Source organism: Streptomyces carminius, assembly GCF_002794255.1.
In the GTDB taxonomy this organism is placed as follows: domain Bacteria; phylum Actinomycetota; class Actinomycetes; order Streptomycetales; family Streptomycetaceae; genus Streptomyces; species Streptomyces carminius.
In genome coordinates this window covers 115,344-342,709 of record NZ_PGGW01000060.1, presented here as the reverse complement: position 1 = coordinate 342,709, position 227,366 = coordinate 115,344, and the positions used below count along the sequence as shown (strand labels likewise).

The following is a 227,366-nucleotide window of genomic DNA, read 5'->3' as shown; positions in this document are numbered from 1 at the left end:
ACGACGCTGAGCCCAGCAAGCCGCAGCAGCCCGAGGAGACGGAGGCCGAACGGAACGCACGCTTCGAACGGGACGCCCTCGCCTTCCTGGACCAGATGTACTCGGCGGCGCTGCGCATGACGCGCAATCCCGCCGACGCGGAGGACCTGGTGCAGGAGACGTACGCCAAGGCGTACGCGTCCTTCCACCAGTTCCGTGCGGGCACCAACCTCAAGGCGTGGCTGTACCGCATCCTGACCAACACCTTCATCAACTCGTACCGCAAGAGACAGCGCGAACCCCAGCGCAGCGCGGCCGAGGAGATCGAGGACTGGCAGCTCGCCCGCGCCGAGTCGCACATGTCGACCGGGCTGCGCTCGGCCGAGGCGCAGGCGCTGGACCACCTGCCGGACTCGGACGTCAAGGAGGCCCTCCAAGCCATCCCCGAGGAGTTCCGGATAGCGGTCTATCTCGCGGACGTCGAGGGATTTGCGTACAAGGAGATCGCGGACATCATGGGGACACCCATCGGCACGGTGATGTCCCGGCTGCACCGCGGTCGCCGTCAACTGCGCGGCATGCTGGAGGACTACGCCCGCGAGCGCGGACTGGTCCCGGCGGGTGCCCACGCCGCCGCGCCGGACGAGTCGCACGACCGGAAAGGCTCGGGCTCATGAGTTGCGGAGAGCCGCACGAGACGGACTGCGCCGAGGTCCTGGAGCATCTCTACGAGTACCTGGACCGCGAGATGCCCGACGGGGACCGGGTGAAGTTCGCGGAGCACTTCGACGAGTGCGCCCCGTGTCTGGAGAAGTACGGCCTGGAGGAGGCCGTGAAGAAGCTCGTCCGGCGCTGTTGCGGCCATGACGACGTACCGACCGACCTCCGTTCCAAGGTGATGGGCCGCATCGAGCTGATCCGCACCGGGCAGGCGGTACCGGACCAGCCCGTGGAGCAGGCCGGGGATCCGGCGGCCGGACCGGCCGCCGCACCCGCCCGGAGCCGGGGCGAGACCGACCTGGCCTGACGGGACGGAGACGGCGCGGGGGACGGCCCGGCCGGACGCCACGGGACCGGCCCACCCGGCCCGGTACGCCCCGAGGGCCCGTTCCCCCGCGGTCCGCCCGTCCGTCCCCGCCCTCTCCGCCCGCCCCCGGGCCGCCGTTCCCGCCCCGCCGCGCCCCGGTCTCCGTGCCGGGGCGCTCCGCCGCGCCGTCGCGCGATGCGGCCCGGCGGCGGTCGCCGATCGCTTCGCGCCGGTCCGAGCTCCACGACCGACGGGTAATGAGCGGGCATCCCGCTGGGCATGGTTGGATGCGAACCGGGAACCGCGGCAGTGACCGCGGGAGACGTGAGGGACGCGAAGGACGAAGGAACGGCCGCGGCGGCGGCCGGGGCAGCAGGCGGGAGTCAGGCGGGAACATCGTGAGGATCTTCGGCAAGACACGGCACCGGCCCTCCGCCGACTGGCGGCTGGCCACCGACCGCGCGTTCACGCTCATCGGCGACGGCCGCTACGAGGACGCCGGCGAGCTGCTGACCCGTGCCGCCGACCTGGAGCCGTGGCTGTCGGAGTCCTGGTTCAACCTCGCCCTGCTGCACAAGTTCCGGCACGACTGGGAGCAGGCCCGGGCTGCCGGGCTGCGCGCGGTCGCGCTGCTGGAGCGGGGGGCCGGGGCACCCGACTGGTGGAACGTCGGCATCGCGGCCACCGCCCTGCAGGACTGGGCGCTGGCCCGGCGTGCCTGGCAGGCGTACGGGCTGCGGGTACCGGACGCGGCGCACTCCCACCAGGCGGCGGCCCGTGCCGGGGACGACGGCGGCCCGGCGGGACCGCCGACCGGTATGCGGCTGGGCAGCGCCGCCGTCCGCCTGTCGCCGGAGGGCGAGGCGGAGGTGGTCTGGGGCCGCCGGCTGGATCCGGCCCGCATCGAGGTGCAGAGCATTCCGCTGCCCTCCTCCGGGCGCCGCTGGGGCGAGGTGGTGCTCCACGACGGCGTACCGCACGGCGAGCGGACCACCGCGTCGGGCCACACCTATCCGGTCTTCGACGAGATAGAACTCTGGGCACCCTCCCCGGTGCCGACCTGGGTGGTGCTGCTGGAGGCGGCGGCCGAGGCGGACCGGGACGCGCTGGAGCGGCTGGCGGCGGACGCCGGCTTCGCGGCCGAGGACTGGTCCTCGTCGGTGCGGCTGCTGTGCCGGTCCTGCTCGGAGAGCCGGATGCCCGCCGACGAGGGCGAGGGCGCGCCCCGGCACGATCCGCACGACCACAGCGTGCCCGGCCGTCCGGGTCCGCTGGGGCACATGACGTCCGGCGAGCTGTGGGTGCCCGAGCGCGAGTGCGGTCTGGCGGCTCCGGCCGGGCTGGTGCGCGGGCTGCTGGACGGCTGGGTCGCCGACAGTCCGGACACCCGTGAGTGGCGGGATCTGGAAGAGGTCTGCTGAGGCCGGTCCGGCCGCTCCGTACCGGGCACATCGTGCCCCGCCGTGCCCGTACCCTGTACGGGTCGTGGTGGAGCACCGAGGAAGGCGTACGACTCAGATGGCGGAGCACGAGACCGGTCAGCGGGTGGACGACGAGGGATTCATCGTCGACACGGAGGACTGCGAGGAACGCGAGCGGACCCACCGTGAGCGCGGCACCGCCCGTCCGATCACCGTCGTCGGCAATCCGGTGCTGCACCGGGAGTGCAAGGACGTCACCGAGTTCGACGACGGGCTGGCGGAACTGGTCGACGACATGTTCGCCAGCCAGCGCGCGGCCGAGGGTGTGGGCCTGGCCGCCAACCAGATCGGCGTCGACCTGAAGGTGTTCGTCTACGACTGCCCGGACGACGACGGTGTGCGGCACGTCGGCGTCGTCTGCAATCCGGTGCTGGAGGAGCTGCCCGCCGAGCGCCGGGTGCTGGACGACTCCAACGAGGGCTGTCTGTCGGTGCCGGGCGCGTACGCCTCGCTCGCCCGCCCCGACTACGCCGTCGTACGCGGGCAGGACGCCCAGGGCAGGCCGATCAGGGTGCGGGGCACCGGTTACTTCGCGCGCTGCCTCCAGCACGAGACGGACCACCTGCACGGTTACCTCTACATCGACCGGCTCTCCAAGCGGGAGCGCAAGGACGTGCTGAAGCAGATGGCCGAGGGCACCCCGCGCTACGAGACGGTGCCCAACGACTGACCGGCGGCCGAGGCACCGGGACGTTCCGGGCGGTCACGCCGGTGGGCGGACCTCTGAAAGGGTCCGCCCACCGGCGTGACCGGAGGCGTCCGGGGAACGGCGGGCAACGGGGGGCGAGGAACGGCAAGCGGGGTCAGGGCAGTGCTCCCGGCCCGGTCTCCAGGGCGAAGGTCAGCAGGGTGACGCCCGGCAGGACGTCCGGCAGCGGCTGCCAGTCCCGCTCCGGGGTGCGGACGAATCCCAGCCGCCCGTACAGGCGGTGGGCGGCGTGCATCCGGCTCTCGCTGGAGAGCACCAGCCGCTCCAGGCCGCGCGCCCGGGCCCGCTCGACGCACGCGCGCACCAGCGCCCCGCCCACCCCCCGGCCGCGCGCCGCGGGGTGGACGGCCAGGGTCCGGAACTCGCCCTCGCCCGGCCGGGCCACCTGCGCGTACCGGCCGCCGTGCTCGGCGAGGGTCACCGTGCCCAGCAGTTCTCCGCCGCCGGGCCCGTGCCGGGACGGCCGTACGGCCACCAGCAGTTCGGCGTGCTCGGCGCGGTGCCGCGCGTCGCGCAGCACGGGCAGGTAGGGATCCTCCTCGCCGAAGGCCAGCAGGCCGTCCGCCAGATACGCCCCGGCCGTCAGCTCCCCGACCGCCGCCGTCTCCCGGGGGTGGGCCGTTCTGATCACGATGTCCGTGGTGTTCGCGGTCTCCACGGCGGCCATCATGCCGCACCCCGCCGACAGCGGACCGGCCGGGTTCGGTCGGCGGGACGCGGTCGGCGGGGCGCGCGGGAGGTGCGGGCGTCAGTGCCGGGCGTCCACCGTGGGTGGCGGCAGCTCCCGCTGGACGCCGGGGTCGCCGGCGTCCGCGGTGTAGTCGTCCGCGGTGGTGCGGTCGATGCCCTCGGGGGCCTTCACCGCGCGCAGCACGACGGTCATCACGACCGTCACCAGCAGGTTGAGCACGAAGGCGGTCAGGCCGATGTAGCCGATCTCCCCGATCAGCGGGATGGCGTCCGAACTGCTGGCGAAGTGCTCCTGCTTGGGGCTGGAGGTGTTGTACGCGACCACCGTGCCGTAGATCATGCCGACGGCCCAGCCGGCGAGCAGCGCCCAGCGGTGGAACCACCGCGTGAACAGGCCGGCCACGATCGCCGGGAAGGTCTGCAGGATCCAGATGCCGCCCAGCAGCTGGAAGTTGATGGCCACCGTCTTGTCCATGCCGAGGACGAAGACCAGCGCGCCCACCTTCACCAGCAGTGAGGTGATCTTGGACACCCGGGTCTCCTCGGCCGGGGTCGCGTCCGGTTTGAGGAAGTCCTTGTAGATGTTCCGGGTGAACAGGTTGGCCGCGGCGATCGACATGATGGCCGCCGGCACCAGCGCGCCGATGCCGATGGCCGCGAAGGCCACCCCGGCGAACCAGTCGGGGAACATGTTCTCGAAGAGCTGGGGGATGGCGAGCTGGCCGTTCTCCACCCGCACCCCGGCCGCGATCGCCATGAAGCCGAGCAGCGCCAGCAGGCCCAGCATCAGCGAGTACAGCGGCAGGATGGTGGTGTTGCGGCGGATGACCTCGCGACTGCCGCTGGAGAGCGTCGCCGTGATCGAGTGCGGGTACATGAACAGCGCCAGCGCCGAGCCGAACGCCAGCGTCGCGTAGCCCCAGTGGGCCGCCTCGCCCGGGACCACCCCGTCGTTCGGCGCCTCGGTCGCTGCGAACTTCGCCTCGGCGGCGGCGAAGATGTCGTCGAAGCCGCCGAGTTTGATCGGGATGTAGATGATGGCGACCGCGATGACCAGGTAGATGAGCGTGTCCTTGACGAACGCGATCAGCGCGGGCGCACGCAGCCCGGACGAGTAGGTGTACGCGGCCAGTACACCGAAGGCGACCAGGATCGGCAGGTCCCGGATGAACCAGTGCGTCGACTCGCCGCCGCCGATCCCCATCACGTCCAGCACCGCCTGGATGCCCACGAGCTGGAGCGCGATGTAGGGCATCGTGGCGAGGATGCCGGTGACGGCGACGGCCAGCGACAGGCCCTTCGAGCCGTACCGCCCCAGGACGAAGTCCGAGGTGGTGACATAGCCGTGGCGGTGCGAGACCGACCACAGCCGGGGCAGGAAGGTGAAGATCAGCGGGTAGACGAGGATGGTGTACGGCACCGCGAAGAAGCCCGCCGCGCCCGCCGCGTAGATCAGTGCGGGGACCGCGACGAAGGTGTAGGCGGTGTAGAGGTCGCCGCCGAGCAGGAACCAGGTGACCCAGGTGCCGAAGCTCCGTCCGCCCAGTCCCCACTCGTCGAGGTTCTCGGCGTCGGCCGCCCGGCGCCAGCGGGCGGCCAGGAAGCCCAGCACCGTCACCAGGGCGAAGAAGAAGACGAAGACGACCAGTGCGACGACGTTGACTCCCTCCTTCACCGCTCCTCACCGCCCGAGCGCCGTGCGCCGCCCGCCGCCGGGGTGGTGCGCCGTGCCGTCCGCTCGCGGCGCACCAGCACGTACGCGAGGGCCGTCAGGCCGGCGGAGAGGGGCACCCAGAGCATCTGGTACCAGTAGAAGAAGGGCATTCCGGCGACGGCCGGCTCGGCCCTGGCGTAGGAGCCGACCCAGAGCATCGCGACGAAGGGGGCGGACAGGCACAGGCCGATCACCACCCGGGCGGGGGTGACGACCGGGCGCGGCCGGGGGTTTTCCGGTGGTGCGGACATGGCTTGGGGCTCCGTCCTGAGGCGATCACCGTTGACTGCGACGAGGAAATGTAAGGCAGTCAATCGGCCCGCGTCACTAGGGAGTTCACCATCGGGTGACGCTCGTGCCACCGGAGCCGGAGACTCCGTCAGGTCGTGCGGGCTCCGGCGGCCCCGCCGGGCCGTACGGGAGCCCGCCGGGGCCGTGCGGGGCTACCGGCCGCGGCCGGGGCGCTGCAGGCGGGCGACGAACTTGTAGCGGTCGCCCCGGTAGACCGAGCGGACCCACTCCACCGGCTCGCCGCCGGTGTCGCGGGAGTGCCGGGAGAGCAGCAGCATCGGCAGTCCGACGTCGGTGCCCAGCAGTCCCGCCTCGCGCGGGGTGGCCAGGGAGGTCTCGATGGTCTCCTCGGCCTCGGCGAGGTGGACGTCGTAGACCTCGGCCAGGGCCGTGTAGAGGGAGGCGTACTTCACCAGGCTGCGGCGCAGCGCCGGGAAGCGCTTCTGGGAGAGGTGGGTGGTCTCGATGGCCATGGGCTCGCCGCTGGCCAGCCGCAGCCGCTCGATGCGCAGGACGCGTCCTCCGGCGGGGATCGCCAGCAGTTCGGCGAGCCGCTCGTCGGCGGTGACGTAGCCGATGTCCAGCAACCGGGAGGTGGGTTCCAGGCCCTGGGCGCGCATGTCCTCGGTGTAGGAGGTGAGCTGGAGCGTCTGGGCGACCTTGGGCTTGGCGACGAAGGTGCCCTTGCCCTGGATGCGCTCCAGGCGGCCCTCGACGACCAGTTCCTGGAGTGCCTGGCGCACGGTCGTGCGGGAGGTGTCGAACTCGCCGGCGAGCGTGCGCTCCGGGGGGACCGGCGAGCCGGGGGGCAGTGTCTCGGTCATCTCCAGCAGATGGCGCTTGAGGCGGTAGTACTTGGGCACGCGCGCGGTGCGCCCGCCCGTGCCGCCGCCGACTCCACTGCCGACGCCGCCGCCGATCCCGGTGTCCCCCGCGGCGCGGGTGCCCGCGTTCTCCATCGCACGCCTTCCCGACTCGTGTCGTGACCCGTCCGGAGCGGTCACGGTCTCATTTGCGACCCGCTCCCGTCTCCGGCGGCTCACATGGTGGCACGGCACCCGCTCCCTGCGGCGTCCCGGCCCAGATGTCGGTCCGGTAACGGAAGAGGAGCCGGGAATCGTGCACCGTTGACACCGGACCAGGTCTAGGCCAAGCTGCGGGAACTGGTCTACACCATTAAAGACCATCCCGGCCCCCAAGGGCAGTACTTCGAAAGGCCGGTGTCCGTGACGCGTCGCAGGTCGGCGCGGGCACCGGTGGGAGCGGAGATCTCGGGCGGTGGGCGGGGGGATTTCTGGCACCCCGAAGGAGAACGACGTGAAGCGCAAGCTCGTAGCGGCGATCGGCGCCGCGGCGATGATGACCGGTACCGCCGCCTGCGGCTCCGGAGACGACGGCCAGTCGGCGGACGGCGGCAAGAAGGTCACCGTCTGGGTCATGGACGGATCGGCGCCCGAGGAGTGGGCCACCGCACTCAACAAGGAGTTCGAGGCCGCCCACGAAGGCGTCACGGTCGAGATCAAGGAACAGCAGTGGAACGGGATCCAGGAGAAGATCACCACCGCGCTCTCCGAGGACTCTCCGCCGGACGTCATCGAGCTGGGTAACACCCAGACCGCCGGCTACGCGGTCACCGGCGGTCTCGCCGACCTGACGGACCTCAAGGGCGAGCTGAACTACGACGCCTGGAACAAGGGCATGCTCCCGTCCGCCGAACTGGACGGAAAGCTCTACGCCGCCCCCTGGTACGCGGCCAACCGCGTGGTGATCTACGACAAGAGCCTCTACGCGGACGCGGGGGTGAAGCCCCCGGCCACCCGTGAGGAGTGGATCGCCGGCCTGGAGAAGATCCAGAAGTCCGACGAGGACGTGCAGCCGATCTACCTGCCGGGCCAGAGCTGGTACGTCCTCGCCGGCTTCCTGTGGGACGAGGGCGGCGACTTCGCCGTCGAGGACGGCGACCGCTGGAAGGGTGCCCTCGCCACCCCCGAGGGTGAGGCGGCGGTCTCCTTCTACAAGGAGCTCCAGTCCTTCTCCACGGCGCCCGAGGACACCGACGAGGCGAACCCGCAGCAGTCCACCGACGTCGTGCCCAAGGGCGGCGTCGCCTCCTGGATCGGCCTGGGCTGGGAGGCCGCCGGAGCCATCGAGGCCATCGAGAAGGCGGGCGGCACCGCGGACTTCGGCTACTTCCCGATCCCCGGCAAGACCGCCGACAAGCCGGGCAAGGTCTTCTTCGGCGGCTCGAACCTCGCCGTGGCCGAGCGCTCCCGGAACAAGGAGCTCGCCCAGGAGTGGCTGGAACTGGCGACCTCCGAGAAGTGGATGAAGAAGTACGCCGAGGCCACCCAGGGCGGCCTGCTGCCCAACACTCCGGACGCGCAGGTGCGGCCCGAGCCCGGCTCCTTCGCCGAGGCCATGGTCAAGGCCGCCGACGTCGGCCACATCACTCCCGTCACCCCCGGCTGGGCCAACGTCGAGACCGAGCCCAACCCCATCAAGGAGTACATGACCAAGGTGCTCAAGGGGACGGAGCCGGCCAAGGCCGGCGAGGAGGCCGACGAGGTGATCACCGAGCGGATCAACAAGAGCTGACAACGCTCCAGGGGCGCCCCGCGGAACCGCCGCCGGGCGCCCCGGTCCGCACGCAGTACGTCAGTCCGGGTGGGGCCGTGCGCCCCTGACCGCGAGGAAGTGGACCATGACCGTGTACGCCAGGGGGGCGGCGCCCGCAGCCGGGGAACTGCCGCCGGACGCCACCCGCGACACACCGGGCGCCGGGCACCTGCCGCCCGCCGGCGGTCCGGCACCGGAGGGGACGGCCGGCTCCGGCAGGCGCGGCGGGCGGCGGGTGCCGTCCGGCTGGCTGCCGTACGCCCTGACCGCTCCGGCGGTCATCGCCCTCCTGGTGTTCCTGGGCTATCCGCTGGTGCGGAACCTGGTGCTCTCCTTCCAGCAGCTCGGCCGCACCGAGATGATCTCCCGGAAGACGGTGTGGACCGGCCTCGGCAACTACACCGAACTGCTGGCGGACGAGTTCTTCTGGACGGTCGTCACCAGGACGTTCGTCTTCACCGCGGCCAACGTGGTGCTGATCATGGTGTTCGGCACCCTGGTCGGCCTGCTGCTCAACAGCCTGGGCGGCAGGATGCGGCTGGTGCTCTCGCTGGCCCTGGTGATGGCCTGGGCGATGCCCATCGTCGCGTCCGCCACCGTCTTCCGGTGGCTCTTCGACACCCAGTTCGGTGTCGTGAACTGGGCGCTGCGCACCCTCGGCCTCGACGGCTACGAGCAGCACAACTGGTTCGACACGGGATTCTCCACCCTGGCCATCGTCACCCTGATGATCGTCTGGGCGTCGGTGCCCTTCGTCGCCCTCAACCTCTACGCGGGACTGACCACCATCAGCGGCGAACTGTACGAGGCCGCCCGGATGGACGGCGCCTCCAACTGGCGGATCTTCCGCTCGGTGGTCTTCCCCATGCTCAAGCCCTTCTTCCTGATCACCGTCTTCCTGGAGATCATCTGGGTGTTCAAGGCCTTCGCCCAGATCGTCGCCCTCAACAGCGGCGGACCCGACCGGGGCTCGGAGACCCTCCCGGTCTTCGCCTACATCGAGGGCATGGCCCAGATGAACTTCGGGGTCGCCGCGGCCGCCTCCGTGCTGACCATCCTCATCCTGCTGGTCGCCATGTCCTTCTACTTCCGCCTGATCCTCAAGCAGGAGGAGGAGCAGTGAGCCACACCACCCTGGCCGGCCCGGCCGGCGCGCCCGCGCAGGAGCCCCCGGAACCCCGTGGACGCCCCGCGGCCGGCGGAACCGGCCGGGGGGCGCGAGGAGGAGGCGGCGGCGCCCGGCGGCGCAAGGCGCTGCGCAAGGCCTCGCTCAACGCCCTCGCCCTCGCCCTGGCGGCCTTCTTCGTCTTCCCCGTCTACTGGATGTTCTCCACGTCCTTCAAGCCGGCGTCGGAGGTCCTCACCGAGACACCCAGCTTCCTGTTCGCCCCCACCTTCGAGCACTACGGCACCGCCACCGGCGTGGAGCTGTTCTGGACGTACGTCCGCAACAGCCTCATGGTCACCTTCGGCGCCGTGCTGCTGGCCCTGGCCGTGGCGCTGGCGGCGAGCTTCGCGATCGTGCGCATGAGGTTCCGGGGCCGCAAGGGCCTGGTGCTCGTGGTGATGATGGCCCAGCTGGCCCCCTGGGAGGTCATGGTCATCGTGATGTACCTGGTCGCCCGGGACGCCCAACTGCTCAACAGCATCGGGTTCCTGACGCTGATCTACTTCGTGATGGTCCTCCCCTTCACCGTCTGGACACTGCGCGGGTTCATCGCGGCGGTGCCCAGGGAGTTGGAGGAGGCGGCGATGATCGACGGCTGCAGCCGTGCGCAGAGCTTCCTGCGGGTCGTCTTCCCCCTGCTGGCCCCCGGCCTGATGGCCACCTCGCTCTTCGGTTTCATCACCGCCTGGAACGAGTTCGCCATGGTGCTGGTCCTCAACAAGGAGTCCGAGGCCCAGACCCTGCCGCTGTGGCTGACCCAGTTCCAGAGCGCCTTCGGCAACGACTGGGGCGCCACCATGGCGGCCTCGTCGCTGTTCGCCGTTCCCGTACTGCTGCTCTTCCTCATCCTCCAGCGACGCGCCGTCGGTGGCCTGACCTCCGGCGCAGTGAAGGGATAGCCGAGCCCCATGACGATGCTCACCGGCGCCACCGACACCCTGACCCGCAACGCCCTCGCCGTCCTCCAACCGGGCTTCACCGGCACCACCGCTCCCGGCTGGCTGCTGCGCCGGCTGGACGAGGGGCTGGTCTCGGTGGGCCTGTTCGGCCGCAACATCGCCTCCCCCGAGCAGCTCGCCGCGCTCACGGGGGAGCTGCGCCGGGTCCGCTCCGAGGTCCTGGTGGCCGTCGACGAGGAGGGCGGTGACGTCACCCGGCTGGAGGCGCGCACCGGGTCGTCCTTCCCCGGCAACCTCGCCCTCGGTGCCGTCGACGACACCGCGCTGACCCGTGCGGTCGCCCGTGAGCTGGGACGGCGGCTGGCCGAGTGCGGGGTCAACCTCAACTGGGCGCCCTCGGCCGACGTCAACTCCAACCCCGACAACCCGGTCATCGGCGTCCGCGCCTTCGGCGCCGCGCCGGACCTGGTGGCCCGGCACACCGCCGCCTGGGTGACGGGGCTGCAGTCCGCCGGGGTCGCCGCCTGCACCAAGCACTTCCCCGGGCACGGCGACACGGCCGTCGACTCCCACCACGCCCTGCCCCGCATCGACGCCGACCTGACCACGCTCCACGCCCGCGAACTCGTTCCCTTCCGGGCGGCGATCGCCGCGGGCAGCAAGTGCGTGATGAGCGCGCACATCCTGCTGCCCGCCCTCGATCCGGTGCTGCCGGGCACGCTCAGCCCGGCCGCCCTGACCGGCCTGCTGCGCGCACCGGCGAGCGAGGGCGGACTCGGCTTCGAGGGGCTGATCGTCACCGACGGCATGGAGATGCGGGCCATCGCGGCCACCCACGGCATCGAGCGCGGCAGCGTGCTGGCCGTCGCCGCGGGCGCGGACGCCATCTGCGTCGGCGGGGGACTGGCCGACGAGGACACCGTGCTGCGCCTGCGCGACGCCCTGGTCAGGGCGGTGACCGAGGGGGAGCTGGCCGAGGAGCGGCTCGCCGACGCCGCGGACCGGGTCCGCTCGCTCGCCCGCTGGACCGCGCGGGCGGCCGCCGGTACCCGCGCCGTGCCCCCCGACCCCGGGGTCGGGCTGGCCGCCGCCCGCCGCGCCCTGCGGATCACCGGCGGGGCGGACGGCGGGGCGGACTGGGTCCCGGTGACCGAGCCGCCGTACGTCGTCTCCCTCACCCCCGTCGCCAACATCGCCGTCGGTGACGAGACCCCCTGGGGGCTCGCCGGCGAGCTGACGGAACTCCTCCCGGGCACCGCGGCCGGCTCCTGGGACCGCGACCGGGCCGCCGCGGCGGGTACGGACGCGCCGGCCGCGCAGGTGCTGGCCGCGGCGGCCGACCGTAGGATCGTCGCGGTGGTACGCGACGTACACCGGCATCCCTGGATGGCCGACGTACTGCGTGCGCTGGTCACCGCCCGGCCGGAGACGGTCGTGGTCGAGATGGGACTGCCCCAGGCGTCGCCGTCCGGCGCGCTCCACATCGCGACCCACGGCGCCGCCCGGGTCTGCGGACGGGCCGCCGCCGAGGTCATCACCGGCCGGAGGGCCGCCGGCGCCGACGGCTGACGGCGCCGGCGCCCGGAAGCGGCACCGGACCGCCACCGGCACCACGGAAGACGGGAGACCACCAGCATGTCCGACACGAACCCGGCAGCCGATCCGGCGAACCCGGCGACCCCGGCGAACCCGGCCCCGCGGGGCGGCCCGCCGGGCCGGCTCATGGCCGCCGAGACGGCCGAGCAGCCCGCGGTGCTGCGGCGGATCCTCACCGAGGGCGCCCCGCAGATCCGTGAGACCGCCGAGCGCATCGCGGCCCGCGCCCCGCGCTTCGTGCTGCTCACCGCCCGCGGCACCTCCGACAACGCCGCCCTCTACGCCAAGTACCTGCTGGAGATCCTGCTGGGCAGGCCCTGCGGGATGACCTCCATGTCCACCACCACCGCCTACGGGGCCCGCCAGGACCTCACCGACTGCCTGGTGATCGCCGTCAGCCAGTCCGGCGGTTCACCGGACCTGGTCGCCTCCACCCGGGCCGCCCGCGAGGCCGGTGCCGTCACCCTGGCGGTGACCAACAACGCCGGCTCCCCGCTCGCCGCGGCCGCCGAGTTCCACATCGACGTACTGGCCGGCCCGGAGCGGGCCCTGCCGGCGACCAAGACCTACACCGCCGAGCTGCTGGCGCTCTACCTCCTGGTGGACGGTCTGCGCGGCGGGGACGGCACCGCCGCCAAGGTGCTGCCGGACCTGGCCGAGACGGTGCTGGCCCGCCGGGACGAGGTGCGGCGGCTGGCCGCCCGCTACCGCTTCGCCGAGCGCATGGTCCTCACCTCCCGGGGCTACGGCTACCCGACCGCCCGGGAGGCGGCCCTGAAGCTGATGGAGACCAGCTACATCCCGGCCCTGGCCTACTCCGGTGCCGATCTGCTGCACGGTCCGCTGGCGATGGTCGACAACGTCTCCCCGGTGATCGCCGTCGTTCCCGAGGGGAAGGGCGGCGAGGCCCTGCGGCCCGTCCTCGACCGGCTGCGGGACCGCGGCGCCGACCTCGTCGTCGTGGGGCCCGGGGCGGAGGTCGCCCGGGCCTCGGCGGGCTTCGTCCTGCCGACCGGTGAGCTGCCCGAGGAGCTCCAGCCCGTCCTGGAGATCCTGCCGCTGCAACTGCTGGCCTACGAGGTGACCATCGCCCGCGGCCAGGATCCGGACGCCCCCCGCGCCCTGGCGAAGGTCACCGAGACCCGCTGACCGCCCCGGCCCGCACGGCCCCGTCCGTACCCGGCTCCGGACCTCGTCCGGACGGGGTCCGGAGCCCGCCTGCCCCTGGTCCTGCGGGAGCGCCCCGGCCTTCGGGAAGCCCTTCACCGCACGCTCGGCCGGGGTGACCGAGGGGCTCCGCAGGATGCGCCGGGAGAACGTCCGCGCGTTCGCCTCCCGTAGACGTGCCGGGCAGCTCGCCCGGTTCCCCGGGGCCGTGCTCCAGCACGTGTCCCGGCCCTTCGCGCGCCGGAGGCGAGGAGCCGGTGGCGGTGGCCGAGGTGGCGATACGGGTCCGGCCGGAGCGGCGATGGCACGGCGACGGCTCGGTGGTGACGGCGGCGGACCCGGCGGAGAGCTTCGGGGTGGACCTTCGGAGCCCTCGGGGAACACCCGCGGGCCGCGGCGCCGGGACGGGACCCTCAACCCGTCCGGCACCGCAGCCCGGAGCATCGAGGACCCGGCGCAGTCAGGGCAGAGAGCGCCCGGTCCCGTTCCGCCCTCCTGTGCGGGGAGGACAGAAGTCTGCCGTTCCATTCTGGGGCCACCCCCCGCCCCGTGTCCATGCCTTGAACGCATCGACGGCATGTCAGGAGCGACTGCCGTCACTTCTTGCGCACATGAGCGCCGAGGGGCGCACGCGAGCGCGGTCGGGCGCGGGCGGCGAGGCCGCGGAAACACCCGGGCCGTCCGCCGGTTAGGCTCGGCGGCGTGCCCTCCATGAACGACCTCGTCCACCAGCACACCGCCCTGACCGACTCCGATCTGGAGTGGCTGCACCTGCTGGTCTCCGAGTGGCAGTTGCTGTCCGACCTCTCCTTCGCCGATCTCGTGCTGTGGGTCCCCACCCGGGACGGGACGCGCTATGTCTCCGTCGCGCAGATGCGCCCCAACACCGGGCCCACCTCCTACCAGGACGACATGGTCGGCCATCTGGTGCCGCGCGGCCGCCGGCCGCTGCTGGACGCCGCGCTCGACGAGGGCCGGATCGTCCGCGAGGGCGATCCCGAGTGGCGCGAGGAGGTGCCGGTGCGGGTGGAGTCCATCCCCGTGCGCCGCGAGGGGCGCGTCCTCGGTGTCATCGCGCGCAACACCAACCTGCTGACGGTGCGGACACCGAGCCGGCTGGAGCTGACCTATCTGCAGAGCGCCTCGGACCTCGCGCAGATGATCGCCGCCGGATCGTTTCCCTTCCCCGACCAGCAGGTGGACATGGACGCCTCCCCGCGGGTGGGCGACGGGCTGATCCGGCTCGACGCGGAGGGCGTCGTGCAGTACGCCAGCCCCAACGCGCTGTCCGCCTACCACCGGCTCGGCCTGGCCGCCGACCTGGTCGGGCTGCACCTGGGGCGGACCACCGCCGAACTGGCCCCCTCCCGCGGCCCGGTGGACGAGTCCCTGGCCAGAATCGCCAGCGGCTGGGCGCCGCGCGAGACCGAGATCGAGGGCAACGGCTGCGTGGTCCAGTTGCGGGCCATCCCGCTGAAACCGAAGGGCGACCGGATCGGTTCGCTCATCCTGCTGCGCGACGTCACCGAACTCCGTCGCCGGGAGCGGGAGCTGATCACCAAGGACGCCACCATCCGGGAGATCCACCACCGGGTGAAGAACAACCTCCAGACCGTCGCCGCCCTGCTGCGCCTCCAGGCGCGGCGGATCGGCACGGGCAACGGGGGCAACGCCCGGGAGGCACTGGAGGAGGCCGTCCGCCGGGTGGGCTCGATCGCCATCGTGCACGAGACGCTCTCCCAGACCCTGGACGAGCGCGTGGAGTTCGACGAGATCGTGGACCGGTTGCTGGCGATGGTCGCCGAGATCTCCCCGGGCATGGTCACCGGGCGCCGCACGGGCCGCTTCGGCATCCTGGTCGCGGAGGTGGCCACCCCGCTGTCCATGGCGCTCACCGAGGTGCTGCAGAACGCCCTGGAGCACGGCTTCCGGCCGGGGGAGCGGGGCACGGTGGAGGTGAACGCCGTCCGCGGCGACCGGAACGACCGGCCGGCGCGTGCGGGAGAGCGGCGCGAGGAGGGGCGGCTGCTGGTCACGGTGCAGGACGACGGCCGCGGTCTGCCCGGGGGCTTCGACGTCCGGGCCGGGGGGAACCTGGGCCTGCAGATCGTGCGGACCCTGGTGGAGGGGGAGTTGGGCGGCGCCTTCGACATGCTTCCGGCGCCCGGGGGAGGCACCCGGGTGGTTCTGGACATCCCCGTGGGACGGGAGCGCCGTTAGCGGCGCCGGGGACCGGTGCGGACCGGGGGAGCGGCCCGGACAGACGTCGAACCCCGGACCGCGGCGGTCCGGGGTTCGACATCGTCTCTGCGGTGCGCACTGGGCACTGCGCGCTGCGGTTCGGGGGCAGCAGAGGTGGCGGCGTGGGCGTCAGGCGGTGGCCTTGCGCGCCCGGTTACGGGCGGCGCGGCGCTTCATCGCGCGCCGCTCGTCCTCGCTGAGGCCACCCCAGACACCGGAGTCCTGGCCGGACTCCAGCGCCCACTGCAGGCACTGCTCCATGACGGGGCAGCGGCGGCAGACGGCCTTGGCTTCCTCGATCTGCAGCAGCGCAGGACCGGTGTTGCCGATGGGGAAGAAGAGCTCGGGGTCTTCCTCGCGGCAAACGGCGTTGTGACGCCAGTCCATGGCTGCTCCATCTCCTACGCTTGGCGGTAATGGCTTGTGAATGTGAACGCTTTCACGAATCCCCCCACAAGGGAAGGGTCAGCGCCCGGATTTACCGGGTCGTGTCCCAGAGGGAATGGGGAGGTGGATTCGGGGCTCTCAAGGGGGTCGGCGTCGACCGTCCCGATCGCCACGAAGAGACTCGCAAACCTCGGCGGCGGATACAACCCCTTCCGGAAAGTTTTTTTTGATTCCTTGGTGTCGACTAGGTCACAGCCGTACTTCCATGGGGTGGAGCATGGCCTAAACGTTCGACTGGAAGGACTTTCACCACATCCACTTACACAATCACACGCAGTGCACGGCGTACGCCTGTGAACGTGACGCTCGTACGCAGCCCCAGATGGTCACCGTCCATCTGAAACGGCAGGGGAACCTGCGAATCCAAGGTGAAGTCGGTGAGATCGTGCAGGGAGACCGCGTGCCTGCCGTGCGGGCCGCGCTCGGGGGTGGAGGTCAGCAGCTGGGCGCCGTAGCGGGTCACCGCGGGAGGCGTCAGCCGGGTCAGTCCCAGCACGTCGAGGGCGGTGTCGAAGGACGCCCGGGGAGCCGCGTACACCGGCTTGCTGCCCAGATAGGTCCAGGGCGCGGTGTTGCAGACGATGGACAGCGCCAGTCCGTCGACCGGCTTCTCGTCCGGCCGCCGGAGAGTGATCGTTCCGCGTCGGCGGTGCGGGTCCCCCAGGAACTGCCGCACCACCTGGCGTATGTAGAGCGCGTGCGTCGAGCGCCTGCCGCGCTCCCGCTTCTGCTCCACCCGGCCCACCACGCCCGCGTCGAAGCCGAACCCCGCGCAGAAGGTGAACCAGCGGGCGGGTACCTCCGCGTCCTCCGTCCCCGGTGTCCCGGCCGCCAGGCCCAGGCCCACCGTGCGCTCGCTGCCCGCGTGGAGCGCGTCCAGCAGTGCGCCCGTTGCCTCCACGGCGTCGTTGGGCAGCCCGAGCGCGCGGGCGAAGACGTTGGTCGAGCCGCCGGGCACGACCGCGAGCCGGGGCAGGGCGTCGGGGGCGGGACCGGCGTGCAGCAGTCCGTTGACGACCTCGTTGACCGTGCCGTCCCCGCCGAGCACGATGACCAGCTCGATCTCCCCGCGCTGGACCGCCTGCCGGCCGAGGTCGTGCGCGTGCCCCCGGTACTCGGTGGTGACGGCCTCCAGCTTGAGGTCACTGGCCAGGGCGTGGATGAGCACGTCCCTGGTCCGCGCACTGGTGGTGGTGGCCGCCGGGTTTACCACGAGAAGTGCGCGCATGGGGTGCAGCGTACCCAGCCGCCGGTGGGACGGCCCAAATCCGGACCGGCCGGAACCTTGCCCGGCCCGGGTCCGGGCCGCCCGGCTACCCTGGCGGGGTGAGCACGGACGCATCCTCCCCAGGCCCTTCCAGTGCCTCCGGCACCCCCGGTGGCCTCCGGACCTCCCGGCCGGCCCGGATCACCGTCGCGGCCGCGTTGGTGGCGCTGCAGGGAGTGGTGGTCGCGGGTCTGGGCGTCACCATGCTGGTCCTGCTGCTGGCCGGCCGGCACGCGGACGACACCGTCCAGGCCGTCACCGGGGCCGTGACCGTGCTGGCGCTGGCCGTACTGCCGCTGGCCGCGGCCCGGGGGCTGTGGCTGCGGCGCCGGTGGAGCCGCGGGCCGGCGATGATCGTGCAGCTCATGGCCGTCCCGGCGGGCTGGCAGATGGCCCAGAACGGCGGGGTGTGGCTCGTTCTGGGCACCCTCGTCTCACTGACCGCGCTGACCGTGCTCGGCTGCGTCGTCAATCCGACGGCCACCGAGGCACTGGGCATCGGGCCGCGCGAGCCCCGGGACGCCTGAGCGGGTCCGCGGCGCGGATCCCCAGCGGGATCCGCGGCCCGGGACGCCGGGCTACTCCTCGACCAGCAGCCGGTCGCGCAGCTGCGCGAGGGTGCGGGCCAGCAGCCGCGACACGTGCATCTGCGAGATCCCGACCTCCTGCGCGATCTGCGACTGGGTCATGTTGCCGAAGAACCGGAGCAGCAGGATCTTCTTCTCGCGCGGCGGCAGCTCCTCCAGCAGCGGCTTGAGCGACTCGCGGTACTCCACGCCCTCCAGGGCGTCGTCCTCCGCCCCGAGGGTGTCCGCGACGGCCGGGGACTCGTCGTCGGTGTCGGGGACGTCCAGGGAGAGGGTGCTGTAGGCGTTGGCCGACTCCAGCCCCTCCAGGACCTCCTCCTCGGAGATCGACAGCCGCTCGGCCAGTTCGTGGACGGTCGGGGCGCGCCCGTGCTGCTGGGAGAGCTCCGCCGTCGCGGTGGTCAGGGACAGCCGCAGCTCCTGGAGCCGGCGCGGCACCCGTACCGCCCAGCCCTTGTCGCGGAAGTGCCGCTTGATCTCGCCGACGACCGTCGGGGTGGCGTAGGTGGAGAACTCCACACCGCGCTCCGGGTCGAAGCGGTCCACCGACTTGATCAGACCGATCGTGGCCACCTGCGTCAGGTCGTCCAGCGGCTCGCCGCGGTTGCGGAAGCGCCGCGCCAGGTGCTCGACCAGCGGCAGGTGCATCCGTACCAGGGTGTCGCGCAGCTGGGCCCGCTCGGGGGAGCCGTCCGGGAGGGAGCGCAGCCGGACGAAGAGGTCCCGGGCGCCGCCGCGGTCCTGCGACTCCGGCAGCCGGTGCCCGGACGCGCCGTTCCCGCGGTCCCCGGGCCCGTCGTGCCCGCCGCCCCGGAGGTCCTCCACGGCGCGGTCCTCCACGACATGGTCCTCCACGGCGTCCACCTGCCCCACCCGGTGCTGGGAATCGGCTGGATGAGGCCGGGCTTGCTGCTCGGGAATGACCGGACCGACCGCTTTCTCGTGGCGGCTCGTCCGCATTTCGTGCTCCAGGTCGTTCACCCCGACCCCCTTTTCCCGTACCGGCCCGTGTGCGTCGGTCACGACGCCCCTGGACCGGCGCCGCGCTTCTTGTGCAGACTGATGCTGACCGTGCGATCGTCGGCCACGGCCGAGTCGACCTCGCCGGCCAGCGCGGAGAGCACCGTCCAGGCGAAGGTGTCGCGCTCGGGTGCGCGGCCTTCCGTGGTGGGCGCCGAGACGGTCACCCACAGCGAGTCCCCGACGAGCCTGAAGACACAGCTCAGCACGCTGCCGGGGAGGGCCTGCTGGAGCAGGATGGCGCACGCCTCGTCGACGGCGATGCGCAGATCCTCGATTTCGTCGAGGGTGAAGTCCAAGCGGGCCGCGAGACCGGCGGTGGCCGTACGCAGCACCGACAGGTAGGCGCCCGCTGCGGGCAACCGGACCTCGACGAAGTCCTGCGTCCCGGGCTCGCCTGCGATCTGGGACACCCTCACCTCCAAGGTGGCACGAGCTGGTGACTGCCGCGAACGCCGGTCGGCGTCCTGTGGGCACAGATGTAACGGATCGGCGCGGCAGATCGTTCGACTGCGACGCTACCGCGATCCGAGGCATGCTGTCGCCCGGGCTGCGGAGGGCACCCTTCCCACGAACGTCACCCATAGTAAACACATGGACACTGTCCGTGGCTAGGGGTCTGCGGTAATCAATTGCCCCCACTACGCTGCGTCACAACGCCCGGGGCGTCCCGGATATTCCGGGCTCCGCGCTCTTTCCGCCGCTTCCCGCTACGGCCGTCCCGCCGGCCCCGCCGGTTCCGGGGCCTCCCGCGGCCCCGGGGCCCCCGGCGCCCGCTCGGCGGCGAGGGACCGCAGCGGCGCGCCGCTCAGCCGGTACACCGTCCACTCGTCCATCGGCTCGGCACCGAGCGACTCGTAGAAACCGATGGACGGCTCGTTCCAGTTCAGTACCCACCACTGGAGCCGTTCGTAACCCCGCTCGGCGCAGATGCGGGCGAGTTCGGCCAGCAGCGCCCTGCCGTGGCCCGCGCCGCGCGCCGCGGGGCGGACGTACAGGTCCTCCAGGTACACCCCGTGGGTGCCGGTCCAGGTGGAGAAGTTCAGGAACCACAGGGCGAAGCCGACCGGCTCGCCGCCGCCGTCCTCGGCGATCAGCGCGAAGACGGCCGGGTCCGCGCCGAAGAGGGCGTCGCGCACCTGCTCCACGGTGGCCCGCACCTGCTCCGACGACCGCTCGTACGCCGCCAGTTCGCGGATCATGGCGTGGATCACCGGCACGTCGGAGGGGACCGCTGCTCGAATCACCCCGGAAGGCTAACCGGTGACCACCGCGGCCACCGACGTCCCCGGAGCGAAGGCGCCCTCGCCGGCCAGCACCGACAGCCCGTACAGCGCCTTGGCGACGTACACGCGGTCCAGGTCCGGCAGTCCGTGGCGGTCCCGGAAGTCCCGCGCGAACGCCTCCAGCGCGCCGGTGGTGCGGGCGAAGCCGCCGCAGTGGAAACGGTCCTCCACCCGCCAGTCACCGCGTCGTCCGCCGAAGGCGGCGTGCTGGAGGCGCTCCACCTCGCCGCCGAGGAAGCCGCCGCGCAGTACGGCGAAGCCGATGGCCCGCTGCCCGTCCGCCAGCCCGGCGGCGAGCCCGGCGAGCGTGCCGCCCGTACCGCAGGCGACCGCCACCACGTCGGCCCTGCCGCGCAGTTCCCGGCCCAGCCCGGCGGCGCCCCGTACGGCCGCGGCGTCGCTGCCGCCCTCGGGTATGAGGCGGAAGGGGCCGAAGCGGTCGCGCAGCCGCGCGGTCCAGTCCGGGTCGGCCCTGCGGCGGTACGCGGCCCGCGTCACGAAGTGCAGCCGCATGCCGTCCGCGGCGCAGCGGGCCAGGGAGGGGTTGAGCGGCCGGCCGGCCAGTTCCTCGCCCCGTACGACCCCGATCGTGGCCAGGCCCAGCAGCCGTCCGGCGGCCGCGGTGGCGCGCAGGTGATTGGAGTACGCGCCGCCGAAGGTCAGCAGGGTGTGCTCTCCGGACCGGAGGGCGGCACGCAGGTTCGGCACCAGCTTGCGCCACTTGTTGCCGACGAGGTCCGGATGGATCAGGTCGTCGCGCTTGAGCAGCAGCCGTACACCGCGGCGGGCGAAGCGCTCGTCGGCGATCTCGGTGAGGGGGGACGGCAGCCGCGGCGCGAGGGCGGTCAGGGCGGCGGCGGGGTCGGCCGGTCCGGGCCGGCCGGGCTGTCCGGGTGCTGTGCTGCTCACCCCGCCATTCTCCCGTTCCCGGGATGGCACGCCGTGCCGTGGTGGCCGGGCCCGGCCGCGGGGCGCCCGGGGCGTCGGCCAGGGGAGGCCCGGACGCCGCGAGCGTCCCGTCTGCCCGTCCGGGCCCTCCGCGGAGTTGCGGTTGTGACCGTACGGGCGGCCGCGGGCGGCCGGAACGGCCGTCCGCGGCCGCGGTGGCGGCCGGAGGACCCTTGCCGGATGTGCGCGGAGGTGCGGAGAGAGTTCTGATCCATGAGGAATGCCGCTTCCGTCTGCTTCCGGTTCGAGGTGTGCCCGGTGGACCGGGGCTTCTCCTGCCGTCCCGGACCGGCTGTACCGGGTTGTCGCGGTGCGGGGAGGAGAGCGTGCCAGGCGGGTCCCGGCAGGTGTGCCGTCACCCGGCGAGTGTTCCGGGGGGCGGCACGGACGCTCCGGTGCGCCTTCGCGAATGTTGATTTCCGGTCCGTATGAAAGCGTTTTTCCGGGGCACACGGTGTACGCCCGGGTCTGTGGACGCCCGCTGACGCGCTTCCCCTGGATCAGGGCTGACATGAGGTGGCTGTGCTGCCGTGAGTCGGACGTTGTCAAGTTTTCTTGGCATGGGTTATACAGGTGAGTACGAGACAGTGCACTCAGTGCCGTATCACCGGCCGACCCCGGCAGGGCAGTTGAGTGACGGCTGTACCGACCACCTCACCAGTACCAGCAGTACGGAAGGGGAGATGGAACATGCGGTGGAGCGAGTTCGTGGCAAAGGTACGTGAGCGGGGGCAGTACCCGACGGTCAGAGAGGCCGAACGCGTCGCGCGGATCGTGCTCTCGGCCCTGGGAGGCCATCTCACCGGGCAGGAACGCACGGAGCTGGCCATCCGCCTGCCCCAGGAGGGCATGCGCGTGCTGACCGACCAGCTCCAGGTCACCAAGGCGATGAGTGGCGCGCAGTTCGTCGACAGTGTCGCGGCGCGCATCGAGGGCGCCACCCCGGCGACCGCCCGATGGGACGTCAGCTCGGTGCTGAGCGTCGTCGCCGAACTGGCCGGCGACGACCTGCTGGACCGGATCATCGGCCGGCTTCCGACCGGCTACGCCCTGCTCTTCGGGCGTGCCCAGCTCGCCGCCCGGCTCGTTCCGGCGGCGTGACCGGACGGTCGGGCCAGCGGCCCGCAGCGGACGATCGTCGCTGCGGGCCGCTGGCCTGACACACCGGGGGAAGGGCGGCGCCGGTCAGGGGGCTTCGGTGCCCCGGTCCGCCGGCCGGTCCTGTCCGGCTTCCGCCTCGTCCCGGCCGCCCTTTCCGTCCTTCTCCGTGTCCTTCTTCCGGCCGTCGCCGTCGCCGACGATGGCGGAGAGGCAGTGCGGCCAGTGACTGAAGTCCTGCTTCTGGGACCACAGCCGGTGGGCCGCCCTGATGTTCCACTCCGGGTCCAGCGCCTGCGCGGGGGTGCCGCGCAGATCACGGAGCCGCGCGTCGGAGATCTGGAAGACGCCCCAGTTCCGGCTGCCGTCGACGTTGGGAAGGACGTACAGCGGGTCGAGGCGGGACTGGCATCGGGCGATCCGGACCGCCGTCTCCGGGTCCTCGGTGAAGACCTTCCGGATACGGTCGGTGAGCCGGTCCTCGTCCCAGGTGGTCATCGGCACCTTTCCCGCGTACAGCGCCCGCTTGGTGTCGTCCCCGACGATCCCGTCCACCGCCAGGCCCGCCCGTACCTGGAACGCCTCCACCCGGCGCAGGGTCTCCGGGCCGAAGATGCCGTCGATCCCGATGGTCGCCCCGGCGTCGGCCAGCAGTTGCTGGACCTCCCGTACGCACTCGTCCTCCTGACCGATGTGGACCGGATCCCGGCACTCCGCGGAGAACAGCAGCCGGTCGTCCGCCGCCGCCCCGCCCTTCCGGTCGCCGAACGAGGCCCACGCCAGGGCGGCGGCGATCACGGCGGCCACGACGACGGCGGCGACGAGCCACAGCCCGCGGCGGGGCCGGGACGCCGCCGTGGCCGCGGCGGGCTCCTCCCCGGTGTCCCCGCTGCCGGACACCGGCTCCTGGTCCTGGCCCTGGTCCGGATCCCGGGCCCGTTCCGGGTGCGTGGGCGGCGGCTCGGAAGCCAGGGTCCACAGCCGGTGCAGCTCCGTCAGCTCGTCCCGGCCCGCTCCGCACTGCCGCGCCAGCAGCTCCACCGTGCCGAAGTCCGGGGGAACCGCCTTCCCGGAGCAGTAGCGGTGCAGCGCGGAACGGCTGAGGTCCAGCCGGGCGGCCAGCGTCTCGTAACTGTGCGGGGTACGTTCCTTCAACTCGCGCAGAGCCGAGGCGAACTCCTCGACACGGGCCTCGCCCCGACCGTCCCGCATTGCCCCAGACCTCCGCACTTGTGGTCGCCCGGATCACGACGCGTACATCGTAGGAACACCGAGTGGCACGGCGTTGGCGGATGGCCGGATTCAGCCGTCGCCGGAACGGGGGCCGGGTTCCAGCGAGACCAGGCAGCGCGGCCACCGGCCGGAGTCCTTCCCGCCCCAGAGCCGGTGGGCCGCCTCGATGTTCCACTCCGGGTCCAGCGCGTCCGCGGGAGTGGCGCCCATCTTCCGCAGCCGCTCCTCGGAGATCTGGAAGACACCCCAGGTGCGCGAGGCGTCGGGGTGGGAGAGCACGTAGTGCGGGTCCAGCAGCGACCGGCACTCGGCCGTCCGCACCGCCGCCTCCGGGTCCTCGGCGAAGACCTTCCGGATGTGGTCGGTGATCCGGTCCCTGTCCCAAGTGGCGAGGGACACCCCGCCCTCGTACAGCGCCTGCTTGGTCGCCCGGTCGACGACGCCGTTGGGCCGTACCTCGGCCAGTGTCTGGAAGGCCAGCACCGCGCGCCGGGTGTCTCCCACGAAGCGGCCGTCGGCCGCCGTTCTCCCGCCGGCCCCGGCGATCAGGCGCTGAACCTCCCGTACGCACTCGCCCTGCTGCCCCTGGCCGATCGTGTCCGGGCAGGCGTCCGAGAGCAGCAGCCGCTCGTCGTCCGCGGCCTCCGCGGCGCCGCGCACCCCCGCGATCAGGACGGCACCGGCCACGGCCGTGGCCAGTACGCCGGCCAGGAGCCGCGGCCACTGCCGGACGGACGGGCGGAGCGCCGCGAGGATCCGGACCGGCGGCTGCCGCGACCACGACGGGACGGGCGCCGCGGCCGGGGAGGCGGCCGGGACCGCGGCAGGTGGTGCGGTGGTGACCGGTCCCGGGCGCCGTTCCGGCCGTGATTCCGGTCGCGACTCCGGCGCGGGGGGCCCGGACGACTCGGTGGCCAGCGCCCACAACCGGTGGAGTTCGACCAGTTCGTCCCGGTCCGCCCCGCATCGTTTGGCGAAGCGCTCCACGGTTCCGAAAACGGCTGGAACCGACTTGCCGGAGCAGTAGCGGTGCAGCGCGGAACGGCTGATCCCGGTCCGCGTGGCCAGCGTCTCGAAGCTGTGTCCCGTGCGTCCCTTCAGGTCGCGCAGCGCGGCTGCCAGCTCCGAGGTTCCATCGTGGCCCATCCCTGACCCTCTCCCGAGACGCGGGTCCGCCCGATGACGGGGCCATCGTATCGGGGTGAGCGGGGCCAGGGACGGGTCCGACGGGAAGCGGACGCACCGAGGAGTCGCGGGCATCCGCCGGAATGCCCGCGGCCCGTCCGGATCACCGTCTCATTCATGATCCCCCGTGTTCCCCCATGGGGACGGAGGTCCGGACGTGCACCGCTTCGCTGTGGCCGGCTCAGCGCTCCCCCGAGTCCGCTGGGCCGACGAGACATGTGTGTCACGGGCCCGCCGGACGCGTCAACGCGATTCCGGCGATCTGGGACGCTGGGACGGCGTACCGTCTCTGAGCTGCGGTTGTCCGGGGCGATGGGATGCGGCGCGAGACGAGTGGCGGGCGCTTGCCGGTCCCGGCGGATCCGGTGGCCGGGGCGGGGGGACCGGTACCGGTCCGTCAGGTGGCGGCGGCAAGATCGTCCTGCCGTAGACTCCCGTGGGACTCGCACAGGCGGACGAGGACGCTCAGTTCCGGCTCGAAGGTGCCGGATGTCGTGGGGGTTTCGGCGCTGACGGCAGTCCGGCCCCGTCCCGCAGGCGCGTTTCCACCGCAGCCACGGCGCGGTGGCTCCACCCGAATCACCTGTTGACGGGTCGACAGGGTCTCTCCGGTGCTGTTCGAGCCGCCCGGACAACTCACGTGAAAGGGCTTCCCCGATGCTCGATCCCCGGCGGCACTATGCCAGTCTGCGCTTCGTGGCGCTGCTTCCGCTCGTGCTGTTCTTCCCGATCATGGTCAGCTTCTTCATAAGCCCGGGCGTGGTGTGGGGAGAGTACGTGGGGGTCTTCTTCCACCTCTCGATCCTCTTCCTGGTGTCGCGCCTGGATGCGGCCCCCTGGGCCAAGGCCGCGGGCTACGGCTGGGTGGCCGCCGACGTACTCGCCGGCATCATGGTGATCAACGAAGTCGATGACGACACGGCCTGGGCGGTCCGCCTCGGTGCCCATGTCCTCGCCGGTGTCTGGATCGTGGCGAGTTCCCTGGTCAGCCGTTCCTGGCCGGTTCGCGCGGTCGGCGTCCTCACCGGTGTCTGGCTCGGCGGCTACTCCTTCGTCGGGAACGTCCTCGGCGAGGTGTTCCTGCGCCCGGCCAGCATCATGATCCTGGTCTGGTTCGCGCTCCTGGCGTTCCTCCACCGCGACCAGCCGGAGCGCCCGGCGGCGCCGGCCGGCACCGCACCGGCCTGACGCGCGGTACGGCGTAATCCCGCCGGGGAGGAGGACCGGGGGAGAAGTACCGCACCCGGTCCGTGAGGGACGCCGTGCTCGGCGCCCCGCGGACCGGGTGCGGACAGCAAGACCGGACGGTCAGGGAAACCGCAGGTCAGAAGGCGTAAATCAAGATCAGGCCTTCTTGGTCTCCCAGAAGATCTTGTCGATCTCGGCGATGAGGTCCAGCAGCTTCTGGCCCGTCGCCGGGTCGGTGGAGCCCTTGGCCGCGGAGGCGGCCTTGAGCGCGTCGTTCACCAACTGGTGGAGCTGCGGGTACTTCTCGAAGTGCGGCGCCTTGAAGTAGTCGCTCCACAGCACCGAGATGTGGTGCTTGGCGAGCTCGGCCCGCTGCTCCTTGATGTACGTCGCACGGGCCCGGTAGTGCGGGTCGTCGTTGGCCTGGTACTTCTCCTGGATGGCCTTGACCGACTCGGCCTCGATACGCGCCTGGGCCGGGTCGTAGACGCCGCAGGGAAGGTCGCAGTGCGCGCTGACCTTCACCTTCGGGGCGAACAGGCGGGAGAGCATAGAGCTGTCCTTCCTCGTGATCGTCTTCTCTCGGGTGAGGTTACTCCGTGCGGGATGCCTTTTCGCGTGTGCCCCCACCGGCTTGGGACAAAAGTCGGAGGAAGCATGGGCGGGTCCGGGGGAACCCGGGAACGGCGGTCGGGAAGACTGGGCCGAGGACAGGCGCGGGGACAGTCGCGGAGGCGAGGACCGGAGGTGCCGCGGATGCCGGAGCGGGTGGACGAGCAGGACGGCCGCGGACTGCTGCGGATCGGGCTGGCCGAGGTCTACAACCCCTCGATGGAGCCGACGCTGGTCCCCGGTGATCTGCTGGTGGTGCGTTACGGGGGAGAGGTGCGGCCCGGGCGCGTGGTGGTGATGCGCCACCCCTTCCAGCACGATCTGCTGATCGTCAAGCGTGCCGTGGCGCGGCGCGCGGGCGGCTGGTGGGTGCGGGGCGACAACCCGTCCGTGCGCAACGACAGCCGGGAGTTCGGGGTGGTGCCCGACGAACTGGTGGTGGCGCGCGCCTGGGTGCGGCTGCGGCCTCCGCGGCTGGTTCAGCGAACCCCCGGCGCGTTGCTGGGCTGGGTGTTCTCGGCGGTGCGGCCGCTGCCCTCCAGGCGCTTGCGGGCGCGGTAGGCCGCGACGTTGGCGCGGGTGGCGCAGCGGTCCGAGCAGTAGCGCCGCGAGCGGTTGGTCGAGGTGTCCAGATAGGCGTTGCGGCAGGGATCGGCCTGGCAGATGCCCAGCCGCTCCACGCCCAGCTCGGTGAGGTGGAAGGCCAGTCCCATGCAGGCGGTGGCCGCGTAGCCGGCGGTGGCGTTGGCGGGGTGGTCGGCCAGGTGCAGGTGCCAGCGGGGCCGGCCCCGGTCGTCCAGGTGGTCGTGGCCGGAGATCTGCGGGCTGGCGGGGAACTCCATCAGCAGGGCGTTGAGCAGGCCCACAGCCCCGACCTGGTCGCCCTCGGAGGCCGCCGTGAAGACCGCCCGCAGCCGGGTGCGGACGTTCCGCAGCCGGGTCACGTCGGCCTCGGTGGCGCGCCGGGCGGCGGTCTGCCCGGGGCCGAAGAGGGCGCGTACGGCCTCGACCGAGGTGAGCGTGTCCTCGCCGCGCCGGGGCTGCTCGGTGTTGACCAGCCGCACGGCGAAGTCCGAGTAATGGCTCAGTTCCACTTGTGGTCCTTACGGAATCGTCCTGTGGTCATGCCGGGGCCGAGTAAGGGCCCTTGGGGGAACCAGCCTATTACCCTCGATGGCACAGGAGGTTGCCGTGAGCGAGACGGACACGGGCGCGCACACGGACCGGCGGTACTGGCGGACCCTCTGGGACCGGCAGCAGGAGAGCTGTCCGCCCGGCCGTGAGGAGCGGTTCCGGACGATGCTGGACTCGGCCGAGGCGCTGGTGGGTCCCGGGCCGGGCGTGCTGGACCCGGCGTGCGGTACGGGTGGCGTCTCCGACCGTCTGCTGCGCCGGTTTCCGATGGCCACCAGCCCAAGGATCGGCCTCGGCCCGGCCCTGCCGGCCATCGCGCGCGGCTACTTCGCCGCCGACTCCCGGGTGCAGTTCGTCCGGGCCGGCCTGCGCGACCCGCGGTGGCGGGACGAGCTGCCGCACCGCGCGTACGACGCCGTGCTCACCTCCACCGCGCCGCACTGGCTGCGCACCGACGGGCTGCGGACGCTGTACGGGCAGCTCGCGGCGGCGCTGCGGGCGGCGGGCTTCGCCGAGGCGCGGACGGTGTGGGCCCCTCCGTCGACGCGACGGTGCTCGCCCTGCGGTGACGGCCGGGTGACGGCCGTGGGGGTGGTGCGGGCCGGCCCGCACCACCCCCACGGCTCGACGGCGGCGCTCAGCGCCGGGCCACGCCCTCGGCGCGGGCCGCCGCGGCGACGGCGGCGGTGACCGCCGGGGCGACCCGCTCGTCGAACGGCGAGGGGATCACGCACTCCTCGCTCAGCTCGTCGGCCACCACCGCGGCCAGCGCCTCGGCGGCGGCCAGCTTCATGCCCTCGGTGATCCGCGCGGCCCGCACCTGCAGGGCGCCCGCGAAGATGCCGGGGAAGGCGAGGACGTTGTTGATCTGGTTCGGGTAGTCGCTGCGGCCGGTGGCGACCACCGAGGCGTACCGGCGGGCCACGTCCGGGTGGATCTCCGGGGTGGGGTTGGCCATGGCGAAGACGAACGCGCCCTTCGCCATCCGCGCGACGGCGGCCTCGGGGACCGTACCGCCGCTGACGCCGATGAAGACGTCCGCGCCCGCCAGCGCGTCCCCCAGCGAGCCGCTGAGCCCGGCCCGGTTGGTGAAGCCGGCCACCTCCCGCTTGACGTCGGTGAGGTCCGCGCGACCGGTGGAGACGACGCCCCGGCGGTCGCAGACCGTCACGTCGCCGATGCCCGCCTCCACCAGGATCCTGGCGATGGCCACCCCTGCCGCGCCCGAGCCCGAGACGACCGCGCGCAGCTCGCCGAGCGCGACCCCGCGCAGCCGGGCGGCGTTGCGCAGCGCGGCGAGGGTGACGACGGCCGTGCCGTGCTGGTCGTCGTGGAAGACCGGGATGTCCACCCGCTCCTGGAGCCGGCGCTCGATCTCGAAGCAGCGGGGCGCGGAGATGTCCTCCAGGTTGATGCCGCCGAAGGAGGGCGCGAGCCGGGCGACGGTGTCCACGATCTCGTCGATCCCCCGGCAGTCCAGCGCGATCGGGACCGCGTCCACGCCGCCGAACTGCTTGAAGAGGATGGCCTTGCCCTCCATCACCGGCAGGGAGGCCTCCGGGCCGATGTCGCCCAGGCCGAGCACCGCGCTGCCGTCCGTGACGACCGCGACGGTCTGTGACTTCCAGGTGTAGTCGTGGACCAGTTCCGGCTGCTCGGCGATGGCGCTGCACACCTTCGCCACACCCGGTGTGTAGGCCAGGGAAAGGTCGTCCGCGTTCCGCACCGGCACGGTCGCCCGGACCGCCATCTTGCCGCCGCGGTGCAGGGCGAAGGCCGGATCGATGCTCGCGTCGACGCCGTCGTCCAGGTCGCTCCCGGAATTGACGATCTCCGCTGCCACTGTGTTCAACCCCTTTGTCGCTGATTCTGTCGAGGGTGGCCGCGTCCTGGTCGAGGAGCGGGCGGGCACCGCGTCCGCGGCCCGTCCGGTGGATGGGGCCACCGTCGGGGCGGGTACGGACGCCGGGCGCGCCGCACACGCGCCCTGGTCCCCGGGTGAGGGGTGTAAACGCACTTTCTACCGGATGAGCCCCGCCGGTACGAGTGGCTTTCGCATCCTCCCGGCCGCCGTGTCCTGTCCCGGATGCCCCCGGGGGCAGGTGGTCGAAACGGCTGTTTCCCGGCAGAACGGCCGTATGGCGGCCGACGGCCCGCTCGGTGCGGCGGGAACGCGGCAAAGACGCGGCAAGGGGGCGGGAGGAGGACGGGAGGAGAGTGACAAAGCTCTCGTTCCGCGTGTCACCCCACTCATACGAGCAGACAAGGGGCGCGCCGCTGTCGGAAGCGGTCGTCTCCGATCGCCCGTTACCCGATTTTGACACGGTCGGCGTCATGGCTCCCGGTGTCCGGATGGCAAGATGCGCTTCATCGCACAGGCCAGGACCGTCCTCCGGGGCGCGTCCGGCCGACCGGCTACTCCACTCACCCCGCAGGAGGACCACCCATGACCGCACGTACCACCCGCCCCCTGTCCACGGTGGGAGGGTCCCCGAGGCCGTCCGCCCGCCGGCGCCTGGCCGCGGTCGGAGCCGTCGTGGTCGCGGGCTCCCTGCTGCTCACCGCCTGCGGGGACCAGACCGACGGCGGTGGTGACGGCGACGGCGACGGCGGCAAGAAGACGGAGAGCGCGAACGCCGCCCCGCTGCACGACAAGCTGCCCGCGGACATCCGGAAGGCGGGCGTCATCAAGGTCGGCTCGGACATCGCCTACGCGCCGATCGAGTTCTACGACGAGAACGACCAGGTCGCGGGTGTGGACCCCGATCTGGCCGATGCCCTGGAGAAGCAGCTCGGTGTCGAGTTCAAGTTCAGCAACGGGACCTTCGACCAGCTCGTCCTCGGCATGAACTCCGGCCGCTTCGACATCGTGATGTCGGCCATGACCGACACCAAGGAGCGCCAGCAGGGCGAGAGCGAGGACGCCCAGGGCGGCGCGGACTTCGTCGACTACTTCCGGGCCGGCTCCGCGATCCTGGTCAAGAAGGGCAACCCCGAGGGCATCGAGTCCCTGGACGACCTCTGCGGCAGGACCGTCGCCCTCCAGCGCGGCACGGCGAACGAGGACCTCGCCGAAGAGCAGAGCGAGAAGTGCGACAAGCCCATCAAGATCCTCGCGTTCGAGAAGGACACCGACGCGCTGCTCCAGGTCAAGCAGGGACGCGCGGTCGCGGACATCAACGACTACCCGGTCGCCGCGTACAACGCCAAGACCTCCGGCGGGGGCGGCGACTTCGAGGTCGTCGGCGACCAGATCAACGCCGCTCCCTACGGCATAGCGGTGAGCAAGAAGAACACCGAACTGCGCGACGCCATCAAGGCGGCCCTCGACGCGATCATCGACAACGGCGAGTACCAGAAGGTCCTGGAGAAGTGGGACGTCGCCGGTGCCGGGGTCGAAGAGGCGACCGTCAACGGCGGCGAGTGAGCCGTCCGGACCGCACCGCTCCAGAGCAGTCCGAACGAAGGTAACCATCCGTGCCCGAACCCGAAGACCTCGCAGAGTCCGAGAACCCCGAGAACAACGCCCCGGCGGTGTCCATGACCAAGGACTCCGGCGGGGCGGACGGGGCCGTACCGGCGGCCGGCGGCCGGCCGGTGCCGCCCGAGGCCGTCAAAGCCATCCCGGTGCGCCACTACGGCCGGTGGATCAGCGCCGTGCTCGTGCTGGCCGTGCTAGCCCTGCTGGTGTCGGCGTTCGCGGACGCCGACATCACCTGGGCGACGGTGGGCGAGTACCTCGACCACGAGACGATCGTCCGGGGAGCCCTCAACACCCTGTGGATCACCGTGCTCGCGATGCTGCTGGGCGTCGTGCTCGGCACCCTCCTGGCGGTGATGCGGCTGTCGAAGAACCCGGTGATGTCCTCCGTCGCCTGGGGCTACATCTGGATCTTCCGCGGTACGCCCGTCCTGGTGCAGCTGCTGCTCTGGTACAACCTGGCGCTGATCTTCCCGATCCTGGACCTCGGCTTCTACCGCGACGAGATGAACGACGTGATGACGCCGTTCCTCGCCGCGCTGCTGGGCCTGGGCCTGAACGAGGCCGCCTACATGGCCGAGATCAGCCGGGCGGGCATCCAGTCGGTCGACGAGGGTCAGACCGAGGCGGCCCACGCGCTCGGCATGACCGGCTCCCGCACCATGCGGCGGATCGTGCTGCCGCAGGCCATGCGGGTGATCATCCCGCCCACCGGCAACGAGTTCGTCAACATGCTCAAGACCTCGTCGCTGGCCTACATCATCCAGTACGGCGAGGTACTGCTGTCGGCCACCAAGATCTCCTCGCGCAACCTCGCGGTGATGGAGCTGCTGCTGGTGGCGACCATCTGGTACCTGGTCCTCACCACGGTCTTCAGCATCGGTCAGTACTACCTGGAACGCCACTTCCAGCGCGGTTCCTCCCGCAGCCTGCCGCCCACCCCGTGGCAGCGGGTGAGGAGGAGCCTGGGCTCGTTCCGCACACCGAGCCAGGTGGGAGGGAGGACGATATGACCAGCCCGGCGGTTCCCATGGTGAAGGCGGAGGGCGTCCACAAGTCCTTCGGCCACGCCCACATCCTCAAGGGCATCGACCTGGAGGTCGCCCCGGGTGAGGTCTTCTGCCTGGTCGGCCCGTCCGGCTCGGGGAAGTCCACCTTCCTGCGGTGCATCAACCACCTGGAGAAGATCAGCGCCGGCCGGCTGTGGGTCGACGGCCGCCTCGTCGGCTACCGGCAGAAGGGCGACCGGCTCTACGAGCTGAAGGAGCGGGAGGTCGCCACCCAGCGCCGGGACATCGGCATGGTCTTCCAGCGCTTCAACCTCTTCCCGCACATGACCGCGGTGGAGAACGTCATGGAGGCACCGGTCCAGGTCAAGGGCGTGAGCAGGGCGGTGGCCCGGGAGCGGGCGCTGAAACTGCTGGACCGCGTCGGCCTGGGCGACAAGACGAACAACTACCCCTCCCAGCTCTCCGGCGGCCAGCAGCAGCGGGTCGCCATCGCCCGGGCACTGGCGATGGAGCCCAAGCTGATGCTGTTCGACGAGCCCACCTCGGCGCTCGACCCCGAGCTGGTCGGCGAGGTGCTCGACGTCATGCGCGGGCTGGCCGAGGACGGCATGACGATGATCGTCGTCACCCATGAGATGGGCTTCGCCCGGGAGGTCGGCGACTCGCTGGTCTTCATGGACGACGGGGTGGTCGTCGAGGCCGGCCACCCGCGCGAGGTGCTGACCGATCCGCGGCACGAACGGACGAAGGCGTTCCTGTCGAAGGTCCTGTGAGGCTCCGGGATCGTCCGGCGCGCGCGGTGGCGGGGTGCCCGGCCGGGCACCCCGCCACCGCGGCGTTCCGCCGTGTGCCCGGCCGGGCTGTCCGGCTTTCCGCCCTGGTCAGCGGCGAGTGTCACACCGGTATTCGGTTTCGCCGGGCTGCCGCTCGGCCTAGGGTCGGTACATGTTTGCTGCCTATGCCGCGCGCATCGACCGCGATCAGCCACTGAACGGACTGGAGCTGGGCGAACGTCCGGAACCGGAGGTTCCGCCGGGGTGGACGGCCATCGACGTCAGGGCGGCCTCCCTCAACCACCACGACCTGTGGTCCCTGCGCGGGGTCGGTCTGGGCGAGGAGTCGCTGCCCATGATCCTGGGCTGCGACGCCGCCGGGGTGGACGCCGACGGCAACGAGGTCGTCGTCTACCCGGTGATCGGGGCGACCGGGCACGGCGTCGGGCCGCGCGAGCAGCCCTCCATCCTCACCGAGAAGTACCAGGGCACCTTCGCCGAGCGGGTGGCCGTACCGCAGTGGAACGTTCTGCCCAAGCCGAAGGAACTCTCCTTCGAGGAGGCCGCCTGCCTGCCGACGGCCTGGCTGACCGCCTACCGGATGCTCTTCACGGGCGCCGGGGTACGGCCCGGCGACTCGGTCCTGGTGCAGGGCGCGGGCGGCGGGGTGGCCACGGCGGCCATCGTGCTGGGCGCGGCTGCGGGGCTGCGGGTCTTCGCCACCAGCCGTGACGCGGCCAAGCGCCGGCGGGCCGAGGAACTGGGCGCCGAGGCCGCCCTGGAGAGCGGGGCGCGGCTGCCGCACCGGGTGGACGCGGTGATCGAGACGGTGGGTGCCGCCACCTGGTCCCACTCGGTGAAGTCGCTCAGGCGCGGCGGCACACTGGTGATCTCGGGAGCGACCAGCGGGGTCACCCCGCCCTCCGGCGAGCTGAACCGGATCTTCTTCCTGGAACTGAAGGTCGTCGGCTCCACGATGGGCTCCAAGGAGGAGCTGGCCGGGCTGCTGAGCTTCTGCGCGGCCAAGGGCGTCCGCCCGGTGGTCGACTCCGTGCTGCCGCTGGAGCGGGCCCGTGAGGGCTTCGCGAAGATGGCGGCGGGGGACATCTTCGGCAAGGTCGTCCTGACGCGCTGACGCACCGGCGGTGCGGCCCGTCCGGCCCCGGCGGGACCGGACGGGCCGCACCGCCCCCCGGTCACCCCTCGGTCACCCCCCGGTCACCGCTCCGGGGACGGAGGCTCGGCGTCCCGCAGCACGGCGACGATGCGGACCGCCGCCGCGGACAGCCGGCGGCGGGCCTCACCCAGCTGCTCCTGGCTCACCCCGTGGTCGCGCGCCGCGTCCCGCACGTCGTCGCGGAAGCGGTCCAGCAGCCTCTCCAGCTCGCGCGCCGGATCCCGGGGCGGGTCGGCGGGCTCCTCGGCCCACTCCGGCGCCGGGACCCCGGCTTCCTCCGGCTTCCCGCGGGGCGGCCGGGACGTGCCGTGACCGGCGCCTCCGCCCGGCCCGCCCAGACCGCCCAGATGCCGGGCCAGCTCGGACATCCCCGTGCGCACCGCGCCCTGCCAGTCGCCCCGCTGTGCCTGGGACTGCACCTCCTGCTGGACCTGGCGGGCGATCCGCAGGGCCTCCTCCCGGGCCGCGTCCCGCGCCTGACGAGCCTTGCGCGCCTGGTGCCGGGCCTGCTGGGCCTCCTGCCGGGCCCGCCGGGCCTGCTCCTGCCACTGCTCCCGGGCCCGCCGCATCTCCTCCTGCACCGTCCGGAGCGCGTCCTTGTCGCCCCGGGCCGTCTCCCTCGCGGCCTCCCACACGTTCTCCCAGGCACTCTCCCAGCCGGCGGTGTCCCAGCCCTCCCCGCCCCCGGCCGGAGTGCTGCGGTTCCGCTCCGCGGCCTCGCGCACCTCGCGGCGCAGATCGCCGGCCGCGCCGCTGACGTCCTCCCGGATGTCGGCGGCCAGGGCGGCCAGGGACTCGTGGATCTCCCGCTCCAGCTCGGACAGCTCGCCCTGCCGGCCGGTGAGTTCGGCGCGGCCGGCGTCGGTGAGGGAGTAGACCTTGCGGCCGCCCTCGGTGGTGTGGCTGACCAGGCCCTCGGCCTCCAGCTTGGCCAGCCGGGGGTAGACCGTGCCGGCGGAGGGGGCGTACAGCCCCTGGAAGCGCTCCTCCAGCAGCCGGATCACCTCGTAGCCGTGGCGCGGCGCCTCGTCGAGCAGCTTCAGCAGGTACAGGCGCAGTCGTCCGTGGGCGAAGACGGGGGGCATGGTCACACGTCCTTACGCAGGGAGTCCTGGTCCGCGGGGCCGGTGCCCCGGGGCCGGGCGGGAACACCGGAGCCGCCGGGGGGAGCGGACTCCCCGTCGTCCCCGGCCGGGCGGCGCAGCAGGGCTATCGAACCGGAGACGGTGGTGGCCCGCAGCCGTCCGGCGCCCGCTCCGAGGGTGCCCGTGATCCGCTTGGCGCCCCACTGCCCGGAGACCCGCAGCTCCTCGAAGGCGCAGGACACGGTGCCTCCGGCGGTGCCCGCCTCCACCACGGTGTCGGCCGGGTGCGGCAGGCGTACGGCGATCTGGCCGGAGACGGAGTTGAGCCGGATGTCCGCGGGCCGCTCCCGGCGGACCGGGCCGAGGTCCACCACCATGTCGCCGCCGACCGAGTCGGCCCGGACCGGGGCGTCGCCCCCGTCGAGGACGGTCAGATCGCCGGAGACGGAGTTGAACCGCAGACCACCGGTGACCCCCTGGGTCTCGACGGCGCCGGAGACGGTGTCGGCCCGCACCGGGCCGGCCAGGCCCACCAGGGTGACGCAGCCGGTGATCGCGCGCACCTCCGTACCGCCCTCGACGCCGGTGATCACCGCGTCGGCCCCGACGACCCCCACCTCGACCCGGATCCCGGCCGGTACGGCGAGCGACACGTCGGCCCGGTGCCGCCGGCTCCCGCGGTCGAGCAGGGTGAGAAAACCCTGCCAGGGCAGGTCGTCGTACGCGACGGTGAGGATGCCGCCCTCCAGGGCGACCCGCAGCGGGGGGCCGTCGAGGGCGCCGACCTCCAGCCGGGTGGCCGGGTCGCCGGTGCCGACGACGTTGACCGTCCCGTTGAGGACGCGGACCCGCAGTGTGTGGACGTCCTCGTCGAAGTCGAGCCTGCGCGGCTCGTCGACGGACCATTCGGACCGGCCTGGCACGACGGCCTCCCCTGTCTCGGCATGCGACGACATATCGCGTCTCGGAAAACACGATATATCGCGGAGACGGGAAGTCAAGGGCCCGCTGCGCCGGGCGGCACCGGTCACCGGTCCCCGGCGACCCGCCGCGCCGTCAGCCGTCAGCCGTCAGCCGTCAGCCGTCAGCCGTCAGTCCTCAGTCGTCCTCGTCGTCCAGCCGCGCCAGCCAGGTCGCCAGCCGCTCGACGGGAACTTCGAAGTCCGGGTTGAGATCGACGAAGGTCCGCAGCTGCTCGGAGAGCCACTCGAAGGTGACCTCCTCCTCGCCGCGCCGCTGTGCCAGCTCCTCGATGCCGCGGTCGGTGAAGTACATGTGTGTGCTCCTGTGGAACCTGGACGGTCGGGGGTGTTCTCTCCCCGGTTCAGCGTATGCGGGGCCCGAAGCGCCGTTTCCGGCGGTGGGCGGGGTCTCGCGCCGGCAGCCTGACGGGCGCCGCGGGGGCGTTCGGCGGACCGGCCGCCGACGGCGGCTGACGGCGGCCGACGGGATGGGGAGCCGCCGGCCACCCGCTCACCCTTCCGCGCGTGGTCGCACTCGCTCCGCACCCGCGTGCGCCGGGGGAGAGGGAGGACGCGGGCAGGGCCGAGGACGGAGCTCTCCGGCAACTGGTCCGTACTCCGGGCGTGCAGCGTCCTCACACGCTCAACTCCCCGGCAGCACACGCTGCCGTACGGGGACTGCGAGCCCTTCCCGGGCCGAGCCCCCGCGCCCCGCCCGGCACCCCGCGCCCCGGACGCGCCCGCGCCCGGACGAACGCGGCGGGGCCCGCCGTACGGAATCCGTACGGCGGGCCCCGCCGCGTTTCCCGGCTGCCGTGCCGGTGCCGTACCCGGCGCCGGCACACCGCTCAGAGGTCGAAGACCTCCTCGACGAGCTGCTGCTGCTCGGCCTGGTGGCGCTTGGCCGAGCCGACCGCCGGCGAGGAGGACGACGGGCGCGAGACCCGGCGCAGCCGCCGCTCGGTGCTCGGGGTGCCGGAGCCGATGAACAGGTCGAGGTGGTCGACCAGGTTGAGCGCGATGAACGGCCACGCGCCCTGGTTCGCCGGCTCCTCCTGGGCCCACACGATCGTGGAGGCGTTGCCGTAGCGGGCGACCTCGGCCTGGATCTCCTTGCTGGGCAGCGGGTACAGCCGCTCCAGCCGGACGATCGCGGTGTCGGTGGCGTTCCGCTTCTCGCGCTCCGCGGCGAGGTCGTAGTAGACCTTGCCGGAGCAGAAGACGACCTTGGTCACCCGCGCCGGGTCGGCCGCGGTGTCGCCGATCACCGGCTGGAAGCGGCCGGCGGTGAACTCCGCCGCCTTGGAGGTCGCCGTCTTCAGCCGCAGCATCGACTTCGGGGTGAAGACGATCAGCGGCTTGTGGTGCGGGTTGTGGACCTGCCAGCGCAGCAGGTGGAAGTAGTTCGACGGCAGGGTCGGCATCGCGACCGTCATGCTGTTCTGTGCGCACAGCTGGAGGAAGCGCTCGATCCGGGCCGAGGAGTGGTCCGGGCCCTGGCCCTCGTAGCCGTGCGGCAGCAGCAGCGTGACGCCGGAGGTCTGGCCCCACTTCTGCTCGGCCGAGGAGATGAACTCGTCGACCACCGTCTGGGCGCCGTTGACGAAGTCGCCGAACTGCGCCTCCCACATCACCAGCGCCTCGGGCCGGGCCAGCGAGTAGCCGTACTCGAAGCCCATCGCCGCGAACTCGCTCAGCAGCGAGTCGTAGACGTTGAAACGGGCCTGCTCCTCGGACAGGTACAGCAGCGGGGTGTAGTCCTCGCCGGTCTCCCGGTCCACCAGGACGGCGTGCCGCTGGCCGAAGGTGCCGCGGCGGGAGTCCTGGCCGGACAGCCGGACGGGAGTGCCCTCCATCAGCAGTGAGCCGATGGCCAGCGTCTCGCCCATCGCCCAGTCGATCCGGTCCTCCTCCACCATCGCCGCGCGGCGCTGGAGCTGCGGCATCAGCCGCGGGTGGACGGTGATGCGTTCGGGGATGTTCACCTGGGACTCGGCGATCCGCTTGAGGACCTCCGCGCTGACCCCGGTCTCCACCGCGACCGGGAACTCCGCCCGCGGGGCGGGCACCTCGGCCGGTGCCGGGGTGGCGGTGGCGTCGCGGACCTCGGTGAAGACCTTCTCCAGCTGCCCCTGGAAGTCCTGGAGCGCCTGCTCGGCCTCCTCCAGGGTGATGTCGCCCCGGCCGATCAGCGACTCGGTGTAGAGCTTGCGCACCGAGCGCTTCTTGTCGATCAGGTTGTACATCACCGGCTGGGTGAAGTGCGGGTTGTCGGCCTCGTTGTGCCCGCGGCGGCGGTAGCAGACGAGGTCGATCACCACGTCCTTGTTGAACGCCTGGCGGAACTCGAAGGCCAGCCGCGCCACCCGGACACAGGCCTCCGGGTCGTCGCCGTTGACGTGGAAGACCGGCGCCTCGATCATCCGCGCCACGTCGGTGGCGTACATCGAGGAGCGCGCCGACTCGGGCGGCGCGGTGAAGCCGACCTGGTTGTTGATGACGACGTGCACGGTGCCGCCGGTTCGGTAGCCGCGCAGCTGCGACATGTTCAGCGTCTCGGCCACCACGCCCTGCCCGGCGAAGGCCGCGTCGCCGTGGAGCTGGACGGGCAGGACGGTGAAGTCGGTGCCGCCCTTGCCGATGATGTCCTGCTTGGCGCGGGCCACACCCTCCACGACCGGGTCCACGGCCTCCAGATGGGAGGGGTTGGCGGTGAGCGAGACCTTGATCTGCTCGCCGTCCAGGCCGGTGAAGGTGCCCTCGGCGCCCAGGTGGTACTTCACGTCGCCGGAGCCGTGCATCGACTTCGGGTCGAGGTTGCCCTCGAACTCGCGGAAGATCTGGGCGTAGGACTTGCCGACGATGTTGGCCAGCACGTTGAGGCGGCCGCGGTGGGCCATGCCGACGACGACCTCGTCCAGCCGGGCCTCGGCGGCGGCGTCCAGCACCGCGTCCAGCAGCGGGATGACGGACTCGCCGCCCTCCAGCGAGAACCGCTTCTGGCCGACGTACTTGGTCTGCAGGAAGACCTCGAACGCCTCGGCGGCGTTGAGCCGGCGCAGGATGCGCAGCTGCTCGTCGCGCTCCAGCGAGGAGTGCGAGCGCTCGACGCGGTCCTGGATCCACTTGCGCTGCTTGGGGTCCTGGATGTGCATGTACTCGATGCCGGTGGTGCGGCAGTACGAGTCGCGCAGCACGCCCAGGATCTCGCGCAGCCGCATCACCGACTTGCCGGCGAAGCCGCCGACGGCGAACTCGCGCTCCAGGTCCCACAGGGTGAGCCCGTGCTCGGTGATGTCCAGGTCCGGGTGCTTGCGCTGCTTGTACTCCAGCGGGTCGGTGTCGGCCATGACGTGGCCGCGCACCCGGTAGGAGTGGATCAGGTCGAAGACGCGGGCGGCCTTGGTGACGTCGTCGTCGTGGCTGACGTCGATGTCCTTGAGCCAGCGGACCGGCTCGTAGGGGATGCGCAGCGCCTCGAAGATGTCGTCGTAGAAGTTCTCCTCGCCGAGCAGCAGCTGGTGGATGATCCGCAGGAACTCGCCGGAGGCGGCGCCCTGGATCACCCGGTGGTCGTAGGTGCTGGTCAGCGTCATGACCTTGGAGATGCCCAGCTTGTTCAGGGTGTCCTGGGAGGTGCCCTGGAACTCGGCCGGGTACTCCATGGCGCCCACGCCCAGGATCACGCCCTGGCCGGGCATGAGCCGCGGCACCGAGTGGACGGTGCCGATGCCGCCGGGGTTGGTCAGCGAGGCGGTGACGCCGGAGAAGTCCTCCATCGTCAGCTTGCCCGCGCGGGCCCGGCGGACGATGTCCTCGTAGGCCTGCCAGAACTCGAAGAAGGTGAGCGTCTCGGCCTTCTTGATGCCGGCCACCACGAGCTGGCGGTCGCCGTTGGGCTTGACCAGGTCGATGGCCAGGCCGAGGTTGACGTGGTCGGGCTTGACCAGCGTCGGCTTGCCGTCCCGCTCGGTGTACGAGTGGTTCATCGACGGCATCGCCCTGAGCGCCTTCACCATGGCGTAGCCGATCAGGTGGGTGAAGGACACCTTGCCGCCGCGGGCGCGCTTGAGGTGGTTGTTGATGACGATGCGGTTGTCGACGAGCAGCTTCACCGGGACCGCGCGCACCGAGGTGGCCGTCGGCAGCTCCAGCGAGGCGTTCATGTTCCGGGCGACCGCGGCGGCCGGGCCGCGCAGCGGCACGTACTCCGGTCCGCCCTCCCGGGCCTCCGGCTCCGTCGCCGCCGGCTCGGCCTTCTTCGGCTCGGGCTTCCTCGGCTCGTCCTTCTTCGGTGCGGCCCCGGTGGGTTCGGCCTTCTTCGGCTCGTCCTTCGCCGGCGCGGGCCGCGCGGGGGCCTTCGCCGCGGGCTGCTCGGCGGCCTTCCCGGCGGGGGCCGCGGCCCGCGGCTGCTGCGGCTGCTGAGGCTGGGCCTGCTGCTGGGCCCGGGCGGGCGCCTGGGGCGCCCCGGGCTCGGCCGTCGGCTTCGACGCGGTGGGGGCCGCGGCTCCCGCGGCGGCCTGCCCGGGCTTGTAGTCGGCGAAGAAGTCCCACCAGGCCCGGTCGACCGAGTTCGGGTCCTGGAGGTACTGCTGGTAGATCTCGTCGACGAGCCACTCGTTGGGACCGAAGCCGGCGGGTCCGGTTCCCTGTCCGTCCTTCTCGGGGGTCGGGGTCCCTCCCTGCCGGGGGCTGGGGGAGCTCGAAGTCTTGGGGGCCTGTGGCGACACGGCGGCAACCGCCCTCTTCCGCTTACCTGTATGGGTGGACAGCAGAAATAAAGGCTACGCTCCCCGAGCCGTTCGGTGCAGTCGGCAGGCGGTTGGGGTCGTCTAAGTCACATCCGGGGACCTGTTTCGGCGTTTTCCGCAGCGGGAAACACACTCAGTTCGACCGAATCCGGCAAGAACGTGCCGAGGAGTCGGCTCGCGGCGGCCGGCTCCCTCACCTGTCGGTTCCCCGCAATCCCACCGACAACCCTACGTCGCCTCCGGGTCGGACGTGCTGCCGGGAAGAGTGACGAGGATCCGGCAGCCGCGCGGCGACTCGGCCACCCTGATCCGCCCGCCGTGCAGGTCCACCGCCCAGCGCGCGATGGCCAGGCCCAGCCCGGTGCCGCCGTCGCCGCTCTTGGCCGCCGCGGAGCGGCCGAAGCGCTCGAAGACCCGCTCGCGGTCCGCCTCCGGGATGCCCGGCCCCTCGTCCAGCACCTCCAGCCGCAGACTCGTCGGGGCCTGGCCGGAGCGCGCCCGCACGGTCACCCGGCCGTACGGCGGGCTGTGCTTGACGGCGTTGTCGATCAGGTTGGCGACCACCTGGTGAAGCCGCTCGGTGTCGGCGTACGCGGCCAGCTCGGGGGGCTGGACGTCCAGGTGCAGATGGACGTCGGTGCGGGAACGCCCCTCGCCCTTGGTCATGTTGGCCTCCTTGAGCACCCCCGACAGGTACGGCCACACCGTGAAGCGCCGGGTGCGCAGCGGCACCACGCCGTTGTCGAGCCGGGACAGGTCCAGCAGGTGCTCCACCAGGCTCCCCAGCCGCTCGGTCTGCTTGAGCGCGGTGTCCATGGTCACCGGGTCGGCGTCGGAGACCCCGTCCACCACGTTCTCCAGCACCGCGCGCAGTGCCGCGATGGGGGTGCGCAGCTCGTGGGAGACGTTGGCGACCAGCTCCTTGCGGTGCCGGTCGGCGGCCTCCAGATCGGCGGCCATGCGGTTGAAGGTGTCGGCGAGCTCGCCCAGCTCGTCCCGGCGCTCGACGCGGACCCGCCGGGTGTAGTCGCCGCGCGCCATGGAGCGGGCGGCGTCCGTCATCTCGTCCAGCGGCGCGGCCAGTCCGTGCGCCACGAACTGGGTGACCAGCAGCGAGGCGATCACCGCGAGCAGGGCGATCACCCGCAGCTCTATGGAGGAGTGGAGCGCGATGATGGTCAGCAGCGTGGTGATGGCCACGGTGGCGATCACCAGGGCGCCCAGGGCGGCCTTGACCGAGCGGTTGGGGTCCAGCGGGCGCAGGCCCTCCCAGCAGCGCTCCCACAGGGACCGCAGGCGGCTCCGGCCGCCCTGACCGCTCCGGCCGCCCTGACCGCTCCGGTTCCGGCGGTCCGCGGGTCTCATGCCCAGTCGGAGGCGGGCGCGGGTGCCTCCAGCGCGTAGCCGACGCCGTGCACCGTGCGTATCCGCTCCGCGCCGATCTTGCGGCGCAGCGCCTTGATGTGGCTGTCGACCGTGCGGGTGCCCGAGGCGTCCGCCCAGTCCCACACCTCGGCCAGGAGCTGCTCGCGGGAGAGCACCGCGCGCGGCGAGTTGGCCAGGCAGACCAGCAGGTCGAACTCGGTCGGGGTGAGGTGCACGTCCTTGCCGCCCACCCGCACCCGGCGCTGGGCGTGGTCGATCTCCAGCTCGCCCAGCCGCAGGGTGCCCGAGCGCGGCGCGGCGGCGGCGATCGTGGCCCGCTCCACGCGGCGCAGCAGTACGTGGACCCGGGCGACCAGCTCCCGCATGGAGAAGGGCTTGGTCATGTAGTCGTCCGCGCCGACCCCGAGGCCGACCAGCATGTCGGTCTCGTCGTCCCGGGCGGTGAGCATCAGCACCGGCAACGGCCGCTGGGCCTGGACCCGGCGGCAGACCTCCAGACCGTCGAAACCCGGCAGCATCACGTCCAGGACCAGCAGGTCGGGCTGCCACACCTCGGCCGTCTCCACCGCCGCCGGGCCGTCGCCCGCCGTTCTGACCTGGAAACCCTCGGCGCGCAGCCGGACGGCGACCGCCTCGGTGATCGTCGGATCGTCCTCCACGACCAGGACCCGGCGCTGGGCGCCCGGGGTGGCCGCGGCGGCGCCGCCGTGAGTCTGCGTCGTGTTCCTGTGGTCCATCACGCCTCGCGTCCCGGTGCTCGGTTCCTTGCAGCAGCGTAAAGAAATGGTGAGCGGCGCGCTACGCCGGTCGAAGGGCGGAGGGAGGCGGCTTGCCCGGTGACCGTCCGGCCCGGGCCGGGGCCGCCGGCGGGCAGCCGTCCCGTTCGCCCGGCCGTTCCTGCCCTTCCGGTCCCTCCGCCCCTTCCCGTCCGGCCCGGCGGCCGCCCGGAACGGCCCGCCGCGCCGCGGCGGCCCCGTCTCCCCCGCGAGGCCCGGTCCGTCCGGTCTCGCACGGGGGGAGGGTACGGGCCCGTCCTGCCGGTCACCGGCGGCACCGTGCGGGGCGCTCGCGGTGGAGGCGGTGGAGGCCTATCGCTCACAGCGAACACGGGTCGGGGAACACCCGCCCACCGCCCGGACATTGAACAGGCATTGAGTCGTACAAGCTCAATTTGCCTGCCTAGGGAGAGATCATGGCTCTGTCGCCCACCAAGCTCACCCTGCCCGTGCTGCCGCTCGACAACGAGGTGGTGCTCCCCGGGATGGTGGTGCCGCTGGACCTGTCGGACTCCGAGGTGCGGGCCGCGGTGGAGGCCGCCCAGTCCGCCGCCCGGTCCGCCCCCGGGGAGACCGGTACCGCCGGGACGGCCGCGGAGGACGGGAGAACCGGGGGAACACCGAAGCCGCGGGTACTGCTGGTGCCGCGGGTCGACGGCGGCTACGCGGGCATCGGCGTGCTCGGCCTGGTGGAGCAGGTGGGCCGGCTGGCCGACGGCGATCCGGGCGCCCTGATCCGCGCCGTGCGCCGGGTGCGCATCGGCGCCGGCACCACCGGGCCCGGCGCGGCCCTGTGGGTGGAGGGCACGGAGGTCGCCGAGGCCGCCGAGACCGCCGAGGCCGCCGGGGCCGCCAAGTCCGGCGCTCCCACCGCCCCCGGAGCGGTCGCCGAACTGGTCAGGGAGTACAAGGCCCTGGCGACCAGCTGGCTGCGCAAGCGCGGCGCGTGGCAGGTCGTCGACCGCGTCCAGCAGATCGACGACGCCGGGCAGCTCGCCGACAACTCCGGCTACAGCCCCTTCCTCACCACCGCGCAGCGCGTGCGGCTGCTGGAGACCACCGACCCCGTCGAGCGGCTGAGGCTGACGACCGGCTGGCTGCGCGAGCACCTCGCCGAGCAGGAGGTCGCCGAGGCCATCGCCAAGGACGTCCAGGAGGGCGTGGACAAGCAGCAGCGCGAGTTCCTGCTCCGCCGCCAACTGGAGGCCGTCCGCAGGGAACTGGCTGAGCTGGGCGACGGGTCCGGCGAGGAGGGCGACGACTACCGGGCCCGGGTGGAGGCGGCCGACCTCCCCGAGAAGGTCCGCGAGGCCGCGCTGAAGGAGGCCGACCGGCTGGAGCGCACCTCCGACCAGAGCCCCGAGAGCGGCTGGATCCGCACCTGGCTGGACACCGTCCTGGAACTGCCGTGGAACGAGCGGACCGAGGACGCCTACGACATCCCCGGCGCCCGCGCAGTCCTGGACGCCGACCACTCCGGCCTGGCCGAGGTCAAGGACCGCATCATCGAGTACCTGGCCGTCCGCAGGCGCCGCGCCGAGCGCGGGCTCGCGCCGGTGGCCGGGGAGGACGGCGGGCCCGGGGGCGGGGGCGGACGCCGGGCGGGCGGCGCGGTGCTCGCCCTGGTCGGCCCGCCCGGTGTCGGCAAGACCTCGCTGGGCCGCTCGGTGGCGAAGGCGATGGGCCGCGAGTTCGCACGGGTGGCGCTCGGCGGCATCCGCGACGAGGCGGAGATCCGCGGCCACCGGCGCACCTACGTCGGCGCGCTGCCGGGCCGGATCGTCCGGGCGGTGAAGGAAGCCGGCTCGATGAACCCGGTGATCCTCCTGGACGAGATCGACAAGGTGGGCAGCGACTTCCGGGGCGACCCGGCCGCCGCCCTGCTGGAGGTGCTGGACCCGGCGCAGAACCACACCTTCCGGGACCACTACCTGGAGGTCGAGCTCGATCTGTCCGACGTGGTCTTCCTGGCCACGGCCAACGTCCTGGAGGCCATACCGCAGCCGCTGCTGGACCGCATGGAACTGGTGCGGCTGGACGGCTACACCGAGGACGAGAAGGTCGTCATCGCCCGCGACCACCTGCTGCCCCGGCAACTGGACCGCGCCGGGCTGGCCGAGGGCGAGGTGACGGTCGGGGAGGACGCGCTGCGCAGACTGGCCGGGGAGTACACCCGCGAGGCGGGCGTACGCGACCTGGAACGGCACATCGCCCGGCTGCTGCGCAAGGTCGCCACCCGGCACGAGCTGGGCGAGGGCGAACTGCCGTACACCGTCGCCGCGGACGGGCTGCGCGAGCTGGTCGGCCGCCCGCACCACGTACCGGAGTCAGCCCAGGACCCGGCCGAGCGGCGCACCGCCGTACCGGGCGTGGCCACCGGACTGGCGGTCACCGGCACCGGCGGCGACGTGCTGTACGTCGAGGCGTCGCTGGCCGACCCGGAGACCGGCGGTTCCGGACTGACCCTGACCGGGCAACTGGGCGACGTGATGAAGGAGTCCGCGCACATCGCCCTGTCCTACCTGCGCTCGCGCGGCGCCGAACTGGAGCTGCCGGTCGGCGACCTGAAGGAACGCGGTGTCCATCTGCACGTCCCGGCGGGCGCGGTGCCCAAGGACGGCCCGAGCGCGGGGATCACCATGACGACCGCGCTGGCCTCGCTGCTGTCGGGCCGCCAGGTCCGTCCGGACGTGGCGATGACCGGCGAGGTCTCGCTGACCGGCCGGGTGCTGCCGGTCGGCGGGGTGAAGCAGAAGCTGCTGGCTGCGCACCGGGCGGGGATCACCACGGTGATCATCCCCAGGCGCAACGAGCCGGATCTGGACGACGTGCCGCAGGAGGTGCTGCGGAAGCTCGACGTGCGGCCGGTCTCCGATGTGCGCCGGGTGCTGGAGCTGGCGCTGACCCCGGCGGAGGCGGAACTCCCGGTGGCCGCCTGACCCCACCGGTCCCGCCCGGCCCGGCTCCCGTCCCCGCGCCCACCCGGCGCGGGGACGGGGACCTGTCCGCGGCAGCCGCCGTCGGCCGGGTACGGACTCCGTCCCGCCCTGTCCCGTTCCGGAGCGGGACCGGGCGCCGGTGCGCACGGCCACGAGCCGCACCTTCCGCCGAGATCCGGACCGCACCGGTGAGAGGCGCGGCGCGTGGGAGCCGCCCGCACGGTCCGGCGGCCGTGCGGCAGGGTGCCCTTGCTCCCTCCGGAACCGCCCGGCGGACGGCACCGGAGCGGCCGGTGCGCCACCGGGCGTGGGAGGTCCGTTCGCGAACCGCTCTCCGGGGACTCCCGGGAAGGCGGAGGAACGGCACCCGGCCCCGCGGTGCCGTCCGTCCGGCGGTGGGCGGTTCGTACGTCGGCCGCCTCACGGGGCCGTCGTGCCGCCGCTCTCCCCGGGGGCGGGGGTGGTCCGGCCGGCTAGAACTCCACCAGTACCGCCGTCGCGTCGTCGTGGGTCTTGCCGCGCGGGAAGGCCGTGCCGTGACGGTCGCCGGTCTCGGCGGCGCGGACCCGGGCGACCAGCGCCCCCGGCCCCTCCTCGCGGAGCAGCGCCAGCAGCCCGGCCCAGTCGCCGAGCCGGAAGACCTCCGCCCAGCGCGTGGCGCCGTCGCTGAGCGCGGCGAGGGCCCGCACCTGGTCCCGGGGGGTGCTGCCGGTGACCGCGCGGGCGGTCACCGCGGGATCGGCCGCCGCGGTGAAGAAGCCGCCCGCGGTGTTGCGCAGGCTCTCCAGACAGGCGGCCCGGTCCGCCGCGGGCAGCGTCCGCGCGGTGTGCCGCAGGGCGTCCAGCCGGGTGTCGAGCACGGGGGTCACCGTGCCGTCCACGGTCTCGACCAGCAGCGCGGAGTCGGAGAGCACCAGGTGCTCGACGGTCTCCTCGTCCCAGCGCGCCAGCACCACGGTTGCCTGTGGAGTGCGGGGGTGAGAAAGGTCACACGCCGGTCCGTGCGCTTCGGCGGTTCGCGAGACGGCGGCCGACAGGCACTCCGCCAGTGTCATATCCCGCCGTGAACCGGACAGTTCGAGCAGCGCGCCGCCGAGGCGGGCCACGTACCACGGCACGCCGTGCGCGCAGCCGGTGTCCGTCGGCGGAGGGGTCACCCCGTCCAGGACCACCAGCGCGCCGCCCCGCCCCGCCGCAGGTAGGGCTACTGACGCGTAGTCCTCGTTGGGGAGTCGCGGGCTGCCCGGCTCGCTCGCCATCTCGATCCGCATGCGCGTCAGTCTGCCGGAGGGACGGGGGAAGGATGTGGCACGGGGTGCCCGGCGGCTGCCGGGCACCGGCGTCCTGCCGGGATTTCGCCGGACTTCCGCCGGAATGCGGCCCACGTGACGACGTGAGCGGCGAATCCTGCCAAAACCGCGTCCTCATTTCCAACCCCCGTCCGGCGTGTGCCCGGACCGTTGTACGGACCGGAGTTGTTCCGCAACTCCTCCGTGATGTTCACTCCTCCGAGTGGTCCGGCACGGGAGACCTCTCCCGCCCTCGACGGCAGCGCCGGAACGGCCTGCCGCCGCGGGCGGACGCGGCCGGAGGGGGACGGGACGGCGGAACGACGAGGAGCACGGTCCCGTGCCGCACACGGTGGGCTGTCGTGTCCCGGGCGAGTCCGGGACGCGGGACGAGAATGCGAGTGCGGGTGGGGAAGAAACGACTCCGGCGCGGCCGGCAGAACGACGAGAGCGCCACGGCTTCCGCGGTTCCGGTGACTCACCCTGCCGACACGGTCACCGTGTCCGGCCGCCGGGCGCGGGTGCGCAACAGACTGCTCGTCTCCGTCACGCTGTGCGCCGTCGCGGTGCTCGCGGCGGGCGCGCCCGGGGTGGCCACCGCCTCCCGGGACCTGGCGGACTCCCAGCGGCTGGTGGACCGGGCCGAACTGGGCCGGCGGGCGGTTTCGCTGAGCCATGCGCTGGCCGACGAGCGCACCGAGGCCGTCCGCCTCGCCGCCGAGGACGGCGCGGCCGGCCCGGAGGGTACGGACGAGGCGGACGGTACGGACGGTGCGGACGGCGAGGGGCTCCCCGAGAGGGAGCGCGCCCGGGTGGACAGCCGCATCAGGGAACTGCGCGCCGACGCGCCCGCCGACCTCCGGCGGCTGCTCGACGAGCTTCCCGACATCCGCCGGCAGGCCCTGTCCGGGGAGGACGGCGCCGCCGCGGTGTACGAGTCGTACTCCGAGCTCGTCCGGGCGCTGGGCAACGTCACCGCCGCCACCGCCCGGGCCCTGCCCGGCCGGGCCGAGAACGCCGCGGCCGACGCGCTGCCCGACCTCGGCCGCGCCGTCGAGCAGGCCGCCGGGGCCCGCGGGCTGCTGGTGGCCGCGCTCGACGCCGGGAACGGAGGGGAAGCCGAGCGGGAGCTGGCCGAGGCGGGCCAGCTGGCCCGGCTGCGCGAGCAGGCCGCTCTCGCCGACTTCGACCAGGCGGCGCCCGCCGCCACCCGTGACACCTACGCCAGCACCGTCACCGGTGCCGACATCACCCAGGCCGAGCGCTATCTGGCCCGGCTCACCGACCGGCCCCGGCTGAGCGACGGGGACCGGGCGCTGAACGCCGACCGGGTGGCGGCTGCGCTGACCGCCCGGGTGGACCGGATGCGCGGCGTGGAGGCGTCGCTGGCCGTCGGCGAGGTCAAGCGGCTGGAGCGGCTGCGGGACGACGACCTCACCGCGCTGGAACTGCGCGTCGCCCTGCTCGGCGTCTGCCTGCTGCTCGCGCTCGGCGTCGGTGTGCAGGCCGCCCGTTCGATGACCCGGCCGCTGGCCGTCCTGCGGCGCGGCAGCGAGCGGGTGGCCGCCGACCCGGCGGGTCAGGAGCCGGTCGCCTACAAGGGGCGGGACGACGAGTTCGCCGAGGTCGTACGTGCCGTCAACCGGCTGCGGGCCACCGCCGCCGCGCTGCACGAGCGCGCGGTGCGCGCCGAGGCGGCGGCCGGGGCACCGGAGGCCGCGACCGCCACGAGCACCGCGAACCCCGCGACCGCCGCGGACACGGCCGGCACCACGGCCACCACAGCCGCCACGGGCCCGGCCGGCGCCCCCGCCGCCCCCGCCGCGGACCGGCCCGCGGGCGGCTCCCGGAGCACCTCCGCCCAGCTCGCGCTGCGCACCCTGGGCCTGGTGGAGCGGCAGCTCGCCATCATCGAGAGCCTGGAGCACGAGGAGAAGGAGCCGGACCGGCTCGCCACCCTCTTCAGGCTCGACCACCTCGCCACCCGGATGCGGCGCAACAACGAGAACCTGCTGCTGCTGACGGGGGCCGAGCACACCACCGGCCAGGTGGAGCCGGTGCCGCTGCTGGACGTGCTGCGCGCCGCCGTGAGCGAGATCGAGCGCTACGAGCGGGTGGAACTGGCCGCACTGCCCCCGCACGCCCAGGTCTCCGGCCCCGCCGCCGACGACATCAGCCACCTGGTGGCCGAACTCCTGGACAACGCCACCGCCTTCTCGGCCCCCGACGCCGAGGTGCGGCTGTCGGGCTGGATGCTGGAGAACGGCGAGGTCATGCTCTCGGTCCAGGACGAGGGCATCGGCATGACCGCCGAGCGGATGGCCGAGCTGAACGTCCTGCTCGGCGAGTGCGGCGCGCGGGGGCCGGACGCCCCGGCCCGGGAGCCCGCCGCGGTTCCGGGGGAGAACGGCGCGCTGGGCATGGGCCTGTACGTGGTGGCGCACCTCGCGGCGCGGCACGGCATACGGGTGCAGTTGCGCGCGCAGAAGCAGGGCGGGGTCGCCGCGGTCGTCGTCCTGCCGCGCGCCCTTCTGCCGGACCGTCCGATGCCGGGCCACGCCAGGGACGCCAGAGGTACGGTCGTGGGCCAGGTGCCCGCCCTGCCGGGCTCGGAGGCCGAGGCCAACGGCAACGCGCTGCCGCCCCGCGCGGCCCGGGTACGGCCCGCGCCGGCGGCGCCGGCGGCGCCGGCGGCACCGGACACCGCCGGCGGCGGTGCCGCCGGCGGGACTGCCGCCCCCGGGGAGACCGCTCCCGCGGCGGACTCCGGGGCGGACGAGACGATGCAGATTCCCCGGGTCACCCTTCCGGAGGAGCCCGCCGCACCCGCGGGAGCGGCCACCGGTACCGCCCGGCCCGTCGACATCGACGTCGAGGAGGCCGACGCGGCCGCGGCCGACCCGGCGCGCGAGGCCGTCGGCCGGTCCGGGCCGGCCGCGGCCGGGGAGCCCGCCGAACACGCCCGCGCCGTGGACGAGGCACCCGCCCCCGCACCGGAACCCGCACCGGAACCCGGCCCGGAGGACGCCCCGGGTGCCCCGGGCGCGCCGACCGGACGCGTCGTCACCGACAAGGGCCTCCCCAAGCGGACGCCCCGCCAGGTGGCGGTGGACACCGGCGCCCGCTCCCACCGGGGCGGACTGAGGGCCGAGGAACTGCGGCGGCGGCTCGGCGGGTTCCAGCAGGGCGCCCGGGAGGGGCACCGGGACGTGCGGGCCCAGCTCGCCGAGGAGACCGGACAGATCGAGCGCCCCGCCACCGGCGACCGGCCGGCGGCGGCGGACACGAAGGACGCGGCCGGCACGGACGGCACTGTCGAGGAGGCACGGAAGTGAGCGCTCCCACCACCGCGCGCGGTCTCAGCGCCCAGGCACGCAACCTGCGCTGGCTGCTGGCCAATCTCGTGGACGAGGTCCCCGGCGTACGGTCCGTCGCCGTGATCTCCTCCGACGGCCTGCTGCTGCTGTCCTCCGAACCGGCCCGGCCGGACGTCACCGAGGGCGTCGGAGCAGCCGGAGCCGTCGGAGCCACCGCGGAGAGCACTGAGGCCGCTGAGGCCGCTGATGCAACGGCCGCCGCCGGCGGCGGCAAGCCGCGTCCACCGGTGCGGGGCACGGACGGCGGCGGGCGCGGCGGCCCCCGGACCTCCGGCGCCGACCTGGCCACCATCGTCTCCGGTCTGGCCTCCCTCACCCAGGGCGCCGCGAAGCTGACGGACGCCGGCGCCGTCCGGCAGACCATGGTCACGATGGACGAGGGCGCCCTGTTCGTCATGGCGATCAGCGACGGCTCGCTGCTCGGCGTCCACGCCGAGCCCGACTGCGACATGAGCGTCGTCGCGTACCACATGGCTCTCTTCGTCGGCCGGGCCGGACACGTCCTCACCCCCGAACTCCGCACCGAACTGCGCACGTCGATGGAGCTGGACCAGTGACCTCCCACATCCTTCCGCTGCCCGTACGCAAACCCGCGCGGGTGCGTCCGTACTCCCTGACCGGGGGACGCACCCGCTTCGGCCACGTGCTGCTGGTGGAGACCCTCGTCGCCGCCATCGAGGCCCCCGAGGAGCGCCGCGAGCTGGTCTCGGGCGGGCTGCGGGAGAGGGTGATGCCCGAGATGCTGGCCATCGTCGAGCTGTGCCGCCGGATGCGCTCGGTCGCCGAGATCGCCGCCCGGCTGCGGATGCCGCTGGGCGTGGTGCGCGTCCTGCTCAGCGACCTCGCCGATCAGGGCCGCATCCGGGTCTACGGCACCGGATACGACAGCGACCGCCCCGACCGCGCGCTGCTGGAGAGGGTGCTGGGTGGCCTCCGCAGACTCTGACGCCGGAAGAACGCGGGCACCCGCCGGAGCACGCACCGCCGGACCCGCCGAAGCACGTACCGACGCACACACGAACAGAAGCATCGACATGAACAGCTCCGCGGCGGGCCCGGCAGCGGGCGCCGAAAGGTTCCAGCCCTGGCAGGAGGAGCGCGGCCGCGCCCCCGTCGCCACCAAGATCGTGGTGGCGGGCGGCTTCGGCGTGGGCAAGACCACCTTCGTCGGCTCGGTCTCCGAGATCGAGCCGCTGACCACCGAGGCGGTGATGACCCGGGCGAGCGAGGGCACCGACGACCTCGCCGCGACCCCGGAGAAGACCACCACCACGGTCGCGATGGACTTCGGCCGCATCACCCTCGACGCCGATCTGGTGCTCTACCTGTTCGGCACCCCCGGCCAGAAGCGGTTCTGGTTCATGTGGGACGACCTGGTGCGCGGCGCGATCGGTGCGGTCGTGATGGCCGACACCCGCCGCCTGGAGGACTGCTTCCCGGCGCTCGACTACTTCGAGAGCTGCGACCTGCCCTACGTCGTGGCCGTCAACCACTTCGAGGGGACGGCGTACTACGAGCCCGAGGACGTGCGCGAGGCGCTGTCCGTCCCGGCCGGCATCCCCGTCCTGGTGATGGACGCGCGCAAGCGGGACACGGTCGTGGACGCGCTGCTGGCGCTCGTCGCCCACGCGCTGAACCTCACGCCCGCCTGACGCACGCCCGGTGTCCGCCCGGTGCCGCCGCGCGCGGCGGCACCGGGCGGACACCGGACCGCCACCCCCCGCAGCAGACCAGCACGCACCCAGGTATCCAGCACCCAGGGGAGATCCGCCATGCGGAAGATACTCATCGTCGGAGCCGGCCAGTCCGGCCTCCAGCTCGCGCTCGGCCTCCAGTCGCACGGCTACGAGGTCACCGTGATGTCCAACCGCACGGCGGACGAGATCCGCGGCGGCCGGATCATGTCCACCCAGTGCATGTTCGACCAGGCGCTCCAGCACGAGCGCGACCTGGAGATCAACTTCTGGGAGAATCAGAGTCCGCGCACCGAGGGCCTGGGCGTCTCGGTCGCCGGTCCCGACGGTTCACGCCCCGTCGACTGGCTGGGCCGTCTGGACGGCCACGCGCAGTCGATCGACCAGCGCGTGAAGATGGCCGGCTGGCTGGAGACCTTCGCCCAGCGCGGCGGCCAGCTCGTCATCCACGGCGCGGCCGTCTCCGACCTGGACTTCCTTGCCCGCACCTACGACCTGGTGCTGGTCGCGGCGGGCAAGGGCGAGCTGGTGTCGATGTTCGAGCGCGACGCCGCGCGCTCCCCGTACGACGAACCGCAGCGCGCCCTGGCCGTCTCCTACGTGCACGGCCTGGAGCGGCGCCCGGAGCACCCCGACATGCTGGCGGTGCGCTTCAACCTGGTGCCGGGCGTCGGCGAGCTGTTCATGATCCCCGGCTACACCCTCTCCGGCGCCTGCGACATCATGTTCTGGGAGGGCGTTCCCGGCGGTCCGCTGGACGTCTTCCAGGGCGTGCGCGACCCGGCCGAGCACCTGTCCCTCACCCTGGAGCTGATGGAGCGCTTCACCCCCTGGGAGTACGCGCGGGCCACCAGGGTGGAGCTGACCGACGCCAACGCCACCCTGGCCGGCCGCTACGCCCCGACCGTCCGCAAGCCGGTCGGCAGGCTGCCCTCGGGCGGCGCGGTGCTGGGCGTGGCCGACGTGGTGGTGGCCAACGACCCGATCACCGGGCAGGGCTCCAACGCCGCCGCCAAGTGCGCCGCGGTCTACCTGGACTCGATCCTGGAACGGGGCGAGAAGCCGTTCGACGCGGAGTGGATGCAGGCCACCTTCGACCGCTACTGGGAGACGGCGGCCCGGCACATCACCAAGTGGTCGAACGCGCTGCTGGTGCCGCCGCCGGCGCACGTCCTGGAGCTGATCGGCGCCTGCGGGCAGTACCAGGCGCTGGCCGACCGCTTCGCCAACGCCTTCAGCGACCCGTCCGACCTGGAGAACTGGTTCTTCGACCCGGAGAAGGCCCGGGCCTGCCTGGCGGAGCTGGCCGCCGCCGAACCGGCCGCCGAGCCCTCGGCCTGATCCTGGCGGGCCGGGACCGCCGGTCCCGCCGGTCCCGGCCCACTCGCCGTGTCCGGGCGGGCCGCACCCGTCTCATCCGCCGCCCGGGTACGGCGGTGCCCGCTTCCGCGGTTGCCGCGGCGCGTCGCCGCCGCTCCTGCGGGTCAGGGGCGCGGCCTCGGGGCTGTCGCGGCGTCCGTCGTACCCGCGCGACCCGCGGCCGGCTGTTTTTCCCGCGCGGCGGGTGGCGGGCAGCCCTGCGGCGGCGGTCCGGGGCCGTCCGCCGCACCGGCCTCATCCGCCGCCCGGGTACGGCCGCGCCTGCTCCGCCTGCGCCTGCCCGGCCCGCGCCTGCCCGGCCCGCGCCTGCCCGGCCCGCGCCTGCTCCGCCTGTTCCTGGGACCGCCGCAGCGCGGCCAGTTCCTCGTCGCCGAGGCCGGCCAGCAGCCGCTGGACCTCCGCCAGCCGCCGCTCGGCGGCGTCCCGCCGCCGCTCCTCCCGGCCGGCGAGCATCCGCTCCCGGTCCAGGGCGCGGCGGGCCAGGGTCGCCCGCCGGTCCAGCTCCCCCTCGGCGGAGTCCAGCCGTCCGGCCGCGGTCCTCTGGCGCGCGGCCATCCGCTCCAGCAGCCGCCCGTGCTCGAACACCGCCCGCACCTCGGCCGGATCGCGGCCGAGCAGCAGCCGCAGCGCGGGCGGGAACGTACCGGCGCCCTGGTACTGGCGGCGGGCGACCAGTCCGGCCGTGTCGCGCGCCGCGTCCAGTTCCACCCGGGTGTCGGCCAGCCGGCGCTGGAGCCGGACGGTCTCGGCGCGCTGCCCGGCCAGTTCCCGCACGGCGGCGCGGTGGGCCGTGCCGGCGGTCTCGGCCTGCCGGTACGCCTCCCGCAGCCGGAGCAGCAGATCGGCGACGGACTCGCCGCGCGCGTCCGTCGCCGGGGACAGGACGACGGCGGCCGCGGCCGTCAGGACCGCGACCGCCGCCGCTCGGGCCGGGCGGCCCCGCAGGTGTGACACCGGATCACCTCCGCAGCGCACGAGTCACGACACCACACCGTCCGTGGCTACTCGGTGATCGTGGCACGCGGGGCCGCCGCCCGCTCGTCGCGGACCGCCGTCCGGGGGGCGCCTCGGGTCCGGCGGTCCGCGCGGCGGTCAGGCGGGCCGCTTGACCGTCACGGTCAGCGACCAGTCGCCGCCCCCTCCGGTGTGCACCGCGCCCGCCTTGTCGCTCTCCCGGGTGGGGGTCACGTCGTCGTACGGGAAGGCGTAGGCGCGCCCGTCGGCCGCCATCTCGTGCACCAGCCGCGCGTACTCGTACACCGGGGCGTTGGTGTAGAAGTCCGCGGAGGTCGCGTCGGGCTGGGAGGGGTTGCTCAGCAGGGTGGTCCGGCAGAACGCGGCACCCAGCACCGCGGCGATCCGGCCCTGCTGGGTGGCGTTGATGCCGTGCAGGGTGCCGTCGCAGCCGAAGATGTCGGCCTCGGCGGGGGCGGGGCCGGTGCCCGGCTTGTCGAAGGTGTTCGGGGAGCCGTCCGTGATCCCCTCGAAGACCAGCTTGTCGCCCTGGGTGCGGCCGACGACCGTGGTGTCCGGCCAGACGTCGCCGAGGGCGATCCGCAGGTCCTCGCCACCGCCCGCGCGGTACTTCTGCCACACCTGGTCGACGTACTCGCCGTAGTGGCCGGCGAACACCTCGGTGCCCAGGCCGGGGAGCTTGGCCGGGCTGGAGACCCGCACCAGCCGGTCCCCGTCGTACAGGGCGCACTTGCCCCAGTCGCCGCCGGCCTGCTTCAGCCGCTCGGCCATGGCGGCGGTGCCGCCCTCCGGGATGCCGCCGACGTGCTGCTCCGCGGCGCTGCCGGGGGTAAGGGTCAGGGCGATGGGCAGGCCGACGCCGTCCACGCAGGTGATGTTCCCCCAGATCCCCTCGGGGATGTAGGTGAACTCGCAGTAGTCCCACGAGATGTTGTACGAGGCGTCATCGGGGTTGGCCGCGGACGGCTGGACCACGGCGCCCGCCGCGCCACCCGCGTTGGGGTTGGCGAAGAAGGACACGCTCTCGCCGAGCGAGAAGTAGATCCGCCCGCCGCTGAGGTGGTCGTTGAGCGGGATCTCCTGGCCGAACGGGATCCGGCGTTCGGCGATGAAGCCGCTCAGGTCGTGCATGGTGTCGGACGGGTTCGGGATCGGGTCCAGCCGTCCGGTGGAGGGGTTGAGGAAGCCCTGTCCGCCGCCGGGCATGTTGGCGTGGACGTAGGCGAACGTGTCGGACTGACCGGTGGAGTTGACGAACCGCACGGTCGGGGTCGCCGCGGCCGAGGGGCTCGCGCCGCCGGACGCGAAGCCGCGGGAGGTGGCGGCGTAGCCGATGACGGGGGCGGAGACGGCCGCTGCGGACAGGCCGAGAAACCTTCTGCGGGATACCACGGTGGGGAGCTCCTGAGGGACGTGGTAGGTGTGAACTGGCATGGCAGGGGCACGACAAGGCAGCCCCGGTGGCCGGTCGCCGTCCGCGTGGGGCGGGAACTGGACCGGTATTCCGCCACTGTGGTGAACGGGTCCCGCAAAGGTCAAGACTTTTGACTGAGAGCGCTCTCATTTAAGGTTCGCTTACAACTCCCGAAAGCATTGCCACAGGTACGGCCCCCGGCGGCAAGGGCCGGTTCAGCGCCTGAACAGCCGCCGCCCGCCCAGTTCGCGGGCGTGCTCCGCGCAGGAGTCGACCGTGTGCAGCCAGGTCTGCGGCAGCCACTCCTCCGCCGGGCGCCGGGCGGTGCCCCGCGGGTCCAGCCAGGACGTCAGCTCGCTCGCCGGCGGACGTGCCTCGGGCCGCCGGTGCAGACAGGCGAGCAGCACCGGCAGCAGCCCCTCGGGAATGCCCGCCGCCACGGCCGTCCACCCGGCCTCCGGCCGCGCCCCCGTGAGCGCCTGCGGCCCGCCCGCGACCCGGGTGAGGAGCGCGCCGAGGCCAAAGACGTCGTCGGCGGGCCGCGGCGCGTCCCCGTCGTCGGTGGCGGCGGAGTCCAGCAGGAGCGCGCAGTCCACCAGTCGGGGCCGGTCCGCGGCGACCAGCACCGCCCCCGGCCGCAGCGCGCCGTGGACGACCCCGGCGGCGTGCAGCCCGGCCAGCCCGTGCGCCAGGGCCGCGCCGAGCGCCCGTACGACCGCCTCCGGCGGCGGGCCGTGCAGGTCGAGCAGCCGGCCCAGGGCCGACCCGGGCACGAACTCGGTCGCCACCCACGGCTGTTCGCCGTCCAGCTCGCAGTCCAGCGGCGGCGCCACGTACGGGCCGGTCACCCGGGACCGGACGGTCCCCAGGACGTTCCGCAGCCGGGCCCGGACCTGCCGGTCGCGCAGCAGGACGGGGGAGAGCGCCCGTACGGCGGCGGTCCGCCCGCGCCCGCCGCGCCGTGCGCCGCCCCGGCCGAGGTAGACCGGGCCCAGTTCGCCCCGGCCCAGCACCCCGTACAGCCGGTAGGGGCCGAGCTGCCGGGGTGCGCCGGTGTGGGGGCGCGGCATCCCTGTGCTCACGGGCCGCAGGGTAGGCCCAACGGCACGGTTCCGGCGCCGAATGTGCCGTTCCTGCCGGAACTCTTCGCAAAAAGCGCGTCATCCGCCGCCTGCCGGCCGGGTGCCGGATGCCGGTGCCGGGTGCCGGAAGTGTGCCCGGTCATCCGCCGCCCGGTCGGTTGCCGCCCGGCCCGCTCCGTCCCCCGTCCCGCCCGCCGGGCTTCCGCCACGGCCATCTCGGCCCGCCCCGGGGCCGCCCCTCCGGCTCGTACACGTACCGCCAGCCGCGCGGCAGCGCCGCCAGCGGCCCGCGCCCGGTGACCGCCTCCAGCCGGTAGACGTACACGGCCGGGGCGCCGCCCGCCGGATCCGGCACGGGGATCTCGTAGTGCCTGGGCGGCCGTCCGGTGGGGCCCAGCAGCACCGGCAGTGTCCGCCCGTCCATCGGCCCGCCGACGAACAGCGTCTCCTCGCTTCTCACCGCCCCAGTCTCACAGCAGGTGCAGGGAGTCCTCGACCACCGGCACGACGCGCCGCGCCAGCCGCCCCACCGCACCGTCGGACCGTTCCGCCGCCAGCGCGGCGCGGGTGATCCCGGCCGTCTGCGGGTCGTGGGCGGCGGTGGCGGCCAGCAGGGCGACGAAGTGGTCCACCAGCCAGTCGCGCAGCTCGTCCAGCGGCGGCTGCTTGCCCTCGTCCAGCCAGATCAGCGAGGCGGCCTCCACCCCGGCCAGCCAGGTGCGCACCATCATCCGCAGCCGCGGGCCCGGTTCGGGCACCCGCATGTGCAGCAGGATCTGCTCGGCCGCGGCCCGCCGCACCCCGTCCACGATCGCGTCCGTCCGGGCGGTCTCGGCGGCGCTGCCGCCCCTCAGCAGCGCGGCGAACCCCGCGTCGTGCCCGTCGACGAAGGCCAGGTAGCGGTCCAGCGCCCGCGACAACCGGTGGGTGAGCGGGCCGGACTGCGGCTCGGCGAAGCACTCCCGCAGTTCGTCGGCCGCGCTGCCCAGCGCCTCCTCGTAGAGCTGCGGCTTGCCGCCGGGGAAGTAGCGGTAGACCAGCGGCCGGGAGACGCCCGCGGCGGCGGCCACCTCGTCCAGGGAGACCTCCTCGGGCGGGCGGTGCGCGAAGAGGGCGAGCGCGGTGTCGATGAGCTGCCCGCGCCGTTCCTCCACGCTGAGCCTGCGGTATGCCGGGGCGGTCATACGGGCAGCGTACCGCCGCCGCCCCGCGCGCGGCGGGGCCCGCACGCGGCGGCGCCCGTCACGCCACCGGGCCCGCTACGCCAGCAGCCCCGAACTCTTCCACAGCCGCCGGCCGACCCCGCGCAGCACGCCGATCTCGTCCAGGAAGTCCGTCAGCCGCTTCGCGCCCGCCTGCATCACCTCGCGGCGGTGCCCGCTGGCCCGCACCTGGGCGAGGGCCTCGCGCCGGTCGAGCCCGACGTCCGTGTAGACCCGCGGGTTGACGAAGGAGACCGACATCACCCGGGCCGCCTCGCCGGAGCTGATCCGGGTCAGCTCCGCCTCCCAGCGCGGGCAGTCCACCATCTGGCGGCGCAGTTCCTCCCGGGCGTAGCGCACGTGCCGCGCCTCCTCGACGACGTGGATGCGGGTCACCCCGCGCACCAGCGGCTGGATCCGCTCGTCGGGGAAGGTCAGCCGCTGCATCCAGTCGAGGATCTCCTCGCCCAGCAGCGTCGCGGTGAACGAACCCGGAGTGGTGGAAACGGTCTTGAGCAGCCGTCCCAGGTTGTGGTGGAGCGGCCTGACCGGGTACGCCCGGACGCCCGCCTTCTGGATGAAGCGGGCGAACATCTTGGAGTGGCGGCACTCGTCCTCGATCTCGGTGAGGGCGTAGCGCACGTGCGAGCTGGTCAGCGGCTTGTCGTAGATGTGCCGCACCAGCAGCTGCATCAGGATGACCTCGAACCAGATGCCCAGCGAGGCGAGGGAGGCCGCCTCGTGGCGGGCCAGGTCCATGCGCTGCTCCTCGGACATCCGCCGCCACAGCGGGGTGTCGTACAACGAGACCAGCTCCGGCGGCCAGAACCACCTGCCCTCCTCGAAGGGCGCGTCCCAGTCCAGCTCCTCGTCGGGGTCGAAGGAGTGCCGGGCGGACGCGGCGAGCAGGCGCTCGGCCGTCCTCTCGCGGTCCTTGAGCGGGCCGAGGGCGTCCCGGAGCTCCCCGGACCCGGGCCTTCCGGCCCTTCCGGTCCTTCCGGTGCCTTCGGCGTCGGTCGCGGTCGTCATGGCACGGCCACCTCACAGACAGGAGTTACTGACGGTCACACCGGCATCGCCTCTTATGAGACTACTCGTCAGCAAGCCCGTCAATCCCCTGGAAGCCCTTTGTTGACCCGCGGGTAACCAGTGCCGTCCGTTCCCCGTCGCCCGGACGGCGGGGAGCGGGCGGCGCCGGACGCCGGACGCCCCGCCCCCGGCGCCGTGGCGGCACCGGGGGCGGGGCGTTCAACGCCGGGGAGGCGTCAGCGGTGGTGGCAGTAGTGCGGGGCCGCACCGATGTTCACCACGTAGCGGGCCGAGACCCAGCCGTCGTGGTGGTGGTGCTTGCGGTCCAGCTTGTACCACCGCGGGTTGCCGTCGATGTTCTGGCTGTTGACCTTGCAGTCGATGTGGATGACCTTGCCGTACGGCAGCGAACCGATGACCTTGCTGTGGGTGTTCGGCTTGCTGCGGACGTTCAGGCCGCTCCGGGCGATGACGCGGCCCTTGTACGAGCTGGCGGCCGTGAGGGTGCTGGGAGCAGCCTCCTCCGCCATCTGCATGGGGGCCTCGACGCTCGGCCGGCTGAGCTCCTCGGCCGGGGTCGGCTCGGCGAGAGCCGGGCCCGCGGCGGTGGCGAGTGCGACGGCGCCACCGACGGCGCAGAGGGTGAGCTTGCTGAGCTTGGACTTGATCATCGTGGAGAAACCTCCTGGGAGGGTGCGGCCCGGCGGCGGGCCGGGCCCGGGAAAAGGCGCATGAAGAGGTCACGATCCGTGGCGGACCGATCACTGCCGTGCACGATTCACGTTAAATCGGGACATACCTGTACGCAATTCGTCACAGAAGGTGATGATCGGGGAAACCCGCAGGTGAGGGACCCATACGGCCGGGGAACGGCCCGCAAGCGTGAATCCCCCGGTCGGGCGAGATCCCCGCCCGTACGGCCGCCCGGCGCCCCGACCCGGGCCCGGCCCGGCGGCCCCGTACCGCCCGCGCGTGCCCCGCGGCCACACCCCGTGGAACGCTGTACCGGCCCGGACCGGATCCCGGGCGCGCCGCGCCGCGGTGCCGGGGAGACCCGACAGGACGACGAGACCGCCGCACAGGAGACCGCGCAGAACGATGGCACGCCGCCCCGCACCCGCACCCGACGCCGACCGAGCCACCCGTACCTCCGCCGCCCCCGGCTTCACCGCGGAGGACCTGTACGAACTCGCAGGTCCCCGCTCCTTCGAACGCGGCCGGGGCTACCTCGACGCCGTGGACGGCCTCGCCGTCCACCGCCGCACGGTCACCGCCACGGTCCACGGCACCACCCCCTACCGGGTCACCCTGCGCCCGGCCCGCTCCGGCCTCGACGGCCGCTGCGACTGCCCCCACGGCCAGGACGGCTTCTTCTGCAAGCACTGCGTGGCCGTCGGCCTGCTGCTCCTGGAGTGCGGCGAGGACCTCGCCGCACTGCGCGCCCGCACCGCGGACCGGGCCCGCGCACTGGAGACCTGGCTGGACTCCCTCGACCGTGCCCGGCTGCTGGACCTGGTCCGCGAACAGCTCGCCGCCGACCCGGAGTTCGAGCGCCGTCTGGAGCTGCGGGCCGCTCTGGAGGGGGCCACCCGGGAGGACCGCGGACCCGGACCGGGCCGCACCGACCCGGCCGCCGTCCGCACGCACGTCCTGCGACTGCTGGACACCCGCCCCTTCGAGCAGTACGGGTTCGTGGACCGGCGCGACGCCGCCGGATACGCCGCCCGGGCCGCCGAGGCAGCCCGCGCCCTGTGCGCCCTGGCCGACACCCCTCTCGCCGGGGAGGCCGCCACCCTGGCCCGGGAGGCGATCACGGTGCTCGGCGAGGCCGCCGAACGGGTCGACGACTCCGACGGGGAGCTCACCGGGGTCGCCGACGCCCTGGCCGAGGCCCATCTGGCGGCCTGCCGCGCCGCCCGCCCCGACCCCGATGACCTCGCCGACTGGCTCGTCACCCACCGGCTCGGCGACACCGGCCACCTGCCGTACCTCGACCCCGCCGACTACCGCGACGTCCTCGGCCCGGACGGCTGGACCGCCCTGGTCCGCCGGGCCCGCACCGCCCGGCGCGGCAACCCCTCCGGCTGGGCGGAGAAGGACCTGCTGGAACAGCTCCTGCGGGCCGAGGGCAGCGTGGACGCGCTGATCGGGGAACTCGCCGCCGACCTGGCCCCCGACGGCCACACACACCTGCTGGTAGCCGAGGAGCTGGACGCGGCCGGACGCCACGACGACGCCTTGGCCTGGGCCGAACGCGGACTGGCCGAACGCGCCGTGGACGGTGCCGACGGGGTCGTGAACGGGGCCGTGGACAGGGCCGGTGAGCAGACCGGGGAGCCGTACCCCGCCTCGCCTCCCCTGGTGGAGTACCTGGTCCGCCGCCACCGGGACGCGGGCCGCCACGCGGACGTACTCCGTGTCCTGCGCGAACACCTCCGCTCCTGGCGCAGCCCCGGCGCCTACCGCCGGCTGCGGGACGCCGCCCGCGAGGCCGGGCGCTGGGGGCAGGAGGAACGGGACGCCGCCCGCGCCCTGCTGGCGGGCACCCCCGCCCTGGTCGACGCCCTGCTGGACGACGGGGACGCCGACGCCGCCCTCGCCGCCGCCCCCGGCTGCGGGGCGAGCGCGGACCAGTGGGTACGCGCCGCCGACGCCGTCCGCGACCGCCGCCCCGCCGACGCCCTCGCCGTCTACCGCCGCGCCCTCGCCCCGCTGGTGGGGCGGACCGGCGACGCGGTGTACGGGCGGATGACGGAGCTGCTGCTGTCGGCCCGCGCCTGCCACCGGGCGCTGGGCACGGAGGAGGAGTTCGCCGGGCAGTTCGCCGGACTCCGCGCCGGGCAGCGGCGCAAGCGGAAGCTGATGCGGATGCTGGACGAGGCCGGTCTGTGACCCGGCCGCCCGCGATCCGGGCGGCGCCGCGCGCCCCGCCCGTTCGTCAGAAGCCGCGGAAGACGCCGTCCGGGTCCACGGCCTCGGCGAACTCGTCGAAGCCCATGTGGCAGACGGACAGGTTCCCGCTGACCGCGTCGACCTCGAAGGCGCAGGTGCGGAAGGTCGTGCCGCGTTCCTTGTACCGGCTCAGGCCCAGGACGACGAGGGGGAACTCGTCGTCCAGCAGGGCGATCCGGTCCGCGACGAACAGGAAGCCGGCACCCGGGCCGTCCGCCGACACCAGCTCCAGGAAGCGCTCCGGTGCCACGTCCCGGTACGCGGGGTCGTCGACGAACTCCACGTAGGACGTGAACGAGTGCCGCTCGTCCGGCTCCAGCACCTGCTGGAGGAGATTCCAGCGTTTCTCGCTGGAGAAGTCCGTCCGTACGACCAACGGGCGCTCGCTTCGGGGCAGTGGTTTCACTTAAAGCCCCTTTCTGTCCGCTTCGCTTCGCCTCCTGACTGTTCTTGACGCTACAGAGAGGTTTCCGCGAACTCACGACTCGACCGGCGTACAGGTACGCGAGCGCACGCACACTGCCCTTCCCCGCGTACGGAAGTGCAGAGCCGCGCTCAGCAGAGAACCGCGGCGGCGCCGGGGCTCAGCGGTCGTCGGTGACGGTGGTGGCGATGCCGTTGGCGATCACGACCTCCGCGGAGACGCCCGAGCCCTTGGCGGCGGCTTCGAGCCGCGCCTCGGTGCAGGCGGTGACGGCCTGCGCGTTCTCGTCGCCGCAGATGTCGCCGGAGCCCCAGATCCTGGTGTCCTCGGAGACGAAGAACTGCTGGGCCTCGCCGCCGGGACCGGTGACGACGTACTTGCCGGGCGCGAGGTGGGTGACGTTGCCGAACCAGGTGCCGTTGACGCCCTTGCCCTTGCCGATCCCCTCGGTGACCGGCTCGGGGTCCTCGACGGGAGCGACGGGAGCGCCCTCGTCCGGCGCCTGCCGCTCGGTGATCGTGGTCGCGATGCCGTCCTTCATGACGACGTCCGCGGGGACGGAGCCCTCTTCGAGGACCTTCTCCAGCTCATCGAGCGTGCACTCGGTGCCGCTCGCGGCGGCCTCGCCGCAGAGGGTGCCGGCACCGTGGATCCTGGTGTCCCGCGACACCCAGAACTGCTGGTCCTCGTCCCCGGTGCTCACGAGGTACTTGCCCGGGGCGAGGTACTCCACCACCCCGCCGGCGAAGGTGCCGCTGACGCCCGTGGACTCCGCCCTGCCCTGCGCCGGGGCCGCCGTGCTGGTGCCGGTGCTCGCGGAGGGGCCCGCGCCCGCCGTGTCCTCGCCCTGGCAGGCGGTCAGCAGTCCGGTGCCCGTGAGGAACGCGGCGGCGACGAGGAAGGACTTGGCGCGGCGGCTGGAGAACATGGGAAGAGTCCTTTGCGCAGAGGGGACCGGGGGTGCGGAGCGCCGTGTCCCGGTGGGGAGCGGCTGTGCGATCACCATGCGCCCCGCGGACGGCCCGGGGCCAGGGAAATCCTCGACCCAGGACCCCGCTGTTACCGCCCCCGGACAGAGCAACATCCCCTCGACAAAGCCGAGTCGGGGCAACCAGCGGTTCCGGAAAACCATCCAGCCCGGCCCCGGCCCCGGCCCCGGCCCCGGCCCACGAGGCGCCGGGGCCGGGGATGCCGACTGCCCGGCCGCATCGGTTCCCCGTGGCCGAACCCGGGTGAGGCGTCCCCGGACAGCCGGGCCGTCGTGGACGGGCCGCCCTCACCGGGCGTTCCGGGGACGAGGCCCTCGGGGTGCGCGCCGCAACTCCGGCGCGTCCGCTCACCGCGATGCGACCGCCGGGCCACGGCGCCGCACCGGCCGCCGCGGGAGTATCCGGGATCCGGGCGCGGCCCGTCAGCGGGAGCGGCGGGTGTTGAGCCGGGCGGCCCGGCGCGTCAGGTGGTCGCGCTCGGCGAGATTGGGCGCCTTGCGGGCCGCCTCGGCGTACAGTCGCGCCGCCGTCACCGGGTCGCCGTCGCGCTCGTGGAGGTACGCCGCCACCGCGGTGTGGCGGGGCAGGGAGTCGTCCAGCTCCGCGAGGGCCGCCAGCCCGGCGCGCGGCCCGTCGGCCTCGCCGACGGCCACCGCGCGGTTGAGCCGGACGACCGGGCTGCCGGTCAGGCGCACCAGCTCGTCGTACCACTCGACGATCTGCACCCAGTCGGTCTCCCCGGCGGTGGGCGCGTCGGCGTGGAGGGCGGCGACGGCGGCCTGGGCCTGGAACTCGCCCAGCCGGTCACGGGCGAGGGCCGCCTGCAGGATCCCGACACCCTCGGCGATCATCCCGGTGTCCCACCGGCCGCGGTCCTGCTCGGCGAGCGGCACCAGGCCGCCGTCGGGCGCGGTCCGGGCGGCGCGCCGGGCGTGGTGGAGCAGCATGAGGGCGAGCAGCCCCGACACCTCGGGGTGGTCGATCACGGCCGCGAGCTGCCGGGTGAGCCGGATGGCCTCGGCGGCCAGGTCGACGTCCCCCGAGTAGCCCTCGTTGAAGACCAGGTACAGGACGCGCAGCACGGTGGCGACGTCGCCGGGACGGTCGAACCGCACACCCGAGACGGTGCGCTTGGCCCGGCTGATGCGCTGCGCCATGGTCGCCTCGGGCACCAGGTAGGCCCGGGCGATCTGGCGGGTGGTGAGCCCGCCGACGGCACGCAGCGTGAGCGCTACCGCGGACGACGGCGTCAGCGAGGGGTGGGCGCACAGGAAGTAGAGCCGGAGCGTGTCGTCCACCGCGGGGGCGGGCCCGGGCGCCGGCTCCTCGTCCACGAGGTCCTCACGGCGGCGGCGGGCGGCGTCCGACCGGGTCGCGTCGAGGAACCGGCGCCAGGCCACGGTGACCAGCCAGCCCTTCGGGTCCCGCGGGGGATCGGCCGGCCAGACGCGGACCGCCTCGACCAGCGCGTCCTGCACGGCGTCCTCGGCCGCCGCGAAGTCTGCTCCGCGGCGGACGAGGATTCCGAGCACGCCGGGTGTGAGGCTCCTCAGCAGAGTCTCGTCCACCTCGGGTCACTCCGTGACGGTGGGCGGCGCGGCCAGGAACGGGCGCACCTCCAGCCACTCGTGGATCGGCTTCCCGCCCGCCCCGGGGGCGGCCGACAGTTCCCCGGCCAGCTCGACGGCGCGCTCGTGGCTGTCGACGTCGATCACCATCCAGCCCGCGATGAGGTCCTTGGTCTCGGCGAACGGGCCGTCGGTGACCGGCGGGCGTCCCTCGCCGTCGTAGCGGACCCACATCCCCTCGGGGGCGAGGGCCTGCCCGTCGACGAACTCGCCGGTCTCCTCCAGCCGGGCCGCGAAGTCGCGCATGTACTGCACGTGGGCCGAGATCTCCTCCGGCCTCCACTGGTCCATGGGAACGTCGTTGACCGCGGCCGGGGCGCCTCGGTAGTGCTTGAGCAGCAGGTACTTGGCCATCGGAGGTCTCCTCGGTGTGGTGCGGCCCATTGTGGTCGCGTTCACTGCGGGGACGGAGCCGGCCACGGGTTCTCGACATCACCGGCGGAACTTTTCTGCCCGCGTGGACGAGTCCGGGTGAGACGTGCCGCCTCGGTAGCCGCGCCCTGTCACCGGGGCAAGTGGTCCCACCCTCGCGAAAGGGTGATCTACTTCCCTTCCGCCAGTTTCCGCCGGGCGTACCGCGGAATCACGATCCTGGTGAAGGCGAACACCGCGACACCTGCCACGATGCCGTGCCACGTACTGGCCAGTGCCACTGTCCCACCGACCGCCGCGCCGAGAACAGCGGCGATCACGGTCGCGTGACGCAGGGCCGTCCGGTCGACGGCATGGGGGTCGGACGCGAACCGGCGCCACACCACCGGTCCCAGGTACACCAGCCATGCCCCCACGATGAGGGCGTACATGGCATTGGACAGTGCGTCTTCAAACACCGCGACGATCTCCTTCCGCTTGCGGTTCCGCCGGTCTTCTCGCGCCGCTCCGGCCGGGGAACGCGATGCTCATGCCCGGACGCGACTTCCCCCGGGGATTCCCGGAACGGGCGGTGGGCGGGACGCCGCGCCGCGCGTCAGCCGTACCAGGTGACGCCGCAGACGTAGACGCACTGCTGGCGAGGTACCGCGAGGAAGCTGATGAAACCGCGGCCGCCGAGGATGTCGAACTCGCGCAGCCCGCCCTCCCGGTCGAACGGCCTGCCGACCCGCACCGCGTCGGGCCCGAGAGCGGCGAGCTCGGTGGCGATTCTCTCCACTTCCGCCACCACGCCGGGCGGGAGACCGCCGGCGATGTACGTCTCGTCGGGGTTGTAGTCCCACTTCCAGTCACTCACAGTCCGGCCTCTGCCGCCGCCTCTTCGTGGATCCGCCGGATCTCGGTGATCGCCTCTGTCGGGTCGTGTTCACCCGCGTCCACGATCCGCTCCAGCTCCCGCAGACGGACGGCGCGTGCAGGGTGACGCTCGATCGCGACGAACACGGCCCAGGAGTGCACGAAGGCGCGCAGCGGGGCGAGGCTCTGCGTCTGCTGCGCGTTCGTGGTCGCCTCGAAAAGGTGCCGGGTGAGCGCGGGAATCCGGCTGGGGGCGATCCGGGCGACCGCGTCCCGCAGGGCGTCGGGGGTGAGGTCGGGCATCGGGATCAGAGGCCCGTACGGACCATCGGGCTGCGCACTCACGACGTCTGTCCTCCGCTGCGGACGGCTGGGGCTATGTACGGTACCGCCCGGCCGCTCTCCGGGTGCCGCCGCCGGGAGCGGTGTTCCCGACTGTGCCGACGGGCCGGCGCGGACGGGTGCCCGCTACCGGGCGGCGCGGCGGGCGCGGTGGCCCGCGGCCTTGGCGCGGTTGCCGCAGCCCGCCATGTCGCACCAGCGGCGCGAGCCGCGGTGGGAGCGGTCGAGGTAGAGGCGGGTGCAGTCCGACCAGGCGCACTCCTTGAGCAGGCCGGGTGTCGCCTCGCCGAGCAGGGTGACGGTGGCGCGGGCCAGGGAGGACAGGACGGCGTCCACGCTGCCGGTGCGCCGGACCGTGCCGTCGGGGCGCAGCTCGACCCGGACCGGCGGGTGCGCGGCGGCGGCCTCGTTGACCGTTCCGCAGTCCTCGGGCCCGAGGGGCGCGCCGGTGGCGGCGGCGTGGGCGAGGCGGTAGACCGCCTCCCGCAGCCGTATCGCGCGGGCGAGGTCCGCGGCGCCGGCCGGGGCGGGGGAGTCGAGCATTCCGGCGACGGCCGTCCAGACGGACAGGGCGTCCGGGGTGGTGAGCAGTTCCACCGGGGTGCCGCGCCGGTGGCCGACCGTGCCGGCGAAGTCCAGGGCCGGGTGGCCGCTGACGAAGGTGAACCGGGTGTCCGCTGCCGTGCCCGCCGCTGCCGTGTCTGCTGCTGCCATGCCTCAAAAGTAACCGTGTTGACCGGTTGCCGGATCCCCGCTAGGTTCCGAGTAACCCCCAGAGGGGGTTACTTTCCGAGGGAGGGGCGGCTCCGGCATGGCAGAGGGCGAGCGGGAGGGCGGCAGGGGTGGCGGTCCGGGAACACCCGGCCGGACGGCGGGGGCGGTGCCCGCCGTCTTCGTCCTGCTGTGGAGCAGCGCGTTCATCGCGGCGGTGATCGGTACGGACGCCGCGCCGCCGCTGCTGCTGACGTTCGCCCGCTTCGTCCTGGCGGGCCTGCTGCTGACGGGCATCGCCCTGGCGTCCCGCTCGCCCTGGCCCCGGGGACGGGCGCTGCTGCACACGGCGGTGGTCGGCCTGCTGATGCAGGCCCTGCAGTTCGGGGCGTTCTACACCGCCATCGGCGAAGGGCTGCCCGGCGGGCTCGTCGCCCTGATCCAGGGCCTGAGCCCGGTGCTCGTCGCGCTGCTGGCCGGGGTGCTGCTGGGGGAGGAGGTGACCGGGCGGCAGTGGCTCGGGTTCGCCGTCGGCGGCCTCGGGGTCGCACTCGCCGTCCTGGAGTACCTGGACCTCTCCACGACCGGGATCGCGCTGTCCTTCGCCGGACTGCTGGGGCTGAGCCTGGGCACGGTCCACCACAAGCGCTTCGCCGCACGGGTGGACGTGCGCAGCGGCACCGCCGTGCAGTTCCTGGTCGCCGCGCCGGTCGTGGGGGTGCTGTCGTTGCTGCTGGAGGAGCCGGGGATCGGGGAGTGGGACCGGTTCGGCGCGGCGCTGGCCTGGATCGTCCTGGTCAACTCGGTGGGCACCTTCCTGCTGCTCAACACCATGCTCCGCGGGCAGGCCGCGAGCCGGGTCGGCACCCTGTTCTTCCTGACCCCGGCCGTCACCGCGCTGCTGGCCTGGGCGGTCATCGGGCAGACGCTCAGCCTCACGGCGACCGCCGGGCTGGCCCTCGGCGGCGCGGGGGTCCTTCTCGCGGGCCGCCGCACACCGCGCCGTCCCCGTGCCGCCGGCCGTCCGGCCGACGGTCGGACCGACGGTCCGACCGACAGAGAAGAGGCACGGACATGACCATCAGGGTCGCCGTCAACGGATTCGGCCGCATCGGCCGCGGTTTCCCGCGCGCGGTGCCGGAGCGGGGCGGGGACGCCGGATACGCCGAATAAGCCGAAGACGCAGAGGTGGTGGCGGTCAACGACCTCACCGAGGCGTCCGTCCCCGCCCATCTCCTGGAGTACGACAGCACGGTGGGACGCCTGGCCGTCCCCGTCCGGGCCGACGGCGGCTCGATCACGGTGGGGGACCGAAAGGTGGCCGTGTTCGCCGAGCACGACCCGGGCCGGCTCCCCTGGGGGACCTCGGGATCGACGTGGTCGTGGAGTCCACCGGCGTCCTCACCGACGCGGAGGAGGCCCGGACCCATCCGGACGCCGGCGCCCGCAAGGTGATCATCCCGGCGCCCGGGAAGAACGCGGACCTCACCCTTGCCCACGGCGTCAACGACGGCGACTACGACCCGGCCTCCTGCGTCTTCGACTCGCTGCTGACCCAGGTCACCGGCGGCGGGCGGCACGTGAAGGTCTTCGGCCGGTACGACAACGAGTCCGGCTTCGCGCACCGCGTCCTGGACGTGGCGCGCCTGGTGGGCGCCCCGGCCCCGGCCTGACGGCGGCCGGGCCGGGAACGGGTCCGGAAGAACGGGCCCGGAAACGGGAGAACCCCGCCGGGCGGTGCCCGGCGGGGTTCGCGGGGAGCGGTCGGTGGTCCGGTCACGCGGGACCTGCGTCACCGGGCCGCCGGCCCCCTTCGGCTCAGTGCGTCACCAGGTGACGTTGCCGTTGCCGCCGTCGAAGACGACGTCGGAGCAGGAGTAGAAGTTCTCCTGGCTGTCGGAGCGGCTCCAGTGGATGTAGAGGATGTGCTGGCCGGACCGCTGCGGCAGCTGGACGTTCCAGTAGTAGTGGCCCTCCTCGGAGCCGACGGCGCCGGACTGCGGCGGGTTGGTCACCGTGTTGATCTTCTCCAGGTCACCCCAGGCCAGGGACTTGGTCGGGGACCAGCCCTGCTTGGTGATGTACACGTCGAACTTGCCCGGGTGGTGCGCCCAGTTGCTGTGCTTGATGCGGACGTTCGCGCCCGAGGACAGGTGCGTCTTGGGCCAGTCGGCGCGGGCCGCGTTGTAGGCGGAGAACTGGAACGGACCGCGGTCGCCGCCGCTGCACAGCTTGCCGTCGGGGATGTAGCCCGTGGTGCGGCCGCCGCCGTTGGAGTCGAGCACGGCGAACCAGTTGTACAGGCCGGCGGTGCCGTTCTGCTGGACCGCGGCGGCACAGGCGGGGTTGGAGGGCGTCTGGTGCCCGTTCCTGACCAGGTCCTTGTAGCACAGGTAGGTGCGGGAGCCCGGGTCGATGGTGGCGCCGTGGGCCGCCGCGGGGGTGGTGGTCGATGCGGCGGTGACCATGGCGAGCCCGGCCGCGCCGAGGAAGGTCAGGAGGCGGGGCGCACGGAGCAGGCCGCGCCGACCGCTGTGTCGAGTGGTCATGTGGGGGGTCTCCTTCGGAGTGCGGATGACCGACGACATCGGCCCGCCGACGTCAGAGCGGGCCGACCGCAACCCGTCGTCGGGGTTGTACAGCAGTGCGGGAGCAGTCCGGGTCAGTGCGGCCGGCGGTGAACGGAGTGGGGTCTGTCCGGCGGACGACTGGTGGGAGCGCTCCCAGGTAACCAACGTATCGCCCGTGTGGCGTGTCGGTAAACGCCTTGTTGCCCATCTGCCTACGTCCGCAAGGAAATTGGCCGGACCGTGTACTGGACGGAACGGCGGCCCGCCGCGCCGCCCGGCCGTTCCGGCGCTCTATGACCAGGGCACATGACGATCCGTCACATCACCTGCACGGATCCGGAACGCAACCTTCCAGCCGCCGCCGGTCACAGCCGCCGGTCACCACCGCCGCCCGCCGTCACCCACGGGGCGCGGCGTCCACCCCGTGCTCCCCGGCCAGACACGCCCGCAGCGCTTCGGTGTGCGCGGGGAAGGCGAGCTCGACGGGTTCCCGGAGCACCAGCCACTCCGTCGCCTCGGCCGTGGGCGCCGACGGGGGGAGCGAGGCCGCGTCCCGCTCGGGCAGCAGACCGAAGACCAGCAGTGTCCTGGGCGAGCTCTGGGCGTCGAAGAGCCGCATCCGTGCGGCGTCGGCCTCCAGCCCCGTCTCCTCCCACAGCTCCCGTACGGCCGCCTGCTGCCAGGTCTCGCCCAGCTCCAGGTAGCCGCCGGGCAGGGCCAGCTCGCCGCGGAAGGGCTCGATGTCCCGCCGTACCACCACCACCCCCCGGCCGCCGTCCACCGTGGCGACGGGCTGCAGCGCGACCGCCACGGGCAGCGGGTTCGCCCAGCTCGTCTCCCCGCAGCCGGCGCAGTCCCGGGGCCATCCGGCGTTCTCCGGGTAACCGGTCCCGCAGTACGGGCAGTGGGTGATGATGCGGCCGGGAGTGAAAGCCATGTGCTGACCCCGTCTTTCTCACGGTCTTTCTCGCGCGCTGGGCTCCGGACCACCGGAGTCGTCCGGACCCTACTCCGGGCATGTGCCGTCCGGGCCGTGCCCGGCTCTCGTCACCCGCACCCGTACCCGCAAGCGAGGCATCCGCACGCCGTGCCCGCACCGGCCCCACGCGGGCGGACGGCCAGCCGGCTCACCGGCCGTCGCCGTCCGGGCCGCCGTACCCGCCGCGCCCGCGCCGGTCCGACGGTGCGGACCGGCCGGGAAGCGGCTCGGCCACCGGCTTGTGCATGTGCTGGAAGACCACGGAGGTGCGCACGTCCGCGATCTCCCGGCGCTGCGTCAGATGGTCGAGCACGAAGGCGTGCAGATGCTCGGTGTCGCGGACCGCCACATGGATCAGGAAGTCCTCCGCGCCGGAGACCACGAACACCGACAGCGTCTCCGGAAGCTGGGTCACGAACTGCTGGAACGACTCGATGACCGGCCGGTTCGGCGGCCTGAGCCGTACCGCCACCAGTGCCTGCACCGGCCTGCCGATCCTCGACAGGTCCACCTTGGCGTGGTGGCCCACGATGACCCCGCGGCGGTGCAGCGCGCGGACCCGCTCCAGGCACGTGGAGGGGGCGATGCCCAGCGCGCGGGCCAGCTCGCGGTTGGTCTGCCGTGCATCACGCTGCAGAAGCGTGACAAGAGCCGAATCAAGTTCGTCCAACACCGGGTGGCGCCCCTCACCGGCCGAACGAAGTTCGGCCTCTGTGTCCGTCTGCCGCAGAAGTAACTAGGTTGTCACGGGTCCGGCTCGCGGTTCCACGGCGCGGTGCCGTGTACTCCGCCATTCCATCACTCCGTCATCTCGCCATCTCGCCATCTCGTCATCTCGCCGTTCCGTCGTTCCGTCCGCCCGGCCGTACACCGCCGCTCCGCTCACCGCCCGTGCCGGACGGCACCGGCCCGGCAGGGGGAGGAACCTTGACCGACAGCACCGCCGCCACCGGCCACCCGCCGGGGTCGGTGGACGGGACCGCGCCCGAACGCAGCCGCCGGCCCGGCGGACCCGGTCGGCTGCCCACCGCGGCCGTCCTCGCCGTCGTCGGCGCCGCTCTCATCTGGAGCACCTCCTTCGCCGTGACCAAGGTGGCGCTCGACGGCGTCCCGGCGCTGACCATCGGCGCCATGCGGTTCACGGTCGCCGCCGTCCTGCTGGGCGTCCTCGTACGGTGCCGGCCGGACCGGCGCCCGCCGCCCCCGCGCGACCGCGCCTTCATGGGACTGGCCGGCCTCCTCGGTATCAGCGCCTACTTCGCGCTGGAGAACATCGGCGTCGACCTCGCCACCGCCTCGGACGCCGCGCTGATCGTCGCCTCGTACCCGGTCATCACCCTCGCCCTGGAGTTCGCAGTCCACCGCGCCGGTGTCTCCCCCGTCAGGCTGCTCGGCATGGTGCTGGCGATCGGCGGGGTGTGGCTCATCGTCCGGGACGGCGCGTCCGCCCCCGGCGGCAACCGCCTGCTCGGCGACCTCCTGCTGATCGGCGGCGGCGTCGTCTGGGCGGTCTACAACCTCGTGGCCCGCCGGGACCGCTCCGGCTGCTCGCCCCTGGTCGTCACCTACTACCAGACCCTCGCCGGCGCCGCCGGGTTCGTACTGCTGTCGCTCACCGAGTACGACCGGTGGAGCGTGCCGTCCACCGGAGACCTGCTCCGGGTGGGCTACCTGGCCGGATTCTGCTCCGTGGCGGCCTTCCTGCTGTACAACCACGGGCTGCGCCAGGTGTCACCCAGTGTGGCGGTGAACCTGCTGAACCTCGTGCCGGTGGCCGGCCTGGTGTCCGCCGTCGTGCTCGCGGGGGAGTCGGTCCGCCCCGGGCAGGCGGCCGGCGGCGCGGTGGTCGTCGTGGGCGTCCTCCTCGGTCTGCACCGGACCGGACACGAACCCGGGCCGGGACCCCGGCCCGGACCGGACAACACCTCGGAACAACAGGAGTTGAGAACACCGTGAGTCAGCCGAGTACCTCCGCCTCCAAGTGCGTGCTGCTGGTCGCCGACCACCTGTCCGCCGGCCTGGCCGTGAACGCCGCCGCCGTCCTCTCCCTCTCCCTGGGCGACCGGGTCGAGGGGCTGATCGGCCCGGAGGTCAAGGACGCCGACGGCCACGCGCACGCGGGCATCACCCTCCTCCCGGTGCCGGTGCTCAGGGCCGGTGCCGAACGCATCGCCCGGGTCGCCGCCCGGGCGGCGGACGAGGAGGACGTCGTGGTCGTCGGCTTCACCGACACGGCACAGGGCTGCCGCACCTACGACGAGTACACCGACCGGATGGGCGGCATCCCCACCGCGGACCTCACCTACGTCGGCCTGGGCCTGTTCGGCCCGCGCAAGCCGGTCAACCGGCTGACGGGCGATCTGCCGCTGCTGCGCTGACCGCCCGCCGGCCCGGCTCCGGCGCGGTGCGCGGGCGGTCAGCGGAAGCGGTGCTGGAGCCAGAGCGCGACGAGGCCGGCGGCGGCGGTTCCGGCGCCGTGGCAGGCGCCGCGCAGGGCGAGACCGAGCGCGGCGCGGCGCCTGCGGGCCGCCCAGCGGGCCAGGCGGGTCAGGCGGGCCAGGGGGCGGGGAGAGCGGGCACGGCCGGGCTCCGGTGTCCTCGTGACGGGGCTGTCCTGCACGGCGGACGTCCTCCTCGTCTTCCTGGTCTTCCTTTTCCTTCTCCTCACGGGGTTCTCCTCAGTGGCGTTCGGCGAGGGCGGCCAGGTGCCGGACCAGCCGCCGGTCGGGGCGGAGGATGATGCCGCCGCCGGAGGCGGAGTGGACGGCCAGCCGGCCGACCTCGGCCTCCAGGGGTTCGATGGGCAGCCGGTCGGCCGGGCCGTGTGCGCGCACGTAGCGGGTGACGACCTCCAGCAGTTCGAACAGGCCGTTCACCGGGGGCGGGACGGTGGTGTCGGGATCGGCCGGCTCGCTGGTGGCCTGGCTGAGCCAGTGCCGCGCCTCGCGGGGCTCGCCGCGCTCCAGGTGGTGCAGGTGGAGGCAGTAGGCGGCGGCCCGGTGGCCGGCCCCGGCGGCCAGCTGCCACCAGAACTGCGCGTTCTCGGTGTGCCCGGTCAGGTACAGCAGGCAGGCGAAGACCAGCGCGCCGTCGACGTCCAGCCGTTCGCTGACCGGCCGCTCCGGCCGGTCGGGGTCCTCGACCAGGTGCTCCAGCCGCTCGGCGGCGTCCGGGCGGGCCAGTGCCCACCGCGCGAGGACGGCCAGCGTCCGCCGCGCCCTCTCCACCCGGGCCAGCTCGCGCCCCGCTCCGGCGCCGGCGGTGTCGGCGGCCAGGCGCCGCAGTCCGGCCGCGACGTCGAAGCCCGCGGAGGAGGTCGGTATGCGGGCGTCGGCCAGCAGTTCGTCGATGCCGGTGGACATCAGGCCCTGCCCCTTCCCCTGCGCGCGGCCGGCGCGGGCAGGCCCAGCCGGCTGCGCAGGTGCTCCTTGGCGCGGCGGGCGTGGTAGTCCACCGTCCGCTCGTGCAGTCCCATGAACCAGGCGATCTTGTCCGGGGGGTAGCCCAGGACGTACCGCAGCACGATGACGTCGAACTGCCGCGGCGGCAGGTCGGCGATCGCCTCGTACAGGCCCCGGCTGCCGTGCAGGATCCTGAACTGGTCCCGGGCGGCGCGCAGGGCCCGGGTCACGGGGCCGTTGAGGACGAACGCCGGCGGCCGCTCCTCGTCCTCCAGGCGGGCCGCGACGATCCGGCGGACCACGGCCCAGGCCCGCTGCTCCAGGTTTCCCTCGCGCAGCAGCTCGTACCAGCAGCCGCGAATCTCGCGGAAGACCTCGTGGACGGCGTCCTCGGCCGCGCGGCGGTCCCCGAGCTGGGCCTCGGCGTAGTCGTGGTACAGCTCCTGGTGGCCCAGGTAGAACGCCTGGACGTCCAGGGGGAGGGGGAGCGGGGCGCGCACCGGGCGGCGGCCCGGGCCGCCGCCGTCCGTCTCACGGTCGGCGTGGTCGAACGTCATGGTCAATCGGCTCCTCACCGTGGAAGGCGGCGCCGCCCCGGTGGGCCGCTGCCGGAGACAATCTGAGGGTGTCTCACCGTCCACTTAAGTGATTTTCGGAGCCGAACACTCATCTCGGACCAGAAAAACTCACGCAGCGATCTCACGCGAACACCATGCGTAAGATCATTACTCATGGTGCAAGTCTGGCCCAAGCCTCCTGAACTGCGCCGTTCTCCGCTCCGCTCCGGCGGCGTGCGCCCGTCGCACGGCGCTGTGGGTGGCGTAGCTCACAGCCGCCGGGGGAGCGCGCCGAACCACGCGCGCCCCCTGGTCGCTGCCGACAAGCGCCTCCGGTCCCGGTGCCGGAACGGGGGCCGTGTCCTCCCGCCGCCCGGACGGCTGTGAGACGGGGACACGTCTGGCACTGATCGAACCGGACGCAGGGAGTCTCCGTGGGACACGCGACACCGGGCGGTGTTCACGCCGGGCCGCGAACGGGCTCCCCGCCGTACAGCGCACCGATGCCGACCAGGAGGACGTCGCGGCGGCGAGCGGCGGCGTCGACGACATCGGGATGGAAGCCGTGCGGGGAGAACAGGGCGAGGACCGCGCCGGCGGACCGGTGCCCCTGGTCGGCGAACTGTGCGCGCCTGGACCCAACCCGCGCGCCGCCGGCTCCGCGACGCCGGCGGCCTCCCCGGCGCGGGCGCACCGGGCCGTCGCACCGGGGCAGGGCTATGCGCGTAGCCCTGCCCCGTGGATCACCACCGACCAGGGGCGGCGCCCGGCTACCTGCCCTGGAACCACCAGAGGGCGAGGGAGACCGCCGCGGTGCCCAAAGCGGTGCAGGCGCCCCGGAACGCGTGATCGGCCGCCGTGCGCCCCCAGCGCCGCCAGCGCTTCCCATGCCGTTTTTCTGCTGTCGTCCGGATGACTCCCGGGGACGGATCGCTAGACTTCATAGTGGAGTGTCCCTCCTGCGCTCGTTGGTGCGGATGCTCTGCTGGGAGCCCCCGGGCCGGATGCTTGCCGGCAAGGCCCTGAGGGCTCCCTTTCTTGTGTCCTGGCACTTGTGCGATAAATTATCGCGAATTCTGGTGAATTAGTGCATGAAAATCTGAATCCCCCTTATTCGCTCGTTGGGTGGCGCAAACGGTCTCTTGGCAGTCGACGGGGAGGCGTTCATAATTTCCCCGGTGAGCCATGTGATCCATGGAGGTGCGATGGACTTGTCCCGCCCGGACCTGGTATGGCGGAAGAGCACCCACAGCGATGAGGACGGCTGTGTGGAGGTGGCGCTCGGAAAACTCCTGTACGTGCGGGACTCGAAATTCCCGGACGGTGAGCGGCTGGCTTTCGAAAGCCGTTCCTGGAAGACGTTCGCCGAACGTCTGGCGGTGCACGAAAGGGATCCGGAACCAGGCCCCTGACAACTCCGGCGGCCGGGCGCGCGGCAGCACGGGGATGTGGCGTGTGCGGGTGCTGTACGGCAACCGCCCTCATGGTGCACCACGCAGCTCCCTCACTTCCCCAGCAGGATTTCCTCGGTGATCTCCACCGCCACCGTCTTCTCGACCTTCCAGAAGGTGTCCAGGTAGTCCGCGGGCTGCAGCCTGCGCCCGGCCCGCGGTGTCTTCTCGCTGAGCAGCACCTCCCCCTCGGGGGTCTCCAGGTAGGCGACCAGGTCGTCGTTGTCGCTCGGGAACTCGAAGACCTGGTACGGGGTCCTGAACAGCGGGTAGATGCCTGCCGTGAAGGGCACGTACATCACCTTCACGTTGGGTAGTTCGTTGGTCCTCAGCAGCGCCTCGTACTGCTGTCGCATGACGGTGTCGCCGCCCACGAAACGGCGCAGCGCCGCCTCGTCCAGGACGAAGAAGAACTGGGCGGAATCCGACTCCAGTACCCGCTGGCGTCGCATGCGGAGTTCCACCCGCATTTCGAGGTCGCCCTTCTCCGCCCCCTCGCCTTCGTTGAACCCGCGCAGAAGCGTCCGCGCGTACTCCTCCGTCTGCATCAGACCCGGAATGACGTTCCGGGCGAAGTTCCGCACGATGGACGCGGACTCCTCGTAGGCGAGATAGGCCTGGAATTCCGGGGAGATGATCTGGCGGTATCCCGAGTACCAGGTCGGCTGTCGGGCAGCCTTCGCCAGCGCGATGAGCTGGTCCGCCTCCTCGCCGGCGATGCCGTACTTGCCGAGCAGCGCCATTGCATCGGTGACGCTGACGCCGATCTTTCCGTTCTCGATCCTGATCACTTTGGACGGGGACCAGCCGAAGGAGTCGGCCACCTGCTGCTGAGTGAGGTCAGCCGCTTCACGAGCCCTTTTCAGCCGGTCGCGGAGGCGCTGGCGAAGGAAGATCGGGTTCTCTGAAGCAGACATACGGGTCCCTTCGGTCGCGAACGGCGCTGATCCCCCGTTGTTATTGGGGGACGTGCGCCACGTCAGGAGTGAGCGCGACACAGAGTATGCTGCCAAACAGCCCTGAGGCATCACCTGACCAGGCGGACTGCGTCATGGCCTCTGATGTGAAGGCTGTCGGCCCGGTTCCTCCTGTCCCTGTCACAGTCGGCGAGCTGGCCATCGGTTCCCCTCCAGATGCTCATGCGGCCGTATGCCACATAGCAAAATACTCCATGGTGCTCCGCCGCAAGGCAACCCCCTTACACGGTCATGCGTGGCTCGACGCGCGACATATGAGGCGCGGGTGAAACCAGTTCAGCAAAGTGATGAATGGTTTCTGCCGGGGGCGGTTCCGCTGCCGGGAGAAACCCCGCGGGCCCCGTGCACCGGAGGCAGCCGGAAGGACCGGCAGCCGTTCTGAGGGACTGTCCCCTCAACCGGCCCCGCTCGTCACGAGGCCGGCAGGTGTGTCGAATGGGTGTCGGTCCGAGCGGTGAGGCTTCTCCCGGGAGCGGCGATCGGAGGGAAGTGCCCATGGGAAACGTCCATGTACGCAAGGGGGAGTACCGGTACGCCTACCACACCGACCCCGACTGTCCCGCGCTGAACGGCAAGCCGGAGACCTCCGTGGGGAAGGCGGAGATCCCCAGGGAGGACGCGGAGGCGCAGGGCCTCAAGCCCTGCCGGCAGTGCAGGCGGCGGTGACGGCGGCCGCGGTGTGAACCGACGGCCGCGGTGGTGCCGACGGTGTCCGCACGGGAACCGGAACGGACGCGGCGCTGCCGGTGATCAGCGGTCGTCGGGCGCGCTCTCACCGGGGAGGTCCGCCAGTTCGGCCAGGTCCCGCCCGTCGGCGTCCACCCAGTACCTGGGGCCGGTGGCGTGGCTGGGACGGTTCCCCGTCAACTGCTCGACCATCTCCTTCACCAGCGACGTCGGCGCGTAGAGCTGACCGTCGTACTCCCACCGCAGGGGGCGGTTGCGGTCACCGGTCCAGGTCGCGAGGCCGCGCCTGGAGTCCTCGGCGACCCATCTGTCGATGTCGCTGTTGCTCCAGGCCATGGACTCCGGGAAGGAGCGGAACCGGAGTTCCTGGCCGGGCTTGACCGAGCCGTTGTCGATGATGCGCAGCACCGCCCTGCGGTTCCGGGCGTTGTTCGCGGCCCGCTGCGCCGTCTCGGCCTTCTCGGCGCGGGCGGGGACCACGGTGAACTCCTCGAGCCCCGGCACCGGATAGAGGACCGAGGTGGTCATCACATGCGTCCCGTCCGCCGCCCAGAGCCGGAACTGGACCAGCTTGACGTCGATTCCCATCTCGTTCAGCCACACGGCCGACGAGGTGACCTGGCTCGGAAAGCTCCGGGCGACCAGCACGAGCCGGGGCTGCTTGAGCAGCGCGACATCCAGTTCGTCACCGCAGTGCTCCCGGATGGCCTCCAGCGCTTCCGACATGCCGCACTCCCGGCCGGAGCGCCGCAGGAAGTCCGCGTGGATGCGAGCGAGGTCCTCCTCGGTGAAACGGGACACCATGGCCGCGTAGGTGACGGCCTGCAGGTGCACATCGCCCGGGGCGTCGTCGCGTTTGAGCTCGATGACGACGAGGTGCCCCTCGGAGTCGAGGGCCAGCAGGTCCAGCCGGTCGCGGACCCTGTCCCCGTTCGAGGTGGCCCACTTGTCGTACTCCTCGGTCAGGACGAGGAGACCCGGCTCGATGAGGGAGGGATCGGCGATGATCCACTTCTGGAGATCGGCCCGCTCCCGCAATCCCAGGTCGGCCAGCCGTATCTCCCGTGCGTCCAGAGGCTGTGCCGCGCCGACGACCGACACCCGCTCGACCGCCATGTCACCCCCCGGGCTGCCGTTCCTCTCGTGCCGGCCGAGTCTACCGAGCAGCCGTGTGCCGCTCCCGCCGAAGACGGCCGGGGACCGGCGACGTGGGAGGCCGGGCCACACCTCGCGATCCTGCTCGCCTGCGCCACGCGCGCCCCGCGTGGCCCTGACACAGCGTCCGTCGGCCGACTGCTGTGCACGGTACCGGCGGGCGGTGGCGCGCGCGGCGGGTCCTACAGGAGATGGTCGGCCTTGCCGGCCTTGATATCGGTGATGAGGGTGCGCAGGGCTTCGAGGGAGTCGGTGAGGTAGTGGTCCTCCTGGCCGTTGACGGCTATGTAGCCGTTGCCGTCGGCGTCGGTGCCGAGGCGGAAGCAGGAGCTGCCTTCGCCGCAGAACGGTGCTTCCCAGGTGATGTCAGCCATCCGGCTTCCCCTCATAGCTGTTGGGCGATCTGGTGGATGAAGTCCCGGGACTTCTCCGGGGAGAGTGTCAGGTCTTCCAACAGATCGAGCTGTGCCCGGTATTTCGCGAGTTGGCCGTCGGCGTGCAGGAAGACAGGTCCATGAGAGTTGTCCACCTGCACAGTGTCGAGCTGTTGCACAGGCCCTTCGGCGTAGACGACCGTGTGCCCTGCCCCAGGGAAGGCGCCGTGGCTGAAGGGAAGGACGAGCACGGTGACGTTGTCCCACTCGGAGACCTCCAGTAGGTACTCCAACTGTGCCTGGGCAACGTCCCGTCCGCCGAACTGCATACGAAGCGCCGCTTCGTGGATCACCGCCACGTACGGGGTCGGGTTGCCGCCGGTGATCACCTTCTGGCGCTCGGAGCGGTGCGCGAGACGGAGAGCGACCTCATGTTCGGGAAGCTGTGGGATGACGGCACGGAAGACGGCCATGGCATGTTCCGATGTCTGGAGCAGCCCCGGGACGTGCACGGTGTTCGCGCCTCGCAGACGCACCGCGTTGGCCTCGGTTTCGGAGATGTCCAGCAGGCCTTGCGGCAAGCTGCCCCGGTAGCGCTCCCACCAACCTGTTTTGCTCGGTTCCGCCATCTCGGCCAATGCGTTGACGTATCTCTCGTCGGTGCAGTCGCAGTTGCAGGCCAGCGTGCGCAACCGTTCGACGCTGATCCCGCGTAGTCCGGACTCCATGTTGGAGATCCTGCTGCGGTCGACGCCGAGAAGCCCTGCGGCGTACTCCGCGGACACACCGGCTGCGGTGCGCATCCTGCGCAACTCACTTCCCAGACGTTTCTGACGTTGGGTGAGGACCGTCCTTGGTGGCATGCCGTTCCTTCCGCGCCGTGCGTGTCCCTGCTGGGACATGAGCACAAGTTCACCACATCGAGGCCATTGTTACGGACCGCATGGCAAATATGGCCCCTGCTGCCCTACCTTCGGTATCGCGCACGCTACACACCGCAATGCCGGAAGCGCACCGCGCGAGCATGCCCGCCTGCCCTGGGGCGGGTGTGTACGCGACCAGGGCGGCAGGCCACCGGCGATCCCAACCCCCTTACCGAACATTGGAGTTCGCCATGCCCGAGATCCCCCTCGTCCCCGTCCACTGGCGCTTCCCCGCCTACCCCGCCTCCGTACGGCGGGCCCGGCACGCCGTCACCGCATCGCTGCCGCGGGCCCTTCGGCCCCAACTCGGCGACGACCTCTGCCTGCTGACCTCCGAGCTGGTCACCAACGCCATCCGCCACGGCACCCGCCGGGAGGCCGGGGAGCTGATCGAACTCGTCCTGTGGCCGGCCGACGGGCACTACTGGCTCGCCGTCTCCGACCCGGGTACGGGCAGGCCGGTGCTGACCCGTCCGGACGCGGACTCCGAGAGCGGCCGTGGCCTGCTCCTCGTAGACAGCCTTGCCACCGCCTGGACCATCCGCCCCCGCCCCACGTGCGGAACGTCCGTGATCGCGGGACTCTCGCTCCGCCGGGGCGGCTGACCCGGCGGAGCGGCCGGCAGGGAGGGGACGCGGCAGGCCGGGCGGGCCAGGGCCGCCTCGTCGTCGACGTTCTCCTCCCTGTGGACCATCCACCAGGCCGCCCGGCGCGGTTCGTTAGGATCTCTGCTCCGTCCGAGGAGGAGAGCATGGCGCTGAGGCGGAGGGGAGCACGGCGCATCGTGGTCGGCGGGACCGGCTACCGCTGGCGTCTGCGGGGAAGACCCACGTACGACCAGGGCATGTGCTGGTCGCCCTGCACCTACGCGGTCGAACACGCCGACCGGCCGGGAACCGTGCTCGTCGTCACCACCGACCAGCCGCATCCCGGCAACGGGGTCGGCATGTCCGTCGGCCCCGTACTTCCCGGCGACGTCGCATGCGCCATCCGTACCGCCCTCGCGCGCGGCTGGGCACCCGAGCGTTCCGGATCGCCGTTCCATCTGGATCAGTCGGACGGTTTCGAGCCGTGGCCCTGAGCGTGGGGTGACACATCGGCACGGCGGCGCAGCTCATTCCCCGGTTGCATGCCGGGCCTGGGAAGCCCCGCCGAGATCATCACGTGACGGCTGTCCGCCGGCGGCAGCGGTGAAGGAGTCACCGGGGCAGGGACTGGGTGACGCGCCACAATCGGCGGGGCAGTTCGCCCTCCTCGAACGCGTGGACCTCTTTCAGAAGCCAGCCGTCGGCCAGGGCGTCGACCAGCTCACGGCGGAAGAAGTGCACGGCGAAACCGGCGTGCTCGTGGATGTCGTCGCCGTGGTCGAGGCCCGAGCCGTAGTGGGCGTCTCCGGTGTGGCGGACGGTGTAGACGAGGGTGCCGCCGGGCTGCAGGACACGCCGGATCTCGCCGACCGCCGCGTGAATCTCCTTGGTGGACAGGGCCATGCACAGCAGCATGTGGGCGAAGACCGCGTCTACGCAGCCGTCCCGCAGCGGCAACGGCTCACGCACGTCGTGCACCGCCGTGCTGACGCGGTCCCCGAGGCCGTGCGCCTCCGCGCTGTCGTGCAACTGCCGAAGCCCGACGGTGCTGAAATCGGTGGCCCGGACGGTGAAGCCCTCGCGGGCGAAGTACACCGCGTCGCGGCCATGGCCGGCTCCCAGCTCCAGCACGTCCCTGGCGCCGGCCGCGCGGAACACGCCCGCGGCGTGGACGGCCGGGTCCGAGGGCCGCTCACCGTACATGCCCGGGTGGGCCCGGTAGGTGTTCTGCCAGTGCCGGAGCTGCGTGTCCGCCGGCTTCCGCACCTCGTCGGCCACGTCCGCTCGCTCTCCTCGCATGTCCGGCCGGTTCCGGCTTTCGCGACCCAGCGTAGAACGCTACGGGTCGGCCCTGTCTGTACGGGCCTGTCGCCGTCGTCGAAGATGTACGCGTGGCCAACCGCATCAGTACGCTGATTTCAACCTTCGGCGTCCTCGTCGGCGCGGTGTTCCTCGTCATCGGCATAGGTGAGTACCAGGCAGGGGCGTCCGTGCTGTGGGCAGTAGGCGGGGTCCTCATCTTCCTGATCGCCGTCTACGCGCTCGTTCGTGACCTCCGACCGCCAGGGAGCCGGTAGCGGGGCGAGACGGCGAGGGCCGTGCCCGCTGAGTCCATGAGCCCCGGAGAGATCCGGGGCTCATGGCATGTTCGGGAGACTGGTCCGCGAGCGGCCCGAAACCGGGCTCTGTCCTAGGCGTATTAACTCGCAGCGTTGTTGACGCGGCTGATCGGGGGTTGGCCTCCGAGTGCGGTGTGGCAGCGATGGTAGTTATAGGCGTGCAGAAAGCTGGCCAGGGCGGCGGTGCGCTCGTCGTTGCTGGTGTAGGGCCGGACGTAGGCCCACTCCTCCAGCAGGGTGCGGTTGAAGCGCTCGACCTTGCCATTGGTCTGCGGCCGGTACGGGCGGATGCGTTTGCCGGTGGCGCCGAGGTCGGCCAGCGCTTGGCGCCAGGCGGTGCGGGGGCGGCCGGAACCGGCAGTGCTGCGGTCCGCGCTGCGCTCGTACCTGCTGCCTCCGCCCCGGCGGAAGCGGGAGCGGCCCGAGGAGATCGCGGCGGCCGTGCGCTGGGTCGAGAAGGCGTCGCTGCCCATGGCGGAGCTGACGGAGACCAGCCGCGTTCACGCCCTGGTCGACGCCCTGGGGCGGAAGCTCGACGGCAAGCCCGCGGCTGCCCAGACGTACCGGCGTAGGCGAGCGGTGGCGTACAACGCCCTCGAATACGCCGTGGAACTGGAAGTGCTGCCCTCCAATCCGCTGGGCAAGGTACGGCGCAAGCGGGGACAGCAACCCGTGCAGCAAGTCGACCGGCGGACCGTGGTCAATCCCCGGCAGGCGCGTGAGCTGCTGAACGCGGTGACGTATGTGGGCGGCTGGGATCGGGCCAGCGGTCGGCGACTGCGGGCCTTCTACGGCTGCCTGTACTACGCGGCCCTGCGGCCCGGTGAGGCGCTGGGGCTGCGGCAGTCGGACTGCACCCTTCCGGAAGAGGGCTGGGGCCGGATCGACCTGGAGGAGACGCGCCCGGTGGCGGGCAAGGCGTGGACCGACTCGGGGGAGACCCACGACCGGCGCGGCCTCAAGCAACGCAGTAAGGGTGAGGTGCGTCACGTCCCGATTCCGCCGCCGCTGGTGCGGATGCTCCGGGAGCACCTGGAGGAGTTCGGCACGGCGGAGGACGGGCGGCTGTTCTCCAGCGAGCGGGGGAACGTCGTGGCGGCCTCCTCGTACTCGCGCGTGTGGAAGCGGGCGCGGGAACTGGCCCTCGTGCCCGCACAGGTCTCCTCGGTCCTGGCGGCCCGGCCGTACGACCTGCGGCACGCGGGCGTCTCCCAGTGGCTCAACTCCGGCGTGCCCGCACCCGAGGTCGCCGCGCGTGCGGGCCACTCGGTGGACGTGCTGCTCAAGATCTACGCCAAGTGCATCGACGGCCAGGAGCAGGAGATGAACGACCGGATCATGAGGGGTCTGGGCGAGGAGGACGGCGAGTTGGGAGGGTGAGACGGTCCGCTGAATGATCGATGAGGAGCCCCGGAGAGATCCGGGGCTCTCGGCGTTCTACGGCTGACAGCCCTGGGCTGGCGTCATCGGACGTCGGAAGATGCCATCGATATGAAGCTTTCCAACGCTTGCCGTGCCTGCTCCCCAAGAGTGCTCAGCTCGGTTTTGCTGGAGGCTCGATGGGCGTCAGAGGTCAGTTTGTATGCGTGCTGTGCTGCGTCGACCAGCGCTTGGCTGCTTGCTATGAGCTGGACTCGGAACAGGGCGTGCAACGCGACACCGCGGAGGCGGTAGGCCTCTACCCGAGCATCAAAGCAGGCGGTGCTGTCGGGGTCCTCATTCTTGCGATGCCAACGGTCGTGCTGCCCCCGCCGGAACTCGGTCACTGCCCCGGCGAAGTCGCTGTACACGGCCATGCGCTCCGAGCGGAGTTGTTGCTGGGCGGTGAAGTCTTGGGAGCGCTTGGTTGCCGTGCGCTGGAACAAGTGGGTCACTACAGCGCCCAGCAGCGTTCCCAGTACCGCTATGAGGGTCGAGAGAACACCAGTCATCAGGGCAGGACACCACAAGATCAACCATGCTCTGGGCTTGGTGACACTGTGGCTCGGCAGGGCATAGACGGTTGGAGACCTACGGGGGCGCTGACCTGCAGGAAGACAGCCAAGATCATTACGTCGTCATTACGTGATCACTGTCATCGGGCTGCCTTTGGCGGCGTCCGCCTGCACACGTACGAAGACCCCGCTTCCAGCGTTCTGGCTGGTGGCGGGGTCTTCTGGCACCTCATGAAGGGTGCCCCCGGCAGGATTCGAACCTGCGCACACGGCTCCGGAGGCCGTTGCTCTATCCCCTGAGCTACGGGGGCGTCGTCGGCGGTGATCGCGTCGACGGGTAGAACACTACCAGCTTCCGGGGGGTGGGTCGGAACAGGTTTCCCGCGGCGGGGGCGGGTCGCGGTGCGGGCGGAAAAGGGAAAACCCGGACGCGGGGGGAGGCGGGGGCCTACCCTCGTGGATGTGCCTGGCATGTCCGGCCGGGTCCTTGTGGTGGACGACGACAAGGCCATCCGGCAGCTGATCAGGGTCAACCTCGAACTCGAAGGCTTCGAGGTCGTGACCGCGGTCGACGGTGCCGAGTGTCTGGAGATCGTGGAGCGGGTGCGGCCCGACGTGATCACCCTTGACCTCGTGATGCCCCGGCTCGACGGTCTGCGGACCGCCGAGCGGCTCCGCGCCCGGGAGCGGACGCGGGACGTCCCGCTGGCGATCATCAGCGCGTGCACCCGGTCCGAGCTGGACGGGGAGCGGATGCGGGTGGCCGGGGTGGACGCCTTCCTGGCCAAGCCTTTCGACCCCACCGGGCTGGTGCGGCTGGTGCGGCGGCTGGCCGACGGGACGCCCGGGGGGTCCGGGGTGCCCGGGACGGGCGAGCCGTACGGGGCGGACTCCGCCGTACGGCCGCTGGGCTGAGCGGGTGCGGACGGTGTGAGGTGCGTGTCATCCCGCGAAACACGTTCGCGTACCCGGCCCCCTCCTCCCATACCCTTGTCACGTGACTCCCGCCCAGCTCTCGCGCACCGTGCTGCGCACCGTGCGCCGTGCCGCCGGTGACGGCGCGCTGGGCGAGCTGCCCGCGGACGCGCTGGACACGCTGGGCGCCCCGGACGGGCCGGCCGCGCGGATCACCGTGGGCCCGCCGCCGCACCCGGGCCGCGGGGACTACGCCACCAACGCCGCGCTGCGGCTGGCCGCCGTCACCGGGCGGCCCGCCCACCGGGTCGCCGAGGTCCTGCGGGAGCGGCTGGCCCGCGAGGAGGGCATCGCGCAGGTGACGGTCGCCGGGCCGGGCTTCCTCAACATCACCGTCGCGGACCGCGCCCGGGCCGCCCTGGTGGCCGCCCTGGCCGCCACGGACGGCGACGTTCCCGTGGCGGCCTCCACCGACCCCGCCCGCGACCTGCGGGGCTGGGCCGCCGCCACCGGCGTACGGCCCCCGGCCGAGCAGCGGGAGGGCAACCCCCTCTTCCTCGTCCAGTACGCCCACGCCCGCACCCGGGCGCTGCTGCGCAACGCGCGCGACCTCGGCTTCGGACCGGAGCCCGGGGCGGACGGCTACGCGTACGACGGGCCGCGGGAGCGGGAGCTCCTCGGGCTGCTGGCCGAGTACGAGCGGATCGCCGCCACCGGGCCCGCCCGGCTGGCCCGCCACCTGACGGCGGTCGCCGACGCCTTCCTCGACGTGCACGGGAGGGTGCTGCCCGCAGGGGAGCGGAAACCCGGGGCCGCCCACCGTGCCCGGCTGGCCCTCGCCCAGGCCGCCGGGGCGGTGCTGGCGGGCGGCCTGTCCCGGCTGGGCGTCACCGCACCCGCACACCTGTAGCCGGATCCGGCGGAACTCAGCCGGATCCCGACGGAAAGTACGAAGCCACCATGAGCCGTTCCGCACACCCCGCCGGCCCCCGCCACGCCGACGTGCTCCCCGAGGGGCACTACACCCCGCCGCCCGCCGACCTCAACGCCCTCGACCCGCGCATCTGGGCCCGTACCGTCACCCGCGGCGAGCGGGGTGTGGCGAGCGTCGGCGGGCTGGACGTGATCTCGCTGGCCGAGGAGTTCGGCACGCCCGCCTACGTCCTGGACGAGGACGACTTCCGGGCCCGCTGCCGGGCCTGGCGCGAGGCGTTCGGCGCGGAGGCCGACGTGTTCTACGCCGGGAAGGCATTCCTGTGCCGCGCCGTGGTGCGCTGGCTGACGGAGGAGGGCCTCAACCTCGACGTCTGCTCCGGCGGCGAGCTGGCCACCGCGCTGGCCGGCGGGATGCCACCCGAGCGCATCGCCCTGCACGGCAACAACAAGTCCACCGCCGAGCTCGAGCGGGCCGTCGGGGCCGGGGTCGGCCGGATCGTGCTGGACTCCTTCCAGGAGATCGCCCGCGTCGCGCACATCGCCGAGCGGCTCGGGAGGCGCCAGCGGGTGCAGATCCGGGTGACGGTGGGGGTGGAGGCGCACACCCACGAGTTCATCGCCACCGCCCACGAGGACCAGAAGTTCGGTCTGGCGCTCGCCGGGGGGCAGGCGGCCGAGGCGGTGCGGCGGGTGCTGAAGCTGGACAGCCTGGAGCTGGTCGGCCTCCACTCCCACATCGGCTCGCAGATCTTCGACACGGCCGGTTTCGAGGTCGCCGCGCGCCGCGTGGTGGGCCTGCTGCGGGACGTCCGCGACGAGCACGGCGTGGAGCTGCCCGAGATCGACCTCGGCGGCGGGCTCGGCATCGCCTACACCGCCGACGACGACCCGCGCGAACCGCACGAGATCGCCAAGGCGCTGCACGACATCGTCGCCCACGAGTGCGAGGCCGCCGGGCTGGCGCTGCCGCGGCTGTCGGTGGAGCCGGGCCGGGCCATCGCCGGGCCGACCACCTTCACCCTGTACGAGGTGGGCACCGTCAAGGAGCTGCCGGGCCTGCGCACCTACGTCAGCGTGGACGGCGGCATGTCCGACAACATCCGTACCGCGCTGTACGACGCCGAGTACACCGTGGCGCTGGTCTCCCGTGTCTCCGACGCCGCGCCGATGCTCTCGCGGGTGGTCGGCAAGCACTGCGAGAGCGGCGACATCGTGGTGCGGGACGCCTTCCTCCCCGCCGACCTGGCCCCCGGCGACCTGCTCGCCGTCCCGGCCACCGGCGCGTACTGCCGCTCCATGGCGAGCAACTACAACCACGTCCTGCGGCCGCCGGTGGTGGCGGTCTCGGGAGGGAGGGCCCGGGTGATCGTCCGGCGGGAGACGGAGGAGGACCTGCTCCGGCTGGACGTGGGGTAGCCGGGCGCCGCCGGCCGGGTCGGTCCGGGCGGCGGCGTCTCGAAGAGAGGGAGACATGTCTCGCATGCTGGATGAGGCGGGGGAACCGCCGACCGGTGCGTGAGACTTGAACTCCACCGGACTGTGAAGAAGCGAGGTCTCATGATGCGTACGCGTCCGCTGAAGGTGGCGCTGCTGGGCTGTGGTGTCGTCGGCTCGGAGGTGGCACGCATCATGACGACGCACGCTGAGGACCTCGCCGCCCGGATCGGCGCCCCCGTCGAGCTGGCCGGGGTCGCCGTCCGGCGCCCCGGGCGGGTCCGGGAGGGCATCGCGCCCGAGCTGGTCACCACCGACGCCGCCGCGCTGGCGGCCCGGGGCGACATCGACGTGGCGGTCGAGGTCATCGGCGGCATCGAGCCCGCCCGCGTCCTGATCACCACCGCCTTCGAGCACGGCGCCAGTGTGGTCACCGCCAACAAGGCGCTGCTCGCCGAGGACGGCTCGGCCCTCCACGAGGCCGCCGAGAAGCACGGTGTGGACCTCTACTACGAGGCCTCGGTGGCCGCCGCGATCCCGCTGGTGCGCCCGCTGCGCGAGTCGCTGGCGGGCGACAAGGTCAACCGGGTGCTGGGCATCGTCAACGGCACCACCAACTTCATCCTCGACCGGATGGAGTCCACCGGCGCCGGGTACACCGAGGCGCTGGACGAGGCCACCGCCCTCGGGTACGCCGAGGCCGACCCGACCGCCGACGTGGAGGGCTTCGACGCGGCGGCCAAGGCCGCGATCCTGGCGGGCATCGCCTTCCACACCCGGGTACGCCTGGACGACGTGCACCGCGAGGGGCTGACCGAGGTCAGCGCCGCGGACATCGCCTCCGCCCGGCGCATGGGCTGTACGGTCAAACTGCTGGCCATCTGCGAGCGCGCCGCCGACGGCCGCTCGGTGACCGCCCGCGTCCACCCGGCGATGATCCCGCTCAGCCATCCGCTCGCCTCCGTCCGCGAGGCGTACAACGCGGTCTTCGTCGAGGCGGAGGCCGCCGGCCGGCTGATGTTCTACGGTCCCGGCGCGGGCGGCGCCCCCACCGCCTCGGCCGTCGTCGGGGACCTGGTCGCCGCCTGCCGCAACCGGCTGAACGGCTCGACGGGCCCGGGGGAGTCCGCCTACGCCCAGCTCCCGGTGAGCCCGATGGGCGAGGTGGTCACCCGCTACCACATCAGCCTGGACGTCGCCGACAAACCGGGCGTACTCGCCCAGTGCGCCACCGTCTTCGCCGAGCACGGCGTCTCCATCGACACCGTGCGCCAGCAGGGCAAGGACAGCCCGGAGGACGGCGCCTCGCTGGTCGTCGTCACCCACCGGGCACCGGACGCCGCCCTGTCGGCGACCGTCGAGGCGCTGCGCGGGCTGGACACCGTGCGCGGCGTCGCGAGCATCATGCGGGTCGAAGGGGAATGAGAGAGATGACCGCCACCACCGCCAGCCCTGGCAACACCACTCCGCGAATGTCCGGCGCCCACCAGTGGCGGGGCATCATCGAGGAGTACCGCGACCGGCTCCCGGTCACCGACGACACCCCCGTCGTCACCCTGCGCGAGGGCGGTACGCCGCTGGTGCCCGCCCAGGTGCTCTCCGAGCGCACCGGCTGCGAGGTCCACCTCAAGGTCGAGGGCGCCAATCCCACCGGTTCCTTCAAGGACCGCGGGATGACGATGGCCATCACCCGGGCGAAGCAGGAGGGCGCGCAGGCGGTCATCTGCGCCTCCACCGGCAACACCTCCGCCTCGGCCGCCGCCTACGCGGTGCGCGCGGGGATGGTGTGCGCCGTCCTGGTGCCGCAGGGCAAGATCGCGCTGGGCAAGATGGGCCAGGCGCTGGTGCACGGCGCCCGCATCCTCCAGGTCGACGGGAACTTCGACGACTGCCTCACCCTGGCGCGCGGGCTGTCGGACAACTACCCGGTGGCGCTGGTCAACTCGGTCAACCCGGTGCGCATCGAGGGCCAGAAGACCGCGGCCTTCGAGATCGTCGACATGCTCGGCGACGCCCCCGACATCCATGTCCTGCCGGTGGGCAACGCGGGCAACATCACCGCCTACTGGCGGGGCTACCGCGAGTACGCCGACCCCTCGGCCGGGGACGGCGCCCACTCCTCCCGCACCCCGCGGATGTGGGGCTTCCAGGCGTCCGGCTCGGCGCCCATCGTGCGGGGTGAGCCGGTGAAGGACCCGCGCACCATCGCCACCGCCATCCGCATCGGCAACCCGGCCTCCTGGGAGGCCGCCGAGCGGGCCCGCGACGAGTCCGGCGGCTTCATCGACGAGGTGACGGACCGGCAGATCCTGGCCGCGTACCGGCTGCTGGCCGCCCAGGAGGGCGTCTTCGTCGAGCCGGCCTCCGCCGCCTCCGTGGCCGGTCTGCTCAAGGCCGCCGAGGAGGGGAAGGTCGACCCGGGGCAGCGGATCGTCTGCACCGTCACGGGCAACGGCCTCAAGGACCCCGACTGGGCCGTGCAGGGCGCGCCGCAGCCGATCGTCGTACCGGTCGATGCGGTCGCCGCGGCCGACCGGCTGGGGCTGGTGTGACTCTTCCGGTGTGACCTCCCCGGCGTGGCCCGGCGTGGCCCGGGGTGGCCCGCGTGACCCGCCGGGCGGGCGGGTACGGCGCCGGAGACGGCCGTACCCGCCGAGGGGGGCGCATACGAGCGCGCGACACGCATCGTGCGCCTCTCGTACGCCCTGTGTCCGCACCGAACCGTCCTTCGATAGGCTGGGACCGCGTCCCGACCTGCCGCATGGCATGTGCCGGAGGTCGGTGGACCGGTCCGGCCCCCGGCCGCGGTTCCGAGACGTCACGCCGTCCGCCTCCGATCCCGCCGCACAGGACAGCAGCCACCGAGCGACAGACCAGCACAGCCGCACCGATCCCAGCACGCCCCGACCCCGCCCCGCCACGTCCCGCCGAACCACGCCCCACCGCGTCCAGCCACGTCAAGGAGAGTCGTCGAGAGATGGCCGGTCCAGCGTTCCGTGCCGCCGCCGTCCGGGTGCGCACCCCAGCCACCAGCGCCAACCTCGGCCCCGGCTTCGACGCCCTCGGCCTGGCCCTGGGCCTGTACGACGACGTCGTGGTGCGTGTCGCCGACTCCGGTCTGCACATCGACATCGCCGGCGAGGGCGCCGACACCCTGCCCCGCGACGAGAGCCACCTGCTCGTGCGGTCCCTGCGCACGGCCTTCGACATGCTGGGCGGCCAGCCGCGCGGTCTGGAGATCGTCTGCGCCAACCGCATCCCGCACGGCCGCGGGCTGGGCTCCTCCTCGGCCGCCATCTGCGCGGGCATCATCGCGGCCCGCGCGGTGACCACCGGCGGCGCCGAGAAGCTCGACGAGGTCGCCCTGCTGGAGCTGGCGACGGAGATCGAGGGCCACCCCGACAACGTGGCGGCCTGCCTGCTCGGCGGCTTCACCCTGGCCTGGACGGACGGCGGCGCGGCCCGGGCGATCCGCATGGACCCGCACCCGGCCGTCGTGCCGGTGGTCTTCGTCCCGGACCGGCCGGTGCTCACCGAGACCGCCCGCGGACTGCTGCCGCGCACCGTCCCGCATGTGGACGCGGCCGCCAACGCGGGCCGGGCGGCCCTGCTCGTCGAGGCGCTGACCCGCCGCCCCGAGCTGCTGCTGCCCGCCACCGAGGACCGGCTCCACCAGGAGTACCGCGCCCCGGCGATGGAGGAGAGCGCGGAGCTGGTGCACCGGCTGCGCGCCGACGGGGTGCCCGCGGTCATCTCCGGCGCGGGCCCCACGGTGCTCGCGCTGGTCGGGGAGGACGCGGCCGAGAAGGTCGCGCGGCTCGCGGGCGACGGATGGGCGGCCAACCGGCTGGCCCTCGACACCACGGGCGCCGGCGTCCTGCCGCTGGCCGGCACGGGCCAGTGAGCGCGGGGCCGACGACACGAATGCGGGCCTACGAGAGGGGGAATGTTTGTTGGGGCCGGTAGTGTTAACCTCAAGTCTGCACTCGCAGCCTTCTGGGATTACCCATGGGCGGTGCGGTGCTCTCCGTGATCCCATGGGTACAGTCCCATACAGGGGCCACTCCTCCTTCCGGGAGCCTCCAGAACTGCCTGAGCAGCCTGCCGAGCAGTGCCGAGCTCGCCCCGGAACGGCGTGACTGACACACGTCATCCCTTCACGCCACACCGAATGTACTGATTCCTCCGCCGTACACCGAGGCGGAACCACCGCCCCGGCCCGGTCGACACAAGGACCGCAGCCGGACAGCACAACCGGTCGCCGAGCCAGACAGGCCGACGCCCGCTCCAGGGAAGGACCCTTCGTGAGCGATACCACCGATCTGATGGGCGTGGACACCGCCGAAGCCGCGCCCGCCACGGACGCCTCCGCCGCGCCCGCAGCAGGTACCGCCCCCAGGCGTCGCCGTTCCGGCACGGGCCTTGAGGGCATGGTGCTGGCAGAGCTCCAGCAAGTCGCCTCCGGCCTCGGCATCAAGGGCACGGCGCGCATGCGCAAGAGCCAGCTGATCGAGACCATCCGCGCCAAGCAGGCGGAGAACGCCGGCGGCGGTGCCGCGGGCGGCGCGGGCGCCGAGACGGCCGCCCCCGCCGAGAGCAAGCCGCGCCGCCGTGCGACCTCCAAGGCGCGTACGGACGAGGGCGCCCAGGGCTCCGGCGATACCGCGCAGCAGCAGATTGACATCCCCGGCCAGCCGGGCAGCGACGAGCCCGCCGGTGAGCGCGGCCGGCGCGGCAGGAGCGGCGGGACCGCCGACGCCCCGGCCGCCGACGGCGGCGGTGAGCGGGCCGACCGGGACAGGTCCGCCGAGTCCCGCGGCGACGGCGCCCGGCAGGACGTCCGCCAGGACGGCAAGCAGGACACCCGGCAGGACGGCAAGCAGGACAAGGATGTCCGCCAGGACGGCAAGCAGGACAAGGGCGACCGCCAGGCCAAGGGCGGCCGGCAGCGCGACCGCCGCAACAAGAACAACGACGGCGGCGGTGGCGGCCAGCAGAACCAGGACGGCGGCAACCGCGGCAACCGCGACAGCCGTGACAACCGCGACAGCCGCGACAGCCGTGACAGCCGTGACGACGACTTCGAGGGCGGCCGCCGGGGCCGCCGGGGCCGCTACCGCGACCGTCGCGGCCGCCGCGGCCGCGACGACTTCGCCGCCGAGCCGCAGGTCTCCGAGGACGACGTCCTGATCCCGGTCGCCGGCATCCTCGACATCCTGGACAACTACGCGTTCGTCCGCACCTCCGGCTACCTGCCGGGCCCGAACGACGTGTACGTCTCCCTCGCCCAGGTCCGCAAGAACGGCCTGCGCAAGGGCGACCACGTCACCGGCGCGGTCCGCCAGCCGCGCGAGGGCGAGCGGCGCGAGAAGTTCAACGCGCTGGTCCGTCTGGACTCGGTGAACGGCATGTCGCCCGAGAGCGGCAAGGGCCGTCCCGAGTTCGGCAAGCTCACCCCGCTGTACCCGCAGGAGCGGCTGCGGCTGGAGACCGAGCCGGGCCACCTCACCTCGCGGATCATCGACCTGGTCTCGCCCATCGGCAAGGGCCAGCGCGGTCTGATCGTGGCCCCGCCGAAGACGGGCAAGACCATGGTCCTGCAGTCGATCGCCAACTCCATCACCCGCAACAACCCCGAGTGCCATCTGATGGTCGTGCTCGTGGACGAGCGGCCGGAGGAGGTCACCGACATGCAGCGGTCGGTCAAGGGCGAGGTCATCTCCTCGACCTTCGACCGCCCCGCCGAGGACCACACCACCGTCGCCGAGCTGGCCATCGAGCGGGCCAAGCGGCTGGTGGAGCTCGGCCACGACGTGGTGGTGCTGCTGGACTCGATCACCCGCCTGGGGCGCGCGTACAACCTGGCGGCCCCGGCCTCGGGCCGCATCCTGTCCGGCGGTGTGGACTCCACCGCGCTCTACCCGCCGAAGAAGTTCTTCGGCGCCGCGCGGAACATCGAGGACGGCGGCTCCCTGACGATCCTGGCCACCGCGCTGGTCGAGACCGGCTCGCGGATGGACGAGGTCATCTTCGAGGAGTTCAAGGGCACCGGCAACATGGAGCTCAAGCTCGACCGGAAGCTCGCCGACAAGCGGATCTTCCCGGCGGTGGACGTCGACGCGTCCGGCACCCGCAAGGAGGAGATCCTGATGGGCGCCGACGAGCTGGGCATCGTCTGGAAGCTGCGGCGCGTCCTGCACGCGCTGGACCAGCAGCAGGCCATCGAGCTGCTGCTGGACAAGATGAAGCAGACGAAGTCCAACGCCGAGTTCCTCATGCAGATCCAGAAGACGACGCCGGCGCCCGGCAACGGCGACTAGCGGCGTCCGGCAGACGGCCGGTCCCGAAGCGGCGGCGAGGGCCGCCCCACCCCGTGCGGTGGGGCGGCCCTCGCCGTATGCCACGGCCGGCGGGCCCCGGAGCGCGGCGGAGTGAACCCGGCCGGCGGGGGTACGCCGTCCAAGTGGAGAGGGAACTCCCCTGGCCGAACGCCCTCCGACCGGCCGCACCACCGGACCGGTGGTTCCGCGGAGGCGCCGGCGGCCCTTCCGTGGGCCTCCACCGGCGGAGGCGCACGGCGGGACGAGGGACGAGATGGCGAACGAGCACACCACCGCAGACGGCGGCACCGGTGCGGACCGGACAGCCCGGTCACGGCGGCACCGGGCGCTGCGGGCCGCGCTCTGGGTGGTGGCCGGCGCGCTCGTACTGGCCGGAGCCGGGCTCGGACTCGTCCATCTCAGGCTCGACGGCAACATCTCGGACGTCGACATCGACTCCGCCCTGGGCACGGACCGGCCCGCGGACGTTCCGGGCGGCTCGCTGGACATCCTCGTCCTGGGCTCCGACACCCGCTCCGGCGACAACGGCCGCTACGGCCGCGACGACGGCACCGCGCGCTCCGACACCGCGATGATCGTGCACATCGCCGAGTCGCACGACCGGGCCAGCGTGGTCTCCATCCCCCGGGACACCCTCGTGCGCCGGCCCGCCTGCGAGAAGACCGGGGGCGGCACGGCGGCCGCCGAACCGCGGACGATGTTCAACAAGGCGTACGAGATCGGCGGTCCCGTCTGCGCGGTGAAGACGGCCGAGTCGCTGACCGGCATCCGCATGGACCACTACATCGAGATCGACTTCACCGGCTTCAAGAAGCTGATCGACGAACTCGGCGGCGTGGAGATCACCACCAGCAGGCCGATAGACGACGAGGACAGCCACCTCACCCTCCCGCCCGGGGACCACACCCTGGACGGCGAGCAGGCACTGGGCCTGGTCCGCACCCGCAAGAGCATCGGCAACGGCAGCGACCTGGGGCGCATAGACCTCCAGCACAAGTTCGTCAGGGCCCTGGTGGAGCAGGTGCGGAGCGTCGGGGTGCTCTCCGAGCCCAAGCGGTTCTACGACCTGGTGGACACCGCCACCTCCGCCGTCACCACCGACTCCGGGCTGGCCTCGACCGCCGAGCTGGCCGGGCTGGGCAAGGTGCTCAAGGGCATCGACTCCGAGGACATCCAGCTGGTCACGCTGCCGGTGCGGTACTCCGAGGCCGACCCCAACCGGGTGGAGCCGATCCAGCGCGGGGCCCAGCGGATCTGGACGGCGCTGCGGGCGGACGAGCCGGTCCCCGCCTCCGCGACGGAGGGGTCGATCGCCCCGTAGCCGCCGGGGCCGCGGCACGCGGAGGCGGTACGCGGAAGCAGCGGTGGGGGAGGTGGCGCGGGCCGTGGGGGGCGGTGGAATAACGGCCTCCCGCCCCTGGTTTTGGGTGGTGCGGCCAGTAGTGGCAGACTGGTCCGTCGGTCCCGGTTCACGCACAGGCAGCCGACCTTCCCGCCCGCCATCGGGCGGAAGGAGCCGGTGCGACCCGGTGCCCTCCCGATACCTAGGAGATACCTTGAAGCGCGACATCCACCCGGAGTACGTGGAGACCCAGGTCAGCTGCACCTGCGGGAACTCCTTCACCACCCGCAGCACCGTCACCGGCGGCTCCATCCGCGCCGACGTGTGCTCCGCGTGCCACCCGTTCTACACGGGCAAGCAGAAGATCCTCGACACCGGTGGCCGCGTGGCCCGCTTCGAGGCCCGCTTCGGCAAGAACGCCGGGTCGCGGCAGAAGTAGCGACCTCCTGACGCCGGTTCCCGGCCGCCCGCCCCGGGCGGCCGGACCGGCGTTTTGCCGTCCGGGCAGGCTCCCGTCGCCCCGGCTTCCCGGCCCGGGCCGACACACCACCCCGGCCCCACCCTCAGGCCCACAGCTAAGGAACTCCCACGATGTTCGAGGCGGTCGAGGAACTGATCGGTGAACACGCCGACCTCGAGAGGCAGCTCGCCGATCCCGCGATCCACGGTGACCAGGCCCGCGCGCGCCGGCTCAACAAGCGCTACGCCGAGCTGACCCCGATCGTCGGCACCTACCAGGACTGGCGGCGCACCGGTGACGACATCGCCACCGCCCGCGAGTTCGCCGCCGACGACCCGGACTTCGCCGCCGAACTCAAGGAGCTGGAGGCCCGCCGCGAGGAGCTGACCGAGCGGCTGCGGCTGCTGCTGGTCCCGCGCGACCCCAGCGACGACAAGGACGTCATCCTGGAGATCAAGGCCGGCGAGGGCGGCGAGGAGTCCGCGCTGTTCGCCGGCGACCTGCTGCGCATGTACCTGCGCTACGCCGAGCGGCGCAACTGGAAGACCGAGATCATCCAGGCCACCGAGTCCGACCTCGGCGGCTACAAGGACGTCCAGGTCGCGGTCAAGGCCCGGGGAGGCGCGACGGAGCCCGGCCAGGGCGTGTGGGCCCGGCTGAAGTACGAGGGCGGCGTCCACCGCGTCCAGCGGGTGCCCGCCACCGAGTCCCAGGGCCGTATCCACACCTCCGCCGCGGGCGTCCTGGTGCTGCCCGAGGCCGAGGACGTCGACGTCGAGGTCAACGCGAACGACCTGCGCATCGACGTCTACCGCTCCTCCGGACCCGGCGGCCAGTCGGTGAACACCACCGACTCCGCGGTCCGTATCACCCACGTGCCCACCGGCATCGTGGTGTCCTGCCAGAACGAGAAGAGCCAGCTGCAGAACAAGGAGCAGGCGCTGCGCATCCTGCGCGCCCGGCTGCTCGCGGCGGCCCAGGAGGAGGCGGAGCGGGAGGCGTCGGACGCGCGCCGCAGCCAGGTGCGTACCGTGGACAGGTCGGAGCGCGTCCGCACCTACAACTACCCGGAGAACCGGATCTCGGACCACCGGGTGGGTTTCAAGGCGTACAACCTGGACCAGGTGCTGGACGGCGAACTGGAAGCGGTGATCCAGGCGTGTGTGGACGCCGACGCCGAGGCCAGGCTCGCCGCCGCGCAGTAACACCGGCGACAGGACCGGCAACAACACCGGCGGCCCCGGACACGCCGGACACGCCGGAGAAACAGCACGGCGCCCCGCCGGGGCCGGGCAGGGACGGGTGGAGGACGAGGAACGTGAACGTGCTGCTCGCCGAGGTGGCCCAGGCCACCCAGCGGCTCGCCGACGCCGGAGTGCCCTCCCCGCGCTTCGACGCGGAGGAGCTGGCGGCGTACGTGCACGGTGTCAGGCGCGGGGAGCTGCACCGGGTCGCGGACACCGAGTTCGACGCCCGCTACTGGGAGGTCGTCGCGCGCCGGGAGGCCCGTGAGCCGCTCCAGCACATCACCGGCCGCGCCTTCTTCCGCTACCTGGAGCTCCAGGTCGGCCCCGGTGTGTTCGTGCCCCGACCCGAGACCGAGTCCGTCGTCGGCTGGGCGATAGACGCGGTCCGCGCCATGGACGTCGCCGAACCGCTGATCGTCGACCTGTGCACCGGCTCCGGCGCCATCGCCCTCGCGCTCGCCCAGGAGGTGCCGCGCTCGAAGGTGCACGCCGTCGAGCTGGACGAGGGCGCCCTTCGGTGGGCCCGCAGGAACACCGAGGGCTCCCGGGTGACCCTGCACCGCGGTGACGCGCTGACCGCCCTGCCCGAGCTGGACGGCCAGGTCGACCTGGTCATCTCCAACCCGCCCTACATCCCGCTCACCGAGTGGGAGTACGTCGCCCCCGAGGCCCGCGACCACGACCCTCAGCTCGCGCTGTTCTCCGGCGAGGACGGCCTGGACACCATCCGCGGCATCGAGCGCACCGCGCACCGGCTGCTGCGCCCCGGCGGCCTGGTGGTCGTCGAGCACGCCGACACCCAGGGCGGCCAGGTGCCCTGGATCTTCACCGAGGACCGCGGCTGGGCGGACGCCGCGGACCACCCAGACCTGAACAACCGGCCCCGTTTTGCCACAGCCCGCAGGGAGGTGCCGTAAATGGCACGGCGTTACGACTGCTCCGACGCGACCGACCGCGCCACCGGTCTGCGTGAGGCCGCCTCCGCGGTACGCCGCGGCGAACTCGTCGTGCTGCCCACCGACACCGTCTACGGCATCGGTGCCGACGCCTTCGCCCCGGAGGCCGTCGGTGACCTGCTGGAGGCCAAGGGACGCGGCCGCGGCATGCCCTCACCGGTCCTGATCGGCTCCCCGACCACCCTGCACGGCCTGGTCACCGACTTCTCCGAGCGGGCCTGGGAGCTGGTCGACGCCTTCTGGCCGGGCGCCCTCACCCTCGTCGCCCGGCACCAGCCCTCGCTGACCTGGGACCTGGGCGAGACCGGCGGGACGGTCGCGGTCCGCATGCCGCTGCACCCGGTGGCCATCGAGCTGCTCACCGAGACCGGCCCGATGGCGGTGTCCTCGGCCAACCTCACCGGCCACCCGGCACCGCAGAACTGCGACGCCGCCCAGGAGATGCTGGGCGACTCCGTCTCGGTCTACCTCGACGGCGGCCCCACTCCCGACTCGGTGCCCTCCTCGATCGTCGACGTCACCGGCCCGGTGCCCCGGCTGCTGCGCGCGGGCGCCCTCGACGCGGACGAGCTGCGCAAGGTCGTACCCGACCTCGAGGTCGCCAGTTGACGCCGCCCGACGGGCTGTCCGGAATGCCGGCCGGTGTGCCGTCCGGGACATACGGCATACCGCAGGTCTTCCGCATCCTCCACGTCTCCACCGGCAACGTCTGCCGGTCCCCGATCACCGAGCGGCTGACCCGGCACGCCCTGGTGGACCGGCTCGGCCACCGGCGGGCCGGCGGGCTGGTGGTGGAGAGCGCGGGCACCTGGGGGCACGAGGGCGCGCCGATGGAGGAGCACGCGGCGGCCGTGCTGCACGAGTACGGGGCGGACCCGTCCGGCTTCCTGGGCCGCGAGCTGCTGGACGAGCACGTCATCCGCGCCGACCTGGTGCTGACCGCGACCCGCGACCACCGGGCGCAGGTCATCTCCATGGGGCACTCCGCGGGGCTGCGCACCTTCACCCTCAAGGAGTTCACCCGGCTGGTGCGGGCCATAGACCCCGCCACGCTCCCCGACCCGGACGGCGAGGGCGGCGTGGTGGAGCGGGCCCGCGCGCTGGTGCGGGCCGCCGCGGCGCTGCGCGGCTGGCTGCTGGCGCCCAGCGCGGAGGCCGACGAGGTGTACGACCCCTACGGCGCGCCGATCACGTACTTCCGCAGCGTCGGCGAGGAGATACACACCGCCCTCGATCCGGTGGTGACGGCCCTGACCGGGGTACCCGCGCGCACGTAGCGCGCCGGTGGGCGGGAACCGGCCACGGCGGGCCGTTGTCTAAGGTGTGGTGTCCCGGGTGTGAGCCCGGGGGGCCCGCGGGAGTCCCGGGGGACGTGGTGCGTACGGCGTCCTTCCCGGCGCCGCCCGGGGCCCTGGCGCGGGCAGCGGGTGTGCCGCCTGTGTCGCCGCCGGCCGGGCGGCGGCGGGCCGTTGTCTATGGTGTGGTCTTCCGGGCGTCGTGTCCGGCGGGCCTGCGAGAGTTCTGGGGAATGCGTGCGTGAATACCTGCTGACGCTGTGCGTCACGGCCGCGGTCACCTACCTCCTCACCGGGCCGGTGCGGAAGTTCGCCATCGCGGCGGGGGCCATGCCCGAGATCCGGGCGCGCGACGTGCACCGCGAGCCGACGCCGCGGCTCGGCGGCATCGCCATGTTCGGCGGGCTGTGCGCGGGCCTGCTGGTGGCCTCCCAGCTCACCAACGTCGGCAACGTCTTCAGGCTCTCCGATGAACCCCGCGCCCTGCTGGCCGGCGCCGGACTGATCTGGCTGCTGGGCGTCCTGGACGACAAGTGGGGCGTGGACGCGCTGGTCAAGCTCGGCGGCCAGATGATCGCCGCGGGCGTGATGGTCTGGCAGGGCCTGACGGTCCTGTGGCTGCCGGTGCCCGGGGTGGGCAACGTCGCGCTGACCCCCCTGCAGGGCACGCTGCTGACGGTCGCGATGGTCGTCGTCACCATCAACGCGGTCAACTTCGTGGACGGCCTGGACGGCCTGGCCTCCGGCATGGTCTGCATCGCCGCGGTGGCGTTCTTCATGTACGCCTACCGGATCTGGTACGGCTACGGAATCGAGGCCGCCGCGCCCGCGACGCTCTTCGCGGCCATCCTGATGGGCATGTGCCTGGGCTTCCTGCCGCACAACATGCACCCCGCGCGGATCTTCATGGGCGACTCCGGATCGATGCTCATCGGGCTGGTGCTGGCCGCCGGCGCCGTCTCGATCACCGGGCAGGTCGATCCGGACGTCATCACCGACACCACCGGCTCGGTCAAGACCACCGTCCAGACGATGGCGCCGGTCTACATGCCCGTGCTGCTGCTGCCGCTGACCCTGCTGGCGGTGCCCATCGCCGACCTGGTGCTGGCCGTGGTGCGGCGCACCTGGCGCGGCCAGTCGCCGTTCGCGGCCGACCGGGGCCATCTCCACCACCGGCTGCTGGAGATCGGCCACTCGCACAGCCGGGCCGTCCTGATCATGTACTTCTGGTCGGCGCTGATCGGCTTCGGCGCGGTCGCCTTCTCGGTGCGGTCCTCCAGCCTGGTCATCGTGCTGACCATCGTGGTGCTCAGCGCGGTGGGGCTGGTGATCCTGCTGCTGCCGCGGTTCACCCCGCGGGTGCCCGACTGGGCGGAGCGGCTCGTACCGCCGCGCTACCGGCTCCGCGGGGGCGCGGAGCCGGAGGCGGGAACGCAGCCGGAGACGGCGGAAGCGGAGCCGGGGGCGGGCCGGGACACGGAGGAACCGGGCGCGCAGGAACCGGGCACGGAGAAGAAGGGCGAGGGCGGCGCGGAGGAGGGGCGCGAGCCGCTGCCGGAACCCCCCCGGCTCAGCGGCGCGACCGCGCTGCGGGAACACGACCGGCTCGCGCGGCATGGGGCCGGCCGCGGTACCGACGGCCGCCCGTAGCACGCCATCCGGTGTTCTTCCCGCTGCGTGTCAGCCTGATGCCGCAGGGTGTACCCCGAACGTGTGAGAGTCCGCACACGAACTAGGTAAAGACCTCATCAAATAGTTTGTGATACCGTTCACGAGAACCCGGTGGCCACAGGGACGGACCGTAGTGCGGCGGTCCTCCGGGGCGAGGTCTTCACCCTCGAACGCCGGGGACACGCTCGTCAGCGACGACAAGACGCCCCCGAAACCTCGGAGCCTCCTCCATGCAGTCGAACGACGCTCGCATGCTGCTGCGCTGCGCCCTTCCGACCGCTGCCGCCGGTGCGGTGGCCGCGGTCACCGGTGGGGTGCTCGCCGGCGGCCAGGGTGTGATCGGCGCGGTGTTCGGAGCGGTCATCGTCATCCTCTTCATGGGGATCGGCCTCGCCGTCCTCCAGCACACCGCCAAGAACTTCCCGCATCTCTTCCAGGCCATGGGCCTGATGCTCTACACGACACAGCTCCTGCTGCTCGCGGTCGTGCTCGCGGTCTTCAAGAACACCACACTGTTCGACACGAAGGTGTTCGCCTTCACCCTGCTCGGCACCACTCTGGTGTGGATCGCCGCCCAGGCGTACGCGCACATGAAGGCGAAGATCCTGTACGTGGAACCCGATTCCCCCGCCGAGCGGAAGCCCGCGGCCCAGGGGCCCAAATCGTGACGTGCGGGGGCGGGACGAGGGCGCGTTCGAACTCCTGCTATCGTCCGGTGCCAACTGCGGTATCGCAGGCGCGGGTGGCTGAATCCGCTGCCTCGCCCACCGATGCACCGGGGCGGCAGCGACAGCCGGCGCAGCCCCTCAGCCGCACCCACACCCGCAAGACCAGTCCAGTGCCGTTCCGTGGCCGTGCGCCGCGCCGACACATCGAGGTTGCCGTACCCATGCGCCATGTTGAAGGAGCCCGCGGTGAGTTCTGACCAGATGCTCGCCTTCGAGGTCGACTGCCACATCTTCGACGGGTGCGGCTTTCCTGCTCCGGGCCTGCACTCGTTCATCTTCGAGCCGATGTTCACGATCGGCGGGTTCGAGTTCAACAAGCCGATCCTGCTGGCGCTGCTGAGCACGGTCGCGGTGGTCGGGTTCTTCTGGGCGGCCTTCGGCAAGCCGAAGCTGGTGCCCGGCAAGCTCCAGATGGTCGGCGAGGCCGGCTACGACTTCGTGCGCCGCGGCATCGTCTACGAGACGCTCGGCAAGCGGGACGGCGAGAAGTTCGTGCCCTTCATGGTGGCGCTGTTCTTCTTCGTCTGGATCATGAACCTCTGGTCCATCGTGCCGCTGGCCCAGTTCCCGGTGACCTCGATCATCGCCTTCCCGGCGGGCATGGCCCTGCTCGTCTACGTCACGTGGATGTACCTGACGTTCAAGAAGCACGGCTTCGGCGGCGGCCTGAAGAACATCACGGGCTACGACAAGTCGCTCGGTCCGGTGCTCCCGCTGGCCGTCGCCATCGAGTTCTTCTCGAACGTGCTGGTCCGTCCCTTCACCCACGCGGTGCGGCTCTTCGCCAACATGTTCGCGGGCCACCTGCTGCTGGTGATGTTCACCATCGCCGCCTGGTACCTGCTGAACGGCATCGGCGTCCTCTACGCCGGCGTCTCCTTCGTGATGGTGATCGTGCTGACCGCCTTCGAACTCTTTATCCAGGCTGTCCAGGCGTACGTCTTCGTCCTCCTGGCCTGTGCTTACGTCCAGGGCGCGCTCGCCGAGCACCACTGAGCCGCCCGCTCCGCAAGTCCCCTCAGATGTCCGGTGGCCAACCCCCACCGGTCCGTGAAGAAGAAGGAAGAAACAGCATGTCCGCTGCTCTCCAGAACCTCGCCGCCCTCGAGGGCAACATCGGTGCCGTCGGCTACGGTCTCGCCGCCATCGGCCCCGGCGTCGGCATCGGCATCATCTTCGGCCACGGCACCCAGGCCCTGGCCCGCCAGCCCGAGGCCGCCGGTCTGATCCGCGCCAACCAGATCCTCGGCTTCGCCTTCTGTGAGGCGCTGGCCCTCATCGGCATCGTCATGCCGTTCGTCTACGGCTGACGGACAGCGACGACCAGCCACTTTCCACGAAAGGCACTGATGTGACCCTGGTACAGCTGGCGGCTGAGGAGCCTCAGAATCCTCTCATCCCGCCGATCCCAGAGCTCGTCATCGGCCTGATCGCGTTCGCCATCGTCTTCGGCTTCCTCGCCAAGAAGCTCCTCCCGGCCATCAACAAGGTCCTGGAGGAGCGGCGCGAGGCCATCGAGGGCGGCATCGAGAAGGCCGAGGCGGCCCAGATCGAGGCGCAGCAGACCCTTGAGCAGTACAAGGCCCAGCTCGCCGAGGCCCGCCACGAGGCCGCGCGGCTGCGCGAGGAGGCGCGGGAGCAGGGTGCCGCGCTCATCGCCGAGATGCGCGCGGAGGGCCAGCGGCAGCGCGAGGAGATCATCGCCGCCGGCCACACCCAGATCGAGGCCGACCGCCGGCAGGCGGCGCAGGCGCTGCGTCAGGACGTGGGCAAGCTCGCCACCGACCTGGCCGGCAAGCTGGTGGGCGAGTCCCTTGAGGACGTCGCCCGGCAGAGCCGCACGATCGACCGCTTCCTCGACGAGCTGGAGGCGAAGGCTGATTCCTCGGAGGCCCCGGGCAAGTCCCTCGGAGCCGCCCGATGAACGGAGCGAGCCGCGAGGCGCTGGCCGCCGCCCGGGAGCGGCTGGACGCGCTGACGGACTCCACGTCCGTCGACGCGGCCGGGCTCGCCGAGGAGCTGGCCGCGGTCACCGCGCTGCTCGACCGCGAGGTGTCGCTGCGTCGGGTCCTGACCGACCCGGCGCAGCCCGGTGAGGCCAAGGCCCAGCTGGCCGGACGCCTGCTGGGCGGCCAGGTGGGCGGCGAGACGGTCGACCTGGTGTCCGGCATGGTCCGCTCCCGCTGGTCGCGCTCGCGCGACCTGGTGGACGCGGTCGAGCAGCTCGCCGACGTGGCCGACCTCGTCGCGGCCGAGCGGGACGGCACGCTGAGCGACGCCGAGGACGAGCTGTTCCGGTTCGCCCGGATCCTCGCCGCCGCGCCCGAGCTGCGTTCCGCCCTCAGCGGCAAGGTCGCCGACGACAGCCGCAGGGCGGCCAAGACCGAGCTGCTGCACCGGCTGCTCGGGGGCCGGGCCCAGCCCGTCACCGAGCGTCTGGTCACCCGCCTGGTGAGTCAGCCGCGTGGCCGTAGTCTTGAAGGGGGCCTGGAGGCCCTCTCCCGGCTGGCCGCGGAGCGCCGCGACCGGTCGGTGGCCGTGGTCACCTCCGCGGTGCCGCTCAGCGACGGTCAGAAGCAGCGCCTCGGCGCCGCGCTGACCAGGCTGTACGGCCGCGAGGTGCACCTCAACCTCGACGTGGACCCGCAGGTCCTCGGCGGGATCAGGGTGCGGATCGGTGACGAGGTCATCGACGGCACGGTCGAGGAGCGGCTGGAGCAGGCGACCCGGCGGATGGCGGGCTGACCCGGCGCGGCGGGGACGTCGCGCCACCGGCACACCAACTCAACAAGCAGTACGGACGGCCCGAGTTGGGCCGACACCACCCTCTGGGGGGACACCCCAGACCCCCTGGACACATACGGGCCCAACAAGGAGAGCAGGGAACCCAGATGGCGGAGCTCACGATCCGGCCGGATGAGATCCGGGACGCGCTGGAGAATTTCGTCCAGTCGTACACTCCGGACGCGGCCTCGCGCGAAGAGGTCGGAACGGTCAGCGTTGCCGGCGACGGCATCGCGAAGGTCGAGGGACTTCCCTCGGCCATGGCGAACGAGCTGCTGAAGTTCGAGGACGGCACCCTCGGCCTCGCCCTCAACCTCGAGGAGCGCGAGATCGGTGCGGTCATCCTCGGTGAGTTCAGCGGCATCGAGGAGGGCCAGACGGTGCGCCGCACCGGCGAGGTCCTCTCCGTCGCGGTCGGCGACGGTTACCTCGGCCGTGTCGTCGACCCGCTGGGCAACCCGGTCGACGGCCTCGGCGAGATCGCGACCGAGGGCCGCCGCGCCCTCGAACTGCAGGCCCCCTCGGTCATGCAGCGCAAGTCGGTGCACGAGCCGATGGAGACCGGCTACAAGGCCGTCGACTCGATGACCCCGATCGGCCGCGGCCAGCGACAGCTGGTCATCGGTGACCGCCAGACCGGCAAGACCGCGCTCTGTGTGGACACCATCATCAACCAGCGGGCCAACTGGGAGTCCGGCGACCCGAGCAAGCAGGTCCGCTGCATCTACGTCGCCATCGGCCAGAAGGGCTCCACCATCGCCTCCGTGCGCGCCGCGCTGGAGGAGGCCGGTGCCCTGGACTACACCACCATCGTCGCCGCCCCGGCGTCCGACCCGGCGGGCTTCAAGTACCTGGCCCCCTACACCGGCTCGGCCATCGGCCAGCACTGGATGTACCAGGGCAAGCACGTCCTGATCATCTTCGACGACCTGTCCAAGCAGGCCGACGCCTACCGCGCCGTCTCCCTGCTGCTGCGCCGCCCGCCGGGCCGCGAGGCCTACCCGGGCGACGTCTTCTACCTGCACTCCCGGCTGCTGGAGCGCTGCGCCAAGCTCTCGGACGAGATGGGCGCCGGCTCGATGACCGGTCTGCCGGTCATCGAGACCAAGGCCAACGACGTCTCGGCGTTCATCCCGACCAACGTCATCTCCATCACCGACGGCCAGTGCTTCCTGGAGTCCGACCTGTTCAACGCGGGCCAGCGCCCGGCGCTGAACGTCGGCATCTCGGTCTCCCGGGTCGGCGGCTCCGCCCAGCACAAGGCGATGCGGCAGGTCTCCGGCCGGCTGCGGGTGGACCTCGCCCAGTACCGCGAGCTGGAGGCCTTCGCCGCCTTCGGCTCCGACCTGGACGACGCCTCCAAGGCCTCCCTGGAGCGCGGCAAGCGCATGGTCGAGCTGCTCAAGCAGCCGCAGTACAACCCGTACCCGACCGAGAACCAGGTCGTCTCCATCTGGGCCGGCACCACCGGTCGCATGGACGAGGTCCCGGTGGAGGACATCCGGCGCTTCGAGAGCGAGCTGCTGGACTACCTGCGCCGCGAGCACAAGGACCTGATGGTCGGCATCCGCGAGGGCGGCAAGATGTCGGACGACACGATCCAGGCGCTGTCGGACGCCGTCGCCTCCTTCAAGAAGCAGTTCGAGACCTCGGACGGCAAGCTGCTGGGCGAGGGCTGAGCATGGGTGCCCAGGTAAGGGTCTACAAGCGGCGGATCCGTTCCGTCACCTCGACCAAGAAGATCACCAAGGCGATGGAGATGATCGCCGCCTCGCGCATCGTCAAGGCGCAGCGCCAGGTGGCGGCCTCCACGCCGTACGCGAGCGAGCTGACCCGGGCGGTGGCCGCGGTCGCCACCGGCTCCGGCACCCAGCACCCGCTGACGACCGAGGCCGACAACCCGGCCCGGGCCGCGGTCCTGCTGGTCACCAGCGACCGCGGGCTGGCCGGCGGTTACTCGTCCAACGCCATCAAGGCGGCGGACCGGCTGGCCGAGCGGCTGCGGGCGCAGGGCAAGGAGGTCGACACCTACGTCGTCGGCCGCAAGGGCGTGGCGTACTACAGCTTCCGCGACATGAAGATCGCCCAGTCGTGGACCGGCTTCAGCGACCGGCCGTCGTACTCCGACGCCAAGGCCGTGGCCGGGCCGCTGATCGAGGCGGTCCGCAAGGACACCGCCGAGGGCGGCATCGACGAGCTGCACATCGTCTTCACGGAGTTCGTGTCGATGATCACGCAGACAGCGGTCGACCGGCGGCTGCTCCCGCTCAGCCTCGACGAGCTGGGGAACGAGAGCGCCTCCGGCCTGGAGAAGGCGGCGGAGGGGAAGGACCAGCGGATCCTCCCGCTCTACGACTTCGAGCCGTCGGCCGAGGAGGTCCTGGACGCCCTGCTGCCGCGGTACGTCGAGAGCCGGATCTACAACGCCTTCCTCCAGGCGTCCGCCTCCGAGCACGCCGCCCGCCGGCGTGCGATGAAGTCGGCGACGGACAACGCCGAGGACCTCATCAAGTCGCTCACGCGGCTTGCCAACCAGGCCCGCCAGGCCGACATCACCCAGGAAATCAGTGAGATCGTCGGTGGTGCCAGCGCGCTGGCCGACGCTTCCGCGGGGAGTGACTGACAACTATGACCACCACTGTTGAGCCGACCGCCACTGCGGGCGTGGCCACGGGCCGTGTCGCGCGGGTCATCGGCCCGGTCGTCGACGTGGAGTTCCCCGTCGACGCGATGCCGGAGATCTACAACGCCCTGACCGTCGAGGTGGCCGACCCGGCCCAGGAGGGCGTGAAGAAGACGCTCACCCTCGAGGTCGCCCAGCACCTCGGTGAGGGCGTGGTGCGCGCCATCTCCATGGAGCCCACCGACGGCCTGGTCCGCCAGGCCCCGGTGACCAACACCGGCGAGGGCATCACGGTGCCCGTCGGCGACGTCACCAAGGGCCGGGTGTTCAACACCCTGGGCCGGATCCTGAACGAGCCGGAGGCCGAGTCCGAGGTCACCGAGCGCTGGCCGATCCACCGCAAGGCCCCGGCCTTCGACCAGCTCGAGTCCAAGACCGAGATGTTCGAGACCGGTCTGAAGGTCATCGACCTGCTGACCCCGTACGTCAAGGGCGGCAAGATCGGTCTGTTCGGCGGCGCGGGCGTCGGCAAGACCGTCCTCATCCAGGAAATGATCATGCGTGTGGCGAAGCTGCACGAGGGCGTTTCCGTGTTCGCCGGCGTCGGCGAGCGCACCCGTGAGGGCAACGACCTCATCGCCGAGATGGAGGAGTCCGGCGTCCTCCCGCAGACCGCGCTGGTCTTCGGCCAGATGGACGAGCCGCCGGGCACCCGGCTGCGGGTCGCCCTGGCCGGTCTGACGATGGCGGAGTACTTCCGCGACGTCCAGAAGCAGGACGTGCTGTTCTTCATCGACAACATCTTCCGCTTCACCCAGGCCGGCTCCGAGGTCTCCACCCTGCTGGGCCGCATGCCCTCCGCGGTGGGCTACCAGCCGAACCTGGCGGACGAGATGGGTCTGCTCCAGGAGCGCATCACCTCCACCCGCGGCCACTCGATCACCTCGATGCAGGCGATCTACGTGCCCGCGGACGACCTGACCGACCCGGCCCCGGCGACGACCTTCGCCCACCTGGACGCGACCACCGTGCTGTCGCGCCCGATCTCGGAGAAGGGCATCTACCCGGCGGTGGACCCGCTGGACTCCACCTCCCGCATCCTGGACCCGCGGTACATCACCGACGAGCACTACGAGTGCGCCACCCGGGTCAAGGGGATCCTGCAGAAGTACAAGGACCTCCAGGACATCATCGCCATTCTCGGTATCGACGAGCTCGGCGAGGAGGACAAGCTGGTGGTCCACCGCGCCCGCCGTATCGAGCGCTTCCTGTCGCAGAACACCCACGCGGCGAAGCAGTTCACCGGCCTGGACGGCTCGGACGTGCCGCTGGACGAGTCGATCGCCGCGTTCAACGCGATCGCCGACGGCGAGTACGACCACTTCCCGGAGCAGGCGTTCTTCATGTGCGGTGGCCTGGACGACCTGAAGGCCAAGGCCAAGGAGCTGGGCGTCTCCTGACGTCCGCGCCCGGCGGCGGGGGGCGGGTCCGCCCGTCCCCCGTCACCGCATCCGGTTATTCTGTGAAAACCCCAGTTTCGAGGAGCCACTGTGGCTGAGCTGCACGTCGAGTTGGTCGCCGCGGACCGCAAGGTCTGGTCGGGCGAGGCCGGCCTGGTCGTCGCGCGCACCTCGTCGGGTGATATCGGCGTCATGCCCGGCCACCAGCCGCTGCTCGGCGTGCTGGAGTCGGGACCGGTGACGATCCGTACGACCGGCGAGAGCGGGGACGGCACCGTCGTCGCCGCGGTGCACGGCGGCTTCATCTCCTTCGCGGACAACAAGCTGTCGATACTCGCGGAGATCGCGGAGCTGTCCGACGAGATCGACGCCCGGCGTGCCGAGCGCGCGCTGGAGCGGGCGAAGGCGGAGGCGGACGCCGCCGCCGAGCGGCGCGCCGAGATCCGGCTGCGGGCCGTGACGAGCGCACGCTGAGCTCGCGCGGACGGAAGTACCTCAGCCGCGGATCGCGTCGGAGCATCGCTCCGGGGCGGTCCGCGGCTGAGGCGATGGTGGCTGTGACACGGGCACACGGACGGACAAGGCGAGGAGGTCGGTGAGATGGTCCTCGCTCTTGTGCTGCTCGGGTGCGCGGTGCTGCTGCTGGCACTGGGACTGTTCGTCTTCGGACTGCGGCGGCGGCTGATCCAGCGGCCGGGCGGCACCTTCGACTGCAGTCTGCGGTGGAACGCCCCACAGGCCGCGGAAGGAGCCGGGAACGGCGGCAAGGGCTGGGTCTACGGGGTCTCCCGCTACAGCGGTGACCGCATCGAGTGGTTCCGGGTGTTCTCCTACGCGCCCCGGCCGCGCCGGCTGCTGGAGCGCGAGGCCATCGAGGTGCTGGAGCGCCGCACTCCGCAGGGCGAGGAGGAGCTGGCGCTGCTGTCGGACTCCGTGATCCTCGCCTGCTCGCTGCGGGGCACCCGGGTGGAGATGGCGATGAGCGAGGACGCGCTGACCGGCTTCCTCGCCTGGCTGGAGGCCGCACCCCCCGGACAGAGAGTCAACGTGGCGTGATGCGGTTCTCCGTGGTGGGGGCGCCCCCGGACGGAGCCCGGACGGAGCCCGGGTGAGGGTCGGCGTGGTGTAGTGGGTTTCCCGTCGTGGGCCCCCGGACTTCCGTCCGGGGGCCCACCGGTGTGAGCGGACGTTGTGAGCGGGCGAGCGGGGTCTCCCGCGGTGGGGCCCGGGCCGGGGTCCGAGGGCTGGGCGCCCGGCGTGGAGGGCCCCAGAGGCGGGACGTCCCGGGACGAACCCGGGACGAACCCGGGAAGGCCGGGTGCGGCCCGGGTGCGGGCCTGCGACGGGGCATCCCGGGCACCCCGCCCGGGGCGGGACCGGGGAGCGCCGGTCCGGCGTGAGCCCGGCGGGACTCGCCCGGCGGGGACGCGGGAGGACAGGAAGCGGGGAGACGGCCGATGGGCCGTCTCCCCGCTTCGCCGTGCGGCGCTTGTGGCGCCGGGTGCGTCAGGTGTACCGGAGCTCCCGCTCCGTCACCGGTTGAGACCGTTGTGGATGGCGGTGATCAGCTCACCGTCGGAGGTGTCGCCGCTGAACTCCCAGAAGAAGGCGCCGCCCAGGCCCTGCTGCCTGGCGTAGTCCATCTTCCCGGCGACGGTGGCGGGGGTGTCGTAGCTCCACCACTCGTTGCCGCAGTGCGCGTACGCCGTACCGGCGACGGTTCCGTTGGCCGGGCAGCGGCTCTTGAGGACCTTGTAGTCCTCGATGCCCGCCTCGTAGCTGCCGGGCGCCGCGCCGGTGGCGGTGCCGCCGGGCTCCTTCTGGGTCACGCCGGTCCAGCCGCGGCCGTAGAAGCCGATGCCCAGCAGCAGCTTGTCCGCCGGGACGCCCTCGGCCTTCAGCTTCTGGATGGCCGCGGCGGAGTTGAAGCCCTGCTTGGGGATGCCGTCGTACGAGGTCAGCGGGGAGTGCGGGGCGGTGGGGCCCTGGGGGGCGAAGGCGCCGAAGTAGTCGTACGTCATCACGTTGTACCAGTCGAAGTACTTCGACGCTCCGGCGTAGTCGGCCTGGTCGAGCTTTCCGCCGCTGGAACCGTCGGCGGTGATGGCCGCGGTGACGAGCTGGTCGCCGAACCGGTCACGGAAGGCCCGCGCCATGTCCTCGATCACCTCGGGGCCGCTGGTGTCACAGCTCAGCCCGCAGGCGTTGGGGTACTCCCAGTCCAGGTCGATGCCGTCGAAGAGGCCCTCCCAGCGGGGGTCGTTGACCAGCTGGTGGCAGGACTCGGCGAACGCGGCCGGGTCCTTCATGGCGTCGGGGAAGCCGCCGGACCAGGTCCAGCCGCCGAAGGACCACAGGATCTTGATGTGCGGGTACGTCTCCTTCAGCTTGAGCAGCTGGTTGAAGTTGCCGCGCAGCGGCTGGTCCCAGGTGTCGGCCTCGCCGTCCACGCTCTGCTCGGCGGTGTACGCCTTGTCGGTGGCGGCGTAGGCGTCGCCCATGGCGCACTTGCCGCCCTTGACGTCGCCGAAGGCGTAGTTGATGTGGGTGAGCTTGGCGGCGGAACCGGAGGTCAGCAGGTTCTTGACGTGGTAGTCGCGCTGGTAGACGCCCCAGTCGATGAAGTAGCCCAGGTTGATCTGGTCACCGGGGGGCGCGGGCTCGCCCGGCTCCTCGGGCTCTTCCGGCTCGTTCGGCTCCTCGGGCTCCTCCGGTTCCCCGGGGCCGGCCGAGCCGTCGCAGGGGCGGCCGTTGATGGCGCAGCCGGACGGTTCGCCGCTGCCGGAGCCGTTGAAGCCGAAGCTGACGCTGGCGCCGGGGGCCAGGGTGCCGTTCCAGGTCTTGTTCTTCGCGGTGTAGGCGCCGGCGGAGCCGCTGACGTCGGCGTCCCAGAAGGCACCCACCGTGGTGCCGGAGGGGAAGTCCCAGTTCAGGGTCCAGCTGTCGATGGCTGTGTCACCGGTGTTCCGGATCGTCCACTTGCCCTCGAAGCCGCTGCCCCAGTCGGAGACCTTGGCGTAGGTCGCGGTGGCCTCCTCGGCGGCCTGGGCCGTGGGGGCCATGACGACCAGCGCGCCCAGGGGTATCAGCAGCGCGGCCGCGGCCGCCGTGACCTTGCGTCTGAAGTGGTGTGCGGTGGTGTTCGTTCTCAAGAGCGCTCCTCGCACAGGGTCCGGTGAGGGCCGGATCGTTGGGGGTCTGCCGCGTCGCGCCTGTGAATGCCATGTGCATGGCGGATGCGTGCAGTTGCAGGGAGCGTAGAGAGGTCTGGACCACCGGTCAACAGGTCTGTACCAAGAGAGACTTAAGGGAGGGTTATGCGCCGCTGATGCCCAACTCCTGCGCCAGCACCGCCGCCTGGACCCGGCTGCGCAGTCCCAGTTTCGCCAGCACCCTGCTGACGTGCGTCTTCGCCGTGGCCTCCGCCATGCCCAGCCGCTCGGCGATCCCGGCGTTGGACAGCCCCTCGCCCACACACGCCAGGACCTCGCGCTCCCGCCGGGTGAGGGAATCCAGCACCGCGGGGCCGTCCTCCCGGCCGCTCCGCGAAGTGGCGGAGCGGGCGAACTCCCGGATCAGCCGGCGGGTCACGGCCGGGGCGATCACCCCCTCGCCCCGCGCGACCGCCCGTACCGCCGCGAGCAGCGTCGCCGCGTCGCTGTCCTTGAGCAGGAAGCCCGCCGCGCCCGCCCGCAGCGCCCCGAAGACATACGAGTCGAGGTCGAAGGTGGTCAGCACCAGCACCTCGGCCAGCTCCCCGGCCACCACCCGCTCCGTCGCCGACACCCCGTCCAGCCGCGGCATCCGCACGTCCATCAGCACCAGGTCGGGCCGCAGTTCGCGGGCGAGCCGCACCGCCTCCTCGCCGTCGGCCGCCTCCCCGACGACCCGGATGTCCGGGGCGCTGCGGAGGATGAGGACCAGCCCGGCGCGTACGGCCGACTGGTCCTCGGCGACGAGCACCCGAATCACCCGAGCGGTCATCCGCCGTTCCTTCCTCTCGTTCCCTCCGCACGGTCCTCCGTCCGGCCCTCCGTCACGGGCAGCACCGCGCGCACCTCCCACCACCCGCCGCCGGGCCCGGCGGCCGGGCCCGCCGAGAAGTCGCCGCCCAGCAGCCCGACGCGCTCGCGCATCCCGATCAGTCCGGCACCCGAGCCCGGGGCGCGCGGACCGGGCCGGGTGCCGAGCGGACTGGTGACCCGGACGGTCAGCGGGCCGCCGCCGTCCCCGGGGCCGGTGAGGTGGACGGTCACCCGGCCGGGGGAGGCGTGCTTGAGGGCGTTGGTCAGCGCCTCCTGGACGATGCGGTAGGCCGCCAGCTCCACGGACGCGGTCAGCGGGCCGCCGGAGCGCTCGTCGCGCAGGACGAAGCCGAGCCCGTCGGCCCCGCCGTGGGCACGGGCCTGGCCGAGCAGCGCGTCCAGGCCCTCCAGCGTCGGGGCGGCGGACACCTCCTCCCCCTCCCGGGCATCCCGCAACAGACCGATAAGACGGCGCATTTCGGCCAATCCCTGCACGCTGTTCTCCCGGATCACCGCGAGTGCCTCCCGGGTCGCGGCGGGATCGTCCAGCGACTGCGCCGCGGTGGAGTGGACGGCGATCGCGGAGAGGTGGTTGGCCACGACGTCGTGCAGCTCACGGGCCATCCGGGCGCGCTCGGCGGTGACGGCCTGGACCCGGTCCATCTCCGCCAGCAGCGCGGTCTGCTCGGCCCGCAGCCACTCGGCGACGGCCCGGTCGCGGTGGTCCCGGACGACGGAACCGGTGAAGGCGGGACCGACCGAGACCAGTGCGGCGACGATGCCGAGGGTGAGCGCCTCGGGCCCGCGCAGGGCGAAGAGGGCGGCGAGGGTGACGGCGATCGCGGCGAGGACGGTGGCCGGGGGCACCCGGCGGGCCAGCCCCGGCGGACCGTACAGCACCGCCGCGTAGACGACGTCGGTGAACATCAGCACGGTGGCGAGCAGCGAGCCGATCACCAGGTCGGCGGCGAGGGCCGCCGTCGCGAGCCACAGTGCCCACGGCTGCGCGGTCCGCCGCAGCAGCTCCGCACCGCTCATCACGGCCAGCGGCAGCAGGGAGAGCCCGCCGGGCAGTTCACCGCGGGGGAAGGTGGTGAACAGCTCCAGCCGCCACAGCACCAGCCCGCCGGCCAGCCCGGCGGCGGCGATCAGCACGTCGTCGCGGTGCGGGCGGACGAGTGGCGGGGCGGGGCAGCGGGGGGTCACCCCACCATCCAACACGGCCCGGGGCGCCTTCGGCCTCCGCGTCACGGCCGGTTCCGGGGAGCGGCGCGGTACATCGAAGGATGCAGCCCGGGATCGTCACGAGGGGTGACGCCCCGGTGAGCGGGGCGGGGCAGGCTGATGGTGTCGTTCCCCGCCCCCGGGCACCGGGGAACCGGAGAGGAGAGCCGCCCCGTGGTCGTCACCCTGATCATCGTCTGCGAAGTGGGCTTCTGGGTGCTGCTCGCCGTGGGGCTGGCCCTGCGCTACCTGGCCCGCAGACCGCGGCTGGGGGCGGCGGTGCTGCTGTGCGAGCCGCTGCTGGAACTGGTGCTGCTGGCCGCCACCGCGATCGACCTGCGGGGTGGCGCGGAGGGGAACTGGACGCACGGCCTGGCGGCCGTCTACGTCGGTTTCACCGTCGCCTACGGCCACTACATGATCAAGTGGGCCGACGGCCACTTCGCCCACCGCTTCGCGGGCGGCCCGCCGCCGGTGAGACCCCCGAAGTACGGGAGGGCGCGGGCCGTCCACGAGTGGAGGATGTGCGCGCGCTCGGTGCTCGGCGCGCTGGTCGCCATGGCGCTGCTCCAGGGCGCCGTCCGGTACGTCGGCGACGCCGGGCGGAGCGAGTCGCTGGTGGCCTGGCAGCAGAAGATGCTCTTCGTCATCGGGATCAGCCTGGTCATCGCGATCGGCTACACCCTCTGGCCGAAGCGGCCGCCGGGCGGCGGCGGTACCGGGGGCGGCGCGGCCGCCCGGCCCGCCGGGTCCGCGGAGCCGGAACGGGCCGGACGCTGAGAAGGCCCGGGCCCGTACGGGGCGTCCCCGCGGGGCGCGCGGGGGAGCGGGCCGTCCCCGGTACCGCCGCCACCCGCCGGGCGGCGTGCGCCCCGCGGTCCGTCAGCGGTTCTCGCCGGGCACCCACAGCACGTCGCCGGTCCCCTCGCGGGCGGTCTTGTTGGCCGTGCGCGCCAGGATGAACAGCAGGTCCGACAGCCGGTTGAGATAGGTGGCGGTCAGCTTGTTCATGCTCTCGCCGTGCTCCTCCAGCGCCGCCCAGGTGGAGCGCTCCGCACGGCGGACCACCGTGCACGCCTGGTGGAGCAGGGCCGCCCCCGGGGTGCCACCGGGGAGGATGAAGCTGCGCAGCTTCTCCAGGTCTGCCAGGAAGCGGTCGCAGTCGGCCTCCAGCCGGTCGACGTAGCTCTGCTCCACCCGCAGCGGCGGGTGCTCGGGGTTCTCCACCACCGGGGTGGCCAGGTCCGCGCCCACGTCGAACAGGTCGTTCTGCACCCGGGTCAGCACCGCCGCGACCTCCTCGGTCAGCCCGCCCAGCGCGAGGGCCACTCCGATGGCGGCGTTGGCCTCGTTGGAGTCGGCGTAGGCGGCGATGCGTGAGTCGGTCTTTGCGGTACGGCTCATGTCACCGAGGGCGGTGGTGCCGTCGTCGCCGGTACGGGTGTAGATGCGGGTGAGGTTGACCATGGGGCGAGCCTAGTCAGTTCGCGGCCCGGCGGTGGAGCCGTGTGCCCACCGTCACGGGGACGGCGTCCAACTGCGCGCGGCGGCCCGGCGGCTGACGTCCGCCCGGGGTGACACCCCTCCGGTGTGACGTCCGCCATGTGAGACGTGACGCGCATCTCTTCCCCGCCCAACGCGCCCCCACTGACGCTAGGGTCCGCCTGAGAGCCGCTCGCACAATGCCGTGGAAGCCGTTGAAGCCTTGGAAGGGACGAAGGACGTGGCCAGGAAGCTCGCCGTCATCGGTGCCGGACTCATGGGATCGGGTATCGCGCAGGTCTCCGCCCAGGCAGGCTGGGAGGTGGTGCTGCGGGACGTCACCGACGAGGCGCTGGCCCGCGGCACGGACGGCATCCGGGCCTCGTACGACAGGTTCGTCGCCAAGGAGAAGCTGACGGCCGAGGAGGCCGGTGCGGCACTCGCCCGCATCACCACGACCACCGACCTCGACGCCGCCGCCGACGCGGACATCGTGGTGGAGGCCGTCTTCGAGCGCGTCGACGTCAAGCAGGAGATCTTCCGCACGCTCGACGGCCTGGTGAAGGACGAGGCGGTGCTGGCCTCCAACACCTCCGCCATCCCGATCACCAAGATCGCGGCGGCGACGCGGCGCCCCGAACGGGTCGTGGGCACGCACTTCTTCTCGCCCGTGCCGATGATGCGGCTGTGCGAGCTGGTGCGCGGCCACAAGACGAGCGACGAGACCCTCGCCACCGCCCGGGAGTTCGCCGAGAGCGTCGGCAAGACCTGTGTCGTCGTCAACCGCGATGTGGCGGGCTTCGTCACCACCCGGCTGATCTCGGCGCTGGTCGTCGAGGCGGCGAAGCTGTACGAGTCGGGGGTGGCGACCGCCGAGGACATCGACACCGCCTGCCGGCTGGGTTTCGGGCACGCCATGGGTCCGCTGGCCACCGCCGACCTCACCGGCGTGGACATCCTGCTGCACGCCACCGAGAACATCTACACCGAGTCGCAGGACGGGAAGTTCGCCCCGCCGGAGCTGATGCGGCGGATGGTGGACGCGGGTGACCTCGGGCGCAAGAGCGGTCAGGGCTTCTACCACTACTGAAGCCGCAGACATAAGGCAGACCGTCCTTATGGGTGAATTTGAGGCCGGAACGGGGACAGGCGGCAACTTCGCCGCCGAAGAGGCAGTCAGTTGTGGTGAGACATACGCCGACAACGGATACACACGGACCACTTCTTCCGGGGGAACGGATATGCATATCAGGGGCGACCACGCGGAACTGGTCGTCGGAGGTCGCCTCGACGTCCGCAGCGCGGCGGACGCCCGTACGGTCCTGCACACCGCGGTCGACTCCGGAGAGGGCGATCTCGTGCTGGACCTCGCCGAACTGGACTCGTGGGACGCGACCGGTCTCGGAGTGATCATGGGGGTGCACCGGCGGGCGGGCCGCTGCGGGCGCCGTCTCGTCCTGCGGGACGTACCGCCCCAGATGCAGCGCCTGCTGGTGGCCACCCGGCTGCACCGCATCCTGGCCATCGAGGGCGGCGACCTCGCCGGGGGCGGGGCGCCGGTCGGCCCGTGACGGCTCCGGCCCACGAAGGCTCCGGCCCGTGACGGTTCGATTGCGTGACGATTTCGACAAGAGGCAGGTCACGGGTTGCGGACAGGCCGTCCCCAACGGCTAGGGTTCGGATGCCCGCCGCCCGGACTCCGCGGCGGCCGGCCACCGGACCACGAGCGAAGGCGAGCGTGCGGTCGGCCCGGGCGAGCTGACACGAGTACGCACCGCATCTGGGGGCGCCGATCATGGACCCTGACCACCAGGGATCAGAGGAACAGGACAACGGGGCCGTCACCCGCGTCGTCCCGCTGACAGCGGGCGAGTACCTGCTGACGGTCAACCCCGTCGACGGCAGCGAGATCGAACCCTGCCCGCCCGGGCGGCACCCCGGTGTCCCCCGGCGGCGCACCCCCGAATCCCGCGCCGAGTACGACCGCGCCGCCCTGCCGCCGGTCCCGGGAGGAGTCTCCCCCGATCTGCCGCTGCTGGAGCGCACGGCGGAACGCGAACGTCTCGTCCAGCTCCTCAGGCAGGGCAGGTCCGTCCGGCTCACCGGCCCGCCCGGTTCCGGACGCACCGCCCTGCTGGCCGCCCTCGCGGCCGACTGCGCCGGCCTGGCGCCGGACGGTGTCGTACGCCTCGACGGCAGCCACCGCACTCCCGGCGACCTGATGCAGGAGCTGTTCACCGCCGTCCACGACGCCCCCGGCCACCGTCCCGACGGCACCGAGCTGGCCGACGCGCTGCGCGGCGTCGGCGCGGTCGTCCTGCTGGACGACGTCGAGTTCGGCGGCCGGGGCCTCGACTCCCTCCTGGACGCCACCCCCGAGTGCGCCTTCCTGATCTCGGCCACGCCCGACACCCCCGCGCCCTCGCCCGAGGCGGACCTGGAGGAGGTCCCCCTCTCCGGCATAAGCCGCAGTGCCTGCCGGGCGCTGATGGAGCACATCGTCCGGCGCCCGCTCACCGAGGAGGAGACGAACTGGGCGGCGGACCTGTGGTTCGAGTCCGAGGGGCTGCCGCTGCGCTTCGTCCAGGCCGGGGCGCTGCTGCGGCAGCGTGACACGTCGGGTGCCGGGCCGGCCGGCGCGGAGCCGGCCGGCGCCGACGGCGCGACCGCGGCGGGCGGGCCGGAGAGTGCCCCGGACGGCACCGGCACCGGCACCGTCTCCGCCGACGAGGGTGACGCCTCCGGCGGAACCCCGCTGCCGACCCTCGCCGAGGGCGCCGCGCCCGCCCCGCTGCTGGCCGCCCGGCTGTCCGGGGCCACCCGCGAGGTGCTGCGCTTCGCCGTCGCGCTGGGCGGCGCACTGCCGCACCCCGCCCATCTGCCCGCCCTGGTGGGCGATCCCCGTGCCGACGAGGCCCTGGGCGAACTGCTCGCCTGCGGTCTGGCCACCGCCGAGGGCGCTCACCACCGGCTCGCCCCCGGAGTGACCGGGCAGCTGACCGAGGCCGGATACGCCGAGGGCGCGGAGGACCGCGCCCACACCGCCGCACAGCACTACGCCTGGTGGACCGGTCACCCCTCGGTCGCTCCGGGGCAGGTCGCGCAGGAGGCCGAGGCGGTGCTCGCCGCCGTTCAGGGGGCCCGGCGCGGCGGCCACGCGAGTGCCGCGGTGCTGCTGGCCCGTACGGCCGCGCCCGTCCTGGCCGCGTCGCTGTACTGGAGCGCCTGGGAGCGCATGCTGCGCGGCGGCCAGGAGGCCGCGCGCACGGCGGGCGAGGTGGCGGAGGAGGCCTACTTCCACCACGACCTGGGCGTGCTGGCCCTGTGCACCGGCCGGCTGGACCGGGCCCGGGTGGAGCTGGAGGCATCGATCGGGCTGCGCGGAGTGCTCGCCGACCGCCGGGGCACGGTGGCCGGACGGCGCGCGCTGGCCCTGGTCGAGGACCGCTCCGCGCCACGGGCGGACGGCGGCCCCGGCGCACTGCCGACGGGACCGTCCCCGCTGCCCGCCCTCCCGCCCGCCGTTCCGCCCGCGGCGCCCTCCCTCTCCGACCGGCTGCCGGCGCTGTCCGCGCGGCCCGGACCGCCCGCGGCGGCCGGTCCGCGGAGCACCGGCGGCACACCGGCGCTCGACGACCTGCCCGCGGCCCTGACGGTTCCGCCGATCACGGTGGGCAGCGCGGACGACGAGACGTACGGCGACGACGCGCCGACCCGGTCGACACCCTCCCTCGCGGCGGCGTACGGCGGGGGCGGCGGATCCCGCCGCGGGCTCGCGATCCTGGGCGCACGGCGCAACGTCCTCGCGGCGGGCGCGGGCGCGCTGCTGGCCGTGGCGGTCGGCGCGGTCGTCACGCTCGGCATGACCTCGGGCAGCGAGCCCACCGGCGGTGTGAACCCGACCTTCTCCCCCCTGGAGGACGAGGGCATCACCGTGGACGACTCCGGGCCGGGCGGGAGCGAGCGGAAGGACGAGCCGGAGGAGAGCGGTACACCATCCGTGTCGGGCACTCCGTCCTCGACAGATGACTCGTCCACCACCGTGGGCACGTCCACCGAGCCGGAGGACCTGGAGAGCGACGGGGGCTACGTGTCCGAGACCACGTCCCCGCCGAAGTCTTCCAAGCCGCCGACCAGGCAGAGTACGCCGGGCGACGACAGGCCGGACCAGCCGGAGGAGGAGTCGACACCGCCCGACGAGGAGCCGGAGGACGAAAGCGACCCGCCCTCCAGCACCCCCCCGGCATCACCGAGCGGAGAAGAGACCGATCCCGGCGGGGAGGACGACACCACTGCCGGCGCTCCCGCCCCGGAGACACCCGTCTCCGGAAGTGCTTCGGCCACCGGGCCGGAGGAGACCGGGACGAGCAGCCCGCTCATGTGACCGTCCCGGCCGCACGGGTCCGCCCCGTCCCCGGAGCCGTGGCTCGTGCGGCTCCGGGGACGGGACGGTGACGGGGCCCGGAGGGTTCAGAACAGCCGCAGTTTGTCGTCCTCGATACCGCGCAGCGCGTTGTAGTCGAGGACGACGCAGTCGATGCCGCGGTCCGTGGCCAGCACCCGGGCCTGCGGTTTGATCTCCTGCGCCGCGAACACCCCGCGGACCGGGGCCAGCAGGGGATCGCGGTTGAGCAGTTCCAGGTAGCGGGTGAGCTGCTCGACGCCGTCTATCTCGCCGCGCCGCTTGATCTCGACGGCGACGGTGGTCCCCCGGGCGTCCCGGCCCAGGATGTCCACCGGGCCGATGGCGGTGGGATATTCGCGCCGGATCAGCGACCAGCCCTCGCCCAGGGTCTCCATTCGGTCGGCGAGCAGTTCCTGCAGGTGTGCCTCCACGCCGTCCTTGATCAGGCCGGGGTCGACGCCGAGCTCGTGCGAGGAGTCGTGGAGGACTTCCTCCATGGTGATGATGAGTTTCTCACCCGATTTGTTCACCACCGTCCACACGGCGACTCCGTCGTCCTCTCCCTCCTTCAGGGTGCAGGGAGGAGACATCCAGTTGAGGGGCTTGTAGGCCCTGTCGTCCGCGTGGACCGAGACGGACCCGTCGGCCTTCACCAGGATGAGGCGGGGGGCCGAGGGGAGGTGGGCGGTGAGTCTCCCGGCGTAGTCCACCGAGCAGCGGGCGATGACGAGACGCATGGTCGGTCACGCTACTGGACGACGGGCCCCGTACGCGATTCGCCCCCGCTTCTCCCTGTTCGACGGGGAGTTCGGGGGTGGCTTGTTGTGTGCCCAGGTGCCTGGTGCCGCCGCATGCACCGGCATAACGTTGCCGCGGGCATTGCCGTACGGGACCGTTCGGTTACACGGCGAGGCCTCTTCATGCCCTGAAGGTCCCGGTTCGTCCGGGATCGCGAGAGGAGTACTCATGTCGCTCGACGTCTCACCGGCCCTTCTCGAACAGGCCGAGCGAGGCGAGGTCGACGAAGCGGCCTTCGTCGACTGCGTCCGTACCTCCCTGCCCTACGCGTGGGAGCTGATCGGCTCTCTGACGGCCCGGCTCAGAGTCGACGGCGGGGACTTCGCCGACAACCTGACGCCGCCTCCGGACGAGCAGGCGCGCGGCCAGTTGCTGCGCGCGCTGGCGAGTGACGCGATACGCGGTGCGCTGGAGCGTCACTTCGGGGTGCGGCTGGCCTTCCAGAACTGTCACCGGGTGGCGGTCTTCCCGCTGGACGCCTCGGCGGACGAGCGGCTCACCCGCTTCACCTCCATCCGCGGCCAGCTCCTCAACCAGTCACCGGAGCTGCGCGACTGCTGACGGGGGGACAGCGGACCGGACAGCGGACGGAGGCCGGGTCACGGCGCGGTGCCCGGCCCCGTGTCCGTACCCGGTCCCGTGCCCGGTGACGTACCCGGCCCCGTGCCCGCCGCCCGGGGGAGGAGCGGCAGTACCTCGGCACCCAGCCGCCGGACGTTCAGTTCGGTGCAGGCCAGCTCGCCCGACCCCTCCACCAGCAGGGCGAACCTCCGGACCCCGGTCCGTTCCGCGGTCGCCGCGAGCCGGTCCGCGCACAGCCCGGGCGGGCCGACCGGATGCAGCGCGCACAGCAGTTCGGTGTAGGCGTGCGGGTCGCGCATCCCGCGCGTCCTGCCGTCCACGGTGGTGTGCGCGCCCAGCCCCTGCCGCAGCCAGCCCGGCATCGCCTTGGTGAGGACCTCCACGGCCTCCGCGCGGGTGTCGGCCACCTGCGCCACCCCGGCCGACACGTGCCCGGCCGCCGCCACCGCCGCCGGGTCCAGTCCGGCCGCCAGCGCCTCGCGCCGCCACAGGGTGACCATCTCCGCCTTCTCCTCGTCCCCGCAGTGCATGCCCAGCAGCATCGGCAGCCCGCGGGCCGCGGCCAGCCGCACGGAGCCGGGCGAGGTGCAGGCCACCAGCACGGGGACCGCGTCCGGCCCGGCCACGGCCTGGTCCGGGCGCGGTACGACGGGGACCTCGCGGAAGCGGTAGCGCTCGCCGTCCGCGCCGACCCGGGGCTCGCGCAGCCAGCGCAGCAGCAGGTCCAGCGACTCGGGGAAGCCCCGCTCGTACGCCTCGGTGCCGCCGCCGAAGACCTCCAGATCGACCCAGGGGCCACCGCGCCCGACCCCCAGGGCGAACCGGCCCGAGGAGGTCAGGTGCAGCAGTGCCGCCTGCTCGCCGAGGGCGACCGGGTGCGCGTTCGGCAGCACGCTCACGGCGGTGCCGACCCCGATGCGCCGGGTGCGCCCCAGCAGCAGCGCGGCCAGAGTGACCGCCGAGGGGCAGACCCCGTAGGGCACGAAGTGGTGCTCGGCCAGCCACACGTCGTCCAGCCCGGCCGACTCGGCGGTCTCCGCGGCGCGCACGGCCCGGTGGAGCGCCTCCCCCTGCCCCTGCCCCGGGAACTGGGCCGCCAGCACGAAAGCCCCCACCTGTGTCGACTCCATCGGGACCTGCCTCCTCGTCGCTTCCGGGAAACCGCCCTCGACACCGCTCTCCACGACGGGCTCAACGGTCGGTCCTTCGGAGGCAACAACGCCTGACACGTGCCGGAGGCACGGCCTGCCGGGTTTTTTTCGGATGGTGTGAGAAGTCCGCGGGGCATGCCGGCGGCTGCGGACCCCGATGGCCGGGTGCGTAGGCTGAAAGGGCAGTGTGCGCAGACGTACCGGCCGGTCCAAGGCCCCGAACAGCTCAGCGAGGTACCCGTGTCCCCGCGTCGAAACCGCCCGCGCGGCGGTGGCAGTTCCGCCCGCCGTACCGGTGGGGCACCGGACCGCTACGGACTGGAGCGCACCGACGAGTGGCGGGGCGAGGAGTGGGTGGTGCGGCAGGTGGCCGGGCAGTCCGCCGGCAAGCACTACCGGTGCCCCGGCTGCGACCAGGAGATCCCGCCCGGGACGGCCCATGTCGTCGCCTGGCAGCGGGAGGGCCGGGTGGAGGACCGGCGGCACTGGCACCGGGCCTGCTGGAACGCCAGGGACCGCCGGAGCGCGCGGCTCCAGCGGTCCCGTCAGGCACCCCGGTACTGACCGGCGCCGGCGGCCGGTACTGACCGGCGCCGGTCAGACGTCGCGGGTGGTGGTGCGGGCGTACGCGCCGATCAGCGCGGCCAGGGTGACCAGGGCCAGCAGCCCCAGCAGCGGCCAGCCGGTGCCGGTCGAGTCGCCCTCCATCGGCAGGCGGAACAGCGAGGACAGGCCGTTGAGCGCCGAGTACTCGCGCAGCTTCTCGCCGAACTCCCGCACGCTCTCGGTGAAGAGGAACAGCGAGACGATGAAGGGCAGCAGCACCAGCCCGAGCATGCTGGTGATCGCCCCCGGTGTGCTGCGCAGCAGTGCGCCGACCGCCAGCGACAGCAGCCCCAGCAGCGCCACGTACAGCGCGGCGCCGACCGTGGCGCCCAGCCACTCGCCGCCGGTGGCGACGGCCTCGCCGGCGCTGATGGTCTCCCCGTTGAACGAGTCCGCGGAGGCGAACTGGGAGACGGGCTTGCCCTCGACCGCCGCCGACTGCATCAGCGCGGTCAGCGTGCACGCGATCAGCGTCGTCGTGAAGGACAGCAGGAAGAAGACGACGGCCTTGGCGGTGAGCACCCGGGCGCGCTGCGGACAGGCGGTGAGGGTGGTGCGGATCATGCCGGTGCTGTACTCGGAAGTGATCACCAGCACCCCGAGGGTGATGACGCACAGCTGACCGAGCATCAGGCCGAAGAACCCGCCCGCGAGCACCGGGGCCCCGGCGGTGTCCTCGGTGCCCAGGCCGATGGCGACCAGCGCGCCGATGCCGACGACGAGCACGAACATGACGGCGAGCGTCCACACGGTGGACCGCACCGAGCGGATCTTGGTCCACTCCGAGGCGATGGCGTGTCCGAGGTGGGTGGTCACCACGGGGATCGGGGAGGCGTAACCGGGACCGGTGCCGGGACCGGGGCCGCCGGTCCAGCCGGCCGGGGGTGCCGCCTGCGGGACCGGGGGGGCGGCCTGGGGCTGCGGGGGAGTGGTCATCGGGCGTCCTCGTTGTCGCGCTTGGTGAGGTCGGCGGGGGCGGGCGCCGGGGGCGCGGCCGGAGCGGCGGGCGCGGCGGCCTGCTGGGGCACCTGCGGCGCGGCCGGCGGGGGCTGCCAGCCCTGCGGCTGGGCCTGGGACGGGGCCTGGGGGGACGCCTGCGGGTTCTGCGGCGGCACCGCGTACGGGTTCGGCTGTCCCGGGCCGCCCGGGGCGGGCGGCGCGTAGGGATGCGCCGGGGCGGCGCCGTGCGGCGGCGGCCAGCCGGCGGCACCACCAGCGGCACCGGGGACCGCGCCGGGCGGCGCCGCGTACGGGTTGGGCTGCCCCTGCCCCGCCGGTCCCAGCAGCCCGGCCCGCTGGTCCTCGGTGGAGCGGTAGTCCACCGCCCCCTGTGTCATGCGCATGTAGGCCTCCTCAAGGGAGGCCGTGTGCGGGGAGAGCTCCCACAGCCGTACGCCCGCCCCGTGCGCCAGATCGCTGATCCGCGGCAGCGGCAGGCCGGTCACCCGCAGGGTGCCGTCCTGCTCCGGCAGCACCGCCGCGCCCGCCTCGCCGAGCGCGGCGGTCAGCTTCTCGCGCTGCTCCGGCTCGCCGTCCGGGGTGCGGACCCGGGCGAAGTCCGCGGAGTTGTGCGCGATGAAGTCCTTCACGGACATGTCCGCGAGCAGTTGACCGCGGCCGATCACGATCAGATGGTCGGCCGTCAGGGCCATCTCGCTCATCAGATGGCTGGAGACGAAGACCGTACGGCCCTCGGCGGCCAGCCTCTTCATCAGGGTGCGGATCCAGCGGATGCCCTCCGGGTCCAGTCCGTTGACCGGTTCGTCGAACAGCAGGACCTGCGGATCGCCGAGCAGTGCCGCCGCGATGCCCAGCCGCTGGCCCATGCCGAGCGAGAAGCCCTTGGAGCGCTTCCTCGCCACCTCGTGCAGGCCGACGACCCCCAGCACCTCGTCCACCCGCCGCCGGGGGATGCCGGAGAGCTGGGCCAGGCAGAGCAGGTGGTTGTACGCACTGCGCCCGCCGTGGATCGCCTTGGCGTCCAGCAGTGCCCCCACCTGCCGCGGGGCGTTGGGCAGCCGGCGGTACGGGAGGCCGTTGACGGTGACGTGCCCGTCGCTGGGCGCGTCCAGCCCCAGGATCATCCGCATGGTGGTGGACTTCCCGGAACCGTTGGGCCCCAGAAAGCCGGTGACGGCGCCCGGCCGCACCTGGAAGGACAGGTTGTACACGGCCGTCTTGGCGCCGTAGCGCTTCGTCAGGCCGACTGCTTCGATCATGCTTTCCGCCCCTGCTGCCTCTGCGGTTCGGGGCGTGCCGCCCCCGATGGAACTAGGAGAGTATCGGCGGCCGTCCGGTTCCCGGCCATCCGGACGGGCCGGTGCCCCGCACCGCCCGAAGCGGTACGGGGCACCGGCCCGCCGTTCGCTCTGCCGTGACCACTGCCGTCCCCGCCCGGCCCGCCCGCCGGAGGCACCCGGCGGAGCGGACCCGGGACGGAGCGGGCGGCGTCAGCGGGACTGCTGCGCGGGAACGCCGCGGCTCAGCGGCTCGTCGTCCCCGTCCGCGCCGGTCTGCCCGGTGGCGGCGACGGCCGCGCCGGTCAGCGTGGCCAGCATCTCGCGGACGTTGGTGAGCTGGGCGTTGATGCTGTCGCGGCGGTTGGTGAGCGCCGCCAGCTCCCGCTCGGACTCGCTGCGGACGCGGTCGGCCTTGGCGTTGGCGTCGGCCACGATGTCCTCGGCCTGGCGCTGGGCGGTCTCCACCGTCTGACGGGCGCGGCGCTCGGCGTCGGTGCGCAGCTTCTCGGCCTCCAGCCGGAGCTGCTCGGCGCGGTGCTCGATCTCCGCCAGCCGCTTCTCCGCCTTGGCCTGGCGGGAGGCGAGGTCGCGCTCGGACTGCTCGCGCCGCTTGGCCAGGTTGGTCTCGAAGTCCGCGGCGGCCTGGGCGGCCTTGGCCCGGGTGTCCTCGAAGAGGGCGTCGGCCTCCTCACGCTTGGCCTGGGCGTCCTTCTGCGCGTCGGCGCGCAGCGTGGCGGCCTCGCCCTTGGCCTTCTCGACGATCCGGACGCCCTCGTCCTCCGCCTTGGCCTTGCGGTCGGAGGCGTACGACTCGGCGTCGTTGCGCACTTGCTGAGCGGCGGACTCGGCCAGCTCGCGGTGCTGCTCGGCGGCCCGGCGGGCCTCCTCGCGCAGGTCCTTGGCCTCCTCCTCGGCGAGGCGGAGGATCTTCTCGACCCGGGCCCCCAGTCCGGCGTACGACGGCTCGGAGTCGTTGATCTGGGCCTGGGCGTTCTGCGTCTCGAGGTGAAGCTCCTCGATGCGCTTCTCCAGGGACGCGATACGGGCCAGCGCGTTGTCACGGTCGGCGACGAGCTTCGCGATGCGGTCGTCCACCTGCCCGCGGTCGTAGCCACGCCGCACGAGCTCGAAGCCGAAAGGAGAGGTGTTGTCGCTCATGGGGTTCCTGTCGAGTCAGACGGGGTCGGACGGGAGAGTGATAGTGGGAATCCTAGGGGCGAAAGCGGCGTGTCACCGAGAAGATGCCGGTTTGATATGGAGAATGTACGCCCGTTCGAGTGGTTCAGTTCTTGCCCTGCTTGCTGTTCGCATGTGCGGCTCCTGCTCCGACTCCGGCCTTCACCACGCCGTTTGATCCCCCGTCGGCTCCTTTTCCGCTCTTGTCGCCCTTGCCGCCGCCCCCACCGCGGGCACCGGGTGCCTCGAAGGATTCCAGCGCCTCCAGCACGTCCTGGACGCGGGAGATCTCGGTGTTGATGTCCTCGCGGCGGCGGGTCAGCACCTCCAGCTCCCGTCTGCCCTGCTCCAGGGTCCGCTTCGCCTCCGCCTCGGCGTCGGCACGCAGCCGCTCGGCCTCCCGGATGATCGCGGCCTTCTTCTGCTCGGCCTCCTTGAGCAGCCCTTCGGCCTTCCGTACCGCCGCGATACGGACCTTGCCCGCCTCGGAGTCCGCGTCCGCCAGCGTCCGGCGGGCCTTCTCCCGGGCCTCGGCGAGCTGTTCGTCCGCGGCCTTCACCAGCTTGTCCACCCGCTCGCCGGCGGACCGCACCGCCTCGGCCGACTCCCGGCGCGCCCGGTCGTGCAGCTCCTCGACCTCCGCCTCGATGCGGGCCCGCAGCTCCTCGGCCCGCTCCCGTATGGCCGTGGCGTCGCGGCGGGCCTCCTCCAGCATGGTGTCGGAGTCGCGGCGGGACTTCTCGACCAGGCCGGTGCTCTCGCCCCGCGCCTCGGTCATCAGCCGCTCGGCCTCCCGGCGGGCGGCGCCGACCATGGTGTCCGCCTGCTCCTCGGCGGCGGCCGCGATACGGACGGCCTCCTCCCGGGCCCCGGCGACGAGCCGGTCGGCCTGTTCGGCCGCGTCGCCCAGCTTCCGCGCCGCCGCCTCCCGGGCCTCGTCCCGGATCCGGTCGGCCTCGGTACGCGTCCGCTCGGCCTCCTGGTCCGCGCCGGTGCGGACCCGCTCCGCCTCGGCGATCGCCTCCGAGACCGTGCGCTCCGCCAGCGACTTGGCGGCGTCCGTCTCCTCCTTCGCCTCCCGGCGCAGGGTGGCCGCGGCGTGCTCGGCCGCGGACCGCAGACCGGCGATCTCCTCCTCGGCCTGCTCGTGCATGCCCGCGACCGAGTCGCGCACCTGCTGGGCCTTCTGCTCGGCTGCCGCGACCAGTTCGCCCGCGTGCCGCTCGGCCTCGACGACCAGCCGCTCGGCCTCGGCCTGCGCCTCCTCGACCCGGGTGCGGGCCGAGGCGAGCAGGTCCTCGCTCTGCTCCCGGGCCTGGGCGCGCTCGCGCTCGGCGTCCGCACGGGCGTCGGCGAGCAGCTCCTCGGCCTCGCGCCGCCGCCGCTGCGCCTCCTCCTGGGCCGCGGACAGCGCCTCGGCCGCCTCCGCGCCGATGCGTTCGGCCGCGGTGGAGGCCTCCGCCCGCACCCGGTCGGCCGTCTCCTGCGCCTCGGTGCGCAGCCGCTCGGCCTCGGCCGCCGCCTCGCCGCGCAGCCGTACCGCGAGGGCCTCGCCCTCGGCCCGGGCCTGGGCGGCGTCCGAGACCGCCTCGGTGCGCAGCCGCTCGGCCTCCTCCTCGGCCTGCTCCCGCAGGACCCGCAGCCGTTCCGCCGACTCCGTGCGCAGCCGCTCCGTCTCGGTACGGGCCTCCTCGCGCAGCCGCTCGGCCTCGGCACGTGCCTCGCGCAGCCGCTCCTCGGCCGCCGTCAGCCGCTCCTCGGCCTCGGTGCGCAGCCGCTCCAGCTCCGCGTCCGCCTCGGCCCGGCGGGCGCGTACGGCCTCCTCGGTCTCCTCGCGCAGCCGCTGCCCGGCCCGCTCGGCCTCCGCGCGGGTCTCCTCGGCCTGCCGCTCGGCGTCCGTACGCAGCTGCTCGGCCTCGGCACGGGCCCGCTCCAGCGCCTCCTCGGCCTGCCGGCGCAGGCCGGCGGCCCGCTCGATCGCCTCGGTGCGGACCCGCTCGCTCTCGGCGGTGGCGGCGCCGCGGGTCTCCTCGGCGTCCGCCTTGGCCTGGCTGAGCAGTTCCTCGGCGCGGCTGGCCGCCTCCTCGATCTGCTGGACCGCCTCGCGGCGGGCCTCGCCGCGGATCCGCTCACCCTCCCCGACCGCGTCGGCGCGCAACTGCTCCGCCTCGCCGCGCAGCCGCCGCGCCTCCTCCTGGAGTTCGACCGTCTTGGCGCGGTACTCCTTGGTGTCGTCCTGGGCCGCGCCCTTGAGCTGCTCGGCGAGGTCGTGCGCCTCGGCGCGCAGCCGGTCGGCCTCCGCCTCGGCCTCGGTGCGCAGCCGCTCGGCCTCCTCGGCGGCGGCCCGGGTGGTGGACTTGGCCTCCTCGGCCGCCTTGGTGAGCACCTCCTCGGCGGTACGGGCGGCCTCGGCGAGCTGGGCGGCCGACTCCTCGGCCGACACCGCCCGGGCGGTCTCCTTCGCCTCGGCGATCAGCCGCTCGGCCTCGGCACGGGCGTCGGCCCGCACCTGCTCGGCCTCCGTCTTGGCGCTCTCCGCCTCCTTGGTCGCCTCGGCGACCAGCCGGGCGATCTCGGCCCGGGCGGTACGGCCGCGCTGCTCGTTCTCCGCCTCGACGTCGGCCAGCCGCCTGGCGGCGGCCTCCTTCGCCTCGGTGAGGACCCGCTCGCCCTCGGCGCGGGCCTCGCGCAGCGCCGTGTCGGCCTCCTGGATCCGCTGCTCGGCCTGCCGGAGCAGACCGGCGGCCTCGGCCCGGGCGGCCTCGGACTCGGTGGCGGTGGAGGTGCGCAGCCGCTCGGCGTGCTCGGTGGCCTCCTGGGCCTGGGCGCCGGCGGCGTTCAGCAGCCGCTCGGCCTCCGCGCGGGCCCGGCGCAGCAGGGCCTCGGCCTCGGTGCGGGCCGTCTCGACCTCGGTGGACAGCCGCTGCCGGGACTGCTCGGCCAGCCGTTCGGCCTCGGCCCGGGCGGCGGCCAGGGTCTGCTCGGCCTCGCCGCGCGCCTCGTCCATCAGCCGGCGGGCCTGCGCCTCGCTGCGGGAGCGCAGCTGCTCGGCCCAGGCGACGTTCTCGTTGACATGGGACTCGACGGTCGCGCGGCGCTCGTTGAGCTCCTCGTCCAGCCGCTGGCGGCGGGCCACGGCCTCCGCGTGCAGCTCGGCCTCCATCCGGGCCTGCCGCTCGGCGTGCTCCTGGAGGATCCGCTGGGTCTGGGCGCGGGCCTCGCGCAGTTCGCGCTCGGCGTCGGCGCGCAACTGCTCGGCCTGGAGCTGCGCGTTGCGCAGCAGCTGTTCGGCCTGGTGGGACAGGTTGTCGTAACCGGCCGGGCGCGCGGCGAGAGCGCGGCGCGCCTCGTGCAGCTTGGCGCGCAGCACTTCGACCTGGTAGCCGAGGTCGTCGGCGTGGTCGACCGCCTTGTCCCGCTCGTCCTTCAGCCGCTTCATCTCGGCTTCGAGCCGGGACAGGTGGTCGTCAGCCTCGTAGCGGTCGTAGCCCCGCACTGCGCGGTCCCATCCGTCCCCTGGTCGTGGTGAAGGTGAACTGACCCCTCGGAGAAATGGTGTCAGATCATCGGCGGAACCTGGGACGGACCCCAGTCAGCCCGCAGCCCCGGCCGAACGGCCACTCTACCGGCCGGGGGAGCCCACGTCAGTGTTGTACGGGAGCGGAGGTGACCAGTTCCGTGAGGACGCCGTGGCAGTCCTTGGGATGCAGGAACGTGATCCGCGACCCCATCGAGCCGGTGCGCGGCTCGTCGTACAGCACGCGTACGCCCTTGCCGCGGATGGCCTCGGAGTCCCCGTCGACGTCCGCGGTGCCGAAGGCGATGTGGTGCACACCCTCGCCGTTCTTCGCCAGCCACTTGGCGACGGTGGAGTCCTCCCGGACCGGTTCCAGCAACTGGAGGTAGGAGGCACCGCCGTCGTCCGTGCCGTTGATCCGCAGCATGGCCTCACGCACCCCCTGCTCCTCGTTCACCTCGGTGTGGAACACCTCGAAGCCGTAGGTGGCACGGTAGAACTCGACCGTCCTGTCCAGATCGAAGCAGGCGATCCCGATGTGGTCGATACGCGTCAGCATGACAACAGTGGACCGCCTGACGGTGCGGTTACGCAACGTGCGCACGGTCACACCGACCGACCGGTGACCTTGGCCGGTACCGCTCAGTACATTGGCGATAAACCCTCGTTAACTCCCGCTCCGAAAGGGGCCGCACCGTGACCGAAAAGACGAACGCCAGGACCAGCGGCAGGACCGGCGCGGCGTCCGCGACCACCTCCGTGATCGTCGCCGGTGCCCGTACTCCCATGGGCCGCCTGCTGGGCTCGCTGAAATCCTTCTCCGGAGCCGACCTCGGCGGCTTCGCCATCAAGGCCGCCCTGGACCGCGCGGGCATCGCCGGGGACCAGGTCCAGTACGTGATCATGGGACAGGTGCTGCAGGCCGGGGCGGGACAGATCCCGGCCCGCCAGGCCGCGGTGAAGGCCGGCATCCCCATGAACGTCCCCGCCCTCACGGTCAACAAGGTGTGCCTCTCCGGGCTGGACGCCATCGCCCTGGCCGACCAGCTCATCCGCGCCGGTGAGTTCGACGTGGTCGTCGCGGGCGGCCAGGAGTCCATGACGAACGCCCCGCACCTGCTGCCCAAGTCCCGCGAGGGCTTCAAGTACGGCGCGGTGCAGATGCTGGACGCCATGGCGCACGACGGTCTCACCGACTCCTTCGAGAACGTCGCCATGGGCGAGTCCACCGAGAAGCACAACACCCGGCTGGCCATCGGCCGCGCCGAGCAGGACGAGGTCGCCGCCCGGTCCCACCGGCGGGCCGCCGCCGCGCAGAAGAACGGCCTGTTCGACGCCGAGATCACCCCGGTGGAGATCCCGCAGCGCAAGGGCGACCCGGTGCTGTTCACCCAGGACGAGGGCATCCGGCCGGAGACCACCGCCGAGTCCCTGGGCAGGTTGCGCCCGGCCTTCGCCGCGGACGGCACCATCACCGCCGGCTCGTCCTCGCAGATCTCCGACGGCGCAGCCGCGGTGGTCGTGATGAGCCGGGCGAAGGCGGAGGAGTTCGGCCTGGAGTGGATCGCCGAGATCGGCGCGCACGGCAACGTCGCGGGCCCGGACAACTCGCTGCAGTCGCAGCCGTCCAACGCCATCCGGCACGCGCTGGGCAAGGAGGGGCTGGAGGTCGGCGACCTCGACCTGGTCGAGATCAACGAGGCCTTCGCGGCCGTCGCGGTGCAGTCGGTGAAGGACCTCGGAATCGACCACGAAAAGGTGAACGTCAACGGTGGCGCCATCGCGCTCGGTCACCCGATCGGGATGTCCGGGGCACGGATCGTGCTCCACCTCGCCCTGGAGCTCGGGCGGCGGGGCGGCGGCACCGGCGCCGCGGCGCTGTGCGGCGGTGGCGGCCAGGGCGACGCCCTGATCCTGCGGGTGCCGGGGAAGTGACACCGGGCGCGGGTCCGCACGCCGCCCGTACCGGACGCGTACGGCGCGGCGTGCGGACCCGCGCGGCCCGTGGGCGCGGAGGAGACGGGCGGTACGGCGGCGGCCGGTGAGCGGATGGGACGATCGGCCGGTCGGCCGATGGACGGATCGTAGGGAGCGGCACGCATGGCGGTGGACGTCGCCGGACTGGTGGAACAGGCGCGGCAGGGCAGGCCCCGGGCCGTGGCCCGGCTGATCTCGCTGGTGGAAGGAGCCTCCCCGCACCTGCGCGAGGTGATGGCGGCGCTGGCGCCGCTCACCGGCAACGCCTACGTCGTCGGGCTGACCGGCTCACCGGGGGTGGGCAAGTCCACCTCCACCTCGGCGCTGGTGACCGCGTACCGCAAGGCCGGCCGGCGGGTCGGCGTGCTGGCCGTGGACCCCTCCTCGCCGTTCTCCGGCGGCGCGCTGCTGGGCGACCGGGTGCGGATGTCGGAGCACGCCGGCGACCCGGGCGTCTACATCCGCTCCATGGCCACCCGCGGCCACCTGGGCGGGCTGGCCTGGGCGGCCCCGCAGGCCATCCGCGTACTGGACGCGGCGGGCTGCGACGTGGTCCTGGTGGAGACGGTCGGCGTCGGCCAGTCCGAGGTGGAGATCGCCTCGCAGGCCGACACCTGTGTGGTCCTCCTCGCCCCCGGCATGGGCGACGGCATCCAGGCCGCCAAGGCCGGGATCCTGGAGATCGGCGACGTGTACGTGGTCAACAAGGCCGACCGGGACGGCGCCGACGCCACCGCCCGGGAACTGAACCACATGCTGGGCCTCGGCGAGGCCCGCAAGCCCGGCGACTGGCGCCCGCCGATCGTCAGGACCGTCGCCGCGCGCGGCGAGGGCGTCGACGAGGTCGTGGCGGCACTGGACAAGCACCGCGCCTGGATGGCGGAGCACGGCGTGCTCGCCGCCCGCCGCCGGGCGCGCGCGGCCCGCGAGGTGGAGACCATCGCGGTGACCGCGCTGCGCGAGCGGATCGGCGACCTGCACGGCGACCGGCGGCTGGACGCGCTGGCCGAGCGGATCACGGCCGGGACGCTCGACCCGTACGCGGCGGCCGACGAGCTGGTGACCGGGCTGACCGGGAAGTAGCCCGGAGGGGCGGCCGGTCAGCGGTCGTCGTCCCGGTCGTCGTCGCGGTCGTCGCGGTCGTCGTCGCGGTCGTCGCGGTCGTCGTCCCGGTCGTCCTGGACGTCGTCCCGGTCGAGGATGCCGCCGTTGCCCGCGTCCACCGTGATCTCGTGCCACCTGCCGTCCTCGCCCAGGATGTCGATCTCCCAGGCCGGCCGGTCGCCGTCATCGGTCGGCTCTGCGGACTCCGCCGTGCCCGGCACGGCCTTCAGCGCGGCCTCGACCGCCTTCTGGAGCGTCACCTCCGCGTCGCGCAGTTCCCACCGGTCGTCGGAGTCGTCGCGGCTGCCGTCCTGGTCGTCGCGGTCGTCGTCGCGGTCGTCGGCGCGGTCGTCGGCGTCGGCCCGCAGAGCTGCTGCCAGGGCGTCCGACGAGGTGTCGTCGCCGGCGAAGGCGAGAGTGGTCCCGCTGATGGCGAGTGCGGCGGTGGCGACGGCGGCGATGACCAGCTTGCGGTTGACGGTCGGCTTGCGGTTCATGAGGTGGTTCCTCCCGGGCTGCGGGGTCTGCGGCTGATGGGAGACACCGTCGCAGGGGCCGGCTGAAGGTTTCCTGAAACCACCTGAAGATCTCTTCAGGCACGTTCTGTCAGGCTGGGGCCGTGCGCGTACTGATCGTGGAGGACGAGAAGCGGCTCGCCCTGTCGCTGGCCAGAGGGCTCACGGCCGAGGGCTTCGCCGTCGACGTGGCCCACGACGGGATCGACGGGCTGCACCGGGCGACCGAGGGCCCGTACGACCTGATCGTCCTCGACATCATGCTGCCGGGCATGAACGGCTACCGGGTCTGCGCCGCGCTGCGCGCCGCGGGCGACGAGACGCCCATCCTGATGCTGACCGCCAAGGACGGTGAGTACGACGAGGCGGAGGGGCTCGATACCGGCGCCGACGACTACCTGACCAAGCCGTTCTCCTATGTGGTGCTGCTCGCCCGGGTCCGCGCGCTGCTGCGCCGCCGCACCCGCGGCGGGGCGTCCGTGGTACGTGTCGGAGAACTGGTCGTGGATCCCGGTACGCGGCAGGTGACGGTGGCAGGCCGGGACGTGGCACTGACCGCCAAGGAGTTCGCGGTACTGGAGTACCTGGCGGTGCGGGCGGGGGAGGTGGTCTCCAAGTCGGAGATCCTCGAACACGTCTGGGACTTCGCCTATGAGGGAGACGTCAACATCGTCGAGGTGTACGTCAGCGCGCTGCGCCGCAAGCTCGGCCCCGGCGCGGTCGCCACCGTCCGCGGTGCCGGGTACCGGCTGGTGGGCGCCGGTGCCTAGGCCGTCCCTGACCCGGCTCACCGTCCGGGCGCGTGCCGCGCTCGGCGCCACGCTCGTGGTGGCCGTCGCACTGGTGGCGGCCGGCTTCGCGGTGGTCGCGGTGTTGCGCGGCGGCCTCGCGGAGAACGCCCGGCTGCATGCCGAGACCACCGCCCGCGAGGTGGCCGCCGGGGTCGTCGACGTACCGGTGGACGAGGTGGCCGGGATGGACGCGCTGGCGGACGACGAACCGGTACAGGTGGTGGACGCCGCCGGAACGGTACTCGGCGCCAGCCGCCCGCTGCGCGGCCGTGCTCCCGTCGCCGACTTCAACCGGCCCGCGGACTCCGGCCCGCGCCAGCCGCCCGCCACGCCCTCCCCGGAGGGCCGGACCGGCGATGACGACGGCGATGACGACGGCGACGACGGCGATGACGGCGATGACGACGACGGCGGCGGCGACGCCGGCACCACCGCACCGCCCGAGGAGCCCGTCGAGGTGGACCGCAACAGCGTCACCGAGACCGTCCCCCTGCCCGTCGACGACGACGGCGAGGTGACCTTCCGGGAGGGCCGGGCGACCGGACTGCAGGACTTCCGGCTGGTCGCCGTGCAGAGCGTCACCCGCGACCGGGTCCCCGTCACCGTCTACGCGGGCGCGTCCCTCGCCGAGCAGGAGGAGGCGGTGTCCACCGTCGGCAACGCCATGCTGACCGGGCTGCCCGTGCTGCTGGCCGTGGTCGGGGGGGTCACCTGGCTGGTGACCCGCGGTGCGCTGCGGCCGGTGGAGGGCATCCGGCGGGAGATGGCGGCCATCGCGGCCGGCACCGACCTGTCCCGGCGGGTGCCCGAGCCCGCCACCGGGGACGAGATCGCGAGACTGGCCCGGACCACCAACGAGACCCTGACGGCCCTCCAGGCGGCCGTCGAGCGGCAGCGCCGCTTCGTCGCCGACGCCTCGCACGAACTGCGCAGCCCGATCGCCTCCCTGCGCACCCAGCTGGAGGTGGCCGCGGCCCACCCCCGGCTGCTCGACCTCGACGGCGCCGTCCACGACACCGTACGGCTGCAGGACCTCGCCGCCGACCTGCTGCTGCTGGCCCGGCTGGACGCCGGGGAGCGGCCGGGGGACAAGCGGGTGGCGCTGGACGCGCTGCTGCGGGAGGAACTGGCGCAGCGCCCCGCGGACCGGGTCCCCGTGACCGTAGCTGAGCACCGAGGATCCCTCCCGGAGGTGACGGGCTCCCGCGGCCAGCTCGCCCGGGTGCTGGGCAATCTCCTGGACAACGCGCAGCGCCACGCGGAGCACGGGGTCCGGGTGGGCGTGCGCCGCGAGGGCGGGCAGGTGGTGCTGGAGGTCGCCGACGACGGCACGGGCGTCCCGGAGGCGGAACGGGAGAGGGTCTTCGAGCGGTTCGTGCGGCTCGACGACGCGCGCAGCCGGGACGACGGCGGGGCCGGACTGGGGCTGGCCATCGCCCGGGACGTGGCGACCCGCCACGGCGGCACCCTGACCGTCGGCCGGGCCCGGGAGGGGGGCGCCCTGTTCACGCTGCGGCTGCCCGTAGCCGGACCCTGACGGCGCGCCGCGCCTTCAGGGTCCGGCCCGGTGCCGCGGGCGGCCGGGAGCCCGGGCACGGGCCCCGGCTACCCGCGACCCGTGCCCCCGCCGCACGGACGCGCCCACCGGGGCACCTCGCGGCCCTTCCGGGCGTCGGCGCCGCGGACGGTTCGCCCTGTCCGCTGCCGCCCCTGCCGCCGCCGGGAGGCGCCCCGCGGCGCGTCGGCCGGGCCACCGGGCAGGCACCGGGCAGGGGCCCGGTCAGTACGGCTCCGGCCGTCCCGCGGCCGCTCCCGCCGGGGAGGGGCCACCGGTCCCGCCTCCGGCGGGGCGACTCCGGCACCAGGGCGCCCCGCCTCCGGGCGGACCCCGCTCGCACGGGCGCTAACCGTTCCAGGCGAGTTCGTCCGTACCACCCTCGTCCCACTTCAGGCTGATGCTGTCACCGTCCGGGGACTTGGTGGCGGTGGCGGCGAGGTACTTCTCGTCCTCGCCCCGCCCGCATCTGACCGCCAGCCGGAAGTCGTCGCCCTGGTTCTGGCCGACGCCCAGGCACAGGCCCTCGCCGTCCGGGTCGATCCAGATGGCGGAGTTCTTGCCCTTCATCTCCCCGCTGTCGAGCTTCGCGCCGATGGTCAGGGTCTGGCCGGCGTCGGCCTGCCACTGCCCGAGGAAGTCGCCGCGGTCGGCGGGCGGCGGACCGACCGGCTCCTCGGTGTCCTCGGCGTCCTCGGTGGGGTCCCCGGCGAGCGGGTCGTCGGTGGCCTCGGGCTCCGCCGAGGGCTCCGCGGCCGGGTCGGAGGCGGAGGAGCCGGTGGGCTCCGGGCTCACGGAGGTGCCGGCGGCGGGCTGTTTCCCGTCGTTCCCGTCGTCCCGGACCGCCAGATACGTACCGCCGCCGATGAGGGCGAGCAGCACCACGGCACCGCCGACGATGAGGGCCACCTTGCCCCGCGCGCCTGAGCTTCCGCCGCCCGGCGGGGGCGGTGGCGGCCAGGCGCCGTACGGGCCCGGCTGCCCGTAGGGCTGCTGAGGCTGCTGGTACGGCGACTGCGGCTGCTGGTACGGCGGCTGCTGGGGCGGCGGATACGCGTAGCCGGGCTGCCCGCCCGCGGGGTACGCCGGAGGGCCGGCCGGCGGCGGGTTCTGCGGCGGGGGGCCGCCCGGGGAACCGGGGGCGCCGTGGCCGTCGGGGGGCGGCGGGGGCCAGCCGGGGGGCTGACTCATGTCGGTGGTCACCTCTTGGGGCGGATCCGGCGGCGGACGGCCCTCCCGCTCGTCCGGTGCCGCGTTCCCCCGGAAAGACACCGTCAGCCACGGACCCGTCGGGTCTCGTCGGTCACGGAGACTGAGCGGGCCGGTCCATCATCCACCACCACCGGCCGCCGACACGCGGGGGTCGCCGGCTCAGCCGCGGCCGCGTACCGACCGCAGGTGCTCGGCGACGGGCGTCAGCGCCTTGTGCAGGCCGCCCAGCGCCTCCGGGGGGAGCAGATCGATGAAGTGGCGCCGCACCGAGGCGACATGATGCGGCGCCACCTCGCTCATCGTCCGCCAGCCGCGATCGGTGAGCACCGCGAACAGCCCGCGCTTGTCGGACTCGCAGTTCTCCCGGCGCACCAGCCCGGCCTTCTCCATGCGGGTGATCTGATGGGACAGGCGGCTCTTGGACTGGCGGGTGGCGGCGGCCAGATCGCTCATCCGCATCCGGCGGCCGTCCGACTCGGAGAGGTTCACCAGGATCTCGTAGTCGTTGAGGGTCAGACCGAACGGCTGGAGATCCCGCTCCAGCTGGTACATCAGAAGCCTGTTGACATCGAGGTGCACGCGCCAGGCGTGCTGTTCCTCCTCGCTGAGCCAGCGGGGTTCCTTGTCGGTGTCCATGAGGGTGGACTCTATCCGGCCCTTCGCGGCCGGACCTGCCGAGAGCCTCTTACCGGCGGTAAACCACCCACTACAGACCGAAGCGCCGCTGAATGCTCCCGAACTGTCCCGGAAGCTGCGGGAGCTGCTGCCCGCCATGACCCCCGCCATGACCTCCGCCCGGCCCGCCGCCGGGGACGCCCGGCTCGTTCGGGGCGGCACCGGTGGCCCGCTCCTCCATCAGCACCTCGGTGGACTGGATCAGCACCGTGCCCGTACCGACGAAGTCGAACTGGTGCTCCTCGCCGGAGGTCCCGCCGAACCCGGTGACCGCCCGCAGTCCGCCGAGGACCCCGCGCATGTACCCGTGGTCGTAGTGGTGGCAGGGCGAGGGGCAGTCCGCCCAGCCCACCAGCGCCTGCGGGTCCACCCGGACCGGCGGCTCGACGAAGTGCACCTCGCCGTTGGAGGCAGCCACGAACTTCCCCGTCCCGAGCAGCGTGACGAAGCCGGGGATGATCGACTGCTTCAGCGACAGACTCGGCTCGAAGGCCAGCAGGTTGCCCGAGCGGATGGTGAGGTTGCCGTCCTGAAGGTCGTAGGAGTTCACGTCGAACGCCCGGTCGGCGAGCAGCATCCTGCCCTGGCCCTCGGCGACCACCCAGTCCGAGGCGTGCAGCGGGGAGTGGAAGCTGGTGGCGACCAGGCGGTCCAGCGGGCCGTGGCCGATGCCGTTGAAGCTGATCTGCCCGTAGTAGGCGATCATCTTCCCCTTCTGCAGGAACCACTGCCCCCGCAGGTCCACACAGAAGGTGTACGCGTTGACGTTGTCGTTCGACGGCAGGGTGTGGGCGTCGTGGACGACCGGACCGTTCACAGTTTCTCCTCGCTCGCCTGCACGAACACCATTCCCTGGCCGGACAGCTCCAGTTGGAACGCCTCGCCCGAGCCGCGCCCGACCATGTCCCGCCAGCCGAGCGCGGTGGAGAGCTTGTTCTGCACGTTCCCGTGGTGGGCGACGTACGCCTGCGGGTCCACCCGGACGGGGTTGCCCGGGGTGACGGGGAGCTGGATCACCCCGCCGTGCGCCATCACCGCCACCGAGCCGTGGCCCTTGAGGGTGGTGGTGAACAGGCCCTGCCCGGTCACCTGGCCGCGGACCATGCCCATGACCCCGCCCTGGGAGCCCATGAACATCGTGCCCTGCTCCAGTGTCCCGTCGAAGGCGAGCAGCCGGTCGGCCTCCACACAGAGGGTGTCGCCGGCCAGCTCGATCACCTCGACGTGGTGGCCGCCGTGGCCGAAGAGCACCGTGCCGTCGCCCTCCACGGTCATCAGCGGGGCGGCCTCGCCCGCCAGCCGCCGCCCGATCATCGAGCCGATGCCGCCCTGGCCGCCCTGCGCGTTGGGGGTGAAGGTGACCTGGCCCTGGTACGCGATCATCGCGCCGCGCTGGCTGAACAGCCGCTGCCCGGGCGCCACCCGGGCCTCGATCATCTTGGAACTGATCTCCCGGAACGGCACTACACGTCACCCCCGATGGTGTTCCGCTCGCTCGGCTGCACGTAGACCAGCCCGTCGCCCTCGAAGCGGAGCTGGAAGGACTCGCCCGAACCCTCGCCCATGAACGTCCGGAAGTTCACCCCGGACTGGAAGTGCTGCCGGAGGTTCCCGGTGTGCGCCACATACGCCCCCGGGTCCACCTGGAGCGGGGACTGCGGGGTGACGCGCAGCACCACCGCGGGGCCGTCCGACATCAGCGCCGCCGTGCCGTGCCCCTCGACGGTGGTGGTGAACAGGCCGTTGCCCTGGGCCGCGCCGCGCGTCCCGGTGAAGGTGGTGCCGGTGCGCAGCGAGCCGTCCACACAGAGCAGGTTGCTCGCCTCCACCTGGAGCTTCTCGCCGTTGAGCGCCACCAGGCTGATCTCGCTGGCGCGGTCGGCGAGGTAGCAGGTGCCCTGGCCCTTCACCTCCATCAGCTCCATCTGCTCACCGGTGAGGCGGCGCGTGACCATGCCGCGCAGGCCCTCACCGCCGCCGGAGAGCTTCTTGAAGGCCATCTGGCCCTCGTAGGCGACCATCGCGCCGTTCTTCGCCCGGACCGTGTCACCGGTCAGGTCGACGGCGAGCACCTTGCTGCCTTGGAGTCGGAACTGAGCCACATGACGCAATCTACCCGCATGCCCGCGCCGGGCGGGAGGCTGTCACAATGGCAGAGCTTGTGCATCCCTTCACAAAGGATCTCCCCGTGGACCTCAAGACTGCTTCAGCGCTGCGCCGTCTCCGGCTGGTCTCCACCCCGGAGGCCGTGTCCTTCCTGGTGCTGCTGGTGTGCTCCGTGCTCAAGCGGACGACGGACTTCAACGCCGTGCCGGTGATGGGCGCCGTCCACGGCGTCCTCTTCGTCCTCTACGTGCTCTTCTGGGTGGACGCCTGGAACCGGGCCCGGTGGCCGATGGGCCGGGCCGCCCTCTACCTGGTGCTCTCCGTGCTGCCCGGCGGCGGCTTCTACGCCGACAAACTGCTGCGCCGCGAGACCGAGGACAGCGTGATCGCCGCCCGGGCCCGGGCCGAGCACTCGCGCCGGCAGTCCGAGCAGCCCCGGACGGGGGCGGTGGACGCGTGATCGTCGCCTTCTCGGTCACCCCGCTCGGCGTCGGCGAGGAGGTGGGGGAGTACGTCGCGGACGCGGTGCGGGTGGTCCGCGAGTCCGGGCTGCCCCACCGCACGGACGCGATGTTCACCTCGGTCGAGGGCGAGTGGGAGGAGTGCATGGACGTCGTGCGGCGGGCGGTGGCCGCCGTCGAGGCCCGTGCGCCGCGTGTCTCGCTGGTGCTGAAGGCCGACATCCGCCCCGGCGTCACCGACGGCCTGACCGCCAAGGTGGCGAGCGTCGAGCGGCATCTGTCCTGACCCGCGGGGCCCGGCGTACGGCCGGGTCCGGGTCCGGGCCCGGACCCGTCTCACCGGCCGCCGGCCGCCAGGGCGGCGCCCAGCGGGGTCCGCTCGTAGACCACCTGGTGGCGTACCCGGTACGAGGTGAGCAGCCCGGCCTCGCGCAGCGTCCGCAGATGGGCCGAGACCGAGGACGGGGCGAGTCCGAGCCGGGCGGCCAGCGCCGTGGTGGAGGCGGGCTCGGCGAGCGCGGTGAGCACGGCGGCGCGGCTCGGGCCGAGCAGCCGGGCCAGCGCTCCGGACGGCCCGTCGCCGGCCGCGGTCCACAGCCCGCCGACGCCGCGCGCCGGGTAGACGATCACCGGCGGTACGCCCGTCTCCCCGCCCGTGCCCCCGCCGCCGGGGAGCCGGGCGGGTCCGCACCCCGGGCCCCCCGCCGCGCCTCCCGCGGCACCTCCCACGGCGTTGGGCCACACGAACACACTCGGCACCAGGGTCAGGCCCTCGCCGCCCAGCACGCAGGTGTGGTCGTGGGGGAGCCGTACCGACAGCGTGCCGGCGGCCTCGGACCAGCTCACCCGGGGGTGCAGCTCGGCGAACAGCCGGGTCAGGCCCCCCTCGGCCAGCCGCCGCGCGTGGAAGGCGACGTCCGCCTCCAGCAGGGCCCGCAGCCGCGGCCAGTCGGGCGCGACCAGGGTCCGCCAGACCCGGTCCAGGAGCCCGGCCACGGTCCGCACGGCCCGCGCGGGGTCCGCCAGCAGGTCCCGGCCGGCCGGGCTGTCCGCCGCGCCCGGCACCCCGGCCAGCGAGCGGGCGATCTCCGCGCGGGCGGTGGCGGGGTCGGTGGCCCGCACCCGGGCGAGCTCCGCCGCGAAGGAGGGGACCGGCCCGCCGGCGGGCGGCGGGCACAGGAAGTCCGGGGTGTACCCCCGGGCCGGCATCAGCAGCCACAGCGGCTCCAGCCCCAGTTCCGCCGCCACCGGCGCGCTACGGCGCAGCCAGGGCAGGTGGTACGGGCCCGGGTGTGCCAGGGCCCGGGCGGCCCCCTGGGTCTCCCACAGCGGTGAGACCGCGAAGCGGCAGCGCAGCAGGTCGGCCCCGCCGAGCCGCAACTGGACCGGCATGCGCCACCTCCGTACGTGCTCGGGTGATGCGGCCGGTGATTCGGCCGGGGCCGAAAGACTAGGCCGTCCCGGCCGTGCCGCGCAGGCTGCCGGGCATGCCGTCCCAGTCCCGGAGCCCCCGGAGTTCCCGAAACCCCCGGATCCCCGCCGGTCCCGGCACCGCCGGGCGCGCCGGATACCGCGCCGTGTTCGCCGTACGCGAGTTCCGGGCCGTCCTCGCCGCCCATGTGCTGTCGCTGCTGGGCACCGTCGTCGCCCAGCTCGCCCTGTCGGTGCTGGTGTTCCGGGAGACCGGCTCCACCCTGCTGACCGCGCTCACCTTCGCGCTCGGGCTGCTGCCGTACGCGGTCGGCGGCGCCGTGCTCGCCCCGCTCGCCGACCGGTTCCCGGCCCGGCGGACCCTGGTGGTGTGCGATCTGTTCTCCGCCGGGTGCGTCGCCGCCATGGTGCTGCCCGGTCTGCCGCCGGCGGCGCTGCTGGCGCTCCGCGCGGCGGCGGCGTTCGTGGCGCCGCTGTTCACCGGGGTGCGGGCGGCGAGCCTGGGGGAGATCCTGCACGGGGACGCCTTCGTCCTGGGCCGTTCCCTGATCCGGATCGTCGCCCAGGCCGCCCAGATCGCCGGCTTCGCCGCGGGCGGGCTGCTGCTGGCCGTGGTGGCGCCGCGCACCGCGCTGCTGCTCACCGCGGCGGGTTTCCTCCTCTCCGCGGTGATCCTCCGCCTCGGCACCCGGGAGCGCGGCCCGCTGACCCGGGAGCGGACGGCCGGCGGCACCCGGACCCTGCTGGCCGACCGGCGGGTGCGGGCGCTGCTCGCACTGTGCTGGGTGCCGGCGGCCTTCATGGTGGTGCCGGAGGCGCTGGCCGCGCCGTACGCCGAGCGCATCGGCGCCGGAGCGGTGGGCACGGGGCTGCTGCTGGCCGCGCTGCCGGTGGGCGCGGTCGCGGCCGAGGTGGCGGCCGGCGGGCTGCTGGGGCCGGCGGCCCGGGAGCGGCTGGTGCTGCCGCTGGCCGTGCTGGTGCCGCTGCCGCTGCTGGCCTACGCACTGCGCCCCGGGCTCCTCCCGGCGCTGGCGGCCCTCTTCCTGGCCGGGCTGGGCGCGGCGTACACCCTGGGACTGGACCGCTGGTACCTGGACGCCGTGCCGCGGGAGCTGCGCGGCCGGGCGATGACCGTGCTGTCCGCGGGGCTGATGTCGGTCCAGGGGCTGGGCATGGCCGCGGGCGGGCTGGTGGCCGAGTTCGTGCCGCCGCACCGGGTGGTCGCCGGGGCGGGGGCGCTGGGCGCGGTGTGCGTGCTGGTGGTGGTCCGCGCCGTGCGGCGGCACCCCGTACCCGGGCCCGTACCCGCTTCCCGTTCCGCCCCCGGTGCCCGGGGGACGAGACGGAGCTGACCACGATGTGACCGGCCGGTATGGTCGTAGCCGTGCCGAAGCCGCTCAGTCTGTCGTTCGATCCGATCGCCCGCGCCGACGAACTGTGGAAGCAGCGTTGGGGGTCCGTGCCCCCGATGGCCGCGATCACCTCGATCATGCGCGCGCACCAGATCCTGCTCGCCGAGGTCGACGCGGTCGTCAGGCCCTACGGACTGACCTTCGCCCGCTACGAGGCGCTGGTCCTGCTGACCTTCTCCAAGCAGGGCGAGCTGCCGATGTCGAAGATCGGCGAGCGGCTGATGGTGCATCCCACCTCCGTGACCAACACCATCGACCGCCTGGTGCGGTCGGGCCTGGTCGCCAAGCGCCCCAACCCCAACGACGGCCGCGGCACGCTGGCCTCCATCACCGACCGGGGCCGGGAGGTCTGCGAGGCGGCCACCCGCGACCTGATGGCCATGGACTTCGGGCTCGGGGCGTACGACGCGGAGGAGTGCGGCGAGATCTTCGCGCTGCTGCGCCCGCTGCGGATGGCGGCGGGCGACTTCCGGGAGGACTGAGGCGACCCCCGGACGGGGCCCCGCCCGGGGGGCCGGAACCGGGCGGTTACGCTCGTGGGCATGAAGAAGAGCGTGCTGACCCGCTACCGGGTGATGGCGTACGTCACCGGTGTGCTGCTGATCCTGCTGACCCTCGGCATGGTCGGCAAGTATCTGCTGGAGGTGGACGGCGCCGAGGGCTTCACCTACGTCGTCAGCCTCGCCCACGGCTGGCTGTACGTGCTGTACCTGGTCTTCGCCTTCGATCTCGGCCTCAAGGCGAAGCTGCCGGTCCCCAGGCTGCTCTGGGTGCTGCTCGCGGGCACGGTCCCCACCGCCGCCTTCTTCGTCGAGCGCAGGCTGTCGCGCCAGGTCGAGCCGCTGGTCGTGGACGAGGGCACGGCCCCCGCCCGGGCCTGACGGGCACCCCGCACCGGCCGTCCCGCACCGGCCGTCCCGCCCACGCCCCGTCCCGCCGTACGGCCGCCGCCCGGACGCGTCACCGCGCCGGGCGGCTTTCCGTCGACAGTTACTTGGACGTCCTAGTAAATTTGTGGGCATGGACGCTGACGCCATCGCAGAGGGCCGCCGACGCTGGCAGGCCCGGTACGACGCCGCACACAAGCGGGAGGCCGACTTCACCACGCTCTCCGGGGACCCCGTGGAGCCCGTGTACGGTCCCGCCCCCGGTGACACCGTCGAGGGGTTCGAACGGATCGGCTGGCCGGGGGAGTATCCCTTCACCCGCGGCCTGCACCCCACCGGCTACCGCGGCCGGGCGTGGACCATCCGCCAGTTCGCCGGCTTCGGCAACGCCGAGCAGACCAACGAGCGCTACAAGATGATCCTCCAGGCGGGCGGCGGCGGGCTGTCGGTCGCCTTCGACATGCCGACCCTGATGGGCCGCGACTCCGACGACCCGCGCTCGCTGGGCGAGGTCGGCCACTGCGGCGTGGCGATCGACTCGGCCGCCGACATGGAGGTCCTCTTCCGGGGCATCCCGCTGGGCGAGGTCACCACCTCCATGACGATCAGCGGCCCGGCGGTGCCGGTGTTCTGCATGTACCTGGTGGCCGCCGAGCGCCAGGGCGTCGACCCGGCCGTCCTCAACGGCACGCTCCAGACGGACATCTTCAAGGAGTACATCGCGCAGAAGGAGTGGCTGTTCCCGCCCGAGCCGCACCTGCGGCTGATCGGCGACCTGATGGAGTACTGCGCGCGCGACATCCCGGCGTACAAGCCGCTGTCGGTCTCCGGCTACCACATCCGCGAGGCGGGCTCCACGGCCGCCCAGGAGCTGGCCTACACCCTCGCCGACGGTTTCGGCTACGTGGAGCTGGGCCTCTCCCGGGGCCTGGACGTGGACGTCTTCGCGCCGGGCCTGTCGTTCTTCTTCGACGCGCACGTCGACTTCTTCGAGGAGATCGCCAAGTTCCGCGCCGCCCGGCGCATCTGGGCGCGCTGGATGCGGGACGTGTACGGCGCGCGGAGCGAGAAGGCGCAGTGGCTGCGCTTCCACACCCAGACCGCGGGTGTCTCGCTCACCGCCCAGCAGCCGTACAACAACGTGGTGCGTACCGCCGTGGAGGCGCTGGCCGCGGTGCTGGGCGGCACCAACTCGCTGCACACCAACGCCCTGGACGAGACCCTCGCGCTGCCCAGCGAGCGGGCCGCCGAGATCGCGCTCCGCACCCAGCAGGTGCTGATGGAGGAGACGGGCGTCGCCAACGTCGCCGACCCGCTGGGCGGCTCCTGGTACGTCGAGGCGCTGACCGACCGGATCGAGGCCGCCGCGGAGGAGATCTTCGAGGAGATCCGGGAGCGCGGCCGCCGTGCCGTGCCGGACGGTAACCACCCCGTCGGTCCGATGACCTCGGGCATCCTGCGGGGCATCGAGGACGGCTGGTTCACCGGCGAGATCGCCGAGGCAGCCTTCCGGTACCAGCAGTCGCTGGAGAAGGGCGAGAAGCGGATCGTCGGAGTCAACTGCCACACCGGTTCGGTCACCGGCGATCTGGAGATCCTGCGGGTCAGCCACGAGGTCGAGCGCGAGCAGGTGCGGGCGCTGGCCGAACGGAAGACCGGGCGCGACGACGCGCGCGTGCGTACCGCCCTGGACGGGATGCTGGCCGCCGCCCGGGACGGGGGGAACATGATCGGGCCGATGCTTCAGGCGGTGCGCGCCGAGGCCACGCTGGGCGAGATCTGCGGGGTGCTCCGCGAGGAGTGGGGCGTCTACACCGAACCCGCCGGCTTCTGATCCCGCTCCCCGTCCGCCGGGTCCGCCGGGTCCGCCGGGTCCGCCGTCCGGTCCCCGGCGGGCGCCGGAGGGGCCGCCAGACCCTGGAGCAGCAGGGTGGTCAGGGCGCGGGCCCAGCCGGGGGTGACCCGCTCCGCGCTGACCAGGCAGCGGTGGACGACCGCGCCCGCGATCACGTCGAAGACCAGGTCCACCGTCCGGGCCGCCTCGGCGGCGCCCGCCGGGCCCGGCGGGTCGGCGGGCAGCTCGCCGCGGGCCTGGGCGCGGCGGCGGCCCTCGACGACCAGGTGCTTCTGGCGGTCCACGATCGCGGTGCGGATCCGGCCGCGCAGCGCCTCGTCGCGGGTGGCCTCGGCGACCACCGCCATCAGCGAGGCCTTCGTCTCCGGGCGCTCCAGCAGCTCGGCGAAGGACAGGACGACACCCTCCACGTCGGCCCGCAGACTGCCGCGGTCGGGCAGCCGCAGATTGTCGAAGAGGACGGCCACCGCGTCCACGACCAGATCGTTCTTGTTCGCCCAGCGGCGGTAGAGCGTCGTTTTGGCCACCTTCGCGCGGACGGCCACGTCCCCCATCGTCAGCCTGCCCCACCCCAGTTCCACCAGCGCCGAGCGGGTGGCGTCGAGGATCGCGCGGTCGGCCGCGGCGCTGCGCGGCCTGCCCGTACGGCGTGGAGAACCGGCCATGACCGCAGACTCTAGCGGTGCCCGTGAGATACGCTACGGCCCGTATCGTAAAAAGCCCGGAGACGCCGGTCACCGGGCGACAGCCACGGGCGCCGGGTGGGGACCCGGTGCCGACTCGCGCCACGCTGTACGGAACGGCCCGCGGACGGGGGAAACTGGTCTCATGCAGCCACGCAACATGTCCATGAGCGGAGTGGTCGACCTCGCCGCGGTGAAGGCGGCCGGAGAGGCCAAGCAGAAAGCGGAGGAGGCCCGGGCCAGGGCCCGGACCGCCGGGGAGCAGGGCGGCGCCGGCGCCGCCCCGGACGCCTCGGTGTCCTCCCTGGTGACCGAGGTAGACGAGGCGGACTTCGAGAGGGAGGTGCTCCAGCGCTCCACCGAGGTCCCGGTCGTCATCGACTTCTGGGCCGAGTGGTGCGAGCCGTGCAAACAGCTCGGCCCGCTGCTGGAGCGGCTGGTGCGGGAGTACGCCGGGCGGCTCGTGCTGGCGAAGATCGACGTGGACCGCAACCAGATGCTCTTCCAGCAGTTCGGGGTGCAGGGCATCCCCGCGGTCTTCGCGGTGGTGGCGGGTCAGGCGCTGCCGCTGTTCCAGGGCGCCGCGCCCGAGCAGCAGGTCCGCGAGGTGCTGGACCAGCTGGTCCAGGTCGCCGAGCAGCGCTTCGGCCTGACCGGGGTGTCCGTCGGGGGCGGTGAGGGCGAGCAGCCCGCCGTACCCGAAGTGCCGGAGGACCCGGCGCTGGCCGCCGCCCACTCGGCGCTGGACGCGGGCGACCTGGGCGGTGCCGTGCAGGCGTACCGGAACGTACTGGCCGGCGACCCGGGCAACATGGAGGCCAAGCTGGGACTGGCCCAGGCGGAGCTGCTGCAGCGCGTGCAGGGGCTGGACGCGGCGCGGGTGCGCAAGGAGGCCGCGGACGCTCCGGCCGACGTGCGGGCCCAGATCCGGGCGGCCGACCTGGACCTGGTGGGCGGACATGTGGAGGACGCCTTCGGCCGTCTGGTGGAGGCGGTCAGGCGGACCGCGGGGGAGGACCGGGACGCCGCGCGCGTGCACCTCCTGGAGCTCTTCGAGGTGGTGGGCTCCGACGACCCGAGGGTGGTCGCGGCACGCGGTGCCCTTGCCCGGGTGCTGTTCTGACCTGCTCCTTCCGCACGGTCGCCACTTGTTGACATGAAGACAAACAGCGGCCGCGACTTTGCCGAAACTTGGCAATCGCGGCCGCTGTTACTTGCAGTAAGCCCACCCTGTGCTTCTCTCCGCTTTGCTCCGGCTGTGTCCGTATTCCGGGCGGGTCGCCCCGCGACCCTCCGTGTCCGTTTCGCCGCCCCGGGCAGCACTCCCGTCGTCCTCTCGTTACTCGCAAGTAACGACACCCCTTGTGTCAAGGCGTCTCATGGAGCACGATCGGCCACGCTCGGTCCGTCTCCCGCAGCCCCGGCGCAACACGCCCGGGCACCGGCGGGCGACGGGTCCCCACCGGGTGGGCCGGCGCCTCGGCGCTGGCCGTGGACAGGGGGGTCTCCGCCGCGAGGCGGAGCCTGTCCGGCAGACCGCGCGAGAGCGCGGTCACGTGGTTGTCGCTCGGGGGTGATCGCCGGTGCTTCGGAGGCTTGGGGAGACCCACCCGTCCGCGGAACGGCGCTTCCCCTCCCGAGGGCGTAGCACTTCTCCCATCCCGTCCGGGCCACGCCCGGGCCGGAGATGTACGTCCGAGAAGGAGGAAAGTCATGGAGTCTGTGGCTCGTGGCGGGACCAGATGGAAGCGGTTCGCCGTTGTCATGGTCCCGAGCGTTGCCGCCACGGCAGCGGTCGGGGTCGCCCTCGCACAGGGTGTGCTCGCCGCGTCGTTCAGCATCTCCGGCCAGCAGGCGAAGGTCTCGGTCAAGAAGCTGGACGGCAAGGGATTCATTCAGTACGGCGCGTTCGACGTCCAGCACGGCGGCAAGAAGATCCCCGTCGCCGTGTCCGCGTTCAACACCGCCGAGCTCAAGGGGCTGTGCCAGTCCGTCACCATGGCCGTGCCCGGCATCGGTGATGTCACGCTGAGGCTGGACGCGGGCAACGGCGACAAGACCGTCCTGGCGGAGAACCTCTACATCGACCTTGAGCAGCTCGATGCCGATGCCACGTTCGAGGACATCAACATCGGTATCGCGGCGGGCGACTCGAAGCAGGGTCCCGGCATCAAGGCCGGTGACAACGCGCATCCGGGCTCCTTCGCCCAGGAGGCCAGGTCGGCTCTGCTCACCGATGTCGAGCAGACGTCCTGGGCCACCAGCGCCGGCACCTTCAAGCTCTCCGGCCTTTCGATGAAGGTCTCCCCGGGCAAGAGCGCCGAGTGCTTCTGACGCGTTGAACGCCGGGAGGCGGGGGATCGCGCACCGCTCGGTCCCCCGGCTCCCCGCAGTGCCATTGATCTTTGTGACAGTTCAGCCCGAGGGAGCTGTTTTCGATGAGTGCCGAGTCGCCGGGAGCGCGTGAACGCATCAGCCGCTGGCGGCAGTCGTTCCGCATGTGGCGCTGGCAGCGCCCCTTCTGGGCGGGACTGCTGACGCTGCTGGGTGGCATACCCATCATCTACATCCCGTACGCCGACCCCAGCCTGGACCAGCTGTCCTTCCGGCTGGCCACCACCACGGGCTCCGGATCGCTGATCATCGGAGTGCTGCTGATCGTGCTGGGCCTGACCATGTGGTTCCAGCCGCACTCCCGGGTCTTCGCCGGGGTCGCCGCCATCCTGCTGGGTCTGGTCTCCCTGGTGGTCTCCAATCTCGGGGGTTTCTTCGTCGGTTTCCTGCTGACCCTGGTCGGCGGGGCCATGGGCCTCTCCTGGGTGCCCGTCAAGGAGGGGCGGTCCCCGGCCGGCGGGACGGCCGGCCCGGACACCTACCCCGGCCCGGACCCGGCCCCGGCCGGAGCCGAGAACGGACAGAACGGGGGGCACCGTGACACCTGACGAGGCGCGCCGGGACGGCCGCCGGGGAGACCGGGGAGACGGGGAAGGCGCCGCCGACGCCGGGGCCCCCCGGCGCACGAGGACCGGACCGCGGCACGCCGCGCCGAGGAAGCCGCTGCTGACCCGGCTGCACGTCCCCGCGGGCAAGGCGGTGGCCCTGGCGGCCATGCCCACCGCCGTGCTCATGGGCATGGGCCTCACCCCGCAGCTCGCCGGTGCCAAGCCGCTGCCGAAGAACCCCTTCCAGGACGGGCCGTGCGTGTCCGCGCCCGACAAGGAGGCGGAGCAGGAGAAGGACAAGAAGCGGGAGAAGGACCGGGAGAAGGCGGAGCGGACCGAACAGGCCGCGGAGCCGGAGCCCGGGAAGATCCCCGCGCCGCAGGAGTCCCCGGCCGCCGGAACCGGCGAGGACGGCTCCGGGGACGGGGACGGGGACGCGCGCAGGCGCGCACCGGAGACCGGCACCACCGCGCCGGAGCCCGCCACGGAACCGTCCGGGGCCGCGGAGGCGGCCGAGGAGGAACAGGAGCGGAACCCGCTGGACCCCCTGGGGCTGGGTGACGCCCTCGAGGACCTGCTCACTCCGGACGACCGGAGCGAGCGGCAGGAGACCCCGGAGACCGGGACCGCCTCGTCCGGCTCGCCGGAGCCGTCCACCGGTACCTCCGACACCCCGGTGAAGGAGGCCGCCGAGAAGGCCGGTGAGGAACTGGAGGAGGCCGCCGAGAAGACGCGGAAGGCGGCCGGAGACGACAAGGGGACCGCCAAGGAGACCGCGGAGGACGCCGTCGGGAAGGCCGGAGACGCGGAGGCGGGCGAGAAGGCCGCAGGGGACGCCGAGAAGGCCGAGGACGCCGGGGAGACCGGCGAGGACGCCTCCGGCAAGGAGCCCTTCCCCTGCCCCACCTACGACGCCCGGGCACTGGCGGACGCCGAGGAGGAGCCGACCGAGGCCCTGCTGCCCGACGCGCCGTGGCGGCTGGAGACCAGTCTCCTGACGCTGCACGGACTCGACTACCACGGCATCGTCAAGGTCCGCACCTACGGCGGCAAGATCAAGAACGTCCTGAAGTTCACCGCCTCCGCGGTCGACATCCGGGACCTGCACCAGATCGTCGAGGGCCCCGGCGGCACCGCCGGACACGTCCAGGCGGCCAGGGGGAGCACGTCCACCATCCGCGACGGCACGGTGACCATGTACACCGAGGAGCTGAAGGGCAAGCTGTTCGGCCTGATCCCGATCACCTTCAGCCCCGAGTCCCCGCCGCCGCTGAACGTCCCCGAGGTGTTCTTCACCGAGGTGTCGGTGACACAGGCCGGCCAGTTCGGCGGCACCCTGCACATCCCGGGCATGCACCTGTACAACGAGGGCTGACCGGGCGCCGGCGGACCGGCGGAACGACGGCGGCGGCCCGCGTACCGGGGAAGGTGGTACGCGGGCCGCCGCCGTTCCCGTGCCCGCACGGGACCGCCGTCAGCGCTCCTCGTTGCCCAGATGGTGCACCAGCACCATGTTGGTGGTGCCGGGGACACCGGGCGGCGAGCCGGCCGTCACGATCATGGTGTCACCGGGGTTGTACCGCTGGAGCTTGAGCAGCTCGGCGTCGACCAGGTCCACCATCTCGTCGGTGTGGTTGACGTGCGGCACCACGAAGGTCTCCACGCCCCAGCTGAGCGCGAGCTGGCAGGCGATGGAGGGCTCGGTGGTGAAGGCCAGGATCGGCTGGGCGGCCCGGTAGCGGGACAGCCGCCGGGCGGTGTCGCCGGACTTGGTGAAGGCGATCAGCGCCTTGCCGTTGAGGAAGTCCGCCATCTCGCACGCCGCGCGGGCCACCGAACCGCCCTGGGTGCGCGGCTTCTTGCCGTGCACCAGCGGCTGGAGACCGCGGGAGAGCAGCTCCTCCTCGGCGGCCTGGACGATCTTCGACATCGTCTTGACGGTCTCGATCGGGTACTGGCCGACCGAGGACTCCGCCGAGAGCATCACCGCGTCCGCGCCGTCCAGGATCGCGTTGGCCACGTCGGAGGCCTCCGCGCGGGTGGGCCGGGAGTTGGTGATCATCGACTCCATCATCTGGGTCGCCACGATCACCGGCTTGGCGTTGCGGCGGCACATCTCGATGAGCCGCTTCTGCACCATCGGGACCTTCTCCAGCGGGTACTCCACCGCCAGGTCGCCGCGGGCGACCATCACACCGTCGAACGCGAGGACGACGGCCTCCATGTTCTCGACGGCCTGCGGCTTCTCCACCTTGGCGATCACCGGCACCCGGCGGCCGACCTCGTCCATCACCCGGTGCACGTCGCGGACGTCGGCGGCGTCCCGGACGAAGGACAGCGCCACCATGTCGCAGCCCAGCTCCAGCGCGAACTTCAGGTCCTCGACGTCCTTCTCCGACAGGGCCGGGACGTTGACCGCCACACCGGGCAGGTTGATGCCCTTGTGGTCGGAGATCACCCCGCCCTCGATGACGATGCAGCGCACCCGCGGCCCCTCCACGTCGATGACCTGGAGGGCGACGTTGCCGTCGTTGATCAGGATCGCCTCGCCCTTGGAGACGTCGGCGGGCAGCCCCTTGTAGGTGGTGCCGCAGATGGTCCGGTCGCCGGGGACGTCCTCGGTGGTGATGGTGAACTCGTCCCCGCGGACCAGCTCCACCGGCCCGTCGGCGAAGGTCTCCAGGCGGATCTTGGGGCCCTGGAGGTCGGCGAGGACGCCGATCGCCCGTCCGGTCTCCTGGGCGGCCTTGCGGAGTCGGTGGTACCGCTCCTCGTGCTCCGGGTGGCTTCCGTGGCTCATGTTGAAGCGGGCCACGTTCATGCCGGCTTCGATCAGCGTTTTGAGCTGCTCGTAGGAGTCCACGGCGGGACCCAGGGTGCAGACGATTTTGGAACGGCGCATGAGGGCGATCCTATCTTTTGTTCAGTGGCGGAACGTTCCAGGGGGTGAGCCGGATCACCCCGGTCTTGCTGTGGCGCCGGTGACCAGCGCATACGTCTGGGTGGCGATCTCCAGCTCCTCGTCCGTCGGGACCACGGCCACCGCGACCCGCGCGGACGCCGGGGAGATCAGCCGCGGTCCGCCGCCGCGCGCCTCGTTCAGCTCCGGGTCCACCACCGGGCCCAGCCCCTCCAGCCCGGCGACGGCGGCCCGGCGCACCGGGGCGGCGTTCTCCCCGACCCCGGCGGTGAAGGCGACCGCGTCCACCCGGCCGAGCACGGCGAAGTAGGCGCCGATGTACTTGCGCAGTCGGTGGACGTAGACGTCGAAGGCCAGCTTCGCGGAGGCGGCGCTTTCGGCGTCCCCGGCGCCCCCTGCGTCTCCGGCGCCGGAGTCCATCCGGCGCAGGACCTCCCGCATGTCGTTGTCCCCGCACAGTCCCAGCAGGCCGCTGCGCTTGTTCAGCAGGGTGTCGATCTCGTCGACCGACATCCCGGCGACCCGCGCCAGGTGGAAGACCACCGCCGGGTCGATGTCGCCGGACCGGGTGCCCATCACCAGGCCCTCCAGCGGCGTGAGCCCCATGGAGGTGTCCACGCACCGCCCGCCCGCCACCGCCGAGGCCGAGGCGCCGTTGCCCAGGTGCAGCACGATGACGTTCACCTCGGACGGCTCGCGGCCCAGCAGCTCGGCGGTGCGGCGCGAGACGTACGCGTGCGAGGTGCCGTGGAAGCCGTAGCGGCGCACCCGGTGCGCGTCGGCGACGGCGGGGTCGATGGCGTACCGGGCGGCGTACTCCGGCATCGTGGTGTGGAAGGCGGTGTCGAAGACCGCCACCTGCGGCAGCCCCGGGGCCAGTCCCAGGGCGGTGCGGATACCGGCGAGGTTGGCCGGGTTGTGCAGCGGCGCGACGGGCACCAGCCGCTCGATCTCGGCCAGCACCTCGTCGTCGACCAGGGTCGGCGCGGTGAACCGCCGGCCGCCGTGCACCACGCGGTGGCCGATCGCGGCCAGTTCGGGGGAGTCCAGGCCGAGGCCGTCGCGGGCCAGTTCCGCGGCGACGGCCTCCAGCGCCGCGCCGTGGCCGTCGACGGCCTCCTCGCGCTCCCGGGGCGTACCGCCGGCCGGGGTGTGCCGCAGGTACGAGGTGCGCTCGCCGATCCGCTCGACGATGCCGGCGGCGGGCCGGGAGTGGTCGGCCATGTCGAGGAGCTGGTACTTCACCGACGAGGAGCCGGAGTTCAGGACGAGGACCCGGGTGCCTCTCACCGGCGCACCGCCGTCCCGCTCGTCCCGCTCGTTCCGTCCGCCCCGCTCGTTCCGCCCGGCCGCTCCTCCGGACCACCGGGCGGCGGCGACGGCGGTGCGCCCGGTTCCCGCCGGCTCTGCTGCGCCTGGACGGCGGTGATCGCCACGGTGGTGACGATGTCGGGCACCAGGGCGCCGCGCGAGAGGTCGTTGACCGGCTTGCGCAGCCCCTGCAGGACCGGTCCGACCGCCACGGCGCCGGCCGAGCGCTGGACGGCCTTGTAGGTGTTGTTGCCGGTGTTGAGGTCGGGGAAGACCAGCACGGTGGCCCGTCCGGCGACGCTGGAGTCCGGCAGCTTGGTCGCCGCGACCGACGGCTCCACCGCGGCGTCGTACTGGATCGGCCCCTCCGCCAGCAGGTCCGGGCGGTGCTCCCGCACCAGCTCGGTGGCCCGCCGCACCTTGTCCACGTCCGCCCCGGAGCCGGAGGTGCCGGTGGAGTACGACAGCAGCGCGATCCTCGGCTCCACCCCGAACTGGGCGGCGGTGGTGGCCGACTGGACGGCGATGTCGGCGAGCTGCTCGGCGTCCGGGTCGGGGTTGACCGCGCAGTCGCCGTAGACCAGCACCTTCTCGGCCAGGCACATGAAGAACACCGAGGAGACGATCGCGGCGTCCGGCCGGGTGCGGATGATCTCGAAGGCGGGCCGCAGGGTCGCCGCCGTGGAGTGCGCCGCGCCCGAGACCATGCCGTCGGCCAGTCCCTCCTGCACCATCAGGGTGCCGAAGTACGTCACGTCGGACACCAGGTCCCAGGCCAGCTCGTAGGTGACGCCCTTGTGGGCGCGGAGCTTGGCGTACAGCTCGGCGAAGCGCTCGCGCAGCGGCGAGGTCTCCGGGTCCACCACCCGGGCCCAGGCGCCCGGTCCCTCCGGGAGCTCGTCGTGGCCCAGCAGCCCCAGGTCGATGCCCAGGTCGGCGGTGCGGCGGCGGACCTCGCCCTCCCGGCCCAGCAGGGTCAGATCGCACACGCCCCGCCGCAGCAGCACCTCCGCCGCCCGCAGTACCCGCTCCTCGGCTCCCTCCGGCAGGACGATGTGGCGGCGGTCGGAACGGGCGCGCTCGATCAGCTCGTGCTCGAACATCATCGGGGTGACCCGGTCGCCGCGGGCCACCGAGAGCCGTTCGCTGAGCCGGGCGGTGTCCACCTCGTTCTCGAACAGGCCCAGCGCGATCTCGGCCTTGCGCGGGGTGGCCGTGGTGAGCCTGCCCTCCAGGGTGGTCAGCCGGGCCGCGGTCGGGAACGAGCCCTCGGACACCGCCAGCACCGGGGTGCCCGGGGAGAGCCGGGCGGCCAGCGCCATCGTCTCCTCGCCGGGCCGCCGGTCGGTGGTGAGCAGCACCGCGGCGATGGCCGGGGAGCCCGCGGAGTGCGCGGCGAGCGCGCCGACGACGAGGTCGGCGCGGTCCCCGGGGGTGAGGACCAGACAGCCCTCGGTGAGGGCGGGCAGGAAGGTCGGCAGCGTGGCGCCGCCGAAGACGAAGCCGCGCACATCGCGGGCCAGCCCGTCCGGATCCGACTGGAGGACCTCCGCGCCGAGGGCCTCGGCGACCTGGGAGACGGTCGGCGCGGCCAGCGCGGGCTCCTCCGGCAGGGCGTACACCGGCACCGGGAGCTGACCGCCCAGGGTGCGGGCGGCCCGGTGGGCGAACGCGTCGGGCACCCGGTTGGCGATCATCGCGATCACCTCGCAGCCCAGCGAGGCGTACGCGTGGTGGGCGTTGCGGACCTCGGCGGTCAGCGAGTCCTCGTCCTGCCCCGCCCCGGCCACCACGGGCAGCACCGGGGTGCCGAACTCGTTGGCCAGCCGGGCGTTGAGGGCCAGCTCGGCGGGCAGGCCGGTGTCGGCGAAGTCGGTGCCCAGCACCAGGACGGCCTCGTAGCCGCGGGCGACGGTGTGGAAGCGGTCCACCAGCAGGGAGACCAGCTCGTCGGTGCCCTTGTCGGCCAGGACGGCGGCGGCCTCGTCGTAGCCCAGGCCCATCACCGTGCCCGGCGGCTGGGACAGCCGGTAGCGGCTGCGCAGCAGGTCGTAGATGGGGTCGGGGCCGTCGTGGGCGAGCGGGCGGAAGACACCGACCCGGCCGATCCGGCGGGACAGGAGTTCCATGACCCCCAGCTCCACGACCTGCCGGCCGTCACCGCGGCCGATACCGGTCACGTACACGCCGCGCGCCACGTGCGTTCTCCCTACGTCTCGCGTTCACCGGGCCCGGGGGCCGTCCCCGGTCGCGTACCCGTGTCCGCCGCGCCGGAACCGCCGCGGAGAAGGGCCCGGAACGCGTCCTCACCAGGCGAGCCGGCCGTCCTGCGCCGGTCGCCCTCCGGCCCGGCGCCGGTCCACCGTCGACCTTACCGCCGGGCCCGGTGACGTCGCGCACCGAACGAGATGTGAGACGGGCGGCCGGGATGTGTTCAGGGCGTGAAACAATCGCCGTGGCGCACCCGAACCAGCAGCGAGCAGGAGAAACGATCCCCATGCGCATCGGAGTCCTCACCGCAGGCGGCGACTGCCCCGGTCTGAACGCCGTGATCCGTTCGGTCGTGCACCGCGCCGTGGTCGACCGGAACGACGAAGTCATCGGCTTCGAGGACGGCTTCAAGGGCCTCCTCGACGGCCGCCACCGGCCACTCGACATCAACTCCGTCTCCGGCATCCTGGCCCGCGGCGGCACCATCCTGGGCTCGGCCCGGCTGGAGCGCGGCCGACTGCAGGAGGCCTGCCGCAACTCCGAGGAGCTGCTGGAGCGCCTCGGGCTCGACGCGCTCATCCCGATCGGCGGCGAGGGCACCCTGACCGCCGCCCGGATGCTGGCCGACGCCGGGCTGCCGGTGGTCGGCGTGCCCAAGACGATCGACAACGACATCTCCGCCACCGACCGCACCTTCGGCTTCGACACCGCCGTCACCGTGGCCACCGAGGCCATCGACCGGCTGAAGACCACCGCCGAGTCCCACCAGCGCGTGATGGTGGTGGAGGTCATGGGGCGGCACGCGGGCTGGATCGCGCTGGAGGCCGGGATGGCCAGCGGCGCGCACGGCATCTGCGTGCCCGAGCGGCCCTTCCAGATCGACGACCTGTGCAAGATGGTCCAGGAGCGGTTCGCGCGCGGCAAGAAGTTCGCGGTGATCTGCGTGGCGGAGGGCGCGCGCCCGGCCGAGGGCTCGATGCCGTACGAGAAGGGGCAGATCGACCAGTACGGCCACGAGCGCTTCGCGGGCATCGGCAACCGGCTGGCCATCGAGCTGGAGCACCGGCTGGGCAAGGAGGCCCGCCCGGTCATCCTCGGCCACGTCCAGCGCGGCGGCACCCCCACCGCGTACGACCGGGTGCTGGCCACCCGCTTCGGCTGGCACGCGGTGGAGGCCGCCCACCGCGGCGACTTCGGCAGGATGACGGCCCTGCGCGGCAACGAGATCACGATGGTGCCGCTGGCGGACGCGGTGGCCGAGCTGAAGACGGTGCCGCAGGAGCGGATGGACGAGACCGAGGCGGTCTTCTGAGCCGTCCCGTCCGCCGTGCCCGCCCCGCCCGCGGCCCGGGCGGCCCCGCCGTGCCCGGCCGTCAGCCCTGCCAGCGGTAGTACAGCTCCGGCCGCCCCACCTGGCCGTACCGCGGGGTGCGGGCGGCCTGTCCGGTGCCCACCAGGTACTCCAGGTAGCGGCGGGCGGTGATCCGGTTGACGCCCACCCGCCCGGCCGCCGCGCCGGCCGTCAGGCCCGGGCCGGCGGCCGAGCGCAGCGCGGCGGTGACCGCCTCCAGGGTGGCGGCGCTCAGTCCCTTGGGCAGCGCGGTCCGGCCCGGTGCCCGCAGGGTGGCCAGCGCCCGGTCCACCTCCGCCTGACTGCCCGCCTCCGCGCCCGCACAGGTGGTGGTCGTCCGGAACCGGGCGTACCGCTGGAGCCGCTCGCGCAGGGTGGGGAAGGTGAAGGGCTTCAGCACGTGCTGGACGACCCCGAGCGAGACCCCCTCCCGTACGACGGCCAGGTCGCGGGCCGAGGTCACCGCGAAGACGTCGGTGCCGTGGCCCGCCGCGCGCAGCGCGCGCACCAGGGCCAGCCCGTGGCCGTCGGGCAGGTAGAGGTCGAGCAGCAGCAGATCGACGGCCAGCCGGTCCAGCGCCCGCCCGGCCTCCGCCCGGGAGTGCGCGATCCCCGCGACGGTGAAGCCCGGCACCCGGGAGACGTACAGCGCGTGGGCGTCGGCCGCCACCGGGTCGTCCTCGACGACCAGCACCCTGATGGGCGCCCCGCCGTCCGCGGTGCCGCCGCCGGCCGCTCCGGTCCCGCCGGTCACGCCGGGACCTCCGTGGTGCGCAGCGGCAGCCGCACGGTGAACTCCGCGCCGCCGGACGGCGCCCGGCCCAGCGTCACGGTGCCGCCGTGCCGGCGTACGGTCTGCCGCGCCAGGGCCAGGCCCAGTCCGCGGCCGGCGGCCCGGCCCTCCTTGGTGGACCAGCCGCGCCGGAACACGTGCTCCGCGGCGGTGGGATCGACGCCCGGCCCGCTGTCGCCGACGCGCAGCAGCAACTCGTGCCGGGCGGCCCGGACGGTCACCGCGACCCGGGCGGGGCCGCTGCCGCCGAAGGCGCCGTCTGAGCCGCTGCCGCTGCCGTCGGCGGTGGCGTCGAGGGCGTTGTCGATCAGATTGCCCAGCACCGTCACCAGGTCCCGGGCCGGCAGGCCGGGGGGCAGCACCCCGTCGTCCACCCGGCTGTCACCGGTGAGCACCAGCTCCACCCCGCGTTCGTTCGCCTGCGCCGCCTTGCCCAGCAGCAGCGCCGCCAGCACCGGCTCGGCGACCGCCGCGACCACCTGGTCGGTCAGCGCCTGGGCCAGTTCCAGCTCGGCCGTGGCGAACTCCACCGCCTCCCGCTCCCGGCCCAGTTCGATCAGTGACACCACGGTGTGCAGCCGGTTGGCCGCCTCGTGCGCCTGCGAGCGCAGCGCCTCGGCGAAGCCGCGCACCGAGTCCAGTTCGCCCGCCAGGGCCTGCAGTTCGGTGTGGTCCCGCAGGGTGACCACCGTGCCGCGCCGCTCGCCGCCGGACACCGGCGAGGTGTTCACCACCAGGACGCGGTCCTCGGTCAGATGCACCTCGTCCACCCGCGGTCCGGGGGCCAGCAGGGCGTCCGTCAGCGACCGGGGCAGGCCCAGGCCGGTGACATGGCGTCCGATCACGTCCGGTGCGCCCCGGCCGTCCAGGCCCAGCAGTTCACGGGCGCCGTCGTTGGCCAGCGCCACGTGCCGCCGCCCGTCGAGCATGACCAGCCCCTCGCGCACCGCGTGCAGCGCGGCCTGGTGGTAGTCGTGCATCCGGCTCAGTCCGGCGGCGTCCATGCCGCGGGTGTGGCGGCGCAGCCGGGCGTTGACCACGTAGGTGCCCAGCCCGCCCAGCAGTACCGCGCCCCCGGCCACCGCGAGCAGGACGGCCATCCGCCGCTCCACCTCGGCACTGATCCGCTCCACCGCGATCCCGGCGCTGACCAGGCCCACGATCCGCCCGTCGCCCCCCGGTCCGGCGCGGACGGGGGTGACCACCCGCACGGACGGGCCGAGGGTGCCGGTGTAGGTCTCGTGGAAGGTCTCCCCGCGCAGGGCCGGGCCGATGTGCCCCACGAAGCGCTGGCCGATCCGGTCCGGTTCCGGATGGGTCCAGCGGATGCCGCGCGGATCCATGATCGTCACGAAGGTCACCCCGGTGTCGTGGCGGACCCGCTCGGCGTACGGCTGGAGCAGCGCGCCGGGATCGGGGGAGGCGATCGCCTCCCGCACGGAGGGCGAGTCGGCGATCGCCCGGGCCGTCGCGGTGGCCCGGTGCCGGGCGGCGGCCTCGGCCTGCGCACGGTCGTCCAGATGGGTGTACAGGGCGCAACCGGCCACCACGACGGCCACCAGCACGACCTGCATCGCGAAGAGCTGGCCCGCCAGGCTGCGGGGACGGGGGAGGCGCATGGCCACCAGTCTGCCCGCCGGTCCGCCGAGCGGGACCGCCCCGGACGGGCACCGGCTTTCCGTGCACGTAATGCACACAACCGTGAACGGCGGAGCGGCCGGATGCACACTCACGCAGGACTCCCCCTGACCGGCCGGAGCCGCGACCTTCGAGGAGCCCGACGTGCCCGACGTGCCCGACGCGCCCGACCGGACCGCGCGGCCCCGGGGACGGGACCGCACCCACTACCTGTACCTGGCCGTGATCGCCGCCGTCCTGGCGGGCATCGCGCTCGGTTTCGCCGCCCCCGGGGCGGCCGGGGAACTCAAGCCGCTCGGCACCGGCTTCGTGGACCTGATCAAGATGATGATCTCGCCGGTGATCTTCTGCACGATCGTGCTGGGCATCGGATCGGTGCGCAAGGCGGCCAAGGTCGGCGCGGTGGGCGGGCTGGCGCTCGGCTACTTCCTCGTGATGTCCACCGTCGCCCTCGCCATCGGCCTGGTCGTCGGCAACGTGCTGGACCCCGGATCGGGCCTGACGCTCACCGAGGAGGCCAGGAGCGCCGGGGCCGAGCAGGCCGCGGGGGCGAGCGAGAGCACCGTCGACTTCCTGCTGGGGGTCGTCCCCACCACCCTGGTCTCCGCCTTCACCGAGGGCGAGGTACTGCAGACCCTGCTGGTGGCGCTGCTCGCCGGCTTCGCGCTGCAGGCGATGGGACCGGCCGGGGACCCGGTGCTGCGCGGCATCGGCCATCTCCAGCGGCTGGTCTTCCGGATCCTGGCCATGATCATGTGGGTGGCCCCGGTCGGTGCCTTCGGGGCCATCGCGGCGGTGGTCGGCGAGACGGGCGTGGACGCCCTGACCTCGCTGGCCGTCATCATGATCGGTTTCTACACCACCTGTCTGCTGTTCGTCTTCGTGGTGCTGGGTGCGCTGCTGAAGGCGGTGGCCGGACTGAACATCCTCACCCTGCTGCGCTACCTGGGCCGGGAGTTCCTGCTGATCCTGTCCACCTCCTCCTCCGAGTCGGCGCTGCCGCGGCTGATCGCGAAGATGGAGCACCTGGGGGTGAGCAAGCCGGTGGTGGGCATCACCGTCCCCACCGGGTACTCGTTCAACCTCGACGGCACCGCGATCTACCTGACGATGGCCTCGCTGTTCGTGGCCGAGGCGATGGGCGACCCGCTCTCGGTGGGGCAGCAGATCTCGCTGCTGGTCTTCATGGTCATCGCCTCGAAGGGCGCGGCGGGCGTGACCGGCGCCGGACTGGCCACGCTCGCCGGCGGACTGCAGTCCCACCGGCCGGAACTGGTCGACGGCGTGGGCCTGATCGTCGGCATCGACCGCTTCATGAGCGAGGCCCGGGCCCTGACCAACTTCGCGGGCAACGCGGTCGCCACGGTGCTGGTCGGCACCTGGACGAAGGAGATCGACCGGGAGCGGGTCACCGAGGTGCTGGCCGGACGCGTTCCGTTCGACGAGCGGACCCTCCTGGACGAGAACGCCGGCACCGACACCGACACCGCCGCCCGTGACACGGCCGGTGCCGGCACCCCGGCCGGGGGAGCGGAGGAGGCGGCCCCCGCCGAGAACGCTCCCCGGAGGTCCGCGGGCGTCTGACGCCTCCCCGCGTCGCCCCGGGCCCACCGTGCGGCCCCGTCCCTGCCTCCGGAGGAGGGACGGGGCCGCACGTCTGCCGCGTGCCCGCCGCGCGTCCGTGCCGTGCCCGCCCGGGCCTCAGGCCGGGACGAGCCAGATCGTCGACAGCGGGGGCAGGGTCGGGGTGATGCCGGCCGGACGGCCGTGGGCCGGGACGGAGGCGTCGGTCTTCAGCGGCTCGGGGTTGCCCACACCGCCGCCGCCGTACCGCGCCGCGTCGGTGTTGAGGACCTCGCGCCAGGCCGGCACCTCGGCCGGGACACCGATCCGGTAGTCGGTGCGGACCACCGGGGAGAAGTTGGACACGGCGACCAGGGGAGTGCCGTCCGCGGCGTACCGCAGGAAGGCGAAGACGTTGTCCTCGGCCGCGTTCCCCTCGATCCAGGAGAAGCCCGCCGGCTCGGTGTCCCGCTCCCACAGCGCGGGGGTGGCGGTGTAGACATGGTTGAGGTCGCGGACCAGCTCGCGCACCCCCTGGTGGTCGCCCGCCGCGGAGTACGCCGGGTCCAGCAGCCACCAGTCCGGGCCGTGTGCCTCCGACCACTCCGCGCCCTGGGCGAACTCCTGTCCCATGAACAGCAGCTGCTTGCCCGGGTGGGACCACATGAAGCCCAGGTACGCCCGGTGGTTGGCCCGCTGCTGCCACCAGTCGCCCGGCATCTTCGACACCAGCGACCCCTTGCCGTGCACCACCTCGTCGTGGGAGATGGGCAGGATGTAGTTCTCCGAGTAGGCGTACACCATGGAGAACGTCATCTCGTTGTGGTGGTACTTGCGGTGGACCGGCTCCTTGGCCATGTACTCCAGGGAGTCGTGCATCCAGCCCATGTTCCACTTGAAGCCGAAGCCCAGCCCGCCGAAGCCGCCCGGCCCGGTGTGGTGGGTGGCGCGGGTGACGCCGTCCCAGGCGGTGGACTCCTCGGCGGCGGTGATCACGCCGGGGCAGCGCCGGTAGACGGTGGCGTTCATCTCCTGCAGGAAGGAGACCGCCTCCAGGTTCTCCCGGCCGCCGTGGACGTTGGGCGTCCACTGCCCGGACTCGCGGGAGTAGTCCAGGTAGAGCATCGAGGCGACGGCGTCCACCCGCAGCCCGTCGATGTGGAACTCCTCGCACCAGTAGACCGCGTTGGCCACCAGGAAGTTGCGCACCTCGGTGCGGCCGAAGTTGAACTCCAGCGTCCCCCAGTCGGGGTGCTCGGCACGGGCCGGGTCGGAGTGCTCGTACAGCGCGGTGCCGTCGAAGTGGGCCAGTGCCCACTCGTCCTTGGGGAAGTGCGCGGGCACCCAGTCCATCAGGACGCCGATGCCCTCCTGGTGGAGGCGGTCGACCAGGTACCGGAAGTCGTCCGGCGTGCCCATCCGGGCGGTGGGCGCGTAGAAGCCGGTGACCTGGTAGCCCCAGGAGCCGCCGAAGGGGTGCTCGGCGACGGGCATCAGCTCCACATGGGTGAAGCCCAGCTCCTTCACGTACGCCGGGAGCTGCTCGGCCAGCTCGCGGTAGGTCAGCCCGGGGCGCCAGGACGGCAGGTGCACCTCGTAGACCGACACCGGCGCCCGGTGCGGGGCCAGCTCCGCGCGGCGCGCCAGCCACTGTGCGTCCTGCCAGACGTACTCCGACTCCTCCACGACCGAGGCGGTCGCGGGCGGCGTCTCGGTGCGGCGGGCCATCGGGTCGGCGCGCAGGGTGTGGGTGCCGTCCGGGCGGGTGATGTCGAACTTGTACAGGGCGCCCGGGCCGACCCCGGGCAGGAACACCTCCCACACGCCGCTGCCGCCCAGCGAGCGCATCGGGAAGACCGTCCCGTCCCAGTGGTTGAAGTCCCCGGCGACCCGTACGCCCAGCGCGTTCGGCGCCCAGACGGTGAAGCGGGTGCCGGGCACCCCGTCGACGGTCATGGGGCGGGCGCCCAGCGCCCGCCACAGCTCCTCGTGGCGGCCCTCGCCGATCAGGTGCAGGTCCAGCTCGCCGATGGCGGGCAGGAAGCGGTACGGGTCCTCGGTGACGATCTCGTCCTCGCCGGGCGCCTCGCCGTAGCGCACCAGCAGCCGGTACGCCGGGAGGGCGCCGCGCACGGTCAGGGGCAGCACCCCCGAGAACAGCCCGTCGCCGTCGTCGTGCAGCTCGGCCCGCATGCCCTCGACCAGGACGGTGACCGCGCGGGCGTACGGGCGCAGGGTGCGCAGCAGCAGCCCGTCGCCCACCCGGTGCGCGCCGAGCACCGTGTGGGGGTCGTGGTGGGTGCCGTGGAGCAGCCGCTGCCGCTCGCCGGGGTCGAGGGCGGGCGCCGTACCGGTGCCGTCGGCGGGGACCGCGGTGCTTGTGGCGGTGCTTGTGGCGGTGCTTGTGGTGGCGGCGGGGGCGCGGGTGCCGGGCCAGTTGGGGGCGTGGTCCTTGAGCGGCTCGGTCTGCCGGACGGCGACCGGCCCGGGCGCCTTCCCGGCCGCTTTCCCGGTGGTGGTCTTGGCGGGTGCCTTCTTCGCCGCCGTCTTCTCGGCGGTGGTCTTCCTGGCGGCGGTCTTCTTGGCGGTGGTCTTCCTGGTGGTCTTCGCCGCGGCCTTGGCGGCGGTCTTCGCCGCCGTGTCCTTGGTCGTCTTCTTGGCCGCCGTCTTCTTGGCCGCCGTCTTGGCCGTCTTCTCGGCGGCGGTCTTCTTCGCGGCTGTCTTGGCCGTCTTCTTGGTGGTCTTCTTCGCGGCGGGCCGCGCCGCCCCGGACGCGGCCGGGCCGGCGGCGTCCGGGGACGCGGCGGCGCCTTCGTCCCGGGCGCCGCCGGCGGCGGTCCGGGGGGAGGCGTCGGGCAGCGGTCGGCTGTCAGGGCGGGGGGTCACGGAAGATGCCTCCTGGTGCGCAGAGTCGTTCACGTGTCCGCGAGGCGGTGAATGGCGGACATCGGGATGGCGAGCCAGGCGGGGCGGTGCCTGGCCTCGTACAGGACTTCGTAGACGGCCTTGTCCGTTTCGTACGCGCGCAGCAGCACGTCCTCGTCGCGCGGGTCGGAGCCGGCCGCGTCGGCGTAACCGGAGCAGTAGGCGTCACGATTCTTCTCGGCCCACTCGCGCGCCCACCCGGCGTCCTCGGAAGAGGCCCGGGCGTGCTGGCAGGCCGCGTAGTCGAACGAGCGCAGTATGCCCGCGATGTCCCGCACCACCGGCTGCGGACGGCGCCGCTCGGAGATCGGACGGGCGGGCTCGCCCTCGAAGTCGATGACCGACCACCGGTCGGTGTCCCCCGCGCACAGCGCCTGGCCCAGATGGAGGTCGCCGTGGATGCGCTGGGCGGACCAGGACCGGCCGCTGCGGCCGAGGTCGGCCACGGCGTCGAAGACGGCGTGCAGCTGCCCCCGGTACGGGCGCAGGGCGGGTACGGAGGCGGCCGCGGCCTCCAGCCGCTCGTTCATGCCGGAGGCGATGAACTCCAGCTGGCGGCGGCGCAGCGCGGTCACGGGCAGTGCTTCCGCCAGGGTGGTGTGCACCTCGGCGACCGCCTTGCCCAGGGCCCGGGCGGCACCGGTGAAGTCGCCGTGGGCCCCCAGCGAGCGCAGCGCGAGCTGCCAGCCGTCGCTGGTGCCCGGCAGGAAGGGCTGGAGCACCCCCAGCGTCATCGGGTCACCCGTCTCGCCGCCGGGCCGCGCCTCGAACCAGGCGGCCGGCGCGGGCACCCGGTCCGAGCCCGCCCGGGCCAGGGCCAGCGGCAGTTCCAGGTCGGGGTTGACCCCGGGGCTGACCCGGCGGAACAGCTTGAGGATGTACCGGTCGCCGTAGACCACGGAGGAGTTCGACTGTTCCACGCTCAGCGGCCTCGGCGGGAGCCCGGTGGGGATGACGGTGCCGCGTTCGCGCTGGAAGCGCAGCGGGCCGAGTCGGCCGGGGGAGCGCAGCCGCTCCAGCAGCACGGCGGCCAGCCGCGGGTCGTGCAGCGCCTCGTACACCGTGCGGCCGCGCAGCGGCCCGTCGGCGGGATGGCCGATCAGGGACCCGGCCAGCGGCGGCGGCAGGGCGGGGCGCACCCCGAGCAGCAGCTGGTAGCAGTCGGCGGGGACCGGATGGGTCTGTTCCGGGCCGCCGGGCTGCTGGGCCCGTACGAGCAGGTGGAGCAGACCGGGCGCGGCCCCGCTCGCGCACGGCAGCAGCTCGGTGGCGGCGACCAGGGTGAAGCCGCTGACGGGCCGCCCCTTCCCGGCGAACCAGCGCTGCCGCGGAAGCCACTCGGTGAGCAGCGGCGTGAGCGAACGCAGCAGCGCCGCGCCCCCGGACTCGCGCGTGGCGACGACGGCGGCGCGGGGCGAGGAGCTGTCCGACATGACGTCCTTTCCCCGGGCACACGAAAGGTACGGCAGAGTGTCCCGGATTGCGGCTGTGGGTGTCCGGCGGTGCGGGACGTGTCGGGGAGTACCCACCGAGCGGGCTAGTGAACTTCCGAGGCGGTATCGGAGGGCATCGGGGGACATCGGGGGACACGAACTCGGCCGACCCGCGCCGTTGGTGGTGTCTTCGGTGTTGGCAATCGTGCCCACACCGGCCCGGGACTAACCCGTGACACGGGTTTTCCCCGGGCCGGTCCACCGCCGCGCGGTCGGTACGCCGCCCGTGCGCCGCCCGCCGTCAGGCCTGCTTCCGCAGCCGGAACCAGTAGAAGCCGTGCCCCGCCAGGGTCAGCAGGTACGGCAGCTCGCCCACCGGGGGGAAGCGCACCCCGCCGATCAGCTCCACCGGGTGGCGCCCGCTGAAGGCCTGCAGGTCCAGCTCGGTGGGCTGGGGGAAGCGGGAGAAGTTGTGCACGCACAGCACCAGGTCGTCCTCGTACTCGCGCAGGAAGGCGAGCACGGCGGGGTTGGACGAGGGCAGCTCGGTGTACGAGCCCAGCCCGAAGGCCGGGTTCTGCTTGCGGATCTCGATCATCCGGCGGGTCCAGTGCAGCAGCGAGGAGGGGCTGCTCATGGCCGCCTCGACGTTGGTCACCTGGTAGCCGTAGACCGGGTCCATGATGGCGGGCAGGAAGAGCCGGCCGGGGTCGCAGGAGGAGAAGCCCGCGTTGCGGTCGGGCGTCCACTGCATCGGGGTGCGCACCGCGTCCCGGTCGCCCAGCCAGATGTTGTCGCCCATGCCGATCTCGTCGCCGTAGTACAGGATCGGCGAGCCGGGCAGGGACAACAGCAGGGCGGTGAACAGCTCGATCTGGTTGCGGTCGTTGTCCAGCAGGGTGGCGAGCCGGCGCCGGATGCCGATGTTGGCGCGCATGCGCGGGTCCTTGGCGTACTCCGCGTACATGTAGTCGCGCTCCTCGTCGGTGACCATCTCCAGGGTCAGCTCGTCGTGGTTGCGCAGGAAGATGCCCCACTGGCAGCCCGAGGGGATCGCGGGGGTCTTGGCCAGGATCTCGGAGACCGGGTAGCGCGACTCGCGCCGTACCGCCATGAAGATGCGCGGCATGACGGGGAAGTGGAACGCCATGTGGCACTCGTCGCCGCCCTTGGAGTAGTCGCCGAAGTAGTCGACGACGTCCTCGGGCCACTGGTTGGCCTCGGCCAGCAGCACCGTGTCGGGGTAGTGGGCGTCGATCTCGGCGCGCACCCGCCGCAGGAACTCGTGGGTGGCCGGCAGGTTCTCGCAGTTGGTGCCCTCCTCCGCGTAGAGGTAGGGGACCGCGTCCAGCCGGAAGCCGTCGATGCCCAGGTCCAGCCAGAACCGCAGGGCGGAGATCATCTCCTCCTGCACCTGCGGGTTCTCGTAGTTCAGATCCGGCTGGTGGGAGAAGAACCGGTGCCAGTAGTACTGCTTGCGCACCGGGTCGAAGGTCCAGTTGGACGCCTCGGTGTCGACGAAGATGATGCGGGCGTCCGGGTACTGCTTGTCGTCGTCGGCCCAGACGTAGTAGTCGCCGTACGGGCCGTCGGGGTCACGCCGCGACTCCTGGAACCAGGGGTGCTGGTCGCTGGTGTGGTTCATGACCATGTCGATGATGATCCGCATGCCGCGCTGGTGGGCGGCGTCCACGAACTCCACGAAGTCGGCGAGGTCGCCGAACTCCGGCAGCACCGAGGCGTAGTCGGCCACGTCGTACCCGCCGTCCTTCAGCGGGGACTTGAAGAACGGGGGCAGCCAGAGGCAGTCCACGCCCAGCCACTGGAGGTAGTCGAGTCTGGCGGTGAGGCCCTTCAGGTCGCCGATGCCGTCGCCGTTGCTGTCCTGGAAGGAGCGGACCAGCACCTCGTAGAAGACGGCCCGTTTGAACCAGTCGGGGTCGCGGTCCTTGGCGGGCGTGTCCTCGAACGTGTCGATGACGGGTTCGTTGACGGTCATGGTGTGGGTGACCCTCCGGTCGGTGAGGACGGTCGCAGGGTGAGGATGTGCGCGGGCGCCGCACCGCGGCCCGGCTCCAGGCGCACATAGTTGTCCCTGCCCCAGTGGTAGGTCTCGCCGGTGAGCTCGTCGCGCACCGGGAAGGGCTCGGCGCCGCTCTCCTGGGCGGGAGCGAGGCCGAGTTCCGGCAGGTTCAACGAGACCGTGGCCTCGTGGGTGTGGTGGGGATCGAGGTTGACCACCGTGAGAACCGTGTCGGCGTAGGGGCGTGTACCGCGTTTCGAGTAGACGATGATCGATGGATTGTCGGAGTGGTGGAAGCGCAGGCCGCGCAGCTGCTGCAGTGCAGGGTGGCGGCGGCGCAGCCTGTTCAGCGCGGTGATCAGCGGGGCGATGGTGGTGCCCGCCCGCTCGGCCGCCGCCCAGTCGCGCGGACGGAGCTGGTACTTCTCGGAGTCGAGGTACTCCTCGCTGCCCGGCCGCACCGGGGTGTTCTCGCACAGCTCGTAACCGGAGTAGACGCCCCAGGCGGGGGAGAGGGTCGCGGCGAGCACCGCCCGGATCTCGAAGGCGTGGCGCCCGCCGTGCTGGAGGTACTCGTTGAGGATGTCGGGGGTGTTGACGAAGAAGTTGGGCCGCATGTACGAGGCGGCGTCCCCGGTCAGCTCGGTCAGGTAGTCGGTCAGCTCGTCCCTGCCGTTGCGCCAGGTGAAGTAGGTGTACGACTGCTGGAAGCCGATCTTCGCCAGGGTGTGCATCATCGCGGGGCGGGTGAAGGCCTCGGCGAGGAAGATCACGTCCGGATCGGTCCGGTTGATCTCGGCGATCACCTTCTCCCAGAAGACGACCGGTTTGGTGTGCGGGTTGTCCACCCGGAAGATCCGCACCCCGTGGGACATCCACAGCCGCAGCAGGCGCAGGGTCTCCTCGACGAGGCCGCCCATGTCCGCGTCGAAGGCGATCGGGTAGATGTCCTGGTACTTCTTCGGCGGGTTCTCGGCGTAGGCGATGGAGCCGTCGGCGCGGTGGTGGAACCACTCCGGGTGCTCCTTGACCCAGGGGTGGTCCGGGGAGCACTGGAGGGCGAAGTCCAGGGCGACCTCCAGGTCCAGCTCGCGGGCGCGGGCCACGAAGTGGTCGAAGTCCTCGAAGGTGCCCAGGTCGGGGTGGATCGCGTCGTGGCCGCCGGCGGACGAGCCGATGGCCCAGGGGCTGCCGACGTCGTGGGGACCGGCGGTGAGGGAGTTGTTGGGCCCCTTGCGGAACGATTCGCCGATGGGGTGGACCGGCGGCAGGTAGACCACGTCGAAGCCCATGTCCGCGACCGCGGGCAGCCGCTCGGCGGCCGTGCGCAGGGTGCCGGGCACGGGCGGCTCGCCCTCCTTGACGACCGCGCCCTCCGAGCGCGGGAAGAACTCGTACCAGGAGCCGAACAGCGCCCTTTGCCGTTCCACCAGCAGCGGCAGCGGGCGGGTGGCGGTGACCGGCTCGCGCAGCGGATACCGGTCCAGCACGGCCGTCACCTCCGGCGTCAGCGCCGCCGCCAGCCGCGCGGCGACCGGGCGGGAGGTGTCGCGCAGGGCGTCGGCCGCGGCCAGCACGGCGGCCCGGGCCCCGCCGGCGCCGTCCTCGGGCACGCCTGCCGCGGCCCGCTCGTGCAGGGCGGCGCCCTCGGTGAGGGTCAGCTCGGTGTCGATACCGGCCGGGACCTTGATCCCCGCGTGGTGCCGCCAGGTGGTGACCGGATCGCCCCAGGCCTCGACGGTGTAGGTCCACCGGCCCTCCGCGTCGGGGGTCACCTCGGCGCCCCAGCGGTCGGTGCCGGGCGCCAGCTCCCGCATCGGGGTCCACGGGCCCGGCCGTCCGCCCGGATCGCGCAGCACCACGTTCGCGCCGACCGCGTCGTGCCCCTCGCGGAAGACGGTGGCCGAGACCTGGAAGGTCTCACCGGCCACCGCCTTCGCCGGGCGGCGTCCACAGTCGACGAGCGGGTGGACATCCAGTACGGGAATGCGACCGATCATGGGATCCCCTGATGGCGTTACGGGTGGTTTCGTACTTTCTATCTGTTCCACAGACCACTGACGGGCCGCGGGCATGGCCGCTCCTGTCCGCTTTCACTCGGGTGGCGTGACGGTTCTCGTTTCGGAGTGCCCCGAAAGGGCCGCAGGAAAAGAACCTGCCCAGACAGAGAGGGGGGAAAGCCGGACCCGTGTGAACTACCGGTACGTAACAGCGCACCGGGGAACGCCCCCGTCACACGGTCGCAACCCGCTCGCCGCGCACGCTTCGGATCTCCCGTACGGGCCCGTGTACCACGGCACCGAGTGCCGGAAACATGAACGCGAAGTGACACCCCGTGTGGTCATATGCGCGCATGAGCCGGATCGGCGGCGGACTCCGGTTTACCGGGCGAAAAGGGTGCCGGGCCCGCTACCGTCGAGGTGTGAAGGCCATTCGTCGATTCTCCGTCCGTCCCGTCCTTCCGGAGCCCCTACGACCCCTCAGCGACCTGGCGCGCAACCTGCGCTGGTCCTGGCACCCCGAGACCAGAGAGCTGTTCCGCTCCGTCGACCCCGACGGCTGGCGCGCCGCGGGCGGCGACCCGGTGCGGCTGCTGGGGGCCGTGTCCGCCCGGCGGCTGAACGAGCTGGCCGAGGACCGCGGCTTCCTGCGACGGCTCGCCGTCGCCGCCGGTGACCTGCACGACTACCTGACCGAACCCCGCTGGTACCAGCGCGCGGAGGGCGAGCTGCCCGCCGCCGTCGCCTACTTCTCCCCCGAGTTCGGCATCACCGCCGCCCTGCCCCAGTACTCCGGCGGGCTCGGCATCCTCGCCGGCGACCACCTCAAGGCCGCCAGCGACCTCGGCGCACCGCTCATCGGCGTCGGCCTGCTGTACCGGCACGGCTACTTCCGGCAGAGCCTGTCCCGGGACGGCTGGCAGCAGGAGCACTACCCCGTCCTGGACCCGGACGAGATGCCCCTGGAACCGCTGTGCGAGCCGGACGGCACCCCGGTCCGCCCGGCCCTGCGGCTGCCGGGTGGGCGGACGCTGCACGCCCAGGTATGGCTGGCGAAGGTCGGCCGGGTGCCGCTGCTGCTGCTGGACTCCGGGGTGGAGGAGAACGCCCCGCGCGAACGCGACGTCACCGACCGGCTCTACGGCGGCGGCAGCGAGCACCGGCTGCTCCAGGAGATGCTGCTGGGCATCGGCGGGGTGCGGGCGGTGCGCGCGTACTGCCGGATCACCGGACACCCCGAACCGGAGGTGTTCCACACCAACGAGGGACACGCCGGCTTCCTCGGCCTGGAGCGCATCCGGGAGCTGGGCGAGCGCGGCGCGCCCTTCGAGGCCGCGGTGGAGGCCGTGCGCGCCGGGACGCTGTTCACCACCCACACCCCCGTTCCCGCCGGGATCGACCGCTTCGACCGCGAGCTGGTGGCCCGGCACTTCGGCGAGGACGGCGAACTGCCCGGGGTGGCCGCCGAGCAGGTGCTCCAGCTGGGCACCGAGACCTACCCGGGCGGCGACGGCGGCGTGTTCAACATGGCGGTCATGGGCCTGCGGCTGGCCCAGCGCGCCAACGGCGTCTCCACCCTGCACGGCTCGGTCAGCCGGGAGATGTTCCGCGGCCTGTGGCCCGGCTTCGACGCCGCGGAGGTGCCCATCGCCTCCGTCACCAACGGCGTCCACGCCCCCACCTGGACCGCCGCCGAGATGCGCCGGCCGGCCCCCGGCACGGACGACGCCGGGCTGTGGGAGCTGCGCCGCACCCTGCGCGAGCGGCTGGTCGAGGAGGTGCGGCGGCGGCTGTACGACTCCTGGCGGCAGCGCGGCGCGTCTCCCGCCGAACTGGGCTGGATCGACGGGGTGTTCGACCCGGACGTGCTCACCGTCGGCTTCGCGCGGCGGGTTCCGGCCTACAAGCGGCTGACGCTGATGCTGCGCGACCGCGAGCGGTTCACCCGGCTGCTGCTGCACCCCGAGCGGCCGGTCCAGTTCGTGGTCGCGGGCAAGGCCCACCCGGCCGACGAGGGCGGCAAGCGGCTGATCCAGGAGCTGGTGCGGTTCGCCGACGATCCCCGGGTGCGGCACCGGATCGTCTTCCTGCCCGACTACGGCATGGGCATGGCGCAGCACCTCTACACCGGCTGCGACGTCTGGCTCAACAACCCGCTGCGCCCGCTGGAGGCGTGCGGCACCTCCGGGATGAAGGCGGCGCTCAACGGCGGCCTCAACCTCTCGGTGCTGGACGGCTGGTGGGACGAGTGGTACGAGCCGGACTTCGGCTGGGCCATTCCCACGGCCGAGGACGGCGCGGTCGCCGGTACGGCGGGCGGCGCGTCCGGCGGGGGCCCGCTCGGCGACAGCCCCGCCGACCGGGAGCGGCGCGACGCCATGGAGGCCGCCGCGCTCTACGGGCTGCTGGAGGAGCAGGTCGCGCCGTGCTTCTACGAGCGCGGTGCGGCCGGGGACGGGCTGCCGGAGCGGTGGATCGGGATGGTCCGGCAGACGCTCACCCGGCTGGGTCCGAAGCTGCCCGCCGACCGGATGGTGCGCGAGTACGTCGAGCGGCTCTACACCCCCGCCGCCCGTGCCCACCGGGCGATGGACACCGCCGCCGCGGAGCGGCTGGCCGAGTGGAAGGCCCGGGTACGGGCCGGCTGGCCGCGGGTGGCCGTCGACCACGTGGAATCGGTGGCCGGGTCCGTCGAGCTGGGCGGCAAACTGGCGCTGCGGGTCCGGGTGCTGCTGGGCGACCTGGCACCGGGCGACGTGGAGGTGCAGGTGGTGGCCGGGCGGGTGGACGCCTCGGACACCCTCTCGGCCGCGGACGCCGTCCGGGTGCCGCTCAAGGTCTCCGGCGAGCCCGCGGAGGACGGCGGCCGGCTGTACGAGGGGCTGCTCGCGCTGGACCGCACCGGCCCGTTCGGCTACACCGTCCGCGTCCTGCCCGCGCATCCGCTGCTGGCCGGCCCGGCCGAGCTGGGCCTGGTCGCCCTGCCCCCGGACGACCTCCAGGCCAGGGAGGCCGCCGGGGTGCTGCTGCGCTGACGTGTCCGCCCGGTCCGGAGGACTTGACGGATCCGGAGGGGCCGGGGAGGGAGCCGCGCCGGGCCGGCGCGGCTCCCTCGCGGAGGCGCCGGTGTGGGGCCCGGCGCGTGGTCAGGTGGGGGGCGGAACGGGGCGGGGTCCGGTCAGAAGACCAGCTTCCAGCCGTTGAGCGTGCCGGAGTCGGCCTTGTAGGCGTCGGTCACCCGCAGCGTCCAGACGCCCTCGGCGGCCTTGCCGGCGGCGTCCACCTCGTAGGTGCGCCGGAGGTTCTTGCCGGAGTCCGACACGCTGCTGTCCTTCAGCCGGAAGACCGTCCCGTCCGGCGCCACCAGCTCGACGCGCAGATCACCGCGGAAGGAGTGGGTGATGTCCACACCCACCTGGGTCACCGCGGTCGCGCTCCCCTTCCGGTCGACGGTGATCGCGGACTCCACGGTGCCCGGGTCGGGGATCGCGAGGGCCTCGGCACTCTCGAAGGCGACGCCCTGCGCACTGTCGCTGCCCTCGGCGCCGGGCCGGGAGCCGACGTTGACCGCCCCCCAGGCGTGGGCGACCGACTCGTACTGCTCGCTGCCGGCCCCGAACAGGTCGGCCGCGGCGGACAGCGTCGCCGCGCGCGCGTCCGCGTAGTCCGTGGTGGACGTCATCTTCTCGGTGAGCGCCTTGAACCAGATCCGCTCCGCGGCCTCGATCCCGATGCCGGTCACCGGCTTGCCGTCGTAGGTCGGGGAGTCGTACGCCACCCCGTTGATCGTCTTGGCGCCGCTGCCCTCGCTGAGCAGGTAGAAGAAGTGGTTGGCCACGCCCGAGGAGAAGTGCACGTCCTGGCTCACGAGGCTGGGGGACCAGTAGTCCCGGGAGCGGCCGTCCTTGCTCGGCCGGTCCATGTGGCGCAGCGGGGAGCCGTCACCGAAGATGTCGATCTTCTCACCCAGCAGGTAGTCGCCCGGGTCCTCGGGGTTCTTCGCCCGGAACTCCACGGCGGCGGCGAAGATGTCGGAGGTGGCCTCGTTCAGACCGCCCGACTCGCCCCGGTACAGCAGCCCGGCGCTGTTGTTGGTGAGGCCGTGCGTCATCTCGTGGGCGGCCACGTCGAGCGAGGTCAGGGGCCTGGTGTCGCCAGCCCCGTCGCCGTAGGTCATGCAGAAGCACTCGTCCGACCAGAACGCGTTGACGTAGTTGGCGCCGTAGTGGACCCGGCTGTACGGGGCGGTGCCGTCGCCGCGGACGCCGTCGCGGCCGTGCACCTGCTTGTAGTAGTCCCAGGTCTGGGCCGCGCCGTGGTGGGCGTCGACGGCGGCGGTCTGGGAGTCGTACGGCGAGCCGTCGCCCCACAGGTCGTCGTCGTCGCTGAAGAGCGTGCCGGTGCCGGTGGTCCTCCCGCCCAGGTCGTAGGTGAGGTGGCCGCCGCGCTCGTCGTCCCGGAGGGTGTACCGGCCGTCCGCGGAGCCGGTGGTGAGGCTGATGCGGCCGGAGTACATGCTCTCGCCGGTGCCGGTGTGCACGCCCTGGTACTCGGCGAGCTTCTCACCGGTCCGCGCGTCGGTGACGATGTGCAGCTCGCTGGGGGTGCCGTCCTTCTGGACGCCGTCGACGACCCGCTCCCAGGCGAGCACCGGCGTACCGTCGGCGGCCCAGACGATCTTGCGGGGCGCGGTGCCGCCGTCGGCCTCGGCGGTCTTCGGGCGGTGCTTGTCCGGGGCCTCGGTCGACGGCAGGGAGAGCTTCGCCGGGGTGGCCCTGGTGACCTCCCTGACCTCGCCCTCCGGGGACTCCTCGATGACCAGGTCGCCGCCGACCACGGGAAGTCCCGCGTAGGTGCGCTCGTAGCGGGTGTGGACGGTCCCGTCGGCGTTCTTGACGACGTCGCGGACCTTGAGCTTCTCCTTGCCGCCGAGGCCCAGGTCCCGGGCGGTGGCGGTGGTGTCGGCCTCGGCGGCCTCGAGTAACCCGGCGCGCTGGGCGGGGGAGAGCTCGGCGGAGAGCGCTCCGGGGTCGGGCCTGGCCGCGGTGGTCCCGGGTGCGGCGGTGGCGGTCTGGCCGGCCAGGCCGACCGCCAGCAGGGCCGATGCGGTGGCGAGTACACCGGCGGCGGTGGTGGTGCGGGTGCGGGTGCGGGGGATGGATCTGCGTATCACGCTGGACTCCCTCTGGAGAGCGCCGCGAAGCGGGGGGATGTGGGGTGTGAGCGTCTCGTGTGCGCACGGGTGACGAGAAGCGCGTACAGCGTGGAGAGTGGCACCGCGATGGGGTGTATGTCAGGAGCAGATCAAGAAAATGGCCGGAACATAACCGTTTACGCAAAGATGACGCGCGATGAGCCGGTGACGAGGGACGCCGTACGCGCCGGAGCACCGGGGCCGGGGGAAACGGAAGGCGGTACAGGCGCCGGAGGCGCCGTCCGCGCCACCGCACCGCCGCCGTGCGGGGCCGCGGGCGCGGCCCCGCACGGCACGCCGTTCCGCCCCGGAGGGGCAGCGGGCTCCCGACCCCGCCCCGGTCGGACCCGCCGGCGGCGTCACCACGTCACGTCCTCACCGTCAGACCAGGCTGTCGCGCCAGGCCCGGTGCAGCTCGGCGAAGCGGCCGGTACCGGTGATCAGTTCGGCCGGCGGACCGTCCTCCACCACCCGGCCCTCCGCCATGACCAGCACCCGGTCGGCGATCTCCACCGTCGACAGCCGGTGGGCGATCACCAGCGCCGTACGGCCGCGCAGCACCGTGTGCATGGCCCGCTGCACCGCGCGCTCACCGGGGATGTCCAGCGAACTGGTCGCCTCGTCCAGGATGAGCACGGCCGGGTCGGCCAGCAGGGCCCGGGCGAAGCCGACCAACTGACGCTGACCGGCGGAGATGCGCCCGCCGCGCTTGCGCACGTCGGTGTCGTAGCCGTCGGGGAGGCCGGCGATGAACTCGTGGGCGCCGATCGCCCGCGCCGCCTGCTCGATCTCCTCCCGGGAGGCGTCCGGGCGGCCGATCGCGATGTTCTCCGCGACCGTGCCGGAGAACAGGAACGCCTCCTGGGTCACCATCACCACCCCGCGCCGCAGCTCGGGAGTGGCCAGTTCCCGCAGGTCCACCCCGTCCAGCAGCACCCGGCCCGCGGTGGGGTCGTAGAAGCGGGCCAGCAGCTTGGCGAGCGTGGACTTGCCCGCGCCCGTGGCGCCCACCACCGCGACCGTCTGCCCCGCCGGGATCTCCAGGTCGAGACGGGGCAGGACCTCACCGCCGGTGCGGTAGGCGAAGCGCACCTCCTCGAACACCGCCGACCGGCCCGGCCCGCCTCCGGAGAGCTCCGGCAGCGGCCGGGGGCGGACCGGCTCGGGAACGGACGGGCGCTGGGCGAGCAGTCCGGCGATCTTCTCCAGGGACGCGGCCGCGGACTGGTAGGAGTTGAGGAACATTCCCAGCCGGTCGATCGGGTCGTACAGCCGCCGCAGGTACAGCGCCGCCGCGGCCAGCACACCCAGTTCCAGCGAACCGGACGCCACCCGGTGCGCGCCCCAGAGCACGATGGCGGCCAGCGCGGTGTTGGCGACCAGCCGGGAGGAGATCACATAGCGGGCCATCTCCAGGATGGCGTCGCCGTTGAGCCGCAGATGCCGGTCGTTGAGGCGGCCGAACTCCGCCTCGCCCGCCCGCTCGCGGCGGAACGCCTGCACCGGGCGGATGCCGTTCACCGTCTCAGTGAACCGCACGATGAGCGCCGCGGTGGCCGTGGACTTCCGGCTGTAGACGCGCTTCGAGCGGCGCCGGAAGTTCTGCACGATCATCAGCAGCGGCACGAAGGAGAGCACCGCCGCGCCGCCCAGCCCGAGGTCCAGCCAGAGCAGCGTCACGCAGATGTAGACCACCGACAGGATCACACCCAGCAGCTCCTGCAGCCCCTCGTCCAGCAGCTCGCGCAGCGCCTCGACATCGGTGGTGGCGCGGGAGATCAGCCGGCCGGAGGTGTAGCGGTCGTGGAAGTCCACACTGAGGGCCTGGGCGTGCCGGTGGATCCGGCCCCGCAGTTCCAGCAGGACGCGCTGGTTGATCCGGGCGGCGGCGCGGACGAAGGCGTACTGCAGCGCGCCGGCGGACAGCGCGCACAGCGCGTACCCCGCCGCGACGGCCAGCAGCGGTCCGCGGTCGCCGTCGCGCAGGGCGGGCACGGCCCGGTCGATGGCGTACGCCACCAGCAGCGGTCCGGCCTGCACGGCGGCCTGCTGCAGGAGCAGCAGCACGGCGGCCACGGCCACCCGCGGCCGGTGCGGGCGCAGCAGCGAGCCGAGCAGCCGGCGTGAGGCGCCCCGCGGGGCGGGCAGGACGTCGCGGTCGAACGCGTCCGTCCGGCCGTCCGGTCCGTCCGGTGCCGCGGCCGGCCCGCCGCCCCGCCCGTCCTCCGGAATGTCCGGGGCGTTCGGAACGTCCGGGGCGTTCGGGGTGCCCTCTCCCTCGGAGGGCGGCTCGGTGACGGTCGCGGTCATCGCTCCTCCTCGTGGTCCCCCAGGTCCGAGTGGTCCGCGCCGGACATCAGCCGGCGGTACTCGGCACTGGTGCGCAGCAGCTCCTGATGGGTGCCGACGGACGCGATCCGGCCCCGCGACAGCAGCGCCACCCGGTCGGCCAGCAGCACGGTGGAGGGCCGGTGCGCGACCACCAGGGCGGTGGTGCCGGCCAGCACCTCGCGCAGGGCCGCCTCCACCAGGGCCTCGGTGTGGACGTCGAGCGCGGAGAGCGGATCGTCCAGCACGAGGAAGCGGGGGCGGCCCACGACGGCGCGGGCCAGCGCCAGCCGCTGCCGCTGGCCGCCGGACAGGCTCAGTCCCTGCTCGCCGACCTGGGTGTCCGCCCCCTGCGGCAGCGCGGAGACGAACTCCTCGGCCCGGGCGACCCGCAGGGCCCGCGCCAGGTCGGCGTCCCCGGCGCCCCCGGCGTCCTCGGCCGAGGAGGCGCCCATGAGGAGGTTCTCCCGCACCGAGGCGGAGAACAGGGTGGGCTCCTCGAAGGCCACGGCGACCAGTGCGCGCAGCTCGTCGCGGGAGAGCGCCGCGGTGTCCCGGCCGTCGAGGGTGATCCGGCCGGAGGTGACCTCGTGCAGCCGGGGGATCAGGGCGGTGAGCGTGGTCTTGCCGCTGCCGGTGGCGCCGACCAGTGCCATCGTCTCGCCGGTGCGGATGTGCAGGTCGACGCCGTCCAGGACGGGCGGGGCGTCCGGCGGTGCGTCCGGATACCGGAAGACGACCCGCTCGAAGCGGAGGCCGTCCGCCCGGGCGGCCCCCGCCGCCGGGAGGCCGGGAGCGGGGCCGGGGGCGGGAACGCCGGTGGTGAGCCTGTCCGGCGGCACCGGCTCGTCCAGCACCTCGAAGTAGCGGTCGGCCGCGGTGGCCGCCTCGTTGCTCATGGCGAGCAGGAAGCCGATCGACTCCACCGGCCAGCGCAGCGCCAGCGCGGTGGTGAGGAAGGCGACCAGGGTGCCCGCCGACAGCTCCCCGTCGGCCACCTGGACCGTCCCCCACACCAGGGCGGCGCCGATGGCCAGCTCCGGCAGTGTCATGATCACCGCCCAGACGCCCGCCAGCAGCCGCGCCTTGTGCAGCTCGGTGTCCAGCAGCCGCCGGGAGAGTTCCCGGAAGGCGCGGGCCTGGCTGCGGTGGCGGCCGAAGCCCTTGATGATCCGGATGCCGAGGACCGACTCCTCGACGACCGTGGTCAGATCGCCCACCTGGTCCTGTGCCCGGCGCGCCGCCAGCGCGTACCGCACCTCGAAGACCGAGCACAGCACCACCAGCGGCGCCACGGGGGCCAGCAGCACCAGCCCCAGCGTCCACTCCTGGGCCAGCAGCACGGCGCAGCCCACCAGGATGGTGGTGGCGTTGACCAGCAGGAAGGTGAGCGGGAAGGCCAGGAACAACCGCAGCAGATGCAGGTCGGCCGTGGCCCGGGAGAGCAGCTGACCGCTCGCCCAGCGGTCGTGGAAGGCGACCGGCAGCCGCTGCAGATGCCGGAACAGGTCGGCGCGCATCGCCGCCTCCACCCCGGCCAGCGGACGGGCCACCAGCCACCGCCGCAGCCCGAACAGCAGCGCCTCCAGCACACCGACGGCCAGCAGCAGGGCGCCGCCCAGCCACACCCCGCCGGTGTCGCGGCCGGCGATGGGGCCGTCCACGAGCCACTTCAGGATCAGCGGGATGACCAGGCCCAGGCAGGAGGCGACGATCGCGACGAACGCCGCCGTGAACAGCCGCGCCCGCACGGGACGCACATAGGGCCACAGCCGCAGCAGGGAGCGCACGGCGGAGCGGTCGGCGTCCCCGGCGGGCCCGGGCCCCGCGGCGGACCCGGGGGGACCGGCGGCCGGGGGAGGGGCGGAGTGGGGGGAACCGGGATGTGGGGGATCGGTGGCGACGGCAGACATCAGGAGTGAGACTACGGTTCGCCACTGACGGAGCACACGCGGTTTTCCGTCGCGGGGCCGCGGCGGCACCCCCTTCGCGGGGCCCGTGCCGGACCGCGGGCCGGATTGTCGGTGCGGGCGCCTACGCTGCGGCGTATGGGTCAGACAGGACAGACAGGACAGCCGGCTCAGGGAGGCCGGGCGGAGGTGCGGGAGCTGCAGACCGCGCTGCACACCGCCTCCGACATCGCCTTCGGGCTGGACGACGCGCCCCCGGCGGACCAGGTGGCCGGGCTGGTGGACGCGCTGCGCCGGGCACTGGAGGCGGCCCGGGCACTGGAGGGGAGCCAGGGAGGTACGGGCTGCCGCGAGCATCCGCGTGGCGCGATCGACCCGCTGTACGGGGACAAGGAGGATCCGCTGCCCCCCGGCTGGGGCCGATGCCTGCTGTGCAACGACCGGCGGCGCCGGGCGGGCACCCAGCGGTACGCGGCCGGCCGCTGACACCGGCCGCTGCTCCGTCGGCCGGCGCCTCCCGGTCAGTGCTCCTCGGTCCGCATCTCGAACCAGGTCGTCTTGCCGTACGGCAGCAGGTTCACGCCCCACCGGTCGGAGAGCCGCTCCACCAGGAACAGCCCGCGGCCGCTGACGTCCAGCTCCCGGACGGGCAGCAGGCACGGCAGCCCGCGCGAGGGGTCACGGACCTCGACCCGGATCCGGCCGCGCTGCCGCCGCATGCGCAGCCCGAGGGTATGGGCGCCGGTGTGCCGTACGGCGTTGCCGACCAGTTCGGAGACGAGCAGCACGGTGTCCTCGGCGAGTGGGACGGGCAGCCCCCAGCGGGCCAGCAGGACGGAGCGGGCGAGCCGGCGCGCGGTGCGTGCGGATTCGGGGCGGTTGGGCAGCCGCACCTCCCCGGCAGCCGGGTCGCCGGGCTCGTCCGGGGCGGCGGGGAGCCCCGTGCCCGCCGCGGCGGGCACCGGGGCCGGGACGGGTGCGGACGACGATCCGGTAGGTCCCGTACGCACCCCGTCGACTCCCGCCATGGCTCTCATGATGGCTCCGGAACGCCCACCGCGAGGCCGTACCACGGGAATCCGTCCACCGGCCGGGTATTTGGTGGAGCGCGGCGGGATCCACACCCCCCTCCGGCGCACCGGGGCGAGGCGCGGAACGGCTCGCGCGCCGTTCCGCGCCCCCGCGCTCCATCCGGGTCCCGTTCCCGTCCCCGGTGCCGTGCCCGTCCCCGTGCCCGGTCCGTCGGCCCGGCCCGGCTCAGCGGAACTTCGCCCTGCCCGGCCCCTCCTCGACGAAGCTGCGCATGCCGGTCTCCCGGTCCTCGGTCGCGAACAGTCCGGCGAACCAGCTCCGCTCGATCGCCAGCCCGGTGTCGATGTCCGTCTCCAGCCCCGCGTCCACGCACTCCTTGGCCGCGCGCAGCGCGATGGCCGGCCCGGCGGCCAGCCGTGCCGCCCAGGCGTGGGCCCGCTCGTGGACCTCCGCGGCCGGCACCACCTCGTCCACCAGGCCGAGCGCCAGGGCCTCCGGGGCCTTCACCTGGCGGCCGGTGAAGATCAGGTCCTTGGCCTTCGACGGACCGACCAGCCGGGCCAGCCGCTGGGTGCCGCCCGCGCCCGGGATCAGCCCGAGCAGGATCTCGGGCTGGCCGAGCTTCGCGTCCTGGGCGGCGATCCGGTAGTCGGCGCACAGCGCCAGCTCGCAGCCGCCGCCCAGCGCGTAGCCGGTCACCGCGGCCACCACCGGCTTGGGGATGCGGGCCACGGCGGTGAAGGCGTCCTGGAGGCCGCGGGCGCGGGCCACCATCGCCGCGTGGTCCATCTCGCGCATCTCCTTGATGTCCGCGCCCGCCGCGAACACCTTCTCCCCGCCGTAGAGCACCACGGCCCGTACGTCGTCGCGGTGCGCCGCCTCCGCGGCCAGCTCCCGCAGCCGGTCCTGGGTGGCGATGTCCAGCGCGTTCATGGGCGGGCGGTCGAGCCGGATGGTGCCGACGCCGCCTTCGGCCTGAAGAGTCACAGTCATGGGGGCAGGTTAGCCGTCGTTAACGCGGCGCGGTCCGCCGCCCGGGTGCCGTCCCCCGCCTCCGTCCCGGGCGGCGGACCGGTCACGATCGATCACGGGGGTGAGGCGGACGGTCCCACCGGGCACACTCCTGCAAGACCGACCCGGACACGGGCCTCCTCCCGGCCCGCTGTCCGTCCGAACCGCGAGCCGCCGGAGGCAGAACGTGTCGGACGTGTCGAGCGCACCCGAACAGCAGACCCGCTGGGAGTCGGCGTACGACGGAGCACCCCGGCCGCGGCCGAACGGCCACCGGCCGCCGTCCGCGACCGTCTGGCCCGGCAGCCCCCAGCCGCTCGGGGCCCGCCACCACATCGGCCCCGGCGGGGTGCCGGGCACCAACTTCGCGCTGTGGTCGGCGGGCGCCGAGGCCGTGGAGGTCTGCCTCTTCGACGAGGCGGGCAACGAGACGCGCTGCCCGCTGACCGAGCACACCCACGAGATCTGGCACGGCTTCGTGCCCGGCGTCCTGCCCGGACAGCGCTACGGCTACCGGGTGCACGGCCGCTGGGACCCGTGGACCGGCTCCCGCTGGAACCCCGCCAAGCTGCTGCTCGACCCGTACGCCCGGGCGGTGGACGGCGAGTACGCCCTGCCCCCCGAGGTCTACGGCCATGTCCGCGGCTGGCCGCAGCGCCACCTGTCCGACACCGTGCGCGACGAGCACGACTCGGCGCCGCACGTCCCCAAGGGCGTCATCGTCGAGTCGGCCCTGGGCGCGGGCGCCGACGCCGGCGACGAGTGGATCGACGACCGCCGTCCCAAGGTCCCCTGGGCCGACTCGGTGATCTACGAACTGCATGTGCGCGGCTTCACCATGCGCCACCCGGACATCCCGCCCGAACTGCGCGGCACCTACGCCGGGCTCGCCCATCCGGCCGCGGTCGAGCACCTCACCCGGCTGGGCGTGACGGCGGTCGAACTGCTGCCGGTGCACCAGTTCGCGCACGAGGACCATCTGCTGCGCCGGGGCCTGCGCAACCACTGGGGCTACAACTCCGTCGGCTACTTCGCGCCGCACGCCGCCTACGCGGCCTCCGGCACCCGCGGCCAGCAGGTGGGGGAGTTCCGCCGGATGGTGCGGGCGCTGCACGAGGCCGGGATCGAGGTCATCCTCGACGTGGTCTACAACCACACCGCCGAGGGCAACGAGAACGGGCCCACGCTCTCCCTGCGCGGCATCGACAACCGCGGCTACTACCGGCTGGCCGACGACCCGCGCCGCTACGCCGACTACACCGGCTGCGGCAACACCCTGCACGTCGTCCAGCCCCAGGTGCTGCGGCTGATCACCGACTCGCTGCGCTACTGGGTGCAGGAGATGGGCGTGGACGGCTTCCGCTTCGACCTGGCCGCCGCGCTGGCCCGCGCCATGCACGACGTGGACATGCTCTCGCCGTTCCTGGCCGTCATCGCCCAGGATCCGGTGCTGCGCCGGGTGAAGCTGATCGCCGAGCCCTGGGACGTCGGTGCGGGCGGCTACCAGGTCGGCGCCTTCCCGCCGCTGTGGACGGAGTGGAACGACCGCTACCGCGACACCGTCCGCGACTTCTGGCGCGGTGCCCTGCCGGACGTGCGCGACCTGGGCTACCGGCTGTCGGGCTCCAGCGACCTGTACGCCTGGGGCGGGCGGCGGCCGTACGCGTCGGTCAACTTCGTCACCGCCCACGATGGCTTCACCCTGCGCGACCTGGTCAGCTACGAGCGCAAGCACAACGAGGCCAACGGCGAGGGCAACCGCGACGGCACCGACGACAACCGCTCGTGGAACTGCGGTACGGAGGGCGAGACCGACGACCCGGAGATCACCGCCCTGCGCCGCCGCCAGCTCCGCAACCTGCTGACCACCCTGCTGCTGTCCACCGGAGTGCCGATGCTGGTGGCCGGCGACGAGATGGGCCGCACCCAGGGCGGCAACAACAACGCCTACTGCCAGGACAACGAGACCGGCTGGGTGGACTGGTCGCTGCTGGCCGAGCCCGGCTGGCGGGCGCTGTACGAGCTGACCGCCCGGCTGATCACCCTGCGCCGGAACCATCCGGTGCTGCGGCGGCGGGCCTTCTTCTCGGGGCGGGCGCACGGTCCCGAGGGGCTGCGCGACCTGGCCTGGTTCAACGGCGCGGGCGAGGAGATGACCGGGGCGGACTGGCACGCGCCCGGCGCCACCTTGGGCATGTACCTGTCCGGCCGGGACATCCCGCAGCGCGACGCGACGGGCGAGCCGGTCACCGACGACAGCTTCCTGGTCGTCCTCCACGCCGAGGGGGAGGAGGGGAGCTTCCGGCTGCCCTCCCCGCCCTGGGGGCAGGCGTACGAGCTGGTCGTGGACACCTCACGGGAGGACCAGGAGACCGAGCCGGGCACCGTGCATCCGGCGGGCGAGGCGGTGGAACTCCCGGCGCGCTCGGTGCTGGTGTGGCGCGTGATGTACTGACGCACGGCTGTTACGGATGCGGCATGTGAGGCGCCTGGTGCGGCCGGTTAGGGTGTGCGCGACATGACCGCACCAGGGGAGGAGCAGCAGGCGATGGGCGACACTGCCGAAACCGGGATCGAGGCCGCGCGCAGGGTTTTCGACCGGTTCGACCTGAACGGGGACGGACTGATCACGGCGGCGGAGTTCCACCAGGTGATGAGCGAGCTGGGGGACCACCACATCACCGCGGGCCTGGCCCAGACCCTGATCGACCAGCACGACGGCAACGGCGACGGTCTGCTCTCCTTCGAGGAGTTCCGGCTGGCCCGCCAGAAGGCCGTCACGATGGCCTGAGACAGGTGCCGTCACGATGGCCTGAGGCAGGTGCCGTCACGATGGCCTGAGGCAGGTGTCACCACGCCGGCCCGGCGGGCGGCGCCGCGTCAGGGCCGCCCGCCTCCGCCGTCCGCCGTGTGCTCAGCGCACGATGCCGGCGGCCCGGGCGGCCCGCAGCCAGTCGGGGAACTCGCCGGTCAGCCGGTCGTACAGCACCGCGTCGGGCACGGCGCGCGGTTCGGGCCCGGCCGCGAAGAACCCGGCGTTGTCCACCACCCGCTTCGCGGGCACGGGCAGCTCGTCCAGCTTCCGCAGGAAGCGGAACTCGTCCTCGCCGAAGCCGATGAACTGCCAGAACAGCGGCAGCCGCGCGGCCTCGCACAGCACCCGCTCGGCCGCCGCCCGCGACGAGGGGCCGCCGTCGGTCTGGAAGACCACCAGCGCCGGGACGTCCGCACCGCTCTCCCGGTGGTGCTCGACCACCGCCTCCATGGCCAGGTGGTAGTTCGTGCGGCCCATGTGGCCCAGCGAGTCGTGGAGGGCGCCGACCCGGCCGGCGTAGTCGTCCAGCCACACCTCGGCGGCCCCGTCCACAGCGGTGCTGAAGAAGACCACCGGCACCCGTCCGTCGTCGTCCAGGTGCGCCGCCAGCCCGAGGACCTGCTCGGCCAGGTGCTGCACGCTGCCGTCGCGGTAGTACGGGCGCATCGAACCGGACCGGTCCAGCACCAGGTAGACCGCGGCGCGCTCGCCCGCCAACCGGTGCTTCTCCAGGCTGACGGCGGCCTGCTTGTAGAGGTTCACCAGACCCGGTGCGGTCGCCCGCACCTGCTCCAGGCCGATGGCGGAACCGGAACCACCGCCGGCATCCGGCCTCTTGACGTAGTCGACGGCCATGGTGAAACCCCCTGTGCGCGGTGGTGCTTGCTGGTGCTCGGTGGTGCGGACGCCGAGAGTAGTGCAGGAGGAGCGGGGCGGGAGCGGTCCTGTGGACAGTCGGTCGGACGGTCCGGCCTTTCCTCCGCACCCATCCGATTTGCGGTTTTCGTTCTCCGATGGCAGGGCACCCGCCCGGCATGGCTCACACGGACGTACAAGAGATCCTGGGCTCGCTGAAGGACGTCGACTTCCCGGCGGGCAAGGACGACCTGTTGCGGGCCGCCCGGACCGGGGGCGCCTCCGAGGAGGCTCTGAAGGCCCTGCGCGGCATCCCGCCCGACCAGTACGCCAACCGCGACGAGGTGGCGCGCTCGGTCCGCGTGGACCCGGACTCCGACCTCGGGCACAGCGCCGCGCAACGCGCTCAGCAGGCCCGCAAGGGCGGTAAGCCCGGCCTCTCGCAGCACCTGCGGGACGCGGACAAGCCCCCGGTGCAGGACGAACTGGACCGCTGAACCGCCCTTCCGAGGCCGGGCGGACGGACAGCGGACGGACAGCGGACGAAAGGAGGACTTCCATGGTGAGCAAGAAGGTCGAGGGCAACGAGGACCAGAAGCGCGCGGCGGCCCGGGAGGCCGGGCGGACCGGTGAGCAGCCCAGTGAGCGGGGCACCACCAGTGGCGCGTCCAAGCAGCGCACCCACCTCCCCGGCCGTTCCACCATCACCCACGAGGAGAAGCTGGAGACCCGGGACCGCGGCAAGCACCACTCGCGCACCGCGCGCGAGGCCAGGAGCCGTGAGCAGGCCGCGGAGCCGGTAACGGGCCGCGACTTCACCGGCCGCGGCGCACCGGAGTACGGCGAGGAGCACGAGAAGGTCTTCCGCGCCCTGGTCGGCGAGGAGCAGAAGCACCCCGGCGAGCCCGTCCACCTCCAGGACGTCTCCCGGGCCACCGGTCTGCCGCAGGAGGAGACCAGGGGACTGCTGCACGACCTGGTGGCCGTCCACAAGCTGGCCAGCGAGGTCCAGGCCGGCGACAGCCCCGACCTCGGCCCCCGCTACGAGACCAAGCCGCGCCGCTGAGTCCCGTACGGGACCCGCACGGGCCCGCCCAGCGGGCCCTCCCGGGAGCAGTCCCCGACGGTTCGGCCATGTGCCGCGGGGACGAGCGCGGGGGCGGCCGGCCGCGGCGGCGTCTCCGCGCGCCCGGCTGCCCGGCGTCCGGCCGGGCGCGCGGACGTCACCCGGCGGCCGCCCCCGACCACCGCTCCCACGGGCGCCCCCCGACCCACTCCGCGAGCGGAACGGGCCGAACGCCCAGTGCCCGCGCCGCCCCGGACGGATCGGGGGCGAACAGCCGGGGCGCCTGCGTTCCGGCGGCGTAGCGGTACACCCCCGCCACCCCGGCGGCCGACTCCGCGCCCACCGCCCCGGCCAGCGAGGTCTCGAACACGTCGGCACCGAGCGGCCGGTAGACCACCTCCCGGCCGAGCACCGAGGAGAACACGGCGGCCAGTTCCGGACCGGTGACCGCCTCGGCTCCGCCGAGTTCGACCACCCCGTCCGCCGGGCCCGCGAGCCCGTCCCGGTCCTCCAGGGCCGCGACGGTGGCCGCGGCCAGATCGTCGAGCGCCAGCCAGGCCACCCGCCGCCAGGCGGGCAGCGGGTAGGCGAGCACCCCGTCGTCCACCAGCGCCGGACCGTGCCACGGGCCGAACAGGTTGTCCAGATAGACCGTCGGCCGCAGGACCACCGTGGGCACCCCGCTGCCGCGCAGTACCGCCTCGGCCGCACGCCGCGTCTCGAATCCGGGGTACGGCGTTCCCTCCTCCGGCAGGGGCGTGTTGGTGTTGTAGACGAGCCGCTCCACTCCCGCCCCGCGCGCCGCGTCGGCGATGTTCCGGGCGTACCGCAGCACGGTCTCCGGTTCGTACACCAGCGGTAGCACCACACTGGCACGGGTGACGCCCTCGAAGGCACGGCGGACGCCGTCCGCGTCCCCCAGATCGCAGGACAGCCACTCCACGGCGGCGGTCCCGGGGCCGGCCGCCGCCGGGCGGCGGGCCAGGCCCCGCACCGCGTGCCCCCGTCCGGCCAGCAGCCGGGTGACGGCGCCACCCTGGGCGCCGGTGGCGCCCGTCACCAGGAATGTCCTCCGGCGTCCGCCGGTCATGGGATCACCTCTCCGTGGTCGTTCCGTTGTCCGGCCGTTCCGTTCCGCACCCGCAGGGCCAGTAGTGCGCCCACCGCGGCCACCAGCGTCCCCACCAGGAAGGCGGCCCCGAAGCCCGCGGTGAGCGCGGCGTCCCCGGCCGCCCCGGCACCCGCCGCCGCCTCCGTCCGCACCGCCGCGACCCCCGAGAGCACCGCCAGGCCGATCACGGACCCGAACTGGAGACTGGTGCTGACCAGACCGGCGGCCAGCCCCGCCGCCTCCGGCCGGACACCGGCGGTGGCGGCGGCGTTCGTGGTGACCGACACCAGTGGCAGCGCCACCCCCAGCAGCAGGCTCGGCAGCAGTACGTCACCGGCGAAGGAACCCGGCGCGGAGAGCGCGGACAGCCAGGCCATCCCGGTCGCGACCAGGACGAAACCCGCGCACATCACCGCGCGCGGCCCGAAGCGGCCGATGAGCCGGCCGGTGCACGGTGCCACCGCCACGACCGTCAGCGACAGCGGCAGCAACCCGAGCCCGCCCATCGCGGGCGCCTGCCCCAGCACCTCCTGGAGGTACAGGCTCACCAGGAAGAACATCGGGAACAGCGCCGCCTGCCACAGCCCGGCCAGTACGTTGGCCGACCGCAGCCCCGGCCGGTCCAGCACCTCCGCCGGCAGCAGCGGTACGGCCGCGCGCCATTCGGACAGGGCGAAGACCGCCAGCGCGACCGCCGCACCCGCACCCGCCGCCAGGGCCCCCGGTGTGAGCCGGCCCGCCTCTCCGGCGTCCACCAGCGCGTACGCCGACAGGGCGAGCCCGGCCGTCACCGACACCGCGCCGGTCAGGCCGAGACCGCCGCCGAAACCGCGGCCGTCGCGCCGCGCCGCCCCACCGGGCGGCAGCAGCCGGAGTGCCAGGGCGGCCAGGACCGGCGCGGCGAGCGCGTTCAGCACGAAGACCGACTCCCAGCCGAACCAGTCGGTGAGGACCCCGCCCAGCACCGTGCCCGCCGCGCCGCCCGCCCCCGCCGTCGCCGCGAAGACACCCAGTGCCCGGTGCCGCTCCGGACCGTCGGGGAAGAGCGCCAGCAGCAGTGCCAGCGCGGCCGCGGCCGTCATCGCCGCGCCCGCCCCCTGCGCGGCACGCGCGGTGATCAGCAGGGGAGTGCCACCGGCCAGCGCCCCCGGCAGGGAGGCACCGGCCAGTACCCCCAGCCCGGTGGTGAACAGCCCGCGGTGGCCCACCAGATCGGCCGCCCGCCCGCAGACCAGCAGCAGACCGCCGAACGACACCAGATAGGCGTTGGCCACCCAGGACAGCCCGGCGGGCGAGATGCCCAGCTCCCGCCCCATGGCGGGGGCGGCGACGTTGACGACCGCCGTGTCGAGGATCAGCAGGAACTGGGTACCGGCCAGCAGTGCCAGCGCCCGCCGGCGGCCGTGCGGGGCCACCGGCACCGGTCCGGACGCCTCGGACCTCTCCGCCCTCTCCTCTCCTGCCTCCTCTTCCGTCTCGTCCGTCCCGGTGAGGGAACTGCGCATGGTCGGACCCTCCGCGTGCTCGGGGAAGCGGCAGGCGGGGCCGTGTCCCCGCCGCACCAAGCGTCACGGGACCGGGTCGGTACGCTCAATAAACCAAACGCCTCCCACACACAGGGATCGTCCATGTCCGCCTCCCGTACCGGCACCGCCGCCGAGACCGACGTGCTCAGCGAACTGCTGCGCCCCCTGCGGCTGAACGGCATCTTCCACAGCCGGTGGACGGCGGGCGGGCAGTGGGGTGTACGGGGCAAGGACGACAACTGCGCCGTCCTGCACCACGTGCTGCGCAACGAGTGCGCCGTCTTCTTCGACGACGGCTCCGAGGCACTGCGTCTGGGGACCGGCGACCTCGCGGTCTTCCCGTACGGCACCGCCCACACCTTCGCGGACCGCCCCGGCCGCCTCGGGCTCCCCTTCGACGCCCTCCTGCCGGACACCCGCCCGGGGACCTCCCGGCACATCCGGATCGGCGGCGGGGAGCCGGACACCGAGATCCTCTGCGCCGGGCTCCACTACGACGAGACCGGTGAGCCGCCCCTGTACCGCTCGCTGCCCCGGGTGCTCGTGCTGCGCCGGGCCACGATCGGGAGCGAACCCCTCCTGGCCCGCACCCTGGAGGCTCTCACCGCCGAGACCGCGCGGACCGCTCCGGGCGCCGGCCTGGTGGCGCTGCGGGCCTTCGAGATGGTCTTCGTCCTGGCCCTGCGGGTGGCGATGGAGCGGCTCGCCGGTACCTCCCCCGCACTACGGGCACTGCGGCACCCGGGCATCGGCCGGGCGCTGGCCGCGATGTACGCCGAGTACGGCCGGCCCTGGACGGTCGAGTCCCTCGCCAGGGTGGCGGGCATGTCCCGCTCCGCGTTCGCCCGGACGTTCCGGGAACTCGTCGGCGAGCCGCCGGCCCGTCATCTGACCGCCTGGCGGATGCGGGAGGCCAGACTGCTGCTCGCGGACCCGGCCGTGCCGCAGGCGGAGATCGCCGAGCGGATCGGCTACCGCAGCACCGTCGGGTTCCACCTGGCCTTCCGCGCGGAGTCCGGCAGCACGCCCGGCGAGTACCGGGCGGCCCGCCTCGGCCGGACCCGCCGCTGACCGGACGGCCTACGCTGTTGCCAGCAGGCAGGAAAGGCCCCCATGAGCGATCCCAGACCTCCCGGACCCCGCAGATCCGTCACCGTCCACGAGCCCCTGCGCGACCAGGTGGCCGCCGCCCTCCGCACCGCGCTGACCGAGGGGCGGCTGCGGCCCGGCACCGTCTACTCCGCCCCCGCCCTCGCCGCCGAGTACGGCGTTTCCGCCACCCCCGTCCGCGAGGCCATGCTGGACCTGGTGCGCGAGGGGCTGGTGGAGACGGTGCGCAACAAGGGCTTCCGGGTCGCCGAGACCACCGGGCGCGATCTGGCGGACTTCACGGAGATCCGCGTCCTGCTGGAGGTACCCACCGTCGGCCGGGTGACGGCCGGGGCCGTGCCCGGGCAACTGGAGGCGCTGCGGCCGGCGGCGGAGGAGACCGTGACCGCCGCCCGGGCCGGCGACCCGGTCGCCTACCTGGAGGCCGACCACCGCTTCCACCTCGGCCTGCTCGCCCTGTCGGGCAATCCCCGCCTCGCCGAGACGGTCGGTGACCTGCGCAGACGCTCCCGCCTGCACGGCCTGGCCGCCCTGACCGGCCCCGGCCCGCTGGAGGAGTCCGCCCAGGAGCACCTGACCCTGCTCGACCTGATGCTCGACGGCGACGCCCCCGCCGCCGAGGAGTACATGCGCGGCCACCTCACCCGGCTGGGCGAACTGTGGGCGGCGGGGCGGCGGGTCCCCGCCGGGCCCGTACCCGGGGGCGGGACCACGACGGCCTGACGCGCGCGGGCCGGGCGGCCGGGTATGTGCGGGCGCCGACGCTCCGTGACGCGCCGGTGGCGTAAAGCGTCATACGGAATGAACAGGCATATGCCGGGCATCCGGACGGCACGGCGTGCCGTCGGGTCGCCGCCCGGAACCGGGCGGCGACCCGACGTACCGGCCGGAGCCGCGGGGCCCGCCCCGTGGCCCCGCGCCCCAGACGTGTACGACGAACCGGGAGAGCAGTTCCGCCATGCGCAACAGCACCGCCCCGACCACGATCCGCCCGTGCCACTCCCCGGCCCCGCCGCCGGGCACCGCCGGTGGTGCGGCACGGGGAGGTGCCGGCTGATGTGCGGGATCAGCGGAGAGATCCGCTTCGACGGCTCCCGGCCCGACGTCGCCGCCGCCGAGCGCATGACCGACCGGCTCGCGCCCCGCGGCCCCGACGGCCGGGGTGTGTGGTCCCAGGGCCCCGTGGCGCTGGGGCACCGCCGACTCAGCATCATCGACCTGTCGGAGGCCGGCGCGCAGCCGATGACCGACCCCGGGGAACGGCTCACCGGCGTCTTCAACGGCTGCATCTACAACTACCGTGAGCTCCGCGACGAGTTGCGGGACAAGGGCCACCGCTTCTTCTCCACCTCCGACACCGAGGTGCTCCTCAAGGCGTACCGGCAGTGGGGTACCGGCTTCGTCGACCGCCTGCACGGCATGTTCGCCTTCGCCGTCGTGGAGCAGACCACCGGCCGGGTGGTGCTGGGCCGCGACCGGCTGGGCATCAAGCCGCTGTACCTGGCGCCCGCGCCCGGCCGGCTCCGCTTCGCCTCCTCCCTGCCCGCGCTGCTGGCGGCCGGCGAGGTGGACACCTCCCTCGACCCCGTCGCCCTGCACCACTACCTGAGCTGGCACGCGACGGTGCCCGCGCCCCGCACCGTCCTGGCGGGAGTGCGCAAGCTGCCTCCGGCGACCGTGCGCGTCATCGAGCCGGACGGCACCCACCGCGACCACCGTTACTGGCAGCCCTCCTACACCCGCCGCCCGGAGCACGCGGGCATGACCGCCGAGGACTGGCGCGACGCCGTGCTGGAGGCGCTGCGCACGGCGGTACGGCGGCGGATGGTGGCGGACGTCCCCGTCGGCGTACTGCTCTCCGGCGGACTGGACTCCAGCCTCATCGTCGCGCTGCTGGCCGAGGAGGGGCAGCGGGACCTGGCCACGTTCAGCGTGGGCTTCGAGGCCGAGGGCGGCCAGGAGGGCGACGAGTTCGCCTACTCGGACCTGGTGGCCCGGCACTTCGCCACCGACCACCACCAGCTCATGGTCCCCTCCGACCGGGTCTCCACCGCCCTGGACGACGCGATCACGGCCATGAGCGAGCCGATGACCAGCCATGACGTGGTCGCCTTCCACCTGCTGTCGGAACAGGTGGCCAAGGAGGTCCGGGTCGTCCAGAGCGGCCAGGGCGCCGACGAGGTGTTCGCGGGCTACCACTGGTACCCGGACATCGCCGCGGCACCGCGCGAGCGCGCCGCCGAGGCGTACAACGAGACCTACGCGGACCATCCGCACACCGCTCTCGCCCGGATCCTGCGGCCCGCCCTGCTCCCCGGCCACGACGTCTCCGGCGAGTTCGTCCGCGACCACCTGGCCGCCCCCGGGGCCGAGACCGCGCTGGACGCGGTGCTGCGCCTGGACACCCACGTCCTGATGCCCGACGACCCGGTCAAACGGGTGGACAACATGACGATGGACTGGGGCCTGGAGGCCCGGGTGCCCTTCCTCGACCACGAGCTGGTCGAGCTGGCCGCCGCCTGCCCGCCCGGACCGAAACTGGCCGACGGCGGCAAGGGCGTCCTGAAGGCCGCCGGCCGGAAGGTCCTGCCCGCCGAGGTCGTCGACCGGCCCAAGGGCTACTTCCCGGTCCCCGCGATCACCCGCATGGCGGGACCGGTGCTGGAACGGGTACGCGAGGCACTGTCGGCCCCCGAGGCCAGGGAGCGCGGCGTGTTCCGGGAGGAGTACGTCGCCGAGCTGCTCGCCGCGCCCGACGACCACCGCACCCGGCGCGGGGCGAACGCCCTGTGGCAGATCGCTTTGCTGGAGATATGGCTGCAGACACACGGAATACGCTGACCGGCCACCCGGGGGTGCGCGGCCCGTACGGCCCGGACGCGGACGCGGACACGCACGCGCCCCGCACCGCGGTGCCCGCCCCGGAACCCGTACCGCTGCCCGACGCCGCCGGGCCGCGCGGCGTCCCGGACCGGCTGACCGCGCACGGCTGCTGGTACCCCTCGGCGGACCCCGGCGGCGACCGGGCCGCCTTCGTCTGCGACCGCGGCGGCGTACCGCAACTGTGGACCGGCCCGGCCGACGCCCTCGCCGGAGAGGGGGAGGCGCGGCTGCTCGACTCCGATCCCGACCCCGTCAAGGAGGTCTCCTGGTCGCCCGACGGCCGCTGGATCGCCTACACCACCGCGCCCGGCGGCGGCGAGCACACCCGGGTGCTGTGCGTACGCCCCGACGGCGGCGGACGCCGGATCCTCGCGGGCGCCGAACCCGGCAGCTCCGCGTATCTGGGCCGCTGGCGGCCCGACGGCACCGCGCTGGCCGTCACCGTCGCCGCCCCGCCGGACTCCCCGGCCGCCCCGCCCGACGGGACCGGCCCCGCCGGAGCCTCCCGTCCGCCCGGCTGGACCGGCCGCGACGGACGCGCCGTACTGCTGGGCGGTCCCGACGGTGAACTGGCCGCCTACCTCGTCGACCCCGAGGGCGGCTCGGCCCCCGCCCTGCTGGCCGTCGAGTACGGCGCCGCGACCCTGCGGGTCTGCGACCTCGACGACGACGGACGGCTGGCGCTGCTGCGGCGCGGCCCGCGCGGCCGGCGCGAGGCCCTGGTGGTGCGGCAGACCGATCTGCGCACCACCTGCGTCCTCCCGGTCGCCGACGGCGACCCGTGGATCGGCGGCTTCGGTCCGGGCGGCCGCACGGTGTGGCTGCGCAGCGACAACGGCCGCGAGTACGCCGCCCTGCTCGCCGTCGCACTGGACGCGGACGGGGCGCCGGTGGGCACGACCGTCGCGGCCGGGCGCGCGGAGTGCGAACTGGAGCATCTCGCCCTCGGCCGCGACCGGCGCACCGCCCAGCTCGCCTGGAACGTGCGCGGCGCGAGCGAACTGGAGACCGTGCCGCTGTCCGGGGCCGTACCCGCCCCCGGAACCGCCCCCGCCGCTGTCCCCGCGCCCGCCGCCGGGCCGTCCCGCCCCGTACCGCTGCCGCACGAGGTGGTCACCCGGATCGCCCCGGCCGGTCCCGGCGGCTGGCTGCTGGCCCTGTCCGGATCGCGACGCCGCCCGGGCGTGTGGTGGCTGCCGCGGGACGGCTCCCCGCTGCGCACCGCCTGGTCCTCCCGCGACGAGGACGCCGTACCGCCGCCCCGCCCGCCCGTGAAACCCGTGCCGCTGCGGCCGGTGGCCCGTGACGGCCTGCCGCTGCAGGGCTGGTACTACCGGGCGCCGGGCCGCGCTCCCACCGAGCCGGCGCCCTGTGTGATCCATCTGCACGGCGGTCCGGAGGAGCAGGAGCGGCCGGTGTTCAACCCGCTCTACCACGAGATCCTCGGCCGCGGCCTGGACGTCTTCGCCCCCGACGTGCGCGGCTCCGCCGGGCACGGCCGCACCTTCACCGACGCCGACCTGGGCGCGGGGCGGTTCGCCGCCATCGACGACGTCGCCGACTGCGCCGCGCACGCCGTGGCGGAGGGCCCCGCCGACCTGTCCCGGCTGGCCGTCATGGGCCGCTCCTACGGCGGCTATCTGACGATGGCCGCCCTGGTGCGGCACCCGGACCTGTTCCGCACCGGCGTCGCGGTGTGCGGCATGTCCGACTTCGCGGCCTTCTTCGCGGGCACCGAGCCGTGGATCGCCCAGTCGGCCGTCCACAAGTACGGCCATCCCGAGCGGGACCGCGAACTGCTGCGCGCCCTGTCGCCGATGAGCCGGATCGACGCGCTGCGGGCGCCGGTGCTCGCCGTCCACGGCGAGCACGACACCAATGTGCCCCCCGGCGAGTCCGAACGGTTCGTCCGGGCGGCCCGGGAGCGCGGAGTGCCCGCCGAGCTGCTGACCCTGCGCGACGAGGGGCACGAGTTCCTGCGCGCCGAGAACCGCCGTCTGTTCCGGCGGTTGACGGCCGACTGGCTGGAACGCCACCTGTCGCCCGGCTGACCGGCCGTCTCCCCGCCTCCCCGCCGCTGCGGCCTACGGCTTGCGCCCCACCCCGCCGAAGGTCTTCACCTCGTCCGGCACCCCGCCGGTCCCCGGCCGCCAGCGGGAGGTGGACACCACGCCGGGCGCCAGCAGCTCCAGACCGTCGAAGAAGCCGGCGATCCGCTCCGGGGCGCGCAGCCGGTACGGCAGCGAGCCGCCCTCGTCGTAGTGCCGCTGGGCCGCGGCCAGCGCCTCGTCGGTGTCGGTGCCGTCGTAGAGCACCAGGTGGCTGCCGGACGGCAGGGGGTCCAGCAGCCGCCGCACGATCGACCGCGCCTCGTCGTAGTCGCCGATGTGGCCGAGAATGCCCATCAGCATCAGCGCGACCGGCTTGCCGAGGTCCAGGGTGCGGGCGGCCTCGGCCAGGACGCGGCCGGTGTCGCGCAGATCGGCGTCCACGTAGTCGGTGGCGCCCTCGGGGGTGGAGGTGAGCAGGGCGCGGGCGTGCGCCAGGACGAGCGGGTCGTTGTCGACGTAGACGATCCGGGCGCCGGGCGCGGCGCGCTGGGCGACCTCATGGGTGTTGTCCGAGGTGGGCAGCCCGGTGCCGATGTCCAGGAACTGCCGGACGCCCACCTCGCCGGCCAGGTGCGTCACGGCCCGGACGAGGAAGCCGCGCGAGGAGCGGGCCATGTCCACGATGCCGGGGAACGTCTCCCGGTAGCGGTCGCCCTCGATCCGGTCGACCTCGTAGTTGTCCTTGCCGCCCAGCCAGTAGTTCCAGATCCGGGCCGAGTGCGGCACGGTCGCGTCGACGCGGGACAGCACGTCATCCCCGGCGGCCCCGGCGTTCGTGGTGTCCATGGTGTCCGTCACAACGGCTCCCCTCCCGTTCGGTCGCTGGTCACGGGCGCTCGCTCCCCGGTCACGGGAGCGGCCCCCGGCAGCAGGGTAGGGCGGGAGCCGGCGTCACCGATGGTCGTGTACCGGACGATCTGCGGGACGGCCGCTACCCCGCCGCGGCGCGGGCCGTCTCCGCCGCGAGGGCGGAGATCCGGGAGGGGACGCCGGAGGTCCGGGCGAGGGAACGCAGCGCGCCCCGCAGCATACGGCGGTTCCGCCCCGAGCCGATGGTGCCCAGCAGCGGGGAGAGCGCCTGGAGTTCTTCCTCGACCTCGGCCCAGGCGCGGACGGCCGTACACCCGCGCAGCAGTTCCACGCGGTAGTGCATGGCGCTCCGGCCCTCCTCGCCGGACTGCTGGTCCAGTGCCCTGGCGTGGGCGTACCGGAGGTGGGGGACCGCCTTCCCGGGGTCGCCCAGGTCGATGAGGGCCTGCCCCAGGTGGCCCGTCACCTCGCGTTCGTCGGCCCACCACGTCCAGGCCGGATCACGGGGGCCGACCGACTCCAGGAGACCGCTCCGCGCGGCGCCGAGACTGGCCAGAGCCCGTCGGCCGTCCCCCATCGCGGCCAGGGCACGGCCGCGCCGCATCCGGGCCAGCAGCGCGACGCGCGGCGGTACGCGGGACCGGGACAGCAACTCGTCCGCGATACGCAGGGCCTCGTCCGGCCGGGCCGAGTCCACGGCCAGCATGGCGAGCATGTCCAGGGCGAACCACTGCATCGGCCGGTCCCCCGCCAGCCGGGCCAGCAGGTGGGACTCCAGGAAGGCTCCGCGCGCCTCCTCTCACCTGCCGGCGTCGAAGAGCAGCCACCCCGCGCTCTCGGCGGCCTCGGCCACCGCTGCCGGACAAGGGCGCTGCTCCTTCCCGGGGATCGCTCCGGCACCGGGCCTGCGCCGTGCGTCGCGCCAGATCTGGACGGCCGCCGTCGCCACGGTGTCCCCGCCGTGGCGGTCGGCGTGGTCGAGGAGACGCAGGAAACCGGCCCGCACCGACGCGGCCTCGGACCCGGCCTCGGCCTCGGCCTCGGCCCCGGACCCGGCTCCGGAGGAATCCCCGGCGGGGGGAGGGAACCGCCTCGGTCCCGTCGAGGAGACCAGACGCCCTCCGGCGCCCAGGAGTTCGTCCAGGGCCAATGCCAGCCGCAGCGAAGGCCGCTGCCTGCCGTCGGCGACGCGGGACAGGTGGGCGGCGTCGCAGCCGAGAGAACGGGCGGCGGCCCGCAGGCCCAGGCCCCGCTCGGCGAGGAGCATGCGGAGCCTGCCGCCGAAGTCGTCGGCCATCAGTCTCCTGGCGAGGGGACCACCGGCTTCAGCCGGTGGTGGGGTTGCCCCTGGCGTAGCCAGGGGGAGAATCGCTTCCGTGGCTTGTGGTGCTTTCTGTTCGTCCCGAAAGGGATCGGTTCGGGCTGGACCGCAACCTTTGGGTTGGAAGCCCCCCTCCTTCAGGTGGGGGAGCGGAGTCACGGAACCCTCCGTTGCGTCGAATGACGCACACAGATTAACCATCAACGCCCGTCAACTTCCCTGCGTCTGATGTGGCGCGAGAACGGCCGGGCAGGCGGAACTCCCGCGACCGACACGACCGGTCCGGGGCATGGCCGCCGGCCACACGGTGGTCGGGGACGTGCGCGGCTTTGCCACGGGTGTGCGTGCCGGCGGGTACGCGGGCGGGGAGCGGTCCCCGCCCGCCCGGCGTGTCAGCCCCGCAGCCCCGCGGGCGCCGCCGCCACGAGCCCGCCGTCGACGACGAGGTCCTGCCCGGTGATGTACGACGCGTCGTCCGAGGCCAGGAAGGCGACGGCCGCGGCGACGTCGTCCGGGTGGCCGAGCGAGCCGAGCGGCACCTCGGCCGTGATGCGGGCCTCCGCGCCGGGGTCGGTGATGACGCTCCGGTACATCTCGGTGTCGATGTAGCCGGGGCTGACGGAGTTGACGCGGATGCCGCGCGGCGCGAGGTCGGCTCCGAGCGTACGGGCGAGGTTGTGCACGGCGGCCTTGCCGGCGGCGTAGACCGGGGCGACGGAGAGGCCGCGGTGGAGGGTCCAGGAGGCGTTGAGGACGACGGCGCCGCCTTCCCGCATCAGCGGCAGGGCCTTGGTGACGGTGAAGAACACCCCCTTGAAGTTGGTGTCGACGGTGTGGTCGAAGTCGGCCTCGGTCATCGCGTCGCCCGGCTTGAAGACCGCCACGCCCGCGTTGGCGAAGACCACGTCGAAGGTGCCGCGCCAGTCCCCGGCCCGCCGCATGAGCAGGTCGAGGTCGGACGGGACGGCGGCGTCCGCACGGACGGCGAGGACCCGGCCCGGGCCGGCGCCCAGACGGGTGACGGCCGAGTCCAGACGGGCCTGGTCGCGGCCGGTGATGACGACGTACGCGTCCTCGTCGAGGAACCTGCGCGCGGTCGAGAACCCGATGCCGCTGGTGCCGCCGGTGATCAGAACAGTCCTGCCGGTGAATCGCTTCATGCAGACGATCGTCGGGCGGCGGGGGTGGGTCCGGCAGTGTCGGCCGAACCTGGGTCCGGCACCACCACCTTCGGGTCCTCGGGGGTCCGGAGGGCCGGGGGTTCCGGCGCCGCCAGCAACTCCGCCAGCCGGGTCCCCGTCCCCGTCCCGGGAGCGGGGGTGTGCAGCAGCAGGCGGTGGCCGGGCAGTTCGGGCAGGGGCAGCGCCGTGTACTCGAAGGTCAGTGCCCCCAGCCCGGGGAGCTCCAGCGCCTTGGTGCCGTGGGTGGAACCGCCCACGGGGAGCTCCGCCCACAGCTCGGCGAAGTCGGGGCTGACGGCGCACAGGTCGGAGGCCAGCCGGCTGAACTCGGGGTCCTCCGGGTAGCGGGCGGCGTCCGCCCGGAACTGGCCGGCGATCTCCCGTGCCGCGTTCCGCCAGTGCTTGAGCACGGCGCGGTAGCGGGCGTTGGTGAAGAAGCTGACCAGGCAGTTGTGGTCGATCTCGGTGCACTGGAACGCCAGCCGCGCGGCGCGGTTGAGCACCACGGTGTTCCAGTGCCGGTCCATGACGTACGCGGGCCGCGGCAGCCAGCCGTCGATCAGCCGCCGCAGCTCGTCCGGGACGTGCCGCCGGGACGGCGCCGGTGGCGGGGGGTTGAGACCGGCGAGGAGGTACAGGTGCTCGCGCTCGGCCGGGCCGAGCCGCAGCACGCGCGCGACGGAGTCCAGGACACCGTCGGACACGTTGATGTCACGCCCCTGCTCGAGCCAGGTGTACCAGGACACCCCGACCCCGGCGAGTACCGCCACCTCCTCCCGGCGCAGCCCCGGTGTACGGCGGTTCCCGCTGTCCGGCATACCCACGTCCGCAGGAGTCAGCCGGGCCCGCCGCGACCGCAGGAACTCGCGCAACTCGGATCTGCGCCGCTGCCGCGCCTCGGCGGGAAGCCTCGATGTGCCCACCCGGCCATGCTAGTGAGCGCGTGCCGGGTCCGGTCCCGTCCGGTCCCGTCCGGTCCGGTCCGGCCGGACGGCGCTGTGGCGCGGCGGCCGGGAGGCCGCCGCGCCACGGGTGTGATGCGGTGCTTCAAGCGCGGTGCGTCAGGTGTCGCGGGAGCTAGCCGGCGCTACAGGACACCGTCGGCCAGGTCCAGTTGCCGTTGTGCTGGATGGTGACACCGAAGTTGTTGCCGTTGCCGTTGGGTCTGGCGGTCATCACCTGGCTGCTCGGCCAGGTGGCGGTGACGTTCCAGGTGGAGGTGATCGTGGCGGGGGACGGCACGTTCATCGTCACGGTCCAGTTGCTGGATCCGGAGACCGAGACGTTGAGGTTGTACCGGTCGTTCCACTTGTCGCCCGCGGACAGGGTTGCGGAGCAGCCGCCACCACCGCCACCGCCGGTTCCGCCGCCACCGGTGCCACCGCCGCCGGTTCCGCCGCCACCGCCGGAGGAGCCCAGCGTGATGTTGGAGCTGCCACTGCTCTGGTAGCCCTCGGTCGCCATGATCATGTAGTCGTGGGAACCCAGGTTCATGCCGTGGCGGGCCCAGGCGTCGAAGTGGTTGCCGGTGGTGATGGTGCCGCCGGTCCGCTTCTGCTGCCGCACGCTCCAGAACTGCTTGAAGGTCGAGCTGTCGCCCTCGATGGAGGGGGCGTTGACCCGCGTCGTCTCGTAGATGTCGTACGTGCCGCCGTCGGTGGTGACCGTGCCCTTGAAGGTTCCGGTGGGCCGGTAGGTGCCCCAGTTGTCGACGATGTAGTACTCGACGAGCGGGTTCCTGGACCAGCCGTAGAGCGTCAGGTACGCGTTGCCGGACGGGTTGAAGCTTCCCGAGTAGGTGACGGTGCGGCGTCCGCCGGTGCTCCAGCCCTTGCCGATGACGAAGTTGCCGGTGTTGCTCCACGAGGTGCTGTAGTTGCCGCCGTTCCCCATGGTCGCGGAGACCGTTCCGGGGGCGTCGGTCCAGAACGAGAAGAAGTACCCGCCGTGGTTGCCGGTCTGGTTCGAGGTGACGGTCTGGGCGTGGGCGGTGCCGGGCGAGAACGCCAGGGCCGCGGCCAGTACGGCGCAGATGCTGCTGACGAACAGCTTGAGACGGCCGAACCGGCGGCTTCTCGACAGCAGTCCGGTACGGCCCGGTGCCTGTCTCTTCCGGTGGGGGTGTGCGTCGTTCACGTGCGTGCCTCCTCTTTCCTGAGGGCCGGCAGTGCTGCCGGGCAACGTGTACGGCACGGCGGGGCTCTCGGCGGCCGGAGTGGGAAGGCCGCCGCACACCGATGCCGTACAACGACGGTGGGGGTGAAACGGTCGTCACGGCCGACGACCGGAAGCCCAGGCCATGTCCCGTGACCTGGGCGTCGGCAGGGGGTTGCGGGCCTGCCGACGCCGACAGTTTTGACCTGTCTCCGTCAAGCTGTCAATGGTTCCGGAAACATTGCGGAAACCTTGTTGTGGCGCCGGGTCCCGAGGACGGGAGAATGATCCTGGTCACAGCTTCGCCTGGTCGACCGTGCCTGAAGTGCGCCGATCAGTGCCCGAGTCCAGGAAGCCGCACCCATGTCAACGTTGTCGAAACTTTCGGATATTTTCCGGAGATTCTCCGGGGGTGCGGGGCGGCGCAGGCTCAAGCCCGGCCCCCGGAAGGGGTGCGCCCGGCCGCCCGGGTACCGGACGCGGCCGGGAACCGACCGCGGTGCGATCTGAGCCGGAAGCAGCTCCGGTGCTCCGCCGCGCCGACCCCGGCGGCCTTCCGGAACCCCGCGACCGGTCCGGCCGTCCCGCCGGCCGGTGCGACACCGCCGGGACCACCGATCACTGCCGGCCACCGTCCGGCCGAGCCCCGGCCGGCGGGACGGTGGCCGGGAACGCCGCGCGGATCACGGGCGCGGGGAATTCCATGACCTTCGAAGCCCGTGCCCGCCGCGTTTCCGGGGTCCCGCCGAACCGGTGGATCGGCGGGAACCGGAAGCTCCGCTGCAGCACCGAAGTCCTGCCCGGCGCCGGCTGAAGAGCAATGAGGACGGCGGTGGGAACCATCGTCGCCCCATGCTACGGGAAAAACTTCTTGAAGAATTCGGAACCAGCCGGAGGATCATTGGAGAACGACTGGCCGAGACATCACGCCATGCTATAGTCGGAAGGTCGTGGATCGCCGCATATTCCCGCCATGATCGGAGAGGTGTGGTTCTTCGCCTGCCGGTGTGGACATCCAGTCGAATGACACGCTGAGTGACAGGCTGCTGTGCGAGGTGTTCCGGTTCCGATAGCCGGACGGTATACGGGGGGTTAGTCATGGCAGACGATGAAATGCCTTGAATCGGTCCGACGCTGATCATGCGTCCTCGCCATCAATTGATGGACTTCACGTTCGGAATCGAAAAACCGCACTGCTCCGGCGTGCTGCGGCTGATCGGTTCCAACATGCTTCAGTCGCGTGAATGTGATCGGAGTGGGGCTATGTCAACGAGGCCGGCGATTGAGAACCGAAGACCGGACACAATGCCTGACGTCGCAGTCGGGGGGCGGATCTCGGGGCCGCTGGAAGAAGACACCCGGAGGCAGATATTACTGGATGTTCTCGGAGCTGATGCCGGCCGCGAGCTGATCGATTTCGCGGCGGGTGCCGGCGGAGATCCCCACCTGCTCGCCGAGCTCGCGCTCGGCCTCGTCGAGGAAGGGCTCGTCGAGGAGCGCGACGGCGCGGTACGGCTCGCCGCACGGCGGATTCCGTGTCGTGTGCTGACTGCCGTGAGCCGCCAGTTGAGCGGGCTGAGCGCGGCCTGCCAGCAGTTCCTCAAGGTCGCGGCGGTATTGGGCAGGTCCTTCAGGCTGGAGGACGTGTCCGGGATGCTGGGCCGGTCCTCGGCCAGCCTGCTCGCGCCCTTGGACGAGGCGCTGGTCTCCGGGTTCGTCGTCGAGGCCGATTGCCGGCTCGTGTTCCGGAGTGACTTCCTCTTCCGGGGAGTCGTCGAATCCATTCCCGCCACTGCGCGTGGCGCGCTGCAGCGTGAGGCCATGGGGATCTCCGAGAAGCGTGCCCAGGAGATCGAGGAACGCTTCGAGACGATTGGGAACTCGGCTGGTCCGTGCCATGTGTCCGAAGAAGGAGTCGGTGGCCAGTGCTCCAGGGCGCACAGTCTGATAATGAACGGGAAGGCGGCAGCCGGAGTACGCGTCGCAGAGAGCGTTCTCGCCAGTCCCGGAATCTCGCGGGCAGTGCGGCTCGACGCGGAAGCATCAGTGATCCTGGGATACTTCCTGCTTGGCGAGGGGAGAGGCACAGAGAAAGCCGTCGAGCTCTCCGAGCAGATTCTGCGGGAGCGCGGTACTCGACCTGGTGACATCGCCGCGCTGATGGCGCTGACAACCCTCTCCACTGTGCGCTGGCGGGCCGGGGAGCTGTCCGAGGGGCTCAGCCTGGGGTGTGCCGCGGTGCGTTACAGCGGTGATGCCGACCCCGTATGGCGTCTGCATTTCCAGCTTGCGCTGGCGGGAAAGCGCGCGAATCTTCGCGAATTCGACAGGGCGGAATCCCTGATCGACGAGGTGGACGTCGGCCTGCGAGGACTGCTCGCACCGGTCTGGACGGCCGCGCCCGCGGCCATGCGGGCCCGGATATTCCTCCAGTCCGGACGTCTGGGTGATGCCCGCCGACAGGCGGAGGCGGCGACCGCCGCGTGGGAGCGGGAAGCCGTCCCCATGCTCCGGCCGCTGGCGTTCTCCGTGCTCAGCACCATGTCCCTGTACCTGGGGGACCTGCCCGCGGCGATCGAGCACATGGAGCGGATGCGCGCCGACCTGGCCGACGGTCAGGCGGTGCTGGAGTCCGCGCAGTACGCCTGGACGGACGTACTCGTCACGGCCAAGAGGGACGGGCCCCGAGCGGCCGTCGACTTGCTGTCCGGCACGTACGGCCATCTCCCGACGCGGCGGTCCCTCTACATCGAGGACCCGAGTTCCGCCGCCTTCCTGGTGCGCCTGGCACGCGACGCCGGTGACAGCGATCTCAAGCGCAGCGTCCTCGAGACCGTGGACGGTATCGCGGGCGACAACCCCGGCATCTCGATCGTGGGTCTCACGGCCATGCACGCCAACGCGTTGGCCAACGGCGATCCGGCTGCCCTGGCGCACATCATCGTGGAGTCGCCGGACCCGGTCTCCGTGGCCCTGGCGACGGAGGAGCTCGCCAAGCTGTACGCGGTCCAGGCTCCGGCACGGTGGCGGCAGGCCGTCTCGCAGCCGTCCGCGGACGGCGTCTCGCTGCAGAGCGTCACCTGCTGGGCGCGTCTCTCCGAGATGGAGCGGCGAATCTCCTACCTGGTGAGTGTGGGTCTGACGAACCGCCAGATCGCCAGACGCGTGCACTTGTCGGCGCATACGGTGAACTACCACCTCCGCAAGATCTACCGGAAACTGGGGATCAACACCCGCGTCGAACTGGCGCGCCAGGCGGCGACCTATTCGAGCGGAGCCGCCGTCTACTCGATGGAGGGCGAGCAGGGGAACGCCGTCTGACCGGCGGTGCCGTACGCCGTGCCGACGGCCGGGGCGGCGCGTCCCCGTCCCGCCCGCACACCGCAAGCGGGCGGGTCGGCCCGGGAGGCCGGGACACCCGTGTCCCGGCCTCCCGGGGGCTCGCCGGCTTCCCTCCCCGGACACGTCCGGCTTCTCCCGCACCGCGCCGCGGCCGGAATCAGCCCGCGGATCCGGGCCCGCGTGCTTCGGCCGGCACCGGAGAGGGGGCCTCATGCGCGAAGAAGTGCTTGGTCAGTTCGACGCGACTGTTGATGTCGAGCTTCGAGAACACCCGCCGGAGGTGGCTGTCGACGGTGTGGGGCGACAGGAACAGGGTGCTTGCCGCCTCGCGGTTGGTCCTGCCGTCGACGATCGCTCGTACGACGCGCAGCTCCGCGCTCGTGAGGCTCTCCCAGCCCGACTTGGGCCGGCCGGCGCCGAGTCGGCGCATGTGGTGCACGCCGAGTCGGCGCAGCTTCTTCTGCACGCGTGCCGTGTCCCGCGTCGCCCCGCAGTCCTGGTAGAGGTCCAGGGCGGATTCGAGGAGCCGGACCGCCCGGCTCCTGTCCTCCGTGCCCTGCTCCGCCCGCGCCGCGTCCTCCAGCGCGTTGCCCGCCGCCAGGGGGCGTCCGGCGCGCCGGTAGAGGTCCGCGGCGCGGTGCAGTGCGGTCGTGTCGCCGCACAGGACGCCCTTCGCGTGTTCGGCTCCGCCCCGCAACGACTGCGAGCCCGGGTTGCGCTCGGCGACGTGCCGGGCGAACGCGGCCGCCTGCTCGGCTTCCGCGCCGAGTCCCGCCTGCCTGGCCTGGCGGATGAGTGCCGCGGCCGCCGTCGGAGCCTCGGAGAAGAGCAGCGGATCGGGTGAGGTCCGCACCTCGGCGTCGACCAGTGTCCGGACCATCATCGCCGGACGGCCGCCGGCCGCGTGGAACTGCGCGAGCGCCCAGTCCAGGCGGGCCCTGTCGGCTGCCGTGTCGCCGGACACCAGCCGTTCGGCCGTGCGCAACTGCTCGCTGGCGGTGGCGGTGTCGTCGCAGTGCATACTGACGCGGGCCAGCACCAGACGTGCGGGCACCGAGTGGTCGGGCGCCGACCGCTGCGCCGTACGGAGCGCGCTTTCGGCTTCGGCACGGGCTTCGTCGAGCCGGCCTGCCGCCATCAGCAGTTCGGCCCGGTGCCCGTGCCACAGGGACGCGTGCCAGGACCCGCCGAGCCTGTCCGCCTCCTCCCGGACGGCGGTGAGGACGGCCGTCGCCTCGTCGGACCGGTCGACCGCGACGAGGGCCCGGACCAGCCATGTCCACAGCGGGCGCTCGTACGGGTCGGGCCGGGACGGGACCTCCGGCCGCCCGCGCCACGGTGCCGCCACCGCGCCCGGCCCGCCGCGCGCGCGTTCCGCGGTCTCCGCGACCGCCCGGCCCAGCTCGGCGCGGTCCGGCTCGCCGATGTCCTGCCGGGCCGGCGCCCGGCACAGCAGCTCGGCGGCCAGGCCGTGGCAGTCGGCGTCCCGCAGCCCCTGCCCCAGCTCCAGCACGAGCTGCGTCCCGGCCGCCGTGTCGGGACCGGGGGGTACGGCGGCGTCCAGGAGACGGGACGCCTCGGCGTCCCGTCCCACCGCGACGAGCAGGCGCAGCACATGTGCCAGTGCTTCCGGCGCGTCGTCGCAGTGACGCGCCAGCGCCGAGACGGCCCGGGCCGCCATGGGATCGTCCCGGTGCCCCGGTGATCGCGGTTGCGGTTGCGGTGGCGTGGCGGGTGCGGCGGCCGGCGGAACAGGGCCCGGCCGATCGGGCCCGCCGTCCGGGAACGCGGGATGCCGGAGCGCTTCGGCGATCACGTCGTGGACGAACGCCAGCTCCGTGCCCTCCCTTCGCAGCAGGCCCACCTGCACCGCCTCCTCGGCGGGGGCGGACAGGTCGGCGGCCGGCTCGCCGAGCGGATCCGCCGCCTGCTCGACCGTGAACGGACGGCCGGACCGCCCGCTGTGCTCCAGGAGCCGCCGGACTCCGGGCGACATGCCGTCCAGCAGCTTGCCGACCGCCGCACGGACTCCGGCGGGCACGCAGTCGGTCAGCACCGAGGCCGTGCCGTCCAGGACGACGACCTGCCCGGCCTTCATGAGCGCGTGGAAGAGGTTCTTCACCAACCAGGGGTTGCCCTCGCAGCGAGCCGCCCAGCGGAGCACCGAGGAGTCCGGTTTGGCGCCGAGTACGCCGGTGCACAGCTCGGCCACCGACTCGTCGTCCAGCGCCCCCACGTGGAGCCGAACGGCGGCATGGTCGGTCAGCCAGTCGAGGGCGTGCTGGGCGAGCACCGACGAGGAAACCGGCCGCCGGGCGAGCAGCCAGAGCACCGGGGACGAGGCGAGCGCCCGGACGAGCTCCCGCAGGGCCAGCGCGCTGACGTCGTCGATCCGATGGGCGTCGTCCAGCACGATCACCAGGGGGTGCCTGCGCGTCGCGTTCTCGACCAGCTCGCCGACCCGGTCCACGAGCCGGAAGGGGTTGCCGTCCGGGCGCACCAGATCGTCGAGTCCGGCCGTGCCGGGCAGCGCCCGCCGCAGAAAGTTGATCAGCAGGTGGATGGGGATCGGCTGGTCGGCGCCGCCTGCCCGCCCCGCGACCGCCGTCAGGCCGCGTTCGGCCGCCTCCAGGGTCGCGGCCTGCAGCAACTGGGTCTTGCCCATGCCGAACGGGCCCTCGAAGACGACGCATCCCCCGGACCCCCGCGCGGTGGTGTCCAGATGGGAGCCCAGCGAGGACAGGATGCGGTCACGCCCTGCCAATGGATTCATGATTCCCCCGTGTTGCCCTGGAAAGCTGTCCAAGCAACGTTCCGCCGGACGCGGCGCGGTGTCCGACTGTCCAGAATGGCCAGTTGCACACCCGCGTCCACCGGCGACCGCGTCGAGCGGCCGGCACGGCCTGTTCAGTTATACGGGATGCCCGCCGGTGCGGCAGGAATACCCGGTCGCATTCGCACTACTCACCCGGGTAGTGGGCAGCGTGGAAGTTTCGTCATACCGTTCGTGTCATTCAGATTCGCCGGCGAGCAGGGCAACGACTTTGACGCGCTGTTCCCGAGATCGTCCTTATCTTGCGCGTGATGGCGTGCATTCGGAGCGGGCCGGAACCGTTCCGCGCTCGGCATGACCGATCTCAGCGAATTCACGGGAGCCCGAGACACATGAGTGTGAGGGTGACCGTCGCCTCGACCGGGAGATGAAAACATGACCGTCAGTTATCTCGGAGCAGCCGTGGACACGGCCGCCATCGATGCCGCGATCAGTGACTTCTTCGCGGAACGCCGAGTCGAGACCGCTTCGCTCGGTGAGGATTTCGCGGCGACCGTCGCCGAGCTGGAGGACTACGTCCTGCGCGGCGGCAAGCGCATCCGGCCGGCCTTCGCCTGGCTGGGCTGGATCGGCGCCGGCGGCGACCCGGGCGGGCCGATCGCCGCGGCGGTGCTGCGCGCCTGTGCGGGATTCGAGCTGCTGCACGTGTCGGGGCTGATCCACGACGACATCATCGACGCCTCCCGGACCCGTCGCGGCCATCCCGCCGCACACGTGGTCTTCGCCGAGCGGCACCGGATGCGGCGCTTCTCCGGTGACCCGGGCGCCTTCGGCGCGGGTGCCGCCATCCTGGTCGGGGACCTGGTCCTGGTGTGGTCCGACGTCATGGTGCGCGCGTCCGGGCTGCCGGCGGACGCGCAGACCCGGCTCGGACCGGTGTGGTCCGCGGTGCGGTACGAGGTGATGTACGGCCAACTGCTCGATCTGATCAGCCAGGCGAGCAACGACGAGGACGTCCACGCGGCGCTGCTCGTCGACCATTACAAGACGGCCTCGTACACGGTGGAGCGGCCCCTGCAGTTCGGCGCCGCGATCGCCGACGCCGACGCCGGCCTCGTCGCGGCCTACCGGGCGTTCGGGGCCGACATCGGGATCGCCTTCCAGCTGCGGGACGACCTGCTGGGCGTGTTCGGCGACCCGGCGGTGACGGGCAAGCCCTCGGGGGACGACCTGCGCGAGGGCAAGCGGACGGTGCTGCTCGCGACGGCGCTGAAACGCGCGGACGAACGCGATCCGCGGGCGGCGGCGTTCCTCAGGTCGACGATCGGGACCGACCTCACCGACGAGGACCTCGCCCGGGTCCGCGCCGTCCTCACCGATGTCGGCGCCGTGGACCACATCGAGAAGGAGATCGCGCGCCGCGCCGACCGGGCCACTGCGGTGCTGGAGGCGAGCAGCGCCACCAATCCCGCGAAACAGCAGCTCGCCGCGGTGGCGATCAAGGCTACGCAGCGGATCCACTGATGGCGGCGACACCCCAGCGCACCTTCACCGACCGCACGGATCCCGCGGGCGAGCCGGCCGCCGGGCACCGGCGCACCGGTGTCGGACGCGCCCACGGCAAGGCCATCCTGCTCGGCGAACACGCCGTTGTGTACGGCGCTCCGGCACTGGCCGTCCCGGTTCCGCAACTGGCGGTCACCGCGCGAGCGACGAGACGCCCGGGAGCGGGCGACAGCGCGCACAAGGTCACCTTCGCGATGGCGGGGCCGGGGGCCACGCCGACGGTACCGCCGTACTCGGACGGGCTGCGGAGCCTGGAGGCGCAGTTCGAGGAACGGACCGGCACCGCCGGCGGTCTGCGCGCGGACGTACTCATCGACTGCGCCGTTCCGCAGGGCCGTGGGCTCGGCTCCAGCGCCGCCTGCGCCCGGGCGGTGGTGCTGGCGCTCGCGGACCTCCTCGGCCACCGCCTCGACGCCAGGACGGTGTTCGAACTCGTACAGGCATCCGAGAAGGTGGCGCACGGCAGGGCGAGCGGTGTCGACGCGATCGCCGTCGGCGCGACCTCCCCCCTGCTGTTCCGCTCCGGCACCGCCCGGGAGCTGCCTCTTCCGGCGCCGGGGAACGGCTCCCCGCACCCCCGGGAGGGAACCGGCGGCCGCGCCGGCACCGGCCGGCCCCCCGGTTCCGACGGGCTGTTCGTCATCGCGGACAGCGGAGTGAGCGGCGCCACCAGGGAGGCGGTGGAGCTGCTGCGGCGCAGGTTCGAGCGCGAACCGGGGACGCGGGAGGCGTTCGTCGGCCGGGTGTCGGACCTGACGTACGCGGCCGTGCAGGACCTCGCCCACGGCCGGTGGGGTGATTTCGGCGCACGGCTGACCGAGAACCACCGGCTGCTCCGCGAGATCGGGATCAGCACGGACCGGATCGACGCCCTGGTCGAAGCCGCGCTCGCGGCCGGCAGCCCGGGCGCCAAGATCAGCGGCGGCGGTCTGGGGGGCTGCATGATCGCGCTGGCCGACGGCCCCGGCCGGGCGGAGGCGGTCGTGAGCGGTCTCCGGGAAGCCGGCGCCGTCCGGACCTGGATCGTGCCGGCAGGAAGGTATGCGCACCATGCGGACTGACCACCAGGCGGAGCCGGCCGTCGGAGCTCCCGGCCGCGCTGCGACGGCCGTGGCCCATCCGAACATCGCACTGATCAAGTACTGGGGCAAACGCGACGAGCGGCTCATGATCCCGTACGTCGACAGCCTGTCGATGACCCTGGACGTCCTCCCGACGACCACCACCGTCCGGCTGGACCCCACGGCGCGGACCGACAGCGTCACGCTCGACGGCTCGCCCGCGGAGGGCGAGGTGCGGCGGCGCGTCACCGACTTCCTGGAGCTGCTGCGGGAGAGGTCCGGGTGCTTCGAGCCGGCCGTCGTCGACACCCGCAACTCCGTTCCCACCGGGGCGGGTCTGGCGTCCTCGGCGAGCGGGTTCGCCGCCCTGGCCATGGCCGGCGCCGCCGCGTACGGACTCGACCTCGACCGCACCGGGCTGTCGCGGCTGGCCCGCCGGGGATCCGCGTCGGCCTCCCGGTCGCTCTTCGACGGCTTCGCGATCTGCCATGCGGGCCGGGGCGCCGGTGCGACCGCGGACATCGGCTCCTACGCCGAGCCGGTACCGGCCCCGGACTTCGACCCGGCGCTGGTGGTCGCGCTGGTCGACGAGGGCGCCAAGGCCGTGTCCAGCCGGGCTGCCATGCGGCGGACCGTCGAGACCTCGCCGCTCTACCGGGCGTGGGCGGCCTCCAGCAGGGCCGACCTGGCCGAGATGCGGACGGCGCTGCTGCGGGGCGATCTGGACGCCGTGGGGGAGATCGCCGAGCGGAACGCCCTCGGCATGCACGCGACGATGCTGGCCGCGCGGCCGGCGGTGCGCTATCTGTCGCCGGCCACGGTGGCCGTGCTCGACAGCGTGCTGCGGCTGCGTTCGGACGGCGTCCCGGCCTACGCGACCATGGACGCCGGCCCCAACGTCAAGGTGCTCTGCCACCGCGCGGACGCCGCCCGGGTGGCCGAGGCGGTGCGCGGCGCCGCCCCCGGCTGCTCGGTGGTCACCGCACGGCGCGGACCGGGCGCCCGGCTGCAGACGGGAGCCGGGTGGTGACCGCCGGCGGGGCGATCACCCGGCAGGCCCCGGGCAAGCTGTTCGTCGTCGGGGAGTACGCGGTGCTGGAGCCGGGCCACCCGGCGATCCTGGTGGCGGTCGACCGCCACGTCAGCGTCACCGTGTCGGCGGCCGACGGGGCCGAGGTCGTGATCGAGTCCGACCTCTGCCCGGGGGAAGCGCGCCTGCGGCGCGGTGACGGCGGGCTCGCCGGGATCGGCGCCGGCGACGGGGAGCGGGCACCGGACCGCCTCGGCCATGCGGTGTCGGCGATTGACGTGGTCGACGGGCTGCTGGCCGGGCGCGGACGGCACGCGCCGCCGATCCGCGTCTCGATCACGAGTCGCCTGCACCGCGACGGGACCAAGTTCGGCCTGGGGTCGAGCGGCGCGGTGACGGTCGCCACGGTGACCGCCGTGGCCGCGTACTACGGCATGGAGCTGTCACCCGAGGCCCGGTTCCGGCTCGCGCTGCTGGCCACGGCACGGCGCGACCCCCGCTCCTCCGGCGGGGACCTCGCCGCCAGCGTCTGGGGCGGCTGGATCGCGTACCGGGCGCCCGACCGGGCGGCCGTGCTCGCCATGGCGCGGCGCGAGGGCATCGAGCGGACTCTCCGGGCACCGTGGCCGGGTTTCGCGCTGCGCCGGCTCCCGCCGCCCCGCGGACTCGCGCTGGAGGTGGGCTGGACGGGGGAGCCGGCCAGCACCTCCTCGCTGGCGGGACGCCTGGAGACGGGGGAGTGGTGGGGCAGCGCGGCACACCGGGACTTCCTCGAGCGCAGCGACGCCTGCGTGCACGCCTCGGTCCGCGCGCTCGAACGGGGGGACGACGACGAGCTGCTGCACCGGATCCGCGGTGCCCGCCGGATGCTCGCCGATCTGGACGACGCGGTCCGTCTCGGCCTCTTCACCACCAGGCTGACGGCGCTGTGCGACGCCGCCGAGGCCGTCGGCGGCGCCGCGAAGCCCTCGGGCGCCGGGGGCGGCGACTGCGGCATCGCGTTCCTGGACGCCGCGGCGGCGGAAAGGGCGCCGCGGCTGCGGAAGCGGTGGGCCGCCGCGGGGGTGCTCCCCATGCCGATCCACATCCAGCAGACGACAGGGAGCGCAGCATGATCGCTGAGCGCAAGGACGACCACGTTCGGTTCGCCACCGAGCAGCACCGCCGGCGCAGCGGGCACAACCAGTTCGACGACGTGTCCTTCGTGCACCACGCGCTGTCCGGTATCGACCGCTCGGACGTCTCGCTGGCCACCCGGTTCGGCGGGATCGAATGGCAGGTTCCGCTCTACATCAACGCGATGACCGGCGGCAGCCCCAAGACCGGTGCCATCAACCGCGATCTGGCGATCGCCGCCCGCGAGACCGGTGTCTCCATCGCGACGGGATCCGTGAGCCCGTACTTCGCCGACGAGTCGGTGGCGGACACCTTCAGCGTGATGCGCAAGGAGAACCCGGACGGATTCATCCTGGCGAACATCAACGCCAACGCCACGGTCGAGATGGCGCGGAGGGCCGTCGGCCTGCTGCGGGCCGACGCCCTGCAGATCCATGTCAACGCGGTCCAGGAAACGGTGATGCCCGAGGGCGACCGGTCGTTCGCCTCCTGGGGTCCGCGGATCGAGAGGATCGCGGCCGGCGTCGACGTCCCGGTGATCGTGAAGGAGGTCGGTTTCGGGCTCAGCCGCGAGACCCTGCTGCGGCTTCAGGAGATGGGCGTGCGGGCGGCCGATGTCGCCGGCAGCGGCGGCACCAACTTCGCGCGCATCGAGAACGACCGGCGCGACCGGCCCGACTACTCGTACCTCGACGGCTGGGGGCAGTCCACTCCGGCCTGCCTGCTGGACGCCCAGGGCGTCGGTATCCCGGTACTGGCCTCCGGAGGCATCCGCCATCCGCTCGACGCGGCGCGTGCGCTGGCGCTCGGCGCTTCCGCCGTCGGGGCGTCCGGCCTGTTCCTCAGGACCGTGCTCGACGGCGGTGTGGCGGCCCTGGTCTCGCTGCTCTCCTCGTGGACCGACCAGCTCGAAGCCCTGATGACCGTGCTGGGCGCGAGCACCCCCGCCGACCTGACCCGGTGCGACGTGCTCGTCCACGGCGACCTGCGCGCGTTCTGCGCCGACCGGGGGATCGGGACCCGGCGGCTGGCCACCCGCTCCCTGTCCTACGGCACCGACTTCCACCACACGAACCACGAGACGATCGGAGGCACCCGATGACCGACACCACCGCGGTCGCCGGCGTTCCCATGAGATGGGTGGGCCCCCTGCGCATATCGGGGAATGTGGCCACGCTCGAGACGGAGGTGCCGCTCGCCACCTACGAGTCACCCCTGTGGCCTTCGGTCGGCCGGGGCGCGAGGATCTCCACGATGGTCGGGCAGGGCATCGTCACCACCCTGATCGACGAGCGGATGACGCGCTCGGTGTTCGTCAGGGCCAAGGACGCGCAGACCGCGCACATGGCCTCCCTGGAGGTCGACGCGCGCCTCGACGAACTCCGCGAGCTCGTGCGCACCTGCGGCCGGTTCGTCGAACTCATCGGGTTCCACCACGAGATCGCGGCCAATCTGCTGTTCCTCCGTTTCGAGTTCAGCACCGGGGACGCGTCCGGGCACAACATGGCGACGCTGGCCGCCGACGCGCTCCTCACCCACATCCTGGAAGTCATCCCGGGAATCACCTACGGGTCGATTTCGGCGAACTACTGCACGGACAAGAAGGCGACCGCCGTCAACGGAATCCTCGGCCGCGGCAAGAGGGTCGTCGCCGAACTCCTCGTGCCGCGTGACATCGTCCGCAAGTCGCTGCGCACATCGGCTGCCGGGATAGCCGACCTGAACATCGGCAAGAACATGATCGGCACCCTGCTCGCCGGCGGGATCCGCTCGGCCAACGCGCACTACGCGAACATGCTGCTCGGGTTCTACCTGGCGACGGGCCAGGACGCGGCGAACATCGTGGAGGGCTCCCAGGGTGTGACCGTGGCCGAGGACCGGGACGGCGACCTCTACTTCTCCTGCACCCTGCCCAACCTGATCGTGGGGACGGTCGGCAACGGGAAGGGCCTCGGCTTCGTCGAGGAGAACCTGGAGCGGCTCGGCTGCCGCGAGGCGCGCGAACCCGGTGACAACGCGCGTCGGCTCGCGGTCATCGCGGCCGCGACGGTGCTGTGCGGCGAACTCTCCCTGCTGGCGGCGCAGACGAACCCGGGCGAGCTCATGCGGGCGCACGTCCGACTGGAACGCAGGAGCACGACAGCCAGGATCGGAGGCCAGTGATGTCCGGGAACCTCCCCATCGGAATCCACGACCTGTCCCTCGCCACGACGCAGTACGTCCTGATGTACGAGGCACTGGCCGCCCAGAACGGCACCAGCGTCGCCAAGTACCACTGGGGCATCGGCCAGCGCTCGATGAGCGTGCCGGCCGCCGACGAGGACATCGTGACGATGGCCGCCCAGGCAGCCGCCCCCGTCGTCGCCCGGCACGGCGCCGACCGGATCCGGACGGTCGTCTTCGCGACCGAGACGTCCGTCGACCAGTCGAAGGCGGCCGGGATCTACGTCCACTCGCTGCTGGGGCTGCCTTCCGCCGCCCGGGTCGTGGAGCTCAAGCAGGCGTGCTACAGCGGGACGGCGGCCCTGCAGTTCGCCATCGGCCTCGTTCACCGCGACCCGTCGCAGCAGGTCCTCGTGATCGCCAGCGATGTCTCCAGATACGAGCTGGGCACGGCGGGGGAGGCGACTCAGGGCGCGGCCGCGGTGGCCATGCTGGTCGGCGCGGATCCCGCACTGGTGCGCATCGAGGAGCAGTCGGGGATGTTCACCGCCGACATCATGGACTTCTGGCGGCCGAACTACCTCACCACCGCCCTGGTCGACGGGCGTGAGTCCATCTCCGCGTACCTGCAGGCGGTGGAAGGCGCGTGGAAGGACTACACCGAGCGCGGCGGCCGGGCGCTCGACGAGTTCAGCGCGTTCTGCTACCACCAGCCGTTCACGAAGATGGCCTACAAGGCGCACCGGCAGCTGCTCCAGCACTGCGGGCACGCCGCCGCCGAGGCCGAGATCACCCGCGCCATAGGGCACACGACGGCCTACAACGCCGAGATCGGCAACAGCTACACCGCGTCGATGTACGTCGGGCTGGCCGCGCTGCTCGACCACGCCGACGACCTGACCGGCCAGGCCATCGGCTTCCTCAGCTACGGGTCCGGCAGCGTCGCCGAGTTCTTCGCCGGCACGGTCGTCCCGGGATACCGCGCGCAACTGCGTTCCGAGGCGCACCGCGAGGCGATCGGCCGGCGCAAGGAGATCGACTACGCCAAGTACCGCGAGCTCCACGAGTGGTCCTTCCCGGCCGACGGCGGAGAGCATCCCGTGCCGAGGGAGACCGCCGGGCCGTACCGGCTGGCCGGGCTCTTCGGCCACAAGCGCGTCTACGCGGCGCGATAAGGCCGCCGTCGTACCCGTCGGCCGCCTGCGGGCACGCGGGCGCACATCCGTACGGAAAACCAGTCTCCGGCCCGGCGGTGATGCCGTGGTTTCCGCTCTATTGCTTGGAGGGTGCATGTCCGGGAATTCCGACGCGGAAGAGATGTACTCGGCCGTCACGGAAACGGCCAGGAGGCTGGGGGTGTCCTGCTCGCGCGACACGGTCTGGCCTGTTCTGTCCGCGTACGGGGAAGCATTCGAGCACGCCATGCCGCTGGCTTTCAGAATGGTGACCGGCGCGCATCACGCCGGTGATCTCGACTGCCGCTTCGTGACGTACCCAAAGGATCGGAATCCGTATCCCCTGGCCCTGTCGGAAGGGCTCATCCCGAAGACGAGCCACCCCGTCGGCGCCCTGCTCCCGGACATCGAGGAGCGATTCCCGGTCGACGGGTACGGTATCGACTTCGGAGTGGTGGGCGGCTTCACGAAGATCTACGCGGGCTTCACCCCGGACGGCCTGCAGGAGCTGTCGAAGCTCATCGAGGTACCGGCCATGCCGAGCAGTCTCGCCGGCAATGCCGACTTCTTCGTCCGCCACGGCCTGGGCGACAAGGTCGCCTTCGTCGCGGTCGACTACCTGCACAGAACGGTGAACGTGTACTTCAACGACGTGCCCGCCGCGTGTTTCGAGGCCGGGACCATTCGGTCGATGCTCCGTGAGAACGGTCTGCCGGAGCCGAGTGAGCGGATGCTCGGGCTCGGCGGGCGGGCGTTCGGCCTGTACGTGACCCTGAGCTGGGACTCCCCGGCGATCGAGCGGTTCTGCTTCGGCGTGACGACCACGGATCTGTCGAGCCTTCCCGTTCCCGTCGAACCGCGACTCGAGAAATTCGCGCGAAGCGTTCCCTACGGCGGCGGTGAGCGCAAGTTCGTCTACGGCGTCGCGGCGACAGCCGAAGGGGAGTACTACAAGCTCGAAACACACTACAAGTGGAATCCCGGGACCGTGGCCTTCATCTGATACGGCGCCGGTCCGGATTCCCGTCCTGCCGCCGAGTCGCCCGTCCGCGGGGTCCGGTACCGCCGACCGCCCGTGACGCGCGCGGTTTCCGGCCCCGCCCGTCTCCACCGGCAAGGACCTGCGGCCGGCCGGCCGTGCCCTGAAACGGCCGGCGAGCGGGCGGTCACGTCACACGGCGGAATGCCGGGAGTGCGGTGCTTTCCGCCCGCCGCGGGCACGCGGTGCCGTTCCCGAGTCCACCACCGACCACCAGGCCTCCAGGAGGAGTGCGCCATGAGACCAGTGAACGAATCGCACAGGCCCCCCGTTCCGTGGCCCGCGGAAGTCGACCCGGAACACCTGCGCGAGGCCGCCTCCCGGTTGGCCGCGCATGTCAGCGGCCAGGTCGGCGACGACGGCGCTATACGCGGGGAATGCCGGAGCCGGGTGCTGGAGTCCGCGCTCGCGCTGTCGCTGATGACGCGCATCGGTGTGTCCTCACCCGCCCGGGACCGTGTGCTCGCCTTCCTCCGGGAGCACCTCGACTCCCCCCAGGAGTTCGACCGCGTCCTCGCCACGCTGGCGGTCGGACGGGCCGGCGACCGGGCATCCGCCGACGGCGCCGACGTCGTCGCCAAGCTGACCGACATGCTGCTCGGCGCCGCGCCGGCGTTCATCTCCGCCCGCCGCCGCCGAATGCTGTACGCCGTACTGTCGCTGTTCGGATGCCCGGTGCCGCCGGACGCCGCCCCCGCGGCCGACGAGGAGGCACCCACGGACCCCGTGCACTCCTGGGCCGCCGTCCAGCAGGCCGCGGTCACGCTGGTCCTCGCCGCCGCCACGGGGGTCAGCAACGGAGCCACGGCCGCTGCGCTGCGGACGCTGACCGCCGTACGTCCGGAGACGGCGGTGTGGGAGGGGTACGTGCTGCTGCACCTGCTGTCGCTGCACGGGCTCGCCGGGGTGCCCGGGCAGGAGGAGACCGTGCGCAGTGGCCTGGAGACACTGCTGCGGTACCAGCGCGACGACGGCGGCTTCCCGTTCGTGGCGGGCCTGCAGCACTGGTGCACGTCGACCGCCGGAATCGCGCTCGCCGCGGCCGGTTCACCACCGGGCGTGCTGCGGGCGATGGCGGAGACGTTCGTCGCGCACGAGGTCGTCGAGTCCCAGCGCTCCCTGTGCCTCTCCCTCTCCCGTGGTGCGCCGCTCACCGGGGGCTGGTCCATCGGCCCCCGGGTGGCGCAGAACGACGTCGACTGCACCTCGTGCGTTCTGGAGTTCCTGCAGGCCGTCGACCCCGTCGGCTACGGAGGCACCGTGCGGCGCGGCGTGGACGCGCTGCTGGCCGTCCAGGGGGCCGACGGCGGGTTCCCCACCTATGTCGCCGGCGCCTCCTCCGAGCCGTGCATGACGGCCGCGGCCGTCAACGCGCTCGCCCCGTACCCCTTCACCGCGCCCGCCCGGGAGCGTGCCCTGGCCTTCCTCGCCGACAGCCAGCTCCCGGACGGCGGGTTCGAACCGGGATGGAGCCGCAGCCGCCTGCACGCGATGTTCCGTGCGCGCCTGGCGGCGTGCACCGCGGCCCCGGACGACCACCGGGCGGCCCGGATGGCCGAGCGGATCGAGCGTTCGGTGCGCGAGACGCAGAACGCCGACGGCGGCTGGGGGATGCAGCCCGGCGATCCCAGCGACGACATCAGCACCGCCTACGGGCTGATCACGCTGTGCTACGGGACCGAGTCCCGGCCCGTCGGGAGCGCCCTGTCCTGGCTGCTCGCGCACCAGAACGCGGACGGTGGGTACGGCGGTCCGCCCGACATGGTCGGCCCCCGCCCGTTCGCGTACCACATCCCCGTCCTGACCGACGCCCCCGTGCTCCTCGCGCTGGGACACGTGCGCCACCGAGTGCGGAGCACGGCGTCCCTGCTCCGGGAGGGAGTGGCATAGCGGCGAGCGCTGCTCGCCGCCCGGGCGGACAGCAGGCTGCCGGCGGAGCCATCGGGCTCCGCCGGCAGCCTGCTGTCGGTGTCGGTGTCGGTGTCGGGGAGGGTCAGCCGCCGTTCACCTTGCGCTGGACGAACTCGTAGGCCAGGTCGCTGATCCGCGGTGCGTACTGGGAGGCCGCCTCGACGGAGGAGCGGAAGTTCTCGCCGCCCCAGATGCGGCTCTCGCCGCATTCCCCGGCGAAATCGGTCAGGTTGTTCCAGCTCAGCGTCATGTCCCGGGCCGGGGTGACCCCCGGTTCGACGAGCGAGGAACCCTTGGGGGCCGAGTAGGAGATCCTGAGCTCGTCGGTGCCGGTGAAACGGCGTGTCAACTGGGCGAAGGCAAGGCACTCCGCGGCTTCCGCGGAGGGGTACTCGGGATGGTCGGGCGCCTTGATGGGGTGGTCGGCCGGCCAGGCGTCCAGGTAGGCCCGCCACTCGTTTCCTGTGATGTCGCCGACGGTGCCCTCCCCGGGCCCGCCCCACGCCGTCACCTTCTTCTTCCCGTACAGGTGGCGGATCGCGCTGAACGGCCGCACCGAGTCGTACTTGCGCTTGAAGTGCCAGGTGGCGATGGCGAGATCGTAGAACCCTATGTCACGGACGACGGTGAAGTGGATCGTCTTCTCGGTGTCGTACCCGCCCCCGACGATGACCGGCACGGTGCCGACGAGTCCGAAGGTGTCGAAGTTGTTGTTGAAGAGTTCGGCTGCCGTCTTCCGGCGGTCGTCCAGGCCGGCCGACGCCTTCAGAACCTCGTCGGCCTGCTGCCGGTACGCCCTGCGGTTGTGGTGGTTGCTCTTCCACGGCGGGGAGACCCTGAACTGCGCGGGGCTGTCGTACGTGAACGGCTTCACCCGGCCGAAGTGCGGGGCCGCGAACTTCTGGACGGTGAAGACTCCGTTCCTCTCGAACGTGTTCGGCTGCCAGCGGGACGGGTCGCGGAGCTTGTCCGCGCTGTTGACCGGTTTGTATCCGGTGTAGTCGGCGTAGGGCTGCCGGTTGTACCGGCGGCCGCCCTCCGTGCCGTCCCGGTTGCTGCCGTCGTTCTTCCTCGCCGCCAGGGCGTTCTTGGCGGCGAGGATTCCGATGCCGCTCGGAGTGGTCGGGTCCTCCCCGGTGTCGTCGGGATCAAGGCCTGCCGTCTGCATCATCTCGCGCCAGGCGGACTCGTGCTCCGGATAGAGCACGTTCAACGAGGTGAAGGCGGAGTACATGACGGCGATGTTCTTGTTGCGCGTCGTGTGTTCGGATCTCGGCCGCCGGCCGAGGTCCGAGAAGATGCCCACCGCCGTCGGGTGGTAGGGAGCTATGGCGTCGAACCACGGCACCTCCAGCAGGATGGTGGCATCCCTGTTCACAGGACTGCTGCCCGTGTTGTTCGCACGCGACACCGTGTTGAGCTTCATGTAGATGACCCCGGTCACGGCATTCCCGTTGTCGAGGTCGAAGCCCGCCGCCTGCTGCGGGGAGGCCGTCACGGCGCTGGTCAGCGTTCCCGTCAGGGCCGTGGCGGTGGCGATGGCCACCGCGTACCTGAGACGCCGGCTCCGCGGCCGCCTTGGGTTCTTCACCGGGGTTGTCCTTTCGGTCGGACTTTCGGGACGTCGGAGGTGGCCGGCGGAAAGAGAAAGGGCCCTTTCGGGCGCAGGGGTGGCCGCACGGCAATATGGGTTCCGGCGGACTGAAATTAGTTGATCCGCCTGCGTCTGGCCACTACTCGTCCGGGTAGTCGGCACTACTCACGTTGGAGCCGAGCGGGTGTTGCCCGCCGTCGTGCCCGCCGACGACAATGTGCCCTGGAAAGCTCTGTGGCTTTCCAGGGCACTCCCACCGCCGTCCGGTGAATCAATTGACCTGAGGACCGCGGGGCACCGCTTTCAGAGGCGCGACCCGGTCGGTGCGAGGGGCAGCCGTGCCATGACCTCGAATCCCCCGGCCGGAGTCGGCTCGGCGTTGAGTTCTCCGCCGAGCAGCTGACAGCGCTCGCGCATGCCCAGGATCCCGCGGCCCGGATTCTTCGGCACGCCCTTGCCCGAGCCGTTGCCGGACGCCCGGGACACGGGAGCGCCGTTGAAGCCGGCGCGGCCCTGGTCGGTGACGCGGATCTCCAGATGGTCGATCCCGGGGTTCACCGCGACCGTCACCCGGGTCGGGCCGGTGTGCCGGATGATGTTGGTGATCGACTCCTGGAGAATCCGGTAGGCGGCACTGTCCACCGCGCTCGGCAGCGGCGCCGCGGACGGGTTCACCTCGAGTGTGACGTCCAGTCCGGCGGTGCGTGCCTCGGCGGTGAGGTCGTCGATCTGCCCCAGGCCGACGTGCGGCACGGGCTCGTCGTCGTCGCCGCGGAGAACGCCGAGGATGGCCCGCATCTCGTGCAGCGTCCGGGAGCTGGTCTCCTCGATGGTCCGCAACGCCTCGCGTGCCTGTTCCGGACGCTTGTCGAGCACGTGCGCGGTGACCCCGGACTGCACGTTGATGATCGCTATGGCGTGGGCGACGGTGTCGTGGACCTCGCGCGCGATCCGGAGCCGCTCGGCGTCGACCCGCGCGCGTGCTTCCTCCTCGCGGGTCCGCTCCGCCAGCTCCGCGCGCTTCTGGGCCTCGGCCGCGATGACCCGCCGGGACCGGACGGACTCGCCGAGAGTCGTGCTCATGACCGCCACGCCGATGCGGAAGAACACCCATCCGATGGCCTCGCGCGGCTCCACGTCGGCTCCTGCCGACAGCCACCCGGCGGCCAGGACCGCGGTGCCCGCACCGGCGATCGCCAGCGACCGGCGCCCGTCCCCGTAGGCGGCGAGGGTGTACAGGGCGACCATGAGGCCGAGCCAGCCGTACCCGTCCGGGAAGCCGAGGACGTAGTACACCAGGCTGGTGAGTGCGGCGGTGACGAACACCGGGACCGGCCACAGGCGGCGGACGGCCACGACCAGGCCGCCCGCCACCAGCAGCGCGAGTCCGAGGTATCCGAAGTCGGCGAGCGAACGCTGCTCCGTCCCCCTGGCGGCGGCGAGGACGACCGTGCCCTGCACCTGCATCACGGTGACGAAGAGCGCGAGCGGCACGTCTTGGGCCAGCACCCGCAGGGAGGCCGGCCCGAGGCGGTGTGTCATGCCGTAATCGTACTGTTCGCACCGTCGGCGGAACTCCGCCCGGATGCGCGAGCCGCTACGTCGACAGGCGCGGCGCGGCGCGGCCGGTTACGCCCGATTGCGTAGGCACCGCCGTCCGTCGTCAGAGGCCAGGGCAGCCTCGCGTGCGGCACGATCGCCGCTGTGACCGGTCAACCCGACCCATGCCGAGAAGCGAGCCATGCCGCGACGGTCAACGACTGAGGAGCAGATGATGACGACAACCGAGTCTCCACGTACGGACGGAGCTCTGGCGGGACTGGGTCGCCTCTGTTTCCGCCGCCGCCGCCTGGTCCTTCTGACCTGGGTCATCGGTGTGATCGTCGTGGCGTTCGCGGGCTTCGGCTACGGCGCCGCCCCCGACAACGACTTCTCCGGTGGAGACTCGCAGTCGGCCAGGGCACAGAAGCTGATGGAGGAGCACTTCCCCGAGGAGCAGGGGGACAGGCTGACCCTTGCGATCAAGGCCGACAAGGGGATCGACGATCCTGCCGCCCGGCAGAAGATCGAGAAGACCATCGCCGAGCTCGCCGACTCGTCCGTCACCGGGCCGGTGATCTCGCCGTACCAGGACAGGGACCTGGTGACGGAGGATCGCCGTATCGCCCGCACGGCCATCCCGCTGAGCGACAAGGAGGTGGAGAAGAGCGAGGTCAAGCCCCTGGTGGACCTGGTCAAGGACGCCTCCGGCGACGGCGTCACGCTCGCGCTGGGCGGGTACATGGCGGAGAAGGCCGAGACGCCCCCGCAGGGCCCGGCCGAAAGCGTGGGCATCCTGGCGGCGGCAGTGATCCTGTTCATCGCCTTCGGGTCACTGGTGGCGATGGGCCTGCCGATCGTGACCGCCCTCCTGGCGATCGTGGGCGGCCTCGCGCTGGTGAAGCTGGTGGGGCACCTGCTTCCCTCGCCGGACTTCACCCAGGTCTTCGCCGCGATGATCGGGCTCGGCGTCGGCATCGACTACGCACTGTTCATCGTGACCCGCTACAAGGACAGCCTCCGGGACGGCGACGACCCCGAGAGCGCCACGGTCAAGGCCATCACCACCGCCGGCCGTGCGGTGCTGTTCGCCGGCACGACCGTCGTGATCGCGCTGATGGGCCTGCTCGTCATGGGACAGCGGCTGATGACCGGGGTGGCCGTCGCCACCTCGATCACGGTGCTGATCACGATGGTCGCCGCGGTGACACTGCTGCCCGCGTTCCTGGGCTTCATCGGGTACAGGATCAACTCGCTGCGGCTGCCCCGCCGCACGTCCCGCCGGGACCGGGAGGCCGCCGTGCCGCCCCAGGAGCGCCGTACGCTCGCCGAGCGCTGGGCCGGCGTGGTGCAGCGCAGGCCGCTGACCGCCGCGCTCCTCGCCGGTGCGAGCCTGCTGGTGATGGCCGTCCCCATGCTGTCGATGCGGCTGAGCCAGCCCGACGCCAGCGTCCAGCCCCGCGACAGGAGCAGCTACATCTCGTACGAGATCCTCTCCGAGGGCTTCGGCCCGGGCTACGGTGCTCCCCTGGTCTTCGCCACCGGGATCGACTCCAGGGACACCGACCTGCGTCCCGTCGTCGAAGCGGTCGGCGAGGCCGAGGGCATCGCCTACACCACGCCGCCCCGGGTCAGTGAGGACGGGCAGGCCGCCACCTTCGTGGCCTTCCCCACGACCGGATACCAGGACGAGGCGACCGCGGACCTGGTGCACGAGCTCCGCGACGACGTGCTGCCCCGCGTCCCCGGCGGCGAACAGGTCCTCATCGGCGGGCCGAACGCCAGCACCATCGACGCCGCCGACGAGTCCAGCTCGCGCCTGCCCCTGATGATCGTGGTCGTCATCGCGATGTCCATGGTGCTGCTGATCGCGCTGGTCCGGTCGGTCACGATCGCCGTGCAGGCCGCCGTGATGAACCTGCTGTCGATCGGCGCCGCCTACGGTGTGGTGGTTGCGGTCGTGCAGTGGGGATGGTTCGGCCCGGCCCTCGGGTTCCCCACCACCATGCCGGTCACGACCTGGGTCCCGATGATGATGTTCCCGGTCCTGTTCGGCCTGTCGATGGACTACCAGGTGTTCCTGATCTCGCGGATCCGTGAGGAGTACGAGCGGACCGGCGACACCCGGGCGTCCGTCGCCCGGGGGCTGGCGCGGACCGCCAAGGTGATCACGGCCGCGGCCGCCATCATGATCGCCGTCTTCACCACCTCACTGCTCGGCCCCGACCTCGCGGTCAAGCAGGGAGGTCTGGGCATGGCCGTCGCCGTGCTCATCGACGCCACCATCGTCCGGATGATCTTCGTCCCCGCGGTGATGGAGCTGTGCGGAAAGGCCAACTGGTGGATGCCCGGACGCCGGGCACCGAAGACGGTCTCGGCACCCCCGGCCGAGATCAAGGGCGAGGTCAGGGTCTGACCTCGCCCCCTCGGCATGGACCCGCCGGCACGGTGGATCCATGCCGAGCGGCCGGCCGCGCGACCCGGGCGCGCGGACCGTACCGCGGCGCAGCGGCAGGGACGACGCCGGACCTGCCGCTGCGCCGCCACCGCCGCACCCGTGCTGTCCCGGATCCCCCGTCAGGCACTCGAAAGGAACCCCGATGTCCGTCCGTCGCTTCCTCACCGCTGTACCGGCAGCCCTGCTCGGAGTGCTGGCACTCGCCGCACCGGCGGCAGCCGCCCAGGTCCCGATCGCCCAGGACGACAGCGGCTCCGGCCGGGGAGTGTCCGTGGTGGCCCTGCTGCTGGCGCTGGCCGGTGTGGTCGTCGGCGTGCTGGCGCTGCGCTCCGCCGGTCGCGCCGGCAGCGGGAAGGGACCGGGCAAGGCCTTCGCCGCCGTGGCGCTCGGACTGGTCGGCGCCGTCGTCGGCGGCGTGGCACTGGCCGGCTCCGACGCGGACGTCGGCAGCGGCAACGGGCAGGGCGGGGCCATCGTCGCCGTGGCGCTCGGACTGGTCGGCGCCGTCGTCGGCGGCGTGGCGCTGGCCCGCTCGCGCCGCACCGCCTGACCGGGCCCGTGGCGGGGAGGTCCCGCACCACCGCCTCCGCCCACCCGGAACACCGCGTTGCCCACTTGAGCCGCCCGGCCGCCACGTGCGTGGCGGCCGGGCGGCGTGATCGTCCCTGTCGCGGCGGGGTGTCCCGCCCGGGGCTCAGCGGCGGTCCGCCGGAGTGAACAGCTCGACGAGGTTGCCCGCGGGGTCGGCCAGCAGCAGTTGGCGTCCGCCGGGCCCCGAGACGATGTCGCTGCGGAGCACCACGCCGGCGTGCCGCAACCGTTCCTGCTCGGCTTCGAGGTCGTCGACGACGAGGTGGATGCGGTTGCGCCCGCCGACGGCGAGGTCCGCGGGCGTGGCGCGCGCCCCCGAGCTGGACGGGCCGGAGAGCAGCAGCCGCAGCGGCCCTCGTACGACATCGGCGAATGCGGGCGGAAACGCGGTGAGCACGGTGAAGCCGAGATGAGTGGTGTAGAAGTCGATCGCGGCCTGGACGTCGTCGACGATGTAGCGGACGCTCGCCAGGGCGCCCCCGCTCTCGTTCCCGGCCATGCGGGCCTCCTCGTGGCGGCGGTCGGTGGAGCGCGGGGAGGACGGGAACGCCATCGGCCGCGCGGAAGTTGACGGCCCGAGCATAGGCCGCTTCCGCCCCGGCGCGCCCCCGCGCGGGCGGTGGAGGGCCGGACCTCCGCACATGTGCCGGTGTCCGGCCGGGCCGGACACACCACGGTGCACGACCGCCACGGGCTGCGGCGTCCTGCCCCGGTGAGTCCGGCGACCCTGACGCCACGTGCCCCGGCGGCCGCGTGCGGACCGGGCCGTCGTGCCGGCGCGCGGCGCGCGGCGGTACTTCCTGTGTCCGCTCCCCGGCGGGCAGTACCGCGTCCGGCCGCCCCCGGTGGCGGAGCGCCGGCCCCTCCACCGCTGCCCGATCGGGACGGCACGCCATTTCGCCGCGGCACGCCGGTATCCCGTGAATGGGCCATGTCCGCGCGGGCGGGATGGCCCGAGAGTGCTGTACCGCACACATGACGACGTCGTCACCCCGGCGTCCTCGACAGCGGAGGTGTTATGGGCACGATCGATCCGACCGCGGAAGGCGACCGCTATGTCGCGCTGCATGAGAGCCCTCGGTTCAGGGCCCTGCGGCGGCAGTCGAACACCTTCACCGCCTGGACGGGCGGCGTTTTCTACGGGTGGTGGTTCCTCGTCATCCTGCTCGCCGCCTTCGCGCCGGACTTCTTCCGGGAGAAGCTCATCGGCCCCATGAACGTGGGCCTGCTGTTCGTGTTCCTGTCGCTCAACCTGGTGGTGGTGGTCTCCTCGGCATACCTGCGATTCGCCCGCACCCGGCTGGATCCCCTCACTGAGCGGGTCCGGGCGGATCTGGAAGGAGAGCTCCGATGACCGGGATCCTCGCCGCCCCCCACATGCCGCCGATCGACAACACCTGGGCGGAACCCGCGATCGCCACCGCGGTCGCCGTCTTTCTCGCAGTCGTGGTGTTCGCCGTCGTGAGATCGGCGCGCGACAGCACACACACCCCGGACGGCTTCCTCCTCGCGGACCGGAAGGTCCCGACCGGTCAGAACACCCTGGCGCACCTCGGCGCGTTCATCATGTACTCGACCGTGATCATCATCGTCGGGCACATCGCGCTGAACGGCTACGACGCCATTCTGATGATGACGGCCTTCACGGTCGGCTCAGTGCTCGGTCTGCTGATCTACGCCTCACCGATGCGGAACGTGGGCGGGCACACGATGGGCGACCTGTTCGTGTTGCGCGCCCGCCGGCGCCCCGCACGGATCGCGTCGGCAGTGATCACGCTGACGATCTACACCATGTTCATGGTCTCCATGCTGGCCGCGATCGGTCAGGTCGCCGTCCGGATGTTCGACACCAGCAGTGAGCCGAACCTGGCCTTCGGCGGTCTCGTGGTCGTCATCGTCGGCGTGGTCACCATCGCGTGGGTGTACACGGGCGGGATGCTCGGAGTCACCCGGCTGCTCGCGCTCAAGACGATTCTGATGGCCGGCGCCGTGGTGCTGCTGACCGCGGCGATACTGATCAAGTACAAGCTGAACATCCTCGACCTGCTCAACGACGCCCAGGCCAATGCGAAGCCGGACGACCGCGGGTTCGATCTCCTGGGCCCCGGCCGCCAGTTCGGCGAGGACTCCACCCCGCTGTCGGACCAGGACCCGTGGGTCCACCTGTCGAAGCTCTTCTGCATCGCCGTCGGCGGCATGGGGATGCCATGGGTCTTCATGCGCTTCTACGCGGCGACCAGCGCGCGGAACGCGCGGAACGCGGCCGGCTGGGCGTCGATAGCCGCCGTCGGTTTCTACCAGTGCATGGCCGTCATCGGCCTCGGCGCCGTCGCGATACTCGGCGCGAACAACTTCGGCATGAGGTCCGAACACCGCGACATCACCCTGCCCAAGCTCGTGGACGACCTCGGCGGTCCGTGGGCGTCCGGCGTATTCGGCGGGCTCGCCCTGATCTCGGTCGCCGGAATCTTCGCGGGTCTGCTGATCAACGGGGTGACGTCCTTCACCAAGGACATCAACGCGGCGCGTGACCGACAGCCGGAGCCGGCCGCCGAACTGAAGGAGATACGGCGCAATGTGATGGTCATCGGAGCCCTCTCCATCGTCGTGGGCGGGGCGATGGTGCCCCTGTTCACCCACCTCTTCATCCCGACCGCGGTCGACCTGGGAGCCGCCACGGTTCTGCCGGCGATCCTCTACTCGCTGTACTGGCGGCGCTTCAACACCCGGGGACTGAAGTGGACGGTCTACGGGGGGATGGCCGTGACCCTGGTCATGGTCGTGTTCTCCAACGGGGTGTCGGGCGATCCCACCACCGCCATGTTCCCCGACCTCGACTTCAAGCTCTTCGACATCGAGCCCGGACTGCTCTCGACGCCGATCGCCTTCCTGCTCGGCTACATCGGAACGGTCAGCAGCGGCGAGCGCAACGACGCGGGCTTCGCCGAGCTGCAGGTCCGCGCCTTCACGGGCATCACCTTCCCCGCTCGCAAGGACCCGCTCGCCACCGGTGGCGCCGACGACGGGCACCGCGACCGGAAGAGCCAGACATCCGGGGCTGCCCTGTAAGCGGTACCGGCCGGGCGGTCCCCCGCGCGGCCGGACGGTGACACCCCGGCCGGGCCCAGGGCACCTCGTCCCGCCGGCGCGTCCGGCGAGGTGCCGGCGAGGTGCCGCGGTCCCCTGGCGTACGTGTGGAGTCCGGCGGCCCGCCGCCGGACTCCACACGTACGCCGCCGCCGAACCGGCGCGGGACCGCGGCTCAGGGGCTGACGAGCCCTGTCTGGTAGGCGATGACGACCAGTTGCGCGCGGTCCCGCGCCCCCAGTTTCACCATCGCGTGGCTGACGTGGGTGCGCGCGGTGGCCGGACTCAGGCACAGCTCGGCGCCGATCTCCTCGTTGCTCAGGCCCTGTCCCACCAGAGCCAGCACTTCCCGTTCGCGCTGGGTCAGGACCGCCAGCCGGTCCTCGCCGGTCTGCCTGGCGACCCGGTGCGCGGTGAACTGGGCGATCAGGCGCCGGGTGATCCGCGGGGCGAGTAGCGCGTCCCCGGCGGCGACGACC

201 protein-coding genes, 1 tRNA gene and 3 pseudogenes (2 of these 205 cut by a window edge) are annotated in these 227,366 nt (G+C 72.9%); 107 read left to right on the top strand and 98 right to left on the bottom strand.

What is annotated here, in order from left to right; translation table 11 throughout:
- The 4 genes from CUT44_RS20355 to def all read left to right on the top strand — a co-directional run.
- Nucleotides 1-656: the 3' portion of a sigma-70 family RNA polymerase sigma factor gene (locus CUT44_RS20355; RefSeq protein ID WP_199185782.1), read on the top strand. It extends 22 nt beyond the left edge of the window; only the last 656 of its 678 coding nucleotides appear in the window; its start codon lies beyond the left edge, outside the window; the stop codon is at nucleotides 654-656.
- Nucleotides 653-1,006, top strand: coding sequence for a mycothiol system anti-sigma-R factor (gene rsrA, locus CUT44_RS20350; protein ID WP_100203324.1), 354 nt, complete (start codon nucleotides 653-655; stop codon nucleotides 1,004-1,006). Before CUT44_RS20355 ends, rsrA begins: the two co-directional genes overlap by 4 nt.
- Before the next feature lie 398 nt (nucleotides 1,007-1,404).
- Entirely contained in the window at nucleotides 1,405-2,427 is a 1,023-nt protein-coding gene (locus tag CUT44_RS20345; protein WP_100203323.1) for a tetratricopeptide repeat protein, read from the top strand.
- A gap of 97 nt (nucleotides 2,428-2,524) precedes the next feature.
- Nucleotides 2,525-3,157 carry a peptide deformylase gene (gene def, locus CUT44_RS20340; protein WP_100203322.1) on the top strand — a complete coding sequence of 211 codons (633 nt, stop codon included), beginning with the start codon at nucleotides 2,525-2,527 and terminating at the stop codon, nucleotides 3,155-3,157.
- A 133-nt stretch (nucleotides 3,158-3,290) separates the two neighbouring features.
- On the opposite strand, the gene CUT44_RS20335 is transcribed toward def, so the two are convergent.
- The 4 genes from CUT44_RS20335 to CUT44_RS20320 form a co-directional block, all read right to left on the bottom strand.
- A complete protein-coding gene (locus CUT44_RS20335; protein WP_100203440.1) occupies nucleotides 3,291-3,863 on the bottom strand; it encodes a GNAT family N-acetyltransferase in 573 nt (190 codons plus the stop codon).
- An 81-nt stretch (nucleotides 3,864-3,944) separates the two neighbouring features.
- On the bottom strand, nucleotides 3,945-5,561 hold the full coding sequence (gene mctP / locus CUT44_RS20330) for a monocarboxylate uptake permease MctP (RefSeq protein WP_100203321.1): 1,617 nt from the start codon (nucleotides 5,559-5,561) through the stop codon (nucleotides 3,945-3,947).
- Nucleotides 5,558-5,851, bottom strand: coding sequence for a DUF3311 domain-containing protein (locus CUT44_RS20325; protein ID WP_100203320.1), 294 nt, complete (start codon nucleotides 5,849-5,851; stop codon nucleotides 5,558-5,560). The genes mctP and CUT44_RS20325 overlap by 4 nt, the downstream gene beginning before the upstream one ends.
- Nucleotides 5,852-6,043: 192 nt before the next feature.
- Complete coding sequence (locus CUT44_RS20320; RefSeq protein WP_233221515.1) at nucleotides 6,044-6,850, bottom strand: GntR family transcriptional regulator; 807 nt, start codon at nucleotides 6,848-6,850, stop codon at nucleotides 6,044-6,046.
- Between the two features lie 358 nt (nucleotides 6,851-7,208).
- Here CUT44_RS20320 and CUT44_RS20315 point away from each other — a divergent pair, with 358 nt between their 5' ends.
- From CUT44_RS20315 to CUT44_RS20290, 6 genes are all read left to right on the top strand, one after another.
- Nucleotides 7,209-8,486: an extracellular solute-binding protein gene (locus tag CUT44_RS20315; RefSeq protein ID WP_100203319.1), complete on the top strand. Its 1,278-nt coding sequence runs from the start codon at nucleotides 7,209-7,211 to the stop codon at nucleotides 8,484-8,486.
- A 106-nt stretch (nucleotides 8,487-8,592) separates the two neighbouring features.
- Nucleotides 8,593-9,630: a carbohydrate ABC transporter permease gene (locus CUT44_RS20310; RefSeq protein WP_199185774.1), complete on the top strand. Its 1,038-nt coding sequence runs from the start codon at nucleotides 8,593-8,595 to the stop codon at nucleotides 9,628-9,630.
- A 131-nt stretch (nucleotides 9,631-9,761) separates the two neighbouring features.
- Nucleotides 9,762-10,574, top strand: coding sequence for a carbohydrate ABC transporter permease (locus tag CUT44_RS20305; RefSeq protein ID WP_233221528.1), 813 nt, complete (start codon nucleotides 9,762-9,764; stop codon nucleotides 10,572-10,574).
- Nucleotides 10,575-10,583: 9 nt separating this feature from the next.
- A complete protein-coding gene (locus tag CUT44_RS20300) occupies nucleotides 10,584-12,143 on the top strand; it encodes a glycoside hydrolase family 3 protein (RefSeq protein ID WP_100203318.1) in 1,560 nt (519 codons plus the stop codon).
- A gap of 153 nt (nucleotides 12,144-12,296) precedes the next feature.
- Complete coding sequence (locus tag CUT44_RS20295; RefSeq protein WP_233221527.1) at nucleotides 12,297-13,319, top strand: SIS domain-containing protein; 1,023 nt, start codon at nucleotides 12,297-12,299, stop codon at nucleotides 13,317-13,319.
- A 720-nt stretch (nucleotides 13,320-14,039) separates the two neighbouring features.
- Entirely contained in the window at nucleotides 14,040-15,557 is a 1,518-nt protein-coding gene (locus CUT44_RS20290) for a PAS domain-containing sensor histidine kinase (protein ID WP_100203316.1), read from the top strand.
- A 150-nt stretch (nucleotides 15,558-15,707) separates the two neighbouring features.
- On the opposite strand, the gene CUT44_RS20285 is transcribed toward CUT44_RS20290, so the two are convergent.
- Nucleotides 15,708-15,965 (bottom strand): WhiB family transcriptional regulator, encoded by a 258-nt coding sequence (locus CUT44_RS20285; protein ID WP_028427873.1) that lies wholly within the window; start codon nucleotides 15,963-15,965, stop codon nucleotides 15,708-15,710.
- Between the two features lie 319 nt (nucleotides 15,966-16,284).
- A complete protein-coding gene (locus CUT44_RS20280) occupies nucleotides 16,285-17,253 on the bottom strand; it encodes a diacylglycerol/lipid kinase family protein (protein WP_100203315.1) in 969 nt (322 codons plus the stop codon).
- 98 nt (nucleotides 17,254-17,351) lie between these two features.
- Here CUT44_RS20280 and CUT44_RS20275 point away from each other — a divergent pair, with 98 nt between their 5' ends.
- Nucleotides 17,352-17,819, top strand: coding sequence for a hypothetical protein (locus CUT44_RS20275; protein ID WP_233221514.1), 468 nt, complete (start codon nucleotides 17,352-17,354; stop codon nucleotides 17,817-17,819).
- A gap of 51 nt (nucleotides 17,820-17,870) precedes the next feature.
- Here CUT44_RS20275 and CUT44_RS20270 read toward each other — a convergent pair whose 3' ends face one another.
- The 4 genes from CUT44_RS20270 to CUT44_RS34125 all read right to left on the bottom strand — a co-directional run bounded on the left by CUT44_RS20270 (nucleotide 17,871) and on the right by CUT44_RS34125 (nucleotide 21,094).
- Entirely contained in the window at nucleotides 17,871-18,839 is a 969-nt protein-coding gene (locus tag CUT44_RS20270; protein ID WP_100203435.1) for an RNA polymerase sigma factor SigF, read from the bottom strand.
- Nucleotides 18,840-18,898: 59 nt separating this feature from the next.
- Nucleotides 18,899-19,312: an ATP-binding protein gene (locus tag CUT44_RS20265; protein ID WP_100203314.1), complete on the bottom strand. Its 414-nt coding sequence runs from the start codon at nucleotides 19,310-19,312 to the stop codon at nucleotides 18,899-18,901.
- A 297-nt stretch (nucleotides 19,313-19,609) separates the two neighbouring features.
- A complete protein-coding gene (locus tag CUT44_RS20260) occupies nucleotides 19,610-20,146 on the bottom strand; it encodes a GNAT family N-acetyltransferase (protein ID WP_100203313.1) in 537 nt (178 codons plus the stop codon).
- A 9-nt stretch (nucleotides 20,147-20,155) separates the two neighbouring features.
- Nucleotides 20,156-21,094 carry a 1-aminocyclopropane-1-carboxylate deaminase/D-cysteine desulfhydrase gene (locus CUT44_RS34125; protein ID WP_408646765.1) on the bottom strand — a complete coding sequence of 313 codons (939 nt, stop codon included), beginning with the start codon at nucleotides 21,092-21,094 and terminating at the stop codon, nucleotides 20,156-20,158.
- A 747-nt stretch (nucleotides 21,095-21,841) separates the two neighbouring features.
- On the opposite strand from CUT44_RS34125, the gene CUT44_RS20250 reads away from it, so the two are divergent.
- Entirely contained in the window at nucleotides 21,842-22,234 is a 393-nt protein-coding gene (locus CUT44_RS20250; protein WP_408646764.1) for a DUF2267 domain-containing protein, read from the top strand.
- Between the two features lie 84 nt (nucleotides 22,235-22,318).
- Here CUT44_RS20250 and CUT44_RS20245 read toward each other — a convergent pair whose 3' ends face one another.
- Both CUT44_RS20245 and CUT44_RS20240 read right to left on the bottom strand, forming a co-directional pair.
- On the bottom strand, nucleotides 22,319-23,443 hold the full coding sequence (locus CUT44_RS20245) for a peptidoglycan-binding protein (protein WP_100203310.1): 1,125 nt from the start codon (nucleotides 23,441-23,443) through the stop codon (nucleotides 22,319-22,321).
- Between the two features lie 90 nt (nucleotides 23,444-23,533).
- Nucleotides 23,534-24,610, bottom strand: coding sequence for a helix-turn-helix domain-containing protein (locus CUT44_RS20240; RefSeq protein ID WP_158239639.1), 1,077 nt, complete (start codon nucleotides 24,608-24,610; stop codon nucleotides 23,534-23,536).
- Nucleotides 24,611-25,306: 696 nt separating this feature from the next.
- Here CUT44_RS20240 and CUT44_RS20235 point away from each other — a divergent pair.
- On the top strand, nucleotides 25,307-25,837 hold the full coding sequence (locus CUT44_RS20235) for a hypothetical protein (RefSeq protein WP_100203308.1): 531 nt from the start codon (nucleotides 25,307-25,309) through the stop codon (nucleotides 25,835-25,837).
- 156 nt (nucleotides 25,838-25,993) lie between these two features.
- Here the strand turns inward: CUT44_RS20235 and sodN are convergent, their stop codons facing one another.
- Nucleotides 25,994-26,389, bottom strand: coding sequence for a superoxide dismutase, Ni (gene sodN, locus CUT44_RS20230; RefSeq protein ID WP_100203307.1), 396 nt, complete (start codon nucleotides 26,387-26,389; stop codon nucleotides 25,994-25,996).
- Nucleotides 26,390-26,593: 204 nt separating this feature from the next.
- On the opposite strand from sodN, the gene sodX reads away from it, so the two are divergent.
- Nucleotides 26,594-27,010, top strand: a complete 417-nt coding sequence (gene sodX / locus CUT44_RS20225) for a nickel-type superoxide dismutase maturation protease (protein ID WP_100203306.1) — start codon at nucleotides 26,594-26,596, stop codon at nucleotides 27,008-27,010.
- Here the strand turns inward: sodX and CUT44_RS20220 are convergent.
- Entirely contained in the window at nucleotides 26,929-27,543 is a 615-nt protein-coding gene (locus tag CUT44_RS20220) for a CGNR zinc finger domain-containing protein (protein WP_100203305.1), read from the bottom strand. The genes sodX and CUT44_RS20220 overlap by 82 nt on opposite strands.
- A gap of 79 nt (nucleotides 27,544-27,622) precedes the next feature.
- On the opposite strand from CUT44_RS20220, the gene CUT44_RS20215 reads away from it, so the two are divergent.
- Complete coding sequence (locus tag CUT44_RS20215; protein ID WP_233221513.1) at nucleotides 27,623-28,273, top strand: methyltransferase domain-containing protein; 651 nt, start codon at nucleotides 27,623-27,625, stop codon at nucleotides 28,271-28,273.
- Here the strand turns inward: CUT44_RS20215 and CUT44_RS20210 are convergent.
- Entirely contained in the window at nucleotides 28,221-29,426 is a 1,206-nt protein-coding gene (locus tag CUT44_RS20210; protein ID WP_100203303.1) for an NAD(P)-dependent malic enzyme, read from the bottom strand. The genes CUT44_RS20215 and CUT44_RS20210 overlap by 53 nt on opposite strands.
- 603 nt (nucleotides 29,427-30,029) lie before the next feature.
- On the opposite strand from CUT44_RS20210, the gene CUT44_RS20205 reads away from it, so the two are divergent.
- From CUT44_RS20205 to CUT44_RS20190, 4 genes are all read left to right on the top strand, one after another.
- The gene (locus CUT44_RS20205; protein ID WP_100203302.1) at nucleotides 30,030-31,010 is read left to right on the top strand and encodes an ABC transporter substrate-binding protein; all 981 of its coding nucleotides are present in this window, start codon (nucleotides 30,030-30,032) and stop codon (nucleotides 31,008-31,010) included.
- A gap of 113 nt (nucleotides 31,011-31,123) precedes the next feature.
- Nucleotides 31,124-32,077, top strand: coding sequence for an amino acid ABC transporter permease (locus tag CUT44_RS20200; RefSeq protein WP_100203434.1), 954 nt, complete (start codon nucleotides 31,124-31,126; stop codon nucleotides 32,075-32,077).
- Nucleotides 32,074-32,847, top strand: coding sequence for an amino acid ABC transporter ATP-binding protein (locus tag CUT44_RS20195; protein WP_100203301.1), 774 nt, complete (start codon nucleotides 32,074-32,076; stop codon nucleotides 32,845-32,847). The genes CUT44_RS20200 and CUT44_RS20195 overlap by 4 nt, the downstream gene beginning before the upstream one ends.
- Nucleotides 32,848-33,019: 172 nt before the next feature.
- Complete coding sequence (locus CUT44_RS20190; protein ID WP_100203300.1) at nucleotides 33,020-33,982, top strand: zinc-binding dehydrogenase; 963 nt, start codon at nucleotides 33,020-33,022, stop codon at nucleotides 33,980-33,982.
- An 83-nt stretch (nucleotides 33,983-34,065) separates the two neighbouring features.
- On the opposite strand, the gene CUT44_RS20185 is transcribed toward CUT44_RS20190, so the two are convergent.
- The 6 genes from CUT44_RS20185 to CUT44_RS20160 form a co-directional block, all read right to left on the bottom strand.
- The gene (locus CUT44_RS20185) at nucleotides 34,066-35,109 is read right to left on the bottom strand and encodes a PadR family transcriptional regulator (protein WP_100203299.1); all 1,044 of its coding nucleotides are present in this window, start codon (nucleotides 35,107-35,109) and stop codon (nucleotides 34,066-34,068) included.
- A 2-nt stretch (nucleotides 35,110-35,111) separates the two neighbouring features.
- Nucleotides 35,112-36,032, bottom strand: a complete 921-nt coding sequence (locus CUT44_RS20180) for a DUF4097 family beta strand repeat-containing protein (RefSeq protein WP_233221512.1) — start codon at nucleotides 36,030-36,032, stop codon at nucleotides 35,112-35,114.
- A 175-nt stretch (nucleotides 36,033-36,207) separates the two neighbouring features.
- Nucleotides 36,208-36,384 carry a DUF6104 family protein gene (locus tag CUT44_RS33595; protein WP_100203297.1) on the bottom strand — a complete coding sequence of 59 codons (177 nt, stop codon included), beginning with the start codon at nucleotides 36,382-36,384 and terminating at the stop codon, nucleotides 36,208-36,210.
- A 535-nt stretch (nucleotides 36,385-36,919) separates the two neighbouring features.
- Nucleotides 36,920-40,801: a multifunctional oxoglutarate decarboxylase/oxoglutarate dehydrogenase thiamine pyrophosphate-binding subunit/dihydrolipoyllysine-residue succinyltransferase subunit gene (locus tag CUT44_RS20170; protein WP_100203296.1), complete on the bottom strand. Its 3,882-nt coding sequence runs from the start codon at nucleotides 40,799-40,801 to the stop codon at nucleotides 36,920-36,922.
- A 249-nt stretch (nucleotides 40,802-41,050) separates the two neighbouring features.
- Complete coding sequence (locus CUT44_RS20165; protein WP_100203295.1) at nucleotides 41,051-42,187, bottom strand: sensor histidine kinase; 1,137 nt, start codon at nucleotides 42,185-42,187, stop codon at nucleotides 41,051-41,053.
- On the bottom strand, nucleotides 42,184-42,945 hold the full coding sequence (locus CUT44_RS20160) for a response regulator transcription factor (RefSeq protein ID WP_100203294.1): 762 nt from the start codon (nucleotides 42,943-42,945) through the stop codon (nucleotides 42,184-42,186). Before CUT44_RS20160 ends, CUT44_RS20165 begins: the two co-directional genes overlap by 4 nt.
- 455 nt (nucleotides 42,946-43,400) lie before the next feature.
- Between CUT44_RS20160 and lon the strand changes: the two genes are divergently transcribed.
- The gene (lon, locus tag CUT44_RS20155; protein ID WP_100203293.1) at nucleotides 43,401-45,923 is read left to right on the top strand and encodes an endopeptidase La; all 2,523 of its coding nucleotides are present in this window, start codon (nucleotides 43,401-43,403) and stop codon (nucleotides 45,921-45,923) included.
- A 473-nt stretch (nucleotides 45,924-46,396) separates the two neighbouring features.
- Here the strand turns inward: lon and CUT44_RS20150 are convergent, their stop codons facing one another.
- Nucleotides 46,397-47,194 (bottom strand): protein phosphatase 2C domain-containing protein, encoded by a 798-nt coding sequence (locus CUT44_RS20150; protein WP_100203292.1) that lies wholly within the window; start codon nucleotides 47,192-47,194, stop codon nucleotides 46,397-46,399.
- A 491-nt stretch (nucleotides 47,195-47,685) separates the two neighbouring features.
- Between CUT44_RS20150 and CUT44_RS20145 the strand changes: the two genes are divergently transcribed.
- From CUT44_RS20145 to CUT44_RS20125, 5 genes are all read left to right on the top strand, one after another.
- A complete protein-coding gene (locus CUT44_RS20145) occupies nucleotides 47,686-50,547 on the top strand; it encodes a sensor histidine kinase (protein WP_233221511.1) in 2,862 nt (953 codons plus the stop codon).
- Nucleotides 50,544-51,146 carry a roadblock/LC7 domain-containing protein gene (locus tag CUT44_RS20140; RefSeq protein WP_199185773.1) on the top strand — a complete coding sequence of 201 codons (603 nt, stop codon included), beginning with the start codon at nucleotides 50,544-50,546 and terminating at the stop codon, nucleotides 51,144-51,146. Before CUT44_RS20145 ends, CUT44_RS20140 begins: the two co-directional genes overlap by 4 nt.
- Complete coding sequence (locus CUT44_RS20135; RefSeq protein WP_100203291.1) at nucleotides 51,143-51,535, top strand: DUF742 domain-containing protein; 393 nt, start codon at nucleotides 51,143-51,145, stop codon at nucleotides 51,533-51,535. Before CUT44_RS20140 ends, CUT44_RS20135 begins: the two co-directional genes overlap by 4 nt.
- Nucleotides 51,536-51,623: 88 nt before the next feature.
- Nucleotides 51,624-52,241 carry a GTP-binding protein gene (locus CUT44_RS20130; protein ID WP_100203290.1) on the top strand — a complete coding sequence of 206 codons (618 nt, stop codon included), beginning with the start codon at nucleotides 51,624-51,626 and terminating at the stop codon, nucleotides 52,239-52,241.
- 120 nt (nucleotides 52,242-52,361) lie between these two features.
- Entirely contained in the window at nucleotides 52,362-53,624 is a 1,263-nt protein-coding gene (locus CUT44_RS20125; RefSeq protein WP_100203289.1) for a styrene monooxygenase/indole monooxygenase family protein, read from the top strand.
- 273 nt (nucleotides 53,625-53,897) lie between these two features.
- Here the strand turns inward: CUT44_RS20125 and CUT44_RS20120 are convergent, their stop codons facing one another.
- From CUT44_RS20120 to CUT44_RS20090, 7 genes are all read right to left on the bottom strand, one after another.
- On the bottom strand, nucleotides 53,898-54,617 hold the full coding sequence (locus tag CUT44_RS20120) for a coiled-coil domain-containing protein (RefSeq protein WP_100203288.1): 720 nt from the start codon (nucleotides 54,615-54,617) through the stop codon (nucleotides 53,898-53,900).
- A gap of 138 nt (nucleotides 54,618-54,755) precedes the next feature.
- Complete coding sequence (locus CUT44_RS20115) at nucleotides 54,756-56,030, bottom strand: glycoside hydrolase family 64 protein (RefSeq protein WP_158239638.1); 1,275 nt, start codon at nucleotides 56,028-56,030, stop codon at nucleotides 54,756-54,758.
- Between the two features lie 237 nt (nucleotides 56,031-56,267).
- On the bottom strand, nucleotides 56,268-57,134 hold the full coding sequence (locus tag CUT44_RS20110; RefSeq protein WP_146252268.1) for a protein kinase family protein: 867 nt from the start codon (nucleotides 57,132-57,134) through the stop codon (nucleotides 56,268-56,270).
- 139 nt (nucleotides 57,135-57,273) lie between these two features.
- On the bottom strand, nucleotides 57,274-57,594 hold the full coding sequence (locus CUT44_RS20105) for a hypothetical protein (protein ID WP_100203285.1): 321 nt from the start codon (nucleotides 57,592-57,594) through the stop codon (nucleotides 57,274-57,276).
- A gap of 10 nt (nucleotides 57,595-57,604) precedes the next feature.
- Nucleotides 57,605-58,318, bottom strand: coding sequence for a TetR/AcrR family transcriptional regulator (locus CUT44_RS20100; RefSeq protein WP_100203284.1), 714 nt, complete (start codon nucleotides 58,316-58,318; stop codon nucleotides 57,605-57,607).
- Between the two features lie 75 nt (nucleotides 58,319-58,393).
- Nucleotides 58,394-59,365 carry an AurF N-oxygenase family protein gene (locus tag CUT44_RS20095; RefSeq protein WP_100203283.1) on the bottom strand — a complete coding sequence of 324 codons (972 nt, stop codon included), beginning with the start codon at nucleotides 59,363-59,365 and terminating at the stop codon, nucleotides 58,394-58,396.
- Nucleotides 59,366-59,601: 236 nt separating this feature from the next.
- Nucleotides 59,602-60,036, bottom strand: coding sequence for an SH3 domain-containing protein (locus CUT44_RS20090; RefSeq protein ID WP_100203282.1), 435 nt, complete (start codon nucleotides 60,034-60,036; stop codon nucleotides 59,602-59,604).
- Between the two features lie 427 nt (nucleotides 60,037-60,463).
- Between CUT44_RS20090 and CUT44_RS20085 the strand changes: the two genes are divergently transcribed.
- Complete coding sequence (locus CUT44_RS20085) at nucleotides 60,464-62,257, top strand: SWIM zinc finger family protein (protein WP_107488057.1); 1,794 nt, start codon at nucleotides 60,464-60,466, stop codon at nucleotides 62,255-62,257.
- Between the two features lie 46 nt (nucleotides 62,258-62,303).
- On the opposite strand, the gene CUT44_RS20080 is transcribed toward CUT44_RS20085, so the two are convergent.
- From CUT44_RS20080 to CUT44_RS20045, 8 genes are all read right to left on the bottom strand, one after another.
- Entirely contained in the window at nucleotides 62,304-62,723 is a 420-nt protein-coding gene (locus tag CUT44_RS20080) for a DUF6924 domain-containing protein (protein WP_146252267.1), read from the bottom strand.
- 178 nt (nucleotides 62,724-62,901) lie between these two features.
- The gene (locus tag CUT44_RS20075) at nucleotides 62,902-63,669 is read right to left on the bottom strand and encodes a hypothetical protein (RefSeq protein WP_100203280.1); all 768 of its coding nucleotides are present in this window, start codon (nucleotides 63,667-63,669) and stop codon (nucleotides 62,902-62,904) included.
- A gap of 483 nt (nucleotides 63,670-64,152) precedes the next feature.
- Nucleotides 64,153-65,298 carry an RNA polymerase sigma factor gene (locus CUT44_RS20070; protein WP_100203279.1) on the bottom strand — a complete coding sequence of 382 codons (1,146 nt, stop codon included), beginning with the start codon at nucleotides 65,296-65,298 and terminating at the stop codon, nucleotides 64,153-64,155.
- A gap of 6 nt (nucleotides 65,299-65,304) precedes the next feature.
- The gene (locus CUT44_RS20065) at nucleotides 65,305-65,712 is read right to left on the bottom strand and encodes a YciI family protein (protein WP_100203278.1); all 408 of its coding nucleotides are present in this window, start codon (nucleotides 65,710-65,712) and stop codon (nucleotides 65,305-65,307) included.
- A 188-nt stretch (nucleotides 65,713-65,900) separates the two neighbouring features.
- Nucleotides 65,901-66,188: a hypothetical protein gene (locus tag CUT44_RS20060; protein ID WP_146252266.1), complete on the bottom strand. Its 288-nt coding sequence runs from the start codon at nucleotides 66,186-66,188 to the stop codon at nucleotides 65,901-65,903.
- A gap of 137 nt (nucleotides 66,189-66,325) precedes the next feature.
- Nucleotides 66,326-66,586, bottom strand: coding sequence for a hypothetical protein (locus CUT44_RS20055; protein ID WP_100203276.1), 261 nt, complete (start codon nucleotides 66,584-66,586; stop codon nucleotides 66,326-66,328).
- Nucleotides 66,583-66,930, bottom strand: coding sequence for a DUF6247 family protein (locus CUT44_RS20050; RefSeq protein ID WP_100203275.1), 348 nt, complete (start codon nucleotides 66,928-66,930; stop codon nucleotides 66,583-66,585). The genes CUT44_RS20055 and CUT44_RS20050 overlap by 4 nt, the downstream gene beginning before the upstream one ends.
- Before the next feature lie 123 nt (nucleotides 66,931-67,053).
- A complete protein-coding gene (locus CUT44_RS20045; RefSeq protein WP_100203274.1) occupies nucleotides 67,054-67,641 on the bottom strand; it encodes a CGNR zinc finger domain-containing protein in 588 nt (195 codons plus the stop codon).
- Nucleotides 67,642-67,738: 97 nt separating this feature from the next.
- On the opposite strand from CUT44_RS20045, the gene CUT44_RS20040 reads away from it, so the two are divergent.
- The 3 genes from CUT44_RS20040 (at nucleotide 67,739) to CUT44_RS33585 (ending at nucleotide 69,311) form a co-directional block, all read left to right on the top strand.
- Nucleotides 67,739-68,716, top strand: coding sequence for a DMT family transporter (locus tag CUT44_RS20040; RefSeq protein WP_100203273.1), 978 nt, complete (start codon nucleotides 67,739-67,741; stop codon nucleotides 68,714-68,716).
- A 110-nt stretch (nucleotides 68,717-68,826) separates the two neighbouring features.
- On the top strand, nucleotides 68,827-69,093 hold the full coding sequence (locus tag CUT44_RS34900; protein ID WP_408646763.1) for a glyceraldehyde 3-phosphate dehydrogenase NAD-binding domain-containing protein: 267 nt from the start codon (nucleotides 68,827-68,829) through the stop codon (nucleotides 69,091-69,093).
- A complete protein-coding gene (locus CUT44_RS33585; RefSeq protein WP_199185771.1) occupies nucleotides 69,021-69,311 on the top strand; it encodes a hypothetical protein in 291 nt (96 codons plus the stop codon). The genes CUT44_RS34900 and CUT44_RS33585 overlap by 73 nt, the downstream gene beginning before the upstream one ends.
- Before the next feature lie 159 nt (nucleotides 69,312-69,470).
- On the opposite strand, the pseudogene CUT44_RS20030 reads toward CUT44_RS33585, so the two are convergent.
- The 3 genes and pseudogenes from CUT44_RS20030 to CUT44_RS20020 all read right to left on the bottom strand — a co-directional run.
- Nucleotides 69,471-70,187: pseudogene (locus CUT44_RS20030) on the bottom strand (lytic polysaccharide monooxygenase auxiliary activity family 9 protein); the annotation flags it as partial.
- Nucleotides 70,188-70,605: 418 nt separating this feature from the next.
- Nucleotides 70,606-71,145: an NUDIX domain-containing protein gene (locus CUT44_RS20025; RefSeq protein ID WP_100203271.1), complete on the bottom strand. Its 540-nt coding sequence runs from the start codon at nucleotides 71,143-71,145 to the stop codon at nucleotides 70,606-70,608.
- A 190-nt stretch (nucleotides 71,146-71,335) separates the two neighbouring features.
- Complete coding sequence (locus CUT44_RS20020) at nucleotides 71,336-71,857, bottom strand: Lrp/AsnC family transcriptional regulator (protein ID WP_100203270.1); 522 nt, start codon at nucleotides 71,855-71,857, stop codon at nucleotides 71,336-71,338.
- 257 nt (nucleotides 71,858-72,114) lie between these two features.
- On the opposite strand from CUT44_RS20020, the gene CUT44_RS20015 reads away from it, so the two are divergent.
- Nucleotides 72,115-73,143 (top strand): DMT family transporter, encoded by a 1,029-nt coding sequence (locus CUT44_RS20015; RefSeq protein ID WP_233221510.1) that lies wholly within the window; start codon nucleotides 72,115-72,117, stop codon nucleotides 73,141-73,143.
- A complete protein-coding gene (locus CUT44_RS20010; RefSeq protein ID WP_100203269.1) occupies nucleotides 73,140-73,565 on the top strand; it encodes a DUF2000 domain-containing protein in 426 nt (141 codons plus the stop codon). The genes CUT44_RS20015 and CUT44_RS20010 overlap by 4 nt, the downstream gene beginning before the upstream one ends.
- 38 nt (nucleotides 73,566-73,603) lie before the next feature.
- Here the strand turns inward: CUT44_RS20010 and CUT44_RS20005 are convergent, their stop codons facing one another.
- The 3 genes from CUT44_RS20005 to CUT44_RS19995 are packed head-to-tail and all read right to left on the bottom strand — an operon-like array spanning nucleotide 73,604 to nucleotide 75,145.
- Nucleotides 73,604-73,807: a hypothetical protein gene (locus tag CUT44_RS20005; protein ID WP_100203268.1), complete on the bottom strand. Its 204-nt coding sequence runs from the start codon at nucleotides 73,805-73,807 to the stop codon at nucleotides 73,604-73,606.
- A 58-nt stretch (nucleotides 73,808-73,865) separates the two neighbouring features.
- Nucleotides 73,866-74,549, bottom strand: a complete 684-nt coding sequence (locus tag CUT44_RS20000) for a hypothetical protein (protein ID WP_100203267.1) — start codon at nucleotides 74,547-74,549, stop codon at nucleotides 73,866-73,868.
- On the bottom strand, nucleotides 74,549-75,145 hold the full coding sequence (locus CUT44_RS19995; protein ID WP_100203266.1) for a sigma-70 family RNA polymerase sigma factor: 597 nt from the start codon (nucleotides 75,143-75,145) through the stop codon (nucleotides 74,549-74,551). Before CUT44_RS19995 ends, CUT44_RS20000 begins: the two co-directional genes overlap by 1 nt.
- A gap of 1,178 nt (nucleotides 75,146-76,323) precedes the next feature.
- On the opposite strand from CUT44_RS19995, the gene CUT44_RS19985 reads away from it, so the two are divergent.
- Nucleotides 76,324-76,557 carry a DUF397 domain-containing protein gene (locus tag CUT44_RS19985; RefSeq protein WP_332888276.1) on the top strand — a complete coding sequence of 78 codons (234 nt, stop codon included), beginning with the start codon at nucleotides 76,324-76,326 and terminating at the stop codon, nucleotides 76,555-76,557.
- A gap of 92 nt (nucleotides 76,558-76,649) precedes the next feature.
- Here the strand turns inward: CUT44_RS19985 and CUT44_RS19980 are convergent, their stop codons facing one another.
- Nucleotides 76,650-77,513 carry a helix-turn-helix domain-containing protein gene (locus tag CUT44_RS19980; RefSeq protein WP_158239637.1) on the bottom strand — a complete coding sequence of 288 codons (864 nt, stop codon included), beginning with the start codon at nucleotides 77,511-77,513 and terminating at the stop codon, nucleotides 76,650-76,652.
- 555 nt (nucleotides 77,514-78,068) lie between these two features.
- Between CUT44_RS19980 and CUT44_RS33580 the strand changes: the two genes are divergently transcribed.
- Nucleotides 78,069-78,239 (top strand): hypothetical protein, encoded by a 171-nt coding sequence (locus CUT44_RS33580; RefSeq protein WP_199185770.1) that lies wholly within the window; start codon nucleotides 78,069-78,071, stop codon nucleotides 78,237-78,239.
- A gap of 84 nt (nucleotides 78,240-78,323) precedes the next feature.
- Here CUT44_RS33580 and CUT44_RS19975 read toward each other — a convergent pair whose 3' ends face one another.
- From CUT44_RS19975 to CUT44_RS19965, 3 genes are all read right to left on the bottom strand, one after another.
- Complete coding sequence (locus tag CUT44_RS19975; RefSeq protein ID WP_100203262.1) at nucleotides 78,324-79,376, bottom strand: PDDEXK family nuclease; 1,053 nt, start codon at nucleotides 79,374-79,376, stop codon at nucleotides 78,324-78,326.
- Between the two features lie 221 nt (nucleotides 79,377-79,597).
- Nucleotides 79,598-79,789, bottom strand: a complete 192-nt coding sequence (locus tag CUT44_RS19970) for a hypothetical protein (protein ID WP_100203261.1) — start codon at nucleotides 79,787-79,789, stop codon at nucleotides 79,598-79,600.
- Nucleotides 79,790-79,800: 11 nt separating this feature from the next.
- Entirely contained in the window at nucleotides 79,801-80,652 is an 852-nt protein-coding gene (locus CUT44_RS19965; protein WP_100203260.1) for a helix-turn-helix domain-containing protein, read from the bottom strand.
- Nucleotides 80,653-80,903: 251 nt separating this feature from the next.
- On the opposite strand from CUT44_RS19965, the gene CUT44_RS19960 reads away from it, so the two are divergent.
- Both CUT44_RS19960 and CUT44_RS19955 read left to right on the top strand, forming a co-directional pair.
- Nucleotides 80,904-81,317, top strand: a complete 414-nt coding sequence (locus CUT44_RS19960) for an ATP-binding protein (RefSeq protein WP_100203259.1) — start codon at nucleotides 80,904-80,906, stop codon at nucleotides 81,315-81,317.
- A gap of 146 nt (nucleotides 81,318-81,463) precedes the next feature.
- Nucleotides 81,464-81,793: a hypothetical protein gene (locus tag CUT44_RS19955; RefSeq protein ID WP_100203258.1), complete on the top strand. Its 330-nt coding sequence runs from the start codon at nucleotides 81,464-81,466 to the stop codon at nucleotides 81,791-81,793.
- A gap of 118 nt (nucleotides 81,794-81,911) precedes the next feature.
- Here CUT44_RS19955 and CUT44_RS19950 read toward each other — a convergent pair whose 3' ends face one another.
- On the bottom strand, nucleotides 81,912-82,577 hold the full coding sequence (locus CUT44_RS19950; protein WP_233221509.1) for a class I SAM-dependent methyltransferase: 666 nt from the start codon (nucleotides 82,575-82,577) through the stop codon (nucleotides 81,912-81,914).
- Nucleotides 82,578-82,690: 113 nt separating this feature from the next.
- On the opposite strand from CUT44_RS19950, the gene CUT44_RS19945 reads away from it, so the two are divergent.
- Entirely contained in the window at nucleotides 82,691-82,876 is a 186-nt protein-coding gene (locus CUT44_RS19945) for a hypothetical protein (RefSeq protein WP_100203256.1), read from the top strand.
- A gap of 122 nt (nucleotides 82,877-82,998) precedes the next feature.
- Here CUT44_RS19945 and CUT44_RS34120 read toward each other — a convergent pair.
- Nucleotides 82,999-83,220, bottom strand: a pseudogene (locus tag CUT44_RS34120) (integrase core domain-containing protein); the annotation flags it as partial.
- 34 nt (nucleotides 83,221-83,254) lie between these two features.
- On the opposite strand from CUT44_RS34120, the pseudogene CUT44_RS19935 reads away from it, so the two are divergent.
- Nucleotides 83,255-84,298 (top strand): annotated as a pseudogene (locus tag CUT44_RS19935) (tyrosine-type recombinase/integrase); the annotation flags it as partial.
- 83 nt (nucleotides 84,299-84,381) lie between these two features.
- Here CUT44_RS19935 and CUT44_RS19930 read toward each other — a convergent pair.
- Together CUT44_RS19930 and CUT44_RS19925 are read right to left on the bottom strand one after the other, a co-directional pair.
- Nucleotides 84,382-84,849, bottom strand: a complete 468-nt coding sequence (locus CUT44_RS19930) for a hypothetical protein (protein WP_100203253.1) — start codon at nucleotides 84,847-84,849, stop codon at nucleotides 84,382-84,384.
- Nucleotides 84,850-85,091: 242 nt separating this feature from the next.
- Nucleotides 85,092-85,163 (bottom strand) — tRNA-Arg (locus CUT44_RS19925).
- 160 nt (nucleotides 85,164-85,323) lie between these two features.
- On the opposite strand from CUT44_RS19925, the gene CUT44_RS19920 reads away from it, so the two are divergent.
- The 24 genes from CUT44_RS19920 to CUT44_RS19805 all read left to right on the top strand — a co-directional run bounded on the left by CUT44_RS19920 (nucleotide 85,324) and on the right by CUT44_RS19805 (nucleotide 110,100).
- Nucleotides 85,324-85,767 (top strand): response regulator, encoded by a 444-nt coding sequence (locus tag CUT44_RS19920; protein WP_100203252.1) that lies wholly within the window; start codon nucleotides 85,324-85,326, stop codon nucleotides 85,765-85,767.
- Nucleotides 85,768-85,849: 82 nt separating this feature from the next.
- Nucleotides 85,850-86,677 carry a DALR anticodon-binding domain-containing protein gene (locus CUT44_RS19915; RefSeq protein WP_100203251.1) on the top strand — a complete coding sequence of 276 codons (828 nt, stop codon included), beginning with the start codon at nucleotides 85,850-85,852 and terminating at the stop codon, nucleotides 86,675-86,677.
- Nucleotides 86,678-86,727: 50 nt separating this feature from the next.
- On the top strand, nucleotides 86,728-88,119 hold the full coding sequence (gene lysA, locus CUT44_RS19910) for a diaminopimelate decarboxylase (protein ID WP_100203250.1): 1,392 nt from the start codon (nucleotides 86,728-86,730) through the stop codon (nucleotides 88,117-88,119).
- 144 nt (nucleotides 88,120-88,263) lie between these two features.
- Nucleotides 88,264-89,562: a homoserine dehydrogenase gene (locus CUT44_RS19905; protein WP_100203429.1), complete on the top strand. Its 1,299-nt coding sequence runs from the start codon at nucleotides 88,264-88,266 to the stop codon at nucleotides 89,560-89,562.
- A gap of 47 nt (nucleotides 89,563-89,609) precedes the next feature.
- Complete coding sequence (gene thrC / locus CUT44_RS19900; RefSeq protein ID WP_100203428.1) at nucleotides 89,610-90,689, top strand: threonine synthase; 1,080 nt, start codon at nucleotides 89,610-89,612, stop codon at nucleotides 90,687-90,689.
- Between the two features lie 425 nt (nucleotides 90,690-91,114).
- A complete protein-coding gene (gene thrB / locus CUT44_RS19895) occupies nucleotides 91,115-92,041 on the top strand; it encodes a homoserine kinase (protein ID WP_100203249.1) in 927 nt (308 codons plus the stop codon).
- A 400-nt stretch (nucleotides 92,042-92,441) separates the two neighbouring features.
- The gene (gene rho, locus CUT44_RS19890) at nucleotides 92,442-94,457 is read left to right on the top strand and encodes a transcription termination factor Rho (protein ID WP_100203248.1); all 2,016 of its coding nucleotides are present in this window, start codon (nucleotides 92,442-92,444) and stop codon (nucleotides 94,455-94,457) included.
- Nucleotides 94,458-94,731: 274 nt separating this feature from the next.
- The gene (locus CUT44_RS19885) at nucleotides 94,732-95,799 is read left to right on the top strand and encodes an LCP family protein (RefSeq protein ID WP_100203247.1); all 1,068 of its coding nucleotides are present in this window, start codon (nucleotides 94,732-94,734) and stop codon (nucleotides 95,797-95,799) included.
- 235 nt (nucleotides 95,800-96,034) lie between these two features.
- Nucleotides 96,035-96,259: a 50S ribosomal protein L31 gene (rpmE, locus tag CUT44_RS19880; RefSeq protein WP_100203246.1), complete on the top strand. Its 225-nt coding sequence runs from the start codon at nucleotides 96,035-96,037 to the stop codon at nucleotides 96,257-96,259.
- Nucleotides 96,260-96,411: 152 nt separating this feature from the next.
- Nucleotides 96,412-97,485 (top strand): peptide chain release factor 1, encoded by a 1,074-nt coding sequence (gene prfA / locus CUT44_RS19875; RefSeq protein WP_100203245.1) that lies wholly within the window; start codon nucleotides 96,412-96,414, stop codon nucleotides 97,483-97,485.
- Between the two features lie 113 nt (nucleotides 97,486-97,598).
- Complete coding sequence (prmC, locus tag CUT44_RS19870; protein WP_100203244.1) at nucleotides 97,599-98,444, top strand: peptide chain release factor N(5)-glutamine methyltransferase; 846 nt, start codon at nucleotides 97,599-97,601, stop codon at nucleotides 98,442-98,444.
- Nucleotides 98,445-99,092 carry an L-threonylcarbamoyladenylate synthase gene (locus tag CUT44_RS19865; RefSeq protein ID WP_100203243.1) on the top strand — a complete coding sequence of 216 codons (648 nt, stop codon included), beginning with the start codon at nucleotides 98,445-98,447 and terminating at the stop codon, nucleotides 99,090-99,092.
- A gap of 23 nt (nucleotides 99,093-99,115) precedes the next feature.
- Complete coding sequence (locus CUT44_RS19860) at nucleotides 99,116-99,760, top strand: arsenate reductase/protein-tyrosine-phosphatase family protein (protein ID WP_100203242.1); 645 nt, start codon at nucleotides 99,116-99,118, stop codon at nucleotides 99,758-99,760.
- 255 nt (nucleotides 99,761-100,015) lie between these two features.
- Entirely contained in the window at nucleotides 100,016-101,428 is a 1,413-nt protein-coding gene (locus CUT44_RS19855) for an MraY family glycosyltransferase (RefSeq protein ID WP_100203241.1), read from the top strand.
- A 251-nt stretch (nucleotides 101,429-101,679) separates the two neighbouring features.
- Nucleotides 101,680-102,117 carry a hypothetical protein gene (locus CUT44_RS19850; RefSeq protein WP_100203240.1) on the top strand — a complete coding sequence of 146 codons (438 nt, stop codon included), beginning with the start codon at nucleotides 101,680-101,682 and terminating at the stop codon, nucleotides 102,115-102,117.
- A gap of 246 nt (nucleotides 102,118-102,363) precedes the next feature.
- Entirely contained in the window at nucleotides 102,364-103,173 is an 810-nt protein-coding gene (gene atpB / locus CUT44_RS19845) for a F0F1 ATP synthase subunit A (RefSeq protein WP_100203239.1), read from the top strand.
- A 77-nt stretch (nucleotides 103,174-103,250) separates the two neighbouring features.
- Nucleotides 103,251-103,487: an ATP synthase F0 subunit C gene (gene atpE, locus CUT44_RS19840; RefSeq protein WP_100203238.1), complete on the top strand. Its 237-nt coding sequence runs from the start codon at nucleotides 103,251-103,253 to the stop codon at nucleotides 103,485-103,487.
- Nucleotides 103,488-103,534: 47 nt separating this feature from the next.
- Nucleotides 103,535-104,101, top strand: coding sequence for a F0F1 ATP synthase subunit B (locus tag CUT44_RS19835; protein ID WP_100203427.1), 567 nt, complete (start codon nucleotides 103,535-103,537; stop codon nucleotides 104,099-104,101).
- On the top strand, nucleotides 104,098-104,922 hold the full coding sequence (locus CUT44_RS19830) for a F0F1 ATP synthase subunit delta (protein WP_100203237.1): 825 nt from the start codon (nucleotides 104,098-104,100) through the stop codon (nucleotides 104,920-104,922). The genes CUT44_RS19835 and CUT44_RS19830 overlap by 4 nt, the downstream gene beginning before the upstream one ends.
- 146 nt (nucleotides 104,923-105,068) lie before the next feature.
- Nucleotides 105,069-106,640, top strand: a complete 1,572-nt coding sequence (gene atpA, locus CUT44_RS19825) for a F0F1 ATP synthase subunit alpha (protein ID WP_100203236.1) — start codon at nucleotides 105,069-105,071, stop codon at nucleotides 106,638-106,640.
- 2 nt (nucleotides 106,641-106,642) lie between these two features.
- Complete coding sequence (locus tag CUT44_RS19820; protein ID WP_100203235.1) at nucleotides 106,643-107,584, top strand: F0F1 ATP synthase subunit gamma; 942 nt, start codon at nucleotides 106,643-106,645, stop codon at nucleotides 107,582-107,584.
- A 5-nt stretch (nucleotides 107,585-107,589) separates the two neighbouring features.
- Complete coding sequence (gene atpD, locus CUT44_RS19815) at nucleotides 107,590-109,044, top strand: F0F1 ATP synthase subunit beta (protein WP_100203234.1); 1,455 nt, start codon at nucleotides 107,590-107,592, stop codon at nucleotides 109,042-109,044.
- Nucleotides 109,045-109,134: 90 nt separating this feature from the next.
- Nucleotides 109,135-109,518 carry a F0F1 ATP synthase subunit epsilon gene (locus tag CUT44_RS19810; protein ID WP_100203233.1) on the top strand — a complete coding sequence of 128 codons (384 nt, stop codon included), beginning with the start codon at nucleotides 109,135-109,137 and terminating at the stop codon, nucleotides 109,516-109,518.
- Nucleotides 109,519-109,644: 126 nt separating this feature from the next.
- Nucleotides 109,645-110,100 carry a DUF2550 domain-containing protein gene (locus CUT44_RS19805; protein WP_100203232.1) on the top strand — a complete coding sequence of 152 codons (456 nt, stop codon included), beginning with the start codon at nucleotides 109,645-109,647 and terminating at the stop codon, nucleotides 110,098-110,100.
- Nucleotides 110,101-110,576: 476 nt separating this feature from the next.
- Here CUT44_RS19805 and CUT44_RS19800 read toward each other — a convergent pair whose 3' ends face one another.
- The 3 genes from CUT44_RS19800 to CUT44_RS19790 form a co-directional block, all read right to left on the bottom strand.
- Entirely contained in the window at nucleotides 110,577-112,106 is a 1,530-nt protein-coding gene (locus CUT44_RS19800; protein ID WP_100203426.1) for a glycosyl hydrolase family 18 protein, read from the bottom strand.
- Between the two features lie 253 nt (nucleotides 112,107-112,359).
- Nucleotides 112,360-113,028, bottom strand: coding sequence for a response regulator (locus CUT44_RS19795; RefSeq protein WP_100203231.1), 669 nt, complete (start codon nucleotides 113,026-113,028; stop codon nucleotides 112,360-112,362).
- Nucleotides 113,025-114,275, bottom strand: coding sequence for a sensor histidine kinase (locus CUT44_RS19790; RefSeq protein WP_233221507.1), 1,251 nt, complete (start codon nucleotides 114,273-114,275; stop codon nucleotides 113,025-113,027). The genes CUT44_RS19795 and CUT44_RS19790 overlap by 4 nt, the downstream gene beginning before the upstream one ends.
- Before the next feature lie 192 nt (nucleotides 114,276-114,467).
- Between CUT44_RS19790 and CUT44_RS19785 the strand changes: the two genes are divergently transcribed.
- A complete protein-coding gene (locus tag CUT44_RS19785; protein WP_100203230.1) occupies nucleotides 114,468-115,073 on the top strand; it encodes a hypothetical protein in 606 nt (201 codons plus the stop codon).
- A 102-nt stretch (nucleotides 115,074-115,175) separates the two neighbouring features.
- On the opposite strand, the gene CUT44_RS19780 is transcribed toward CUT44_RS19785, so the two are convergent.
- Complete coding sequence (locus CUT44_RS19780) at nucleotides 115,176-115,760, bottom strand: cob(I)yrinic acid a,c-diamide adenosyltransferase (protein ID WP_100203229.1); 585 nt, start codon at nucleotides 115,758-115,760, stop codon at nucleotides 115,176-115,178.
- A 256-nt stretch (nucleotides 115,761-116,016) separates the two neighbouring features.
- Here CUT44_RS19780 and CUT44_RS19775 point away from each other — a divergent pair, with 256 nt between their 5' ends.
- The 3 genes from CUT44_RS19775 (at nucleotide 116,017) to CUT44_RS19765 (ending at nucleotide 120,159) form a co-directional block, all read left to right on the top strand.
- On the top strand, nucleotides 116,017-116,865 hold the full coding sequence (locus CUT44_RS19775; protein WP_100203228.1) for a 3-hydroxyacyl-CoA dehydrogenase family protein: 849 nt from the start codon (nucleotides 116,017-116,019) through the stop codon (nucleotides 116,863-116,865).
- A 151-nt stretch (nucleotides 116,866-117,016) separates the two neighbouring features.
- Nucleotides 117,017-117,346 (top strand): STAS domain-containing protein, encoded by a 330-nt coding sequence (locus CUT44_RS19770; protein WP_100203227.1) that lies wholly within the window; start codon nucleotides 117,017-117,019, stop codon nucleotides 117,344-117,346.
- Nucleotides 117,347-117,570: 224 nt separating this feature from the next.
- The gene (locus tag CUT44_RS19765; protein ID WP_100203226.1) at nucleotides 117,571-120,159 is read left to right on the top strand and encodes an AAA family ATPase; all 2,589 of its coding nucleotides are present in this window, start codon (nucleotides 117,571-117,573) and stop codon (nucleotides 120,157-120,159) included.
- An 86-nt stretch (nucleotides 120,160-120,245) separates the two neighbouring features.
- Here the strand turns inward: CUT44_RS19765 and nucS are convergent, their stop codons facing one another.
- Nucleotides 120,246-120,917 carry an endonuclease NucS gene (nucS, locus tag CUT44_RS19760; protein WP_100203225.1) on the bottom strand — a complete coding sequence of 224 codons (672 nt, stop codon included), beginning with the start codon at nucleotides 120,915-120,917 and terminating at the stop codon, nucleotides 120,246-120,248.
- A 229-nt stretch (nucleotides 120,918-121,146) separates the two neighbouring features.
- Between nucS and CUT44_RS19755 the strand changes: the two genes are divergently transcribed.
- Complete coding sequence (locus tag CUT44_RS19755) at nucleotides 121,147-121,539, top strand: SCO5389 family protein (RefSeq protein ID WP_100203224.1); 393 nt, start codon at nucleotides 121,147-121,149, stop codon at nucleotides 121,537-121,539.
- 38 nt (nucleotides 121,540-121,577) lie between these two features.
- On the opposite strand, the gene CUT44_RS19750 is transcribed toward CUT44_RS19755, so the two are convergent.
- A complete protein-coding gene (locus CUT44_RS19750) occupies nucleotides 121,578-122,690 on the bottom strand; it encodes an LLM class flavin-dependent oxidoreductase (RefSeq protein ID WP_100203223.1) in 1,113 nt (370 codons plus the stop codon).
- 261 nt (nucleotides 122,691-122,951) lie between these two features.
- Here CUT44_RS19750 and CUT44_RS19745 point away from each other — a divergent pair, with 261 nt between their 5' ends.
- Nucleotides 122,952-123,275, top strand: a complete 324-nt coding sequence (locus CUT44_RS19745; RefSeq protein ID WP_100203222.1) for an ATP/GTP-binding protein — start codon at nucleotides 122,952-122,954, stop codon at nucleotides 123,273-123,275.
- 33 nt (nucleotides 123,276-123,308) lie between these two features.
- Here the strand turns inward: CUT44_RS19745 and CUT44_RS19740 are convergent, their stop codons facing one another.
- The 5 genes from CUT44_RS19740 to mce form a co-directional block, all read right to left on the bottom strand.
- Nucleotides 123,309-124,253, bottom strand: a complete 945-nt coding sequence (locus tag CUT44_RS19740; RefSeq protein ID WP_100203221.1) for an ABC transporter permease — start codon at nucleotides 124,251-124,253, stop codon at nucleotides 123,309-123,311.
- On the bottom strand, nucleotides 124,250-125,536 hold the full coding sequence (locus tag CUT44_RS19735) for an ABC transporter ATP-binding protein (RefSeq protein ID WP_100203220.1): 1,287 nt from the start codon (nucleotides 125,534-125,536) through the stop codon (nucleotides 124,250-124,252). The genes CUT44_RS19740 and CUT44_RS19735 overlap by 4 nt, the downstream gene beginning before the upstream one ends.
- Before the next feature lie 231 nt (nucleotides 125,537-125,767).
- A complete protein-coding gene (locus CUT44_RS19730; protein ID WP_100203219.1) occupies nucleotides 125,768-126,715 on the bottom strand; it encodes a coiled-coil domain-containing protein in 948 nt (315 codons plus the stop codon).
- Between the two features lie 124 nt (nucleotides 126,716-126,839).
- Complete coding sequence (scy, locus tag CUT44_RS19725; protein WP_100203218.1) at nucleotides 126,840-130,229, bottom strand: polarized growth protein Scy; 3,390 nt, start codon at nucleotides 130,227-130,229, stop codon at nucleotides 126,840-126,842.
- 148 nt (nucleotides 130,230-130,377) lie between these two features.
- The gene (gene mce / locus CUT44_RS19720) at nucleotides 130,378-130,809 is read right to left on the bottom strand and encodes a methylmalonyl-CoA epimerase (protein ID WP_100203217.1); all 432 of its coding nucleotides are present in this window, start codon (nucleotides 130,807-130,809) and stop codon (nucleotides 130,378-130,380) included.
- A 200-nt stretch (nucleotides 130,810-131,009) separates the two neighbouring features.
- Between mce and CUT44_RS19715 the strand changes: the two genes are divergently transcribed.
- Together CUT44_RS19715 and meaB are read left to right on the top strand one after the other, a co-directional pair.
- Complete coding sequence (locus CUT44_RS19715) at nucleotides 131,010-132,185, top strand: acetyl-CoA C-acetyltransferase (protein ID WP_100203424.1); 1,176 nt, start codon at nucleotides 131,010-131,012, stop codon at nucleotides 132,183-132,185.
- 165 nt (nucleotides 132,186-132,350) lie between these two features.
- A complete protein-coding gene (gene meaB / locus CUT44_RS19710; RefSeq protein WP_100203216.1) occupies nucleotides 132,351-133,310 on the top strand; it encodes a methylmalonyl Co-A mutase-associated GTPase MeaB in 960 nt (319 codons plus the stop codon).
- A gap of 17 nt (nucleotides 133,311-133,327) precedes the next feature.
- Here the strand turns inward: meaB and CUT44_RS19705 are convergent, their stop codons facing one another.
- Nucleotides 133,328-133,828 carry a PepSY domain-containing protein gene (locus tag CUT44_RS19705; protein WP_100203215.1) on the bottom strand — a complete coding sequence of 167 codons (501 nt, stop codon included), beginning with the start codon at nucleotides 133,826-133,828 and terminating at the stop codon, nucleotides 133,328-133,330.
- Between the two features lie 122 nt (nucleotides 133,829-133,950).
- On the opposite strand from CUT44_RS19705, the gene CUT44_RS19700 reads away from it, so the two are divergent.
- Both CUT44_RS19700 and CUT44_RS19695 read left to right on the top strand, forming a co-directional pair.
- The gene (locus tag CUT44_RS19700; protein WP_100203214.1) at nucleotides 133,951-134,616 is read left to right on the top strand and encodes a response regulator transcription factor; all 666 of its coding nucleotides are present in this window, start codon (nucleotides 133,951-133,953) and stop codon (nucleotides 134,614-134,616) included.
- Nucleotides 134,609-136,174 carry a sensor histidine kinase gene (locus tag CUT44_RS19695; RefSeq protein WP_233221506.1) on the top strand — a complete coding sequence of 522 codons (1,566 nt, stop codon included), beginning with the start codon at nucleotides 134,609-134,611 and terminating at the stop codon, nucleotides 136,172-136,174. Before CUT44_RS19700 ends, CUT44_RS19695 begins: the two co-directional genes overlap by 8 nt.
- Before the next feature lie 366 nt (nucleotides 136,175-136,540).
- Here CUT44_RS19695 and CUT44_RS19690 read toward each other — a convergent pair whose 3' ends face one another.
- From CUT44_RS19690 to CUT44_RS19665, 5 genes are all read right to left on the bottom strand, one after another.
- Nucleotides 136,541-137,383, bottom strand: a complete 843-nt coding sequence (locus tag CUT44_RS19690) for a hypothetical protein (protein ID WP_146252264.1) — start codon at nucleotides 137,381-137,383, stop codon at nucleotides 136,541-136,543.
- Nucleotides 137,384-137,563: 180 nt separating this feature from the next.
- Nucleotides 137,564-138,040 (bottom strand): MarR family winged helix-turn-helix transcriptional regulator, encoded by a 477-nt coding sequence (locus tag CUT44_RS19680; protein WP_100203211.1) that lies wholly within the window; start codon nucleotides 138,038-138,040, stop codon nucleotides 137,564-137,566.
- Between the two features lie 70 nt (nucleotides 138,041-138,110).
- Nucleotides 138,111-138,896, bottom strand: a complete 786-nt coding sequence (locus CUT44_RS19675) for an AIM24 family protein (protein WP_100203210.1) — start codon at nucleotides 138,894-138,896, stop codon at nucleotides 138,111-138,113.
- On the bottom strand, nucleotides 138,893-139,543 hold the full coding sequence (locus tag CUT44_RS19670) for an AIM24 family protein (protein ID WP_100203209.1): 651 nt from the start codon (nucleotides 139,541-139,543) through the stop codon (nucleotides 138,893-138,895). The genes CUT44_RS19675 and CUT44_RS19670 overlap by 4 nt, the downstream gene beginning before the upstream one ends.
- The gene (locus CUT44_RS19665) at nucleotides 139,543-140,181 is read right to left on the bottom strand and encodes an AIM24 family protein (RefSeq protein WP_100203208.1); all 639 of its coding nucleotides are present in this window, start codon (nucleotides 140,179-140,181) and stop codon (nucleotides 139,543-139,545) included. Before CUT44_RS19665 ends, CUT44_RS19670 begins: the two co-directional genes overlap by 1 nt.
- Before the next feature lie 86 nt (nucleotides 140,182-140,267).
- Here CUT44_RS19665 and CUT44_RS19660 point away from each other — a divergent pair, with 86 nt between their 5' ends.
- Together CUT44_RS19660 and CUT44_RS19655 are read left to right on the top strand one after the other, a co-directional pair.
- A complete protein-coding gene (locus tag CUT44_RS19660) occupies nucleotides 140,268-140,645 on the top strand; it encodes a DUF3817 domain-containing protein (RefSeq protein WP_100203207.1) in 378 nt (125 codons plus the stop codon).
- Nucleotides 140,642-140,932, top strand: a complete 291-nt coding sequence (locus tag CUT44_RS19655; RefSeq protein ID WP_100203206.1) for an MTH1187 family thiamine-binding protein — start codon at nucleotides 140,642-140,644, stop codon at nucleotides 140,930-140,932. Before CUT44_RS19660 ends, CUT44_RS19655 begins: the two co-directional genes overlap by 4 nt.
- A 50-nt stretch (nucleotides 140,933-140,982) precedes the next feature.
- Here CUT44_RS19655 and CUT44_RS19650 read toward each other — a convergent pair whose 3' ends face one another.
- Nucleotides 140,983-142,038, bottom strand: a complete 1,056-nt coding sequence (locus CUT44_RS19650; protein WP_100203205.1) for an ArsR/SmtB family transcription factor — start codon at nucleotides 142,036-142,038, stop codon at nucleotides 140,983-140,985.
- A gap of 185 nt (nucleotides 142,039-142,223) precedes the next feature.
- Between CUT44_RS19650 and CUT44_RS19645 the strand changes: the two genes are divergently transcribed.
- From CUT44_RS19645 to CUT44_RS19630, 4 genes are all read left to right on the top strand, one after another.
- Entirely contained in the window at nucleotides 142,224-143,429 is a 1,206-nt protein-coding gene (locus tag CUT44_RS19645) for an MFS transporter (protein WP_408646762.1), read from the top strand.
- 32 nt (nucleotides 143,430-143,461) lie between these two features.
- A complete protein-coding gene (locus CUT44_RS19640) occupies nucleotides 143,462-143,971 on the top strand; it encodes a MarR family winged helix-turn-helix transcriptional regulator (protein WP_100203423.1) in 510 nt (169 codons plus the stop codon).
- A 60-nt stretch (nucleotides 143,972-144,031) separates the two neighbouring features.
- Entirely contained in the window at nucleotides 144,032-144,370 is a 339-nt protein-coding gene (locus CUT44_RS19635; RefSeq protein ID WP_100203204.1) for a DUF3817 domain-containing protein, read from the top strand.
- A gap of 139 nt (nucleotides 144,371-144,509) precedes the next feature.
- The gene (locus tag CUT44_RS19630) at nucleotides 144,510-146,210 is read left to right on the top strand and encodes an acyl-CoA mutase large subunit family protein (RefSeq protein WP_100203203.1); all 1,701 of its coding nucleotides are present in this window, start codon (nucleotides 144,510-144,512) and stop codon (nucleotides 146,208-146,210) included.
- Here the strand turns inward: CUT44_RS19630 and CUT44_RS19625 are convergent.
- The gene (locus CUT44_RS19625; RefSeq protein WP_100203202.1) at nucleotides 146,186-146,896 is read right to left on the bottom strand and encodes a TetR/AcrR family transcriptional regulator; all 711 of its coding nucleotides are present in this window, start codon (nucleotides 146,894-146,896) and stop codon (nucleotides 146,186-146,188) included. The two genes, CUT44_RS19630 and CUT44_RS19625, sit on opposite strands and share 25 nt — an antisense overlap.
- Before the next feature lie 163 nt (nucleotides 146,897-147,059).
- Here CUT44_RS19625 and CUT44_RS19620 point away from each other — a divergent pair, with 163 nt between their 5' ends.
- The 4 genes from CUT44_RS19620 (at nucleotide 147,060) to CUT44_RS19600 (ending at nucleotide 151,231) form a co-directional block, all read left to right on the top strand.
- Nucleotides 147,060-148,037 (top strand): tetratricopeptide repeat protein, encoded by a 978-nt coding sequence (locus tag CUT44_RS19620; protein WP_100203201.1) that lies wholly within the window; start codon nucleotides 147,060-147,062, stop codon nucleotides 148,035-148,037.
- 590 nt (nucleotides 148,038-148,627) lie between these two features.
- Entirely contained in the window at nucleotides 148,628-149,248 is a 621-nt protein-coding gene (locus tag CUT44_RS19610) for a DUF6230 family protein (protein WP_100203200.1), read from the top strand.
- Nucleotides 149,249-149,352: 104 nt separating this feature from the next.
- Nucleotides 149,353-149,856 carry a DUF6114 domain-containing protein gene (locus CUT44_RS19605; RefSeq protein WP_100203199.1) on the top strand — a complete coding sequence of 168 codons (504 nt, stop codon included), beginning with the start codon at nucleotides 149,353-149,355 and terminating at the stop codon, nucleotides 149,854-149,856.
- Nucleotides 149,846-151,231, top strand: a complete 1,386-nt coding sequence (locus CUT44_RS19600) for a hydrogenase expression protein HypF (RefSeq protein WP_233221505.1) — start codon at nucleotides 149,846-149,848, stop codon at nucleotides 151,229-151,231. The genes CUT44_RS19605 and CUT44_RS19600 overlap by 11 nt, the downstream gene beginning before the upstream one ends.
- Before the next feature lie 99 nt (nucleotides 151,232-151,330).
- On the opposite strand, the gene pyk is transcribed toward CUT44_RS19600, so the two are convergent.
- Genes pyk through pta form a run of 3 tightly spaced genes read right to left on the bottom strand, consistent with a single transcriptional unit; the run spans nucleotide 151,331 to nucleotide 156,285 of the window.
- On the bottom strand, nucleotides 151,331-152,758 hold the full coding sequence (pyk, locus tag CUT44_RS19595) for a pyruvate kinase (RefSeq protein WP_100203198.1): 1,428 nt from the start codon (nucleotides 152,756-152,758) through the stop codon (nucleotides 151,331-151,333).
- A 54-nt stretch (nucleotides 152,759-152,812) separates the two neighbouring features.
- Complete coding sequence (locus CUT44_RS19590; protein WP_100203197.1) at nucleotides 152,813-154,066, bottom strand: acetate kinase; 1,254 nt, start codon at nucleotides 154,064-154,066, stop codon at nucleotides 152,813-152,815.
- Entirely contained in the window at nucleotides 154,063-156,285 is a 2,223-nt protein-coding gene (gene pta / locus CUT44_RS19585) for a phosphate acetyltransferase (protein ID WP_100203196.1), read from the bottom strand. The genes CUT44_RS19590 and pta overlap by 4 nt, the downstream gene beginning before the upstream one ends.
- 299 nt (nucleotides 156,286-156,584) lie before the next feature.
- Here pta and CUT44_RS19580 point away from each other — a divergent pair, with 299 nt between their 5' ends.
- Nucleotides 156,585-157,610 carry an ATP-dependent 6-phosphofructokinase gene (locus CUT44_RS19580; protein ID WP_100203195.1) on the top strand — a complete coding sequence of 342 codons (1,026 nt, stop codon included), beginning with the start codon at nucleotides 156,585-156,587 and terminating at the stop codon, nucleotides 157,608-157,610.
- 61 nt (nucleotides 157,611-157,671) lie between these two features.
- On the opposite strand, the gene CUT44_RS19575 is transcribed toward CUT44_RS19580, so the two are convergent.
- Together CUT44_RS19575 and CUT44_RS19570 are read right to left on the bottom strand one after the other, a co-directional pair.
- Nucleotides 157,672-158,403: a response regulator gene (locus tag CUT44_RS19575; protein ID WP_100203194.1), complete on the bottom strand. Its 732-nt coding sequence runs from the start codon at nucleotides 158,401-158,403 to the stop codon at nucleotides 157,672-157,674.
- Nucleotides 158,400-160,061, bottom strand: a complete 1,662-nt coding sequence (locus CUT44_RS19570; RefSeq protein ID WP_100203193.1) for a sensor histidine kinase — start codon at nucleotides 160,059-160,061, stop codon at nucleotides 158,400-158,402. The genes CUT44_RS19575 and CUT44_RS19570 overlap by 4 nt, the downstream gene beginning before the upstream one ends.
- Nucleotides 160,062-160,233: 172 nt before the next feature.
- Between CUT44_RS19570 and CUT44_RS19565 the strand changes: the two genes are divergently transcribed.
- Complete coding sequence (locus CUT44_RS19565; protein ID WP_100203421.1) at nucleotides 160,234-161,664, top strand: cation:dicarboxylate symporter family transporter; 1,431 nt, start codon at nucleotides 160,234-160,236, stop codon at nucleotides 161,662-161,664.
- Nucleotides 161,665-161,781: 117 nt separating this feature from the next.
- On the opposite strand, the gene glgB is transcribed toward CUT44_RS19565, so the two are convergent.
- The 4 genes from glgB to CUT44_RS19545 form a co-directional block, all read right to left on the bottom strand.
- Nucleotides 161,782-164,529 carry a 1,4-alpha-glucan branching enzyme gene (glgB, locus tag CUT44_RS19560; RefSeq protein ID WP_100203192.1) on the bottom strand — a complete coding sequence of 916 codons (2,748 nt, stop codon included), beginning with the start codon at nucleotides 164,527-164,529 and terminating at the stop codon, nucleotides 161,782-161,784.
- Between the two features lie 29 nt (nucleotides 164,530-164,558).
- The gene (locus CUT44_RS19555; RefSeq protein ID WP_100203191.1) at nucleotides 164,559-166,001 is read right to left on the bottom strand and encodes a maltokinase N-terminal cap-like domain-containing protein; all 1,443 of its coding nucleotides are present in this window, start codon (nucleotides 165,999-166,001) and stop codon (nucleotides 164,559-164,561) included.
- A 301-nt stretch (nucleotides 166,002-166,302) separates the two neighbouring features.
- The gene (gene treS / locus CUT44_RS19550) at nucleotides 166,303-168,000 is read right to left on the bottom strand and encodes a maltose alpha-D-glucosyltransferase (protein ID WP_100203190.1); all 1,698 of its coding nucleotides are present in this window, start codon (nucleotides 167,998-168,000) and stop codon (nucleotides 166,303-166,305) included.
- Nucleotides 167,997-170,024 (bottom strand): alpha-1,4-glucan--maltose-1-phosphate maltosyltransferase, encoded by a 2,028-nt coding sequence (locus CUT44_RS19545; RefSeq protein ID WP_199185768.1) that lies wholly within the window; start codon nucleotides 170,022-170,024, stop codon nucleotides 167,997-167,999. Before CUT44_RS19545 ends, treS begins: the two co-directional genes overlap by 4 nt.
- A 422-nt stretch (nucleotides 170,025-170,446) precedes the next feature.
- Between CUT44_RS19545 and glgP the strand changes: the two genes are divergently transcribed.
- Nucleotides 170,447-173,059, top strand: coding sequence for an alpha-glucan family phosphorylase (gene glgP, locus CUT44_RS19540; protein WP_199185767.1), 2,613 nt, complete (start codon nucleotides 170,447-170,449; stop codon nucleotides 173,057-173,059).
- Nucleotides 173,060-173,202: 143 nt separating this feature from the next.
- On the opposite strand, the gene CUT44_RS19535 is transcribed toward glgP, so the two are convergent.
- The 3 genes from CUT44_RS19535 to CUT44_RS19525 all read right to left on the bottom strand — a co-directional run bounded on the left by CUT44_RS19535 (nucleotide 173,203) and on the right by CUT44_RS19525 (nucleotide 179,459).
- Nucleotides 173,203-175,197: a M4 family metallopeptidase gene (locus CUT44_RS19535; protein WP_408646761.1), complete on the bottom strand. Its 1,995-nt coding sequence runs from the start codon at nucleotides 175,195-175,197 to the stop codon at nucleotides 173,203-173,205.
- 402 nt (nucleotides 175,198-175,599) lie between these two features.
- Complete coding sequence (locus CUT44_RS19530; RefSeq protein ID WP_100203187.1) at nucleotides 175,600-177,528, bottom strand: ABC transporter ATP-binding protein; 1,929 nt, start codon at nucleotides 177,526-177,528, stop codon at nucleotides 175,600-175,602.
- The gene (locus CUT44_RS19525) at nucleotides 177,525-179,459 is read right to left on the bottom strand and encodes an ABC transporter ATP-binding protein (protein ID WP_100203186.1); all 1,935 of its coding nucleotides are present in this window, start codon (nucleotides 179,457-179,459) and stop codon (nucleotides 177,525-177,527) included. The genes CUT44_RS19530 and CUT44_RS19525 overlap by 4 nt, the downstream gene beginning before the upstream one ends.
- A 135-nt stretch (nucleotides 179,460-179,594) precedes the next feature.
- Here CUT44_RS19525 and CUT44_RS19520 point away from each other — a divergent pair, with 135 nt between their 5' ends.
- Nucleotides 179,595-179,942 carry a hypothetical protein gene (locus CUT44_RS19520; RefSeq protein WP_100203185.1) on the top strand — a complete coding sequence of 116 codons (348 nt, stop codon included), beginning with the start codon at nucleotides 179,595-179,597 and terminating at the stop codon, nucleotides 179,940-179,942.
- Nucleotides 179,943-179,977: 35 nt separating this feature from the next.
- Here the strand turns inward: CUT44_RS19520 and CUT44_RS19515 are convergent, their stop codons facing one another.
- Nucleotides 179,978-180,484 (bottom strand): ATP-binding protein, encoded by a 507-nt coding sequence (locus tag CUT44_RS19515; RefSeq protein WP_100203184.1) that lies wholly within the window; start codon nucleotides 180,482-180,484, stop codon nucleotides 179,978-179,980.
- Between the two features lie 229 nt (nucleotides 180,485-180,713).
- Nucleotides 180,714-181,481, bottom strand: coding sequence for an enoyl-CoA hydratase/isomerase family protein (locus CUT44_RS19510; protein ID WP_100203183.1), 768 nt, complete (start codon nucleotides 181,479-181,481; stop codon nucleotides 180,714-180,716).
- Between the two features lie 214 nt (nucleotides 181,482-181,695).
- Here CUT44_RS19510 and glgX point away from each other — a divergent pair, with 214 nt between their 5' ends.
- Entirely contained in the window at nucleotides 181,696-183,954 is a 2,259-nt protein-coding gene (glgX, locus tag CUT44_RS19505) for a glycogen debranching protein GlgX (RefSeq protein ID WP_233221503.1), read from the top strand.
- Nucleotides 183,955-184,017: 63 nt separating this feature from the next.
- The gene (locus CUT44_RS19500) at nucleotides 184,018-184,290 is read left to right on the top strand and encodes an EF-hand domain-containing protein (protein ID WP_233221502.1); all 273 of its coding nucleotides are present in this window, start codon (nucleotides 184,018-184,020) and stop codon (nucleotides 184,288-184,290) included.
- A gap of 123 nt (nucleotides 184,291-184,413) precedes the next feature.
- Here the strand turns inward: CUT44_RS19500 and CUT44_RS19495 are convergent, their stop codons facing one another.
- Nucleotides 184,414-185,169, bottom strand: coding sequence for a vWA domain-containing protein (locus CUT44_RS19495; protein WP_100203180.1), 756 nt, complete (start codon nucleotides 185,167-185,169; stop codon nucleotides 184,414-184,416).
- Nucleotides 185,170-185,348: 179 nt separating this feature from the next.
- Between CUT44_RS19495 and CUT44_RS19490 the strand changes: the two genes are divergently transcribed.
- Nucleotides 185,349-185,666, top strand: coding sequence for a DUF2795 domain-containing protein (locus CUT44_RS19490; protein WP_100203179.1), 318 nt, complete (start codon nucleotides 185,349-185,351; stop codon nucleotides 185,664-185,666).
- Nucleotides 185,667-185,728: 62 nt separating this feature from the next.
- Nucleotides 185,729-186,235 (top strand): hypothetical protein, encoded by a 507-nt coding sequence (locus CUT44_RS19485; RefSeq protein ID WP_100203178.1) that lies wholly within the window; start codon nucleotides 185,729-185,731, stop codon nucleotides 186,233-186,235.
- 157 nt (nucleotides 186,236-186,392) lie between these two features.
- On the opposite strand, the gene CUT44_RS19480 is transcribed toward CUT44_RS19485, so the two are convergent.
- On the bottom strand, nucleotides 186,393-187,325 hold the full coding sequence (locus CUT44_RS19480) for an SDR family oxidoreductase (protein WP_100203177.1): 933 nt from the start codon (nucleotides 187,323-187,325) through the stop codon (nucleotides 186,393-186,395).
- The gene (locus CUT44_RS19475; RefSeq protein WP_100203176.1) at nucleotides 187,322-188,851 is read right to left on the bottom strand and encodes an MFS transporter; all 1,530 of its coding nucleotides are present in this window, start codon (nucleotides 188,849-188,851) and stop codon (nucleotides 187,322-187,324) included. Before CUT44_RS19475 ends, CUT44_RS19480 begins: the two co-directional genes overlap by 4 nt.
- 123 nt (nucleotides 188,852-188,974) lie before the next feature.
- On the opposite strand from CUT44_RS19475, the gene CUT44_RS19470 reads away from it, so the two are divergent.
- The 4 genes from CUT44_RS19470 to CUT44_RS19455 all read left to right on the top strand — a co-directional run bounded on the left by CUT44_RS19470 (nucleotide 188,975) and on the right by CUT44_RS19455 (nucleotide 194,916).
- Nucleotides 188,975-189,943, top strand: coding sequence for an AraC family transcriptional regulator (locus CUT44_RS19470; RefSeq protein WP_100203175.1), 969 nt, complete (start codon nucleotides 188,975-188,977; stop codon nucleotides 189,941-189,943).
- Between the two features lie 42 nt (nucleotides 189,944-189,985).
- Complete coding sequence (locus CUT44_RS19465; RefSeq protein ID WP_100203174.1) at nucleotides 189,986-190,705, top strand: GntR family transcriptional regulator; 720 nt, start codon at nucleotides 189,986-189,988, stop codon at nucleotides 190,703-190,705.
- 333 nt (nucleotides 190,706-191,038) lie between these two features.
- Nucleotides 191,039-192,823 carry an N-acetylglutaminylglutamine amidotransferase gene (locus CUT44_RS19460; protein ID WP_100203173.1) on the top strand — a complete coding sequence of 595 codons (1,785 nt, stop codon included), beginning with the start codon at nucleotides 191,039-191,041 and terminating at the stop codon, nucleotides 192,821-192,823.
- Complete coding sequence (locus tag CUT44_RS19455) at nucleotides 192,796-194,916, top strand: S9 family peptidase (protein ID WP_100203172.1); 2,121 nt, start codon at nucleotides 192,796-192,798, stop codon at nucleotides 194,914-194,916. The genes CUT44_RS19460 and CUT44_RS19455 overlap by 28 nt, the downstream gene beginning before the upstream one ends.
- 33 nt (nucleotides 194,917-194,949) lie before the next feature.
- Here the strand turns inward: CUT44_RS19455 and CUT44_RS19450 are convergent, their stop codons facing one another.
- From CUT44_RS19450 to CUT44_RS19425, 6 genes are all read right to left on the bottom strand, one after another.
- Nucleotides 194,950-195,762, bottom strand: coding sequence for an SAM-dependent methyltransferase (locus tag CUT44_RS19450; protein WP_100203419.1), 813 nt, complete (start codon nucleotides 195,760-195,762; stop codon nucleotides 194,950-194,952).
- 145 nt (nucleotides 195,763-195,907) lie between these two features.
- A complete protein-coding gene (locus tag CUT44_RS19445; protein ID WP_100203171.1) occupies nucleotides 195,908-196,522 on the bottom strand; it encodes a hypothetical protein in 615 nt (204 codons plus the stop codon).
- A gap of 63 nt (nucleotides 196,523-196,585) precedes the next feature.
- Entirely contained in the window at nucleotides 196,586-197,083 is a 498-nt protein-coding gene (locus CUT44_RS19440) for a helix-turn-helix domain-containing protein (RefSeq protein WP_158239636.1), read from the bottom strand.
- A 416-nt stretch (nucleotides 197,084-197,499) separates the two neighbouring features.
- A complete protein-coding gene (locus CUT44_RS19435; RefSeq protein WP_100203169.1) occupies nucleotides 197,500-198,267 on the bottom strand; it encodes an SDR family NAD(P)-dependent oxidoreductase in 768 nt (255 codons plus the stop codon).
- Nucleotides 198,264-199,211 carry a helix-turn-helix transcriptional regulator gene (locus CUT44_RS19430; RefSeq protein WP_100203168.1) on the bottom strand — a complete coding sequence of 316 codons (948 nt, stop codon included), beginning with the start codon at nucleotides 199,209-199,211 and terminating at the stop codon, nucleotides 198,264-198,266. The genes CUT44_RS19435 and CUT44_RS19430 overlap by 4 nt, the downstream gene beginning before the upstream one ends.
- A 154-nt stretch (nucleotides 199,212-199,365) precedes the next feature.
- Nucleotides 199,366-200,373, bottom strand: a complete 1,008-nt coding sequence (locus CUT44_RS19425; protein WP_100203418.1) for a glycoside hydrolase family 11 protein — start codon at nucleotides 200,371-200,373, stop codon at nucleotides 199,366-199,368.
- Nucleotides 200,374-201,603: 1,230 nt separating this feature from the next.
- Between CUT44_RS19425 and CUT44_RS19415 the strand changes: the two genes are divergently transcribed.
- Complete coding sequence (locus CUT44_RS19415) at nucleotides 201,604-203,763, top strand: helix-turn-helix transcriptional regulator (protein WP_233221501.1); 2,160 nt, start codon at nucleotides 201,604-201,606, stop codon at nucleotides 203,761-203,763.
- Between the two features lie 178 nt (nucleotides 203,764-203,941).
- Here the strand turns inward: CUT44_RS19415 and CUT44_RS19410 are convergent, their stop codons facing one another.
- Nucleotides 203,942-206,557, bottom strand: a complete 2,616-nt coding sequence (locus CUT44_RS19410; protein WP_100203165.1) for an AAA family ATPase — start codon at nucleotides 206,555-206,557, stop codon at nucleotides 203,942-203,944.
- Between the two features lie 435 nt (nucleotides 206,558-206,992).
- Here CUT44_RS19410 and CUT44_RS19405 point away from each other — a divergent pair, with 435 nt between their 5' ends.
- The 9 genes from CUT44_RS19405 (at nucleotide 206,993) to CUT44_RS19365 (ending at nucleotide 217,597) form a co-directional block, all read left to right on the top strand.
- Nucleotides 206,993-208,081 carry a polyprenyl synthetase family protein gene (locus CUT44_RS19405; RefSeq protein ID WP_100203164.1) on the top strand — a complete coding sequence of 363 codons (1,089 nt, stop codon included), beginning with the start codon at nucleotides 206,993-206,995 and terminating at the stop codon, nucleotides 208,079-208,081.
- Nucleotides 208,081-209,184, top strand: coding sequence for a mevalonate kinase (mvk, locus tag CUT44_RS19400; RefSeq protein ID WP_100203163.1), 1,104 nt, complete (start codon nucleotides 208,081-208,083; stop codon nucleotides 209,182-209,184). Before CUT44_RS19405 ends, mvk begins: the two co-directional genes overlap by 1 nt.
- Entirely contained in the window at nucleotides 209,174-210,214 is a 1,041-nt protein-coding gene (gene mvaD, locus CUT44_RS19395; RefSeq protein ID WP_100203417.1) for a diphosphomevalonate decarboxylase, read from the top strand. The genes mvk and mvaD overlap by 11 nt, the downstream gene beginning before the upstream one ends.
- Nucleotides 210,211-211,329: a phosphomevalonate kinase gene (locus tag CUT44_RS19390; RefSeq protein WP_100203162.1), complete on the top strand. Its 1,119-nt coding sequence runs from the start codon at nucleotides 210,211-210,213 to the stop codon at nucleotides 211,327-211,329. The genes mvaD and CUT44_RS19390 overlap by 4 nt, the downstream gene beginning before the upstream one ends.
- Nucleotides 211,326-212,432, top strand: coding sequence for a type 2 isopentenyl-diphosphate Delta-isomerase (gene fni / locus CUT44_RS19385; RefSeq protein ID WP_100203161.1), 1,107 nt, complete (start codon nucleotides 211,326-211,328; stop codon nucleotides 212,430-212,432). The genes CUT44_RS19390 and fni overlap by 4 nt, the downstream gene beginning before the upstream one ends.
- On the top strand, nucleotides 212,429-213,493 hold the full coding sequence (locus CUT44_RS19380; protein ID WP_100203160.1) for a hydroxymethylglutaryl-CoA reductase: 1,065 nt from the start codon (nucleotides 212,429-212,431) through the stop codon (nucleotides 213,491-213,493). The genes fni and CUT44_RS19380 overlap by 4 nt, the downstream gene beginning before the upstream one ends.
- Complete coding sequence (locus CUT44_RS19375) at nucleotides 213,493-214,668, top strand: hydroxymethylglutaryl-CoA synthase (protein WP_100203159.1); 1,176 nt, start codon at nucleotides 213,493-213,495, stop codon at nucleotides 214,666-214,668. Before CUT44_RS19380 ends, CUT44_RS19375 begins: the two co-directional genes overlap by 1 nt.
- 115 nt (nucleotides 214,669-214,783) lie before the next feature.
- Nucleotides 214,784-215,671, top strand: coding sequence for an aromatic prenyltransferase (locus tag CUT44_RS19370; RefSeq protein WP_100203158.1), 888 nt, complete (start codon nucleotides 214,784-214,786; stop codon nucleotides 215,669-215,671).
- A 273-nt stretch (nucleotides 215,672-215,944) separates the two neighbouring features.
- A complete protein-coding gene (locus tag CUT44_RS19365) occupies nucleotides 215,945-217,597 on the top strand; it encodes a prenyltransferase/squalene oxidase repeat-containing protein (protein ID WP_199185766.1) in 1,653 nt (550 codons plus the stop codon).
- 103 nt (nucleotides 217,598-217,700) lie between these two features.
- On the opposite strand, the gene CUT44_RS19360 is transcribed toward CUT44_RS19365, so the two are convergent.
- Both CUT44_RS19360 and CUT44_RS19355 read right to left on the bottom strand, forming a co-directional pair.
- Nucleotides 217,701-219,164 carry a DUF6851 domain-containing protein gene (locus CUT44_RS19360; protein ID WP_100203156.1) on the bottom strand — a complete coding sequence of 488 codons (1,464 nt, stop codon included), beginning with the start codon at nucleotides 219,162-219,164 and terminating at the stop codon, nucleotides 217,701-217,703.
- Nucleotides 219,165-219,515: 351 nt separating this feature from the next.
- Nucleotides 219,516-220,754 carry a sensor histidine kinase gene (locus CUT44_RS19355; protein WP_100203155.1) on the bottom strand — a complete coding sequence of 413 codons (1,239 nt, stop codon included), beginning with the start codon at nucleotides 220,752-220,754 and terminating at the stop codon, nucleotides 219,516-219,518.
- A gap of 232 nt (nucleotides 220,755-220,986) precedes the next feature.
- Between CUT44_RS19355 and CUT44_RS19350 the strand changes: the two genes are divergently transcribed.
- Together CUT44_RS19350 and CUT44_RS19345 are read left to right on the top strand one after the other, a co-directional pair.
- A complete protein-coding gene (locus CUT44_RS19350) occupies nucleotides 220,987-223,167 on the top strand; it encodes an MMPL family transporter (protein WP_233221500.1) in 2,181 nt (726 codons plus the stop codon).
- A gap of 184 nt (nucleotides 223,168-223,351) precedes the next feature.
- A complete protein-coding gene (locus tag CUT44_RS19345; protein WP_100203153.1) occupies nucleotides 223,352-223,759 on the top strand; it encodes a DUF6223 family protein in 408 nt (135 codons plus the stop codon).
- A 144-nt stretch (nucleotides 223,760-223,903) separates the two neighbouring features.
- Here CUT44_RS19345 and CUT44_RS19340 read toward each other — a convergent pair whose 3' ends face one another.
- Complete coding sequence (locus tag CUT44_RS19340) at nucleotides 223,904-224,353, bottom strand: VOC family protein (RefSeq protein ID WP_233221499.1); 450 nt, start codon at nucleotides 224,351-224,353, stop codon at nucleotides 223,904-223,906.
- A 465-nt stretch (nucleotides 224,354-224,818) separates the two neighbouring features.
- Here CUT44_RS19340 and CUT44_RS19335 point away from each other — a divergent pair, with 465 nt between their 5' ends.
- Entirely contained in the window at nucleotides 224,819-225,154 is a 336-nt protein-coding gene (locus CUT44_RS19335) for a DUF485 domain-containing protein (protein ID WP_100203151.1), read from the top strand.
- Nucleotides 225,151-226,869, top strand: a complete 1,719-nt coding sequence (locus CUT44_RS19330) for a solute symporter family protein (RefSeq protein ID WP_100203150.1) — start codon at nucleotides 225,151-225,153, stop codon at nucleotides 226,867-226,869. Before CUT44_RS19335 ends, CUT44_RS19330 begins: the two co-directional genes overlap by 4 nt.
- A 193-nt stretch (nucleotides 226,870-227,062) precedes the next feature.
- On the opposite strand, the gene CUT44_RS19325 is transcribed toward CUT44_RS19330, so the two are convergent.
- On the bottom strand, nucleotides 227,063-227,366 hold the 3' end of the coding sequence (locus CUT44_RS19325; protein WP_100203149.1) for a response regulator transcription factor. Its footprint extends 389 nt past the window's final position; the window shows 304 of its 693 coding nt (coding positions 390-693); its start codon lies off the right edge, out of view — the gene reads right to left on this strand; its stop codon occupies nucleotides 227,063-227,065.

Bases quoted from the DNA above. Each gene is read 5' to 3' on its own strand.
- rsrA (WP_100203324.1), top strand. From the start codon at position 653: ATGAGTTGCGGAGAGCCGCACGAGACGGACTGCGCCGAGGTCCTGGAG.
- def (WP_100203322.1), top strand. From the start codon at position 2,525: ATGGCGGAGCACGAGACCGGTCAGCGGGTGGACGACGAGGGATTCATC.
- CUT44_RS20335 (WP_100203440.1), bottom strand. From the start codon at position 3,863: ATGGCCGCCGTGGAGACCGCGAACACCACGGACATCGTGATCAGAACG.
- CUT44_RS20325 (WP_100203320.1), bottom strand. From the start codon at position 5,851: ATGTCCGCACCACCGGAAAACCCCCGGCCGCGCCCGGTCGTCACCCCC.
- CUT44_RS20320 (WP_233221515.1), bottom strand. From the start codon at position 6,850: ATGGAGAACGCGGGCACCCGCGCCGCGGGGGACACCGGGATCGGCGGC.
- CUT44_RS20310 (WP_199185774.1), top strand. From the start codon at position 8,593: ATGACCGTGTACGCCAGGGGGGCGGCGCCCGCAGCCGGGGAACTGCCG.
- CUT44_RS20300 (WP_100203318.1), top strand. From the start codon at position 10,584: ATGACGATGCTCACCGGCGCCACCGACACCCTGACCCGCAACGCCCTC.
- CUT44_RS20295 (WP_233221527.1), top strand. From the start codon at position 12,297: ATGGCCGCCGAGACGGCCGAGCAGCCCGCGGTGCTGCGGCGGATCCTC.
- CUT44_RS20285 (WP_028427873.1), bottom strand. From the start codon at position 15,965: ATGGACTGGCGTCACAACGCCGTTTGCCGCGAGGAAGACCCCGAGCTC.
- CUT44_RS20280 (WP_100203315.1), bottom strand. From the start codon at position 17,253: ATGCGCGCACTTCTCGTGGTAAACCCGGCGGCCACCACCACCAGTGCG.
- CUT44_RS20270 (WP_100203435.1), bottom strand. From the start codon at position 18,839: ATGCGGACGAGCCGCCACGAGAAAGCGGTCGGTCCGGTCATTCCCGAG.
- CUT44_RS20245 (WP_100203310.1), bottom strand. From the start codon at position 23,443: ATGCGGGACGGTCGGGGCGAGGCCCGTGTCGAGGAGTTCGCCTCGGCT.
- CUT44_RS20240 (WP_158239639.1), bottom strand. From the start codon at position 24,610: ATGGGCCACGATGGAACCTCGGAGCTGGCAGCCGCGCTGCGCGACCTG.
- CUT44_RS20235 (WP_100203308.1), top strand. From the start codon at position 25,307: ATGCTCGATCCCCGGCGGCACTATGCCAGTCTGCGCTTCGTGGCGCTG.
- sodN (WP_100203307.1), bottom strand. From the start codon at position 26,389: ATGCTCTCCCGCCTGTTCGCCCCGAAGGTGAAGGTCAGCGCGCACTGC.
- sodX (WP_100203306.1), top strand. From the start codon at position 26,594: ATGCCGGAGCGGGTGGACGAGCAGGACGGCCGCGGACTGCTGCGGATC.
- CUT44_RS20215 (WP_233221513.1), top strand. From the start codon at position 27,623: ATGGCACAGGAGGTTGCCGTGAGCGAGACGGACACGGGCGCGCACACG.
- CUT44_RS20205 (WP_100203302.1), top strand. From the start codon at position 30,030: ATGACCGCACGTACCACCCGCCCCCTGTCCACGGTGGGAGGGTCCCCG.
- CUT44_RS20200 (WP_100203434.1), top strand. From the start codon at position 31,124: ATGACCAAGGACTCCGGCGGGGCGGACGGGGCCGTACCGGCGGCCGGC.
- CUT44_RS20195 (WP_100203301.1), top strand. From the start codon at position 32,074: ATGACCAGCCCGGCGGTTCCCATGGTGAAGGCGGAGGGCGTCCACAAG.
- CUT44_RS20190 (WP_100203300.1), top strand. From the start codon at position 33,020: ATGTTTGCTGCCTATGCCGCGCGCATCGACCGCGATCAGCCACTGAAC.
- CUT44_RS20185 (WP_100203299.1), bottom strand. From the start codon at position 35,109: ATGCCCCCCGTCTTCGCCCACGGACGACTGCGCCTGTACCTGCTGAAG.
- CUT44_RS33595 (WP_100203297.1), bottom strand. From the start codon at position 36,384: ATGTACTTCACCGACCGCGGCATCGAGGAGCTGGCACAGCGGCGCGGC.
- CUT44_RS20165 (WP_100203295.1), bottom strand. From the start codon at position 42,187: ATGAGACCCGCGGACCGCCGGAACCGGAGCGGTCAGGGCGGCCGGAGC.
- CUT44_RS20160 (WP_100203294.1), bottom strand. From the start codon at position 42,945: ATGGACCACAGGAACACGACGCAGACTCACGGCGGCGCCGCCGCGGCC.
- lon (WP_100203293.1), top strand. From the start codon at position 43,401: ATGGCTCTGTCGCCCACCAAGCTCACCCTGCCCGTGCTGCCGCTCGAC.
- CUT44_RS20150 (WP_100203292.1), bottom strand. From the start codon at position 47,194: ATGCGGATCGAGATGGCGAGCGAGCCGGGCAGCCCGCGACTCCCCAAC.
- CUT44_RS20130 (WP_100203290.1), top strand. From the start codon at position 51,624: ATGAACAGCTCCGCGGCGGGCCCGGCAGCGGGCGCCGAAAGGTTCCAG.
- CUT44_RS20125 (WP_100203289.1), top strand. From the start codon at position 52,362: ATGCGGAAGATACTCATCGTCGGAGCCGGCCAGTCCGGCCTCCAGCTC.
- CUT44_RS20100 (WP_100203284.1), bottom strand. From the start codon at position 58,318: ATGACCGCCCCGGCATACCGCAGGCTCAGCGTGGAGGAACGGCGCGGG.
- CUT44_RS20095 (WP_100203283.1), bottom strand. From the start codon at position 59,365: ATGACGACCGCGACCGACGCCGAAGGCACCGGAAGGACCGGAAGGGCC.
- CUT44_RS20090 (WP_100203282.1), bottom strand. From the start codon at position 60,036: ATGATCAAGTCCAAGCTCAGCAAGCTCACCCTCTGCGCCGTCGGTGGC.
- CUT44_RS20085 (WP_107488057.1), top strand. From the start codon at position 60,464: ATGGCACGCCGCCCCGCACCCGCACCCGACGCCGACCGAGCCACCCGT.
- CUT44_RS20075 (WP_100203280.1), bottom strand. From the start codon at position 63,669: ATGTTCTCCAGCCGCCGCGCCAAGTCCTTCCTCGTCGCCGCCGCGTTC.
- CUT44_RS20065 (WP_100203278.1), bottom strand. From the start codon at position 65,712: ATGGCCAAGTACCTGCTGCTCAAGCACTACCGAGGCGCCCCGGCCGCG.
- CUT44_RS20045 (WP_100203274.1), bottom strand. From the start codon at position 67,641: ATGGCAGCAGCAGACACGGCAGCGGCGGGCACGGCAGCGGACACCCGG.
- CUT44_RS20040 (WP_100203273.1), top strand. From the start codon at position 67,739: ATGGCAGAGGGCGAGCGGGAGGGCGGCAGGGGTGGCGGTCCGGGAACA.
- CUT44_RS20025 (WP_100203271.1), bottom strand. From the start codon at position 71,145: ATGGCTTTCACTCCCGGCCGCATCATCACCCACTGCCCGTACTGCGGG.
- CUT44_RS20000 (WP_100203267.1), bottom strand. From the start codon at position 74,549: ATGTCCACCGGCATCGACGAACTGCTGGCCGACGCCCGCATACCGACC.
- CUT44_RS19995 (WP_100203266.1), bottom strand. From the start codon at position 75,145: ATGACGTTCGACCACGCCGACCGTGAGACGGACGGCGGCGGCCCGGGC.
- CUT44_RS19980 (WP_158239637.1), bottom strand. From the start codon at position 77,513: ATGTCTGCTTCAGAGAACCCGATCTTCCTTCGCCAGCGCCTCCGCGAC.
- CUT44_RS33580 (WP_199185770.1), top strand. From the start codon at position 78,069: ATGGGAAACGTCCATGTACGCAAGGGGGAGTACCGGTACGCCTACCAC.
- CUT44_RS19975 (WP_100203262.1), bottom strand. From the start codon at position 79,376: ATGGCGGTCGAGCGGGTGTCGGTCGTCGGCGCGGCACAGCCTCTGGAC.
- CUT44_RS19970 (WP_100203261.1), bottom strand. From the start codon at position 79,789: ATGGCTGACATCACCTGGGAAGCACCGTTCTGCGGCGAAGGCAGCTCC.
- CUT44_RS19965 (WP_100203260.1), bottom strand. From the start codon at position 80,652: ATGCCACCAAGGACGGTCCTCACCCAACGTCAGAAACGTCTGGGAAGT.
- CUT44_RS19960 (WP_100203259.1), top strand. From the start codon at position 80,904: ATGCCCGAGATCCCCCTCGTCCCCGTCCACTGGCGCTTCCCCGCCTAC.
- CUT44_RS19955 (WP_100203258.1), top strand. From the start codon at position 81,464: ATGGCGCTGAGGCGGAGGGGAGCACGGCGCATCGTGGTCGGCGGGACC.
- CUT44_RS19930 (WP_100203253.1), bottom strand. From the start codon at position 84,849: ATGACTGGTGTTCTCTCGACCCTCATAGCGGTACTGGGAACGCTGCTG.
- CUT44_RS19920 (WP_100203252.1), top strand. From the start codon at position 85,324: ATGTCCGGCCGGGTCCTTGTGGTGGACGACGACAAGGCCATCCGGCAG.
- lysA (WP_100203250.1), top strand. From the start codon at position 86,728: ATGAGCCGTTCCGCACACCCCGCCGGCCCCCGCCACGCCGACGTGCTC.
- CUT44_RS19905 (WP_100203429.1), top strand. From the start codon at position 88,264: ATGCGTACGCGTCCGCTGAAGGTGGCGCTGCTGGGCTGTGGTGTCGTC.
- thrC (WP_100203428.1), top strand. From the start codon at position 89,610: ATGTCCGGCGCCCACCAGTGGCGGGGCATCATCGAGGAGTACCGCGAC.
- thrB (WP_100203249.1), top strand. From the start codon at position 91,115: ATGGCCGGTCCAGCGTTCCGTGCCGCCGCCGTCCGGGTGCGCACCCCA.
- CUT44_RS19885 (WP_100203247.1), top strand. From the start codon at position 94,732: ATGGCGAACGAGCACACCACCGCAGACGGCGGCACCGGTGCGGACCGG.
- prfA (WP_100203245.1), top strand. From the start codon at position 96,412: ATGTTCGAGGCGGTCGAGGAACTGATCGGTGAACACGCCGACCTCGAG.
- CUT44_RS19865 (WP_100203243.1), top strand. From the start codon at position 98,445: ATGGCACGGCGTTACGACTGCTCCGACGCGACCGACCGCGCCACCGGT.
- CUT44_RS19860 (WP_100203242.1), top strand. From the start codon at position 99,116: ATGCCGGCCGGTGTGCCGTCCGGGACATACGGCATACCGCAGGTCTTC.
- CUT44_RS19850 (WP_100203240.1), top strand. From the start codon at position 101,680: ATGCAGTCGAACGACGCTCGCATGCTGCTGCGCTGCGCCCTTCCGACC.
- atpE (WP_100203238.1), top strand. From the start codon at position 103,251: ATGTCCGCTGCTCTCCAGAACCTCGCCGCCCTCGAGGGCAACATCGGT.
- CUT44_RS19830 (WP_100203237.1), top strand. From the start codon at position 104,098: ATGAACGGAGCGAGCCGCGAGGCGCTGGCCGCCGCCCGGGAGCGGCTG.
- atpA (WP_100203236.1), top strand. From the start codon at position 105,069: ATGGCGGAGCTCACGATCCGGCCGGATGAGATCCGGGACGCGCTGGAG.
- CUT44_RS19820 (WP_100203235.1), top strand. From the start codon at position 106,643: ATGGGTGCCCAGGTAAGGGTCTACAAGCGGCGGATCCGTTCCGTCACC.
- atpD (WP_100203234.1), top strand. From the start codon at position 107,590: ATGACCACCACTGTTGAGCCGACCGCCACTGCGGGCGTGGCCACGGGC.
- CUT44_RS19805 (WP_100203232.1), top strand. From the start codon at position 109,645: ATGGTCCTCGCTCTTGTGCTGCTCGGGTGCGCGGTGCTGCTGCTGGCA.
- CUT44_RS19800 (WP_100203426.1), bottom strand. From the start codon at position 112,106: ATGGCCCCCACGGCCCAGGCCGCCGAGGAGGCCACCGCGACCTACGCC.
- CUT44_RS19795 (WP_100203231.1), bottom strand. From the start codon at position 113,028: ATGACCGCTCGGGTGATTCGGGTGCTCGTCGCCGAGGACCAGTCGGCC.
- CUT44_RS19780 (WP_100203229.1), bottom strand. From the start codon at position 115,760: ATGGTCAACCTCACCCGCATCTACACCCGTACCGGCGACGACGGCACC.
- CUT44_RS19770 (WP_100203227.1), top strand. From the start codon at position 117,017: ATGCATATCAGGGGCGACCACGCGGAACTGGTCGTCGGAGGTCGCCTC.
- CUT44_RS19765 (WP_100203226.1), top strand. From the start codon at position 117,571: ATGGACCCTGACCACCAGGGATCAGAGGAACAGGACAACGGGGCCGTC.
- nucS (WP_100203225.1), bottom strand. From the start codon at position 120,917: ATGCGTCTCGTCATCGCCCGCTGCTCGGTGGACTACGCCGGGAGACTC.
- CUT44_RS19755 (WP_100203224.1), top strand. From the start codon at position 121,147: ATGTCGCTCGACGTCTCACCGGCCCTTCTCGAACAGGCCGAGCGAGGC.
- CUT44_RS19750 (WP_100203223.1), bottom strand. From the start codon at position 122,690: ATGGAGTCGACACAGGTGGGGGCTTTCGTGCTGGCGGCCCAGTTCCCG.
- CUT44_RS19740 (WP_100203221.1), bottom strand. From the start codon at position 124,253: ATGACCACTCCCCCGCAGCCCCAGGCCGCCCCCCCGGTCCCGCAGGCG.
- CUT44_RS19735 (WP_100203220.1), bottom strand. From the start codon at position 125,536: ATGATCGAAGCAGTCGGCCTGACGAAGCGCTACGGCGCCAAGACGGCC.
- CUT44_RS19730 (WP_100203219.1), bottom strand. From the start codon at position 126,715: ATGAGCGACAACACCTCTCCTTTCGGCTTCGAGCTCGTGCGGCGTGGC.
- mce (WP_100203217.1), bottom strand. From the start codon at position 130,809: ATGCTGACGCGTATCGACCACATCGGGATCGCCTGCTTCGATCTGGAC.
- meaB (WP_100203216.1), top strand. From the start codon at position 132,351: ATGGCGGTGGACGTCGCCGGACTGGTGGAACAGGCGCGGCAGGGCAGG.
- CUT44_RS19705 (WP_100203215.1), bottom strand. From the start codon at position 133,828: ATGAACCGCAAGCCGACCGTCAACCGCAAGCTGGTCATCGCCGCCGTC.
- CUT44_RS19690 (WP_146252264.1), bottom strand. From the start codon at position 137,383: ATGAGTCAGCCCCCCGGCTGGCCCCCGCCGCCCCCCGACGGCCACGGC.
- CUT44_RS19680 (WP_100203211.1), bottom strand. From the start codon at position 138,040: ATGGACACCGACAAGGAACCCCGCTGGCTCAGCGAGGAGGAACAGCAC.
- CUT44_RS19650 (WP_100203205.1), bottom strand. From the start codon at position 142,038: ATGCCGGTCCAGTTGCGGCTCGGCGGGGCCGACCTGCTGCGCTGCCGC.
- CUT44_RS19635 (WP_100203204.1), top strand. From the start codon at position 144,032: ATGAAGAAGAGCGTGCTGACCCGCTACCGGGTGATGGCGTACGTCACC.
- CUT44_RS19630 (WP_100203203.1), top strand. From the start codon at position 144,510: ATGGACGCTGACGCCATCGCAGAGGGCCGCCGACGCTGGCAGGCCCGG.
- CUT44_RS19625 (WP_100203202.1), bottom strand. From the start codon at position 146,896: ATGGCCGGTTCTCCACGCCGTACGGGCAGGCCGCGCAGCGCCGCGGCC.
- CUT44_RS19620 (WP_100203201.1), top strand. From the start codon at position 147,060: ATGCAGCCACGCAACATGTCCATGAGCGGAGTGGTCGACCTCGCCGCG.
- CUT44_RS19610 (WP_100203200.1), top strand. From the start codon at position 148,628: ATGGAGTCTGTGGCTCGTGGCGGGACCAGATGGAAGCGGTTCGCCGTT.
- CUT44_RS19605 (WP_100203199.1), top strand. From the start codon at position 149,353: ATGAGTGCCGAGTCGCCGGGAGCGCGTGAACGCATCAGCCGCTGGCGG.
- pyk (WP_100203198.1), bottom strand. From the start codon at position 152,758: ATGCGCCGTTCCAAAATCGTCTGCACCCTGGGTCCCGCCGTGGACTCC.
- CUT44_RS19580 (WP_100203195.1), top strand. From the start codon at position 156,585: ATGCGCATCGGAGTCCTCACCGCAGGCGGCGACTGCCCCGGTCTGAAC.
- CUT44_RS19570 (WP_100203193.1), bottom strand. From the start codon at position 160,061: ATGCGCCTCCCCCGTCCCCGCAGCCTGGCGGGCCAGCTCTTCGCGATG.
- CUT44_RS19555 (WP_100203191.1), bottom strand. From the start codon at position 166,001: ATGTCGGACAGCTCCTCGCCCCGCGCCGCCGTCGTCGCCACGCGCGAG.
- treS (WP_100203190.1), bottom strand. From the start codon at position 168,000: ATGACCGTCAACGAACCCGTCATCGACACGTTCGAGGACACGCCCGCC.
- CUT44_RS19545 (WP_199185768.1), bottom strand. From the start codon at position 170,024: ATGATCGGTCGCATTCCCGTACTGGATGTCCACCCGCTCGTCGACTGT.
- CUT44_RS19530 (WP_100203187.1), bottom strand. From the start codon at position 177,528: ATGACCGCGACCGTCACCGAGCCGCCCTCCGAGGGAGAGGGCACCCCG.
- CUT44_RS19525 (WP_100203186.1), bottom strand. From the start codon at position 179,459: ATGTCTGCCGTCGCCACCGATCCCCCACATCCCGGTTCCCCCCACTCC.
- CUT44_RS19520 (WP_100203185.1), top strand. From the start codon at position 179,595: ATGGGTCAGACAGGACAGACAGGACAGCCGGCTCAGGGAGGCCGGGCG.
- CUT44_RS19515 (WP_100203184.1), bottom strand. From the start codon at position 180,484: ATGGCGGGAGTCGACGGGGTGCGTACGGGACCTACCGGATCGTCGTCC.
- CUT44_RS19510 (WP_100203183.1), bottom strand. From the start codon at position 181,481: ATGACTGTGACTCTTCAGGCCGAAGGCGGCGTCGGCACCATCCGGCTC.
- CUT44_RS19500 (WP_233221502.1), top strand. From the start codon at position 184,018: ATGACCGCACCAGGGGAGGAGCAGCAGGCGATGGGCGACACTGCCGAA.
- CUT44_RS19495 (WP_100203180.1), bottom strand. From the start codon at position 185,169: ATGGCCGTCGACTACGTCAAGAGGCCGGATGCCGGCGGTGGTTCCGGT.
- CUT44_RS19490 (WP_100203179.1), top strand. From the start codon at position 185,349: ATGGCTCACACGGACGTACAAGAGATCCTGGGCTCGCTGAAGGACGTC.
- CUT44_RS19485 (WP_100203178.1), top strand. From the start codon at position 185,729: ATGGTGAGCAAGAAGGTCGAGGGCAACGAGGACCAGAAGCGCGCGGCG.
- CUT44_RS19480 (WP_100203177.1), bottom strand. From the start codon at position 187,325: ATGACCGGCGGACGCCGGAGGACATTCCTGGTGACGGGCGCCACCGGC.
- CUT44_RS19475 (WP_100203176.1), bottom strand. From the start codon at position 188,851: ATGCGCAGTTCCCTCACCGGGACGGACGAGACGGAAGAGGAGGCAGGA.
- CUT44_RS19470 (WP_100203175.1), top strand. From the start codon at position 188,975: ATGTCCGCCTCCCGTACCGGCACCGCCGCCGAGACCGACGTGCTCAGC.
- CUT44_RS19465 (WP_100203174.1), top strand. From the start codon at position 189,986: ATGAGCGATCCCAGACCTCCCGGACCCCGCAGATCCGTCACCGTCCAC.
- CUT44_RS19460 (WP_100203173.1), top strand. From the start codon at position 191,039: ATGTGCGGGATCAGCGGAGAGATCCGCTTCGACGGCTCCCGGCCCGAC.
- CUT44_RS19455 (WP_100203172.1), top strand. From the start codon at position 192,796: ATGGCTGCAGACACACGGAATACGCTGACCGGCCACCCGGGGGTGCGC.
- CUT44_RS19450 (WP_100203419.1), bottom strand. From the start codon at position 195,762: ATGGACACCACGAACGCCGGGGCCGCCGGGGATGACGTGCTGTCCCGC.
- CUT44_RS19445 (WP_100203171.1), bottom strand. From the start codon at position 196,522: ATGCAGTGGTTCGCCCTGGACATGCTCGCCATGCTGGCCGTGGACTCG.
- CUT44_RS19440 (WP_158239636.1), bottom strand. From the start codon at position 197,083: ATGGCCGACGACTTCGGCGGCAGGCTCCGCATGCTCCTCGCCGAGCGG.
- CUT44_RS19435 (WP_100203169.1), bottom strand. From the start codon at position 198,267: ATGAAGCGATTCACCGGCAGGACTGTTCTGATCACCGGCGGCACCAGC.
- CUT44_RS19415 (WP_233221501.1), top strand. From the start codon at position 201,604: ATGGACTTCACGTTCGGAATCGAAAAACCGCACTGCTCCGGCGTGCTG.
- CUT44_RS19410 (WP_100203165.1), bottom strand. From the start codon at position 206,557: ATGAATCCATTGGCAGGGCGTGACCGCATCCTGTCCTCGCTGGGCTCC.
- CUT44_RS19405 (WP_100203164.1), top strand. From the start codon at position 206,993: ATGACCGTCAGTTATCTCGGAGCAGCCGTGGACACGGCCGCCATCGAT.
- mvk (WP_100203163.1), top strand. From the start codon at position 208,081: ATGGCGGCGACACCCCAGCGCACCTTCACCGACCGCACGGATCCCGCG.
- mvaD (WP_100203417.1), top strand. From the start codon at position 209,174: ATGCGGACTGACCACCAGGCGGAGCCGGCCGTCGGAGCTCCCGGCCGC.
- fni (WP_100203161.1), top strand. From the start codon at position 211,326: ATGATCGCTGAGCGCAAGGACGACCACGTTCGGTTCGCCACCGAGCAG.
- CUT44_RS19380 (WP_100203160.1), top strand. From the start codon at position 212,429: ATGACCGACACCACCGCGGTCGCCGGCGTTCCCATGAGATGGGTGGGC.
- CUT44_RS19375 (WP_100203159.1), top strand. From the start codon at position 213,493: ATGTCCGGGAACCTCCCCATCGGAATCCACGACCTGTCCCTCGCCACG.
- CUT44_RS19370 (WP_100203158.1), top strand. From the start codon at position 214,784: ATGTCCGGGAATTCCGACGCGGAAGAGATGTACTCGGCCGTCACGGAA.
- CUT44_RS19365 (WP_199185766.1), top strand. From the start codon at position 215,945: ATGAGACCAGTGAACGAATCGCACAGGCCCCCCGTTCCGTGGCCCGCG.
- CUT44_RS19355 (WP_100203155.1), bottom strand. From the start codon at position 220,754: ATGACACACCGCCTCGGGCCGGCCTCCCTGCGGGTGCTGGCCCAAGAC.
- CUT44_RS19350 (WP_233221500.1), top strand. From the start codon at position 220,987: ATGACGACAACCGAGTCTCCACGTACGGACGGAGCTCTGGCGGGACTG.
- CUT44_RS19345 (WP_100203153.1), top strand. From the start codon at position 223,352: ATGTCCGTCCGTCGCTTCCTCACCGCTGTACCGGCAGCCCTGCTCGGA.
- CUT44_RS19340 (WP_233221499.1), bottom strand. From the start codon at position 224,353: ATGGCGTTCCCGTCCTCCCCGCGCTCCACCGACCGCCGCCACGAGGAG.
- CUT44_RS19335 (WP_100203151.1), top strand. From the start codon at position 224,819: ATGGGCACGATCGATCCGACCGCGGAAGGCGACCGCTATGTCGCGCTG.
- CUT44_RS19330 (WP_100203150.1), top strand. From the start codon at position 225,151: ATGACCGGGATCCTCGCCGCCCCCCACATGCCGCCGATCGACAACACC.